This is a genomic window from Brevundimonas lenta (assembly GCF_014196335.1).
GTDB lineage: Bacteria > Pseudomonadota > Alphaproteobacteria > Caulobacterales > Caulobacteraceae > Brevundimonas > Brevundimonas lenta.
This window is the reverse complement of sequence record NZ_JACIDM010000002.1, coordinates 112,896-336,586: the sequence shown is the minus strand read 5'-3', so window position 1 is coordinate 336,586 and position 223,691 is coordinate 112,896. Positions and strand designations below refer to the sequence as shown.

The window sequence follows — 223,691 nt, the reverse complement described above, 5'->3', positions numbered from 1 at the left end:
AGCTTGCGCGCCATCGGCAGGCTGTCGTGACCGCAGTCGTGACAATACCGCCCGTGCAGTTTCGCGCCGCAGGTCCGGCAGTTTCCCAACGCCTCGCCCCGCACGGGGCGCGCACGCCGCATGCCGCGCCGCGGAGGCGGGGACGAAGGCAGGCCGGGTTCGGGCGCCGCATCGACCAAGGGTTCCTCCGCGAGGAACCCCGGTTATGCCAGCGCCCGGAAGACGGCTTCAAGCTGAGCCGTCGGCCTATGACTAGGCCAGCATCGTCACCGGATCTTCGATCAGCGGCTTGAAGGCCTGCAGGAAGCGGGCTCCCGTCGCGCCGTCGACCACGCGGTGATCGCAGGTCATCGTCACCGTCATGACGGTGGCGATCGCCAGCTGGCCGTTCTTCACGACCGGACGCTGCTCCCCTGCCCCGACGCTCATGATCGCGCCCTGGGGCTCGTTGATGATCGACGAGAACGACTTGATGCCGAACATGCCCAGGTTGGACACCGAGAAGGTGCCGCCCTGGAACTCTTCCGGCTTCAGCTTGCGGTCGCGGGCGCGTTTGGCGAGATCCTTGGATTCCGTCGCGATCTGCGACAGCGACTTCAGCTCGGCCTTGCGGATGATCGGCGTGATCAGACCGCCGTCGATCGCCACCGCCATCGCCACGTCGGCGTTGTGGTGCATGGCGATGCCCTCCGGCGTGTAGCTGGCGTTGGCTTCCGGCACGGCCTTCAGGGCCATGGCGGCGGCCTTGATGACGAAGTCGTTGACCGAGACCTTCACACCCGACTTCTCGAGCAGCGCATTGACCTTGGCGCGCGCCGCCAGCAGGGCGTCGATCTCGACGTCGATGAACAGCGGGAAGTGCGGCACCTGCTGGATCGAGTCGACCATGCGCCGGGCGATGGCCTTCTTCATGCCGTCCAGCGGGATCAGGTCGTAGGTGCCGTCCGGAATGCCCATCTGGGCCAGCGACTGCACCGGACGCGAGGCGATGCCTGCTGCAGCAGCAGCCCCGGCGGCCGGCTTGGCGCCGCCCTTCGGCGCGCCCTCGACGTCGCGTTTGACGATGCGGCCGTGCGGGCCGGTGCCCTTGACCGACTTCAGATCGACGCCGGCCTGGGCGGCCAGACGGCGCGCCAGCGGCGAGGCGAACAGACGTCCGCCGTCCGCGCTGACGGGCGCCGGAGCGCTCTTCGGCGCCTCGGCCTTCGCCGGAGCGGCCTCAGCCTTCACCGGTTCAGCCTTTGCGGCTTCAGCCTTCGGAGCGTCCGCCTTCGGCGCCGGAGCGGCCGCGCCGCCCTCGTCCTTCAGACGGGCGATAGGCGTGTTGACCTTCACGCCTTCCGAGCCCTCGGGCACGAGGATGTCGGTGATCTCGCCCTCGTCGACGGCCTCGACTTCCATCGTGGCCTTGTCGGTTTCGATCTCGGCGATCACGTCGCCGGCCTTGACCGTGTCGCCGACCTTGACGTGCCATTTGGCCAGCACGCCCTCTTCCATCGTCGGCGACAGCGCCGGCATCAGGATGTCCGTCATGCTATCACCTGCTTCACAGCCTTGATGATCTTGTCCGCGCCCGGCAGCGACAGCACTTCCAGGTTGGCCGCGTAGGGCAGCGGCACGTCTTCCTGGTGCACCCGCAGCGGCGGGGCGTCCAGATAGTCGAAGGCGTGCTCGATCACGCGGGCCACAACCTCGGCGCCGACGCCCATCGGACCCCAGCCTTCTTCGGCCGAGACCAGACGGTTGGTCTTCTTGACGCTCTCGACGATCGTCTCGTGGTCCAGCGGACGCAGGGTCCGCAGGTCGACGACCTCGCAGGAGATGCCTTCCTCGGCCAGCTTTTCGGCGGCCTGCAGGGCGAAGCCGACCATCCGGCTGTGCGCCGTGATGGTGACGTCCGTGCCCTCGCGGCGAACCTTGGCCTTGCCGATCGGCACGACGTAGTCCTCGACGTCCGGCACGTCGAACTCGAGGCCGTACATCATCTCGTGCTCGAGGAAGACGACCGGGTTCGGATCGCGGATGGCCGCCTTCAGCAGGCCCTTGGCGTCGGCCGCATCATAGGGCGCGATGACCTTCAGGCCCGGGACCTGGGCGTACCAGGCCGAGTAGTCCTGGCTGTGCTGGGCCGCCACGCGCGACGCGGCGCCGTTCGGACCGCGGAACACGATGGGCGCCCGGATCTGGCCGCCCGACATGTACAGCGTCTTGGCCGCCGAGTTGATGATGTGGTCGATGGCCTGCATGCCGAAGTTCCACGTCATGAACTCGACGATCGGCTTCAGGCCCGCCATGGCGGCGCCGACGCCCAGGCCGGCGAAGCCGTGCTCGGTGATCGGGGTGTCGACGACGCGCTTGTCGCCGAACTCCTGCAGCAGTTCGCGGCTGACCTTGTAGGCGCCCTGGTACTGGGCGACTTCCTCGCCGATCAGGAACACGCGGTCATCCCGGCGCATCTCTTCGGCCATCGCGTCGCGCAGGGCGTCGCGGATGGTCGTCTTGACCAGTTTGGCGTCGGCCGGGATTTCCGGATCGCGCAGCTGGACCTTCGGTCCGACCGCGGTGTCGTCCGTCTTCTCTTCGGTCTCGCCCGAACCGGACGTCGCGATGGGCAGCGGAGCGTCGGCCTTCGGCGCATCGGCCTTCGGCGCCGGGGCGGCCGCGCCGTCCTCGCCCGCCAGACGGGCGATCGGCGTGTTGACCTTCACGTTCTCCGAACCTTCCGGAACGAGGATTTCAAGCACCTCGCCCTCGTCGACGGCCTCGACTTCCATCGTGGCCTTGTCGGTCTCGATCTCGGCGATCACCTGGCCGGCGGAAACGACGTCCCCGGCCTTGATGTGCCACTTGGTCAGCGTGCCCTCTTCCATGGTGGGCGACAGCGCCGGCATCAGAATGTCGGTCACGATCAGGCCTCCACGTAGACGTCAGTGTAGAGCTCGGACGGATCCGGCTCCGGGCTCTCTTGAGCGAATTGCACGGCTTCGGCGACGATCGCCTTGATCTCGTTGTCGATGGCCTTGAGTTCGTCCTCAGTGGCCTTCGCCTGTTCGAGCAGCATCTTCACGTGCTCGATCGGATCGCGGGTCTTCTTGACCTCGTCGACCTCTTCCTTGCTCCGGTACTTGGCCGGGTCGGACATCGAGTGGCCGCGGTAACGATAGGTCTTCACCTCGAGGATGAAGGGGCCGCCGCCTTCACGGGCGCGCTTCACGGCGCGGGCCGTGGCGTCGCGGACCGCCAGCACATCCATGCCGTCGACCTGCTCGCCCGGGATGCCGAAGCTGGCGCCGCGCATGTAGAGCTCGGTCGTGGACGACGAGCGCTCGATGCTCGTGCCCATGGCGTACTGGTTGTTCTCGATGATGTAGATGGCCGGCAGCTTCCACAGCTGGGCCATGTTGAAGCTCTCGTAGACCTGACCCTGGTTCGAGGCGCCGTCGCCGAAATAGACGAACGCGACCGAGTCATCGCCGCGGTAGTGGCCGGCGAAGGCCAGGCCGGTGCCGAGCGCCACCTGCGCCCCCACGATCCCGTGACCGCCGTAGAAGCCGGTCGGCACGTCGAACATGTGCATCGAGCCGCCCTTGCCCTTCGACGAACCGCCGATGCGGCCGGTCAGCTCGGCCATCACTTCCTTGGGATCCATGCCCGCGGCCAGCATGTGGCCGTGGTCGCGGTAGCCCGTGATGATCTTGTCGTGGCCCTGTTTGACGCTCTCCTGAACGCCGACCGCCACGGCCTCCTGACCGATGTACAGGTGGCAGAAGCCGCCGATCAGGCCCATGCCGTACAGCTGGCCCGCGCGCTCCTCGAAGCGACGGATCAGAACCATCTCACGGTAGAAGCGCAGCAGGTCCTCTTTCGAGGCCTGGGGCGTGTTTGGAATCTTCGCCTGCCTGGAATCGGCTTTGGCGGCGGGGGCTTTCGCCATCCGTCATCTCCCGGCTGGACCCCGCCAACGGGGCCTCTTGTCGTTACGGAAAGGGGCTTTAGCAGCCTTCGTTCCTGAAACGCAAAGCGACCCGGTGAAGCTGTAACTAAAGTTCACGACCTGCGCGGAGCGCGGGCCTCTTCGGTCGGATGCGAGACGCGGATCACATAGTCGCGCGGATCGGCGAACCCAAGCACCGCACGGGCTCGTTCTTCCAGCAGATCGCGCGACAAACTGTCCGTGCGCAGGTAGCGGACACGAACCTCAAGGTCCTGACGCTCTTCAAGAATATCGGCCAGCTGGGACTCGCGGCGCTCCAGCATCGCGTCCCGCGCCCCGCCGCTCAGCAGCCCGCGCTCGCCCGTCAGGGCCTGAACGCCCAGGTAGGCGATCAGCAGCAGCAGGACTGCGGACGGTATGTAGGGCTTCATCCGATCGGGCACTTCGGACGCTCCTTCTGAGCGTAGACTCGTGATTGATCGAGTCTGACCGAAAATGCCTAACGAACCGTAGCTTGGCCGTAACTGCCAAGACCGCAAAGCGGCGACTGCAACCACTGCAAAGTCGCAGCCGCCAATCCTGCTCAGGCCGCAGTCGCGGCCGAAGCCGCCTATTTCAGCAGCATGCCGTCGCCGAAATACATGCCCTGGTCGCCCAGCATCTCCTCGATGCGCAGCAGCTGGTTGTACTTGGCCGTGCGATCCGAGCGCGCCAGGGAGCCCGTCTTGATCTGTCCGCAGTTGGTCGCCACGGCCAGGTCGGCGATGATCGAATCTTCGGTTTCGCCCGAACGGTGGCTCATGACGGCGGTGTAGCCGGCGCGATGGGCCATATCGACCGCATCCAGGGTCTCGGAAAGCGTGCCGATCTGGTTGACCTTGATCAGGATCGAGTTGGCCAGGCCTTCGCCGATGCCGGCGGCCAGACGGGCCGGATTGGTCACGAACAGGTCGTCGCCGACGATCTGGACGCGGTCGCCCAGGCGCTCGGTCAGCAGACGCCAGCCGTCAAAGTCGTCCTCGGCGCAGCCGTCCTCGATCGACACGATCGGGAAGCGCTCGCACAGATCGGCCAGGTAGCCGACCATGCCGTCGGCGTCGAAGGTCTTGCCCTCCCCCGCCATGACGTACTTGCCGTCCTTGAAGAACTCGGTCGCGGCGACGTCGAGGCCCAGGTGGAAGTCCTCGCCCGCCAGATAGCCGGCCGCCTGGCCCGCCTTCGTGATGAACTCCAGCGCGGCCTCGGCCGACAGCAGGTTCGGGGCGAAGCCGCCCTCGTCGCCGACGTTGGTGTTATGGCCGGCGTCCTTCAGCGCCTTCTTCAGGGAGTGGAAGATCTCCGCGCCCATACGCAGGCCGTCCGTGAAGGTCTCGGCGCCGGTCGGCAGGATCATGAACTCCTGGATGTCGATCGGATTGTCGGCGTGGGCGCCGCCGTTGATGATGTTCATCATCGGGGTCGGCAGCACGCGGGCCGAGACGCCGCCCAGATAGCGGTACAGCGGCAGGTTCGAGCTGACAGCGCTCGCCTTGGCGCAGGCCAGCGACACGCCGAGGATGGCGTTGGCGCCCAGGCGGCCCTTGTTGGGCGTGCCGTCGAGGCCGATCAGGGCCTCGTCGATGCGACGCTGGTCCTCGGCGTCCATGCCGGACAGGGCGTCGAAGATCTCGCCGTTGACGTTGTCGACGGCCTTCTGGACGCCCTTGCCGCCCCAGACGTCCTTGTCGCCGTCGCGCAGTTCGACGGCTTCGTGCGCGCCGGTCGAGGCGCCCGAGGGCACGGCGGCGCGGCCGAAGCTGCCGTCTTCCAGTACGACATCGACCTCGACCGTCGGATTGCCGCGGCTGTCGAGGATCTGGCGGGCGACGATTTCGGCGATGTCGGTCATGGGAAGACTCTGGTTGTGCGAGGCGATCTGACGCCGCGTTTAGCCCGCGCCGCACCGCCACGGCAAGGAACCCGCGCGTGTGGTCTGTGCGTTCCTCGCCCGAAGGAGTCTCCCATGGAACTGAAACGCGGCCGTCTCATCGACCATGTCCACCTGCGCGCCCGCGACCTCGCGGCCAGCAAGGCCTTCTACAAGGGCGTGTTCGAGGCCCTCGGCATTCCCTGGCACGAGGAGGAAACCCACCTCTGGGCCGACGAATTCTGGATCGACGCCGGCGAACCGGAAAGCCGTATCCACCTCGCCTTCCAGGCCCCCGACGAAGAGACGGTCCAGCAATTTCATGCCGCCGCCCTACGCAACGGCGGGCGCGACAACGGCGCGCCGGGGGAGCGCAGGAAGTACCACCCCGGCTACTACGCCGCCTTCGCCTTCGATCCGGACGGCAACAACATCGAGGCCGTCTATCACGGCCCCGCCGAGCGTTCGGCCGACGCCGTCACCCTGACGTTCGAGATGCCGGAAGGCTGACGCCGGTCAGGCGCAGCCTTCGACGTACTGGATCGACGGACCCCCGGCGGCGATCGAACTCACCTTGCCGTCCGTGCCGATCTCGTACTTCAGCCCCCGCGCCGCCGCGCTGGTGTGGTCGCTGCCCGTCCAGACCGTGATGTATTCGGCCGGGGCGTCGACATACTTGTGCGGCGTGGCTTCGGCGGACGCGCCGTAGACCCGCTTCACTTCGGCGGCCGTGTCGCCGACATTCAGCGCCCGGTCGGTCTCGACGGCGGCGTTGCGGCTGACCCACACGCTGGTCAGCACGCCGTTCTCCAGCATCACCAGCATGCCTTCGGGCGCGCGATTCGGCCGGAACATGTCGCAGGCCTCGGGATCGGGCCCGCCGACGGCGTTCGGATTCGCATCCGGGCCCAGCGCGGCCTCGACCTCCGCCCGCGTCATGCCGATGCGCAGCGGGCCGAATCCCTGCGCGGTCAGCTTGTCGCCCGCGGAAACGGGATCGCCGGTCGGTTGGGAAGGCGTCGCCGGCCCCGGCGCCGGGGCCGACGCAGGCTCCTCCGGCAATGGCTGGCTGCAGGCGGCCAGCCCCAGCAGGGCTGCGGAACCGAGGGCGATCAGGCGCATCATCAGTCTCTCCGGAAGGTTGTAACCGGAGAACAACGCACGAAAACGGCGCGCGGAGAACCGCGCGCCGTTAAATCGTTCCGGCCCGGCCTACGCGCTTCAAGCTACGTGGGCCGGAATGACGGATTCAGAAGACTACTCTTCCTTGGGTGTCAGAACCTGGCGGCCGCGATAGGTGCCGGTCTTCAGGTCGATGTGGTGCGGGCGCTTCAGCTCGCCCGTGTCCTTGTCCTCAACGTAGGCGTTGGTGCCCAGCGAGTCGTGGGCGCGGCGCATGTTGCGACGCGAGGGCGATACTTTGCGCTTCGGAACGGCCATTTCCGTCTCAATCTTCTGGTCGGGCGCCGGTAAAGGCGCGAATACAAGAGCGGCGGCCCGAACGAGCCGCCAGCGAGCGCGGGCTTATGCATGAACCCGTGGACGATTTCAAGGCAGGTTCTGCCCTGTCTTCAGTCCAGGGCGCACTCCATGACGATGAAGTGCAGATCGTCCCGCAGCGGCAGGCCGAATCTGGGGTCGTCGTACGGGAAAGGCAGGGTTTCGCCGGTCCCCGCATAGCCCAGCCGCTCGTACCAGGCGATGAGGGTGTCGCGCTGCGGGAAGACCGATATCCGCACCCGGCGCGCGCCGAATCGCTCCGCCAGGGTCGCGTGCGCCGCCTCGACCAACCGCCGCCCCAGACCGCCGCCTTGCAGGGTCGGACTGACCGACAGCATGCCGAAATAGCCGACACCCTCTCCTCGGTCCGCGATCAGCACGCAGCCGACGAGGTCGTCGCCGCGCCACGCCGTCAGCAGCAACTGCTTCGGATCGGCCAGGATATCCGCCAGACCGTCGGGATCGGTGCGCTGGCCGCCCAGCAGGTCCGCTTCGGTCGTCCAGCCCGCGCGCGAGGCCTCGCCCCGGTAGGCGCTCTCGATCAGGCCGTGCAGGGCTGGAATGTCAGTCGTCGCGGCGTCGCGTATCGTCAGCTCAGTCATGCGCCAGCATGTCGGCGACCGCCTCGCCGATGGCAAGGGAGCTGGTCAGGCCGGGGCTCTCGATTCCGAACAGGGCGACAAGGCCGTCGAAACCGTGATCCTCGCGTCCGCGAATCTGGAAGTCCGGCTGCGCCTCGCCCGGCCCGTGCAGCTTCGGCCGGATGCCCGCGTAGTCCGGCGTCAAACGCCCCTCGGGCAACCCGGGCCAGAAGCGCCGGATGTAGCCTTCGAACTCCGCCGCCTTGGCCGGATCGACCGAATAGTCCTCGGTCTCGACATAGCTCAGGTCCGGACCGAACACGCCCTGCCCGCCCAGGTCCTTGCGATAGTGGGTGCCCAGCGCGCCCGGGATCGGCGGCGGATAGACCAGCCGCTCGAACGGCGCCGGGCCGGTCAGCCTGAAATAAATCCCCTTGCCCAGATGCCCGACCGGGATCCGGTCGGCCGGATAGCCCTCGATCCGTCCGGCGACATCCTGGGCGCCCAGACCCGGCGCGGTGACCAGCAGACGGCTGGTCAGTGTCGCTCCCCCCTCTCCGCCCGCCACGATGCTCCACCCGCCGCCCGGCAGCGCCTCGGCGCGCTCGAACGGCGTCGAGACCACGACCGACCCGCCCGCATCCTCGATCTCGCCCTGCAGGGCCAGCATGTAATCGTGACTGGCGAACAGGCCGCTCTCCGGCGACAGGATCGCCCCATGGGCGTTCAGCCCAGGCTCCAGCGCCCGCGCCTGGGCGCCGGTCAGATGCTCCAGACCCTCGACGCCGTTGGCCACGGACTGATCGAAGATCGCCTCGATCCGCGGGACCTCGGCCTCGTTCGTCGCCACGACCAGCTTGCCGCATTTGCGGTAGTCGACCTTGTGGCTATCCAGAAAAGGATACAGCAGCCGGCGTCCCTCGACGCACAGCCGCGCCTTCAGCGACCCGGTCGGATAGTAGAGGCCGGCGTGGATGACCTCGCTGTTGCGCGACGACACGCCCTGGCCGATGTGCGGCTCCTTCTCGAGCACCAGCACCGACAGGCCCCGCTTCGACAGCGCGCGACCGCAGGCCAGGCCGACCGCGCCGGCGCCCACGACCGTCGCGTCGAAGTCGAAGGTCACGCCTGCGGGCCGTACAGCTTTGCGGCCCGGGCCTCGAAACAGGCCATCAGCTTGCCGACCGCCCGGTCGAAATTGGCCTGCAGCATTCCGTCCAGCAGCCGCGAGCGGAAGGCGAAGTCGATCATGAACTCGATCCGCGTCCCCGCCGGATCGGGGAAGAACTCCCAACGGTTCTTCAGGTGATGGAACGGCCCGCGCAGCAGGCCGACCTCGACCTTCGGAACATTCCGGTCATGCCGCACCCAGGTCGAGAACCGCTCCTTCAGGAACGAGAAGCCGACCGACGCCTCGGCGTCCTCGACGCAGATGCCGGGGCGTTCCTCGCGCAGGTTCCAGGTCCGCATGCCCGTCACCCAGGGCACGAACTCCGGATAGGACTTCACGTCCGCAACCAGCTCGGCGAGCTGATCCGGCTGATAGGGCAGGATTTTCGTGACGCGATGGACGGCCAAACGGACTGAGCCTCAGAGGGTCTGGGAAGCGATCCATAACAGAATCAGCAGGATCGGAATGAACTGTACCGCAGCCAGCGTGGCCGCAAGCGTCCGCCGCCCTCTGAACCACGCCACGACCGAAACCACCGCCAGGACCACCAGAACGGCCAGGGCGACATAGAACGGCGCAGCGCCCGATCCCGTTGCAGGCCCCGTCACCGAATGCGCCGGCTGGCTGTTCAGCGTCGCGAAGATGAAAAGCATCACCGCGTTCAACACCGCCAGCACCAGGCCGGCGACGAACAACAGTCCCCGCAACACGCTCCGACCGTTGGAACGGTCGGGCGCGCCGGTCACCGGCGGTTCTGGGCTTCGCGGGCCGCCTTCAGCCGGGCGAAGTCCTCGCCGGCGTGGTGCGAACTGCGCGTCAGCGGCGACGACGACACCATCAGGAAGCCCTTGGCCCGGGCGATCGCCTCATAGGCCTTGAACTCTTCCGGGGTGACGAAGCGCTCGATGGCCGCGTGCTTGCGGGTCGGCTGCAGGTACTGGCCGATGGTGATGAAGTCGACGCCGGCGGACCGCATGTCGTCCATCACCTGCATGACCTCTTCCTTGGTCTCGCCCAGGCCGACCATGATGCCGGACTTGGTGAACTGGTTGGGGTCGCGCTCCTTGACCATCTGCAGCAGGCGCAGCGAGTGGAAGTAGCGGGCGCCGGGCCGGATCTTCAGATACAGGCGCGGAACGGTCTCGAGGTTGTGGTTGAAGACGTCCGGGGTGGCGTCGATCATCACCTCGGCCGCGCCGTCCTTGCGCAGGAAGTCGGGCGTCAGAATCTCGATCGTGGTGTCTGGCGCCTGGATGCGGATCTGGCGCACGACCTCGGCGAAGTGCGCCGCGCCGCCGTCCGACACGTCATCGCGGTCCACCGAAGTGATGACGACGTGATTCAGGCCCATCTGCTGGACGGCCAGGCCGACCTTGGCGGGCTCTTCCGGATCCAGCGGGTCCGGCATGCCGGTCTTCACATTGCAGAAGGCGCAGGCCCGCGTGCAGGTGTCGCCCATGATCATCAGGGTGGCGTGCTTCTGGCTCCAGCACTCGCCGATGTTCGGGCAGGCCGCCTCTTCGCAGACCGTGTGGAGACCCTTCTCCTTCACGATCGCCTTCGTCGCATTGTACTGGCCCGAGCCGGGCGCTTTCACGCGCAGCCAGTCGGGCTTTTTCAGCACCACGGAGTCCGGGCGGTTCTGCTTTTCAGGGTGACGCAGCTCGGCCGGCGTCTTCTTCAGCGTGTCGATCAACGTGACCAAGGCAGGCTCGGGCTCCGGCGTCTGGAACCGGGTATGTCGTCTTTCCGCGTGTCGAAGGCAAGGCGAACGGGAACCTCACGGCCGGTAACACATCTTTTCAAGGGTCACGCCGCGCTCTAGTTTGCCGCCCAAATCACGGGCGCGGCCAACGCGACCGAACGGAGGATGTCTTTTGCGCGTACCCCTGGACACCAAGGCCGGCGAGGAAACGATCTTCGACGCCCTGATCTCGGCTCGCGATACGTTCGGCGACAAGGAGATCCTGGAAGACCAGGACCGCAAGCCCCTCACCTACACGGGCCTGATCCGCGCCGCCTTCGTACTGGGCCGCAAGGTCGCGGCGATGACCGAGCTGAACGAGCGCGTCGGCATCCTGCTGCCGTCCAGCATGGGCGTGGTGGTCACCTTCTACGGCCTGCATGCGCACGGCCGCGTCCCGGTGATGATCAATTTCACGGCCGGCGAAGCCAACATCAAGGCGGCGATCAAGGCCGCGGGCGTAAAGAAGGTCCTGACCGCGAAACGCTTCATCCAGCAGGCCAAGCTGGAAGACCTGATCGCCGACATCGAAACCGTGGCCGAGGTCGTCTGGCTGGACGACGTTCGCAAGACCATCGGTCTGCAGGACAAGCTCTACGGCCTGATGGCCGGCATGATGCCCAAACGCTTCCGCGTGAAAACCGAGCCGTCGTCGCCGGGCGTGGTGCTGTTCACCTCGGGCAGCTTCGGCGCGCCGAAGGGCGTCGTCCTCAGCCAGTGGAACCTGGTCGCCAACTGCCGCCAGGTCGCCCAGCACATCCACCTGAAGCCGGAGTGGGTGATGTTCAACCCGCTGCCGACCTTCCACTGCTTCGGCCTGACCGGCGGCGTGCTGCTGCCCCTGCTGCAGGGCATGAAGGCGTTCCAGTACCCTTCGCCGCTGCACGCCAAGCAGATCGTCGAGCTGCTGCCGCAGGTAAAGGCGTCGATCCTGTTCGCCACCGACACCTTCCTGAACCAGTACGCCCGCGTCGCCGGGCCGGACGATTTCTCGACCCTGGAATTCGTCGTCGCCGGCGCCGAGAAGGTGCGCGACGAGACCCACCACCTGTTCAACACCCGCTTCCACGGCCTCAAGCTTCTGGAAGGCTACGGCGCCACCGAAGCCGCGCCGGTCGTCGCGGTGAACCACCCGGAGCGCAATCGTCCGGGCACCGTCGGCCAGATCATGCCGGGCATGGACTGGAAGATCGAAGAAGTTCCGGGCATCGCCGAAGGCGGCCGCCTCTACCTGCGCGGCCCGAACGTCATGGAAGGCTATCTCTCGGCCGAAGATCCGCTGGCGATCGATCCGCTCAAGGACGGCTGGCACGACACCGGCGACATCGTCTCGCTGGATGAAGACGGCTACATCGCCATCCTCGGCCGGGTGAAGCGCTTCGCCAAGATCGGCGGCGAAATGGTCAGCCTGACCGCCGTCGAAGGCCTCGCCAGCGCCGTATGGCCGGACGCCCGCCACGCCGTCGTCTCCATCCCCGACAGCCGCAAGGGCGAGAAGCTGGTGCTGGTCACCGACCGCAAGGACGCCGACGTCTCGCGCCTCGCCGAATGGGCCCGCAGCCACGGCGCGCCGGAGCTCGCGGTGCCCAAAAAGATCATGCGCGTGGGCGAGGTGCCGGTCCTCGGCACGGGCAAGACCGACTATGTCGCCATCCAGCAGATGGTCGAGGTCGACAAGGCCGCCTGAGCCCCCGCTTTGAACTGATCGCGACTCGGTCGCACAGTTCTCCCTCCTATGAGGGAGGGTTCCATGTTCACCGGGTTCTCAAAGTACCAGCCGCAGCTGCTCAGCGTACTGCGCATCGTCACTGGCCTTCTGTTCGTCTGCCACGGCACCGCCAAGGTGCTGGGCTTCCCGGCCGTCGAGGGCGTACCGCCTCCCGGCCTCAGCCTGGCCGGCCTGTCCGGCCCGCTCGAGCTCGTGCTCGGCACACTGTTCCTGATCGGCCTGTTCACGCGCCCGGTCGCCTTCCTGGCCTCCGGCTTCTGCGCCGTCGGCTACTGGATGATCCACGCGCCCCAGGGGCCGTTCCCGATCGCCAACGGCGGCGAGACGATCGCACTCTACTGCTTCGTCTTCCTGTACTTCGTCGCCTCGGGCGCCGGCCCGCTGTCGGTCGACGCCGTCATGAAGCGTCGCTGATCAGCCGATCCGCACGCCCGTCATCGAGATCGAACCGCCCTCGATGACGTCATTGAAGAAGCTCACGTCGTCGCCCGGCATCCGCTGGGCGGCGACGTACAGCAGCGGCAGATAGTGCTCGTCCGTCGGCACGCTCAGCTGCGCATCCTCGGCCAGACCCACCCAGTCGATCAGGGCATCGTCGTCGCCGCGCAGCAGCGCCGCCTTCACCGCCTCGTTGAAGCCGGTCGCCCAGTCGTACGGCTCGCCCCCGGCTCGCTTCCAGGTGCGCAGGTTGTGCACGAAGTCGCCTGAGCCGGCGATCACCACGCCCTCGTCCCGCAGCGGCCGCAGCGCCCTGGCCAGCTCGTAATGCCCGCGCGCATCCAGCCGCCGGTTCAGCGACAGCTGCACGATCGGCACGTCGGCGTCCGGCCACACATGGGCCAGCACCGACCAGGTCCCGTGATCCAGGCCCCACTGCGTCGTCGGCGTCGCCCCGGTCAGCGCAGAAACGCGCTCCGCCAGCTCGGGCGAGCCCGGTGCAGGGTATTGCATCGCATGCAGTTCCGCCGGGAAGCCGCCGAAATCATGGATGGTTTCCGGCCGCTCCTGCGCCGTGACGCCGAGGCCGTTCGACTCCCAGTGCGCGGACACCATGACCACGCCTTTCGGCTTGCCGACCGCTTCACCGATCGCCCGCCACGCATCCGCGTGCGAGCCGCCGAGGGCGTTCATCGGGGAACCGTGTCCAAAGAAGATGGCGGGGTGACGCATAAGGCGGGCTCCAGGGTCGCGGCGCATTCCGCAACAGTCATGGTGCTTATTTGGGAGCGACGATCGCGTCCGGCAAGCCTAGATGATCTGGCTCATCGCTGCTTCCAGCTCGGCCGGTCGGTTCAGCGGGCACACCCGGTCGTAGAAGGCCTTGTCAGCCTTCACCTCGATCCCGCGGGTGCAGTAGAACCGGTCCTGTACGATCATGGCCTGCTGCTCGATGTTCAGCTTGCCCCAGTCGACGTCCATGCCGATCGGGTACTCGTAGGACTCCGGCCGGTCGCCGGCCTTCAGCTTGCCGGTCAGCAGGTTCACCCCGTGCTGGGCCTGCCAGACGTGCGTCAGTTCGTGGATGAAGATCGCCTGCTGCCACAGGGGGCAGAAATCGAAATCGTCGGGCAGGGACTTCTTCGGCCACACGATCCAGTCCCGCCCGAACCAGCGTCCGGCCACGAAGGCCCGCGTGAAGGGCCAGGGCGACGGCATGAAGCGGATCGACTCCAGGGCCAGCGCCGAACCGAAGGCCTCCATGGCCAGGTCCCGCTCCCCCTTCGTCAGCGCGCGCTTCATGGCCCGGCGTAGCCTCCCGTGGGACTGATCCACTCCCAGTGCCAGGGTTCATAGACGTAGGGCGTGAAGCCGAACCGTCCGGCGTTCCTGACCAACCAGCGATAGGTCGGCGTCTTGCTCATGTACAGTCGGCTGGATGGCGAGGTGTTATCTACTCCCAGGCCGAACACCTGGCCCACATACAGGTCGACCGCCGTGCCCGTGCGGTGGGCGGAACAGGTGGCCCGTCGCAGGCCGTCGCAGTTGTTTTGCTGGGCGCATCGGGCGGCGTCGGCCGCCGGATCCCGGAAGCCGGAAAAGATCTGCAGCAGTTCCGGATTGGCCGCGACTTCCGGCACCTCGGCGCGGGCGGCGGCGACCATCGCCCGATAGGCGTCCAGCACGTCACGCCGCAGCAGACGCGTCAGCCGGTCCGCATGCTCCTCGGACTCGACCAGATAGCCCAGCTGGTACAGCGGCGGCGGCTCCGGACACGGCTCCTGCCGCACCCGCCCCATGATGAAGGGCCGGCGCTCCTGCCACATGCCGCGGAAGGTCTGGAAGGTGATCTGGTCGAACCAACCGGTAGGCGGCAGGGCATGCGCCGCCTGGAACTCCGCGAGCTTGCGCGCGAACTTCGGCGAGTCCGGCGAGCAGTTGGTGTTCAGTTCCTTCTGCATCAGCGGGACATAGGTCTCCCAGCCCCACTCCTCGGTCCCGAACGGGGTCCACACCAGCGAGTGCAGCGAGATGGCGTTCGAATAGGCCGGGCCGCTCCATTCGACTGCGTCGGCGTCGCAGATCTCGGCCCCGCCCTCATCGGTCTGCGCCATAGCCCCGCCCGCGGCCATCCACGCAACGGCGCAGGCGCTCAGCGACAGCAGGAAATGACGCAGCGGCATGGGTGCAGGGTGACCCCGTTGCCGGGTGCGCCGCAAGAGCCTTCGCGCCCTGCCGGTCACGACTGCGCGACGCCTCGCGCGCGAGGCGCAAAGGCGGCATGGTGACGCTGCGGCCGACTCACGACCGCGCTCCGGACCCGTCCATGACCGACGTCGTACAGACCGAACAGGCCGCCGCGCCGGCGCCCGCCCGCCGCTCCAACGCCGTGCTGGCCGCCTTCTCGGGCCCTTGCCTGCCGCTGGCGGCCTTCGGCGTCGCCCTGCCGGTCACCCTGCCCGAGTTCTACGCCACCTTCGTGGGACTGGAGCTGGGCGTGGTCGCCGCGGTGTTCATGGCCGTGCGTCTGATCGACATCGTCTTCGACCCCTTCATCGGCTGGGGCATGGATCGCACCAAGACGAAATGGGGCCGCTACCGCCCGTGGATGGCCCTGTCGACGCCGATCCTGATGCTGTCGGCCCTGATGATGTTCGTCCTGGTCCAGCCCGGCGCCGGCGCCGCCTATCTCTTCGGCTGGCTGCTGGTCCTCTACCTCGGCTTCTCGGTCGGCACCCTGGGCCAGCTCGGCTGGGCCTCGGTGCTGGCGCCCCAGTACGACCAGCGCTCGCGCGTCTACGGCTGGTGGCAGGTGTTCAACATCATCGGCGTGATCCTGATCCTGATCCTGCCGACCGTCGTCGTGAAGACCGGCATCGGCGACTACGCCGAGGGCGTCCGCATCATGGGCTGGGCCATCATGATCGCCCTGCCCGTCACCATCGGCCTGGCCATGTTCGTGGTGCCCGAGCCGGTCAACGCCGGCGCCGCCCCGCATGGCGGGCCGAAGGCCTACCTCGCCCTGTTCAGCCGCAAGACCGTGCGCAAGCTGCTGTTCGCCGACCTGCTGCTGGGCGTCGCGCCGGGCATCACCGGCTCGCTGCTGTTCTTCTTCTTCGGCCAGATCAAGGGCTACGACCACACCCAGGCGTCGCTGTTCATGCTGTTCTACTTCGTGGCCGGCCTGGTGGGCGCGCCCATCTGGGCCTGGCTCGCGACCAGGATCGGCAAGGACAAGGCCCTGGCCACGGCCAGCATCATCTTCGCCGCCCTCTACATCGGCGCGACCCTGGTTCCGGGCGGCAACTTCATGATCACCGCCATCGTCATGTTCATCGCCGGTCTGCCCTACGCCGCGGGCCTGTTCCTGCTGCGCGCCATGATGGCCGACGCCGGCGATGAGGTGCGGCTGGAGACCGGTGTCGACCGCACCGGCCTGATGTTCTCCATCCTCTCGGCCACCACCAAGATCGGCCACGTCGTCGCCCTGATCCCATATCTGATCCTGCAGTGGGTCGGCTTCCGCGCCCTGCCCGGGCCGGAGGGCAACAGCGAGGCCTCGCTGCTGACGCTGCAGGTCCTCTTCATCCTCCTGCCCGGCCTGCTGCTCGCCGCCGCCGCCCTGGTGCTCAAGGGCTACCCCCTGACGCCCGCGCGCCACGACGAGATCCGCCGCGAGCTCGAGGCCCGCGACGGCGTCGCCACGGAAACCGCATGACCCCCGTCGACCGCCTCATCGCCATTATGGCGCAGCTCCGCGCTCCGGTCGGCGGCTGCCCGTGGGACGTCGAGCAGACCTTCGAGACCATCGCCCCCTACACGCTGGAAGAGGCCTACGAGGTCGCCGACGCCATCGAGCGCGGCGACATGGACGACCTGAAGTCCGAGCTCGGCGACCTGCTGTTCCAGGTCGTTTTCCACGCCCGCATGGCCGAGGAGAAGGGGCTGTTCGTCTTCAACGATGTGGCCAACGCCATCGCCGACAAGCTGGAGCGCCGCCACCCGCACGTCTTCGGTGAAGAGGACGCGAAGATCGACGGCGCCGCCCAGAAGGTGCGGTGGGAGGACATCAAGGCCGCCGAACGCAAGGACAAGGAACAGCACGGCGTCCTCGACGACGTCCCTGTCGGCCTGCCCGCCCTCGCCCGCGCCGCCAAACTGACCAAACGCGCCGCCCGCGTCGGTTTCGACTGGCCCTCCACCGACGAGGTGTTCGACAAGTTCGTCGAGGAGGTCGCCGAACTCCGCGCCGAGATCGCCGCCGGAGACCTGGACAAGGCGAAGGACGAAATGGGCGACCTGCTGTTCGTCCTCGCCAACCTCGCCCGCAAATTGGGCGTCGAGCCCGAGGACGCGCTTCGCGGCGCCAACGCCAAATTCATCCGCCGCTTCCACTTCATCGAGGCCGCCCTGGCGCAGGACGGCCGCACGCCGGAACAGTCGGATCTCGCCGAAATGGACGGCCTGTGGGACGCGGCGAAGGCGGCGGAGCGCGCGTGAGCCGCTACGACCTGATCGTCTTCGACTACGACGGCGTCGTCGCCGACAGCGAACTGCTGAACAACCGGATCATGGCGGAGGTGCTCACCGGGGCCGGCCTGCCCACCAGCCTCGACGACGCCTTGTCGATCTACATGGGCAAGCGCTGGCTGGACTGCGTGCCGCTGATCGAGGAGCGGCTGGGCGGCCCCTGCCCCGCCCATATCGACAGCGAGTGGACCCGCCGCTGCCACGAGCGCGCCGCGACCGAGCTGCAGCCGGTGCCCGGCTTCGTCGACTTCCTCGCCGGTCGCCACGAGCGGCGCTGCATCGCCTCCTCCAGCCCGGTCTCGTGGATCGAGATGGGCCTCGAACGCTTCGGCGTCGCACAGACCTTCGACGGCCCCATCTTCAGCGCCGCCGTCCACGTCACGCGCGGCAAGCCCCACCCGGACCTGTTCCTTCACGCCGCCGCGACCATGGGCGTCGACCCGGCCCGCGCCCTCGTCATCGAGGACACGCCCACGGGCGTCCGCGCCGGCGTCGCCGCCGGCATGACCGTCATCGGCCTCTGCGCCGGCGGCCACATCCGGGCGGGGCACGCGGACCGTCTCCGTGATGCCGGTGCTCACCACGTGGTCGACGACTACGCGGGCATTGAGGCCGTACTGACGGCCTGACGCCCCTCCACCGCTGCGGTCCCCCTCCCCATTCGCTTCGCGGACAGGGAGGAGACGGCCCGTCACTTCACCGCGTGCCACCAGTTTCCGCCGAACACGCGATCGACGGTCTCCTGCGATTCAAAGGCGAGCCCGACGTCCGGGATCGCGGCCGGCGGATAGCCTTCTTCAGCCAGTATCTCCCGGAAGCGGGCCGCCACGGCCGGATCCCTCGCCAGCCGGTCGCGCTCGCGGTCGGTCGGCGTGGTGATCCAGACGGCCAGGTGCTTCGGGTCGATGTCGATCGCGCCGAACGAAAACCCGTCGGCCTTCGGCACGATGGTGCGCGCATGGGCGATCATCGCCCGTTCCACACGCCTCCGGATGCCGTCCAGATCAGCCATCGCCGGAGCATGCGCCCACGCTCCGGCTCAGCCAACCGCGCTAGCCGAACTGCCGCTCGAACCGCCCCAGCGCCGACGCGTGCAGCCGCACGCGCACATGCGTCCGGCCCTCGTCGTCCGTCTCACGCCCGGTGACCCGGCCGTTCTCGTACAGCCAGGCCAGCGCCTCGCCCTGATGCGGCTCCAGCACCACCTCCGTCTCGGGATCGTCGTCGATCAGGCCGGCGATGGTCTCCCGCAGGGGTTCGATCCCCTCCCCGGTCCAGGCGGACACGGCCACGGCCTTGCCCTGCACCCGCAAGCGCTCGGCCTGGCCCAGCACCGCCTCGCGGGCCTCGCCGTCCAGCAGGTCGATCTTGTTCCAGACCTCCAGCACGCGGCGCGCCTTGCCCTCGACCATCGGGATCTGTTTCAGCACCGCCTCGACGTCCTTCGCCTGGGCGTCCGAGTCGGCGCTGGCGATGTCGCGCACGTGCAGGATCAGATCGGCCTCGCCGACCTCCTCCAGCGTCGCCCGGAAGCTCTCCACCAGTTCGTGCGGCAGGTCCGAGATGAAGCCGACGGTGTCGGCCACGATCGCCGGCCGGCCCTGCGGCAGGCGAATGGTGCGCTGGGTCGTGTCCAGGGTGGCGAACAGCAGGTCCTTGGCGAACACCTCGGATCCGGTCAGCCGGTTGAACAGCGTCGACTTGCCGGCGTTGGTATAGCCGACCAGCGCCACCGTCGGGAACGGCACCTTCTGGCGCGCCTTGCGATGCAGGCCGCGGGTGCGGCGCACCTCCTCCAGCTCGCCCTTCAGCTTGACGATCCGGTCGGCGATCAGACGCCGGTCCAGTTCGATCTGGGTCTCGCCGGGACCGCCGGTCGCGCCGGTGCCGCCCCGCTGGCGTTCCAGGTGGGTCCAGGTCCGCACCAGCCGCGACTTCTCGTAATCGAGTCGGGCCAGTTCGACCTGCAGCCGGCCTTCCTTGGTCCGCGCGCGGCGGCCGAAGATTTCGAGGATCAGGCCCGTGCGGTCGATGACCTTGCAGTCCCAGGCCTTCTCCAGATTGCGCTGCTGCACCGGCGTCAGGTCGTCGTCGATGACGGCGGCCTCGGCCTCGGCGGCGCGGATCAGGGCGGCCAGCTCCTCGACCTTGCCGGAGCCGAACATGGTCGCGGGCACGGTCTTGCGGATGCGCACGATCTCTTCCGCGCGCACGTCGAGGTCGAGCGCCCGGGCCAGGCCGACGGCCTCTTCCAGACGCTCCTCAGCGAGCCGCGAGCTTTCGCTGCGTCCGTCGGGATGGATGACGACCGCCCGGATCAGCGGGACGGCGTGGTCGATATGTTTGGTGGTCAATCAGTCTTCTTCTGCGTCGGGCTCGTACAGCTGCACGGGCGCGGACGGCATGATGGTCGAGATGGCGTGCTTGTAGACGAGCTGCGACTGGCCATCGCGACGCAGCAGCACACAGAAGTTGTCGAACCAGGTCACGATGCCCTGCAGCTTTACGCCGTTGACCAGGAAGATGGTCAGCGGGGTCTTCGTCTTGCGAACGCTGTTGAGGAAGGTGTCCTGAAGGTTCTGGCGTTTGTCTTGCGACATGGCAGGTTCATCCTGTTCTTGTTTGTTCGCCGGCCGTGGGAGCGGCGCGGGGCCGATCGATGCCGGCCCGGCCACCTTAACGGCCCCTGCCGTGGTCGCAACGCCCCAGAGCGAAATCGGTCTTGTTGGACGCAGTCCAACAAGGCTCAGATTTCGCTCCAGGATAATGCTGGAGCCTGATTCACGGCTTCAGCGGAATCGCGAAGCGATTCCTCCTCAACCGATCAGGCTCTAGATGGCGTCGCGGCGCGCCTGATCAAGATACAGTTCCCGCAGCTTCTTCGTGATCGGGCCCGGCTTGCCGTTGCCGATCTTCACGCCGTCGATCGACACCGCCGGCATGACCCAGGCGCCCGCGGCGGTGAAGAAGGCCTCCTTCGCGCGCTTCGCCTCGTCGACGCTAAAGGCGCGTTCCTCGAACTCGACGCCCTCTTCCTTGATCAGCTCCAAGATCGCCGCACGGGTGCAGCCGCGCAGGATGTTGGCCTGGGTGTCGCGCGTGCGCAGCTTGCCGTTCTCGTCGACGATCCAGGCGTTGGTCGAGGAGCCTTCGGTCACCAGACCCATCTCGTCGACCATCCACGCCTCATAGGCGCCACGCTCGCGCGCCGCCTGTTTGGCCAGCACGTTCGGCAGCAGGCCGACCGTCTTGATGTCGCAACGGCCCCACCGGATGTCCGGCTGGGTGACGACGGCCACGCCCTTGGCGGCGGTGGCCTCGGCCTTCGCCTGCGGGATAGACTTGGCCGTCACGACGACGCTGGGCGGCGTGCCTTCGGCCGGGAACGGATGGTCGCGGCGGGCGGTGCCGCGCGTGACCTGCAGATAGACGATGCCGTCACGGACGCGGTTGCGGCGGACCGTCTCCTTCAGCACCTGGGTCAGGGCCTCACGGGTCATCGGGATCGGAATGCGCAGCTCGTTCAGGCTGCGGTGCAGGCGCGTCATGTGGGCGTCGAAATCGGCCAGACGGCCATCGAAGATCGACCACACCTCATAGACGCCGTCGGCGAACTGGAAGCCCCGGTCCTCGACATGGACAGTGGCGTCGCCGTGCGGGCGATAGGTTCCGTTGACGTAGGCGACCCGGCTCATTCCTCGAGGTGTCCCTCTTCCTCATCCTCGCCGCCACGGGCCGGCGATACGCCCAGCGACTTCAGTTTGCGGTGAAGCGCCGACCGTTCCATGCCGATGAAGGCGGCCGTGCGCGAGATGTTTCCGCCGAACCGCATGATCTGGGCCGCCAGATATTCGCGCTCGAACACCTCGCGGGCCTCGCGCAGCGGCAGGGCGATGATGCGCTCGGCGCCGAGGGTCCCGGTCGAGTTGGCGTTGGTCGCCTCCTGCGGCAGGGCGTCTGCCCCGATCGGATCGTTGATGTCGCCGGTGGCCAGGATCAGCAGCCGTTCGACGTTGTTGCGCAGCTGGCGGACGTTGCCCGGCCACGGATGGACCTGCAGCACGGCGATGGCGTCGTCGCCCAGGCGGCGGCGCGGCAGCCCCTGCGAAGACGCCAGGGTCTCGATGAAATAGTCGACCAGCTCCTGGATGTCCTCGCGCCGCTCGGCCAGCGCCGGCACCCGGATCGGCACCACGTTCAGACGGTGGAACAGGTCCTCGCGGAACCGCCCCTCGGCGATCTCGGTCTTCAGGTCGCGGGACGTCGAGGTGATGACGCGCACGTCCACCTGCACGTCCTGTTCGCCGCCGACCCGGCGGAAGCGCTGTTCGACCAGCACCCTCAGAACCCGGCTCTGGCTCTCGCGCGGCATGTCGCCCACGTCGTCCAGATACAGGGTGCCGTTATGGGCGCGTTCGAACACGCCGATCTTGCGCGGACGGCCGTCGACGCCCTCCTCGCCGAACAGTTCCAGGTCCAGCCGCTCGGGCGTCATGCCGGCGGCGGCGATGGCCACGAACTCGGCCTTGGCCCGGGCGCTGGCTTCGTGGATCTGGCGCGCCACCAGCTCCTTGCCCGATCCGGGCGGGCCCGAGATCAGCACGCGGCTGTTGGCCGGGGCGACCTTGGAGATGGTGCTGCGCAGGGTCTGCGCCGCCGCCGACTTGCCGATCAGCCCCGTAGGCGCGGCGACCTGGGCGCGCAGCCGGCGGTTCTCGCGTTTCAGCTGCGACGTTTCAAGCGCGCGCTGAACAACGACGACCAACCGGTCGGACTTGAAGGGTTTTTCGATGAAGTCGTAGGCCCCGCGCTGCAGCGCGCTGACGGCCGTTTCGATGTTGCCGTGGCCCGAGATCATGACGACCGGCAGGTCGGGATCCAGCTCCTTGATTACGTCCAGCAGCTCCAGCCCGTCCAGACCGCCGCCCTGCATCCAGATGTCCAGGAGCGCCAGCGACGGCTTCCGCGCCCGGATGGCGGCCATGGCCTCGTCGGAGTTGGAGGCGACGCGAACGGCATGGCCTTCGTCCTCGAGCAGGCCGGAAACCAGCTCGCGGATGTCCGCCTCGTCGTCCACGACCAGAATATCAGCTCCCGTAGATCGCATATCGCCTCGCTATTCCGCCGCGGTGACTGGACCGCTGGACGCCTTCGCGTCCCTGGATCCAGCAGACCCGGCGGGTTGCTGTTGGGATTTCAGTGGGAAGGTCAGGCACACCCGGGCGCCTGACAGGGTCTCGGCGTCAGCCAGCTTCAGCTCGCCGCCGTGTTCTTCACAGATGCGCTTGACGATGGCCAGGCCGAGGCCCGTCCCCTTCTCGCGCGTCGTCACATAGGGCTCGGTCAACCGGTCGCGGTCGCGAACCGGCAGGCCGGCGCCGTCGTCCTCGATCGCGAAGATCGCGATTCCGTCCTCGACCGTCAGCCGCGCCAGGATGCCCGGTCCGGACCCATCGCCTGGACGCGGCGCGGCCTCGCGACGCGCGGCCACCGCCTCACCGGCGTTCTTCAGGATATTGGTCAGCGCCTGGCCGACCATCTGACGGTCGGCGTGCAGCACGACCTTGGGCAGCGGCTCGACCAGTTCGACGTCGATATCCGGCGCGGCCACGCGCTGGGCGAACACCGACTCGCGCAATAGCTCGGCCGGGTTTTCGGCGGTGAAGCGCGGCGCGGGCATGCGGGCGAAGGACGAGAACTCGTCCACCATCCGGCCGATGTCGCCCACCTGGCGGATGATGGTCTCGGTGCAGCGGTCGAACACCTCGACGTCCTCGCCGACCTGTTTGCGGTACCGGCGGCGCAGTCGCTCGGCCGACAGCTGGATCGGCGTCAGCGGGTTCTTGATCTCGTGCGCGATGCGGCGCGCCACGTCCCGCCATGCGGCGTTGCGCTGGGCCGTCACCAGACGGGTGATGTCGTCGAAGGTCAGCACCATCTCGCCACCCAGACCGCCCTCGATCCGGACCCGCAGACGGCGCGTCTCGCCCTCCAGGCTGACGTCGATCTCTTCCTCGATATGCGCCTCGGCCCGACCTGCCAGTTCGCTCAGCTCAGGCGACACCTCGCCCAACGGCCGGCCGATGATTTCAGGGTCCGAGATGGCCAGCAGCTCGACCGCGCTGTCGTTGATCGCCGACACGCGCCGACGTCGGTCGACGCCGATCACGCCCGCCGATACGCCCGACAGCACGGTCTCGATGAACCGGGTGCGCCCCGTGGCTTCCTCGCTGGCCGTCCGCAGGGCCGCCTGCTGGGTCTCCAGATCGCCGGTCATGCGGTTGAAGGCGGCCGTCAGCGTCTTGATCTCGCCCGGCCCGTCCTCGTCCTCCACCCGAGCCGTCAGATCGCCCCCGGCGACCCGGTCCGCGGCCTCGACCAGACGCCCGATCGGCGCCGAGATCGCCGTGGCCGCCGACATGCCCAGCCAGATCGCGCCCACCAGCACCAGCAGCGCCGTCTCCAGATAGCTGATGGCGAATGCGGCCTGGATGCGCTCCCGGCTCTCTTCGGCCTCGCGATAGGCGACGATGGATTCCTCACCGCGGCGCATCTGCGCGATCAGGCCCGGCTTCAGCGGCCGCACCAGATACAGGAAGGCGTCGCCGTAGGCCGGCAGGGCGACCAGCGAACGCGCAGCGTCCGGATTCTCGGTCAGTTCCTGCGGCGGCGGACCACCCTCGGCGGCCGCTTCCAGCGCCGCACGGGGCGGAGCGACGAAGGCCGGCGCGCCCGGCGACTCGCCGCTGGCCAGCACCTCGCCGTTCGGCCCCAGGATGTAGATGGCCGGATAGCCGAACAGCTGTGCGATCTGGGTCAGGGCGTCCGAGAACTGGATGCGGTTCTCGAACAGCGGCCGGGCCCCGGTCAGCTGATCCGAGATCACCACCAGATCAGCGTCCATCTGATCGGACACGTCCTCCAGATAGGCCCGGGCGATGTCCGCCCCGTTCTCCACCGCCGACTGCACATTGCCGCTGAACCACTGGTCGACGCCGCGATTCACCAGCACGCCGAACACCAGGGCGATGGCGACCGCCGGGACCAGGGCCACCAGCGAAAACAGCGTCACGAACCTCAGGTGCAACCGCGCCCCGGCGTGGGTTCGCCGCCGGAACAGGCTGAACGCGCGCCGCCCGATCACCACGGCCAGGGTCGTGATCAGCAGGAAATTCACGCCCAGAAGGATGAGGACGGACCGGCTCGCCGACTGACGCGCCCCCTCGACGCTGCTGCCTGGAACCGTGGCCAGCAGCCAGATCGCCGCGCCGGTGATCAGAAAGGCGATTGCATAGGCGATCAGGAAGGCGTTGCGTCTCCGCTCCTCCGACCAGCCGTCGAACCAGCGCGCCGGTCCGCGCGAGGCGGTCGGTGCGGGCTGGGCGTCAGCGGCGGGCGTGTCCTTCATGCCGCATCAGCTTCCGCCAGCTGTGACTGAATATCAACAACGGAGTTGCTGGAAAGCGTCACCAGGCCCCACAGTTCCGTGAGCGCCTTTTCGACCTCGTCCGGCTGATCCAGGCGGCACAGCCGCGACTTCGCGGCCCGCCGCTCCGTCGCGTCCTCGGGCCAGGGCGCCTGTTCGACGTACCAGCCCAGATGCTTGCGGAACATCTTCAGCCCCAGCGGCATGCCGTAGAAGGCGATCGACGCCCGCAGATGCTCGATGACGATGTCCCGCCGCGCCTCGCGACCGGGCTCTTCCAGCACGGTCCCGTCCGCCAGCGCCCGCTCCAAATGCGCCGCCAGCCACGGCCGGCCATAAACGCCGCGCCCCAGCATCAGGGCGTCCGCGCCGGACTGCTCCAGCGCCGCCCGGGCGTCGTCGGCGGTCAGGATGTCGCCGTTGACGATCACCGGCACGCTCACCGCCGCCTTGACCTCGCCGACCGCCCGCCAGTCCGCCGAGCCGGTATAGAACTGCTGCCGCGTCCGGCCGTGCACGGTGATCGCCTTTACGCCCAGCGCCTCGGCCCGCCGCGCCAGCTCGGCCGCGTTCCGGCTGGCGTCGTCCCAGCCCAGCCGCATCTTCACCGTCACCGGCCGCGTCGTCGCCGTCACCGCCGCCTCGATCAGCCGGCAGGCCAGATCGGGCGTCCGCATCAGGGCCGAGCCGCAGGCCGCGCCGGTCACTTCCTTGGCCGGGCAGCCGAAATTCAGATCGATGATGTCGGCGCCGGCCTTCTCGGCCATCCGCGCGCCCTCGGCCATGGCCCCGGGATCGCGGCCCACCAGCTGGATCACCGTCAGCGGCAGGCCCTCGCCCACGGCCGCGCGCCGCACCACGTCCGGCCGCGCCCGCGCCAGTTCGGCGGCCGCGACCATCTCGGTCGCGACGTAGGCCGCGCCCAGCCGCGAGGCCAGCACGCGGAAGGGCAGGTCCGTGATTCCGGTCATGGGCGCGGTCAGCACCCGTCCGGGCACCCACACGTCGCCGATCTGAAGGCCTGCGTTCATCGGCCCCTTACCGCCGCTTGATGCGCTCTCGTCAAGCATCACGGCGGCGATTAGAAGGCCGACATGACCGCTCCGCTTCCCGCCTTCGCCGCTGTCGTCGTCGCCGCCGGTTCCGGATCGCGCGCCGGCGGGGCCAAGCAATGGCGCCTCCTCGGCGGCAAGCCCGTCATCCGCTGGTCGGTCGAGGCCTTGCTGGACGCCGGCGCGACCGACCTCGTCGTCGTCATCTCGCCCGGCTCGGAAGCGGAAGCCGCGGACGCCCTGGCGGGTCTGTCCGGCTGGCGCGCCGTCGGCGGCGGCGCCTCGCGCGCCGACTCCGTCCGTAACGGCCTGGCCGCTCTCGGCGCCGCCGACGACCGCCCGGTGCTGGTTCACGACGCAGCCCGGCCCTTCCTCTCACGCGCCGTCATCGAGCGCTGCGTCCTGGCGCTGGATGAGGCCGACGGCGCCCTGCCCGCCCTGCCCGTCGCCGACAGCCTGCGCCGCGCCGCCGACGGTTTCGTCACCGGCGCCGTCGAGCGCGACGCCCTGTGGCGCGCCCAGACCCCGCAGGCCTTCCGCCTGAAGACGCTTGTCGACGCATACGCCGCGTGGGCCTCGGACGAGACCGCCACCGACGAGGCGACCGTCGTCGAACGCGCCGGCGGCCGGGTCCGCATCGTCGAGGGCGACGCCCGCCTGATGAAACTCACCTACCCCGAGGATTTCGCCATGGCCGAGGCCCTGATCCCCCGCCAGATGCGCATTGGTCAGGGCTTCGACGCCCACCGCTGGGGTCCGGGATCGTCGGTCTGGCTGTGCGGCGTCGAGATTCCGCACGACCAGACCCTGATCGGCCACTCCGACGCCGACGCCGGCCTCCACGCCCTCACCGACGCCATCCTCGGCGCCATGGGCGACGGCGACATCGGCGACCATTTCCCGCCCACCGATCCGCAGTGGAAGGGCGCCTCGTCCGACCGCTTCCTGGTTCATGCCGTCGAGCGTCTGCATGCCCGCGGCGGCCGGCTGGTCAATATCGACGTCACCCTGATCTGTGAGCGGCCGAAGGTGAAACCGCACCGTCAGGCGATGCGCGAACGCCTCGCCGAGCTCCTCGCCCTGCCCCTCGACGCGGTCAGCGTGAAAGCCACCACGACCGAGGCCATGGGCTTTACGGGGCGGGGTGAGGGTCTCGCTGCGCAGGCGGTTGCGTCGGTCGAGATGCCAGCCTGATCGCGTCCATCTCGGGCGTCGGGAACATGCTGCGGTACAGCGAGCCGAACAGATTGACGTAGTCGTCGGTCCACGGCCGCACCTGGGTCGGCTCCACCGCCCGCCAGCGCGGATCGCGCCGGAAGTCGGCCAGCCCCGCCTCGGTCGGCGACAGCACGATCGCCTCGGTCGAGGCCTCCGCCATCTCCGGCAGGCTGTTGGTCTCGCCATAGATCTGATGCAGCACCGGCGCGTTCAGCGACTGCGCCGCGGCGATCGCCGGCATGGTGATGTCGAGGTTGCGGTTCGACAGGTGCAGCAGCACCACCCCGTTCGGCTTCAGCAGGCGCAGATAGCCCTGGATCGCCTCGGCGGTCAGCAGGTGCGTCGGCACCGCGTCCGACGAGAAGGCGTCGATGATCAGCAGGTCGTAGCTGCCGACCAGCTGCTTCGCCAGCGTCAGGCGCGCGTCGCCCAGCACCGTGTCGATCGGGCCCTCGGCGCATTTCGAAATGAAGGTGAACCATTTCGGATCGCGCGACAGCCGGTCGACCATCGGATCGATCTCGAAGAAGGTCATCCGGTCGACGCCGCGCTTGTAGGCCGCCATCGCGCCTGAGCCCTGACCGACCACGCCGATCCGCGACGGGCCCCGGTTCTGCACCATCAGCGCCGACTGACCGATCGGCGTGGCGACGTTGTAGTACAGCGTCGGCGCGCACTCGTTGATCTCGTTGCGGGCCTGGGCGCCGTGCAGGGTCGTGCCGTGCATCAGCACATGCACGTCGCCGCCCATCCGCGCGTCGGGCACGTTGGCCACCCGCATCACGCCGAAGAAGCTGCGCTCCGAATAGCTCCAGTCGTAGCCCCGGGCGATCCACTGGGCCGAGCCCGTGATCATCAGCAGGATGGCCGTGAACACCAGCGCCCGGTCCCGCACCAGGAAGGCGCAGATCGCCGCCGGGATCAGCATGATCATCGCCAACTGGCCCATGCCGAGCGGGAAATACTGATAGAAGGTCGCCCGCGGCCCGTCGTTGGCGTTCAGCCAGATCGACAGCAGCACCGGCGTCAGCGCCACGGCCGCCGCGGCCACCAGGGCGCCGATATACTGGCCGTTCAGCCGGCCCTTGCCCCACGGCCGCGCCAGCCCGACCAGCACCAGCACCAGCGGGTACTCCCAGACCATGTTGAAGATCACCGGCGCCAGCAGGGCCGTGAACGCGCCGCCCACCACGCCGCCCAGCGACATCAGCAGGTAGAACTCCGTCAGCCGGTCCGGCGCCGGACGCCGTGCGGCCAGCAGCTGGTGGCACATCAGGGCGGTGAAGAAGAAGGCGACCAGGTGGATGCTGAAGGCCATCGCCCAGTTGGCCGAGCGGAAGGCCACGATCAGCACGCACACGGCGCCGACGGCGGCCTGGACTGCCAGGGTGATCGGCAGCGGAATCCACGGCTTGTTCTGGAAGGCGATGACGAAGGTCAGCAGGTACAGGGCCAGCGGGATGACCCACAGGAACGGCGCCGAGGCCACGTCCGTCGACAGGTGCGTCGTCACGCCCAGCATCAGGCTGGACGGGGCGGCGGCCAGCAGGACCAGGATGCCCTTCTCGCGCCACGACATCGCCGGGCTCTTCGCCAGCGGCGCCGGCTCGGTCGAGGCGTCCATCCGGCGGCTCCAGACCACGAAGGCCAGCAGCACCACCATCAGCATGAAGGCGACATAGCCGCCGCTCCAGCCCCAGCGCTGGCCCGACAGGGTCGCCAGCGGCTCGATCAGGATCGGATAGGACAGCAGCGCCAGGAAGCTGCCGAGGTTCGACGCGGCGTACAGCACATAGGGGTTCTTGCCGTCCGGATAGCCGGCGCGCACCCGCGCGTACCAGGCCTGCAGCAGCGGCGCGGTCGCCGACAGCACCGCGAACGGCGCGCCCACCGACAGGGCCAGCGTCGCCAGCAGCCAGCCGATCGGCGCCGACGGATTGGGATCGCCCAGCCAGCCGTTGATATGCAGCGGCAGGAACAGCGCCGCGGCCGTCAGCAGCGCCAGGTGGATGCCCACCTGCGCCTTGATCGACTTCACCCGCTGCACCGCGTGCGCGTAGGCGTAGCCGGCCAGCAGCGCCGTCTGGAAGAAGACCATCGAGGTGTTCCACACCGACGGCGATCCGCCCAGCATCGGCAGGACCAGCTTGGTCACCATCGGCTGGACCACGAACACCAGCGAGGCCGAGGTGAAGATGGCCACGGCGAACAGGATAGGAGTCAGCCGGTCCGCCGGACGGCTCTCCGCCTTGTCGATGGTGGTGTCGATCATGCCCGCCCCGTATGCTGGCGCCCGAACGGCGCGCCCCTCACCCTAGCGCGACTCGCCACCCCTTCGGAAAGCCCCCAACTGATGTTCCCCGACGATATCCAGACCCTTGCACGTCAGGTCATCGACCGGGCGCGCGAGCGCGGCCTGATGATCGCCACGGCCGAGAGCTGCACCGGCGGACTCGTCGCCGGCGCGCTGACCGATATCGCCGGCTCGTCCGACGTCGTCGACCGGGGCTTCGTCACCTACAGCAACGAGGCGAAGACCGACCTCGTCGCCGTCCCGCCATCGCTGATCGAGGCCCACGGCGCCGTGTCCGAAACCGTCGCCCGGGCCATGGCCCAGGGCGCCCTCACCCGCTCGGCGGCGCAGATTTCTGTCGCCGTCACGGGCGTCGCCGGCCCCGGCGGCGGCTCGGACGACAAGCCGGTCGGCCTGGTGCATTTCGCCGCCGCCGGCCCGGACGGCGTCGTCCATCAGGAACACCGCTTCGGCGACATCGGCCGCGAAGCCGTCCGCCTCGCCGGCGTGCGTGTGGCGCTGGGTCTGCTGCTCGACCGGATCGACGCATGATCGTCGACGCCCGCGGCCACCGCTGCCCGACCCCCAGCCTCAAGCTTCAGAAGGCGATCCACCAGTCCGGGCCGGGCGAACGGATCACCCTGCTGGCCACCGACCCGATGGCGCGCATCGACGTGCCGTATCTGATGACGGACCTCGGCGGTCGCGTGGTCGAAATCCAGGAGGCCGAAGGCGTCCTGACTATCGTGGTCGAGACGCCCGGCGCTCCGACAGCCTGACCACGGTGTCCGAGTCGTCCTCGGTCGGCTCCAGCGACGGCGCGCCGATCGAACGGGCGGCGATCTCCATCTCGGTGGCGAAGGCGCCGCCGTAGAAGATCGCGTTGACGTTCCACGACAGCCAGATCAGCAGCACCACGACCGCGCCGACCGAGCCGTAGGTCGCGCCCAGCGGCGCGATCTGCTCGACGTAGATGGCGCACAGCCAGGACGAGACGGTCGACATCACCATCGCCACCACGCCGCCGGCGATCGACGGCGCCCAGGCCACCGGCGTCCGGTGGGACATGGCGTAGCGGTAGAGCATGGTCAGGCCGATCGCGAGCCCGAGCGCGGGCCACAGACCATCCAGCGCAAGCCCGCCGCCGCTCGCCGCCGCCGTCGTCGCGGGGCCAGCGTGCTCCAGCAGGCGCGAGGTCACGACCGCGCCGGACACCACGGTGAACAGGGCGAAGGCGAACAGGGCGACGAAGAAGGCCAGCAGGTTGAACTTGAAGAAGCCGTGCGGCTCGGTCTCGTCGTGGATCAGGTTCAGCCCGGCCAGCAGCGCCTTGAAGCCGCGATGCGCGGCGTATCCGCCGATGACCAGGGCGAAGAAGCTCTGCGCCGACACCGTCCGCGCCGAGGCGTTGGCCAGCCGCTCGATCTCGGCCCGGAAGATGGCCCGCGCCGCCGCGGGCATGACGTCGGCCAGCGCCGCCGCCTGCTCGCTGACCTGGGCGATGGACAGCACGGCCTTGTAGAAGCCGATCAGGATGGCGATCGCCGGGAACACCGCCAGCAGGGCGAAGAACGACACCCCGCCCGTATAGAGCATGACGTCGCGGCCCCAGCTGCGCGTGAACGCCTTGACCGCGAGTCGGCCCCACAGCATGGGCGCAGCCCAGCGCGCCGCCGTACTGATATCCGTTTTCGCGTCCAATCCGGTTCCCGCAGTCGCCCCAGCCGTCACCCATACCCCAATTCGGTCCCCACGAAACGGGCTTGGGTTTTTGCCGTTGGGGAAACCTTCTATCGCCGGTTGCCTGGCGTCGGCGGAGCGCTATGGTCCCCTCCCTGAAGACCGCCCTGGGGCAGGAGCGGTCCGGAGTGCCCACCGCTTGTCTTCCGATCCGCGCATTCTGGTCGTCGCGCCTGACGATGACCTGGTCGGCCCCCTGTGTCAGGGGCTCGACGCCCTTGGCTGGCGCACGGTGACGGCCCGCTCCCTGGCCGGCGCGGTCCAGGTCCTGATCGACTGGCCGCTCGAGGCCGTCATCCTCGACGCCCGCCTCGACGAGGCCGAGGAAGGCGCCCGCGCCATGCGCCACACCGTCTCCCCGCGACGCCTGCCGGTCCTGGTCATCGGTGCAGAGGCTTCGAACTGGGAACCGGGACTGATCGACATCGCCATGTCGGCGCCGCCCCACGCCGCCCAGGCCGCCCTGCGCCTCGAACACCTCGTCCGCACCGCCATCGCCGAGGAAGAAGTCGGCCTGCGCGAAGCCACCTTCGCCTCGCGCGGCGAACCGCTGGCGACCGCCGTGGCCGACTCCGCGCCCCTGCGCGTACTGGCCGCCGGCAAGCCCGACCGCCATTTCATCGCCCTGTCCAACGCCCTCGTCGCTCACGGCTGCGACGTCGTCGCCGCGCCCACGCCCTACACCGCCTTCGACTATCTGCATGAGCGGCCGTTCGACGCCGCCGTCCTGTGGGGCGCCGAGGATCACGCCCCCGCCCTCTCCATCGCCTCGGGCATGAAGCGCAACACGCGCCTCTATCACATCCCGGCGGTGCTCTATCTGCGCGGCTCCGGCGAGATAAATCTGGCCGAACTCTACAACCGCGGCTTCGCCGACGTCGCCGCGGCCGACACGCCCGAGGATGAGACCGCCGACCGGATCGTGGCCCTGGCACACGCCCACCGCCGCCACCTCGCCATCCGCCGCGCCCTCGAAGGCGCCCGCGGCTCCGGCCTGACCGATCCGGCCACCGGCCTGTTCACCCGCGAACTGTTCGCCAGCCACCTCGCCCGCATCGCCGAGGGCGCACGCCTGCGTCGCCGCCCTCTGTCGGTCGCCGTGCTTCGCGTCTCCGACACCGAAGCGGTGGTCGAGGCCCGCCAGGGCGGCTGGCTGGATCGCGCCCTGCCCCAGATCGGGGCCATGGTCTCGCGCCTGATCCGGACCGAGGACACGGCCGCCCGTCTGTCGTCCGACATCTTCGCCCTCGCCCTTCCCGCGACGCGCGGCCCGGCCGCCCGCATCGCCGCCGACCGCATCGCCGCCGTCATCGGCTGCACCGCCTTCGACGCCGGTCCCGACCGCGCGCCGTTCGTGGTCGAGTTCGAGGTCGGCGTCGCCGAGGTGATGCCCGGCGAGTCCCCGGCCGTGGTGCTGGAGCGGGCCTCGGCGGACATCGGATCCGCCCGGCGCTGATTTGACAACTCAATCTGTCTAATGCAGGTTCGGGCCATGACGGCCCGGCCATCAGCCCTGCTCGACACCCTCGACGCCGCCCATCTGGCGCTGGCGCCGATCCGACGCCGCATCCTCGCCGCCCTCGTCGAACCCGCCTCCGCCGCCGGCCTGGCCGAGCAGCTCGACATGCCGCGCCAGAAGATCGGCTATCACCTCCGCGCCCTCGAGGATGCGGGTCTGGTCCAGCTGGCGGGCGAGCGGAAGAAGCGCGGTTTCACCGAGCGCCTGTTCGTCGCCGCCGAACGCTACGTCCTCGACCCAGCCCTGCTTCAGGCCGCCCCGCCGGACCCCGACGCAATCGAGGCCCAGGACCGTCACGCCGTCGACCATCTGGTCTCCACCGCCTCCGCCATGGTCCGCGACGTCGCCCGCATGCGCGAGGCCGCCGCCGCCCAGGGCGCGCGCCTCCTGACCCTGACGGTCGAGGCCGACGTCGCCTTCGCCACGCCCGCCGATTTCGACGCCTTCTCCAACGATGTCGCCGAGGCCGTCGCCGTCCTCGCCCGCAAATACGCGGCCCCCTCGGGTCGCCGCTACCGCCTCACCGCCGCGGCCCATCCCGCCGTCGCCCGCCCTGCCCCGACAAGGAACTGAGCCATGACCGAAGCCGCCGCCGACCAGCCCATGGAAGACCACGTCCTCGTCGAGGTCACCGTGCCGGCGCCCGCCGACGTCGTCTGGGACGCCCTGCGGGACCCGCAGAAGATCAAGCACTGGTTCGGCTGGGAGACCGACGGCCTGAAGGACGAGATCGACTTCATATTCGTCACCCACGCGTCTGCGGATGAAGAGCGACGCGTCGTCACCTTCGTCGGCGTCAACGACCGCTACGAGGTCGAGGCCCGCGGCGACGGCAGCGTCGTCCGTGTCGTCCGCTCGGCCCCGGTCGGGACCTGGACCGACGTCTTCGACGGCATGATCGAGGGCTGGATTTCCTTCACCTGGCAGCTGTCGTTCGCCTTCGCCCGCCACGACCTTCAGCCCCGCCGAACGATCTTCTTCTCCGGCCCGCCGAAAGCGGACCAGCTCGGTCGCTCATTGCTCGGCCTCGACGCCGCCCCGGCGAAGGGCGAACCCTGGTCCGGCCCGCTCGGCCCGGATGCGGAGGCTTCCGGCCAGGTCTGGTTCACCGCCCGTCACCAGATCGGCGTCACCGTCGACGCCTGGGGCGATGGCCTGCTGGTGGTCCTCGATCAGCCGCCGACGGAGAAGAAGCCCCGCGGCTCGACCATGCTCACCCTGACCACCTACGGCCTGTCCGAGGCGCAGCGCGCCGACCTCCAGGCGCGCTGGACGGTCTGGTGGGACGAGCGCTTCGAAAACGTCGAGCCCGGCTGCTAGGCCGCGCCCGCCACCCGCGCCAGATCGGCCGTGATGCGCTCGGCGACCTTCAGGCGGTCCTCGGGCGTATCCCAGTCGCCCTTCACGACGATCTTCTGGTCCGGGCGAATCTTCCAGAAGGCATGGTTCTTCTGGATCAGGCCGACCAGGCCGATCGGGTTCGGGAAGGCGTTGTTGCGCAGCGTCAGCACCGCGCCCTTGGGTCCGATGTCGATCCGTTCGATGCTGGCGATCTTGCAGTTCGCCTTGATGCCGACGATGCGCAGCAGCTGCTTCGCCTCGTCCGGCAGCGGCCCGAACCGGTCGATCAGCTCTGCCGCCAGCGCCTCGCGCGTCTCCGAGTTCTCGGCGTCCGACAGGCGACGATACAGGCTCAGCCGCACGTTCAGATCCGGCACGTACTCTTCCGGGATCAGCACCGCCGCGCCGACGTTGATGGCCGGCGACCAGCCGCGGTCGACGACCCCGCCCTCGCCCGCCAGCCGCAGCTCGGCCACCGCGTCCTCCAGCATCTGCTGGTACAGCTCGACCCCGACCTCGCGGATGTGGCCCGACTGTTCGTCGCCCAGCAGATTGCCGCCGCCGCGCTGGTCCAGATCGTGGCTGGCGAGCTGGAAGCCGGCGCCCAGGTTGTCCAGCGACTGCAGCACCTGCAGCCGCCGCTCCGACGACAGGCTCAGGGGTCGCTTCGGATCAGTGGTCAGATAGGCGAAGGCTCGCGCCTTGGCCCGGCCGATCCGTCCGCGGATCTGGTGCAGCTGCGCCAGGCCGAACATGTCCGCCTTGTGCACGATCAGGGTGTTGGCCGTCGGCACGTCCAGCCCGCTCTCGACGATGGTCGTCGACAGCAGCAGGTCGTAGCTGCCGTCGTAGAAGGCGCTCATCACGTCTTCCAGCTGGGTCGGCGTCATCTGGCCGTGGCCGACCACGAAGCGGATCTCCGGCACCTTCTCGCGCAGGAACTGTTCGATGTCCGGCAGGTCCGCCAGACGCGGCACGACATAGTAGGCCTGACCGCCGCGGTATTTCTCCCGCAGCAGCGCCTCGCGCACCAGCACCTGGTCCCACGGCGTGACGTAGGTCCGCACCGCCAGGCGATCGACCGGCGGCGTGGCGATGATCGACATCTCGCGGATGCCCGACAGCGCCATCTGCAGCGTGCGCGGAATGGGCGTCGCCGTCAGCGTCAGCAGGTGCACGTCGGCCCGCAGCGACTTCAGCTTCTCCTTGTGCTTGACCCCGAAGTGCTGCTCCTCGTCGACGATCACCAGGCCCAGGTCCTTGAACCCGACCTGTTCGCTCAGCACCGCATGGGTGCCCACGACGATCTCGAACGTGCCGTCCTTCAGACCCGCGCGCGTCTCCGCCGCGTCCTTGGCCGTCACCATCCGCGAGAGGTGCCGTACGGTGATCGGCCAGCCGGCGAAGCGCTCGCTGAAGGTCTTGAAATGCTGGCGCGCCAGCAGGGTCGTCGGACAGACGACCGCCACCTGCTGCCCGCCCATCGCCACCACGAAGGCCGCCCGCAGCGCCACCTCGGTCTTGCCGAAGCCGACGTCGCCGCAGATCAGGCGATCCATCGGCGTGCCCTTGCCCAGGTCCTCCAGCACGTCGCCGATGGCGGCCAGCTGGTCGTCCGTCTCCTCGTACGGGAAGCGGGCGCAGAACTCGTCGAACAGGCCCTGCGGCGGCACGATCGGGTCCGCCGTCCGCAGCGACCGCTTGGCGGCCAGGGCGATCAGACCCTCGGCCATGTCGCGCAGGCGGGCCTTGGCCTTGGCCTTGCGCGCCTGCCAGCCCGCCCCGCCCAGCCGGTCCAGCTGCACCCCGTCGGCGTCGGTGCCGTAGCGGGTCAGCAGGTCGATGTTCTCGACCGGCAGGTACAGCTTGCTCTCACCGGCGTAGAGCAGCTCCAGGCAGTCGTGCGGCGCCTCCTGGATCTCCAGCGTCTTCAGGCCCTCGTAGCGGCCGATGCCGTGATCCAGGTGGACCACCAGGTCCCCGGTCGTCAGCGCCGACGCCTCGGCCAGGAAGTTCGACGCCCGCCGCTTCTTCTTCGGCCGCGCCAGCCGGTCGCCGAGGATGTCGGTCTCCGAGATGACCGCGATGTCGTCGGTCTCGAAGCCGTGCTCCACCGGCAGCACGCCGCGCAGATAGATGTCCTTCGGCGCCTTCTGGACGTCCGCCCAGTCGCGCACCGCGACCACATGCTCCAGCCCGTGGTCGGCCAGCATCGAGGCCAGCCGCTCGGACGAGCCCTCGGTCCACGAGGCGAACAACACCCGCTTGCCGGCGCCCTTCACCGTCTCCGCGTGCCGCGCCACCGCCTCGAACAGATTGACGCTGTCCTGCGATCGCTCGGCCGCGAAGCTGCGCCCCAGCCGTCCGCCGGCGTCCTCGCCCGTCCCGTGGAACGGCGACAGCCGGCGCACTTCACGACCCGCCAGGGCGCTGTTCCAGTCGCCCTCGTCCAGATACAGCCGCTTCGGCGGCAGGGCGCGATAGGCGGCCCCGCCCTTGCCCATCGCCGCGTCGCGCCGCGCGTCATAGGCGTCCGACGTCAGGCTCCACCGCTCGCCCCGCGCCGCCTCCACCTGGTTGTCCAGGAACACGGCGGCATCGTCCGGCAGATAGTCGAACAGCGTCTCCAGCCGGTCGTAGAGCAGCGGCAGCCAGTGCTCCATGCCCTGCCGCCGCGCGCCCTCGCTGATCGCGGTGTACAGCGGGTCGTCGCCGGGCGCGCCGAACAGGTTCAGATAGCCGGTCCGGAACCGCGAGATGCTGTCCGCATCCAGCAGGGCCTCCGACACCGGCGCCAGCGACACGTTCCGCATCTGGCCGGTCGAGCGCTGGGTCGCCGGATCGAAGGTGCGGATCGACTCCAGCTCCGAGCCGAACATGTCCAGCCGCACCGGCTCCTCGAAGCCCGGCGGGAAGACGTCGATCACCCCGCCGCGCACCGCGAACTCGCCGCGCTCCGACACCGTCGAGGCGCGCATATAGCCGTTGGCCGCGAAATACCGCTCCAGCACGGCCGTATCGAGCTCCAGCCCGACCGTCGTCTCGAACCCGGCCCCGCACGTCACCTCGCGCGGCGGCGTCCGCTGCATCGCCGCGGCGATCGTCGTCACCACCAGCATCGGCTTCGCGTCGTCATCCTCGCGACAGGCCAGCTTCGTCAGCGCCGCCATCCGCTCGGCCGATACCGACGACGTCGGGCTCAGACGGTCGTAGGGCAGGCAGTCCCAGGCCGGGAACTCCACCACCTCGATGTCGCCGGCGAAGAAGCGGAACGCCTGCACGAACTCGCCCATGCGGGCGTAGTCGCGCGCCACGAACAGGCCCAGGCCGCCCGCGGCGCGCAGCCGTTCGGCGACCGTCAGCGCATCCAGCCCCTCGGGCGCGCCGCCCAGTTCCTGATCGCCCCGCTTCGGGATCACGGCGTCCATCAACCGGCTCCCTTCGCCACTTCAGCCGCCACATGCTCGGCCATGAAGGCGCGGATCTTCGTCATCAGGCTTCCGTCGTAGCGCTCGGGCGTCGGCGCGGTCTGGATGATCCAGGCGTAGAGGGCGTGGTCGTCGTCCTCCATCAGCATCTGCTCGAACAGGTCCAGCTCGGCCTCGTCCAGCGTAGGTCCGACCTGTTCCGAGAACGGCCCCAGCACCAGGTCGGCCTCGCGGAATCCGCGCCGCCACGCCCGGAAGGCGATGCGGCCCAGCCGGGCCTGCCGGGTTTCATTCGGACGCGCGTTCGTATCGGCCACAAGAATCCTTGCCCGTTGAGATTATAGAGGAATGCGCTCAAGCAGCGGGCCGCCGCGCGGCCTGCGGTAGCGCACTCACAATGAAGCCGAGCAGATAGCGTTCCAGACCGCCGTCCGCCAGCTATGCTGCACAGTATGCGGCCCCAGATTCTCTTTCCGCTGTTCGCAGACGTCTCCAGCCTCAAAGGCGTGGGGCCCAAGGTGCTGCCGCTCGTCCAGAAGCTGGCCGGGCCGCTGGTGCGCGACGTCCTGTTCCTGACCCCGTCAGGCCTGATCACCCGCCAGCCGATGACGGCGACGAATGCGATCGAGGGCCAGATCGGCATCTTCGAAGTTCTGGTCGATAGACTGTTCATTCCCGGCAAGCCCGGCGCGCCGATCAAGGTGCGGGCCACCGACGACACCGGCTTCGTCCACATGGTCTGGTTCGGCGGCTCGGCCCAGCACATCGAGCGCCTGCTGCCGAAGGGCCAGAAGCGACTCGTCGCCGGCAAGGTCGAGCGTTTCAACAACGAGGTGCAGATCGCGCACCCCGACGTCTACACCCTCGAACAGGCCGGCGAGATCGCCGCCGTCGAACCGGTCTACCCGGCGACCCAGGGGCTGAGCTCGCGCCAGATCCGCAAATTCGTCCAGGGCGCGCTCGAACACGCGACCGAGCTCCCGGAATGGCAGGACGAGGCCTGGCTGAAGAAGTCCCGCTTCCCCGGCTGGCGCACGGCGCTCGAGCGCCTGCATAGCCCCGCCGGCGAGCCGGATCTCGCCCCCGAGGCCGTGGCCCGGCAGCGCCTGGCCTATGACGAACTGTTCGCGCACCAGCTGGCCCTCGCCCGCCGTCGCCGCATCCGCCAGATCACCCCAGGGCCCGTCATCCGGCCGGGCGAGGCGTCGGAGCGCCTGCTGACCGCCCTGCCCTTCGCCCTGACCGGCGCGCAGGAACGCGCCATCGAGGAAATCCGCCACGACCTGGCCTCGGGCGAACAGATGGGCCGACTGCTCCAGGGCGACGTCGGCTCCGGCAAGACCGCGGTCGCCGCCCTCGCGCTCGCCGACGCCGCCGCTTCCGGCTTCCAGGCGGCGCTGATGGCGCCCACCGAAATCCTCGCCCGCCAGCACTATCAACGCCTGTCGCCCATGCTCGACGCGGCGGGCGTCAGCACCGTCCTGCTCACCGGCCGCGACACCCCGGCCGAGCGCCGCGCCCGGCTGGCTGCGCTGGCATCCGGCGAGGCCCAGGTCGCCATCGGCACCCACGCCCTGTTCCAGGACGCCGTCCGCTTCGACCGACTGGCGCTGGCCGTCATCGACGAACAGCATCGCTTCGGCGTCAACGAGCGTCAGCGCCTCCAGGCCAAGGGCGACCCGCGCACCGGCGGCGTCCACCTGCTGACCATGTCGGCCACGCCCATCCCGCGCACCCTTGAGCTGACGCAGTACGGCGAGCTTGAGGTCTCGCGCCTGACCGAAAAGCCGCCCGGCCGCACGCCGGTGACGACCGCCGTCCTGCCGCTGGCCCGCATCGGCGAGGTCGCCAAACGTCTCAAGGCCGCACTCGACGCCGGCGCCCAGGCCTACTGGATCTGTCCTTTGGTGGCCGAAAGCGAAGCGTCGGACCTCGCCGCCGCCGAAGCCCGCGCCGCCGATCTGCGCCGCATCCTCCAGGTCGAGGTCGGCCTCGCCCACGGGCAGATGGCCGGACCAGAGCGCGAAGCCGTTATGGCCGACTTCGCCGACGGCCGCATTCCGCTGCTGGTCGCCACCACGGTGGTCGAGGTCGGCGTCGACGTGCCCAACGCTTCGATCATGGTCATCGAACACGCCGACCGTTTCGGCCTCGCCCAGTTGCACCAGCTGCGCGGACGCGTCGGCCGGGGCACGGCGGCCAGCACCTGCCTGCTGCTCTACGGCGGCGGCGACAACGGCCTGGGCGACACCGCGCGTGAGCGGCTCGAAACCCTGCGCCGCACCGAGGACGGCTTCGAGATCGCCGAGGAGGACTTCCGCCTCCGCGGCGGCGGCGATCCGCTCGGCCTGAAGCAAAGCGGCTTCCCGGCCTACCGCTTCGCCGACCCGATCCGTCACAGATCCCTGTTGCTGGCCGCCGCCGATGACGCCCGGCTGGTCCTCGGCCGTGACCCGGATTTGCTCAGCCCGCGCGGCGAGGCGGTGAAGGTGCTGGAGGCCCTCTTCGACTGGCGCAACGACCGCGGCGGCGTCGACTAGAGCGGGTTCTGCGTCCGCCAGGCCATCAGACGCGTTTGGACGTCTGCTTCAATATCGCCGTAGAACAGATTGTACGCGCGGGTCTTTCTACGATCCGCCCAGCTTCCCGTCGCCCGGAAGGCCTCGGACTCCGGCTGGGTATGGCGCAGCAGACCGTCCCGGCACTGGGTCGCTACCTCCCGCGCCCGCAGCGCCGGTCGCGCGCCCCATTCCAGCCCCGTGGCGTTGGTCGCACCGCGGTGCGCGCGGGCCTCCACCGGGGCGGAGTCCGTCGAACCGGTCACCGGGTTCACGCACAGCGCAGGACGCCCGTCCAGTTCGACCAGCCGCCCCTTGTCGTCCCACACCAGGGCCCGCATCAGGCGCCGGCGCGCGGCCCCGTCGCTGCGATCCCCGACCGGCGAGAAGGCCACCACGCAGCCGACCTGATCGCGCCGCGCGCAGGCCGGAACTGCGGGCGACAGGCTGTCGGCCGGGGTGATCACATCGGTCATATAGACGGCCACCAGGCGCTGGCGCAGGGCCGGATCGGGCGCGATCCGCTCGCGCACGAGCCGGTCGACCAGGTCGCCGCCCTGCTCCACGCCCGCCACCACGATCGGTCCCGTCGGATGACGCTCCAGCCAGACCTCGAAGGCGGCGGCGATGTCGCGATAGGCGAAGGCCCGAGCCTCCCGCGCGTCCTCGCGCAGGGTCAGACGGGTGTACAGGCTGCCCTGCCGGTAGCGCGGCGCACTGACCTCCCCGGCGCGGGCGAACGGCCCCGCATGGTTCGGCAGCACCACACGACGCAGCCAGCCCTCGCCGCCCGGATCGCCGATCGGCCCGTTCCAGTGCTTGCCGCCCTCATAGGTCGTCGAATGCACGAAGAAGATCGCCGCCGGGCCCGCGTCCGGCGCGCGCGCGTCCTGCAGCACCCAGGCCGAGGCTTGCGAATAGTCCGGCGCCGGGGGCGGTTCATAGGTCTGGAACGGCACCTGCGGGTCCAGCCCCGCCTTCAGGATGTCCCCGCGCCAGACCAGCACCGCAATCACCACCAGCGCGACGAGCGTCAGCCCGATCACGCCGATCCACTGGCGAAGGGTCAGTCCGGGACCTTTCACCGGTACGGGTCCGCCTTCATCAGGAAGTCCTGCACATAGCGCCGGACGCCTTCTTCCAGCGGCGTCGACTGGCCGCCGAACCCGGCGGCCCGCACCCGGTCCATGCTGGCCTGGGTGAAGTACTGGTACTTGTCGCGGATCGACACCGGCGTATCGACGTATTCGACGCTGGGCGCCTTGCCCGCGGCGGCGAAGGTGGCGTTGGCCAGATCGAGGAAGGACCGCGCCTGGCCGGAGCCGGCGTTGAACACCCCGGAGACCTCCGGCGTGTCGAGCAGCCACTCGATGATGTCGACCACGTCGTCCACGAACACGAAGTCGCGCAGCTGGCCGCCGTCGGCGTAGTTCGGGTTGTGCGAGCGGAACAGGGTCACCGGCTCGCCGGCCTGAACCTTGGGCCAGATCTGCGCCACGACCGACTTCATGCCGCCCTTGTGGCCCTCGTTCGGGCCATAGACGTTGAAGAATTTCAGCCCCGCCCACTGGCTGGGCGACTGCCCCCGATCCGACTGCCTCGCGGCATACTGATCGAACAGCATTTTCGAATAGCCGTAGGCGTTTAGCGGACGAAGCGAAGCCAGACCCTCAAGACTGTCGTCGTCCACGAAGCCCTGATCGCCGTCGCCGTAGGTCGCCGCCGACGAGGCGTAGATCATCCGCGCGTCCCGCAACGCGCACCAGTCCCAGATGTCGCGCGACAGGGTGAAGTTGGTGCGCATGATCAGGTCGGCGTCGGCCTCCGTCGTCGACGAGATCGCGCCCATATGCACCACGGCCTCGATCGCCTCGGCATGCCGCTCCAGCTGTTCGAACAGCTCTTCCGGCTGCCAGAAGTCTGCGATCGGATGCTTGGCCAGATTCTTCCACTTGCCCAGGGCCGCGTCTTCCATGCGGTCGCAGACGACGATGTCGCGACGATCCTCGGCGCACAGGCGCGCGACGATGTTCGAGCCGATGAAGCCCGCCCCGCCGGTCACCACGATCATCCGACGCGCCATCAGTCAGCCTTCATCTTTTCAATGGTCCGGGTGGTCGAGTAGCCGTCCTCGAAGGTCGCCAGCTTCACCTCGCCGCCCCAGCTCTCCACCAGATCGCCGCCGACTACGCCTTCGCGCGTGTAGTCCGCACCCTTGATCAGAACGTCCGGCCGCAGCCGTTCGATCAGCGCCAGCGGCGTCGGATCGTCGAAACTGGTCACCCGGTCCACGCTCTGCAGACCGCCGATGACCACGGCGCGGCTGTCCAGATCGTTGATCGGCCGCCCCTCGCCCTTCAGCCGCTTGACCGAGGCGTCGGTGTTCAGCGCCACCACCAGCCGGTCGCACCAGCTGCGCGCCTGGGCCAGGTAGGCGACGTGGCCGCGGTGCAGGATGTCGAAACAGCCGTTGGTGAAGCCGACCTTCAGCCCCTGCCGCTTCCAGCCCTCGACCACGTGCGTCAGCTCGTCCAGCGGCATCACCTTGGCGTGCGCGCCCGCGGCATGCTGGCTCATCTCGGCGTCGATCAGTTCGGCGGGCGTCACCACGGCGGTGCCCGCCTTGCCGACCACCACGCCCGAAGCCAGGATGGCGAACTCGACCGCCGTCTCCAGCGACGCGCCCGCGCCCAGGGCCAGCCCCAGCGCCGCCAGGCCGGTGTCGCCGGCGCCCGAGACGTCGAACACCTCGCGCGCCCGGCCCGGGAAATGCTTCGCCGCCCCCCCACGCCGCATCAGGCTCATGCCCTTGCCGGCGCGCGTCACCACGATGGCCTTCGCCGTCGTCGCCTCCAGCAGCGCCTTCAGCGCCGCCTCGACCTCGGCGTCCGTATCCACCGGCAGGCCCGTGGCCCCGGCCAGTTCGCTGGCGTTCGGCTTGATCAGATCGACCGCGCCGTATCGCGCGAAGTCGCGTCCCTTGGGGTCCACCACGACCGGCGCACCACTCGTCGCGGCCGCGTTCAGCGCCTGGGCGATCACCAGATCGCTCACGACGCCCTTCGCGTAATCAGACAGCAGATAGACAGAAGCGCCCGTAAACGCGTCCGTTTCCGTCGCCAGGATCGCAGCGGACTCTTCGTCCAGCCGCAGCAGCTGCTGCCCGGCCGCGACGAAGCGCGTCTTGACGATCGTGTCCACGCCCTCGCGGCGTTCGATGGCGTCCTCAATGCCGGCTTCCGCCGCCACCAGGCCGGCCAGTTCGTCGCCGGCCGCATCCTGCCCGGCCACCGCGCCCAGCCGCGCCACCCCGCCCAGGGCCGCGACGTTGCGGGCGACATTGCCCACCCCGCCCGGCATGGCGATGCGCCGCCTGGTCTTCAGAACCGGGATCGGCGCCTCGGGCGAGATCCGGCTGACCTCGCCATAGACGTAGCGGTCCAGCATCAGGTCGCCCACGCAGGCCACTTTCAGCCCGCGCACGCGCTCCAGCAGAGCCTGCAGTTCCCCTAGGTCGAGCGTCCGGTCAGCCATGCAACCCGACTAACGGATTCAGGCGGCCTTCGCCATCCGCGCCTTCGACAGGTCGTCGTAGGCGATCAGGTCGGCGGCCAGGGCCTCGAACTCGCTCAGCGGCACCATGTTCGGGCCGTCCGACGGGGCGTGATCCGGATCCTGGTGGGTCTCCATGAACACCGCGTCCACGCCCACGGCCACGGCCGCACGCGCCAGCACCGGCACGAACTCCCGCTGGCCGCCCGACGAGGTGCCCTGCCCGCCCGGTTGCTGCACGCTGTGGGTGGCGTCGAACACGACCGGGCAGCCGATGTCGCGCAGCACCGGCAGGGCGCGCATGTCACTGACCAGGGTGTTGTAGCCGAAGCTCGCGCCCCGCTCGCAGGCCATGACGTTCGGATTGCCCGCGCCGACCACCTTGGCGATGACGTTCTTCATATCCCAGGGCGCCAGGAACTGGCCCTTCTTGATGTTGATCGCCTTGCCGGTCGCCGCGGCGGCCAGCAGCAGGTCGGTCTGGCGGCTCAGGAAGGCCGGAATCTGCAGCACGTCGACCACCTCGGCGGCGATAGCGGCCTGCTCCTCGGTGTGGACGTCCGTCAGCACCGGCAGGCCGACGCTATCGCGGATCTCGGCGAAGATGGGCAGCGAGCCTTCCAGCCCGAAGCCGCGCGCCGCGTTGGCGCTGGTGCGGTTCGCCTTGTCGAAGCTGGTCTTGTAGATGATGCCGACGTTCAGGCGCTCGCCAATCTCCTTCAGCGCATGCGCCATCTCCAGCGCGTGCTCGCGGCTCTCCAGCTGGCACGGACCGGCGATGAAGACGATGCGCTGACCGCCGCCGATGCTGACGGGGCGCTTCAGGCCGTCCTTGATGTCGATGATGGCGTTGGGCTTGGACACAGCGAATTCCCGGAAAACGGATTGAGTCGCGCGGCTCATGCCGCACCTATGGGGCGATCAGGTGGCGTCGCGGACGCCCCGGCGCAACCTATCACGGCGTTCGACCGCCTGACCATGCGGGAGCGCCGCTCGCCGGGGTTGACGCATCGGCGGTATGCACCCCACATTTCCCGCATGACGTCGGTAACAGCCGAGCGGCATGAGGCAGCCACCCGCACATCGCGCGGGTTCGCTCTTCTGCTGCGTCTGCTCGCCTCGAACTGGACGGTCGGCCGGCTGACGGTCCTCCTCCCCACCGGCGAAACCCATCGACTGGAAGGTTCCGAACCCGGCCCCGCGGCGGTTCTGGACATTCGCGACTACCGCTTCGCCGGCCGCGTGCTGGCCTCCGGGGACATCGGATTCGCCGAGGGCTACATGGCCGGCGAATGGGAGACGCCCCACCTCGCGCCCCTGCTCGAGGTTCTCGTCCGCAACCAAGCCTATATCCGCCGCCTCGTCGCCGGGAACTCGGTCATGCGGGTGGTGAACTGGCTGGCCCACCGCATGAACGGCAACAGCCGGGCGGGCTCGCGCAAGAACATCCACGCCCACTACGACCTCGGCAACGCCTTCTACGCCAGCTGGCTCGACCCCTCGATGACCTATTCGTCGGCCCGCTTCGACAGCCCGACCCAACCCCTGGAGGCGGCCCAGCGCGAGAAATACGCCTCGCTCGCCCGCACCATGGACCTGCGTCCGGATCAGACGGTGCTCGAGATCGGTTGCGGCTGGGGCGGCTTCGCCGAGTTCGCGGCGAAGGAGGTCGGCGCCCGCGTCACCGGCATCACCATCTCGCAGCAGCAGTACGATTTCGCTCGCAAGCGCATGTTCGACGCCGGTCTCAGCGAACGGGCCGACATCCAGCTGATCGACTATCGCGACGTCACCGGCCGCTTCGACCGCGTCGCCTCCATCGAGATGTTCGAGGCCGTCGGTCAGGAGTACTGGCCCGCCTATTTCGGCAAGATCAACGAGGTGCTGGCCCCCGGCGGCCGCGCCGGCCTGCAGATCATCACCATCGATGACGCCTATTTCGCCGGCTATTTCAAACGCACCGACTTCATCCAGAAATACATCTTCCCGGGCGGCATGCTCCCGTCTGAAGGCGCCCTCAAGCCGGTCGTCGACAAGGCGGGCCTCGCCTGGCGCTCCGTCGAACGCTTCGGGATCGACTACGCCGAGACCCTCAAACAATGGGACGAGCGGTTCGAATCGGCCTGGACCGACATCCTGCGCATCGGCGGCTTCGACGAGCGCTTCCGCCGCCTCTGGCGCTTCTACCTCGCCTATTGCGAGGCCGGCTTCCGCTCGGGACGCACCGACGTGATCCAGCTGGCGCTGGCGAAGGGCTGACGGCGGGCTCATATCCGCCCGCATGATCTCGCCCCTCATCTCCACCGCAGACCTCGCCGCCCGGCTCGGACAGTCGGATCTCAGGATCATCGACGCCAGCTGGCACCTGGACGGCCGCGACGGACGCCCGGACTTCGAGGCGGCGCGCATTCCCGGCGCGGTCTTCTTCGATCTCGAGGCCAGCTCGGATCAGGACAGCGACCTGCCCCACATGCTGCCGACGCCGGCCGCCTTCGCCGCGCGCATGAGCCAGCTGGGCGTCTCCGACAGCGACTTCATCGTCGTCTACGACACCGTCGGCATCCGCTCCTCGGCGCGCGTCTGGTGGATGCTCCGCGCCATGGGCGCCGACCGCGTCTTCGTGCTCGACGGCGGCCTTCCCCGGTGGCTGGGCGAGGCCCGGCCGGTCGACTCCGGTCCGGCGACGCCTCCTTCACCCGCGACCTTCACGGCCCGTCCGACCCCGGGCTGGCTCGCCGACATCGAGGATGTCCGCGGCTCCATCGGCGACGAGGTCCAGGTCGTCGACGCCCGCGCCGCCGCACGTTTCCGCGGCGAGGCGCCCGAGCCCCGGCCCGGTCTCCGTTCGGGCCACATGCCGGGCGCGCTGAACCTGCCCTTCCCCGAAGTGCTGGATGAGCACGGCGCCCTCAAGGACGACCACGCCCTGCGCGACGTCTTCCGCTGGGCGGGCGTGAACCTCGACCGTCCCATCATCACCACCTGCGGCTCCGGGGTGACGGCGGCGATCCTGTCGCTGGCCCTGGCGCAGCTGGGCCGCCCCTCGCGGGTCTACGACGGCAGCTGGGCCGAGTGGGGCGCGCGCGCGGATACGACCGTCCTGACCGGATAACCACAAAATCCGCTCATCCCCGCGAAAGCGGGGACACAGTGCTTTGGATGATCAGTCCAGGCCGCTCACACGCAAACCGTAGTCCTGAAGCGCCGGCGTTCCGACGACAGGACCGGGTCCCCGCTTTCGCGGGGATGAGCGGATCGGAAGAGACCTAGGCCGGCGGAGCCACCGGCTCCACCGCATCGGCCGGCACGATCGCATCGGTCTCGCCGCGCGACACCACCGTCGCGGCCACCAGGTCGCCGGTGACGTTCAGCGTCGTGCGGCACATGTCCAGGAAGCGGTCGACGCCCAGGATCAGGCCGATGCCTTCCGGCGGCACGCCGACCATGGCCAGGATCAGGGCGATGACCGGCAGCGAACCGGCGGGCACGCCCGCCGTGCCGATGCCGCCCAGGATGCAGACCAGCATGACGATCAGCTGCTGACCCAGGTTCAGGTCGACGCCGAAGAACTGCGCGAGGAACAGAACCGTCACGCCTTCGAACAGGGCGGTGCCGTTCTGGTTGGCGGTGGCGCCGACCGTCAGCACGAAGCGCGAGATGCGGCGCGGCAGCTTCAGCTCGGTCTCGGCGACGCGAATCGACACCGGCAGGGTGGCGTTCGACGAGGCGGTCGAGAAGGCGACCACGATCGGCTCGCGCACGCCGTAGAAGAATTTGAACGGGTTCATCCCGCCGGCGATCCAGACGACCAGCGGGTAGACGACGAACATGTGGATCGCCATCGCGCCCACCGCCACGGCCGCATAGGCGCCCAGACGGACCAGCAGATCCCAACCGAACACCGCCGCCAGGTTGAACATCAGGCAGGCGATCGCGATCGGGGCCAGTTTGATGACGAGGTTGATGAGCTTCATCATCACCTCGAACACGCCCTGCAGGGTCTGCTGCAGCTGGTCGGTGGCCGGGCTCTTGGCCATGACCATGCCGATGCCGAACATCAGGGCGAAGATCATCACCGGCAGAATCTGGTTCTCGGCCGCCGCGGTGACGACGTTCGACGGGATCATGTCGAGGAAGAATTTGCCCGCCTCAATGCTCTTGGGCGCACTGCCGACGATGCCGGCGGCGCTGTCGGCGCCCTGCGCCAGCAACTGAGCGGCCAGGGCCGGATTTACGCCTTCGCCCGGGCGGAAATAGTTGACCATGCCCAGGCCGATGGCGACGGCGATGGCCGAAACGATGATGGTGAAGATCAGGGTCTTGAACCCGGCGCGGCCCAGCGATTTCAGGTCGCCCATCTCGGCGACGCCGACCGCCAGGGCCGAGAACAGCAGCGGCAGGACCAGCATGAACAGCAGGCGCAGGAAGATCTGGCCGACCGACTGGACCAGGTCCATCACCCACGGAAGGACCTCGAGGCCGTTCAGGTTGACGTACAGCCCGCCGCCCAGACCGGCGATGAAGCCGACCAGCATCCACACATAAAGCGGAATGCCGCCGCGTTTCTTCGTTTCCATGAGTATCCCCCGGCCCCTCGTGCCGCGTCGTTATCGGATCGGCAGGGCGTAGATCAAGCCGCCGGGCCGAGCGTTCCATTGTGCGTTAAGCCCGCGGGCCAGGTCGAGCGTTGAATCTGCGCCGATATTGCGGGCGAAGATTTCACCGTAATTTCCCTCGGCCTCGATCGCGCTCTTCATCCAGTCGTTCGACAGACCCATCATCGCGCCATAGCCGCCCTCAAGGCCCAGCAGGCGTCTGATCCGCGGATCGCGCGAATCCTCGGCCATCGTCTCCACATTCTGTCGGGTCACGCCCAGCTCCTCGGCCAGGATCAATCCATTCAGCGTCCAGCGCACGATCGAGGCCCAGGCCTCGTCGCCCCGCTTCACCGCCGGGCCCAACGGCTCCTTGGAGATCACGTCCGGCAGAATGGCATGCTGTTCGGGGTTCGGCAGCAGCGTCCGCGCCGCCGCCAGGGCCGACACGTCGGCGCTGAACGCGTCGCAGTCCTCCCGCGCGTAGGCCTCGCGCGCCGCTTCCTCGTCAGCCGTGACGACCGGCCGGTATTCGATCCCGCGCGACCGGAACCAGTCCGCGACGTTCAGCTCCGACGTCGACGCCCGCTGCACGCAAACCCGCGCACCGTTCAGCTCCGCGGCGCTCGCCAGGTCCAGCGACCGGCGCACCAGGAAGCCCTGACCGTCGTAATAGTTGACCCCGGCGAAGCTGACCCCCTCCTGGGCCTCGCGCGTCAGGGTCCAGGACGTCGTCCGCCACAGCACGTCGACGCGGCCGCTGCGCAGCGCCTCGAACCTCTGGCTGGTGTTCAGCGGCACGAACCGCACCGCGTTCGCGTCGCCGAGCACGGCGGCCGCCAGCGCGCGGCAGAAGTCCGCGTCGAACCCGCGCCACTCACCCCGGTTGTCTGTGAAGGCGAAGCCGACCAGCCCCTCGTGCACCCCGCAATTCAGCCGGCCCCGCGCGCGGATCGCCTTCAGCGTCGGGCTGTCGAACGCCGGCGCGGCCGTCACGGTCTGGGCGGCGGCGGGCTCGTCGGTCTTCTCCGCTTCGTCGTTGCGGCCGCAGGCGGCGACCGTCAGCGCAAGCACGAGCGCCATGCCCGTCGCCGCGAACCGTCCGACCATACCTGCCCTCATACGCGCCTCGCCGTACCCGCCAGACTTGCGCCCCCGCCTGTTTAGAGGCCTTTGGAGGACGATCCGCAACCCCGGGACGCGCCCATGAACGACCGATCCGACCGCACCCGCCTGATCGCCGGAGCCACGCGGCGCGGCCACGGACGTCGTCCGGTCGCCCCTCCGGTCGAGCGCGCCTCCACCCTGCTGAACGATTCGCCCGCCGACATGCGCGACGGCTCGACAGGTCCCATCTACGGCATCGAGGACCTGTCGGCGGCCCGCGAACTGCGCCTTGCTCTCGCCGATCTGGAGGGCGCCGCCGACGCCTGGCTGGTCCCGTCCGGCCTCGCCGCCGTCACCGTGCCCCTCACCGCCCTGCTCCGCCCCGGCGACGAGGTCCTGACCACGGACGCCGCCTACGGCCCCACCCGCCGATTCCTCAAACGCCACCTCGCCCCGCGCGGCGTGACCACGACCTTCCACCCCGCCGACGCCGATGCGGGGGCGATCATCGCCGCCATCAACGAGCGCACCCGCGTCCTGCTGATCGAATCGCCGGGCTCGCTGACCTTCGACATGGTCGACGTCGCCGCCCTGACCGCCGCCTGCCGCGCGCGGGGCGTGATCACCATCATGGACAACACCTGGGCCGCCGGCTTCGCCTTCAAGCCGCTGGAGCACGGCGTCGACGTCAGCGTCCAGGCGCTCACCAAATACGTCGGCGGCCACTCCGACCTGCTGATGGGCTCCATCGCCGCCGTCGATCCGGGCGTCAGCCGCCATATCGCCGAGACCATCGAGGACCTCGGCTGGCGCGTCACATCGGATGATGCCTGGCTGGCCCTGCGCGGCCTGCGCACCCTGCCGGTCCGCTACGCCGAACAGGCCCGCTCGACCCACCTGGTCGCCGCCTGGCTGCAGGCGCAGCCCGAGGTCGCGGACGTCCTCTGGCCCGCCCTGCCCGCCTCGCCCGGCCACGCGCTGTGGACACGCGACTACGCCGGCGCCGCCTCCCTGGTCGGCGTCGTCATGCAGGGCGGCGACGAGGCCGCCGCCCACGCCCTGATGTCGGCGCTCGAACTGTTCGGCCTCGGCTATTCCTGGGGCGGCTTTGAAAGCCTGATCACCCACGAGACCGGCCAGCTCTCCATCCGCCGCCATCGCCCCGCCCTCGCCGGGGAACTCCTGCGCATGCACATCGGCCTCGAGGACCCCGCCGACCTGATCGCCGATCTGGAGAAGGGCCTCGCCGCCTGGCGCGCCGCACGCGACAACTGACCTGACTGCTCAAGGGAACACTCAATGCTCGCCGTCCTCGCCGCCGCCGCCGCCCTGTCGCTCGCTCCCCAGGACGGCCCGACGCACAAATGGCTTCTGATCGGCATGGGCGAGGATTCGATCTTCGGCGCCGACGCCGGCTCCGTCCGGCGCGAGGGCGACATCGCCCACATCACCGGCGTGGTGGTCGAGGCCGCGGTCACCGACGGCCGCCGCTACTACGTCACCACCACCCGCTTCGACTGCGCCGCCCGCACCGGGCACGTCGCCCGCATCGACACCTTCGGCCCGGACGGCGCCCCGCTCGAAGTCCATCAGCCTGAAGCCGATGTCGACCTCGGCGGCCGCAACAGCGTCCTTGAGCGTCAGTTCAACGCCGCCTGCAGCAACGACTGGCCGTTCGATCAGGCCAATGAGGCCTCCGCCCTCGACTTCAGCCGCTGGGCCGTCCGGGACGTCATCGACAACGGCGTCCTCGCCCAGCTGAACGCCAACGCCCGACCGGGCCAGTAGTCCCGCTCAGTCGAGAATGATCCACGCCGGCGCGTGATCGCTGGCCCGCTCGCGGCCGCGCACCGCCTTGTCGACGCCCGCGTCCGTCAGCCGCTCCGCCGCCGCAGGGCTCAGCAGCAGGTGGTCGATGCGCAGGCCCGCGTCCCGCTCCCACGCCTGGCGGAAATACTGCCAGAAGGTCCACGGCGGCGGGTCCTGCGGAAACCGCTCGCGCAGCGCGTCCGTCCAGCCCTGCTCCAGCAGCCGTGCGAACGCCGCCCGGCTCTCCGGCTGCAGCAGGGCGTCCTTCTTCCACGAGCGGCTGTTGTAGATGTCCGCCTCGGTCGGCACGACGTTGTAGTCGCCGGCCAGCACCACGGGCGCGCCGGTCGCCAGCAGCCCTGCCGCATGGGCGTTCAGCCGCTCCATCCACGCCAGCTTGTAGTCGAACTTCGGCCCTGGCTGCGGATTGCCGTTGGGCAGGTACAGGCAGGCGACCAGAACCCCATCCACCGCCGCTTCCAGATAGCGGCTCTGCGCATCGCGCGGATCGCCCGGCAGCCCGCGCCGCGTCACGATCGCCTCCGACCGCGACAGGATCGCCACCCCGTTCCAGCGGTGCTCGCCGATCCATTCCGCGTGATAGCCGGCGTCGCGGATCGCATCGGCCGGAAACTGCGCGTCGGTCGCCTTCAGCTCCTGCAGGCAGGCCACGTCCGGCCGCGCCTCGCCCAGCCACTGCAGCAGCCCCGCCAGCCGGGTGTTGATCCCGTTGATGTTGAAGGTGGCGATCTTCATCGCCGTTGAACGGCGCCGCTTCGATGCGGTTGCGACCACGGACTTCCAGCCCGCGGAGCCCTTCCGGTTCCTGGGGATCTGATCCGCCCGTGGCGCGCCCTGCAGGATTCGAACCTGCGACCGTCCGCTTAGAAGGCGGGTGCTCTATCCAGCTGAGCTAAGGGCGCCCGAGGGGGCAAGGTACGCGGAAATCCCGGGCCTCAAGTAGCCGACAGGCGACAGGCCCTCAAAAGGCGCTGATCGCCGGCCGCGATCAGTGCGTCCAGGACTGCTTGCGGAAGGTGGCGAAATTGTCGGCGTAGGCCTTGATGATCACCGGCGGCTCCTGCGGCTCCTGCAGGCGGAACGGGATGCCGTGGCGCTCGGCGTAGGCGACCGCCTCTTCCTTCGAGTCGAAGGTCAGCCGCACCTGGCCGTTCATGTCGCTCGACGACGTCCAGCCCATCAGCGGATCGATGGTGCGGGCCGAGGCCGGCTCGAACTCCAGCCGCCAGTCTCTCGACTTGGCCTTGCCGGACTGCATGGCGGTCTTGGCGGGGCGGTAGATGCGGGCGAGCATGAAAGAACCTCTTCTTCCGGCCGGAACCGGTCCCCCGCGTCTAGGAGCCTTCGCGGCTCCGATCAAGGCGTCGCACGGTTCGCCGGCTCGGGAAGGGATCGCTCCCCTCCCCCGAAGGTCATAGACCCAAAGGCCAGCTTGACCATAAGGCGGCCCGCCCGCTTCGATGCCCGATCGGAGGGGCGGCATGATCACGAAGCTCAAGCGCTTGTTTTGCCAGCATGAAATGTACTGGTCGGAACGCCGGCGCGGCCATGCTTGCTACAAGTGCGGGCGGTTCCGGATGGCGACTCTGGCGATCGAACCGGCGCCGGACGCCGCATCCGGCCCGGCGCTGCCGATCCCGCCGGCGATGGTGTCTGTCGCTCAACCGGTGAATTGGTCGGAGTGAGAGGATTCGAACCTCCGACCCTCTGGTCCCAAACCAGATGCGCTACCAGGCTGCGCTACACTCCGGCGGCGGGATTTGACACACTCGGCCCCGCGCCGCAACGGACGCGCTTCGGATAGTTCAGCTATTCGGCGAAGAACGGGTGGCGGACCTTGTCGCCTGCCTTGGCGCCGATCTCGTCCGCCCGCCCGGCCCGCAGCTCCAGCACGCCCATCGCCGCGCCGTTGGACGGGATCAGGGCGTCGCTGTTCGGCGGCGCGTTCTTGGCGATCGAGATGATCACGCCGTGCGGGTCGATGTAGATGATGTCCAGCGGGCTGGGCGTGTTGTGCATCCAGAAGCTGCGCTCGCGCACGTCCGGAAACTCGAACAGCATGCCCCGGTCGGCGGCCAGCGGCTCCCGCTCCATCAGCCCGCGCTGACGCTCGGCCTCGTCGTCGGCGATCTCGACCATGAATTTGTGCTCGCCCGAGGCGGTGGTGATCGTCAGCGGCTCCATGGGATTGCCATTCTGATCCTTGGGCGCGCCCGCGCCGGCGCAGCCCGCCAGAAGCACGGCCGCGGCCAGACCGCCCACGATCCCGCTGATGAAGCCCCGACGATTCGACATAGGCACACGCCACCCTGTTAGGGCGACGCTCAGCCGCCCGGTCTGATTTCCGCGACCACCAGCCCCTTGGGGCCCTCGGCGAAACGCACCGAGACGGGCTCTCCGGGCAGAAGATCATCCAGCCCGCAACGCCGCAACGTCTCGACATGGACGAAGATATCGCCCGGTTGGCTGTCGCGCACCACGAATCCGTAGCCCTTGGTGCGGTTGAACCATTTCACCACGGCCGCTTCCAGCGGGCCGCCGGCGCCGTCCATCGTCACAGGGCCGCTTTCGCGCAGGCTGTCATAGCCGGTGCGGCGCGGCGCAACCTGGATGGAGGGGTCGCCCTCGCCCAGATCGTGAATCTCGGTGACCTGCCAGCCCTTGGGGCGGCGTACGCAATCGCAGGAGATCGCCGCGCCTTCAGGCGCGTTCTCGCGCCCGCTGTCACGCAGGCTCGATATGTGCAGCAGCACGTCCTTCAGGTCGGTCAGGCCTGGATCGTCGGGGATGATGAATCCATACCCCTTCCCCGGATCGAACCATTTGACCCGTCCGGCGATCCTTACGGCCTCGGCCGCCTCCACACCCTCGTAGTCCGACACAACCTTCCCCCTGCCCGCGATCTGTACGGACAAGATTTGTTTAACACGGTTCTGTGAACTGCAGGAAAGCGAAAAACGTCAATTTCTGGCCCGTCGGGAGACAATTCTCCTCAACTGCCGCCGGAATGCCCGTCCAGGAGCGCACGAACCCGCCGGACCAGGTCGATCGGCCGGTAAGGCTTACCGATAAGGGCATAGTCCGATTGGCCTTTCTGCTCGGCCGCCCGGTCCGCCCAACCGGTCGTCAGCAGCACCGGAACGGCCGGAATCAGCGTCCGGACGCGCTCCGCCAGGGCCAGACCGTCCATTCCGCCGGGCATGACAATGTCCGTAAACAGAAGATCGAACACCGCGCCGTCCTGCACGGCTTCCAGCGCATCCTCGGCGGAATCCGCCTCGATAACCCCGTAACCGGCCTCACGCAGGATCATCGACCCCAGCTCCAGAACGTCGGCGTTGTCCTCGACCATCAGGATCGTTTCGCTGCTGCCGTACGGCGCAGCCTGCAGGGCGTCGGTCGAGGAGTCCGTCTGTTCGTGCAAGGGGGAGTCCTCCATCGCGCCGAAGCCGGCGCTGCATGCTAACGCGTCCGGCCGCAAAAGGCTCGCCGTACGGTAGTTCTGATGATGTGAGGAGAATGCCCCGCGTGGCAGTCCCTAGGGGAGTCGAACCCCTCTTTTCAGGTTGAAAACCTGACGTCCTAACCGATAGACGAAGGGACCGCTGCGCGGGGAAGCGGCGATATAGCCGGGGCCTCCGAAGGCTGCAACGCCTTTTTCAAAGAAAAGTTGAGATCGCCGTTACGGCTGCGCCATACGCGGATCGGCGACGTCCTCGATCTCGAATTGCACGCCCCGGCGGCCGTTCCAGTCGTCCGCCTTCAGACGACCGACGATGCTCAGTCCGCCCTCGCCCGCCAGCAGCGCCTTGCCCGACGGCAGGTCGGCGCAACGCCAGGCGATGGCCTTCACCGACGCGCCGTCGGCGCCGACCAGGCGGCAGCGCACATGGCCGCCGTTCATGGCCACCGGCTCGCGCACGCTGACGTGCTCCAGCGCGAACAGCGGCTCGGGATTGGCCGGGCCGAACGGCGCCAGCTGCTCGAACTGTTCGAACAGGCCGCGCGTCGCCGACGACGGATCGATCAGGGCGTCGATCTCCACCGCGTCCAGCGCCTCGGCCGCCGCCTGTTCGCCCATCATCCGGTCGTTCAGGAAATCGCGCAGCCGGCCGATGTCTTCCGTCTTCACGGTCAGGCCCGCGGCCATGGCGTGCCCGCCGCCCGCCAGCAGCACCCCGGCCTCCCAGGCCGCCTGGATCGCCTTGCCCAGGTTCATGCCCGGCTGCGACCGGCCCGAGCCCTTGCCCACGCCGTTCACTGCATCCACGCCGATGACCACGACCGGCTTGCGCCAGCGTTCCCGCAGCCGCCCGGCGACGATGCCCACCACGCCCGGGTGCCAGTCGTCGCCCTCGATCACCACCACGGCGGATCCGTCCGCATGCGCGCCGGTCGCCTCGACCCGGCGCTGGGCCTGATCGGTCACCTGTTTCTCGACCTCGCGCCGGGCGATGTTCAGGGCGTCCAGCTCCTGCGCCAGTTCGCGGGCCTCGGCCTCGTCGTCCGTCGACAGCAGGCGTGCGCCGAGGTCCGACTTGCCGATCCGTCCGCCCGCATTGATCCGCGGTCCCAGGATGAAGCCGGCGTGATTGACCTTGGCCGGTCCCTGCTCCGCGTTCGCCGCCGCCAGCAGCGCCCGCAGTCCCGGATTGCTCCACTCGGACATGACCTTCAGGCCCAGGCTGGTCAGCGCCCGGTTGAAGCCGGTCAGGCCGGTCACGTCGCAGATCGCGCCCATCGCGGCCAGGTCCAGCCACTGCCGGATATCCGGTTGGGCCCGGTCCGCGAACAGTCCCCTGCTCCGCCCCTCGCGGTTCAGCGCCGCCAGCAGCACGAACACCACCCCCGCTGCCGCCAGATTGCCCTGGCCCGAGTTGCAGCCCGGCCGGTTCGGATTGACGACCGCCAGACACTGCGGCGGGTGCTCGCGCATCATGTGGTGGTCGATGACCACGACCTTCAGCCCGATCGCCGCCGCATGGGCCACGGCCTCGTTGGCCGCCGCGCCGCAGTCGACGGTGATGACCAGGTCCGCGCCCGACGCCTTCAGCGTGTCGAACGCCTTCGCGCTGGGGCCATACCCCTCGGTGATCCGGTCGGGGACGTAGATCGGCAGCTCCGCGCCCATGGCCCGGAACCAGCGCACCAGCAGGGCCGCGCTCGACGCGCCGTCGACGTCATAGTCGGCGAACACATGGATCGACGACCCGGCCTGAAACGCGTCCAGGATCGCGCCCGCGGCGGTGTCCATGTCCATGAAGCTGGACGGATCGGGGAACAGCGCCTTCAGCGTCGGCGTCAGGAAGTCCGCGCCCTGGTCGGCGCGCACGCCCCGCGCCGCCAGCGCCCGCGCCAGCGGCTCGTCCAGACCCAGGGTCTGCATATGCGCGCGGATCAGGCCCGGCTCGGCCGGCCTTTGCCGCCACGCCCGGCCCGACAGCGAGCGGGAGACACCCAGAAAAGCAGGCAGGCTCCCGCCGTCGGCCATCAGGCCACCGGACGCGTCGTGCGGATGCGCTGCACCGTGCGGGTCGAGGAATCCATCACCAGCGTATGGGTGGTGACGAAGCCGTCGCGGAACTGGACGCCGTCCAGCATCGCGCCCTTGGTCACGCCCGTGGCGGCGAAGATGGCGTCCTTCGACACCAGCTCGTGCAGGTCGTATTTGCGGTCGAAGTCGGTCACGCCGGTGCGACGGGCACGCTCGCGCTCGTCGTCGTTGCGGAAGATCAGCCGGCCCTGGAAGAAGCCGCCGACGCATTTCAGCGCCGAGGCCGCCAGCACGCCTTCCGGCGCGCCGCCCGAACCCAGGTACATATCGATGCCCGTCTCCGGCTCGGCCGTGTGGATCACGCCGGCCACGTCGCCGTCGGTGATCAGCACCACCTTGGCGCCGACCTCGCGCAGCGCCGCGATCAGCTCCGCATGGCGCGGACGGTCCATGACGCAGACGGTGATTTCCGACGGCGAAACGCCCTTGGCCTTGGCCAGCGCGCGGACGTTGTCCTGCGGCGAGTGGTCCAGGTCGACCGTGCCGGCCGGATAGCCCGGGCCGATGGCGATCTTGTCCATATAGGTGTCGGGGGCATGTAGCATGCCGCCGCCCGGCGACATCGACAGCACGCACAGGGCGTTCGCCATGGCCTTGGCCGTCAGCGTCGTGCCTTCCAGCGGGTCCAGGGCGATGTCGATCTCCGGGCCTTTGCCGGTGCCGACCTTCTCGCCGATGTACAGCATCGGGGCCTCGTCGCGCTCGCCCTCGCCGATGACGATCTTGCCGTCGATGTCGAGCGCGTTCAGCGCCGTGCGCATGGCGTCCACGGCCAGCTGGTCGGCCTTCTTCTCATCGCCGCGGCCGATCTGGGCGTAGCTGGCGATGGCGGCCAGCTCGGTCACCCGGGCGGCGTCGGCCGCGAGCGTGGATGCATAGGGGGCCGATCCGGCCATAGGCGTTCTCCTGCGACGATACTCCCCGGATTCTGTCGTCCGGGCGATGATTTTGGGGTCTAGCGCCGGTCGATCGGCGGCGGGGCGCGGCCCCGTTCACGGGCCCGGCGGGCGAAAGCCTCGATCTCGGCCGCGGTCTCGGCGGTCGGACGAGCCACCTCGACGGCGGAAACGCGCGCCCGGGTCGATTCCGCGAAGGCCGCCGCGTCGCCGCTGGTCTGCCAGTCGATCCGCGACGCCTCGCCCGCCAGCGCGCCCGACGACACCCGCAGGGTGTTCACATTGGCGGCGATGGCGACGGGCTCCGGTTCAGGCTCCAGCTGGCGCGGGAACTGCTCCCAGCGGGGGAATTCGCGGTGCGAGTCGACCATCTCCTGGACCCGCGGCGCCAGCGGCGAAGTGGCGTCCGTCTCGGGATCGAAGGCCCCGGCGCACGCCGTCAGCCCCAGGGTTCCGGCCACAAGGACCGAAAGCGCAGCAATTTTCCGGATCGGCGCGTTCATTTCACTGCCGGTCATATGCCATGATCGTGACAGGCGGAAGGGCGGCGCGCGTCCTTGCGTCCGATCCTGACGACCTCCCGGAGCCGCAACCCATGGCAAAGCGTCCGACTGTCCCGCCCGCCGACGCCGCTCCGCGCGCCCCGCGGCGCTCCGGCCGCCCGACCTCCGCCAGGCCCCGCGCGCCCAAGGCCGCGTCTCCGAAAGTCGCCGCGCCCGAATCTCCCCCGCCCCGGCCCGAGCCTGCGCCCGAACCGGCCGCCGCCGCTCCCGGCCCCGACCAGCGCGAGATGCTGGAGACCCTGTCGCTCAACCTCGCCCGCGCCGCCATGACCGCCCAGGCCGCCATCGCCGAGGCCGCGCTCAGCCAGGCCGACCGCCCCGCCGCCCTGTCGCCCGACCCCTTCAACGTCGGCCCGGCCATGACCTCGGTCATGTCCAGCCTCGCCGCCCGCCCCGACCGCCTGTTCAGCGCCCAGGCCGATCTGTTCAGCCGCTACATGGACCTGTGGGCCTCCACGGCCCGCCGCGCCGCCGGCGAGGAGCCCGCCGCCGCCCCCTCGAAGGACAAGCGCTTCAAGGATCCCGCCTGGTCCGAGAACCCGATGTTCGACGTCATGCGCCAGTCCTACCTGGTCACGGCCGACTGGATGAACGGCCTCGTCTCCAGCGTCGACGACGTCGATCCGCGCACGCGCCGCCGCGCCGAGTTCTTCACCAAACTGCTGACCGACGCCTTCTCCCCCTCCAACTTCCTCGCCTCCAACCCGGTCGCCCTGAAGGCCCTGGCCGAGACCAACGGCGAATCGCTGGTGAAGGGGATGCAGAATTTCGCCGCCGACCTCGAGCGCGGCCACGGCAAGCTGAAGATCAGCCAGGCCGACTACGGCCATTTCGAAATCGGCCGCAACGTCGCCACCGCCCCCGGCAAGGTGGTCTGGCGCGACGAGCTGTTCGAACTGATCCAGTACGACGCGGCCACCGACAAGCAGCGCGCTGTCCCGCTGCTGATCTTCCCGCCGTGGATCAACAAATTCTACATCCTGGACCTCCAGCCGGCGAACTCGATGATCCGCTGGCTCTCGGCCCAGGGCTTCACCGTCTTCGTCTGCTCCTGGGTCAATCCGGATCAGGACAAGGCCGGTTTCGGCTTCGACGACTATCTGGAGAAGGGCGTCTACCGCGCCGTCGAAAAGGTGCTCGCACAGACCAGGTCGAAACACCTCAACACCGTCGGCTACTGCATCGGCGGCACCCTGATGGGCGCGGCGCTGGCCCACATGGCTGCGAAGAAGGACGATCGCGTCTCCGCCAACACCTTCTTCGCCGCCCAGCACGACTTCGCCGAGGCCGGCGACCTGCTGCTGTTCACCGACGAACACTGGCTCAATGAGGTCGAGCAGCAGATGGACGCGGCCGGCGGCGTCCTGCCCGGCGCGGCCATGGCCGAGACCTTCAACGCCCTGCGCGCCAACGACCTGATCTGGTCGTTCTTCGTCAGCAACTATCTGATGGGCAAGGCCCCGCCCGCCTTCGACCTGCTGTTCTGGAACGCCGACCAGACCCGCATGCCGAAGACCCTGCACCTCGACTATCTGCGCAAGATGTATGGCCAGAACGCCCTGACCAAAGGCGAATTCGAGATCGGCGGCCTCAAGGTCGACCTGTCGAAGGTGAAGACCCCGCTCTACTTCCAGGCCAGCCGCGAGGACCACATCGCGCCGATGAACTCGGTCTACCGCTCGGCCCGCGCCTTCTCCGGCGCCGACGTCACCCTGACGCTGGCCGGCTCCGGCCACATCGCCGGCGTGGTCAATCCGCCCTCGGCGAACAAATACCAGCACTGGACCAACGCGGCCCTGCCCGCCTCCCTCGCCGAATGGCAGGCCGGCGCGGTAGAGCATCCCGGCAGCTGGTGGAATCACTGGGCCGACTGGCTCCACGCGAAGTCCGGCGACTGGATTCCCGCCCGCGATCCCGAAAAAGGCCCGCTTCCGCCGCTAGAGGCTGCGCCGGGATCGTATGTGAAAGTGAAGTCTTGAAGCGTATCGAACCGAACCTTCTGCTGGCGATCTCCACCGCCTTCGCCCTCGCGCTCGTCCTGATGACGACCATCCTGTTCGGCCCGCCCCAGGCGGCGCTGCGCAATCCGTTGCTCGCCATCATCTGCGCCGGCGGCTTCATCCTGCTCAACCCGCGCATGATGAAGATGATGGGCCAGCCGCCGCGTCCGCCCATGATCGATGCGGGCAACCCCGGCGCCCTGCTGTGGGCCGGCCTGTTCCCGATGATCGTGCTGCTGCTGGCGGCGGTCCCCGTATTCTGGCCCGGCCACGACTACGGCCTGGTGGTCATCATCGCCGCCGTCATCTTCGGCGCCACCGCCGAGTCCGCCCTCAAGGCCCGCGCGGCGCGCTAGCGTCCCTCCTTCCGCTCATCCCCGCGAAGGCGGGGAACCAGTGCTTTGGGTGATCAGTATCCGCCGACTGCTCACGTCCCGCGGTCCTGAAGCGCCGGCGTTCCACAAACAGGACTGGATCCCCGCCTTCGCGGGGATGAGCGGTACCAGGAGAGTCAGGCCGGCCGGAAGCTCAGCGCCGCGCCGTTGTTGCAGTACCGCTTGCCGGTCGGCGGCGGCCCGTCGTCGAACACATGCCCCTGATGCCCCAGACAGCGGGCGCAGTGATACTCGGTCCGCGGAATGCCCAGCAGACGGTCCGTCTTGGTCGCCACATTGGCCGTCATGGTCCGGTAGAAGCTCGGCCAGCCCGTCCCGCTCTCGAACTTCCACGCCGACCGGAACAGCGGCAGCTCGCAGCCCCGGCACACGAACGTCCCGCGCCGGTGCTCGTCGTTCAGCGCGCTGGTTCCCGCCCGCTCAGTCGCCTCGTGCCGCAGCACGCGATAACTGAGATCCGGCAACCGCTCGCGCCATTGGGCGTCGCTCAGCCGCCGGAACGGCGACCCCGCATACTGCCCCTCCGACGCATCCGCCGCTTCGGGCGCGCACCCGGCCAGGGCCAGCGCGCCGGCGGACAGCAGAAGTTGGCGGCGGGTATCCATGGAAGGGATACGTTGGAGCGGGCGGATTGGTTCGCAAGCGTGACCATCTCCCTCTCCCGATGGGAGAGGGCTTGAGCGCACGAGAGCAAAGCGATCGTCCTTGCGCGAAAGGGTGAGGGTCGTCTGGCGAGCTATCGGCGCGACCCGCCCCTCATCCGACCGGGCTCCGCCCGGCCACCTTCTCCCATCGGGAGAAGGAAACTCAGCTCAGCCCCGTCGCCTCATCCAGCCCCAGCATGATGTTCAGGTTCTGCACCGCGGCCCCCGAAGCGCCCTTGCCCAGGTTGTCCAGCAGCGCGACCAGCCGCACCTGCTCCCCGCCACGATCGCCGAACACGTGCAGCCGCATCCGGTTGGTCCCGTTCAGGCCCTCCGGGTCGATCCCGGTCATCGCCTCGGTCGCCTCCAGCGGGGCCACCTCGACGAACCGCGCGCCTTCGTAGGCCTCGACCAGCGCGCCATGCACCACCTCGACCGACGGCGACGACGGCAGGGCCGACAGATGCAGCGGAACTTCGACCAGCATCCCCTGCCGGTACGAACCCACCGCCGGGGCGAACAGCACCTTGCGCTCCAGCCCGGTGTGTTTCGTCATCTCCGGCACGTGCTTGTGCTTCAGCGACAGGCCATAGGCGCGGAACGCCTCGGCGCCGCCCTCAGCCTCGAACTCGGCGATCATCGCCTTGCCGCCGCCCGAGTAGCCGGACACGGCGTTGACCGTCACCGGCCATCCCGCCGGAATGATCCCTGCCGACACCAGCGGCCGCACCAGGCCGATCAGCCCGGTCGGATAACAGCCGGGGTTCGACACCCGCGTCGACGCCGCGATCGCCTCGCGCTGCCCCGGCGCCATCTCGGCGAAACCGTAGGCCCAGGCCGGATCGACCCGATAGGCGGTCGAGGCGTCGATCACCCGCACCCGCGGGTTCTCGATCATCGACACCGCCTCGATCGCCGCATCGTCCGGCAGGCACAGGATCACCGCGTCGGCGCTGTTCAGCGCCTCGCGCCGCGCCTCGACGTCGCGGCGGCGGTCGCCGAGCAGGATCAGTTCGAGGTCGTCGCGCGCCTCAAGCCGCTCGCGGATTTCGAGACCGGTCGTTCCGGCTTCGCCGTCGATGAAGATGGTGTGGGTCATCAGACGCTCCCGATCCTTCTCCCCTTGCGGGAGAAGGTGCCCCGGAGGGGCGGATGAGGGGTCGCAGTGACCCGACAATCTGGCGACTTTCAGACACCCGGGATGGAGACGCCGGAGCAACCCCTCATCCGTCGGCCTTCGGCCGCCACCTTCTCCCGCAAGGGGAGAAGGGAAACGACAAAGAAAAAGGGCGCTCCGGTTTCCCGAAGCGCCCCAAATCCAGACCGTATGAAACGGCTTAGCGCTTCGAGAACTGGAAGGAACGGCGAGCCTTGGCGCGGCCGTACTTCTTGCGCTCGACGACGCGGCTGTCGCGGGTCAGGAAGCCGTGCGGCTTCAGAACCTTGCGCAGTTCCGGCTCGTAGTGCGTCAGGGCGTGCGACAGGCCGTGGCGGATGGCGCCGGCCTGGCCCGACAGGCCCGAACCTTCAACGGTGCAGATCACGTCGAACTGGGTTTCACGCTCGGTGACGACCAGCGGCTGGGCGATCATCATGCGCAGCACCGGACGCGCGAAGTAAACTTCCTGGTCGCGGCCGTTGATGGTGAACTTGCCGGTGCCCGGCTTGATCCACACGCGGGCGATGGCGTTCTTGCGCTTGCCGGTCGAATAGGCGCGACCCTGGGCGTCCAGCTTCTGGACGTAAACCGGGTGCTCTTCGCCGACGCCCGGGGTGCCGAGGGCTTTCAGGGCGTCGAAGCCGGTGGCGGTTTCAGCAGTCACATCGGTCATGCTTAGACGCTCCGGGTGTTCTTGGCCGAGGCCGACTTGAAGTCGATCGTCTCGGGCGACTGGGCTTCGTGGGTGTGCGCGGCGCCGGCGAACAGACGCAGGTGCGTCATTTGCTTGCGGGCCAGCGGGCTTTCCTTCGGCAGCATGCGCTCGACGGCCTTCTCGAGCACGCGCTCGGGGAAGCGGCCGCCCAGAACCTTCTCCGGGGTCGTCGACTTGACGCCGCCCGGGTGACCGGTGTGGCGGTAGTAGATCTTGTCGGTGTTCTTCTTGCCGGTGAACACGACCTTGTCGACGTTGGTGACGACGACGTAGTCGCCGCAATCGACGTGCGGGGTGTAGTCACCGCGGTGCTTGCCGCGCAGACGGTTGGCGATGAAGGTCGCGAGACGGCCCACGACGACGCCTTCGGCGTCGATATGGATCCACTTCTTCTCGACCTCGGCCGGCTTCAGCGAAGCCGTAGTGCTCTTCAGCATAACGAGGAGTCCTTGGGGAGACGGGCGAAACGGTTGCCCCTCCCGGATGACCGGGACGAGCGGAAGGCGCGCTGATAGAGGAAGCCAGCCTGTGGGTCAATGCTGTTTGCATGACCGGTTCGGCGTCAAATATCTGATTTCATTACACAAACAAATACCGGTATTAAAATACCACACCAATCCCTTCCCCCATTTCGGGGGAAGATGGCCCGGAGGGCCGGATGGGGGCTGTCAACGGCGACAGGACTCCCGCCGGCCGCTCCCGGACAGAGCCCCCATCCGTCTCGCTCCGCGAGCGTCCTTCCCCCGAAATGGGGGAAGGACGCCGCCACTCACCTCCCCATCGTAGATGGGGAGGGGGACCATTCCGGCGACTCAGCCGGAATGGTGGAGGGGGCGTCGCCGGCGCATGCGATCAGAGCTCCAACAACACCCGCCGGCGCCGCCCCCTCCTGACCGCTTCGCGGTCTGTCCTCCCCATCGCCTCGGGGGCGATGGGGAGGTGAATCTGTCGGCTGTTTTCTTATTCTTTTCGCCAACCCTCTGACTTCCCCCACCAAAATTCCCTCTACGCAGCGAGGTATCCGCCGCGGCGATAATGCCCCCATCCCGTCGATGGGGAGGGCGTCGGATCCAGCGCCTCGACGACGACGGGCTGTGGTCGAGCGATGAAGCCCGGGCGAAGGGTAGTCCGGGGGTCCTCGTCGGACAGCGATGGATGCTGTCCGCTTGCTCGCCGCGCATCGAAGGTGCGGACCGCTGGCTCAGCCGATGTCCCACCCACGTCGCTTCCAGCAATGGCGGCGGCGGAGATCCGTCAAGGCTCTAACAGGGCCGCCAGCCGGAGGGCGCGCGAAACCAACGACCACGCGGGGCGGCCAGCTTCGTCGAAACGGTAAAACTATCAAAGCTCCGGGCGAGGCCCGGACGCCCCGCGCCTTCCCCTCCCCTCCGGCGGCTTCCGCCGGAGGACGCACCGTCACGCGTGAAACCCAAGGTGACCCGCGTTCCAAAAAACGGTCACAGAACCATGATGACGGAGCCGCGTACGGCGCGTCATAAGCGCTGCACGTTCGGGGATATCTGTACATGCGTTTCAACCGTCGCGGCCTGCTCACCACGGGCGCTGCCGCCCTCGCCTTCACGGGCTTCGCCCGCCACGCCGCCGCCCAGGCCGCGGGCGAGGAGACCTACGTCAACGACGTCGAGGGTTACGGCCCCCTGCAGCGCGACCCCAACGGCGTCCTCGACCTGCCGGAAGGCTTCTCCTACCGCATCATCTCCCAGGGCGGCGAGACGATGAACGACGGCCTGCTGGTGCCGCAGAATTTTGACGGCATGGGCTGTTTCGCCCTCGGCGGCTCGCAGATCGCACTGGTCCGCAACCACGAGCTCAAGACCTCGCGCCCGACCCATCGCAACTGGGGTCCGGCCGGCTTCCACCAGGAGCGCGAGGCCCTGATCGACAAGTCCAGGGCCTATGACGTCACCAAGGCCGGCATCATCATCCCCGGCGGCACGACCACCCAGGTCTATGACATGGCCACGGGCCGTACGGTCAGCCAGCACCTCAGCCTGATCGGCACCTCGACCAACTGCTGCGGCGGCGTCACCCCCTGGGGCAGCTGGCTGAGCTGCGAGGAGACCGAGGCCACGCCGGAAGACGCCGACGTCACCAAACCGCACGGTTTCGTCTTCGAAGTGCCGGCCACCGCTCCCGGCCTTGTCGACGCCGTGCCGCTCAAGGCCATGGGCCGCTTCGACCACGAGGCCGTCTGCGTCGATCCCGGCACCGGCATCGTCTACCTGACCGAGGACAAGACCGACGGCCTCTTCTACCGCTTCATCCCCGAGACCCCCGGCGAGCTGATCAAGGGCGGCCGCCTCCAGGCCATGGCCTTCCGCGACGCGCCGGGCGCCGACTCCACCAATCACGAGACCCGCGTCTGGTCGCCGGGCGACTGGCGTGACGTCGTCTGGGTCGATCTCCAGGATGTCGAAAGCCCCAACTCGGACCTGCGCCTGCGCGGTCATGCCGACGGCGCCGTCCGCGTCGCCCGCGGCGAAGGCGTCTTCTGGGCCGGGAGCGAGATGTTCATGACCGCCACCTCGGGCGGTCCGCTGAAGCGCGGCCAGATCCTGCGCTACATCCCCTCCCCCGAGGAAGGCCGCTCCGGCGAGGCCCGTCAGCCCGGCCGCGTCCAGCTGTTCGTCGAAAGCGCCGACCCGAAGACCCTCAACATGGCCGACAACCTGACCGTCGCGCCCTGGGGTCACCTGGTCGTCTGCGAGGACAACTACTCCACCGACACGAAGAACCACGTGAAGGGCGTCACCCCGGACGGCCGCGTCTACGCCATCGCCCGCAACGTCTTCACCGGCAACTCCGAGTTCGCCGGCGCGGTCTTCTCGCCGGACGGTTCGACCCTGTTCGTGAACCTCTACTACCCGGGCCTGACCTTCGCGATCACAGGCCCCTGGAACGCGGTCCGGACGTAAACAGCCGCGGCTGCGACCGGCGGACCATCCACAGGTTCACGGTCGCGGTCGCCAGCACCAGGGCCGCGCCCGCCTGATGCAGCGCCCCCAGCCACAGCGGCACGGCGTGGATCAGGGTCACCACGCCCAGCGCCGCCTGCAGCCACAGGGCGATCGCCACCGCGAACGCCGCCGCGCCAAGCCCCTGCGCCAGCCGCCAGCGCCACGCCTGCACCGCATAGACGGTCCCGCCCAGCAGCAGCGCATAGGCCCAGATGCGGTGATTGAACTGCACCAGCGCCTGGTCGTGCAGGAAGGCCAGCGCGCCCTTGCCCCAGTCGACCGGCGGCAGGAACCCGCCGCTCATCATCGGCCAGTCGGTGTAGACGAAGCCCGCCTTGGCCCCGGCCACCAGCCCGCCCAGCAGGCACTGCAGGAACACCGCCCCCAGCAGGATCGCCGCGCCCCGGCTCCAGCCGCCCGGCGACCGCGACCGCTCCTCGCCGTTCCAGGCCTCCAGCCCGGTCCAGATCAGACCCATGAAAATCAGCAGCGCCAGGCCCAGGTGCGTCGCCAGCCGCTCCGGCGCCACATCGACCCGCTCGCTCAGCCCGCTGGTCACCATCCACCAGCCGATCAGCCCCTGCAGCCCGCCCAGCGCCAGCAGCACCGCGCACCGACCGATCAGCCGCCGCGGCAGCTTCCGCATCACCAGGAACACCACGAACGGCAGCGCGAACACCACGCCGATCAGCCGCCCTAGCAGCCGGTGGAACCACTCCCAGAAGAAAATCCCCTGGAACTCGCCCATCGTCATGCCGGCGTTGACCTGCTGGTACTGCGGGATCGCCTTGTACTTCTCGAAGGCCTCGGCCCAGTCGGCCGCATTCATCGGCGGCAGCGCGCCCATGATCGGCTTCCACTCGGTGATCGACAGGCCCGAGCCCGTCAGGCGCGTCACGCCGCCGACCACGACCATGGCGAACACCAGCGCGGCGGTCAGCCACAGCCAGATCGCCACCGCCTGGCTCCGATCGCCACCGCCCAAACGCTTCATTCGACGCCCGCTGTTCCGACCGCTACAGTACCCGCCGCATCACTGGTCGCGTCCGGGCCTGAGCGGTATGCCCGCGCACGACGGCGAGATCGAGTCGCTTTTCGGCGCCTTGTCGCCACACCTCTGGAGAGACGGCTTGCAATACGCCGACATCGTCATCGCGGTTCTGGGCGCCTTCGTCCTCGCCTGGCTGGCCGATCTCACGACCGGTCGCCGCGGTCTGTTCGCCACCTCGCTGGTCTCCGGCGTCGGCGCTGTCGCCGGCTGGTTCCTGGCCGTTCGCGTCTTCGCCATCTCGACCATGGATCAGTGGAACTGGCTCCTCTGGTCGATGGCCGCGTCCGTCCTCGCCCTGGTCGCCTTCTTCCTCTTCCGGAACAAGCGCTGATGGGCCCCCGCACGCGCCGGTTCATCGCCATGATCGGCGTGCTGGGCTTCCTGGTCGTCTGGATCTGGGGCGTGGTCACCGTGCGCGGCCTGCTGCCACCGGGCCAGTTGATCGACCTGCTGTTCTTCGCCGTCGGCGGAATCGGGTGGGCCTTCCCGCTCTACCCGCTGTTCAAATGGGCTGAAGGCGGCGGCAAACACTGACGGCCGAAGCCGTCGTCCGCTGCAGAAATAGAGACCGGGTCAAGGGAAGATGGTCGGAGCGACAGGATTCGAACCTGCGACCCCTTGACCCCCAGTCAAGTGCGCTACCAGGCTGCGCCACGCTCCGAGAGGCGCTCCCTATAGACGGGGTTCGGGCGGGCGCAAACCCAAAAAAGCGAGTTCAGGCGCTTCGCGACAGAACCGCCTCGAGACGCGCCCGCGCGCCCTCCAATTCCGCCAGCACCTGGCGCAACCGGATCGACGATCCAGTTGTCGAAGAGACGCCCGCGGAAGCCGTCGAGGCAGCCGCCTCCGGCTCGAACGAGACCAGACCTTCGGGGTCTCCGTAGGCCGCGATTCGCTTGACGCCCTGCTCCTTGTGGAGCCGCTGGACGCCCTTGATGGTCAGGCCGTCCTCATGCAGCAGCCGCTTCACGGCCTTCAGCAGCACGATATCCTGCTGTCGATAAAAGCGTCGCCCGCCGGCTCGCTTCAGAGGCGTGATGAAGGTGAATTTGGTTTCCCAAAATCGCAGCACATGCTGGGGCGCGCCCACTTCATCGGCGGCTTCCGAGATCGTGCGGAACGCGTTGGGACTTTTGGTCACCGGTGTCTTCAGGCGACGACCGCGTCGTGCACCCGTCCCTTCATGATCTGGCTGGCCCGGAAGCTGATCACCCGGCGCGGATGAATCGCCGCCGGCTCGCCGGTCTTCGGATTGCGTCCCATGCGGGCGCGCTTCTCGCGCACCTGGAAGACGCCGAAGCCGGACAGCTTCACCGTCTCACCGCGCTCAAGCGATTCCACGATAAGTTCGAGCGTCCGCTCGACCATGGCCGAGCATTCCTGGCGCGAAAGGCCGACTTCCTCATGCACGGCCTCGCAAAGATCCGCGCGTGTCAGCGTCTGCGTCACCGCTCACTCCCCCTCGATTGATCCGTCACGCCCATAAAAGGGCAAGCATCGTCAAATGGAAAGCCGGAAATGCTCTCTAGAAGCGAAACGCGCAGGCGCCCCACGTCAGACCGCCGCCCATGGCTTCCAGCAGCACGAGATCGCCCCGCTTGATCCGACCATCCTGGATTGCCGCATCCATCGCCAGTGGAATCGAGGCGGCCGAGGTATTGGCGTGCATGGCGACCGTCGAGATCACCTTGTGCTCTTCAAGGCCGAGCCGGTCGCCGACGCCACGGAGGATGCGCTGATTGGCCTGGTGAGGCACGAACCAATCGACCTCCGAGACCTCCAGACCGGAAACCTTGCATGCCGCGGTGATCGCCTCGGCGATATTGATCACGGCGTATTTGAAGACCTGATTGCCCGCCATCCGCAGGTGGCCGACCGATCCGGTCGTCGCAGGCCCGCCGTCGACGTAGAGCAGATCCGTCTTTGAGCCATCGCAGCGCAGGGCGAAGCCGAGCAGGCCCTGATCAGCCGTGGTCCCCTGCCCTTCGCGCGGCTCGACAACAAAGGCGCCGGCGCCGTCGCCGAACAGCACGCACGTCGAGCGGTCCGTCCAGTCCAGCAACCGGGTCATCTCTTCGGCGCCGATGACCAGGGCGCATTTCGCCAGGCCCCGGGCCACGAAGCCGTCAGCGACGCTGAGCGCGTAGACGAAACCGGAGCAAACCGCCTGAACGTCGAAGGCCGGGCAGACCGGCACGCCCAGCTTGCGCTGGACGATCGATGCGGTGGCCGGGAATGTCATGTCCGGCGTGGTGGTCGCAACGACGATCAGATCGACGTCCGCGGCGGTCTTGCCGGCGTCGATGAGCGCGCGTTTCGCCGCCTCGACGGCCAGATCGCTGGTCGGCTGATCGTCGCGCGCCTTGTGGCGCTGCTTGATGCCCGTCCGTTCCTGGATCCACTCGTCGGAGGTCTCGACGATCTGCGCCAGGTCGGCGTTGGTCACGATCTGCTCGGGAAGATAGGAGCCGACGCCTGTCACGGCGCTGCGGATGACGCTCACTGGGAAGTCTCCATAGCCGCGTCGGCGCCCGGCGTTGCGGGCTGTTCGAGCACGGTGGTCAGGCGATTGAGGCTGTCGCTCACCTTGGTCAAATAGTCGCTGCGGGCCAGATCCACAGCGATGCGGATAGCGGCCCCGAAACCGGCGGCCGTCGCGCCGCCGTGGCTCTTCACCACAATGCCGTTGAGGCCCAGCAGCGGACCGCCGTTGATGGCGTTGGGATCGATCTTCGCGCTCATGGCCTTCAGCGCCGGGTAGGCCAACGCCGCACCAGCCTTGGCCAACAGGCTCGAGGTTAGCGCCTCCTTGGTCAACGCGCCGATGAATTTGGCGACGCCCTCGGCGGTCTTCAGGGCGATGTTGCCTGTGAACCCGTCGGTGACGACCACGTCGACCGTGCCCTTGGCGATATCGTCGCCCTCGACGAAACCCTTGTAGTCCAGCCCGAAACCGCCCTCACGAAGCAGCCGTGCAGCCTCGCGGACCTCTTCGTGGCCCTTCATGTCCTCGGAGCCGACGTTCAACAGGCCGATGGTCGGGCGGGCCACGCCGTGCACCGCGGCATGGAAGGCCTCGCCCATGATCGCGAACTCGACCAGTTGCTCGGCGTCGCTCTCAACATTGGCGCCGACGTCCAGCACCGCCGTCACGCCGCGGAAAGTCGGCCAGCTGGCCACGATGGCGGGACGCTCAAGGCCGTGCGCCGACATCCGCAGCAGCAGCTTCGAGATCGCCATCAGTGCGCCGGTGTTGCCGGCGGAAACCACCGCCGCGGCTTCGCCATGCTTCACGGCGTCGATCGCGTTCCACAGGCTGGAACCCTTGCCCCGGCGCATGGCCTGCGCCGGCTTCTCTTCCATCGAGACGACCTTGTCCGTGTGACGGACCTCGCAGACGTCGTCTGCAAGATCGCACTTCGCCATCTCGGCGCGGATCGCCGCCTCATCGCCGTGAAGCTGGAAGCGCACGCCTTCGCCGCCATGGCGTTTGCGGTAGTCACGTACGCCGCCGACCACGACCGACGGGCCGTGATCCCCGCCCATGGCGTCAAGCGAGATGAGAATGGGGGAAGGCAAGCCGTTTCGACTCCGTCGCGCCGTCATCCACGGCACTGGTCAGGCGGCGACGATAGCGTCGCGTAAGGGGGATGCAACCGGGTCGACGCTGCGTCAACCTTCGCCGGAAGGGCGAAGCTGTTTCAGCACGGCGAACGGCGAGATTTCGCCCGGCTCCGCCGGTTGAACGAACTCAGCGCCCGGCTTCCTCGGGAAGGGATCCAGCCTGAGCGCCAGTTGCTCGACGGCATACTGTCCGAGGTCGATCTGCCCCTCCTCGACGACGTCGGGCGATTCGTCCTCCATCGAGATGATGATCTCGTCCGAGTCCTCGTCGACCGGTTCGGCCAGCGAAACCGAGAAGGGCGCGTCAATCTCGACGGGCAGCGGCTCAAGGGTGATTCCGCAGGTCTGGACGGCGCTGGCCCGCAGACGACCGGAAAGCGACCAGCCGGCCGCCGTCGTCCGCAGATCGAGTTCCGCCTCGAACGCGTCGAGCGACGCCAGATCCAGCGCTTTCGCGATCCGGGCGCGCGCCGCAGCATCGGGAGACAGCGTCCGCTTCAGTCCGCCGCCAATCTGATGCAGTCGGACAGGTTCGCTATAGGGCAGGTCCAGACCACTCATGCTCTCACCTCGGCCCAGGCCGGAGCGGCCACGACCTGTTCAAATGTCTGCGCCGCCAGGCTCCGCCGGCTGGCGAGAGCATAGGCGGCAAGCGACGTCGCCTCGGCGACGTCTTCGCTCTCATAGATATTGCGCGCCAGTGTAACCGCCAGTGCATCGGCGTCTTCGGCGCGCAACGGCGTTTCCCAGGCCGTCATGCGCCCGAAGAGCGACTCGCCGAGCTTGCGCATCTTCTTGCCGACCGAGATGTCGCCCACGCCGAGTTCCCGCAGCGTGTGATCCAGCGCGGAAACATAGGTGTCGAACAACTGCTGGCCTGCCTCTGCGCCTCGCTCGCCCTCGTCGCGCAGTCGCATCGTGAGCAGCAGCATATGGAGCGTGTAGAGCTCAAAACGCGCATCGATACGATCAGCAACGCCCAGCGTCGTATAAAATCCCGGATCCCGGGCCTGGAGCACCACCAGCTCGTACAGGGCTTGGCCAAGTCGCTCGCGGCGACGGTGTCGGAACAGATTCTGAAGCATGTTTCGCGGCCCCTTTTCCGCCGCGCCGTTGAACTAAGGCTCGGGTCCGGTTAGGTCAAAGACCTTGTTATGTCGCAGGCGCCGCCAATGCTCCGTTCGAAGCTCCTTCTCGCCGCTCTGTCGGCCGCTGCCCTGACTTCGGCCTGTGCGCCGGTCGTGGGCCAGAACGGCTTCCAGGCCATCGATACCAAGCCGACCGATATCGTCGCCGGCACGGATACGCGGGAATCGGTGCTGACCAAGCTGGGATCGCCGTCGACCACCTCGACGTTCGAAAGCGACAACGTCTGGTACTACATGAGCCAGACGACCGAGAAATATACCTACAACCGGCCCCAGGTGACGCAGCGCACCGTGACCGAGATCACGTTCAACGACGCCGGCCAGGTCGCGGGTGTCCGGACGCTCGGGCTTGAGGATGGCGACCGTCTGGCCATGAACAGCCGCGAGACGCCGACCCGCGGCCGCCAGCTGACCATCCTGGAGCAGCTGCTGGGCAACGTCGCCCGTGGCCAGCTGCCCCGGACCGAGGAAGACGTCCCCGGCCAGCGCCGCCCGGACTAGCTTCTGGCTACAACAGAAAAGCAAACGCCCCGGAGATCGCTCTCCGGGGCGTTTTTCTTGATGGCCCGCCCCGCCGCGAACGGCGAGGCGCGGCGGTATCAGATCGATCAGCCGATCTTGCCGCTCGCCAGGACGGCGAGAAGCAGGAGCGCCACGATGTTGGTGATCTTGATCATCGGGTTCACCGCCGGCCCGGAGGTGTCCTTGTAGGGATCGCCGACCGTATCGCCGGTCACCGCTGCCTTATGAGCCTCGGAGCCCTTGCCGTGGACGACGCCGTTCTTGTCGGTGAAGCCCTCTTCAATGACCTTCTTGGCGTTGTCCCATGCGCCGCCACCCGAGGTCATCGAGATGGCCACGAACAGACCGGTCACGATGACGCCCATCAGCATGGCGCCCAGAGCGGCGAAGGCGTTGGCCTTGTCCGGCTGGATGAACAGCACCACCGTGAACAGCACGATCGGCGACAGCACCGGCAGCAGCGACGGAACGATCATCTCCTTGATCGCCGCCGAGGTCAGGATGTCGACGGCCTTGCCGTACTCCGGCTTCACTTCGCCGGTCATAATGCCCGGGTTCTCGCGGAACTGACGACGCACCTCGGCGACGACCGATTCGGCCGCGCGACCAACCGCCGTCATCGACATGCCGCCGAACAGGAAGGGCAGCAGACCGCCGAACAGCAGACCGATCACGACGTAGGGGTTGGTCAGGTCGAAGGCGACCGTGCCCACGCCCTCGAAGAAGCTTCCCGGCGCCGCTTCGGCCGTGAAGTGTTTCAGGTCTTCGGTGTAGGCGGCGAACAGCACCAGCGCGCCGAGGCCGGCCGAACCGATGGCGTAGCCCTTGGTCACAGCCTTGGTCGTGTTGCCCACGGCGTCGAGCGCGTCGGTGGAGTGACGCACTTCCGGCGGCAGCCCCGCCATTTCGGCGATGCCGCCGGCGTTGTCGGTGACTGGACCGAAGGCGTCCAGAGCGACGATCATGCCGGCCACGCCGAGCATGGTGGTGGTGGCGATGGCGATGCCGAAGAGGCCCGCCAGCTGGTAGGTGACGACGATGCCGATGATGATCGTCAGCGCCGGAAGCGCCGTCGATTCCAGCGACATGGCCAGACCCTGGATGACGTTGGTGCCATGGCCGGAGACCGAGGCGTTGGCCACCGACTTCACCGGACGGAAGTTGGTGCCGGTGTAGTATTCGGTGATCACCACGATGGCGGCGGTCACGACCAGGCCGACCATGCCGGACCAGAACAAGTTCATCGGCTCGATCATCAGACCGCCGTTGGTCTGCACCGGCCCGGTCATCAGCGTGCTGATCACCCAGTAGACGGCCCCGGCCGACAGCAAGCCGGTCACGATCAGCCCCTGGTACAGGGCGCCCATAATGTTCTGCTTCTTGCCCAGGCGAACGAAGAACGAGCCGATGATCGAGGTGACGATGCAGATGCCGCAGATGGCGAGCGGCAGCAGCATCATGACGTCGACGGCAGGATTGCCGCGGAAGAAGATCGCCGCCAGGACCATGGTGGCGACCGTGGTCACCGCATAGGTCTCGAACAGGTCGGCGGCCATGCCGGCGCAGTCGCCGACGTTGTCGCCCACGTTATCGGCGATGGTCGCCGCGTTGCGGGGGTCATCCTCCGGAATGCCGGCCTCGACCTTGCCCACCATGTCGCCGCCCACGTCGGCGCCCTTGGTGAAGATGCCGCCGCCCAGTCGGGCGAAGATGGAGATCAGCGAGGCGCCGAAGCCGAGGGCCACGAGTCCGTCGATGACGGTGCGGCTGGTGCCTTCGAAGCCCATACCCAGGGTCATGAACGCGTAGTAGCCCGCCACGCCCAGCAGGGCGCCGCCAGCCACGAACATGCCGGTGATGGCGCCCGAGCGGAAGGCGAGGTCCAGACCCTTCGACAGACTTTCAGATGCGGCCTGGGCCGTGCGGACGTTGGCGCGGACCGAGATCAGCATGCCGGCGAAGCCTGCGGCGCCCGAGAGGACGGCGCCGATCAGGAAGCCGATGGCAGCCCATTGGCCGATCAGAAGCCAGGCGGCGATCAGGATCACGACCCCGACCATGGCGATGGTGGTGTATTGCCGGCGCAGATAGGCCGAAGCGCCTTCCTGGATCGCCGCGGCGATCTCGCGCATCCGGTCGTTGCCGGTTGAAGCTTTCATCAAGGCGGCGGTCTGGATGGCCCCGTAAAGGACTCCCAGCGCGCCTGCGGCTATGACAAGCCACAGATAGTTACTCATGGCGTTTCCAAACCCTGTGTCTGTAAGGCGCCCGGACCCTTGGCGCGGTGGGCGTTGTTCGCCTCTTTCCGCCTTCCGGTCCCCCCGTGCGCAACGGACGCATCAAGTGCGTCCCTCGGGAATTGCGGCGAAAGCGTGCCAAATGCGTCGAAGGGACGCAACAGGGTTAGTGAACGCTGGTCAGCCTGCGCGAACGCCCGTCCGCCGGCGGGGCGCCTGGCTGACGATTTCGACCCGTGTGACTGCTCCGCGGCCAGCGATTGTCGCGGCTGAGCGCATCAGACTGGCGGACAGGGCGGCGGCATCCAGCTGGGTCCAGTCGTCGGCGAGGACGAAGGGCGTCCGATGCCCGGCGCGGACCAGGGCGTCGCGCAGATAGGCCTCCTTCAGGCGCATGGACTCCGGCGTCGCCGAGCCGCCGAGGTGCAGGCGGAGAGAGACGAAGACGTAGTTGCGGATGCGGCCGCCGACGATGACCGGGAGGCCGACGCCCGAGATGCCGACGCTGGCCGCGCTGGGGGCCGGACGGTCGCTGGCCGCGGCGCCGGTCGCGATCGCGGCGGGAAGGACGGCGGTGGCGGCGATGAGGTCTCTGCGGCGCATGGCGACACCCTGCCCCGGCGCGCCTTGAGATTTCGTTGCCTAGCCGTGGGTGAAGCCGGAGGTCTCGAAGGCGACCGGTTCACCGCCGAAGCGCGCCGTGACGCCCTTGCCGGCGGTGACGCGGCCGAGACAGGTCAGGCGGAGGTGGCGACGGTCGGCCTCGCGACGAAGGGCCGGCTCGTCGCGGGGATTGGCCGTGAAGGCGATCTCGTAGTCGTCCCCGCCGGTGACCAGCTTTTCCAGCGCGGCCTGGGGATCCACCCGGCCCTCGAACCAGGCCTGGGCGGCGCCGGACAGAGGCGTGAGTTCCAGATCAATGTCTACGGCCACGCGACTGGCGCTGGCCAGATGGCCAAGATCGGCGATCAGGCCATCCGAGACGTCGATGGAGGCGGTGGCCATGTCACGCACCGGCAGGAGGAAATCCGTGCAGGGAACCGGCCGGCGGTAGTGTTCGACCAGGGCGGCGACGCGTTCCATGTCGAGCGAGGTCTTGTCCTGAACCGCTTCCAGACCCAGCCAGCCGTCGCCGATGTGGCCGGTGACGAAGACCAGGTCGCCGGGTTGCGCCCCGCCGCGGCTGACAGCCCGGCCCTTGGGGGTCCAGCCCATGAGGGTCAGGGAGAAGGTCGCGGGACCGGGCGTGACGACCGTGTCGCCGCCCAGCAGGGCGACGCCGAAGGCCTTCTGGTCCCGGGCCAGCCCCTGGGCGAAGGCCTCGCGCTCGGGCCAGCCACAGCGCTCGGACCAGCCGCAGGACAGGAGGTAGCCGAAGGCTTCGGCGCCCTTGGCGGCGAGGTCCGACAGGTTCACGCGCAGCAGCTTCTGGGCGACCGTGTCCAGCGGGTCGGTCGGCAGGAAGTGGACGCCTTCGACGATCGTGTCCTTGGTCAGGACCAGATCGAAGCCCGGCTTCGACGGCACGACGGCGACGTCGTCCAGCAGGCCGCGGCCCCACTCAGGGTGGGCCAGCGGGGCGAACAGCCGCCGGATGGTTTCAAACTCGCCGGCGACGTCGATCGCGGGCATCAGCGATCAGCCGCGCACGTCCCGGGCCACGCCATCCAGCGCAGCGTTGACGAACTTGGCCTCGGAGTCGTCGAAGAAGGCCTTCGCCAGTTCGACGTACTCGTCGATGACGATCTCCTTCGGCACGTCCTTGCGCTCGCGCAGCTCCCAGGCGCCGGCGCGCAGCAGGGCGCGCAGCGTGGAGTCGAGGCGTTCCAGACGCCAGTTGGACGCCAGGCGAGCCTTCACCGTCTCATCGATCTGACGCTGATGGCCGACCACGCCCCGGACGATGTCGGCGAAATACGCCTCATCGGCCTCAGCCAGGGGTTCACCCTCGATGTCGGCGTCGAAGCGATGGTTCGAGAACTCGGTGATGACGGTGTCGACGCCCTCCCCGGCCAGCTCCATCTGGTAGAGCGCCTGGACCGCGGCGAGGCGTGCGACGGTGCGCGCGCGGCGCTGACGCGAGGTCAGGGTCGGTTCGGCGCGGGACTTTTCCGCCTCGGCGAGTTGCTCGAGGACGGACTTGAGGCTGTTGGGTTCGGTCACGAGCCCAGTCCTACGCGCAGCCGCTTGCGCAGCGCAATGAGGTCGAGACAGGCACGTGCGGCGCCGCCGCCCTTGTCGCCCTCGCTGCGACGCGCGCGGGCCCAGGCCTGGTCCTCGTCCTCGGTCGTCAGGATGCCGTTGCCGATGGCGACGCCCTTGAGGCCGAGGTTGCGCAGACCGGCGGCCGATTGGTCCGACACGATCTCGAAATGATAGGTTTCGCCACGGATCACGCAGCCCAGGGCGACGTAGCCGTCGTAGCGCGGCGCCGTCGGCAGACGGGCGGCGTCATCGGCCATGGCGATGGCGGTCGGCACTTCCAGAGCGCCGGGAACCGAGACGACGTCGAATTCGACGCCTTGCGAACGCAGGACGTCCTTCGCCCCGTCCAGCAGGGCGTCGGCCAGGTCGTCATAGAAGCGCGCCTCAACGATGAGGACGCGGATGGGTTCGCTTACGATTGGTCTTCTCCGTCCATGTCGCGCCAGCCGACGATGCGCAGGCCGTAGCCTTCGAGCGCGGTGGGATTGGGGCGCGTCGAGCTCATGACGATCATGTCGCGCACGCCGAGGTCCAGCAGGATCTGGGCGCCGACGCCGTAGTTGCGGATCGAGCGGTCGACGGCCTTGGGCTTCTCGACGCCGGCCAAGCGTTCCGCCAGACCCTGCAGGTCGGGATCGCGCAGGAAGACAGTGACACCGGCGCCGTCATGCTCGCTGATCGCCTTCAGGGCCGCGGGCACGTAGTTCTGACGCGCCTCGACATGGCCCAGCAGGTCGGCGGCGAAATCGACCTGGTGCATCCGCACCAGGGTCGGCTTGCCCGGCTCGATCTTGCCGTGAACCAGGGCGACGTGTTCATGGCCCTCGATGATGTTCCTGTAGAGCATCAGGCGGTACGGGCCGCCGTGAACGCTCTCGAACGGCGTATCCATCACCCGCTCGACGAAACGCTCGGTGCGACGGCGATAGGCGATCAGGTCGGCGATGGTGCCGATCTTCAGGCCGTGCAGCTGGGCGAAGGCGACGAGGTCCGGCATGCGGGCCATGGTGCCGTCGTCGTTCATGATCTCGCAGATGACGCCGGCGGGGGTCAGGCCCGCCATGCGGCTGATGTCGACAGCGGCCTCGGTGTGACCGGTGCGGACCAGCACGCCGCCGTCACGCGCGACCAGCGGGAAGATGTGGCCCGGCGAGACGATGTCGTCCGCGCCCTTCGTCGGATCGGAGGCGACCTGAACGGTGCGAGCGCGGTCGGCGGCGCTGATCCCGGTCGTTACACCCTCCTTCGCCTCGATCGAGACGGTGAAGGCGGTGCCCATGCTCTCGCGATTGTCCGCGGCCATCGGCGGCAGGCGCAGCTGACGGGCGCGCTCTGCGGTCATGGCCAGGCAGATCAGGCCGCGCGCGTGGCGGGCCATGAAATTGATCTGGTCCGGCGTCGCGAACTGCGCCGGGATGATGACGTCGCCCTCGTTCTCACGATCCTCGGCGTCGACGAGGATGTAGGGCTTCCCGTTACGGGCGTCTTCGAGGATATCCTCGATGGGGCTGATCGGGCTGTCGTTCATGTTAGCGGCCAGTTGCATCACGCCGTCTCCTGCCACCGCGCGAGGTATCGCGCCAGCATGTCGATCTCGAGATTCACCGGATCGCCCGGATTCAGCGTCCCCAGGGTGGTCGCTTCCCAGGTGTGAGGGATGATGTTGACCTCGAAGCGCTGTCCCTCGACGGCGTTGACGGTCAGCGAAACGCCATCGACGGTGATCGAGCCTTTCGGCGCGATGAAGCGATGCAGGGGCGCCGGAACCTCGATGTGAACGCGGTGCGAGCCGCCCTCGGGTTCGACCGCGACGACACGGCCCAGGCCATCCACGTGGCCCGACACGATGTGGCCGCCGAGCTCGTCGCCCAGCTTCGCCGCGCGCTCGAGATTGACGCGATGGCCTTCGGTCCAGTCGCCCAGGTTGGTCTTCGACAGGGTCTCGCCGGACACCTCGACCGCGAACCAGCCCGGGCCTTTTTCGGTGACCGTCAGGCAGCAGCCGGCATGGCTGATCGAGGCGCCGAGATCGATGCCCGACGTGTCCCACGCCGTCTCGACCTCATAGCGTCGGTCGCGCGCGGTCTGCTCGACCTTCCGTACGCGGCCGATGTCCGTGACGATGCCGGTGAACATTCAGAGTCTTTCGTAGCGTTCCCAAAGGTCGTCGCCGCACGGCTCGACCGACAGACGCCGGAACTTGGGGGCGTCGGCCAGCTTTGCAAGCGCGAGGGCGGCGACGCAGGGCCGCCCCTCCCCGCCCAGCAGGATCGGCGCCCGGAACCACTCCAGCCGGTCGACAAGGCCGGCGCGGAGGAACGACGCCGCCACCTGTCCGCCGCCCTCGATGAGGACCGAATTCTCTCCGGCACGACGGATGGCCCGCAACACGGCCTCCGGAGACGGCCGCCCATCCAGCGCGTCGATCTGTTCGACCTTGGCGTGACCGACCGGGCGAGGCCCGGAGACGGTGAGGATGAGGGTGTCGCCGCTCGCGACCTTGGCCGTTTCCGGCGTGCGCAGGCGGCTGTCGAGGACGACGCGGAGGGGCTGATCGACGGGACGGCCCGGCAAGCGCGCGGTCAGTTCGGGATCATCGGCCAGAACGGTCTCGACGCCGACGAGGATGGCGTCATGACCGGCGCGCAGGCGATGCCCTTCAAGGCGCGCGGGCTCGCCGGTGATCCATTTGCTCTCGCCGGACGCGGTGGCGATGCGACCGTCGAGCGACGTCGCCAGCTTCAGGGTGACGGTGGGCCGCATCAGCGCGAGCCGGTCTCGTCGTCCAGACCCTCGTCGCCGAGGAATCGGGCGAAGTCGCCGGTGTGGCGGAAGTCCTTGTAGACCGAGGCGTAGCGGACGTAGGCGACCTCATCGACGCCCTTCAGCGCCTTCATGATGAAGTCGCCGACGGTCGAGGACGGGATCTCGGTCTCGCCCAGGCTTTCCAGCTGGCGGGTGATGCGGCTGACCAGCTGTTCGATCTGCTCGGGCTGCACCGGGCGCTTGCGCAGGGCGATGCCCAGCGAGCGCTCCAGCTTGTCGCGATCGAAGGGCGTGCGGCGGCCATTGCGCTTGAGGATCATCAGCTCGCGCAGCTGGACGCGCTCGAAGGTGGTGAAGCGCCCGTTGCACTGCGGGCAGGACCGGCGACGGCGGATGGCCGCGCCGTCATCCGACGGGCGGCTGTCCTTCACCTGGGTGTCCTGATTTCCGCAGAAGGGGCACTTCATGGGCGCGTCATCCGTAGATCGGGAAGCGGTGGGTCAGCTCACGCACTTCGGCGGCGACGCGGGCCTGGACGGCCGGATCGGCCTCGTCCGTGCCCTTCATCGAGTCGATGACGTCGGCGATCCAGTGGCCGATCTGCTGGAACTCGTCGACGCCGAAGCCGCGGGTCGTGCCGGCCGGCGTGCCCAGACGGACGCCCGAAGTGACCGTGAACGGCGCGGTGTCGAACGGCACGCCGTTCTTGTTGCAGGTCATCAGCGCCTTCTCGAGCTGGTGCTCGGTGGCCTTGCCGGTGACGCCCTTGGGCCGCAGGTCGACCAGCATCAGGTGGCTATCGGTGCCGCCCGAGACGATGGCGGCGCCACGCTCGACCAGCACGGCGGCCAGGGCCTGGGCGTTGTCGACGACCTGACGGGCGTAGGCCTTGAACTCGGGCTTGAGGGCCTCGCCGAACGCTACGGCCTTGGCGGCGATGACGTGCTCCAGCGGGCCGCCCTGCAGGCCGGGGAAGACGGCCGAGTTGATCTTCTTGCCCAGCTCGACGTCGTTCGACAGCACCATGCCGCCGCGCGGGCCGCGCAGGGTCTTGTGAGTGGTGGTGGTAACGACGTGGGCGTGCGGTAGCGGGTCAGGATAGACGCCGCCGGCGATCAGGCCCGCGTAGTGGGCCATGTCGACCATCAGATAGGCGCCGACCGAATCCGCGATCTCGCGGAAGCGCTTGAAGTCGATGTGGCGACTGTAGGCCGAGGCGCCGGCGAGGATCAGCTTCGGCTTCTCCTGCTCGGCCATCTGGGCCACGTGGTCGTAGTCGATCAGGTGGGTGTCCTCGGAGACCTTGTAGGTCACGGGCCGGAACCACTTGCCCGACTGGTTGGCGGGGGAGCCGTGGGTCAGGTGGCCGCCGGCCGCGAGATCCATGCCGAGGAAGGTGTCGCCCGGCGTCAGCAGCGCCTGGAAGACGGCCTGGTTGGCCTGGGCGCCCGAGTGCGGCTGGACGTTGGCGAAGGCGCAGTTGAACAATTGCTTCGCCCGGCTACGCGCCAGATCCTCGGTGACGTCGACGTACTCGCAGCCGCCGTAGTAGCGACGGCCCGGATACCCCTCGGCGTATTTGTTGGTCAGGACCGAGCCCTGGGCCTCGAGCACCGCCTTCGAGACGATGTTCTCGGACGCGATCAGCTCGATCTGTTCCTGCTGACGACGCAGTTCGCCCTGGATGCCACCGAAGATGTCCGGATCGGCCTCGGCGAGGGATTTCGAGAAATAGGCGTCGTGGGTGAAGGCGGTCACTGGAGTCCCCGGGAATGGCGGCGGTTCATTTATGCCTCCGAGGGCCCCGCCACAACATCTTGTGGGTCAGCGAGCGGACAGAGCCCGTTTCAGCTTGGCCACGGCGACGCGTTCCAAGGCCCTCGGTTCAGTGACAGGGCCGATGGCGGAGACTTCGAGGCCGGTGGCGACGTGGATCGCGGAGCACTTCAGATATGTGCCGGTGCGGGTCATCTCAAGGATGACCTCGCCGAGCTCCGGGTCAGGCGACGGCAGGGAGGCGCGCCACGTTGCAGTGGGTCCAGAGCGCGTCCATCGCCTGCACCAGATCGTCCATCATGGCGTCGGTGTGGTTCGGCGAGGGCGTGAAGCGCAGGCGCTCGGTGCCCTTGGGCACGGTCGGATAGTTGATCGGCTGGACGTAGATGCCGTGCTGCTCCAGCAGCATGTCCGAGATCATCTTGGTGTGGACCGGATCGCCGACGAAGACCGGGACGATGTGGCTGACCGATTCCATCACCGGGATGCCGGCGGCGACGAAGCGGGCCTTGAGGGTGGCGGCGCGCTCCTGGTGGGCGTCGCGCAGTTCCGGGTGGGCCTTGAGGTGACGCACCGAGGCCAGGGCGCCGGCGGTGAGCGCGGGCGGCAGGCTGGTGGTGAAGATGAAGCCCGAGGCCCAGCTGCGCACGGCGTCGATGATCACCGCGTCGGCGGCGATGTAGCCGCCCATGACGCCGATGGCCTTGCCGAGGGTGCATTCGACGATGTCGATGCCGTCCAGCAGACCGTCGCGCTCGGCGACGCCTGCGCCGGTGGGGCCGTAGAGGCCAACCGCGTGGACTTCGTCCAGATAGGTCATGGCGCCGTATTTCTTCGCCAGGGCGATGGTGCCGGCGAGGTCGGCGATGTCGCCGTCCATCGAGTAGACGCTCTCGAAGGCGATCAGCTTGGGCGCGTCAGCCGGGGCCGCGGCCAGCAGGGCTTCGAGGTGTTCGAGGTCGTTGTGGGCGAAGATGTGCCGCTCGCAGCCGCCGTTGCGGATGCCGGCAATCATCGAGGCGTGGTTCAGCGAGTCGGAGAAGATGATCAGGCCCGGCAGGATGCGCTGCAGGGTGGTCAGGGTGGCCTCGTTGGCGACGTAGCCCGAGGTGAAGAGGAGCGCGGCTTCCTTGCGGTGCCAGGAGGCGAGCTCGGCTTCCAGGTCGACGGCCGAGCGGGTCGTGCCGGAGATGTTGCGGGTGCCGCCGGCGCCGGCGCCCGCCGCATCGACCTCGTCCTTCATGGCGTCGAGCACGACCGGGTGCTGGCCCATGCCGAGGTAGTCGTTCGAGCACCAGACGACGACGTCCTGTTCGGACCCGTCGGCGCGGCGGCGGATGGCCTTGGGGAACTGGCCGCGCACGCGCTTGAGGTCGGCGAAGACGCGGTAGCGCCCCTCGCCCTTCACCTGCTCAACGGCGGTTTCGAATGCGGCCTGGTAGTCGAACAATTCAGTCTCTGCGCGCCTGACGAAGTTTCGCGGGTTTTGCGCCGCGACGCCGCGAAAGTCTATCAGACGAACAGGCTAAATCGTCGCAACGTCCTCAATTGATAACGGTTCTCAGTTGCGATGTGCAGGTGATCGCCGTTTCGGGAAATGGACGTGCGCCTAGCCCTTTTCGAGCTCATCCAGCTTGCCGCGCAACATCTGCAGGATGCCGGAGAAGTCGCGGCCGCCGTAGCCGAGGCCGTTGAACATCTGGAACAGGGCCTCGGTCTGGGCGCCGAGCGGGGTCGAGGCGCCGGCCTTCGCGGCGGCGCCCTGGGCCAGCTTGAGGTCCTTGAGCATCATGGCGGCGGCGAATCCGCCGTCGTAGTTGCGGTTGGACGGCGCGGTCGGCACCGGGCCGGGCCACGGATAGTAGGTGGTGACCGACCAGCTCTGGCCCGAGGATTTGGCGACGATGTCGAACATCTTCGCCGGGTCGAGGCCCAGCTTCTCGGCGAGGGCGACGGCCTCGCAGGTGCCCAGCATGGTGATGCCGAGGATCATGTTGTTGCAGATCTTGGCCGCCTGCCCCGCGCCGTGGTCGCCGGCGCGGAAGGTGGCGCGGCTCATGGGTTCCAGGGCCGCCTCGATGCGGGCGAAGTCGGGCTCGTCGCAGCCGACCATGAAGGCCAGGGTGCCGGCGTCGGCGGCCATGGTGCCGCCCGAGACGGGTGCGTCGGCGAAGGCGTAGCCGGCGTCCCTGGCCAGGCCGGCGACCTTGCGGGCGGTGTCGACGTCGATGGTCGAGCAGTCGAGCAGCAGGGCGGTCGAGGGCGCGGCGCCGATGATCTGCTCCGAATAGACCTTCAGCACATGCGGGCCGGCGGGCAGCATGGTGATGACCACGTCGGCGTCCTTCACCGCCTCGGCGACCGAGGCCACGGGCGTGCAGCCGGCGGCGGCGGCGCGATCCAGCGCGGCCTGGGAGAGGTCGAAGGCGGCGACCTGTTGGCCGGCCTTCGCCTGGTTGGCGGCCATGCCCCCGCCCATGTTGCCGAGGCCGATGAAGGCGATCTTGTGGGTCATGGCGTTCTCCCTTTGATTTTGGGGAGGGGTTAGCGCGCGGCGGAGCGTTGCGCCAGCCGCCAGTCTCCGGACATGCGTCGAGGCGCCCGCCGGCGGGACCGGCAGGATGGAGGGGAAGGCGCGGGGCGTCCGGGCCTCGCCCGGAATGCTTTGTGTTTTACCGTTTCGACGAGGTGGACGCCCCGCGTGGTCGTTGGTTTCGCGCGCCCTCCGGCTGGCGGCCCTGTTAGAGCCTTGACGGATCTCCGCCGCCGCCATTGCTGGAAGCGACGTGGGTGGGACATCGGCTGAGCCAGCGGTCACACCTTCGATGCGCGGCGAGCAAGCGGACAGCATCCATCGCTGTCCGACGAGGACCCCCGGACTACCCTTCGCCCGGGCTTCATCGCTCGACCACACCCCGTCGTCGTCGAGGCACTGGATCCGACGCCTTCCCCATCGACGGGATGCGGAGATTATGGGCGCGGCGGATACCTCGCTGCGTAGAGGGAATTTAGCTGGGGGAAGTCAGAGGGTTGGCGAAAAGAATCCGGGAATAGCCGACGCTTTCTTCCTGCTATCGTCATCCTCCGGCGCCCGAAGGGCGACCGGGGGACCCAGCGGGCGCCGAAGCGTCAGCGAAGGCGAACGTCAGCCGCCGGTGCTCGTGACAGTTCGCGCTCACGCGCGCCGCTGGGTCCCCCGGTCTCCCCTCGCATGCGCGAGGGTCGCCGGAGGATGACGAAAGCAAAGGAGGAGTCCTTCTCCCGATGGGAGAAGGTGGCCGGGCGGAGCCCGGTCGGATGAGGGTCGGCGCGCGCCGACTGGCCGACAGTCGACCCTCACCCTTTCGCGCAGCCACTCGCTTCGCTCGCGGGCGCTCAAGCCCTCTCCCATCGGGAGAGGGAGGTTACTCCGGCTTTTTGAAGCGCAGCATGAACTGGCTGGTGTGGCCGCGGATGGAGTCGTCGAAGACGTTGGCGGTGAGCGGGTCGGTGGTGTTGGCGAGGAGGTCGCTCTGGCCGTCGAGGACGAAGCCGGCGGCCTCGACCTCGCGCTTGACCGTCTCGATGTCGATGCGGTGCAGGTCGTCGGCGACGGCGAGGTCCGAGCCGGCGACGGCGTTGTGGTCGATGATGACATAGAGGCCGCCGGGCTTGAGGGCGGCGAAGGCGGCGGCGTTGACCCTGGAGGCGGTGTCGGCGGGGAACGGCCGGAGATGCAGGTCGTGATAGTTCTGGGCGGTGAAGATCAGGTCCTGGCCGGACGGGAAGCCGGGCTCGCCGATGGGCGTGCGCAGACCCTCCACATTGACCAGGGCGTCGACCTCCATCAGGGCGGCGCCGTAGCCGGGATCGAAGGCGACGAACTGCTCGGGCTGCCAGGCCGTGACATGGCCCTCGGGGCCGACGGCGGCGGAGAAGGTGCGGGTGAAGTAGCCGCCGCCGATGATCATATCGACGACCTTCTGGCCGGGCTCGACCTCGGCGAAGGCGAGGGTTTCGGCGGGGTGGCGGACCTCGTCACGGGCCCGGTCGCCGGGCGTTCGTACGGAATCCGCGAGGGCGGCTGTGAAGGCCGCCGGCTGGGGCCCGGTCTGGGCGACCGCGGCGAACGGCGAGAGGGCGAGAACGGCCGAGACGGCCAGGATGACGGAACGACGCATGGGCAGGCCTCCTTGGGGGGACCCGGCCTCAGCCGGGTTTTCGGAAACGGTACACAAACTGGTCGGTGCGGCCGCGAATGGCCTCGTCGAAGACATTGATGGTGCGGTCGTCGGCGGTGTTGACGAGGGCGGATGACTCCCCGTCGAAGATGAAGCCGGCGGCCTCGACCTCGGCGCGCAGCGAGGCGCCCTCGATGCGGTGCAGGCTCTGGACTTCGGTGTGTCCGGTGCCGGCGCGGCCCGAGTGGTCGATGACGATGAAATAACCACCCGGCTTGAGCGCGTCGTAGATCGCCCGGTTCATCAGGGCCACGTCGGTGTTGAACGCCGGGATGTGGAAGTCGTGATATTCCTGGCTCATGAACACGGCGTCGAGCGGCTCGGGGAAGCTCATGGTGTTCAGGTCGCCGTTGACCCGCATGACGTTGGAATAGGCCTCGACCAGCAGGTCGGCGCGGGGGTTCTCGCGCTCGGCGGTGCGGTTGGGCACGAAGGCGTAGACCTTCCCCTCGTCGCCGACGACGCGGGAGAACAGGCGGGTGAAATAGCCGGCGCCGGGACGGATGTCGGCGATCTTCCAGCCCGGCTGGACCTGGGCGAAGGCCAGGATGCGGTCCGGATGGCGATACTGGTCGCGGGCGACCTCGTCAGCCGGGCGCAGCGGATCGGTGATGGCGGCGCGCTGGAGATCGGCCAGGGCCATGGCCTGATAGGTGTTCGTCGCCATCCGGTCGCCCCGGCCCGCCCACGGTTCGGCGGATGAGCAGCCTGCGATCAGCGCGGCGGCTACGGCGACGATGACAACGACGGGTTTCAGCATGGCGATCCCTCCAACCGGACCGCGAAGATACGCTCCGGTTCGCGGCGGGATGCAACCCCTCCGGAGTTAGAGGAGCGGCTTCCAGGCCTCATCGTCCGGCAACGGGGCGAACAGGGCGTCGAGGTCGGCGTCGGTGACGCCGGCCAGCTCGGCGGGCGACCATCTGGGGGCGTTGTCCTTGTCGACGATGACGGCGCGGACGCCTTCCTGGAAGTCGTGGGTGCGGACGGCGCGGCCGCCCAGCGCATATTCCATGGCCATGTTGTCGGCGAAGGAGGTCAGGCCGGCGCCGGTGCGGAGCTGGCGCAGGGAGACCTTCAGGGACTGCGGCGACTTGGTCTTCAGCACGGCGAGCTGGGCCAGGGCCCAGTCCGAACCGTCGGCTTCCAGCGCCGCGAAGATCTCCTCGACGGTGTCGAAGCCGAACAGGCGGTCGATGGCCTCCAGATGGGCCTCGACCGGCGCTTCGCCGGCGTCTTCCTCGAGGCCGTCGGCGACGTCGATGGGATAGGCCGGGTCGGCCGACAGGATGGCGCGGAACGCCTCCAGGCTGTCGGTCGACAGATAGTGGGTGTGGATGCCGAGGAAGACGGTGTCGGCCGCCTTGAGGCGCGCGCCGGTCAGCGCCAGCCAGACGCCGGTCTGGCCCGGCAGACGCGGCAGGAACCAGCCGCCGCCGACGTCGGGGAACAGGCCGATGCCGGTCTCGGGCATGGCGTAGGTGGTGCGTTCGGTGGCGATGCGGACATCCGCCGGCTCGGAGATGCCGACGCCGCCGCCCATGACGATGCCGTCGACGATGGCCGTCACCGCCTTGGGGTATTCGAACAGCAGGTGGTTCAGCTTGTACTCGGTGTCGAAGAAGGCCTTGGCCGCCGAGGCGTCCCCTGCCCCGCTTTCGGCGATCATGCGGATGTCGCCGCCGGCGCAGAAGCCGCGCTCGCCCGAATGGTCGATCAGCACCGATTTGACCGCGTCGTCCTCGCGCCAGGCCAGCAGCGCCTCGATCATCGCCTCGCACATGGCGCGGTTCAGGGCGTGCAGCGCCTTCGGCCGGTTCAGGGTGATGCGGCCGATGCCGGATTCGATGCGGGCGAGGACTTCGGGTTCTTCGGTCATGCCGGGCTGATACGGCGGCCCGCGCCAAGGGTCCAGCCGTCAGCTTGTGGCGACCTGGCCGCCCAGGCTAGCGTGGCCGTGGGGGAGTCGCTTCATGATCCATTTGTTTATCGCCCTGGCGACGGCGGCGGCCGATCCGGCGTTCACGATGACGGCCGAGCCCGGCGACGCGTACCACGCCGAGCTGTTCCGGCTGGAGCCGGGAGACCGCGAGGGCCAGGCCCGCAGCCTGCTGGGCGCGCAAGCCGCCGACGGCGTCCTGTTCAACATCAACCACAACGGCGTGCCGATGCGGATGCTGTCGTCGCCTGGCGCAAGGACGGTCGTTCTGTTCTCGCCGTCGGACACGGGACCGGCCGCGGGCGCCTACTGCCGGCTGAGCCTGACGGGGCGGATGCCGCCGGAAGGCCTGCGCCGCCCGCTGACGTGGTGCGCGACCTTCCTGGGCGGAGCGCCGGAGGTCGGCGTCGCGTCGCCGACCCCGTAGCGGCCGACGCGTCACGGCTTCGGCGTCACCGACATGCTGTAGGGAATGAACAGCGCCAGATCGAGCGGGCCCGACTGCACCCAAGTGAGGTTGTTGGCCATGCCCTCGACCTCGACCGCATAGTCCGGCCCAAACATCGCCGTGGTCCGCCTGGCGTCCGCGGCGATCGCCTCGACAACCGCAGGCCGGTACTGGGCGGGATTGACGATCGACAGCTGCCAGCCGCCGTTGATGTTGACCAGCGACCGGCCGGCCTTGTCGATCCGGGCGACGAACTGGACGATCCGTCCCGAGGCGGAGTCGAGCGTGTCGCCGGGGCGGATCGGCGTCTTGACGATCAGGCTGGCGGTGCTGGTGTCCGAGCGGTCGTCGTCGACACCCAGCGTCAGGCTGGACACCATGTCCTCGTTGAAGGCGACCAGTTGGCCATCCACCTGGATGCTCAGGGCGATATCGGGCTCGTTCTGGGCTGCCCGCGCCATGCTGCGCAGGGTCCGCATGAGTTCGTCGCGACGGCCGGCGGCCTCACGCGTGTCGTTCACGGCCCAGATGGACACGATCAGATTGTCGGCGCGCCGGGCGACGGTCACTACGGGCACGACCGGGGGCGCAACCTCATAGGGCCTCTGCATGCGCGATCCGGTGACCACGATCTCGTTGATTTCGGTCTGGTCCTGGGCGAGCGCAGGGGTGGCGAGCAGCGTGGCGGCGGCGACGGCGACGAGCATTTTCATGTGGTGGTCCTCCCGGTTGAGAGGTTGGCACGCGTTCAGCGTGTCGTCACCCTGGCTGTTGGATCCCTCAGATCCGGCCCTTCGTCCGAGCGGCTTCCTCGTCGGCGTCTTCAGGTACGAGCGGAAGACCGAGTGTGTCGTCAGGCTCAAACCAGAAGACCTGCGGGTCGGCGCCGTAGAGCTCGCTCGCCACCATCTTCATGGCCAGAAGCAGCGCCTGCGCCGAATCCACGCCCTTGATACGCCGGGGCCGCCAGGGCCGGTGAGGCCACTCGATCACATATTCGCAGGCCCAGTCTTTCCCGTCGGGGACCGGCTGCATCCAGACGGCCCTGAACGGTCGGGGCTCTGCGGGAAGCGCGAGCTGGAACAGGCGTTCGCAGGCGACGGATGGTTCGGTCCTTGCGGCTGCCGCTGGTCCGTTCATGTGACGATCCTCCCGGTTGAGAGGTTGGCACGCCTTCAGCGTGTCGTCACCTTGGCCGTTACGGTTGGGTGGCGGCGTTCGTGAGGCCGGCGTCCGGCCAGTCAGGCTTGGGACAGTTGCGTCGGCTCTCCGACGCCCCGCAGGCCCAGATGTCGAACGTCACCGTATCCCCGGGCAGCGCCCACCCCTCGGCAAGGCGCGCTCGCCGGATGCTCACCAGCACCGGACGGCCGAACCTCGTGTCTTCGGGAAGCAGCCGGTCTATCCGACAAGCCTGCAGGCGCTCGCCGTCCGCAACGGTGCAGGTGACCCGGGCCATGACGACGCTATCCTCGTCAGGCGAGTAGTCCGGACGCGGCATACGCGACCAGTTGACGCCGTTCGCCCAGTGGCGAGGCGCTCGCTCCTCAACGGCCTGCGGGAGGACGGCGAGCGCGGCCAGAATTGTGACGAGCAGCATGAACGATCCCCCGGACCTTGCCGGACCCTATCGCCGCCGGCCCGCGACGCAATGCCCGCTCACTGCCGCAGCATCTCGCGCGCCGTGATCACGCGCATGATCTCGTTGGTGCCCTCGAGGATGCGGTGGACGCGCAGGTCGCGGACGATGCGCTCCAGCGGATAGTCCTTGAGGTAGCCGTAGCCGCCGTGCAGCTGCAGGGCCTCGTCGGCGATCTGGAAGCAGATGTCCGTGGCCATGCGCTTGGCCATGGCGCACCATTTGGTCTTCTCGGGATGGTTGGTGTCCATCGCCCAGGCGCCGCGCATCACCATCAGGCGGCAGGCGTCCAGCTGGGTGGCCATGTCGGCGAGCTTGAACTGGGTGTTCTGGAAATCGGCGATCGGCTTGCCGAACTGCTTGCGGGTGTTGACGTATTCCAGCGAGGCCTCGAGCGCGAGGCGGGCGCCGCCCAGCGAACAGGCGGCGATGTTCAGGCGGCCGCCGTCGAGGCCCATCATGGCGTAGCGGAAGCCGTCGCCTTCCTTGCCCAGCAGGTTGGCGGCCGGGATACGGCAGTCGTCGAAGCTGACGATGGCGGTGGGCTGGGAGTTCCAGCCCATCTTCTTCTCCTGGGCGCCGAAGCTGAGGCCCGGCGTGTCTTTCTCGACCACGAAGGTCGAGATGCCCTTGGGGCCGTCGACGCCGGTGCGGGCCATGACGACATAGACGTCCGAGGTCCCGGCGCCAGAGATAAAGGCCTTGGAGCCGTTCAGGACGTAGTGGTCGCCGTCCAGCCTGGCGGTCGTGCGCAGGGCGGCCGCGTCGGAGCCCGAGCCCGGCTCGGTCAGGCAGTAGCTGGCGATCTTCTCCATGGTCACCAGCGACGGGACGTAGCGGCCGCGCAGGTCGTCGGAGCCGAACCGGTCGATCATCCAGGTGGCCATGTTGTGGATCGAGATGAATGCGGCCGTGGAGACGTCGCCGCGCGACAGCTCCTCGAAGATCACCGCCGCCTCGACGCGGCCCAGGGCCATGCCGCCGTGCTCCTCGCCCGTGTAGATGCCGCAGAAGCCCATCTCGGCGGCGTGGCGCATGACGTCGACGGGGAAATGTTTGGTCTCGTCCCACTCGGCGCTGTGCGGGGCCAGCTCGGCGTCGGCGAAGGCGCGGGCGGCGTCCTGGATGGCGCGCTGGTCGTCGGTGAGGGCGAAGTCCATGGGGGTCTCCCGGTCGTCTGGTCGCGGCGGCCTCTGACGGGCCGGTTCGGGCGCGTGTCTAGCGATGTCCGCGGCGGGCGTCGACAGGCTGCACCCCGCTGCGGCTTTGCAGAGCGGCCAAGGTCGGCCTACATCGCCGCCATGACCCAGCCGTTCGCTCCCGCCGCCTTCCCCTACGCCCGCCCCCGCCGCCTGCGCTCGAGCCCGTGGGTGCGCCGGCTGGTGGCCGAGACGACGCTGACGCCGGCCGACCTGATCTGGCCGCTGATCGTGCATGACGGGGCCGAGGACCGGCAGCCGGTCGCCTCCATGCCGGGCGTGTTCCGGCTGAGCCCGAAGGCGGCTGCGCAGGCGGCGGTCGAGGCGCGCGACCTGGGCATTCCGGCGGTGGCGCTGTTCCCCAATGTCGACGGGGCGATCAAGGACGCCGTCGGCACCGGCGCGACCGACCCCGACGGCCTGATCCCGGACTGCATCAAGGCCATCAAGGACGCCGCGCCGGAGATCGGCGTGATGTGCGACGTGGCGCTGGATTGCTACACCGACCACGGCCACGACGGCGTGGTCGAGGGCCAGCGCATCCTCAACGACGCGACGCTGGAGCGGCTGGCCGAACAGGCCTTCATCCAGGCCCACGCGGGCGCCGACATCGTCGCCCCCTCAGACATGATGGACGGGCGGGTGCAGGCCATCCGTGAGGCGCTGGAAGCCAATGGACTTCAGGATGTTATGATCCTGTCCTACGCCGCCAAATACGCTTCGGCCTTCTATGGTCCGTACCGCGACGCGGTGGGGTCGGCGAAGATGCTGACCGGCGACAAGAAGACCTACCAGATGGACTACGCCAACACCGACGAGGCCCTGCGCGAGGTGGCGATGGACATTTCGGAGGGCGCCGACGCGGTGATGGTGAAGCCGGGGATGCTGTACCTGGACATCGTCCGGCGGGTGTCGGAGACCTTCCGCGTACCGACCTTCGCCTACCAGGTGTCGGGCGAGTACGCGATGATGCGCGCCTCGATGGCCAACGGCTGGCTGGACGAGGACCGCGCCATCCTGGAGAGCCTGCACGCCTTCAAACGCGCGGGCTGCGCCGGGGTGCTGAGCTATTTCGCCCCGCAGGCGGCGCGGTTGATGGGCGCCTAGTCCTCCGATCTAGCCAGCAACCGGACCAGATCGTCCTTCCAGAATTTCGCCCAGGTGTGGGTGCCGTGGCCCTTGCCTTCCGGGCTGTTGGGGATCAGGCGGTATTCGCCGTTCCGGAGCCGCGGGAGGAATTGCTCCGTGAGCCCCAGTTCCGGCGGATTGATGAAGTCGTCGGCCGAGTTGATCCACATCACCGGGGCGGTGATGGCCTCCAGGTTCGCCGACGGGTCGTAGTCGTGCGAGGCGTTGACCTGGTACCAGAGGTCGTTGGCGTCCAGCGCCGGCAGGCGGCGGGTCTGCTGGGCCGTCAGCCATTCGTCGGCGGCGGCGCGGGTCGGCAGGTCGTTCTGCAGCGGGATGGCGGCGCCGCCGGCGAGGATCAGCAGGTCGACGGCGGTGCGCAGGCCCTGCTGCGGCTGGGTCTGGTAGTCGCCGCCCTGCCAGGCCGGGTCTGACCGGATGCCGTCCTGCAGCATGGCGCGCCACAGGCGGTTGCGGCCGACGATGGCGGTCGGCTGGCAGGCCAGGGGCATCAGGGCGTCGGCGAAGTCGGGATGTTCCTCGCCCCAGACGAAGGCGTGCATGCAGCCCATCGAGGTGCCGAGGATCAGGCGCAGGCGGTCGACGCCGAGACCGTCGACCAGCAGGCGGCGCTGGGCCTCGACCATGTCGTCGTATCCGTACTCCGGGAAGCGGGCGCGCAGGCCGTCGGAGGGTTTGGACGAGGCGCCGTGGCCGAGGTTGTCCGGCATGATGATGAAGTAGCGCGTCGTATCCAGCGGCTGGCCGGGGCCGAACAGCTCGCCGGCGAACTGCGGCGACAGAAACTGGGCCCCGGAACCGCCGGTGCCGTGCAGCAGCAGGACGGCGTTGTCGACGCGGCCGTCGGCGCCGCGGTGCGGCCGGCCGAGGGTGCGATAGTGGATCTTCAGCTCCGGCAGGGTCTGGCCGGCGACGGCGAAGTCACGCGCGGTGTAATCGCCCTCGGCCGGAACGGGCTGGGCCAGGGCGGTGGTCGACAGGGCGAGGCCGACGAGGCCGCACAGGGCCGGGAGATACCGCTTCATCGTCCGAAACTCCGGTTCAGAGGGACAGGGTGGCGTTCCAGCCGTCGAAGGCCACTTCGACATTGGGCGGAACTATCGCCGACAAGGCGTTGTAATCCAGATCGATATGCAGGTTCGTCAGAACCGCGCGCTTGACCCCGGTGCGGGCGATCCAGTCCAGGGTGCGGTCGACGTGGGCGTGGGTCGGATGAGGCGTGAAGCGCAGGGCGTCGACGATCCAGAGATCGCATCCGCGCACCGCCTCCAGCGCATCGTCATCCAGTTCGGAGACGTCGCTGGAATAGGCGACAGGCCCGATGCGGTAGCCGACCGAGCGGATCGGACCGTGGGCCTGGTCAAAGGTGACGACCGGGACGGCGCCGCCGGGACCGTCGACCGACCACGGCCGGCCGTGGGCCGGGACGTCGTGCGCCTCGACGATGGCCGGATAGCCTTCGACGCTCTCGAAAATGTAGCCGAAGCGGGTGAACAGGGCCGCGCGGGTGGCGGCGTCCATGAAGGCCGGGATGCGGCGGCGCGCGCGCATGGCGAAGACGCGCAGATCGTCGATGCCGTGGGTCTGGTCGGCGTGATCGTGGGTGTAGAGGACGGCGTCGACGTGGCGGACCTGGGCCGCCAGCATCTGGGCGCGCAGATCCGGCGAGGTGTCGATCAGGACGCTGGTGACGCCGTCAGGCCCGTGGCGGCGGACCAGCAGGGAGCAGCGGGTGCGGTAGTTCTTCGGCTCGGACGGATCGCAGTCGCCCCAGTCGCCGTCGCCGCGGGGCACCCCGCCCGACGATCCACTGCCCAGGATGACGACCTCCAGCCGGTCCATCATGCGCCCTCGGGTCTGGGGATGCGGTCGAACAGGGCGAAGAAGGCGTCGGTGGTGCGGGCCTCGGCCTCGTCGCGGGTCCAGCCGCGAACCTCGGCCAGCTTGTCGAGGACGTGGCCGACATACGCCGGCTCGTTGCGCCGCCCCCGATGCGGGATCGGGGCCAGGTAGGGGCAGTCGGTTTCGACGATGATGCGGTCGGCCGGCATGGTGCGGATGATCTCGCGCACCCCCTCGGCCGCGCGGAAGGTGGCGATGCCGGAGACGGAGAACCACGCCCCCATTTTCGCCGCGCGTTCCGCCAGTTCCGGGCCGCTGGTGTAGCAATGCATGAGGAAGCGGAAGGGCGCCCTCGCCTGCTCTTCCTCAAGGATGTCGCCCATGACCTGGTCGGCCTCGCGGGTGTGGACCACCAGCGGCAGGCCGGTCAGGCGCGACGCCTCGACATGCTGACGGAAGACCGCGGCCTGCACGTCGCGCGGGCTGAGGTCGTAGTGGAAGTCGAGGCCGCACTCGCCGATGCCGACGACGCGGGGACGCCCGGCCAACTCGGCCAGACGGGCGGCGGTCAGATCGACGTGGTCCTTCGCCTCATGCGGATGGGCGCCGACGGTGCACCAGATGTCGTCGTGGCCCATGGCCAAGCCATGGGTGGCCTCGAAGGTCGACAGCTTGTCCGAAATCTCGACCATCAGGCCGACGCCGGCCTCGCGTGCGCGGGCGATGACCTCGTCGCGGTCCTCGTCGAACTGGTGGGCGTGCAGGTTGACGTGGCTGTCGATCAGCATCAGCGGGCCGTCGCCTTGGTGCGTTGCAGGTCGGCCAGGGCCCCGGCGAGGACGTCGGCGCGGTCGAGGTTGATGGCGGCGGTGCGGTCGGGCAGTTCGGACAGGCGGGTCCACAGCTCGGCCCAGCGGGCGCCGGCGGCCCCTTCCTCCAGCGCGCGCACCTTCACGGCGGCGATCAGGCGATCCATCAGGGTCTCGAACCGCTCCTGACCTTCAGCCCCACGGAATTTGTCGGCGACGGCCATGGCCTCGGCGCGGTCGATCTGGTCGGCTGCGACCCAGGCCTGGGCCAGCTGATCGGCTTCGAGCGTGGCGCCCGAGGCCAGGGCCAGGGCCTGTCCCGGCGAGCCGCCTGCCATGCCGGCGATGCGCGAGGCCTCGGCGGACGAGACGCCGGTGCGGTTGCGGACCATCTCCTCCAGCGCATGCTGCGGCCAGACCGGGAAGGCCAGGCGGCGGCAGCGGGAGCGGATGGTGGCCAGCAGGCGGCCGGGCGCATGGGTCACCAGGAACAGCACGCCGTTCTCCGGCGGCTCCTCAAGAACCTTCAGCAAGGCGTTGGCCGCGTTGAGATTCAGATCATCGGCCGCGTCGATGATGGCGACGCGATACGACGCCTGCGACGGGCTCTTGGAGAAGAACTCGGGCAGGTCGCGGGCCTGGTCGACGGAGATCGACTTCTTGACCTTGCCGCCCTCGACGGCCCGCTCCAGCACCAGCAGGTCCGGGTGCGACTGGGCCGCGATCATGCGGGCGACGTGGTCGTAGGGGTCCGTGCCCAGCAGGCCGCGCGACGAATCCGGCGCGGCGCCCAGCAGACGGCGGGCGGCGCGGTAGGCGAAGGTCGACTTGCCCGAGCCCTCGACCCCGCACAGCAGCCAGGCGTGGTGCAGACGCCCCTTGGCCTGGGCGTCGAGGAAGGCGGCCTCGGCCGCGGCGTCCGGGATCAGGTCGAACCGGTCGCGCGGATGCTCGCTCACAGGAGCCGCCCCTCGACCGCGGCCCAGACGCGGGCGGCCACGGCCTCCTCGTCGCCGACGGCGTCGATGACGACGCAGCGATCCGATTTTTCCTTCGCGATCTCAAGGAAGCGGCGACGGAGTCTCTCATGGAACTCCAGCCCCTTGGACTCGAACCGCGTCTCGAACAGGCCGCGGCCGAAGGCGCGTTCGAGGCCGATCTCGACGGGCAGGTCGAAGATCAGGGTCAGGTCCGGCTGGGTCGCGCCGACGATGGCGGCGTCCAGGCTCTCGATGAAGGCTTCGGGCGCGCCGCCGCCGGCGCCCTGGTAGGCGCGGCTGGAATCGGCGAAGCGATCGCAGACGACCCAGCGGCCGGCCTCGAGCGCCGGGCGGATGGTCTTCTCCAGATGGTCGCTGCGGGCGGCGAACATCAGCATGGTCTCGGTCATCGGCGACCAGCGGCCGGCGTCGCCGTTCAGGGCGATGGCGCGAATCTCCTCGGCGCCCTGGGAGCCGCCCGGCTCGCGGGTCTGGACGACCTCGAGGTGGCGCTCGCGCAGGCGCTCGACCAGGCGGCCGACCTGGGTCGACTTGCCGGCCCCCTCGCCGCCTTCGAACGTGATGAATCTGCCGTGGGTCACCGGCGCACAATGGCGGCGCCGGGCGATGAGGCAAGCCTTAGCGGGCCGATATCAACAGGGCGTCGGCGTAACCGCGTGCGACCACGGCCTGACGCGCCTGTTCCGCGGCGTTGGGATCAGGCCAGGGGCCGATGAGAACCCGGTACAGCGTCGAATCGCCCTGGCGGACCATGTCGATGACGGCGCGCTCGCCGAGGCGGTCGGCGACCCGGCGGGCGTTGCCGCGATCGGCGAAGGTCCCGGCCTGGATCCAGTAGGCGCCGCTCTCGTTCGGGGCGGCGGGCGCGGGCGCCGCCGGCGCCGGGGCGACCGCGGCGGCGTAGCGGAGGGGCTGGGACGAACCGAGACGCGGCGCGAAGCCGAGGTAGCGTACGCGGACCTCGCCGACGCCCTGCTGAAGCATGCCGAGCGCGTCGGCCGCGCCGCGCGACAGGTCGATGATGCGGCCGTCGACGAACGGGCCGCGGTCGTTGATGCGCACGACGATGGTGCGGCCGTTGGCGAGGTTGGTGACCTCGACCAGGCCCGGCAGCGGCAGGGTCTTGTGGGCGGCGGTCAGGGCGTACTGGTCGAACAGCTCGCCGGTCGAGGTGGGCCGGCCGTGGTGCTGATCGCCGTACCAGGAGGCCTGGCCGGTCTCGTCATAGCCGGGCTGTTCGGCGGGATGATACCAGCGGCCGCGGATCTGGTAGGGCCGCATGGTGCCGGACACGATGGGGGCCGGATCGGTGACCACGGGCACGCGCCCGCCGCCCGGACGCGGCGCGCCCGCGCAGGCGGCCACAAGCGACAACAGCGCCGCGATCGTCGCGGCCTTGAGAAATCTTGCAGCCATGTCCCAGCCCTTGAGGCCCCATAGCATGCCGGGCGGATATTTCCGCTTTGGTTAACGGCGGGTTTGACGCTATGCGGCTTGTCCGCTCGCGGGACACGGACAGGTGGCCGAGTGGTTTAAGGCAGCGGTCTTGAAAACCGCCGTAGGTGGAAGCCTACCGTGGGTTCGAATCCCACCCTGTCCGCCACCGACCGCCTCCAAGGCTCTCTTCTCAACCCCACGCCCCGAACGCCCCGGACTTCCGGGGCGGTTCTGGCGCGTTTCCGAACCGTCGGCGGTCGAGTTTCACCATTCTCACCCGCTTCTCCGCGTCAACGGTCGCGCGTCTCTGCCATGGTCTGCGCCCGCGCGGTGATCCCGGCGAGAGAGCCCCCACCCTGCGGCCCATCGCGGCGTTTCGCTGCGCCTGCAGCTCATCCGTCTCCCTGGCCAGAACCTGGCACCGATCCTGCGACGCCGTTGGACGATCCTGTAGCTACAGCGCCGAGGCTGAATTCGACAGGGCAGCAGGAGCACCACCGCCTGTGGGGGGTCCTGGCTGAGCGAGTTGCGCCAGGAGCGATGTATTGTACAACAATCACGCAGCAACATGAGACAAACTTCTTGCTCGAGCGAACGGCGCGAAATAGGAATGACGAGGGTGGCGTCGGCAGGCTCCTGTCGAGGCTGAGGGAGAACAGGTCCTTGGGAGATATGGCGAATACATCAGGCCAGTCCGGCAAGGACGCGGCGCCCCAGGGCCCCGCTCCGACCGCCGACGACATCGCCCACGCCCTTCGGGTACGCATCCAGAAGAGCGAACTGGCGCCGGGCGAATGGCTGCGCGAAGTCCGCCTGTGCGAAGAATTCGGCGTGGGCCGTTCGACGGTGCGGCGCGCCCTGCGCACGCTCGCCGACGACGGTCTCATCGAGATCGAGGAGAACCGGGGCGCGCGCGTCTCGACCACCTCGGTCGAGGAAGTGTTCGACCTGTATGAGGTTCGCGCCGCGCTGTACGGCCTGGCTGCGCGCTTCGCCTGCCTGCGCGGATCGGACGCCGTCATCCGCGGCCTGATCGCCAACATCGACCGCCTGCTGGACGCGGCGGAGCACGGGGCGCCGGCCGAGAACATCATCGAGATCAGTGAGGCGATCTTCAGCGAGATGTCAGCGTGCGCCAGCGCCGACGCGCAGCGCATGATCGAGGTCGTCCGCCGCAAGACGCGCTTCCATTTCTCCTATGTCGCCCTGGCGCTGACCGTCGACGGCCCCGGGCCGTACGAGCACTGGCGCCAGGTGCGCGCAGCCCTGATCGACCGCGATGCGGAGCGGGCCAGCAAGTCGGCGCGCGACATCCTCTACTTCATGCAGGGCGAAGTCGCCCGCATCATGCTGGCGCGGGGCCCGCGCATGCGAACTGAAGCGTCGTCGCCGCGACCGGGCGCGCCACGCAAACGTCGTACGGTCGCTGAAGGGGGAGTCGGATAATGTCGCGCCTGTATCTCCGCGTGCTCGCTTCGGTCGCGCTCGCCGCCCTGACTGTCGGGTCGGGCGTCGCCTGCGCGACTGTTCCCGCCGAACCGACGCCGCAGGCCGCCCCGTCGGCGGATCTGCGCAACCTGCTCAACTACGTCCGTAACCACGGCTCGACCGGCTTCATCGTAATCCAGAACGGCGCTCTCCTGATCGATGAGACCTGGGCGGCGCCGGAAGACGACCGGATGTTCGCCAACTTCGTGTACGGCCAGGCCGCCGACGGCGGCCTGCTCGAGGACGTAGCCTCCCAGCAGAAGAGCTTTGTGGCGGTCCTGGCCGCCATCGCCGTCGACAAGGGCCTGCTGGACGTCGAGCGGCCGGTGTCGGCCTACCTCGGCTCCGGCTGGTCGCAGGCCACGCCGGACCAGGAAGCCCGTATCCGCGTCATCGACATCCTGACGATGAGTTCGGGACTGGACGAACGGTTCGGCTACACCGCCGAGCCGGGCACGACCTTCTTCTACAACACCCCGGTTTACGCCGTGTCCAAGCGTATCGTCGCGGCGGCCGCCGGCCAGCCGCTGGACGTGATCACGCGCGAGTGGCTCACGGCCCCGATCGGCATGGCCAACACCGAGTGGCGCCGCCGCCCGGCCGCTCTGGCCTCGGTCGGCAATGACACCGGACTGGTGACGACGCCGCGCGACGTCGCGCGCTTCGGCCTGATGATCCTGCACGGCGGGGTGGCGCAGGACGGGACGCGCGTCGTCTCGGAGGCGCAACTGAACGCCCTGTTCGCACGCTCGGAAACCAACCCCGCCTACGGCCGGCTCTGGTGGCTGAACGGCGGCGAGTACGTCATGCGTCCGCTGGTCGGTCGCAGCGACGGCCCGCTGATCGATGCGGCGCCGGCCGATCTTGTCGGCGCGCTCGGCGCCTTCGACCGCCGCCTCTACGTCGTGCCCAGCCGCAATCTGGTGGTGGTGCGGACCGGCGCCGCCACGAACGAACGGGACTTCGACCAGCAGCTCTGGCTGCGTCTGATGAAGGTGATCGGCTGAGGCCGGCACGAACCGTACGACGCGATCCGCTCCGGCCTTAGGGGCGGTCGCCCACCCCTCCCCAAGATGCAGGACACGCGCCCGTGATTGACGGCAGCATGCAAGCCTTTTCCCTGACGCTCGACAAGCTTATCGATCACGCGGCGAAATGGCATTCCGAAGCTGAAGTCGTCACCGCCCGCGGCGGCGAACACAGCGCCCGGGTCACCTATGAGGAGTTGCGCCGACGCGCCCGCAAGGTCTCGACCGTGCTGTCCGGCTTCGGCGTGACGGCCGGCGCCCGCGTCGCGACCCTGGCCTGGAACACCCAGGCCCACGTCGAATCCTGGTACGCGATAATGGGCATGGGCGCGGTGTGCCACACGCTCAATCCCCGCCTGACGGCCGTCCAGCTGGCCTGGATGCTGGATCAGTCCGGCGCCAGCATCGTCATCGTCAGCGCCGACCTGATGAAGCTGATCCTCGACGTCGCGGATCACGCGGCGGGTCTGGAGCGCATCCTCGTTATCGACGGCGAGACCGCAGACACCCATGCGCGCGCCGCGGTGATGGCGCTTGAACCCATGGTCGAGTCCGCGGCGGAGGACGCTGTCGAATGGGGCCGGTTCGATGAAACGACGGCGTCGAGTCTCTGCTTCACCTCGGGTTCGACCGGCGCGCCCAAGGGCGTGACATACACTCACCGCTCCAGCTTCCTGCACACCATGAAAATGCTGCAGGCGGACGTGCTGGCGGCGCGCAGCACGGATGTGGTGCTGCCGATCGTGCCCCTTTTCCACGCCAACGCCTGGGGTCTGCCGTTCGCCCTGCCGGCGGCCGGCAGCCGCATGGTCCTGCCGGGCCGGCACACCGACGGCGCCAGCCTCGCTCGCCTGATCGCCGCCGAAGGCGTGACGGTCGCCGTCGGCGTGCCGACGGTCTTCCTGGGCCTATGCGAGCATCTGGACGCCAGCGGCGCCAAACTACCCTCGCTGGAGAGGATCATCCTCGGCGGCGCGCCGACGCCGCCCGCGCTGATGGAACGGCTTGAGAAACAGTTGGGCGTGGTGGTGCAGAACAGCTGGGGCATGACCGAGCTGTCGCCGGTCGGCGTGTTCGGCGTCCTCAGCGATCCGGATCGTCAGGCCGCGGTGTCGGGCCGTCCGGCGATTGGCGTGGATCTAATGGTAGCCGACCAGCACGGCGTTCCCCTTGCCGAGCAAAGGGAGAACGAGGGCCGGCTCCACGTCCGCGGCGCCGCGGTCATTGAACGCTATTTCGGCCAGACCGAGCCCGTCGTCGACGTCGACGGGTGGTTCGACACCGGAGACCTCGCAAAGATCGACCGCAAGGGCAATCTGGTCATCACCGGACGCGCCAAGGATCTGATCAAGTCCGGCGGCGAATGGATCAATCCGGCGGAGATCGAGGCCCTCGTCTGCGCCCTGCCCGAAGTGTCGCTGGCGGCCGTCATCGGCCGCGCCGATGTCAAGTGGAGCGAGCGCCCCATCCTGATCGTCGAAGTGCGCGAGGGCCACGAGATCAGCGACGAAGCCCTGCTTGACGCCATCCGCGGACGCGTCGCCTCGTGGTGGATTCCGGATTCCGTCCTGCGTGTGCCGGCCATGCCGCTGGCCTCGACCGGCAAGGTCGACAAGATTCGCTTGCGCGCGACCTACAGCGCAAGCTGACGGTCGCCGCATGTGCGGCGACCATCCCGGAGTTCAGGTCTCAGGCGTCAACCCGTTGCGCTGCGCGCACGCCCATCTCGTAGCGATGCTGCTCCTCGCCGCGCGCCGGGATGCTCTCGCCCTCTCGGTGCGCGACTTCGTCCAGCCGATCCAGCAGGGCTTCCGCGGTCGCGTCCCCCGCATCGAGGAAGACGCCGCGCGTCATGGTGACGTGAGCCTGCTCGAAGCTCCCCGCCCCGGCCAGCAGGACCGCGCGGTTGGGCGCCTGGTCGCTGGCCAGGACCACCACCGCCGGGCTGACCAGCGAGGCGTCCAGTCCGGCCAGCAGTTCGGGCGAGTAGAGGTCGTTGGTCATGCCGGTGGCCGCGCTGGGTGCGAGACAGTTCACCCGGATGCCGTAGCGTTCGCCCTCAAGCGCCAGCGTCTGCATCAGGCCGACCAGCCCCATCTTGGCGGCGGAATAGTTGGCCTGGCCGAAGCTGCCGTACAGACCTGACGAGGAGGTGGTGAAGACGATGCGCCCGTAGTTCTGGGCCCGCATGATTTCCCACACCGCCTTGGTGCAGTTCACCGATCCCATCAGATGCACGTCCAGCACCAGTCGGAAGTCGTCGAGGTCCATCTTGGCGAAGGTTCGGTCGCGCAAGACACCGGCGTTGTTGATCAGAATGTCGATCCGGCCCCAGCGCGCCATCACCTCGTCGCACATGGCCTGGACGCCCGCCTGATCGGTGACGCTGACGCCACAGGCGAGGGCTTCGCCCCCGGCGGCGACTATCTGATCGGACACGGCAGCCGCCGCCTCGGCGTTCATGTCCGCGACGACGACCCTGGCGCCGCGGCGGCCAAGCGCGATCGCGTGCGCGGCGCCGAGGCCGCCGCCCGCCCCGGTGACGATCGCCACGCGGTCCGAGAGATCGATACGCATACAAAATTCCTTTCGATGGTCCGGCTCGGGCCGCCGCGCACGACGGCCTCCGGAGAAAGCGGTCAGGCCGTCGGTTCCTCGACCCAGTCACGTCGCAGCGGACGCACCGCGAACAGAGCGAGCGCGGACGCGACGAAATACAGGCCGACAAGGGCGATCGCCGAATAGCGCAGCGCCTCGGCGCCGAACTGCGGGGTCAGGACGTCGCTCAATCCGCCCAGCAACCATGATCCGGCGCCGATGCCGACCAGATTGTTGATCAGCATGAAGCAGGCCGCCGCGGTCGCGCGCATCTGCGGCGGCACGAGGTGTTGGACGGCGGTGGTCACCGGGCCGACGAACAGGATGTTCAGTGCATTCGGGATCAGCAGCAGCCCCCAGGCGAGCGTCGGCGACGACGACAGGAAGCCGGCGATGAACAGGGGCGCGGTCAGGACCCAGGCGAGGGAAGACACGCCGGCGTAGGCGCCGCGGTCCGCCTTGCCCAGCCGGTCAGCCAGCACGCCGCCGAGGAAGACGCCGCCCACGCCGCCGACCAGCAGCAGGGAGCCGACAAAGTAGGAGACGACGCTCAGGTCGAAACCGAAGGTCTGCATCAGGATGGACGGCGTCCAGAAGGCCAGGCCGTAGCCGGCTGTGCTGCTCATCGCTGCGGCGAAGGCCAGCAGCCAGAAGCTGGGCTTCCGGGCGAGGATGGCGAATACGGCGCCGGCGCGGACGCGGTCCGCCTTCGATGTGGCGACGCGCGGCGGCTCCTTGACCACGAGGCGGAAGATCGGCGCGATGATCACCCCGGCGAGGCCCACGACGATGAAAGCCGCCCGCCAGTCGACCGCCCTGGCGATGGCCGCGCCGAACAGAACCCCGCAGGCCAGGCCGACGGGAATGCCCAGCGAATAGATGCTGATGGCGCGCGCCCGGCGCTCGGGCGGGAAATATTGAGAGATGATGGCATAGCTGGGCGCGACGCCGCCGGCCTCGCCCACCCCGACACCGAGTCGGAAGAGGAACAGGGACCAGAAACTGTTCGCCATCCCGCACAGGGCGGTGAAGCCGCTCCAGACGACCATGGAGAGGGTGATCACCCACGTCCGGCTCGTACGGTCGGCGATCACCGCCAGCGGAATGGCCAGGGTGGAGTAAAGTGCGGCGAAGGCCAGGCCGCCCAACAGACCCAGCTGGGTGTTGGACAGGCCCAGGTCCGCCTTGATCGCCGGAGCCAGGATCCCGAGGATCTGCCGGTCCAGCCAGTTGAAGATGTAGACGATCAGCAGCATCGCCAGCACCAGGCGGGGATACCAACGACCGTGGATCGGGACGGCGATCGCGGCAGACGTCGGGGTCGTCGGGGCGGTCATGCGAGCTCCTCGGGATTGGACGTCTGCGCTGCCTGCGCGGCGATGAAGGCCGTGCGTGCGGAAAGCCGGTCCCAGTAGGCCGAAACCTCGGGACTGAACTTGTGGTCGAGGTTCAGGGTGCGGGCGAACAGCAGGGCGTAGCCGACGCACAGATCCGCCATCGTGAACCGCCCGGCGCACAGCCACTCGCGGCCATCCGCCAGCGCGCGCGTAAGGTGCCGAAGCCGCGACAGGAACCACTGGGCGTAGTCGTCAGCGGCCTGCTGCAGCCGCCGTTCTTCGGGCTCGAGCCGGGTGTAACGGAGCACGATCGTCTGCGGGAATGTCAGGGTCGCCTCGCTGCGATGCAGCCAATCGAGCCAGAGCCCGTAGTCCGGCTCCTCGACCCCGACGGCCAGTGGCGTCGGCCCATACCGGGTCGCCAGATACTGGGGGATGGCGGCGGATTCGGTCATCCGCACCTCGCCGTCGATCATCAGCGGGATGGTGCCGAGAGGATTCTGCTCGAGATATCCGGGCTGATGAACACGCGGCGGGAACGGCAGAACGTGCAGGCGATAGGGCAGCCCCATCTCCTCGAGCGCCCAGAGCGCCCGAAACGAGCGGGCGTCGATACAATGATAGAGCTCGATCACTGCCGCGCCCCTCCCCGCTCCGCATTCTTCCGACGGCTGCCTCAGTCATCGACCGGTCAGGCCTGAAAGTCAAAAATTTTGTACGACAATTGATGCGTTGTGGTGGTACAGAAAATTGCGGCGTTAAGCGTCGCCGCACCGGTTTTAATGAGGCTTACACCCGGCCCGCCAGAACACGGCCCCACGCTCCCATCGCGGCTGGTCCGTGAGGGGAACGTCAAACGGAGAGCCGAAGATGGCGACCGGCGGAGGGAATGACATGCTTGCCAAGGCGCCCGGAAAATACGGCTTCGACGCCGCCAAACTCAATCGCATCGACGCCTTCCTGAAGGAACGCTATCTCGACACGGGCAAGCTGCCCCACGCCCAGATCCTGATCAGCCGGGGCGGCGAAATCGCCCACTTCAGCAGTCAGGGCGTGGCGCGGGAAGGCTCTGCCCGGCAGATCGACGAAAGCTCGATGTTCCGAATCGCCAGCATGACCAAACCGATTACCTCGGTCGCCTTCATGATGCTGGTCGAGGAGGGAAAGGTCGCGGTCGACACCCCCGTCCATGACATTCTGCCCGAGTTCAGGGACGTCGGCGTCTACAACGGCGGCGGCGCGGGCGTGCCGTTCGCGACCCGGCCGGCGACCGAGCCGATGCGGATGCTCGATTTGCTGCGCCACACCTCGGGGCTGACCTACGGCTTTCAGAACCGTAGCAACATCGACGCCGCCTATCGGACCAGCAAGTCCGACGCTGGACCGGTCGAGAACTGGTACGGCGAAGCCGATCTCGACACCTTTGTAGCCGACCTCGCCCGTCTGCCTCTCGAGTTCTCGCCCGGTGAGGCATGGAACTATTCTGTCTCGACCGACGTCCTCGGCGCCGTGATCCAGCGTGTCTCCGGCATGCCGCTCGACCGCTTCCTTGCTGAACGGATCTTCACACCGCTGGGCATGAAGGACACCGGCTTCACCGTGCCGGCCGAGAAGGCTGACCGCCTGCCCGACTGCTACGCCTGGGCCGGACCGGCCATGGGGCGGGTGATGTATGACCGCGGGGCCGAGAGCGTCTGGCTGCGCAAGCCGAACCTGGTATCCGGCGGCGGCGGCCTCGTCTCGACCGCGCTCGACTATCACCGCTTCTGCCAGATGCTGGCGAACGGCGGCGAACTGGATGGAACCCGGATTCTCGGCCGCAAGACGATCGAGCTGATGACCATGAACCATCTGCCCGGAAAGTCAGACCTGTCGACCCTGTCGCGCTCCCTGTTCAGCGAGACCCAGAACGGCGGCATCGGCTTCGGCCTGGGCTTTGCGGTGACGCAGGACGTAGCCAGGGCGATGATCCCGGGCTCGGTCGGCGAGTTCTACTGGGGCGGAATGTTCACCACCGCCTTCTTCGTCGATCCGGTCGAGAAGCTGCACATGGTGTTCATGACCCAGATGAGCCCGTCGATGCTCTATCCGATCCGCCGTGAACTGAAGACGCTGATCTACTCGGCCCTGATCTGACGCCTGCGCCCCTCCCGTTACGGGGCGGCGACGACCTCCAGATACGAAATCGCCGCTCCCGCCGTGAGGCGGAAGCGGCGTTTTCATGTGCACCGCTTCGGTCTTACCAGCGGTAGCCGAGCGTGACGCCGAAGGTCCGCGGGCGGCTGTAGCGGTTGGCCAGCGGGATATCGCCCTGCTGCAGCTTGAGCACCGGGATGACCTCGTCGGTCAGGTTCTTCACAAAGAAGGCCACGGTCGTCCGCTGGTAGTTGAAGCCGACGCGGGCATCGATGTTGTCGATGTCCTCGAGCGGGATGGCCGGCGCGGTGGCCGTGGCCGTATCCTGCACCCCGCCGCGCTGACCGTTGTAGGCGATGTTGAAGAAGCCGGTCAGGTTCTCGCCGATCGGCTGGGCGTAGTTGACGTTGGCGGACATGGTCCAGTCCGGCGTCTGCGCCACCGAGCTGCCCAGAACCGGGGCGCCCGGAGCCGTGACGACCTCGACCCACTCCGCCTCTTGGCGCGCCCCGTTCAGGTTGAGCGTCAGCTGGCCCGGCCCGACATCGAACTTGCTGTCCAGCGCCACCTCGAGACCGCGGACCTCGACGGTGCCGCCGTTGATGTTGAACACCGAGCCCACCTGGCCGCACACGTTCAGGACGGTACAGCCGTCCAGGACGCTGGCGATCGCGTTGTCGGTTTCCGAGGCGTATGCCGACACACGCAGGAAGACGTTGTCGGTGAGGTCGGATTTCAGGCCGACTTCATAGCTGGTGGTGTCCTCGTTCTCATAGGTCGGACGCAGCGGGTTCGGGGCGACCGGAACGACCGCGCCGTTGTTGACGCCGCCGGCGCGGTAGCCGGTTCCGGTCCGGGCGTAGAGGAGCGTCGGCATCGACCCGGTCAGACGATAGCTGGCCATCGCCGCGTAGCTCAGGTTGTCCTGTTCGAAGGTGTAGGTCGTCGAGGTCCCGACCGGTGTCGTCGTGTAGAGGTTGAAATCGCTCTGGGTCGCCGTCTTGTCGTCGCGGCTGTAGCGGAGCTCGCCGCTGACCGACCAGGGGCCGGTATCATACTTCAACGAGCCGTAGACCGCACCCGAGCGGTACTCGGACGGGGCGACCCGGTGGCTGCCGAACGGACGAGGGAAGACCGTCGGGCAGTTCAGCGCCGTTGGCGTCAACCGGTAGCAGATCGGCTGGGTCGGCGTGCCGCCGCAGATGCCGGACGTGGCCGTCTGCACGCAGGGGCTGGTCACCGTGTCACGGGTGTAGAAGTCGTCCTGCATCAGGGCTTCGGCGCCTGCCAGCCACTGCAGGCTGCCGTCCATCGCTTCGCCGGCGAGCCGGACATCCTGATAGAGCGTCTTGTCCTCGGCGAAGGTCGAGGTCTGGGCCAGCGGGTAGAAGCCGATCTGTCCCTGGGACTGGAACATGGCCTGGGTCGCGAGATCGACGCCTCCGGCGAAGTCCTGGGCGGACTCCGACTGCAGGGCCATGGTCGTCGACGTCAGGGTCGCCCAGCCGAAATCGTAGTCGGCAGTGAGCATCGCCCGCTGCACGGTCTGGTGCAGCCCGTTATCCACGTCCTGCGGGATGTCATAGCGTGGGCCGGTGTAGCCCAGCGGCAGCGTCGGCAGACGACCGGCCGGGATCACCCACTGGTTGGCGAAGGTCGGCAGGTTCATGTCCATCGCATCGACGAGCAGGTTCACATCGACCGGACCGTCGCTGTAGCGGACCTGACCACGGACGATGTAGCCGTCCGTGTGGTCGTAGTAGCTGTCCTGATTGGGGTTGTAGTAGATGCCCCCGCCCTGGCCGGTGACCTGGGCTCCGAACCGGACGGCGACCGTGTCGCTCAGTTGCTGGTTCACGACGCCTTCGACGCGCATCTGCGAAAGGTCGTCGGTATAGGTCGCCGAAACGCGGCCGCCGTCCCGGAACGCCGGCCGGGCCAGAACGATATTGACGGTGCCGTACTCGGAGTTGCGCCCGTAGAGCGCGCCCTGCGGCCCCTCGAGGACCTCGATCCGGGACAGGTCGAAATAGTCGATGCGCTTGAAGTTGCGGCCGCCCAGCGTGCTGCTGCCCACATAGGCGCCGTTCACGAACAATCCCACGGCGGAATCGGCGCTGGTCGCGCGCTGGGTGCCGGAGCCGCGGATGGAAATCTCGGCGAGGTTCTCGGCCTGGACGCCGTTGAAGCGCACGCCCGGCACCGTCTGGAGCAGGTCGCCGGTCCCCTCGACAGGGCCCTTGGCCTCCAGCTGTTCGTCGGTCAGGGCCGTGATCGTGGCGGGCACGTCGCGGATCGCTTCCTCGCGCCGGCGGGCCGTGACAACGACATCGCCCAACTGGGTGGCTGCAGTCTGTTCGTCGGCCGCCTGGCGCGCCGGATCCGAACCACTGGTCTGGGCCATGGCGACCCCGGGACCCATCGCCGCAATCAACGCGATCGACGAGCACGCAAGCAAGCGTAACATGCCTTTTCCTCCCCTGATGTTTTAGCGCCGGCTTTTTGGTGCCGGCTGATGGCGGTACGACACTGGCGATCTGCTCGCCCTGCGGATCTTCGGCCCTCGTCTGGCTACAGACCCATCAGCCCCATCCGAGACAGCTCGGACAATGATCGAAGTTTTGTCGTACAAAACTTGACACGCCCCTCAACGGGGGCGTTCCCTCTCCCCAGACGTCTTCAAGAACGTCGGGGAGTGAATGTCAGAAACACGCGAATCCCGTAGCGGCCCCGGGCTGAAGATCGCCGTCATGGCGTCGGCCGGCGCCGCGGTCGAATGGTACGACTTCTTCATCTACGGCACGGCCGCCGCCCTGGTGTTTCCACACCTGTTCTTCCCGGCGGACCTGCCGCCGTTGGTGGCGCAGATCGCGTCTTTCAGCACCTTCGCCGTGGGTTTCATCGCACGCCCGCTCGGCGGCATGCTGTTCGGACATTTCGGCGACATTCACGGGCGCAAGCGGGCCCTGGTCGTCGCCATGTTCTTGATGGGCGGCTCGACCACCCTGATCGGATTCCTGCCCGGCTATGGCCAGGTCGGGATCCTGGCGCCTCTCCTGCTCGTGGCCCTACGGTTCGCCCAGGGCCTCGCGGTCGGCGGCCAATGGGGCGGCGCCGCCCTGCTGGCCATCGAGAGCGCTCCCGAGAATCGGCGCGGCTTCTACGGCAGCTTTGTCCAGGTCGGCGTGCCGCTGGGCGTGGTGGTCGCCAATGGCGTCTTCCTGATCGTCGGCGCCCTGACCTCCGACGACGTATTCATGAGCTGGGGGTGGCGCATCGGCTTCGTGGCCAGCGTGGGCCTGATCTTCATCGGCATGGCATTGCATCTCGGCGTGTCAGAACCGGCCGGCGAAGGTGAAGCCGCCCCGCCGCCGGTGGCTGGGGAGCGGCGCCGCTCGCCCCTCGCCGAGGTCGCCCGCGGTCACTGGCGCGCCATCCTGCTCGCGGGCGGGGCCTTCGTCGCCAACAACACCTGCTTCTATGTCGCCATCACCTATGTGGTGGCTTACGGCACAACCAGCCTGGGCATCGATCGCAACATCCTGCTGATGGCCGTCATGGTCGGAAGCGTCCTGATGGTTCCGTTCCTGATAGGCTGCGGGGCGCTTTCAGACCGCTTTGGCCGGCGCGGGATCTTCCTGGCCGGCGCTCTGCTGTCCGGCATCTGGGCGTTCGTGGCCTTCCCGCTGATCGGGACAGCCTCCCCGACGGCCATCATCCTCGCCGTCACGGTCCAGCTCGCCTTCATCAGCATGATGTACGGCCCGCAGGCCGCGCTGTTTGCTGAGCTGTTCCCCAAATCAGTGCGTTATTCCGGAGCGTCGCTCGGCTACCAGATCGGCTCTGTTGTCGGAGGCGGGTTCGCCCCCATAGTCGCCACTGCCCTGTTCGCCCGATACCAGGACACCGTGCCGATCTCGATCTATCTGGCGGCGATGTGCGCGATTTCGTTCATCAGCGTGATCATGCTCGGCCGCCACCTGCCGGCGAACAGCCGTACGACCGACCGCCTGCAAATTTCCCAGCCGAACCGCCAGGAGGCATCGCAATGATCGACACCAGCAGACGGACGTTCCTTGGCGCGGGCGCCCTTCTGCCGGTCGGCGCCGCGAGCCTCCAGGCGGCCGCGCCTTCGAGCGACCGGATCGAGGCAGATCTGGTTCGCTACGTCGGCTTCGGCGAAAAGCGTGCCGGCGGCGCCGGCGACACCGCCTGCGGCGAATGGCTGGCGGGCGAACTGGAGCAGGCCGGCTACGTACTGGAACGGCAGACCTTCCAGACACCCTTTTTCGAGGCCTCCCGCGCCGAACTGGTCAGCGGCGACGCACGCGCTCCGGTCCTGCCGCAGCCCATCGTCATCCCGACAGGTCCCGACGGCGCCGTCGGCCCGCTGGTCCGGGTCGATGGCCAGGGACGATTCAAGGGAGCCATGGCCGGAGCCATCGCCCTGATCGACCTGCCGCACGGGCGTTGGTCCTCGGCTCTGCCGAGACCTGTCCGCGGCCCGATCGAAGCGGCCTTCGCCGCCGGCGCCAAGGCCGCGGTCGTGATCACGAACGGCCCGACCGGCAAGGTCATCGCCCTGAACGCCGACGGCCGGCGGCCGATGTTCCCCGGCCCCGTCGCCCTGATCGCGCCTGAGCACGCCAGCGCTTTCCTGGGAATGGCGATCGAAGGTCGGGACGCCCGCCTTTCGATAGAGGGTCAGGGCGGCACGCGTCCCGCCTTCAACTTCGTCGGCCGCCTCGATCGCGGCAAGGACCGGTGGCTGGCCATCTCGACGCCGCGATCCGGCTGGTTCACCTGCGCCGCCGAACGCGGCCCGGGCGTCGCGGCCTGGCTACACCTGGCCCGCTGGGCCACGACCGCGCTTCGGGACTACAACCTCGCCTTCATCTGCAACACCGGGCACGAGTACGAATACCTGGGCGCCGCCGAGGCGATGAAGCAGATCGCGCCTCCGCCTGAGGCGACGCGCTTCTGGCTTCACCTCGGGGCGAATGTCGCGGCCCGCGACTGGCACGACATTCCGGGTCACCCGTCGCCGTTGCCGAGCGTCGACAGTCAGCGTTTCCTGTCCGTCAGCCCCGGGTTGCTGCCACTCGCCCGCTCCATCTTCGCCGGCCAGGCGGGGTACGAGGCGCCCGTCTCCAGCGCCGTACTCGCGGCCGGTGAGCTCGAGGAGGTCATCAAGGCCGGCTATGCGCCCGCCGCCGGCGTCTTCGGCATCCATCGCTACCACCACGTCGCCGAGGACGACGAGCGTTGCCTCAACCCGCCGGCCACCCTCGCCGCGGCCGAGGGGTTCCGACGTCTGCTGGAGGCTGTGGTCGCGAGCTAGAGCGACGGACTGCTATCCACGGCGATGATCGAAGCGGTCATGAGCCCGGCCGCGCCAGCAGCAGGGCCTGATCCAGGACGCCGCTGTGCATCAGACGGCGGCGCGGAAAGCTGGCGATTTGCGGTCCGAACTTGCGGGGCCCGGAAGCGCCGGCGCTCGAATGAGAGCGGCTTTACGAAGCTCGCTTCCGAATCAGCCTGTTACGCCGACAAGTTGGCACTGGACTGACCGCACAGCCAAATCCGGAACCGACGACGAGGACGGACCGGACGGCCCTGCGGCCGCCCGGTCGTCACCCGGATTCGTCAGACGATCCAGTCGCGCATCGAGCCGGCGTCGAAGCTGTGGTCATCGATGTGCGGTCCGAACATCCCGCCGATGAACAGCGGCGCGTCGCCGAAGCCGTGGAAGCCGGTGAAGCCGGTCTCCATACCGCCGCCGGCGTCCGCGCCGTCGAAGGCGAGGTCGTCCTGCACGGGCAGGACCAGCGGCCCCGCCTTGTCGGCCAGGGCCGGCAGGACGAAGGCGTCGTCGTCCTGAAGCGGCGAGACCAGCGGCCCGGCGTCCTTGGCCGACGGCTCCGGCGCGGCGGCGCCGTGAGTGTAGGTCAGCACCGTCTTGGTGTTGCCGGTGAGGAAGCGCACCGCCTCGATGCTCTCGACGTAGATGGTCCCGTCGCGGCCGGCGACGGTGTCGACGATGCGCCAGCCCGAGCCCTCGGTGGTCACCGTGTACTGGGCCTGGGTTCCGCGGACGTGGACCTCGTCGTATCCCGCGCCGCCGAACAGCCGGTCGGAGCCGCCCATCCCCTTGAGGATGTCGTCGCCGATGCCGCTGGTGATGGTGTTGTTCCCGGCGTTGCCGGTGCCGTAGAATTTGTTGTTCCCGACGTAGAACATGTCCTCGATGTTGGCGGCCATGACGTGGGCCCCGACGTGAGCCTCGATGGTGTCGTGGCCCTGACCGGCGATCTCGACGATCGTGTCGTAGGCGTCGAGCACATACAGATCGTCGCCCAGCCCGCCCTGCAGCTGGTTGGCCAGCCCCTGACCGCCGGCGAGGATGTCGTTCCCCGCGAAGCCGAGCAGCGTGTCGGCGCCGAGACCGCCGCTGAGGCGGTCGCCGAGCGCGCCGCCGACGAGAGTGTCGTTGAAGGCGGAGCCGAGGATGGCCTCGATCGAGGTGAAGGTGTCGGTGCTTCCGTCCCCGTCGTTGACCGCCCGCATGTTGTCGAGACGGGCGTGCACGCCCGCCGCGGCCTGCGAATAGTCCGCCGTGTCGATGCCGCCGCCGCCGACGAGGGTGTCGACGCCGCCGCGACCGCGGAGCAGGTCGTCGCCCGCCCCGCCGGTCATGACGTTGTTGAGCGCATTTCCGGTGCCGGAGAAGTTTCCGGCGCCCGTGTAGATCAGGTTCTCGACGTTGTTGGCGAGGTTGTAGGCGTTGATGCGCGCCTCGACCGTGTCCGTGCCCTGGCCGTCGACCTCGACCACGGAGTCCAGCGCCTCCAGCACATAGCGGTCGTCGCCGAGGCCGCCCTGCAGGGTGTTGCCGGCGCCCGCGCCGCCCCACAGGACGTCGTTGCCGCCCTGGCCGAGCAGGGTGTCGGCGCCGAGGCCGCCCTTCAGCGTGTCGCCGAGCGCTCCGCCGACGAGCAGGTCGTTGAAGGCGGAGCCGGTGATGGCCTCAATGGAGGTGAAGGTGTCCGTGCCGCCGTCACCGTCATTGGTCGAGCGCATGGTGTCGAGACGGGCGGTGACCCCGGCCGCGGCCGAGGTGTAGTCCGCCGTGTCGAAGCCGTTTCCGCCGTTGAGGACATCGACGCCCGCGCCGCCCGCGAGCGTATCGTCGCCGTCGAACGCGTTCAGGGTGTCGTCGCCGCCGAGCCCGAACAGGCCCTCGAACGAGGAGCTTCCGATCAGGGTCTCGCCGGCGCTGCTGCCGACGCTGTTCGAGAAGAGCAGGGCCGAGACCAGCAGGTCGGTCGTGCCGAAGCGCAGGCGTTCGACGTTCGTCAGGCTGTCGGAGCCGTCGAGGCCGGTCACGCCCACGCCGTTGCTCGAAACCACGCCCGCCGGGCCGTCGGAGAAGACGGCCGTATCGAAGCCGGCGCCGCCGTCGATGGTGTCGTTGTCGCCGCCGCCGGTGATCAGGTCATCGCCCGCTCCGGCCTGGATGTCGTCGCGGCCGGCCGTGCCGTTGAGCGTGTCGGCGTTGGGGGTGCCGAGGATCTCCGTCGGCAGGGCGTGGCCGTTCGGATCGAACAGGCCGTCCGAGAACTGCAGCCGTTCGACATTGGTCAGAACGTCGACGCCGTCGGGCCCGGTGATCTGCAGTTCGCCGCCGGGCAGGAAGGCGAAGGCGTAGTCCGCACGGACGCCCGAGAAAACGGCCGTGTCAGTTCCGGCGCCGCCGTCGAGCGCATCGGCGCCCGAACCGCCGGTCAGGCGATCGTTTCCGTCGCCGCCGGTGATGATGTCGTTCATCGAGCCGCCGTCGATCTTGTCGTTTCCGGCGCCGCCGTCGAGCGTGTCGGCGTCCCACTCGCCGAAGATGATGTCGTCGCCGGCGTCGCCGGTGACCACGTCCGCGCCGTTGCCGGCGGTGATGGTGTCGTTGCCGTCGCCGCCCGAGATCAGGTCGTAGCCGCGGGAAACGCCGTCGCCCGGGGTGTAGCCGAGCCCTGCGGCCGCGCCGTCGCCGACGATAACGTCGTCGCCGCCGTGTCCGAACAGCTGGTCGCCCTGGTAGGGGCCCGAGCCCGGCAGGCTGCCGTCGCCGGCGCCCTGGATGTAGTTGGCCTGGTCGTCGCCGTGGAGCACGTCGGCATGGATGCTGCCGACCACGCCCTCGACGCTGATCAGGGTGTCTGAGCCGTGGCCGGTGTCCTGCGCCACGCCCTGGATGCGCAGATCGACCGTGACGCCGACCGTTCCGGCGCCCGAGGACGTGCGACTGTAGCCGACGATGTCATTGCCTTCGCCGCCGTTCAGGGTGTCGGCGCCGTCCAGGCCGCGCAGGGTGTCGTCGCCCGCGCCGCCCAGCAGGATGTCCGCGAGATGGGAGCCCTCGATCGTGTCGGCGCCGCCGGCGCCGTCGGCCCGGCCGAAGCCGGTCAGGGTGTCGTTCTGTCCCGAACCGATGATCCCCTCGACGCCGTCCAGCATGTCGCCCTGGGCGTCGCCGCCCGACGCGAAATAGGTCCAGGCCTGCAGCCCCGTCTGCGGATCGGAGCCGTTCGGCGAGCGCTGAACGCTGACGCCGACGGTCGAGCCGTCGTAGGAGACGGTGTCGGTCCCGCCTTCACCGTAAATCCGGTCGCCGCCCGCCCCGCCGACGAGCACGTCGTCGCCCGCGCCGCCGTAGAGGGTGTCGTTCCCCTCTCCGCCGTCGAGGAAGTCGGCGCCCGAACCGGCCGCCTGGTTCGGGTCGTAGTCGATGTCGGCGTAGAGGGTGTCCGAGCCCGCGCCGCCGTACAGCCGGTCATCGCCGAAGCCGCCGAACACAAGGTCGATGCCGCCCATGGCGTAGGCCACGTCGTCGCCGTCTCCCATGCTGACGGTGTTGTTGGCGTCGCCCGCGTAAACGAGGTCATCCCCGCCGAAGGTATGGATGCTGGTGATCCCGATGCTGCGGATAACGTCGCGGTATTCGGTCGTATGAAGCGCGGAGATCGTTTCGAAATTCACGTAGGTCCCGCCGGTCACCAGGGCCAGGATGTCAAACTCGAAACCGGCGGAGAATTCGATTGAGACGCCCTCGTCCAGTCCATCCAGACTGACCAGCAGGGAGTCGCCGCCGGCGCCGCCGTCGGCGTAGTCCAGCAGGCCGACGCTGACGGCGTCGTTGCCTTCTCCGCCGAACAGTTCGTCGCGCTGGCCGTCGTCGAAGCGGGAGCCCCAGACGTTGCCGATGCGGCTGGAGTTGGTGAAGGCGCTGCCGGCGATGCTGTCATTGCCTGCGCCGCCGTCGATGCGGTCCTCGCCCGCCTCGCCGTACAGGATGGTGCTTTCAGCACCGCCCGTGATGATGTCGTTGAACAGGGTGCCGACGACGTCGAAGCGTTCGACGTTGGCGAAGCTCCCGCCCGCAACCGCCGTGATCGCGGCTGCGGCTCCGGCGGTCATATCCAGGGTGAGGGCGCTGTTGCGGCCGCGGAAATTGACCTCGACGGAGTCCGCGCCATCGCCGCCGTCAGCGGAGTCGCCGGCGCCCAGATAGATGAAGTCGTCGCCCGCGCCCCCGTTCAGGGTATCGACGGAACCGTCCTCCGCCCGCCGGTCTGCGGCGAGGTAGAAACGGACCGGAATGGCCATGTTGCCATACTCCGGACCCAGCTGGAGAACGGTTTCACCCGAGGTGAGCCCGTCGCCGTCGTGGTACAGGATGTCGTTGCCGGCATCCCCCTCGATCAGATCGGCTCCATCGCCGCCGACGAGGACGTCGCGGCCGACGCCGCCGCGCAGGGTGTCGGCGCCCGCGCCGCCGTCGATGCCGTCGCCGTAGCTGGCGCCGCTGGGATCGATTTCGTCGCCGCCGGTGATCACGTCGTCGCCGGCGCCGCCGCTCAGCAGGTCGCCGCCGGATCCGCCGTTGATGGTGTCGTTGCCGCCGTGTCCGTACAGACTGTTGGCGACGCCCCAGGTCCCGGCGCCGGTGATGGTGTCCGCCCCGCCGTACAGCAGGTTCCAGAAGGCGGCGTCGTCGCTGCCGGCGAGGACCGCGTTCAGGGCGCTGGCCGAAACCGACAGCCCGGCGAGGCCCAGCACGAGGTCGCCGGATTGCTCGATGCGGAAGCCGGTGATCGTGCCGGTGGTCGGCACGCCCCTGGCGGTGAAACCGCCGAGGCCGGTGCCGGTGAAGATCAACTGGATGGCGTAGCCGTCGGGATCGAGCGCGTTGATCACGGCTTGCGTCGCCGACGTCGACACCGACTGCCCGGCCTGGAGGACCGCAGCCAGCCGCGCGCGGCTGAAGTCGTTCATATCGATCACGAAATCGCTGGTGACGGTCGGCATGGTCTGATTCCCCCGGTGGGCGCGGCCCAAACAAACATACAGGGACACCACCACCTATGCGGGCGACACACTCCCCTGACGGCCAAGGTTAGGTGGCCAATTGCGGCGCTTCAATGATCTGATTTGCGCCCTGACAGGAGCCTTTCCGGACGCTCCCGCGCCGCCTTCGCCGCACTGCAATGGCCGTAAGCTTTGCTTGTAAATCGGAAGATGTAGGAGCCAGTCATTCGCGCGATTCTTGTAAATCGACGGTATTTGATGTAGCAGGTCGCGCCAGGCTGCCGGGAGCGCCACGATGTCGACGATGGCGTTTCTTGGCGGAACCTTGACCTTTGCGTCCCTGGTTCTTGCCTCCCCTGCTCGCTCCGGACCCGGCCAGGAAGTCGTTCCGCCGACGGAGGCGGCTGACATCGCATCGATCGTGTCCACCATCGAAGGCGCCCTGACCGGGGCCTATGCGCTGGGCGTACGCCCCGCGATGCGGGACGCGCACGCCAAGGGCCACGGCTGCGTGAAGGCCGAGTTCCGGGTCGGCGAGGCGCCGCCGGAGCTGAGGGTCGGGGTGTTCGCGGAGGCGCGGACGTACAGGGCCTGGATACGGTTCTCGAACGGCGCCGGCACGCCGCATGACGATCATGCCGGCGACGGCCGCGGCATGGCGATCAAACTGACCGGGGTGCCGGGCCGGAAGCTGCTGGACGCGGAGATCGACGCTCAGACGCAAGACTTCGTCATGATCAACCATCCGGTCTTCTTCATCCGGAACGTCGCCGACTACGTCCCCTTCACCACCCTGTCGCTGCAGGGCAAGTCGGACCAGTTTCTCGCCACCCACCCGCACGAGCAGTCGATCGTCGCGGCGATCATGGCGCAGACCGTCGATGAGATGTTCGAGCAGCGCTACTTCAGCATGGCGCCGTACCGGCTGGGCGAGCGCTACATCAAATTCTCCGCGCGACCGGTCGATTGCTCGACGAATGCGCCGATCGAAGAATCCACGGCGGCCGCGCCGACGGACCCGGACTATCTGCGCGAGGCCATGATCAGCTGGTTGGGCGAGAAGGACGCGTGCTTCCGGTTCGGCGTCCAGTTGCAGACGGATCCGGCCAGCCAGCCGATCGAGGACCCGACCATCCTGTGGGACGAGACCGCCGCGCCGTTCGTCGATGTCGCGTCCATCCGCATACCGAAACAGACGTTCGACTCCGAAGCGCAGCAGACCTTTTGCGAGAACCTGTCCTTCACGCCCTGGCACGCGCTGCCGGAGCATCGGCCGGTCGGCGGGATCAATCGCCTGCGGAAGGCGGTCTATGAGGCGATTTCCGACCTGCGCCATCGCCTGAACCGCGCCGCGCCCGCCGAGCCCACAGGAGACGAGACCTTTCACTGAGCGTCACACGCGACGCCCCTTGCCCGGGAAAAGCAGATGAAGCGCACCCTGAACGTCGCCATTGCGTCGACCGCGGTCATGTTGTGCGGCGCCATCGTCGTATCGGCGGCGGACGCTCCGCCCCCGGCGGTCGACCTGGAACAGGGGATCGATCAGGCCACGCTGGATCGCTATCACCACACCGACCAGGGCACCAGGCTGCTGCCGGCCGCCTGGCTGGCGGCGCTGGAGAAGCCGGACGGCAGCGGCAAGGTGATGAACACCGAGGACCTGCGCCGCTACGGCTTCCTGGTCGATAACGTGCAGACCGGGCCGGGCAATCCCTACGGCTGGCCGCTGGGATGGACCGTCAGCGACCCGGCACAGAACAATGGCGTGGCGATCGCGGGCTTCAGCTGCGCGATGTGCCACACCGGCCAGATCGAATACCAGGGCAAGGTGATGGTGGTCGAGGGCGGCCAGTCCATGATCGACCTCTTCCCCTTCATCGACTGGGTCGCCACCGCCTTCGCCGCCACGGCGACCGATCCTGTGATGCGCGCCAAATTCTTCGAAGACGCCATCGCGGCGGGCTATCCGGCCGATCGCATGGCGACCGACTTCGACGCGACCGTCGGGACGCTGAGCCATCTGCGGTCCTCAACGCCGGGGGCGAAAATCACCATGCTTCCGGGCGGTCCGGGCCGGGTCGACGCGGTGCAGGGGATCGCCAATCGCGTGTTCGGCACGGACCTGATGATCCCGTCCAACCAGCGGGACGCCACGGCGCCGGTCAGCTACCCCTATCTATGGGACATCTGGCGGCTGAGCTGGCTACAGTACAACGGGTTCATTCCGGCCAATGCGGACTCGCGCAACATCGGCGAGGTGCTCGGGACCATCGCCAAAACCAACTTCGTCGGACCGGACGGTTCGCTGAATCCGGAGCCGGAGCGCTGGCGGACCTCGGTTCAGATCCGGAACCTGCAATGGATGGAGGCGACGCTGCGGGGTCTGAAGGCGCCCACATGGCCGACCGGTGTGCTGGGCGACATAGACCAGGACAGGGCCACAGCCGGCCGGGAGCTGTTCGTCACCCACTGCACCGGCTGTCACGGAATCAAGGCGCTGCCGGACGGCAACTGGGACGTGACGGTGGTGCCGCTTGAGCACATCGGGACCGACCCCAATCAGGCGACGAACTGGGCCGGGTACACCTACGACCTGACGAAGCTCGGCATGTCCACGCAGACCCCGGCCAATGTGGGCACGAGCACGGCGATCAACGCGATCCGCAGACAGCTGTACGCCGACGCGGCGATACCCGCGTCGGAGCAGGATCCGGACGTCGAGTTCCTGGCGCCCTGCGGATACAAGGCGCGGCCGCTGATCGGGGTCTGGGCGACGCCGCCGTTCCTGCACAACGGCGCGGTGCGCACGGTGTTCGACCTGCTCAGCGACACCCGGCCGGCGACCTTCACGGTCGGGACGCGGGAGTACGATCCCGTCCACCTCGGCTATGCGGACGGTCCAGGCCTGAGGAGCTTCACGCTCGACACCTCGGTGTCCGGCAACTCCAATGCGGGCCACTGGTGGACGGACGACACCAGCAGGCCCGGCCGCATCGGCCCCAGGCTGAACGACGACCAGAAATTCGCGATCATCGAGTTCCTGAAGGCCGCGACCTACGACAACTATCCAACCGAAAGCCGCGCGGTCCCGGGGAAGGTCGCTTGCGCCGACCCGCCGGACTGGGCGCGACAGGCGCGCGCAGGCTGATCGGCCCCGTTGCGTCGCCAGGGCGCACCGCTAAGCTCCGCGCGCCGATCGTCGGCTGTGGAGATGAGACCGTGACGCTTACGCCGCCCCTGCCCTCCCTTCGACTCGACGGCAAGCGAGCACTGATCACCGGCGCCGGCCGCGGGATCGGAGCGGCGGGCGCGGCGGTGTTCGCCCAGGCGGGCGCTCACGTCACCCTGTGCGCGCGGACGGGCAGCGAGCTGGAGGCCAGGGTCGCGGAGATACGGGAGGCCGGGTTCGAGGCGGACTGGTTCGTGCTGGACGTCAACGACATCGCGGCCGTGCGCCGGGAGATAGCGGCGCGCGGGCCGTTCGACATCCTGCTGAACAACGCCGGGGCCAATCGTATCCGGTCGATCACCGAGGTTACGGAAGAGGACTATGACGCGGTCCTGAACCTGAACCTGAAGGCCGCGCTGTTCGTGGCGCAGGCGGTGGCCAAGGGACTGCTGGAGGCGGGCAAGCCCGGATCGATCATCAACGTCTCATCGCAGATGGGCCACGTCGGCGGCGGCGGACGGTCGCTGTACAGCGCCTCGAAATGGGGGCTGGAAGGCATGACCCGCTGCATGGCGATCGATCTGGCGCCGCAGGGCATCCGGGTGAACACCATCTGCCCGACCTTCATCGACACGGCCCTGACCCGGCCGATCCTGGATACGCCCGGCACGCGCGAGCACGTGCTGAGCCGGATCAAATTCGGCCGGCTGGGGCGGATGGAGGAGCTGACGGGTCCGCTGCTGCTGCTGGCGTCGGACGCCTCGAGCCTGATGACCGGCAGTTCGGTGATGGTCGACGGCGGCTGGACGGCGGACTGAGGCTCAGGCCTGCAGCGTGAGACGGCGGGACTACGCCGGTCAGGCTGCAGTCCCGCTCCGGGTGTCCTTGTAGATCGTCCCGTCCTTCACGATGACCGTGAAGTTGTTCGGGTCGGCGATGAGGTCCAGGTCCGCTGTGGGGTCGCCGTTGACGACCAGCATGTCCGCCATCGCGCCCGGCTCGATCACGCCCAGCTTGCCCGGATAAGGATTGCGCGGGCCAGACAGGGCCATCAGCTCGCCGTTCCCCGATGTGGCCATCTGCAGGGACTCGGCAGGGCTGTACCAGTTCGTCATGCGCGCCAGCATCAGTCCCTGCCGGTGCAGGATGTCCGGCGAGAACAGCAGGTCGGTGCCGAACGCCGTTTTGATCCCGTGGCGGCGCGCGAGGGGATACATCGTCCGCGTCCCCTCAAGGACCTGGAGCAGGTTGACCCGGCTCTGGCCCGTCAGGGGCGCCTGGTCCTCCTCGCTGAAGAACGGCTGGGTGCTCAGCCAGGCGCCGCGCTCAGCCATCATCCGCGCCGTGGCCTCGTCCATCAGGTGGCCGTGCTCGATGCACTGGGTCCCGGCCGCCAGCGCCCGCTGCATCTGTTCGGGCGGATAGGCGTGGACGGTCAGATAGGTCCGGCGGTCGGCCGCCGTCTCCACGCCGGCGCGGAACTCGGCCTCGCCATAGGTGAACATGTCCAGGGTGGTGCGCGGCGAGGATACGCCGCCGCCGCCGACCATCTTGATCTGGGTCGCGCCTTGCATCAGCTGCTCGCGCGCCCGCAGCCGCACCTCGTCGGCCGTGTCGGCGATGCTGCCGCCGCCGATGTGCTCCATATGGCTGAGCCGGCCGCCAGGACTGCGCGGGATATCCTCTAGAGGCCGCATGTCGCCGTGTCCGCCGGTCGTGGTGATCATGGTGCCGGACGGATAGATGCGCGGCCCGGTGGCCATGCCCCGGTCGATGGCCTGGGCGAGCGCGAACGACGGTCCGCCCAGGTCGCGCACCGTCGTGAAGCCGCGCATCAGGGTGCGCTCCGCCTCGGCGCTGGCGGCCAGGAAGATGAAGCCGATGTCGGCGGTGGTCAGGGCCATCAGCGGCAGGGCGGCGAACATGGTGTGCCAGTGGGCGTCGATGAGGCCGGGCATCAGCACCCCTCCCCCGCAATCGATCACCCGCGCGCCGTCAGGCGGGGCGGCGTCTCCCTCGATGATGCGGCTGATGCGGTTTCCCTCGACCAGCACCTGGACCCCGCCGCGCGTGCGCGACGCCTTGCCGTCGAAGAGCATGCAGTTCCGGAACACCATTGGCGGGGACGGCGCCTGCGCCCGCGCCTTGCCCGTCAGGCCCAGCGCCGCGAACGAACCGGTCGCCCCGGCGATGAAGCCGCGGCGGGACAGCTCGGCGGTCATGCGGTCAGAAGCGAATTTCAGCTCCGGTCGGCAGCAGCCGCAGCCGGCCGCCGCAGAGTTGGGGAGGTCGTCGGTCGAGCAGGTGAACACGGTGCGCTCTCCGCCATTTGCCGCGGCGAACAACAACGGCCGCGCTCGCATGAAGCCGGGCGCAGCCTGACTTAGGTATCAGGTGAAACCCCGAGGCCCGTTGCGAGGACCGGCGACACCGCTGTTGCGGTTGCCGGAAGGCGCCTACTGGCGGGTGTCCGGGCGGCCGGGAGATGCCCGCTCGCCGGGGCCCGCGGGGACCTCGGAGGGCGAATCCCGGCTGACCGGGAGGGTGGCCTTCAGTCGGAAGCCGCGATCCAGCGCGCCGATGACCAGTTCGCCACCCAGCTGTTCCAGCCGCGCCTTCATGCCGGGGATGCCGACGCCGGTGGCGCCGCGGGCGAGGATCTTGTCGATGTGATCGGCGCTGCCGCCGACGCCGTTGTCGATCACCTCGAGCTCGATCTCGCGTCCGCGCCGCACCAGTCGCGCGTCGACCGTGGTCGCCCGGGCGTGGCGGTGCACGTTCATCAGGGCTTCCTGGGCGATGCGGAAGAGCGTCAGTTCCGAGACAGGCGCAAGCGTCGGCATCGGCTCGATGGTCAGGCGAATGTCCAGGCCCGTGCGGGCGCCGAAGCCGGTGGCGAATTTCCCGATCGCGCCGGCGAGGCCGAGCCGTTCGAGGTCCGGCGGATGCAGCAGGTAGGAGAAGGTCCGCACCTCTTCATGGGCGGCGCGCAAGGCGACCTGGATGTCCTCGACCGCATCGGCGGGCAGCGGCGTGGCGCTCTCGCGCTGCAGCCGGGACATGGTCAGGTCGATGACCACCAGATGCTGGGCCATGGAGTCGTGAAGCTCGCGCGCGATGCGGCGGCGCTCGTCGATCTCGGCCTTCATGACGGCGGCGGCCAGGCGGGTGGTGGCCTGGGCCAGTTCGTGATGCTCGGTGACGTCGCTGGCGAAGCCGAGGATCTGACGCACGGCGCCGTGGCTGTCGCGATTGAGGATTTGCTCGCGCACCTCGATCCAGCGCCAGCTGCCGTCGCTGTGCCGCATGCGGGTGGTCACCGTCGAGGTGTGGCCGTCCGGCGCGGAGGCGAGGCTGCGCCGGTGGCCGAGGAAGCGTTGCAGGTCGTCGGGATGAACCAGGCCGCGCGCCGGGCGGGAGCGGGTCTGGGCCCCCTCCTCCGAGAAGCCGAGCAGGACCGAGAGCTTCAGTCCGACCGATGGGGAACGGTCGTAGATATAGGTGGTGCCGGCGCTGATCAGGTTCAGGTGATCGAACAGGACGCGACGCCAGGATCCGGTCGAATCCGCCCGGTCGGTGGCCGGCGCGACCTCGATCACCACCGCACCGGAGGCCGTGGGATGAAGCCGGAACCGCATCCGACGGGCGCGCCGCCGCGCTACCCGGACGGTGGCGGTGGCCTCGGCCACGTCGGCGCCGTCGGCGATCCGGTTGAAGGCCAGCTCGAGCGGCAGATGAGCCTCGAGGGGAAGCACATCCTCCATGCGGCGGCCGACCACTTCGGGGCGACTCCACTCAAGCGTGTGGAGGAGGCCGTCGCTGACCTTGGCGAAACGGGGGCCGCTGACGGAATCCGCGACGAGCGCCATCGGGGCGTCGAGCCCTGAAATCCAATCGAAATCGGAAGCTTTGCTGTATTCAGCTAAGCCATTAAAGCCGAATCGGCGCTCCGGCGTGGCAAAAACAGGGCTTTCTATGAGCCCAACCGGAAGATTGTCGTTTGATCCGGACGACCTCATGCCGACCGCCTAGCATTCGAGGGGAGGAACGGGATTAACTACAAGTAATTCAGGACACCTTGAAGGCATCATATCAGTGATTGAACCCATATACTACCTAGGGACTATCAGGTAGGGTGCAGATCGGCGAGCACTCATGAGGGCTGGGCATGCTACGCGTACTGATCGCGGACGACCACGAGATCGTCCGACGCGGCGTTCGTGATGTAGTTGAAAATCACCTCGGCTGGGAGGTGTGCGGGGAGTCGTGCCACGGCTCCGAAGTGCTTGCGATGGCGCAGGAACAGCGGCCCAACGTGGTCGTCCTGGACGTGTCCCTGCCCGGCCTGAACGGCATCGCCGTCACCCGACAGATTCGGCACGCACTTCCCGCTACGGAGGTGCTGCTGTTCACGATGCACGACGACGACGAGACGGTGGCCGGCGGGCTGGCGGCGGGCGCGCGCGGGTACCTGCTGAAGTCGGAAGGCGAGACGCAGCTGGTGGCGGCGATCTCGGCGCTGGGGACGCACCGGCCCTACTTCTCGCCCGCGGTGGCGGAGATGCTGCTGGAGGCCGCGGTCCACGAACGGAAGAAATCCCGACTGGAAAGCTTCACCCTGCGGGAGCTTGAGGTCGCCCAGCTGATCGCCGAGGGCGGAAGCAACAAACAGATCGCGCGGCGCCTGGGCATCAGCATCAAGACGGTGGAAAGCCACCGCGCCGCGGCCATGCGCAAGGCGGGCGTACGCACCGCGGCGGAGTTCGTCCGCTTCGCCATCAAGCACAATTTGATCCAGGCTTAACCTCGTTGGTCGGGGTTCGACCTGATTGGTCTGAACCTCTGCGGCTGGGATTATCGTCGGTCCGACAGGAGGCCGGCGATGACCATGACCGATCGCCCAATGGATACCGAGGAAGCGTTCGAGATCGCCTTTGACGGCTATCTGGCCGGCTACCCGCTCGTAACGCTCGATTCCGCCCGCCGACGGCATCCGGCGGGACCCAACAGATTCGTTCACGCGAGGCCCGGCGAGGCGGTCGGCCTGTGCTCTCCCAATCCGCATGTGGTCTATTCAAGCGCATGGCTGGACCTGAGGGGCGGGCCGGTGGTGATCAGCCTGCCCGAGCTTCGCGCTCGCCATTTTGTGATGCCGATGATGGACGCCTGGGGCGAGATCTTCGCATCGCTGGGCGTGCGCCGGCGCGGCGCGGGCGCGCAGCATCTGGTGGTCGTCGGCCCGGGATGGAGCGGCAGCTCAACCGACGATCTGCCCGTCGTCCGGGCGCCGACCAACGCCGTCTGGCTTCTGGGGCGCACCCTGATCGACCCGCTGGACGATATCGATGACGGGCCGTGGAACGACTATTTCCTGACCCCGAAATGCCTGCGCAGCGGGATGGTGGCGGACGCGCCCGAGGCCGAGTGGGAGCCATGGCCGGCGTCGGTGGAGCCGCCGGACGCCGAGGACTTCCTGGACCGGCTGGCCGCCCTGATGACCCGCCATCCGCCCGGGGTGTTCCGCAGCGCCCTGGGCCGCCGCCTGGCCCGGCTGGGCGTCAGCGGCTCAAGGCCGTTCCGGCTGGACGACCTCCCTGCGGATGTGGCGGCCAGCGTGCGCGAGGGCGTGGCGGCCGCGCACAACAGCATCTCCGAGTCCGCATGGCCGGAAGCGCCGGGCTCCGATCACTGGAACAGGCTGTCCCGTCCCGGCGGAGGGCGACTGAGCCCGCTGGAGCGCGCCGCCATCATCCGCCGCGGCTTCGGATTCAATCTGCGCGACGACGCCGTCTACTACACAGCGTGCGAGGACGCCGCCGGAGCGGCGCTTAACGGCGAGACCGGATACCACCTTCATTTCGAGCCCAAGGGGATGCCGCCCGTCGGCGCCTTCTGGTCGATGGCGGCCTACGATGAAAAGGGACACCTTCCCGCGGCGGGCGCGGGCGATCAGGTCGGCCTGTCCAGTCGCGACCCCCTCCGCTTCAACCCGGATGGATCGCTGGATGTCCGGATCCAGACGCAGCGCCCGACCGGACCGGCCGGCGCAAACTGGGTGCCCGCGCCAGCAGGGCGTTTCCGGCTGATTTTGCGGACCTGGCAGCCGGGAGCGACGGTCCTCGACGGCCGGTGGACTCCCCCGCCCCTAAGGCGTGTCACGGCCGGAGACCGGAGGCCGCACCGGAAACGCCTGAGCGAATCCGTAGGGGTAGGGTCAGGCGCCCCCCATTCCGCCCCAGGGCATCTGCCCGATATCGGAAGGGACTGGATGGCGCCATTGTAATCGAACGCATTGATGGCGATCGCCCCCCGACCGCCTGCTCGCAGGCCGCCATCAGTGCTCAGGGCCGTCTTCCACCATCTCGATCGAGCTTGCAGGAAGGCTCGGGCGGAAGACGGCCCGTCGGGGATTCCAGCCCAATCAGGACGATGAAGGCCCGCGTGAAACAACGCCCTGGGAACAGCCAGAGGTCGCGTCGGGGTTTCGCCTGATCGTCCCGCCCTCGCCTCCCCGCCATGTTGAAAGTCCGCTTTTCGGACCGGGAGCTATTCCTCCGGCTCCATGACCTCCCGTGGCGAAACTCACGCGGCCCCGTTCTCCTGCGGGGCCGCCTTTTTCGCGCGCGGCGCGCCATCCCAGGGTAACGCCTGATAGCGCCCCCGTGGGACGGGATGCCAAATCCGTATCTGACACGGAGGCGAGGCATGACGGTGCAGACGGGCGTGAAGGAAAAGTCGCCGGAAGGCGCCCCCGTAAGGCCGGGCATGATCCGGATCGAGGGCGCGACCTTCCGGATGGGTTCTGACGAGCACTATCCCGAGGAGGCCCCGGCACGGTCCGTGCAGGTGGACGGCTTCTGGATCGACAGCCATCCGGTGACGAACCGGCAGTTCAGGGCCTTCGTCGAGGCGACCGGCTGGAAGACCGTGTCCGAACGCCCCGTCGACCCGGCGCTGTACCCCGGCGTCGATCCCGCCCTGCTTGGGCCGTCGTCGATCGTCTTCGTGCAACCGCCGAGGGGGCAGCCGCTGCGGGACGGCGAATGGTGGCACTACATCGCCGGCGCCGACTGGCGACACCCCGCCGGACCGAGAAGCTCGCTGGAGGGGTTGGACGATCACCCGGTGGTCCACGTCGCCTGGGAGGATGTGGCGGCCTATGCCCTGTGGGCGGGCGCGGACCTGCCCACCGAGGCGGAATGGGAGCTGGCGTCGCGCGGCGGTCTGGACGGCGCGGCCTACGCCTGGGGCGAAGAGCTGACGCCGGACGGCAAACATATGGCCAACGTCTGGCAGGGCCCCTTCCCGATCTTCAACTACACGGAGGACGGCTGGCCGAGGACGTCGCCGGTCGGCACGTATCCGCCGAACGGCTACGGCCTGTACGATATGATCGGGAACACCTGGGAGTGGACCCGCGACTTCTGGTCGGCGACCAATCCGAAGGCGCCGACCAGCGCCTGCTGCGCGGCGAAGAACCCGCAGGGCGGATGCGCGACGATGAGCTACGACCCGGCGGCGGCGCATCTGAAGATTCCGCGGCGCGTGCTGAAGGGCGGCTCGCACCTGTGCGCCCCCAACTACTGCCGCCGCTACCGGCCGGCCGCGCGGCACGCCCAGGCCGAGGACTCCGGCGCGTCGCACGTGGGTTTCCGCGTGGTGATCCGCGACTGACGGCGAAGGCTCACTCTGTCGCCGCTTCGCCTTCCAGCCTCATGGCCCGCGCCGCCTCGAGGTCCCGCTCAAGGAACAGGTTGAGGATGGTCCGGATGGCGGCGATGGCCGCCAGCTGTCCGATCTCTTCCCAGTTGGGAGCCACGATCGTGTCGGCGATGTCAGCCGCGAGGGCGAACTCGAGGGCCAGGACGATGGAGGCCGCGAAGCCCAGCCAGATGTCCTTCTTGAGCCGTAGATCGCTGTAGGCGCGCCAGTTCCTGGCGACCCTGACCACCGCCGAGAGGGCGGCGACCGCCAGGATCACGACCGCCACCGCCTCGCAGACGGTCGCCACGTGGGTGGCCAGTGCATCGACGACGGCTTCCATGCGAACCTCCGATGAAGGCGCCGAGGGGACCCGAGCGGCAGGCCGGGCACCATCGGCTGAACACCCAGGTTCAAGGCGGAAATACCCGGTCACCGCCAAGCCGTTCCTGGCCCCGGGGGAACCGGGCTCTTCCATGCTGCAGGTCGGGGTTTCCCCCGAGGGACGCCTGGCCTGCCGCATTGCAGGTTCCAGTCAGGAGTTTGCCATGACCCGTCACTTTGCTGCGCTCGCCAGCCTTGTCGTCGCCCTGACCCTGGCCTGGGCCACACCGGTGCTGGCGGCGCTGCCGTCGTGGAACGACACCGCGGCGAAGCAGGCGATCCCGCATGAGGCCTCCCCCGCCCGCGCCCCAGGGCTTCACCTGATCCCGTCGTCCCTGAGCGGCCGATAAGCCTTCAGCCCCTTCCCCGGAGAACAGTCATGCCAAACGGAAAACCCAACATCCTCGTCATCTGGGGCGATGACATCGGGATCAGTAATTTGAGCTGTTATAGCAAAGGGTTGATGGGCTACCGGACGCCCAACATCGACCGGATAGCCGACGAGGGCATGCTGTTCACCGACAGCTATGGCGAACAGAGCTGCACGGCCGGCCGGTCGTCCTTCATCACCGGCCAGAGCGTGTTGCGGACCGGGTTGTCGAAGGTGGGCGCCCCTGCCTCGCCTGTCGGCATGCCGGAGGGCGTGGTGACAATCGCCGGGCTGCTCAAGGAACAGGGCTACAAGACGGGGCAGTTCGGCAAGAACCACCTCGGCGACCTGAACCACATGCTGCCCACCAACCACGGCTTCGACGAGTTCTTCGGCAACCTCTACCACCTCAACGCCGAGGAAGAGCCGGAGATGTACGACTACTATCCGGAAAAGGACTTCCCGAACTTCCGCAAGAACAGCGGCCCGCGCGGCGTGATCCACTCCTGGGCCACCGACAAGGACGACACCACCACCCACGAGCGCTGGGGCAAGGTGGGCAAGCAGAAGATCGAGGAAACCGGCCCCCTGACCAAGGAGAGGATGGAAACCTGCGACGACGAGTTCGTCGAGCACGCCACCCGCTTCATCAAGGAAGCCAACGACGCCGATACGCCCTTCTTCGTCTGGCTGAACACGACGCACATGCACATGTTCACGCACACCAAGAAGTCGAGCCTGGGCCAGGCGGGCCGCTGGCAGTCGCCCTACCACGACACCATGATCGACCATGACAAGAACGTCGGTCAGATGCTCGACCTGCTCGACGAACTCGGCCTGGCCGAGGACACCATCGTGGTCTACTCGACCGACAACGGCCCGCACCGCAACAGCTGGCCGGACGGCGGCATGACCCCCTTCCGCAGCGAGAAGAACTCGAACTGGGAAGGCTCCTGTACGGAGCGTGGGGTCTGGCGGGCAAGTTCGCCGACACGTTCAAGGACTTCCCGCCGATCCAGAAGCCCAACACCTTCACCATCGACGACGCGATTGCGAAGATGGCCGAGGCCCAGGGCGGCGGCTGATCTCGCCGCGTAGCATGTGCTTGTCGAAGGCCGGCGGGAAACCGCCGGCCTTCTGCATTTTCAGAGTGGAGTAAGGCGTAGAGGCCGGGCGCATAGGGTGCAGACCCGATGCCCTGCAACGGCGCGGCGTGGTGTCTCTAGGTCGTCAGAACACGGATTCGCCAGCAGCACACCCGATGACAGTCCCCCTTCCCTCCTGGCGTCCCGGCGTGATCCGCGACGCGCTCGTGGATTTCGTCGACGCTGTGACCACGCCGGACACGCCGACCTTCGTTCCCGAGCGGGAGCGGATCGCCGTGTTCGACAACGACGGCACCCTGTGGTGCGAACAGCCGGTGCAGGTGCAGGTGGCGTTCAGCCAGGCGCGTCTGAAGCAGATGGCCCGGACCAATCCGGCCATGGCCGACAAACAGCCCTACAAGGCGTTTCTCGAGCACGACCTGCCGACCATCCACGCCCTGGGCAAGAAGGGCGTCTTCGAGGTCGCATTCGCCGTCCACGCGGGCATGACCGTGGACGCCTTCATGCAGTCGGCGGGCGCGTGGCTGGCCGACGCCCGGCACCCGCGGTTCGGACGGCGTTACGTCGACCTGGTCTATCAGCCCCAGCTGGAGCTGATGAGCTATCTGAGGGCCAACGGATTCCAGACGTGGATCGTCTCGGGCGGCGGGGCGGACTTCATCCGGCAGTTCGCAGAGAAGACGTACGGCGTGCCGCCGTCGCAGGTGATCGGCAGCACGGTGCGCACCCAGGTCCAGGACGTGAACGGGCGGCTGGATCTGTTCAAGCTGGCCCAGCTGGACACCTTCGACGACCGCGAGGTGAAGGTGGAGAGCATCGGTCTGCACATCGGCCGGCGGCCGATCTTCGCCTTCGGCAACTCGGACGGCGACCTGTCGATGATGCGCTACACCCTGTCGGGACCGGGCCGTCGGCTGGCGCTGCTGCTGCATCACGACGATGCGGAACGCGAGGTCGCCTACGACCGCGACTTCCGGCTCAGCCCGCTGGTCGAGGCGCTGGATCACGCCGACGCCTATGGGCTGCGGTGCGTCAGCATGGCCCGGGACTGGGCGACGGTGTTTCCACCGGAGCAAGAGACCGGCGGCAAGGGCGCCGAGGCGCGGAACGGGGCCCGGCGGGCCGCCTGAGGAAAGGATGTTTCTGGGGATCGCCCGGGACGTCGCTCAGGTCTTCACCTGATTACGCCCAAGCCATCATGGGTTGAGAACTGCGGTATCTCGCAGCGAGGACCCTACGATGACCTTCCCATCTGTTCGCACGGCAGCGACGGTCGTCGCTGTTTCCCTTCTCAGCCTCACGGCCTGCGGAACGCCGGCTGGCGACGTGTCGGTGCTTCAGTCGAGCACCCAGTCCGTGATCCCGGGTTCCACCTACGCCTGGGCGCCCTTCGACCCGACGGTCCGGAGCTCCGCGGATCCGCGCGTCGCCAACGACATCATCCAGCAGCGCATCACATCCGCCTTCGACGCGGCGATGGTGGCCCGCGGCTTCCAGCGGGTCTCGGATCCGCAGCAGGCGACACTGCTGGTTTCGTACCATATCGGCCTTCAGGACCGGACCGAGGTGCGCGCCGACAATTTCGGCGGCCCGCCGATGGGAGCGTGCGGCTTCCGCGGCTGCATGGGCGGCTGGGGCTGGTACGGCGCCCCGACGCTGAACGTCGACACGATCAACTACACCCACGGCACGGTGATCTTCGACATCGTCGACCGGGCTTCGGGCGAGCTGGCGTGGCGCTCCACCTCGCAACAGCGAGTGGATAGCGGCGACGCCGACCAGGCCCGTCTGAACGCCATCGCCGACGACATGCTGCGCTCGCTGCCGCGCAACACGCCGGCGAGCTGAGTCCGGTCCCGTACGCCGGTGCGGATTTTGTCGGTCCGCACCGCGGCGGCTCTCGGGGTTTCGCCCGATGGGCCGCCTTCAGGGCGGCGAGGATAATGCCGACAGTCCCGAAATCCGGGACGAAAGGAGCCGCCATGAAGGGGTTCGCGCCCGTCATCCTCGCTGTCGGTTCGGCCCTCTGGCTGGGCGCCTGCGAGACCACGGGGCCCGAGCTCACCGTGACGCAGGCCAGCGCCATCGCGCCGGGCTCGACCTACGCCTGGAAACCCATCGAAAGCGTCGTCGAGCGGGGCGCCAATCCCGCGGTGACCAATGACCTCGTCCAGTCGCGGATCAAGACCGCCGTCGAGGAAGGTCTGGCGGCCAAGGGCTTCCGGCAGGTGTCCGATCCGGACGAGGCGACGCTGCTGGTGGCCTACTTCATCGGCCTGACGCCGCACTCCGACGCCCGCGCCGCCTATGACGGGCCGGTCGGCCCGGCGGCATGCGGCTTCAGTGGCTGCGTGCCGGGCTGGGGGGTCTACGGCTACCCGTCCATGACCGGGATGACGGTCAACTACACCGATGGAACGGTCATTCTGGACCTCGTCGACCGGGCGTCGAACCAGCTCGCCTGGCGGGCGGTCTCGAAACAGCGCGTCGACAGCACCTCCATCGCCCAGCCCCGCCTGAACGCCATCTTCGCCGAGATGATGACCAGTCTTCCCGGCGAGTCCCGATGAGGAATCCCATGATGCATGCATCCCTTCCCGCCCTGGCGCTCGCCGCAGTACTGACCGCCGCCGCGCCGTGCGCCCTCGCCCAGACGACCGATGCGGCGGCAACTGCCGCGCCAGCGGCCACCGTCGATCCGGAAGCCGTCGCCGCGCTGCACCGCATGGGCGCCTACCTCGGCACGTTGCAGAATTTCGAAATCACGGCCGAGACCAGTCGGGAGCTGATGCTGGGGGCGGACCAGAAATTCGACCTGGATGGCGTCACGACCTATCGGGTCCGACGGCCCGACCGACTGTTCGTCGAGAACAATACGTCGCGGAAGCAGCGGCAGTTCATCTATGACGGCCAGCATTTCACGGTCTATGCGCCGACGCGCAGCTACTATGCGACCGTCGATGCGCCGCCGACCATCGGCGAACTGCTGGACGTCGCGGCCGAGCAATACGGGGTCGAACTGCCCCTCGAAGATCTGTTCCACTGGGGCGATCCGGCTAACCTGCCGCAGGACTTCGAGTCCGCCGTCCACCTCGGCACGGCCATGGTCGACGGGGTGCAGACCGATCAGTACCTCTTCCGCCAGCCCGAACTCGATTGGCAGATCTGGATCCAGCAAGGGTCCGAGCCGCTGCCCCGGAAGATATCGATCGTCGACCGGACCGATCCGACCCTGCCGAAGTACACGGCGACGCTCGGCTGGAACACCAATGCGGCCTTCGACGCCCGGACGTTCGCCTTCGCGCCGGACGCCGACGACCAAGCCATCCAGTTCAGGTCAGAGTGAGGAGCGCGCCATGAAACTCTCGAAATCAGGGCTCGCCACCCTCGCAGCCAGCATCACCTTCCTTGTGGCCGCGCCGGCGTTTGAAGCCGCTGACGCCCAGGTGCGCGGCGGCGGCCGGGGCGGTGTCAGTCGCGGCGGTGGCGGCGGCCACGGCGGCATGAGCCGTGGCGGCGGCGGGGGTCGAAGCGCCGCCAGCCGGCCCGCCCGGTCTCCCTCGGCCGGAACCGCCCAGCGGGCCCGGCCGTCAGGCGGTCAGAGCCGCCCGGCCGCAGCCGCAGGCACGCGCGACCGCGGAGGCGCAGGAGCCGCCGCCCGGGAAAGGCCCGGCGGCGCCGGGGCCGGAACCCGCGAAAGGCCGGCGGCCGGAGACCGTACTCCCAACAGGGATCGGCCGGGCGGCGACGGAAACCGGATCAATTCCGGCGACGGCAACCGGATCAACACCGGCGACCGGGAGGTCAACCGGGGCGACCGGGTTCGCGATCGGGAGACAAACATCGATCGCGGCGACATCAACATCAACAACGACATCGATATCGACGGTGATCACGGCTGGGACTGGGATGACGGCTGGGGCGATCACCCGATCGCCGCAGGGGTCGCTTTCGGCACCGCGGCGGCCTGGACCTCGGCCGTCGTCGGCTCGATGTTCTACAGCATCCCGCCAGCGTGCTCGCCGTACTACGGGTCGTACTATTACTGCGACGGTCACTACTATCAGCCGCAGTACCAGGGAGACACCGTGGTCTACGTCGTGGTGGACGACCCCGCGCAAAGCGTGACCGTGGTTCAGTAGGCGCACCCTGAATGGCGTCACCTGTATCGCACCCCCGTTCCACCCGTCAGACGGGCGGAGGATGGCGGCTGGCCGGGGTCGCAGTCGCCGCCGCCGTTATCGCCGCGCCCTTCGCTGCCCAGGCGCAGGAGCCGGAGACGGGCGAACATCCGCCAGGCAGCGACGCCGACCTGGCGGCCAAGCTGTCGAACCCTGTGTCGAGCATGATCAGCGTGCCGATCCAGTGGAACTACGACTGCTGCATCGGACCCAATGACGGGGCGCGGATGACCGTCAACGTGCAGCCGGTGATACCCGTGCCGCTGAACGACGACTGGAACCTGGTCGTCCGGACCATCCTGCCGATCGTCTACCAGCAGAGCACGGCGCCCGGCGTCCCAAGGACCACGGGGATATCGGACATCACCCAGAGCTTCTTCTTCACGCCGTCCCACACCCGCAACGGCGTGACCTGGGCGGTCGGGCCGGTGTTCCTGTGGCCGGTCGGGACGGAAGAACTGGGGACGCAGAAATGGGGCGCGGGTCCCACGGGCCTGCTGCTGAAACAGGATGGCGGTTCGACCTACGGCGTCCTGGCCAACCACATCTGGTCCTACGCCGGCGACGACGATCGCGGGGACGTCAGCCAGACGTTCCTGCAGCCGTTCTTCTCGTACACGACGCGCGGCGCGACGACCTACGGCCTCAACAGCGAAGCGACCTACAACTGGGAGACGCGGACCTGGAGCGTGCCGATCAACGCCACCATCAGCCAGCTCTACAAATTCGGCCAGCAACGGGTTCAGGTCGGAGCCGGCGCCCGATTCTATCTGACGGACGAGGTCGGCGCCCCGACGTGGGGCCTGCGGGCGAACGCGACCTTCCTGTTCCCGCAGTAGGGCCGGCTGGTCAGGCGGCGGCGCGCCCGGCCTTTTTCGCGGTGCGCTTGATCCAGGTCTTGTAGAGCGTGCCGATGACCAGGCCGACCATCAGGAACAGCAGGATGGCGGCCTGGACGCGCCGGTCGGTGAAGTGGGCCGCGGCGAGGGACATGGCGATGCCAGGGTGGCGGACCGAGGCGGCGATCGCCAACGTGGCCCGGTCCATCAGTTCAGGCCCGCCCAGAATATGCCCGCCGACCAGGCTGACGATGACGAGGATCACCATGGCCAGCAGGGTCCCGTTGCCGATCAGATTGGTCATCGGCGGCCAGACCGACACGATGATCGGCAGGAAGGCCAGCACCACCAGCAGCATGCTGAGCTTGTAGAGAACCGGCGCGGCCTGGGCGGCGAATTTCGGCGAGAACTGCCGGATCAGCAAGCCCACGACAAGGGGGACCAGAACACCTGAGGTGACCGTCCCTGCGATGCTCTCGACCGATGCCGTATCGCTGCGGCCGAACAGGTAGGCGGCGATATTGAACACCACCGGAACCGAGACCACCGTCAGCAGGGCCATGGCGACGTAGACGCCGTAGGCGTACTCCTTGCGGGCGCCGACCCCGATCTCCTGGCCGGGCACCAACGGCGGCACGGGCGCGACCGCCATGAGCATGATCCCCGCCTTCACCGCGGGGGTCAGCGGCAACATCCAGACCAGCAGGCCAGCCGCGATCGGGGGAATGACCATGACGGCGAGGACCGCGCGGGCCAGCAGGCCAGGCCGGCGCAGCACGTAGATCAGGTCGCCCCTGCCGGAGTTCAGAGCCACCGTCATGACCAGCCCGCCAAGGCTGATCGTGAGGAGCAAGGGGACCAGTTGCTTGACGAATTCCATGACGGCCTCCGGCGGTGCGATAGGGCCGGACTGTCAGCGGCGGCCTGGTCCGCGACAATCGGGAGAAACCCTTAGGATCGCGGCCCCGGCGCCCTTGTCGACGGCCGGAGTGTTCGACTCGTCGGCGCAGGGTCTATGGTCCGGCCGCGGTCGCCGGACGGGAGTGGTGGAATGGGCGTTGGAGAGATCGGCTGGCGCTTCTGGATCGACAGGGGCGGCACCTTCACCGACGTCGTGGCGCGGGCGCCGGACGGGCGGCTGACGACGAAAAAGCTGTTGTCGGTCAATCCGGAACAGTATGCCGATGCTGCGGTCGAGGGCGTGCGGCGGGTGCTGGGCGCGGGGCCAGGTCCCCTGCCCGCGGGTCAGGTCGAGGCGGTGCGGATGGGCACCACGGTGGCGACCAACGCCCTGCTGGAGCGCAAGGGCGAACCGACGGTTCTGGCCATCACCAAGGGCTTTGGGGACGCGCTGCGGATCGGCTGGCAGAGCCGGCCGGAGCTGTTCGTGCGGCACATCAAACTGACGGATCAGCTGTACGACGGGGTGGTCGAGATCGACGAGCGGGTGACCGCTTCGGGGGCTGTGGACAAGTCTGTGGATAGCGACGCGACGCGGTCGGCGTTGCAGGCGGCGTTCGATGCGGGCTTCCGGTCGGTCGCCATCGCCCTGGTGCACGGCTGGCGGTTTTCGGACCATGAGCGGCAGGTGGCGGAGATCGCGCGGGCGATCGGCTTCACCCAGGTGTCGGTGAGCCATGAGGTCGGGGCGCTGATCAAGCTGGTCGGGCGCGGCGATACGACGGTGGCGGACGCCTATCTGTCGCCGATCTTGCGGGCCTATGTCGACCGGGTGGGGGCGGACCTGGGCGAGGCCACGCCCCTGCTCTTCATGCAGTCGAACGGAGGGCTGACGGCGGCGGGGGCGTTCCGGGGCAAGGACGCGATCCTGTCGGGACCGGCGGGCGGCGTGGTCGGCATGGCCGAGACGGCGAAGGCTGCCGGGTTCGAGCGGGTGATCGGCTTCGACATGGGCGGGACGTCGACCGACGTGTCGCATTTCGCCGGCGAGTACGAGCGGACGTCGGACGCTGTGGTGGCGGGCGTGCGACTGCGGGCGCCGATGCTGTCGATCCATACGGTGGCGGCCGGCGGCGGGTCGATCTGCCGGTTCGACGGCTCGAGGCTGAGGGTCGGGCCGGAGTCGGCGGGGGCCGTGCCGGGGCCGCGAGCCTATCGGCGCGGCGGGCCGCTGACGGTGACGGACTGCAACGTCATGCTGGGCAAGCTGAGGCCGGAGTTCTTTCCGGCGGTGTTCGGCCCGGGGGCGGACCAGCCGCTGGACGCCGATGCGGTGCGCGAGGCGTTCGATGCGCTGGCGGCGGAGGTGACGGCGGCGACCGGGCGCGGGACGACGCCCCAGGCGCTGGCCGAGGGCTTCGTGACCATCGCGGTGCAGAACATGGCCGAGGCGATCAAGTCGATTTCGATCCAGCGCGGCTATGACGTGACCCGCTATGTGCTGAATTGTTTCGGCGGCGCGGGCGGGCAGCATGCGTGCCTGGTGGCGGACGCGCTGGGCATGACGACGGTGATGCTGCACCCGTTCGCGGGCGTGCTGTCGGCCTATGGCATGGGGCTGGCCGAGGTGCGGGCGATCCGCCAGGCGACGGCGGCCGAGCCGCTGGAGCGCGGGCGCGACGCGGCGATGGCGGCGCGGGTCGAGGCGTTGGCCGAACAGGCGCGCGAGGAGCTGCGGGCCCAGGGCTTCGGTGAGCACCGGATCTCGGTGACGGCGCGGGCGGAGATCAAATTCGCGGGCTCGGACACGCCGCTGACCGTGCCGTTCGGCCCGGCGGCCGAGATGACGGCGGCGTTCGAGGCGCTGCACCGGCGGCGCTTCGGCTTCTTCGCCGAGGGCAAGGCGCTGGTGGTCGAGACGCTGGAGGCCGAGGCGACTGGATCGTCCGGCCAGACGGCGGGCGGCGGCGAGGTCGATGGAACGACGCGGGAGCCCGGGGTGGTGACGCGGACGCCGGTATGGATGGCGGGCGAACGGCACGAAGCCCCGGTCTATCGCCGCGAGGACTTCGGGCCCGGCGCGGCGGTGGACGGGCCGGCGGTGATCCTGGAGGACACGGGCACCACCGTGGTCGAGCCGGGCTGGCGCGCCTCGGCGGACGCCGGGCTGAACCTGATCCTGCAGCGGGTGGTCCCCCTGCCCGCCCGCGTGGCCATCGGCACCCATGCCGACCCGATCCTGCTGGAGGTGTTCAACAGCCGCTTCATGGCGGCGGCGGAGCAGATGGGCGAGGCGTTGAGGGCCACGGCCTACTCCGTGAACATCAAGGAGCGGCTGGATTTCAGCTGCGCGGTGTTCGACGCCGGCGGGGCGCTGATCGCCAATGCGCCGCATATTCCGGTGCACCTGGGCTCGATGGGCGAGAGCATCCGGACGGTGATCGGCTCACGCGGAGGCGGCGCCGACGGGCGCGGCATGAAGCGCGGCGACGTCTATATGCTGAACGCGCCCTACAACGGCGGGACGCACCTGCCGGACATCACGGTGATCATGCCGGTGTTCCTGGAGGCGGACGCGACGCCGGCCTTCTTCGTGGCGGCGCGCGGGCACCATGCGGATGTGGGCGGGATCACGCCGGGCTCGATGCCGCCGACCTCGAAGACGGTCGAGGACGAGGGCGTGCTGATCGACGACTTCCTGCTGGTCGACGCCGGGACGCTGCGGGACGCCGAGACGCGGGCGCTGTTCGCCTCGGGACCGCATCCGTCGCGCAACGTCGACCAGAACATGGCCGACCTGAAGGCCCAGGTGGCGTCCTGCGCGCGCGGCGCCGACGAACTGGCGCGGATGGTCGGCGAGTTCGGACGGGCGGTGGTCGCCGCCTACATGGGCCACATCCAGGACAACGCCGAGGAGGCGGTGCGGCGCGCCATCGCCGCGTTGAAGCCGGGATCATTCGAGCTGGAGATGGACGACGGGGCGATGATCCGTGTGCGGATCGACGTGGATGCGACGGCCCGCAGCGCCGTGGTCGACTTCACCGGCACCAGCGGCCAGCGGCCCAACAATTTCAACGCCCCGCTGTCGATCACGCGGGCGGCGACGCTGTACGTGTTCCGCACCCTGGTGGACGACGCCATTCCGCTGAACGAGGGCTGTCTGAAGCCGATCGAGCTGATTGTGCCGGAGGGCTCGATGCTGAACCCGCGCTATCCGGCGGCGGTGGTGGCGGGCAATGTCGAGACCAGCCAGGCGGTGGTGGACACGCTGTACGGCGCGCTGGGCGTGCTGGCGGCCAGCCAGGGGACGATGAACAATTTCACCTTCGGCGACGCGACCCGGCAGTACTACGAGACCATCGCCGGCGGCTCGGGCGCCGGACCGGACTTCGACGGCACGGCGGCGGTGCAGACGCACATGACCAACAGCCGCCTGACCGACCCGGAGGTGCTGGAGACGCGCTTCCCGGTGCTGCTGGAGAAATTCTCGATCCGCCGCGGCTCAGGCGGCGCGGGCGCCCACCGCGGCGGCGACGGAGCGGTGCGGCGGGTGCGCTTCCTGGAGCCGCTGACGGCGGCGATCCTGTCGAACCATCGGCGCACGGCTCCGTTCGGCGTCGACGGTGGGGAACCGGGCGCGGTCGGGATCAACCGGATCGAACGGGTGGACGGCGCGATCGAGGCCCTGGGCGCGACGGCGGAGGTCGAGATGGCGGCGGGGGACGTGTTCGTGATCGAGACGCCGGGCGGGGGCGGGTTCGGGCGAGGGTGAGGACGAAGCCCGGCGGCGCCCGACGGGCCTCAACCGCTTCACGAGGCGCTAGAACGGGAAGAAGATCGAGATCGCGATAATCGCCGTAATCCAGGTGACGATGTTCAGCGGAACGCCGACGCGGACGAAATCCATGTAGCTGTAGCCGCCCATCTGAAACACGAGAACGTTGGTCTGGTAGCCGAAGGGAGTCGCGAAGGCGGCGGATGCGGCCATCATGACGCCGACCAGGAACGGTCGCGGGTCGACGCCGAAGCTCTCGGCGATGGCCACGGCGATCGGCGTGATGAGAACGGCGACGGTCGCGTTGGACAACAGTTCGGTGGCGAGCAAGGTCACGCCATACAGCACGATCAGCGCGCCCAGTGGGCCGAATGGACGGATGAGATCGATCAGTTGGGCGGCGCCTGCCGCGGCCAGGCCCGTCACCTCGATGGAGATGCCGACGACCACCATTCCGGCGATCAGCAGGAGTATCTCCGGTCGCAGTCCGGCATAGGCCTCTTCCGGGGTTATGACTTTCAGCAGGATCAGGGCGACCGCGCCCGCGAACGCGGAAGCCGCGATCGGCGCCAGACCCAGTCCGGCCGAAACGACCACGGCGACGAAGACGGTCAGCGAGATGAGCGCGCGTCGAAGGTCCAGGGGTCGGTCGGCGGCGCCGAACAGCTCCACATCTCCCAGATGTGCATCGCCCGAGCCATCCTCATTCGTTCGCGCCTCGCCCAGCCGCGGCAGTTTGAATGGCAACCGCCACCGAATGCGCGTCGAGGCGTCGGCCTGTCGGCGCAGCGCCTCCGCCTCGGCCAGACGCACTTGCTCGGCTTCCTCCACGCTCGCCCGCCGACCCAGCTGCCGGGCCCCGACCAGGAAGAGCCATAGTCCGCCGACCAGCGCGATCGTCAGCCCGACGGGCGTAATCTCGAAAAGCGTGAACACCGGCTGGCCCGCGTTGCGCGCCATGTCGTTGACCAGCAGGTTGGTCGACGTGCCGATCAGGGTCAGGAGCCCGCCCAGAACCGAGATATGGCTCAGCGGCATGAGGAAGCGCTTGGGCGACAGCTTGAGAGACTGGCTGACGTCGCGGACCACCGGCGCAGCCAGCACAACGACGGGCGTATTGTTCAAAAACCCGCCCAGGACGCCGCAGAACCCCAGGACGACCCAGATGCCAAGCGAACCGATCCGGATCGCCAGGCGTGTCGCCTGGCGGATCATCAGACCCAGCAAGCCCGACAGCTCGATCGCATAGGCGATGACGAAGAGCCCGGCCAGGGCGATGACGGCGGGGCTGGCGAAGGCGGATTGCACCTCGACCGGGCGCACCACGCCAAGAAGGAGCAGAGCCGCCGCACCGGAAAGCGCCACCACGTCCGAGCGCACCCGGCCATGGATCAGAACCCCGACGACGGTCACGAGCACCACCAGCGCGGCGATCTGATCGAAAGGCATGCGCTGTGCTGCGGCCGTCGTGGCGCTCAGTCAACCTTTCTCACACGCGCTGCCTTTGCCGTAAGATCGCGTGCTAGTGTGTATCGATGCGGAAGCTTCCATATTTCGCGTGGCTCATCGCGGCGCTGATCCCGGCGTCCTGCGACAGACCAGCCGAACCCGCGTCGCCCGGGACCGTTGAGGCTGCTCCGCCGGCGCCCGCGACGCCGACTCCGGACGTCGTTCCCCAACGGCTGGGCCGGGCCGACCTGCTCGCCGCTGTGGAGCAGGCGGCCTCCGACTACGCCGCCGGGAAGGCTCGCGACGGAGCCGATCCGCTGACCGGCAGGGCCTTCGTCCTGGACCTCGCCTTCGGGTGTAACGGCCCCACCCCTGCGGATGCCGCGACCGACGGACTCCCGGGTTGGTCATGGGGGCGGGACCGCAAAGCCATCGAGATATCACTGGCGCCCGCCGCATGGACGGATTCCCCGCTCGTTGGGGGCGCCTCCGGGGACGGTTGGGAAGCCGTCGAGGGCTTCTGGATCGCGCGCCCCTGGATGAGGGCGGACGGGTGTCCCGGGGCGGCTGTGGAAGCCCCCGCGGCTCCGACCATCGGCTCCCCCCAGACGGTAGGACTGGCCGCCGTATTCGAAGCGGACGGCTCGCGGCTGGGGCGTCGCAACGGCCGGGCCTATCGCCACACGATCAGGCCGGTCGAGGCCGCGACGGTCTCCGCAACGGAGGGCTACCGCCTCCGGCTGGAAGGACGATTCGCCTCATTTGCAGATGGAGGCGCCGTCCGATGCCAGGCGGCGAGCACGGCCCGACGTCCCGTCTGTGTCGCCGCCGCCCAGCTTGATCGCGTCGCCTTCACCACCGCCTCCGGGGAGATATTGAGCGAATGGCGGCCGGATTGACGACTTTGAACGGCAGTGGCCGTTGCGGCGCCTCCGGGCCCGGAGGCATTCGGTGATCGGCGAGTTGTCCCGCACGGTAGCCGTCGTTCTCGGCCTTTGGCTCGTCGGCGTGAGCGTCTTCATGTTCGTATCGCCCGCTCGAGCGGTGGCGGCGCTGGCGAAGATGGGCGGGTCCGCCACAATCCATTTCGGGGAATTGGGGCTCAGAACCGTCGGCGGCATAGCCCTGATCCTGGCGGCTTCCCTGTCCCGGTTCCCGGAGGTGATCGCCGCCATCGGCTGGTTCCTGGTGGCCTCAGCCCTCGTCCTGATGGTCCTGCCCCGGCGCTGGCATGCGGCCTATTCCCAGTACTGGGCCCGCCGTATCCGGAGCATGACGGTCCGGCTGGCGGCGTCAGCATCCGTGATCGCCGGCGGCGCACTGATCTGGGCGGTGATCTGAAGCCGGCCCGGGTTCAGGCCGCCATCACGCTCGCAATCGTCGCTCGCAAATTCGCGCCCGAAATGGGCTTGAGCACCAATGCATCGCCGAGATCGCCGACGCTGGTCAGCGAAACAATATTCTCCGACATGAGTATGGTCGCCATGTTCCACCGGCCTCGAAGAGACCTGGCCAGATCCAGTCCGTCCGCTTCACCCGCGAGATCGACATCGATCATCGCGAGATCGATCTGGTGCAGGGCGGCTGAAACTTCCGCCGTCTCCGCGCTGTCGAAAGACCCGATCACCCGGTGTCCGGCGCACGAGAGCTCGGCCAGCAGGTCGGAGGCCGTTTGCGGATCCTGTTCGACCACCATGATGGTCAGCGGAGAAGAGGTCGCTCCCTCGCCGGGCGTCACGACGAGGAGCGCCCGCACCTCCGCCCAGACCTGCGCCGGCTCCTTGTCGGTAGGCAGATCGAAGATCCGCGCAAGGGCGGCGAGTTCTGACTTCTGATCCGAATAGAGTGTATGGGCGGCATCGGTCAGAAGCGGGTCGAATATTTCACAGAGGCGATCAAGTCCGCGGACAGTCTGGCCGCGAAGATCAGCTTCGGTTTCCTCATCGTGACGGTCCGGCATGCTCAGTCCCCCTTACGCTAGCGCCGGTAGCGACTAACAGTCATGACTCGGGATTGAAAACCGTCCTGACGCCATCGTTACGAAGCCTGACAATATGGTGAGACGAGCACCCAGCCGCCCATGACGCCGCACCGGTCGTCCTGTTCGAGGAAGGCGCGGCCGTCAGCCGCCGCCTGAAACCAGCACGGCGCCGAAGAGCGGCGGCAGGGTGAGGCGGACCGTCGCCCCTGCCCGCACCGTCTCGCCCGTCAGCGCATCGACCCAGGCGCGGCCGGAGAGGTCCGCCGGGAGCGCGACCTCGATCACCCGCTCCGTCTCTGCGTTGTTGACGGCGATCAGGGCGACGGTGCCGTCCAGCGTGCGGGAGGCGACGACGGTGTGCGCGTCGACGTGCAGCGGGGTGCCGAGATCGCCGAGGGCGAGGATGGGATGCTCCTTCCGGAGCGAGAGAAGCCGCCGGATGTCCGCATACATCGCCAGGTCCGGCTGGCCGCCCTGGTCCGCCCAGGGGTAGGTGCGCCGGTTGTCGGGGTCCTCGCCGCCGGTGACGCCGACCTCGTCGCCATAGAAGACGGTCGGCGCGCCCGGCCAGGCGACCTGCATCAGCACGGCCAGACGGTAGCGACGCCGGGCGTCGGCCGCCTTCACCGGATCGTCGCCGTGATCGCCCAGCAGCCAGAGGCTGCGCGCCGTGTCGTGGGTCGAGAGCAGGTTCATCGAGGCGCGCAGCGAGGCGGCGGGGTACAGCTCGCGCATCAGTTCGATGTTGCGGTAGTCGCCGGCGACGACTCCACCCCCGGCGATATCCAGGGCGGCGTTGCGGAAGATGTAATTCATCGTCCCGTCGAAGGTGTCGCCGAGGAAGTATTTGGAGGAGTCGAACCAGGTCTCGGCGATGGTCACGGCGTCGGGATCGCGAGCCTTCACCGCCGTGCGCCACTCGCGCCAGAAGTCGTCCGGCACCCAGGGCGCGACGTCCATCCGCCACCCCGAGGCGCCCCGGTCGAGCCAGAGACGGGTGACCGAGTCCGGCGCGCCGAAGACGAAGGCGCGGTAGGACGGCGAGGCCTCGTTCAGCTCGGGCAAATCACGGGCGCCGGTCCAACCGCTGTAGCGGTTGTCGGGATCGGCCTGCGTGGGATCCAGCCGGTACCAGTCGGCGTAGGGGCTGTCGGCGCGGACCTCGCCGCCCTCCAGCGCCCCGACGCCCGGGTGTTTGGCGAAGCGATCGAAATACAGGCTGTCGCGGCCTGTGTGGTTGAAGGAAACGTCAACGACCACGCGAATGCCGCGTGCGGCCGCCTCGCGCGTCAGCCGCTCGAAATCGGCGTTCGAGCCGAAGGCGGGATCGACGTTGCGGTAGTCGCCTGTGTCGTACTTGTGGTTGCTGGCCGCGGTGAAGATCGGCGTCATGTAGAGCGCGGTCACGCCCAGGTCGGCCATATAGTCGAGCTTGTCGATGATCCCGGCCAGATCGCCCCCGAAGAAGTCGTTGCCGCCGGACGCATCCGAGCCGTCGCCGGAGCCGGGACGGAAAGGTCGTTCACTCCAGGCCCCGTGGACCTCGGCCGACCGGTTCTGGAAGGTGTTCGGGCCGGGCTGGCGGTCGTTGGACGGATCGCCGTTGCGGAAGCGTTCGGGGAAGACGTAGTACCAGACCGCCTGCTGCGACCAGGTCGGGACGGCGAAGTCGCGCGCGTGCACGGTCAGGCGAAAGCGGCGGATGGCGGCGGGATCGGCGGGCGGGTCGGTGGCCACGCCCTCGCCGTTGGCGCCGCGTTCGCGGGTCCAGTAGATCGGCGCGGAGTTGTTCTGATAGACGAACGTTCGGCCGTCGAGCTCGACCTCAAACCAGTAGCCGTAGATCCCGGAGCCGTCGAAGGCGCGGTGCGCGGACCAGCGGCCGTCGGCGCCCCGGGTCATGGGAAGACGATCGACTTCGCTGTAGGCGAGGACGTCCTGGTTGCCCTCCAGCCTGCGGGTCTCGACCACCAGGGTGACCCGGTCCGCCGCCGCCGGCGCGTCGAGGGCGAACGCCACGTCCTGACCGTCGGTGACGGCCCCGAAGGGAGACTTGTAGCGGACGTCGCGGCTGTCGTGGCGCAGCTCGGCGGCGCGGGGATCCGACAGCGGTTCGACGCGAGGCGACGCCCGCTCCACCGTCAGCACCGGCTGATCGCCGTCGGGTCTGAGGCGCAGGGTGCTCCACCCGTCGAAACGAACGCGGAGATTGTCGGAGCCGCCGCGGTCGGCGCGCGCCACCCGTAGCGCGCCGTCAGGGGCCTCGCCGCCGCGGGGGGCCGCGAAGGTGGACTGGTCCGCCCAGGCGGCGTCGGCGATCTTGAAGTCCTGGGCGCCCTGCAGCTCGGCGGTGACCGCATAGGCGTCGCAGTCCCAGGCCATGGCGTACTCGTCCACCGCCGCCCAGCCGCTCATCGCTCCGCGGAGATACAGCGGGGTCTCGCCGAAGGGCGGCGCGGTGCAGAGATCGGCCGACGGCTCAGGACCCGTGGTCTGTTCAGGACCGGTCGCGCAACCGCCGAGGACAGCCGCCAGAAGCGCCGCCGCAGCGACCCCGCGCTTGACTGAAATGCTCATCGACCTGCCTCCCGAACCAGCGATGGACCCTGCCCGTCGCCGCAAACGGCTGCAAGCAAGAGGGACGCCCGGCGCCGGACACAGTTGGTTTCCGCCAAAGACACACACCACACGGGCTGAAGTCCGGCCTGCAAATATCTGCAAACGGGCAGTCGCTAGCCGGCTCCCGCCCTCGCCTCATCCGGCCGCAACGTCAGCACCCGCACGCCGTCCTTCGTCACCGCCACCGTGTGTTCGAACTGGGCGGAGAGTTTTCCGTCGGCGGTGACGACGGTCCAGCCGTCGTCCTGTTCGAAGACCGCGCGGCCGCCCTGGTTGATCATGGGCTCGATGGTGAAGGTCATGCCTTCCTTCAGGGTCAGACCCGTGCCCCGCTTGCCGAAATGCAGCACCTGCGGAGCCTCGTGCATCTCCCGCCCGATGCCGTGACCGCAATATTCGCGGACGACGGAATAGCCGGCCTTTTTCGCGTGCTGTTCGATGGCGTGGCCGATGTCGCCGAGGCTGGCCCCCGGGCGGACCACGCGGATGCCCTTCCACAGGGCGTCGTACGTCGTCTTGACCAGCCGCCGCGCCTGCGGCCCCACATTGCCGATGAGGTAGGTCTTGCTGGAGTCGGCGATGAAGCCGTTCTTCTCGAGCGTGATGTCGAGGTTGACGATGTCGCCGTCCTTAAGGACCTCGTCAGCCGAAGGGACGCCGTGGCAGACGACTTCGTTGCGCGAGCTGTTAAGCACGAAGCCGTAGCCGTACTGGCCCTTGCTGGCGGGCCGGGCGCGCAGTTCGTCGACGATGAAGCTCTCAACGAGATTGTTGACCTGGAGGGTGCTCATGCCCTCGAGCGGCCGTTCGTCCAGGTAGGTGAAGACGGAGGCGAGCAGACGGCCGGACTCGGCCATCAGCTCGATCTCGGCGGGCGACTTGATCATGACGCGGGGGCGAGGCCGGGGGCGTCGACGCCGGCGGCCCGGAGCTCACGCGCGGCCAGTTCCTGGAAGGTGAGGCCCGGGTTCAGCTCGCCGAGCATGCCGATCCTGATCCAGAAGGCGGCCTGGGCGTTGATCGACCGGCACGAGGCCTTGCTGGCGCGGCGGAGCTGTTCGTGGAGTTCGTCCTCGATGTTGACGATGCCCATGGAGCGGTCCTGACTATACGATTTGTATATGCGGTATATATTCGAGGTGGGAGCGCGGCAAGCGAGCACAACCCCATCCTTGCTTTCGTCATCCTCCGGCGCCCGCAGGGCGACCGGGGGACCCAGCGGCGCCGTGCGCCCGCCAGAGCGGGCGGGAGGCGATGCTTCCGCGTGCAGCGTGCGTGACAGTTTCGCGCTCCCGCGCGCCGCCGGGTCCCCCGGTTCCGCGCTGCGCGCGGCCCGGAGGATGACGAAAGCAAGGGGGATAGCTCTTTGCGAACTTCGCGAACCGCGCAACTCTCCGCGCCGGATTGAGGGGGACGGCGGATGCTGGTGCTGCTGGGGATTGCGGTCGTGGTCGCGGGGTTCATCGCCCGGATCAATCCGCTGCTGGTCATTCTGGTCGCCGCGATCGTCACCGGCGTGTTGGCGGCGGTGCAGCCGGGGGTCGATGCGCGCGGACTGTTCGAGGCGGGCGTGGCGACGCTGGCGAAGTTCGGCGAGGCGTTCAACGACAACCGCTATTTCCACATCACCTGGCTGATCCTGCCGGTGATCGGGGTGCTGGAGCGCGCGGGTCTGCAGGAGCGGGCGCGGATGCTGATCGCCCGGGTGAAGGCGGCGACGGCCGGGCGGCTGCTGCTGGTCTATCTGTTCGTGCGCCAGGGCACATCGGCGTTGGGTCTGACCTCGCTGGGCGGGCATCCGCAGATGGTGCGGCCGCTGGTGGCGCCGATGGCCGAAGGGGCGGCGGAGGCCGAGTTCGGCGCCCTGCCCGACAAGGCGCGGTTCCGCATTCGCGGGATGTCGGCGGCGACCGACAACATCGGCCTGTTCTTCGGTGAGGACATCTTCATCGCCATCGGCTCGATCGTGCTGATGGTCGGCTTCCTCGAGCAGGCCGGGATCGTGGTCGAGGCGCTGCACGTGTCGCTGTGGGCCATTCCGACGGCGATCGCGGCATTCGCGGTGCACGGGGTGCGGCTGTGGCTGTTCGACCGGTCGCTGAAGCGGGAGCTGGCGACGGCCGCGACCGGTTCGGAGGCGGCGCAATGATCACCCTGCAGCACGCCTATATCGTCGTCGGGCTGATGTTCCTGGCGTTCGCCGTGTTCACGGCGCTGGACCGGACGCATCCGACGCGGATCCGGAACACGCTGTTCTGGGGGCTGATCGCAGCCTCGATGCTGTTCGGGCCGGCGCTGGGAGGCCTCGGCAACGGCCTGCTGGTGGTGGCGCTGGTGATCGTCGGGGCGGTCGGAAAGATGGGCGTCGGCAAGCCGGCGACGACGACGCTGGAGGAGCGGCGCGAGGGCGCAGCGCGGCGCGGAAATGCGCTGTTCGTGCCGGCGCTGATCATTCCGCTGGTGGCCGTGGGCGGGACGCTGCTGGCCAAATACACGGATGCGGGGGCGTGGCTGATCTCGTCGACGCAGACGACGCTGATCGCGCTGGGTCTGGGCTGTCTGATCGCCCTGGTCGTCGCCATCGCCTGGTTCCGACCGCCGGTGATGGCGCCGGTGCAGGAAGGACGGCGGCTGATGGACTCGATCGGCTGGGCCGCCGTGCTGCCGCAGATGCTGGCGTCGCTGGGGGCGGTGTTCCTGGCGGCGGATGTGGGCGGGGTGGTGGGCGAGCTGGTCAGCCAGACCGTGCCGCTGACGACGCCGCTGCTGGCGGTGGTCGCCTACTGCCTGGGCATGGCGCTGTTCACGGTGATCATGGGCAACGCCTTCGCGGCCTTCCCGGTGATGACGGCGGCGATCGGCCTGCCGATCGTGGTGCACCAGTTCGGGGGCAATCCGGCCATCGTCTGCGCCATCGGCATGCTGGCCGGGTTCTGCGGGACGCTGATGACGCCGATGGCGGCCAACTTCAACGTGGTGCCGGCCAACCTGCTGGAACTGCCGGACCGGGATGCGGCGTTGAACGGGGTGATCCGGGCGCAGATCCCGACCGCCCTGGTCATGCTGGCCGTCAATATCGTGCTGATGTACGCCCTCGCCTTCCGGTTCTGAGATGACCCATACGCTGGACGCCGCCACCGCCTCGCGCTTCGCCGCCGCCGCCCTGGGGCATGTGACGAAGGAGTATCCGAACAAGCTGGATCACGTGCTGACCGGGCCGGAGGACGTGAAGGGGCCGCGGGCGCTGCACCCGATCTTCTTCGGCAGCTTCGACTGGCATTCGTGCGTGCACGGCTGGTGGACGCTGATGACGCTGCTGCGGCTGTATCCGGACCTGCCCGAGGCGGGGCGTATCCGGGCGCTGGCGGACGAGCTGTTCACCGATGAGAACGTGGCGGCCGAGGTCGCCTATCTGGAGCAGCCGTCGAGCCGCGGGTTCGAGCGGCCCTATGGCTGGGCCTGGCTGCTGATGCTGGCGGCCGAGATGGACCGGCACGAGGACGCGGGAGGACGGTGGCGGGCGGAGAAGATCCGGCCGCTGGCGGAGGCGTTCGCCGAGCGGTTCGACGCCTTCCTGCCGCTGTCGGCGTATCCGGTGCGGGTCGGTACGCACTACAACACCGCCTTCGCGCTGAGACTGACACTGGACTGGGCCGATGCGAACGACCCGGCGCTGGCGGCGCTGTGCCGCGACAAGGCCCTGGCCTGGCATTCCGACGATCGCGACTGCCAGGCGTGGGAGCCGTCGCAGGACGAGTTCCTGTCGTCCGCCCTGATGGAAGCGGGTCTGATGCGGCGGGTGCTGGACCAAGGCGCGTTCCGGGACTGGTTCGACGCCTTCCTGCCGCGGGTGGCCGCGCGTGAGCCGGCGACCCTGTTCCTGCCCGCCAGCGTCAGTGACCGGTCGGACGGCAAGATCGCGCATCTGGACGGGTTGAACCTGAGCCGGGCCTGGTGCTGGCGCGAGATCGCGGCGGCGCTGCCGGAAGGGGACCCGCGCGCGGCCGTGGCGCGGGAGGCGGCGACGGCGCATCTGGACGCCGCCCTGCCCCACGTCACCGGCGACTATATGGGCGAGCACTGGCTGGCCAGCTTCGCCCTGCTGGCGCTAACCGCCTGAAGACAGGGCGGAACGAACAGCTCCGCTTGCTCTTTCGATAAATCGGGAACACTGTTCTCCCAACTGTGGGGGCGTCCGATGCTCAAATCCCTGCGGTGCCTGATGAAGGGGCACCTGTTCATCGACAGCCGGAGCACGCCCGGCACGCAGGTGTGCGTCCGCTGCCGGCTGCGCAAGCCGTTCGAAAGCCTTCAGGCGGAGGACGACAAGACCCGGGACGCGGACCGGGCCTAGTATTCGTCCCAGGGGATCCACGGCAGGGTCAGCGGCGCGGCCGCGTCGCCCTTGGCGTGGTCATCGAAGGCGGGCGCGGCCGGCGCGGTCAGGTCCAGGATGGAGCCGTCGCTGAAGCGGATACGCTCGATGCTCAGCAGGGAGTCCGTGCCGTCGCGGCCGGCGACCAGATCGGTGATCGTCCAGGTGCTGGAGCCGCCGTTGATCTGGTAGTCGGCGCGAACGCCCGACATGACCACCGTATCGACACTGCCGCCGCCCTGGAGGATGTCGTCGCCGCCGAGGCCGATCAGGGTGTCCGCCGACAGGCCGCCGGTGATGCTGTTGTTCTCCGCATTGCCCGTACCGCTGAACGAGCCGGTTCCGGTGAACGTCAGGTCCTCGAAATTGGCGCGCAGGGTGAGGGCCGAGACCGTCGTCTCGACCGTGTCGCGCCCCTGGCCGGCGCTTTCGACGAGCGTGTCGCCCGCCACGCTGACGCGGTAGAGGTCGTCGCCGAGGCCGCCGATCAGGGTGTTGGCGGCGCCGGTCCCGCCTTCGAGCACGTCATTGCCGCCGAGGCCGATCAGGGTGTCGGCGCCGAGGCCGCCGCGCAGCACATTGGCGACGGCCGAGCCGGCCAGGGTGTCGTTGAAGGCCGAACCGGTCAGGTTCTCGATACCCAGCAGGCTGTCGGAGCCGCCGTCGCCGTCGTTGGCGGCGACATTGCCCGACAGGTTCACGTTCACGCCCGCGGCCGCCGCGGCGTAGTCGACCGTATCGATCCCCGCCCCGCCGTCGAGGACGTCGTTGCCCTGACCGCCGCGCAGGATGTCGGTTCCGTCGAAGCCGCGCAGGGTGTCATTGCCGGCGAGGCCGGACAGGATGTCGCCGGCGCTCGCGCCCTGGATGAGATTGCCAAGCGCGTTGCCGGTCCCGGCGAAGGCGGCCGTGCTGAAGCCGGACGGGACGAAGACCAGATCCTCGAAATTGTCGCGCAGGGTGTAGGTCGTCGCGGTGGTCTCGACCGTGTCATGGCCCTCGCCGGCCGCCTCGATCAGGGTGTCGCCGGCGACGCGGGTGACGTAGCGGTCGTCGCCGAGGCCGCCGATCAGGGTGTTGGCCGCGCCGGCGTCGCCGCGCAGCACGTCATTGCCCGCATAGCCGAACAGGGCGTCGGCGCCCGCCGATCCCGAGATGTCGTTGTTGAGCGCATTGCCGAGGCCGTTGAAGCCGCCGGCGCCGAAGAAAGTCAGGTTCTCGATATTGTCGCGCAGGCGATAGACCGAAACCGTGGTGAAGACGCTGTCCGTCCCCTCCCCGGCCAGTTCGAGGACCGTGTCGCCGGCCACCTGGACGATATAGGTGTCGTCGCCCAGACCGCCCTGAAGCGTGTTGGCCGCGCCGGTTCCGCCTTCAAGGATGTCGTTGCCGCCCAGGCCGACGAGGTAGTCCGAGCCGGCCCCGCCCCAGAGCTGGTTGTTCGACGCCTCGCCGATCAGGACGTCGTTGAAGTCGCCTCCCATGAGGCTCTCGATGCCGTCGAGTGAATCGACGGAGCCATAGCCGTTGTTGGTCACCGTGCCGTCGTTCAGGTCGATGATCACCGACTCCGTCGCGGCGAAATAGGCGGCCAGATCGATGCCCTCGCCGCCGGACAGGACGTTGGAGCCCGCGCCTCCCATGAGAGCGTCGCTGCCGTCCCCGCCGTACAACTGATCGTCGGCCGAACCGCCGCGGAGATCGTCCCGGCCGATGCCGCCCAGGGCGAGGATGACGTTGGACACCGCGCTGGCGTCGAGTACGTCATCGCCCGCGCCGCCGTCGAACTCGATCTGTCCAGTCAGCGCCGTGCCGGCGAGGTCCGAGATGATCAGTCGGTCGTTGGCGCTGAAATGATACCGACCGTCGCCGGCCAGGACGAAATACGGGTCAGGAACGTTCGGGTTTTCGGTGAAGCGGAAGACCGCGGTTTCGACGTTGCGCAGGGTGACGGGCGTCGCGCCGAAGGACTCGGACCCATCCCGGCTGTCGAAGATCCGGGTACCCCAGGTGAAGGTCACGTCGCCCCCGGCCCCGGCCCCGAGCGTGTAGGCGGTCGGCGTGGTGTAGACCCAGCCCTCGAAGGTGGGGCTGGCGTAGATGTAGTGGTCGAAGCTGGACAGGTACCCGCCGCGCAGGTCGAAGGTGTCGACGCCGTCCCCGCCGTCGAGGACAGCGGCGCCCTGATAGACCGCGAAGCCGCCCTCCCAGCCATAGACTCCGACCTGGTAAAGGATGGCGTCCTCGCCATCGAGGCCGTCCAGCTGATCCGCGCCGCCGCGCCCGTCGATGATGTCGTCAGTCGCCGAACCGTCGATGGTTTCGGCCGCACTGGTCCCGGTAAAGGTCGGCATGGTCGCCCCTCCGCAGAATCCGCAGGGTCGTTCACTTCGAGAGCGCGCCCCGCCTCACGCAGAGATAGAACACCCGAACCACTTTTGTTCCAAGCCTGGCCGTAAGGCCTACGGAGGCGTCAGACCAGGCGGCTCTGGACCACGGCGGCGGCGATGAAGCCGGCGAACAGCGGGTGCGGCGCGAACGGGCGGCTCTTCAATTCCGGGTGATACTGCACGCCGATGAACCACGGATGGTCCTCGCGCTCGATCGTCTCGGGCAGGACGCCGTCCGGCGACAGGCCGGCGAAGACCAGGCCGGTCTTCTCGATGGCGTCGCGGTAGTTGATGTTGACCTCGTAGCGGTGGCGGTGGCGCTCGCTGATCGTGGTCGTGCCGTACATCTCCGCGATCTTCGACCCTTCCTTGAGGACCGAGTCATAGGCGCCGAGACGCATGGTGCCGCCGAGGTCGCCGCCCTGCTGGCGCAGGACGCGCTGGTTGCCCTGGGTCCATTCGGTCATCAGGCCGACGACCGGCTCGCTGGTCGGGCCGAACTCGGTCGAGGAGGCCTTCGGGAAGCCGGCCATGTGCCGGGCCGCCTCGATGACCGCCATCTGCATGCCGAAGCAGATGCCGAAATACGGGATGTTGCGGACGCGGGCGAAGCGGGCCGCCTCGATCTTGCCCTCGGAGCCGCGCTCGCCGAAGCCGCCGGGAACCAGCACCGCGTGGGCGCCCTGCAGGCGCGCTTCGCAGGCGTCGCGGTCGCCCTCGAACGTCTCGGCCTCGACCCAGTCGATGTTGACCTTGACGTTGTTGGCGACCCCGCCGTGATGCAGCGCCTCGATGAGGGATTTATAGGCGTCCTTGAGGACCGTGTATTTGCCGACCACGGCCACGGTGACCTCGCCGTCGGGCATCAGGCGGCGACGGGCGATCTCCTGCCAGCGCGACAGATCGGGCGACGGCGCGTCGGTGATGCCGAAGTGGGCCAGCACCTCGGCGTCGAGGCCTTCGCGATGATAGTCGAGCGGGACGGCGTAGATGTCGGCCGAGTCCATCGCCTGGATGACGCCGCTTTCGCGGACGTTGCAGAACAGGCCGATCTTGCGCTTTTCCTCGGGCGGGATCGGGAATTCGCAGCGGCACAGCAGGATGTCGGGCTGGATGCCGATCGAGCGCAGCTCCTTGACGGAGTGCTGCGTCGGCTTGGTCTTCATCTCGCCGGCGGTCTTGATGTAGGGCAGCAGCGTCAGGTGGACGAAGCAGGACTGGCCGCGCGGCAGGTCCTGACCCAGCTGGCGGATGGCCTCGAAGAACGGCAGACCCTCGATGTCGCCGACAGTGCCGCCGATCTCGACCAGCACGAAGTCGACTTCCTCGCCGTCGTCGGTGAGCGCGGGCGTCAGGCAGAAGGATTTGATCTGGTCGGTGACGTGCGGGATCACCTGCACCGTCGCGCCCAGATAGTCGCCGCGGCGCTCCTTCTCGAGGATGGTCGAGTAGATGCGGCCGGTGGTGATGTTGTCGGACTTCGCCGCCGAGACGCCGGTGAAACGCTCGTAGTGACCGAGGTCGAGATCGGTCTCGGCCCCGTCGTCGGTCACGAAGACCTCGCCGTGCTGATACGGGCTCATCGTGCCCGGATCGACGTTCAGATAGGGGTCGAGCTTACGAAGGCGAACCTTGTAGCCGCGCGCTTGCAGAAGCGCGCCGAGAGCGGCGGAGGCGAGGCCTTTTCCCAATGAGGAAACCACGCCGCCAGTGATGAACACGTAACGGGCCATATCGTAACTCTCGGCACCGGGCGTAACGCTGCGGCTATAAAGCCCTGACAATTCAGGCTTTTTGGCCGCAGCTGGCCCGTCTATTATGTATCAATTGCTTTTCCGGGCGCTACGCCGGGCGTTACGTCCTCGGACAATCTCCCTAGCAGGCCCCTGCCGGTCGTTCCACCCACTCCAAGCAGCATTATCCCTCCGCAGCCCCGTCATCTACGACACGGTTTGGGATGCCTTTGGCCTCAAAGTGCTGGCCTAGTGCTGCCATCACCGTGTCGATGACAATCGCGTAGTAGAGACACAGTTCATGGAGTTGCACGGGGGTCAGGCGAACATGCTCCCCTACGGCGAACGTCAATGCGCGGTCCAGCATCTGCATTTCGACCCGGGCCTCTTGGGCTGGGTCAGGCGCTTGGATCGGATGCTCGCCGATGATGACAAACTCGTCGCCTTGGACAAGCCGCACCTCAGAAGCGAGCCAAACGAGCTTTAAGCGCTGCCTGTCGTCGTTGGCGTGACGCTCCGTAACTGTTCCGGCAGCGTGAGCGAGACAGTTCCTTGCGTTGGAAATCGACCAAAGCCGGTCCGATCGCGCGTCAGGTATCCCTAGGCGCTCGGCAACCTTCTCGTACTTCCGGGCCGCGTTCGTGTCTCCGCTGATCTCGGACACCTTAAACCCAGCGGCTACGACCTTCTCATGAGCATCGGTCAAGTCCATCAGTCGCCAGACTTCGTCGACAAACAGACTGAAGTGGCGATCTAATTCCTGCAGCGCATTCCCGATGAGCCAAGCATTGAACTCAAGAACCAGCTCACCAGCCAAATCTTCTGGGAGCGGTTCCGGCAGGAACTGGTAGCGGTTGAACCCCGCCATTGTGACTGTGGTCGGCAACGGTTGGTCTGGTCGGCGGAAGGCAAGGCCCAGGAAGCCTGCCGCGCGATTGACGCCCCTCATTCCAATGTTGCGGAGAGCGTCCGCGTTGATGGTGATTTGTTGGCGCTGAGGGATGGCGTCAGTCATGCGCGCCTACTGAACGTTTCCAGCCAAGGCTTCCGCTCGGGTGAAGAATACGTTCTGCACCGTCCCGCCCATCCGGCACGTGACGTAATAGGTATTCGGCTTGCTCACGCTCTTATCTGCCGTCGTGATCTCGAGACAGTCCGGGCGAGATTGAAGCACCAACTTCGCCCCCTTGCGCAGGATGTCTACGTCTGTGCGCGTAAGACCATATTCGCCAGGGTTCGGGATTGCGTCAGCGGCAATCCTGCTATCCTGGTACTCTGACGGTCCGTCGTACTTGGGACGCTCTGGCGGTTGCGAGTCGGTCAACTCGGACGCTCGCGTCCAGCGTGGAACAAACCCGTCCTCAACGGTCCGATACCACCCGCCACGTTTCTCGTAGACCGTAAATTTCTGACGGTAGTAGACGCGGTTCACCACTGGCCCGTCGGGGCTCGAATGCTCGGTCGCGACGTCGGTTTTCACCCAATAGTCGCCGAGCCCTGCAGCCTCACGGGTCCGCCGCTCAGATGGCGTTTCACCGAACTTCGGACCAGCCCCGGAAACGGCGGCATCGACTGAAGTCTTTTCAGGAACTGGGTCGGACTGGCTGTTGCCGCACGATACTAAGACGGCCGTCGCAGCGATCAGGATCAGTCGGTTCATCTTTCCCCCCGGGCGCATCGCCGGGCGTAACGCCCGAACTCGCGTCCAACTCGTTCAACAGGCAGAAGACAACTACCTGTTTTGACTCACGATTAGATTGAGCAAATTCAACGAATGGCCGCGCGCAACAGCGGGCCATGGGAGATCACCTTACCGCCGATTCGGGCGGCGTACGCTGAAGACTTTGAGGGCGGGAGAGGAAGGCGGGGATAAGGTCCCCGCCCATCCTTATTGAGCGGGGGCGGGCGCCGGCTGGGCCGGAGCGGGGGTGGCCGAACCTTCCGACGTGCTGGACACGAAGTCCCGCAGCGACGGGGCGGCCGGTTGGGCCGGCGCCGCCGCCGGATCCTGGGCCGGAGCCTGTTCCTGCTGCGCCGAGCCGGGGGTGACGGCCAGAGAGCCGACCGATTCGGCGTCGACGACCGAGCGGTTCGAGCGCTCGACGTTGCCGAGAATGGTCAGGCCGATGGCGCACAGGAAGAACAGGATCGCGAGGATCCAGGTCGTGCGCGTCAGAAGGTTGCCTGCGCCGCGGGCGGTCATGAAGCCCGACGGACCGCCGCCCATGCCAAGCGCGCCGCCTTCGGACCGCTGAATCAGGATCACGCCCGCAAGCGAGATCGAAATGAGGATCATGGCGACGAGGAGAATGGTCTGGAGCATGGCAGCCGATATGTGTGGCGCGAGGCCGCGCCGATCAAGCGGCGGCGTCTATCATTGATGTGGGACGGGAGCAAACGCCCCGGAACGCGGCCTCAGGCCGCGCGGATGATGCCGAGGAAGTCCTTGGCCTTCAGGGAGGCGCCGCCGACCAGGGCGCCGCCGACTTCGGGGACCGCGAGGATGTCGCGGGCGTTGTCCGGTTTGACCGAGCCGCCGTAAAGGATGGGCACAGCGGCGACGGCGAGGCCGAGGCGCTCGATCATGGCGGCGCGGACGGCGCGGTGGACTTCCTCGATCTGCTCCAGCGTCGGGGTCAGGCCGGTGCCGATGGCCCAGACCGGCTCGTAGGCGACGGCGAACGCCTGACCGGCCAGGGCCAGCGGCAGGGAGTTGACGACCTGTTTGCGGACGACCTCGACCGCGTCGCCCGCCTCGCGCTGGGCCAGAGTTTCACCGACGCAGACGATGGGGGACAGGCCGGCGGCCAGGGCGGCCTCGGCCTTGGCGGAGACCAGCAGGTCCGTCTCGCCATAGCCCTGACGGCGTTCCGAATGGCCGAGAATGACGAGGGTCGCGCCCGCGTCGACCAGCATCGAGGCGGAGATGTCGCCGGTATAGGCGCCCGAGGCCTCGGCCCGGCAATCCTGGGCGCCGATCTCGACCGGTCCGCCGGTCTGGGCGGCGGCCATGCGCTGGATCAGGGTGGCGGGCGGGCAGATGGCGACGCGGCAGGCGGCCGGGGTCTCGTCGAGCGAGGCGCGCAGGGCGGCGACCTCGGCGAGGTCGGCGCCAGCGCCGTTCATTTTCCAATTGCCGGCGATCAACTTCACGGATTGTTTCATGCGCGCCTCTCTAGGCGGGGAACTTCGACAAGCCAAGCCGTCGGACGCGCCATTGTCTTGCCGTCCGGTGCAGTCACCCCCTATAGGCCAAAGTGGCCCATCTCGCCGCCTATCCGTCAGGACCGACCATGCTCTCCGCGTTCCGCACCTTCGCAAAGTCCAAGTGGGCCATCGGCCTGCTCGTCGTGCTGGGCATCGCCCTGCTGGTCGGCGGGGGCACCCAGATGGACCTGCTCGGCAATCTGGGACCGAAGCATGTGATCTCGGCCGGCGACCGCAGCGTCGACCAGCCGGAGTTCCGGGCCGAGATGGACCGCATCCGCGACCAGGCCCAGCAACAGGCCGGCCGTGCGGTCGACTTCGAAACCCTGATCGGCGGCGGCCAGCTGACCCAGTTCCTGCGTCAGCGCGCGCAGCTGCTGGGCTTCATGGACTGGGCCTGGAAAGCGGGCATCCGCCCCGGCAAGGAACTGATCCTGCGCCGTATCCGCGAGGAGCCGGCCTTCTTCGACTCCGTGACCGGCGCGTTCAGCGAGGAGCAGTACCGGGCCCGTCTGGCCGAGAACAACCTGACCCCCGAGATGTTCGAGGCGCAGCAGCGCGACGAGGTCATGACCCGTCACTACGGCGCAGCGATCGGCGCGGGCACGCGTCTGCCCCGCATCTACGGCGCGGTGCTGGCCAATCAGGTTCTCGAAACGCGTGACGGCCGCTGGTTCACGGTCACCCAGGCGATGGCCGGGACCGCCCCCGCGCCGACCGACGCCCAGCTGACCACCTTCATGAACGACAACGCCGCCCGCCTGCGCCAGCCGGAATTCCGCAGCGCCTCGCTGGTGGTGTTCGAAAATCCGTCGGACTCGACCGGCGCGGTGTCGGAAGAGCGCATCCAGGAACGTTTCAACTTCCGCCGCGACGCGCTGTCGCAACCGGAGCGCCGCAGCTTCGTCACCCTGACCGCCCGGGACCGCGCCTCGGCCGACCGCATCGCCGCCGCCCTGCGCGCAGGCCAGACGCCGGCCGCCGTGGCCCAGGCCAACAACATTCAGCCCACCGAGTTCGAGGATCGTCCGCGCAGCGCCGTGACCGACCCGGCCATCGCCGCCGCCGTGTTCGCCCTGCCCGTGAACGAGGTCTCGGCCCCGATCCAGGCTCGCGTCGGCTATGTGGTCGCGAAGGTCAGCGCCATCGCCCCGGGCCGTCCCGCCGAGCTGTCGGACGTGCGCGCCCAGGTGATCCAGGAGCTGCGCCAGGAAGACGGCCGCGCCGCCGTCTATGCCCGCGTCGAAGCCTACGACAAGGCGCGCCAGGCCGGCCGCACGCTGGACCAGGCCGTGGCCGAGGTCGGCGCCCGCGTCATCAACGTTCCGCTGGTCACCCGCGAAGGCCAGGGCCGCGAAGGTCGCGTCGCCGCTCCGCCGCAGGTGCTGGAATCGATGTGGAAGCTGGGCAAGGGCGGCGAGAGCGAAGTCGCTGAAGCCGGCGAAGGCCAGTACTACGTCGTCCGCGTCAACGAGGTCGTGCCGCCGGCGCTGCCGTCGCTGACCGATCCGAACGTCCGCAGCCAGCTGTCGCAAGCCTGGGTGCAGCGTGAGAACGCCCGCCTGCTGCGCGTCCGCGCGCAGGCGCTGCAGGCCCGCCTGCGTCGCAACGAGGACCTGGCGGCCGTCGCCGCCTCGGTCGGCGCCACGCTGCAGACCGGCACCGGCGTCAGCGCCCAGAACCAGGAGCTGGGCCGCGGCGTCATCGCCGGCCTGTTCACCACCCCGCGCAACGAGAGCTTCTCGCAGCAGCAGACCCAGGACACGTTCGTGATCGGCAAGACCGACCGGATCACCGCCCCGGTGCCCGCGCTGGCCGCCGGCGCCGCAGAACAGTTCCGCGGCCGCATGGCCGGGGACAATCTGAACGCCCTGGTCGAAACCTCCATCCGCTCGGCTGCCGACCGTACGGGCGCCACCTATGACGAGGCCCAGGCCCGCCTGGCGCTGGGCCTGCCGGCGACGCCGCCGGCGGCCCCGGCTTCCGGCGCGCCCGGCGCACGTCCGGCGTCCGCCCCGGCGCAATGACCCCGGCGGACGGCGACGCGATCGCCCTCGCCGCCTTCGAGGCCGGCTGGTCCGCCGGTCGGCCTCAGGTCGTCGTCCGCCATCTGGTCGACGATCTGGAGACCCCGGTCTCGGCCTTCCTGAAAGTCGGCCATGGACGCCCCCACGCCTTCCTGCTGGAATCGGTCGAGGGCGGCGCCGTCAACGGCCGCTATTCGATCATCACCCGCGAGCCTGACGTGGTCTGGCGCTGCCGCGACCGCCGGCCCGAGCTGGCGCGCGGCGCCGACATCGCCGCCGACCGCTTCACCGCCGACGGCGAGGATCCGCTGACGTCCCTGCGGACGCTGATGGCGGCGTCGCGGTTCGACCTGCCGGACGATCTGCCGCCGATGGCCGCCGGCCTGTTCGGCGTGTTCGGCTACGACATGGTGCGGCTGCTGGAGCCGCTGGGCGAACCCAATCCCGATCCGCTGGACCTGCCGGACGCGGTGCTGACGCGCCCGACGCTGGTGGCCATCTTCGATTCGGTGAAGCACGAGATCGTGCTGGTCTCGGCCGCCTATCCCGACGGCGGGCCGGACGCGGCGACGGCCTTCGCGGACGCGACGGCGCGGCTGGACGCGTTCGAGGCCGACCTGCGCGCACCCCTGCCCGCCCTGCCCGCGCCCGTCGAGGCGCCGGGGCCAGAGTTCCGGACGCCCGTGGACGCCGCCGCCTTCGGCGAGATGGTGGCGAAGGCCAAGGACTACATCGGCGCCGGCGACATCTTTCAGGTGGTGCTGAGCCATCGGTTCTCGGGCCCGTGGGCGGCCGATCCGTTCGCCTTCTATCGCGCCCTGCGGCGGCAGAATCCGTCGCCCTATCTGTTCTTCCTCGACTTCGGCGACTTCCAGCTGGCCGGGTCGAGCCCGGAGATCCTGGTGCGGCTGAAGGACGGGCGGGTGACCATCCGTCCGCTGGCGGGGACGCGTCCGCGCGGCGAGACGCCGGAGGCCGACCAGGCGCTGGAGGCCGAACTGCTGGCCGATCCGAAGGAGCGGGCCGAGCACCTGATGCTGCTGGACCTGGGCCGAAACGACGTGGGCCGGGTGTCCGCGCCGGGGACGGTCGAGGTCACCGAGAGCTTCAAGGTCGAGCGCTACAGCTCGGTGATGCACATCGTCTCCGACGTGCAGGGCAAGGCCGACCCGAAGCTGGACGCGGTGGACACGCTGCTGGCCGCCCTGCCCGCCGGCACGCTGTCGGGCGCGCCCAAGGTGCGGGCGATGGAGATCATCGACGAGCTGGAGGCCGTGAAGCGTGGCGTCGGCTACGGCGGCGGCGTGGGCTACATCTCGGCGGGCGGCGAGGCGGACATCTGCATCGTGCTGCGCACCGCCCTGTTCGCCGACGGCCAGATCCATGTGCAGGCGGGCGCCGGCGTGGTGGCCGACAGCGATCCGGCGGCCGAGTACGCCGAGACCCAGGCCAAGGCCCGGGCCCCGATGCGGGCGGCCGGCGAAGCCTGGCGCTATCCGTTCGGCGAGAGGCCCTGAGCCACGGGCGGTTCGTCGAAGCGGACGCCCGGCCCCAGCACCATGACCCCGGCCATCATCACCGCGGCGGTGGCGGCGAGCGCGGCGGCGCCCAGCGCGGACCACGCGCTGGCGCCCGGCGTCGGGGCCGTCAGAAGCGCGCGCGCCTTTGCGATATTGCCTGCCGCCATCGGTCCCTCCCCATCGTCTGTGCCAATTCGAACCGGTTTGGTTAACAGAACCCTGGCGTCAGCATGGGTTGGCGTGACGGGACGCAGTCCCTAGAACCCCCGGATGATCCTCGTCGTCGACAACTACGACAGCTTCACCTGGAACCTGGTCCACTATCTTGCGGAGCTGGGCGCCGAGACGCGCGTGGTGCGCAACGACGACCTGACCGCGGCCGAGGCCTGGGCGCTAAAGCCGGAGGCGGTGCTGCTCTCGCCGGGGCCGTGCACGCCGAACGAGGCGGGCGTGTGCCTGTCGCTGCTGGAGACGGCGGCGGCCGACATGCCGATCTTCGGCGTCTGCCTGGGCCACCAGGCGATGGGCCAGGCGTTCGGCGGCGACGTGATCCGCGCCAAGAGCCTGATGCACGGCAAGACCTCGCCGATCGAACATGCGGGTCTGAGCGTGTTCCGCGGCCTGCCCTCGCCGTTCACGGCGACGCGTTATCACTCGCTGGCGGTGAAGCGGGAGACCCTGCCGGACGTGCTGGAGGTCACCGCCTGGACCGCCGACGGTGAGATCATGGGCCTGCAGCACCGGACGCGGCCAATCCACGGCGTGCAGTTCCACCCGGAATCGATCGCCACCGAACACGGCCACGACCTGCTGGCCAACTTCCTCGATATCGCAAACGTCAGACGCCGGGCGATGGTCTGATCGTGGCGGACGGTTTCAAGCCCCTGCTGGCCAAGCTGGTCGACGGCCGCGTGCTGTCGTCGGACGAGGCGCGCGAGTTCTTCGCCGCCTGCCTGCGCGGCGAGCCGACGCCCGCCCAGGTGGCGGCCGCCGTCACGGCGCTGCGCATCCGCGGCGAGACGGTCGACGAGATCGCGGCCTTCGCCACCGCCATGCGCCAGGCGGCGCTGAAGCTGGCGCATCCGTGGGAGGTGATCGACACCTGCGGCACCGGCGGCGACGGGCAGCACACCTACAACATCTCCACCGCCGCGGCCCTGGTGCTGGCGGGCGCGGGGCTGAAGGTGGCCAAGCACGGCAACCGGGCGATGAGCTCGAAGTCCGGGTCGTCGGACGTGCTGGCGGCGCTGGGCGTGAACCTGGCGGCGACGCCGGCGCAACAGCTGCGGGCGCTGGACAAGGCGGGCATCGCCTTCCTGTTCGCCCCGACCTACCACGGGGCCATGCGCCACGTCGGACCGGTGCGGGCCGAGATCGGCTTCCGCACGGTGTTCAACCTGCTGGGGCCGTTGTCGAACCCGGCCAATGCGACGCGTCAGGTGATGGGCGTCTATGACCCGCGCCTGCTGGAGCCGCTGGCCCAGGTGCTGGGCCGGCTGGGCGCTGTGCGGGCGTGGACGGTGCACGGCCAGGGTCTGGACGAACTGACCACCACGGGCCCGACCGAGGTCGCCGAGTGGAGGAGCGGGACGGTGCGCCGGTTCACGGTGACCCCGGCCGACGCGGGTCTGCCCGAGGCCAGGATCGCCGACCTGCGCGGCGGGGACGCGGAAGAGAATGCGAAGGCGCTGAAGGCGCTGCTGAAGGGCAAGAAGGGCGCCTATCGCGACGTGGTGCTGCTGAATGCCGCAGCGGCGTTGGTGGTGGGCGACAAGGCGGTCGATCTGGCCGAGGGTGCGGCGATGGCGGCGCAGGTGATCGATGACGGGCGGGCCGCGAAGGCGCTGGCCGCGCTGGTCGAGGCGTCGAACACGCCGATCGAGGAAGAGGCCGAGTGAGCGACATTCTGGAGCGGATCGCCGCCTACAAGCGTGAAGAAGTGGCGGAACGGAAGGCGCGGTATGGCGACCTCGGGTTCGAAGCGAGCCGTTCGGGCACTGTTCGCCCCTTCCGGGCCGCCCTGGAGCGCCGCTTCGACGATTCTGGCCGTCCGGCCCTGATCGCTGAAATCAAGAAGGCCAGCCCGTCGAAGGGGCTGATCTGCGCCGACTTCGATCCGGCAGCTCTCGCCCGGGCCTACGAACGGGGCGGCGCCGCATGCCTTTCGGTTCTCACGGACGGCCCCAGCTTCCAGGGGGATGACGCCTATCTGGCCGAGGCCCGCGCCGCGACCTCCCTGCCCTGTCTGCGCAAGGAATTCCTGGTCGACCCGTGGCAGGTGGCCGAGAGCCGCGCCCTGGGCGCCGACTGCATCCTGATCATCCTGGCCATGGTGGACGACGCCCTGGCCGCCGAACTGCTGGCCGAGGCCGAACGGTTCGGCATGGACGCCCTGATCGAGACCCACGACGAGAACGAGATGGTGCGCGCCTGCCGGCTGGGCGGCGACCTGGTGGGGGTGAACAACCGCTCGCTGCGCACCTTCGAGGTCGACCTGGAGACGACCGAACGGCTGGCCATGCTAAGCCCGGTGCGGGCGCTACTTGTCTCGGAGAGCGGCATCTTCACGCCGGAAGACGTGGACCAGGTGTCGGACGCGCACGCCCAGGCGATCCTGGTCGGCGAGAGCCTGATGCGTCAGGACGACGTCGAGGCGGCGACGCGGGCGTTGCTGGGCTGAACTCAGCTCCTGGGCCATGCGCCTACCACCGTTTGGTCATACGTTCTGTTCCACGGCGTATCTGGTAGAGCCCCAATCTCCACAGACAGAAACTCTCGCGCTCTCCCGTGCGCCCATTGAGTCGGCTTCCACGGAGCAGCCGCCGTCTTGGCCAAGTGCTGACCCACCTCCCCCGCAACAGCTGCTCCAATCTGAACCATGGTTTGGGGGATGAGCGCCATGCCGCCTGTCGCCGCCCCAATGACCAGTCCCACGCCCTGCATCACCGCGAATGTTGCAACTCGCCCACGAAGACTCGCAAACCGCTCGAAGCGGCTGAACACTTCCTTCTGATATGCCTCAAGAAGCCGTGCCTCTGGCTTCTGACTGGCCAACCACGATTTCCATTTGCGCGTGTCTGCATGTTCGAGGAACTCCGCCAGTTCCACTGGAGATCTCGCACCGGAGGACACAGCTTGGGCGATCGATCGCTTTTCGAACGTAACGGTCTCAAAAATCCGGACTTGGTCCATCCCCTCGCTAGAGCGGACAGCAAGACATTCCAGTTTTGCCTCCAAGGCATCCATGGCATGCCGCATGAGCCACATGTCGGTATAGCCATCGGCCGACCTGATTATCTCCCGCCGGGCTTCAGCCAACGCCGCAATGACTGATTCCGGCCCCAGCTTCGCAAACATGGTGCCTGCGTGGCCGTCAGGAAATTCTAGGTCCGTGTGAGGGACGTAAATCTGCTCTCGCTCTGGGTGAGGCTCGAACCGGAGCCTCCCCTGCGGTTCGACTCCGGTAACGGCGGCGATCTGACGCCGGGCGACCTTCGTTACGAGGTCTTCGTTGAGCACATCGTCTCGATCGCCTGCGAATACAGCTGCGCTGACACCCACTTCTGCTACTCGATCCATCAACCGAGTTGCGGCAAGCCGATTGGCCCTCGTTATTCCAAAGTTCTGCATCCACCCTTGGACGAACTCTTCCTTTGCCGGAAATGTGGGCTTGCTAATCAGAAGGCACGTCCCGCCGGTGCCCTCATAGTTGGCCTCCAGCGGCATCGCGTTCAAAGGTTCGCCATCTAGGACGATTTCAACGTCGCCCGTGTCCAAGATGCGATGAAGAGTATCAAACCCGCCCCACCGGACACAGAGCAACAACAGCTCGGCCGTACTCGCGACGAACCGCGTCTTCGGAAAATAGACCAACGCCTCAGCGAGTTGGCCATGTTCCTTAGGATTTGATGCCTGAACTGTTACAGTCTGAAGCACGAACGCTAATCCCTCAGTGCCAAGTCAACCCACCCATTGTGGCCGAAACGGTGATCGCTGCGGTAACCGGACCTTAACCGGAACAGCACAGGAACACCATGTGGACGTTTGCGGTTTGTTCCGCTACGTTTTCCGTCAACGGGATTCGCCTCGAGGTTCGCCATGCTCACACGCAAACAGCATGAACTGCTCATGTTCATCCATGAGCGGATCCAGGAGACCGGCGTCTCGCCTTCGTTCGACGAGATGAAGGAGGCGTTGGATCTGGCGTCCAAGTCGGGCATCCACCGGCTGATCACGGCGCTGGAGGAGCGCGGCTTCATCCGCCGTCTGGCGCACCGGGCGCGGGCGCTTGAAGTGACCAAGCTGCCGGAACAGGCGACCGCCGGCGCGCCGCGCGGCCATGCCGGCTTCAAGCCGGGCGTGATCGAGGGCGGTGGCCGTCCCAAGGCCGCCGAACCGGCCAACGACACCCGCGAACTGTCGCTGATGGGCAAGATCGCGGCGGGCACGCCCATCGACGCCATCGAGCACGAGACCGCCCGCTATCCGGTGCCGGAAGCGATGCTGGGCTCGGGCGAGCACTATCTGCTCGAAATCGAGGGCGACTCGATGATCGAGGCCGGGATCCTGAACGGCGACCTGGTGATCATCAAATCGACCGAGAACGCCTCGTCCGGCGAGATCGTCGTGGCCCTGGTCGAGGGCGAACAGGCGACGCTGAAGCGGCTGCGCAAGAAGGGCGCCTCGATCGCCCTGGAGCCGGCCAACCGCCACTACGAGACCAAGATCTACGGTTCGGACCAGGTCGCGGTCCAGGGCAAGCTGGTCGGGCTCATCCGCCGCTATCACTGACGTCGCCGAACCGGCTCCAGGGCCGGTCCCCGCGCGCATCCGCCACCCATACGGCCCGCCAGCGGTTCGCCACGGGCGGGCCTTCGCGCCGTAGCTCGACCGCCCCGCCGCGGGCGAAGTCGAACCCGTCCAGAACCAGGCGGCCCTCGCACGACGCCGGCAGCGCTGAGAGTTCGGCGCGGACGCCGATGACCTGAGCCGACCGGCACAGGGCGTCGACCTGTTCCGCCGTCGGAGAACGCTTGCCCCACCACAGGGCGACCGGACCGGCCGCAGCCGTTTCGGGCGCGCAGGAGAAGCGGGTGCAGGTCCAGCCTTCCGGCGGACGGTCGGTCGTCTGCAGGCCCCGGCGGCGCGACCAGACGTCGACCGCGAACTGACGCACGCCGGGACGCATGATCACGGCCTCGCCGTTCTCGACGAAGGCCGCCGCCGTGCCGCCGTCGCCGATCCAGAGGTCGGGCGTCGGCGCGCGCGGCCACAGCAGGACCGCGCAGGCGAACGGCAGGCCGATCCAGCGCAGCGGGCCTCGCCACAGACAGCAGAACAGCACGCCGAGGAAGGCGATGGGCAGGACGTAGTCCGGTGCGCTGGCGACGGTGCGCACCGCGCCGGGCAGCGAGGCGACCCATTCGCCGATGGCCAGCATCAGGGTGATCCCCTGCCCCGCCAGCCACAGGAAGGGCGCGCCCAGGCCCAGCGGCTCCAGCAGGGCTCCCAGAGCGAGCGCGGGCATGATGAGGAAGTCGGAGACCGGGGCCGTCGCGAGGTTGGCGGCGAGGCCGTACATGGCCGTGCGGTTGAAATGCTGCAGGGCGAACGGGCCGGTGGCGGCGCCGGCGACCAGGCTGGCGAGGACGGCGGCGCCCAGCCAGGCGCCGGTGCGCTGGACGATCAGGATCGGCAGGGGCGCTGAGATCTCGCGGATGCGCGGCGGCCAGGCCTCGACCAGGGCGACCAGGGCGGCGGTGGCGGCGAAGGACATCTGGAAGCCGGGCGTGACGATGGCCTCGGGCTGCAGCACCAGCACGACCAGGGCGGCGACGGCCAGGGCGTGCATGGTGATGGCCTGCCGGTCCAGCAGGATGGCGAGAAAGGCGATGGAGGCGGTGACGGCCGCCCGCTCGGCCGGGGGCGGCGAGCCGGAGACGACCAGATAGGTCCCGACCGCCAGCAGGCCGGCGACGGCGGCGACCTTCTTGCCCGGCACGCGCAACGCCACCCACGGCGCGGCGGCGACCAGCAGACGGACGAGGAAGAAGGCGAAGCCGCCGACCACGGCCATGTGCAGGCCGGAGATCGACAGGATGTGCGCCAGGCCGGAGTCGCGCATGACGTCGACCTCGGCCGGGTCGAGCCAGGCCTCGTGGCCCGTGGTCATGGCGGCGGCGACCCCGCCCGCGCGCTCGCCCTGGCGGGCGACGATGCGTTTGGCCAGGTCGTAGCGCATGGCGTTGACGGCCATGACGGCGCGCAGCCGCCACGGCGCCGGCGTGAGATACGCCGGGCGGGTCTCGCCCAGGGCGAAGGCGACGCCGCCCATGCGCTGGAAGAAGGCGGTGCGGCCGAAGTCGTAGGCGCCGGGACTGGCCGGAGCCGGCGGCGGATTGAGGATGGCGAACAGCCGGACCGCCTCGCCCGGCTCGGGCGCGACGCCCCGGACGGTGGCGCGCAGGCGCACGGGCGTGTCTTCCGGGGCCAGGCCGTCGATGCGGACCGGAGCGATGATGACGCGCGGTCCGGCCGAGCCGGGGCTGTCGACATCGACGACCCAGCCCTCGACCACGACGGGTCTATCCAGGGCGGGAGCGATGGGCGCGGTCACCGCGTCGGTGCGCAGCTTCGCCGCCGCGATTCCGAAGGCGAAACAGGCGAGCAGCATCAGCGGCAGGGTCCAGGCCCGCGCCAGGCCGGCGCGCCGTCCCGCGAACCAGCCCGCGGCGGCGACGGCGGCGTACAGCAGCAGGGGCCAGGCCGGCGGCTCGGCCTTGAGGACGAAATAGACGGCGCAACCGCCGCCGAAGGCCACCGGCGCCCACAGCCGCCAGCGCAGGGCCTGGGCCGCGACCTGGACGTGCAGAAACGCCGCCGCGCGCGCCCGGGTGCTAGGCTTTGCGGGAACGGACGGTATAAGGGCGGCCCTATCGGACACGCCTGAAATGACCTCCCCAGCCTCCCCCAAACCCGAAGTCGTCACCCGCTTCGCCCCCTCGCCCACCGGCTACCTGCACATCGGCGGAGCCCGTACGGCGTTATTCAACTACCTTTACGCGAAGCGATACAACGGCAAGTTTCTGGTTCGTGTCGAGGACACCGATCGCGAACGCTCGACTGATGAGGCGGTGAAGGCGATTTTCGACGGCCTGAGCTGGCTGGAGCTGTTCGCCGACGAGGAGCCCGTGTTCCAGTTCTCGCGCGCCGAGCGGCACCGCGAGGTGGCCAATCAGCTGCTGGAGACGGGGCACGCCTACCGCGACTTCCTGAGCGCCGAGGAGACGGGCGCCCTGCGCGACGCCGCCAAGGCCGCGGGCCGGACCTTCGAGTCGCCGTGGCGCGACCGCGAGCCGACCGTCGACGACCTGTCGAAGCCGCACACGGTGCGCTTCCGCCGCCCGGTCGACACCGGCGTGGTGGTCGATGACGCGGTGCAGGGATCGGTGCGCTGGGAGTCGTCGTCGCTGGACGACCTGGTGATCCTGCGCTCGGACGGGGCGCCGACCTACAATCTGGCCGTGGTGGTCGATGACCACGACATGGGCGTGACCCACGTCATCCGCGGCGACGACCACCTGAACAACGCCGCCCGCCAGAGCCTGATCTACGACGCCCTGGGCTGGACCCGGCCGACCTTCGCGCACATCCCGCTGATCCACGGGCCGGACGGCGCCAAGCTGTCGAAGCGCCACGGGGCGCAGGCGGTGCACGAATACGCCGAGATGGGCTACCTGCCCGAGGCGATGCGCAACTATCTGGCCCGGCTGGGCTGGGCGCACGGCGACGACGAGCTGTTCTCGGACGCCCAGGCGCAGGCGTGGTTCGACCTGTCGGGCGTCGGCAAGGCGCCGGCCCGGCTGGACTTCGACAAGCTGGCCCATGTGAACAGCCACTGGATCCGCCTGGCCGAGGACGACCGCCTGGCCAAGCTGACGTTGGACGTCCACCTGGCCCGCGGCCACGAGCTAGGCCCGAACGACGAGGCGCTGCTGCTGCGCGCCATGCCGTTCGTGAAGGACCGGGCGAAAACCACGCTGGAACTGGCCGACCAGACCGCCTTCGTGCTGAAGCCACGGCCGATCGCCATCGACGAAAAGGGCCTCGGCCTGCTGGCCGGCGAATCGGGCGAGCGCATCGGCCGCCTGCGCGACCGGCTGGCGCTTTTCGCCAGCTGGGACGTGTTCGCGCTGGAAGCGGAGCTGAAAGTCTTCGCCGAGGACGAGGGCGTCGGCTTCGGCAAAATCGGCCCGGCGACGCGCGCGGCCCTGACGGGCGGGGCCGTCTCGCCCGATATCGCGAAAACGTTGGCGGCGCTTGGGCGAGAGATCGCGCTCGGGCGCTTGGATGACGCGCTGCAACAGACTAAGTGACGTTCACAAACGCATCGCGGCCCGCCGCCTCCCCGCGCGAGGCCGCCGCCTGTTCAAAGGGGCTGACATGACTGAACAAGCCAAGGCCGCCGGCTCGGCGACGCTTACCTACGGCGACAAGGCCGTCGAACTGCCGGTTCTGAAGGGCTCGACCGGCCCGGACGTGATCGACATCCGCAAGCTGTACGGCGCGACCGACGCCTTCACCTTCGACCCGGGCTTCACCTCGACGGCGGCGTGCGAGAGCGCGATCACCTTCATCGACGGCGACAAGGGCGTGCTGCTGCACCGCGGCTATCCGATCGGCCAGCTGGCCTCGCAGTCGAACTTCATCGAGGTCTGCCACCTGCTGCTGCACGGCGAACTGCCGACCGCGGCGCAGTACGAGGCGTTCGAAAACAGCATCACCATGCACACGATGCTGCATGCCCAGTTCGACCGCTTCTTCGAGGGCTTCCGCCGCGACGCCCACCCGATGGCGATCATGGTCGGCACCGTCGGCGCCCTGTCGGCCTTCTATCACGACAGCCTGGACATCCATGATCCGGTGCAGCGCAACATCTCGGCCATCCGCCTGATCGCCAAGATGCCGACGATCGCCGCCCGGGCCTACAAGTACCACATTGGCCAGCCGTTCGTGTCGCCGCGCAACGACCTGAGCTACGCCGAGAACTTCCTGCGCATGTGCTTCGCCGTGCCGGCCGAGGACTATGTGGTCGATCCGAAGATGGCCAAGGCCATGGACCGCATCTTCACCCTGCACGCCGACCACGAGCAGAACGCCTCGACCTCGACCGTCCGCCTGGCCGGTTCGTCGGGCGCCAATCCGTTCGCCTGTATCGCCGCCGGCATCGCCTGCCTGTGGGGCCCGTCGCACGGGGGCGCCAACGAAGAAGCGCTGACCATGCTGAAGGAAATCGGCACCCCGGACCGCATCCCCGAGTTCATCGAGGGCGTGAAGGCCAAGAAGTACAAGCTGATGGGCTTCGGCCACCGCGTGTACAAGAACTACGACCCGCGGGCGACCGTGATGAAGGAGTCCGCGGACGAGATCCTCGACCTCGTCGGCGCCGAGAACGACCCGCTGTTCCAGGTCGCCAAGGAGCTGGAGCGCGTCGCCCTGTCGGACGAGTATTTCATCGAGCGCAAGCTGTTCCCGAACGTCGACTTCTATTCGGGCATCACCCTGTCGGCGATGGGCTTCCCGACCTCGATGTTCACCGTGCTGTTCGCCCTGGCCCGCACCGTCGGCTGGATCGCCCAGTGGGAAGAAATGCTGGCCGATCCGGCACAGAAGATCGGTCGCCCGCGTCAGCTGTACACCGGCCCGACCGAGCGCGATTACGTGCCGATCCAGAACCGCGGCTGATCCGCGACAGATCGTCGAATGCAGAAACGCCGGGGCTCGCGCCCCGGCGTTTTTCTTTTGGCCTAGCGCACCAGCTGTGTCGTCAGCCGTAGGGCGAGAAGGCCGATGATGATCGCGACGGCGATCCAGTCCCAGATTCGCCCCTTGAGCAGTAGCATCAGAGCCAGGAGGGCGAGAATGACGACCCGGACGACGGTCGGGAGGTTCCAGCCCGTGCCGCCCGTCAACAGGGCCGTGGCCCAGGTGGAGAGCTGGTAGACCATGAATGTCAGGACGAAGACCTTGTGCTGCTGGGCGTAGTGTCGGCGCATGTCCCAGTCGCTGTCGGCCTCGAAATTCGGCAGCACGCTGGCGGTGGTGACGAACAGCAGCAGCGGCGGCGCGAGAACCAGGCCCATCTCGGCGGCCGTGCGCGCGCGATCCGATCCGTCGAGGCCGAGAAACACCGCCCACCAGTAGTTCAGGACCAGCAGGGTCAGCGCCACGACCCAGGCCAGCGGCAACGGGTCCCACTTCACCCGTTCACGGTTGCGGATGAGCCGATGCAGATTGCCCAGCATCTCGGTCAGGCCCAGACCGATGATGATCGAGATCAGGGTGACGGAATGCTGGCCGATATCCATGCGCGGTCCCCTGAACCCGGAGACAACCCTAGGCCCTTGTCAGGGGGCGGCACAAACCGGTGAATTCCGGAGGGCGGAAGGGTTCAGACGCCGGCTTTCGCGGCGATCACCCGCAGCACGGCCTCCGCCGCGATTTCGGACGGGTCGCGGCCTTCGCGGCCCATGAGGTCGAGAGCCTCGGTCTGGCGGGCGGCCTGGGCCCGGCGGGCCTCGGGATCGGCCAGCAGGCGGCCCACCTCGGCGGCGACCTTCTCGGGCGTGGCGTCGTTCTGGATCAGTTCGCGGGCGATCTCCTCGTCCGCGGCGTGGTTGAACAGGGTCGCGTATTTGCCGGTGAAGAACGGCTTCATGATCGCGTAGCTGAGCGGCTGGAAGCGGTAGCCGATGACGGTCGGCGCGCCGGCCAGGGCCAGTTCGGTCGAGACCGTGCCGCTGGTGGCCAGGGCGACGGTGGCGGCGCGCATGGCGGAGTATTTCTCGGCCTCGGACACCAGGTGGACCCGGAAGGGCCAGGCGGCGATGCGCGAGGCGACGTCGTCGGCGACGGTGCCGGCGGCGACGACCGCGACCTCCAGCGACGGATCGGCCTTCTTCAGTCGGGCGATCGCACCCTCATAGACGGGCGTCATGAGGCGGATCTCGGACGGGCGACTGCCCGGCAGGACCAGCAGCAGGTCAGCGTCCGGGGCGATGCCGCGCGAGGCGCGGAAGCGGGCCGGGTCGGCGTCGCTCATATCGACGTGCAGGGCCTGGGAGCCGGCGACCGTGGTGGCCAGGCCTTCGCGCTCGAACCACGGGGCGTCGAAGGCGTAGAGCGCCAGCAGATGGTCGACGGACCGGGCGAGCACCTTCGCGCGGCCGGGACGCGAGGCCCAGACCTGGGGGCCGACGTATTTGATCAGGGGCATGCCCGGCAGCGCGGCGCGCAGGGCCTTGGCCACGCGGATGGTGAAGCCCCAGCTGTCGATCAGGACGACGGCGTCAGGCTTCTCGCGCACCGCCAGGGCGACGGTGTCGGCGACGCGGCGCTTGACCACGCCATAGGCCTTGAGGCCCTCGATCCAGCCCAGCACGGACAGTTCGGCGATGTCGAAGGGGCTCTCGACGCCCTCCTCGGCCATCTTCGGTCCGCCCGTGCCGATGAAGGTCACGTCCTTGCCGAGGCGCGTCTTGAGGGCCCTGGCCAGGCCGGCGCCCAGCGCGTCGCCGGAGGCCTCGGCGGCGACCAGCATGATTTTCAGCGGGCGGCTCACGCCCGGTCGCCCCAGACGTACAGGCCCAGTCGGTCGGCGGCCTCGATCAGGGCCGCGCGGTCGATGACGATCAGCTTGCCGGCGACGCCGCCGACACCGGCGAGTCCGGCGGCCGCGGCCATCTCGATGGTGCGGGCGCCCATGACCGGCATGTCGACGCGCAGATCCTGGATCGGCTTGGGCGCCTTGCCCAGCGCGCCCTTGCGGTCCGTGGGCGTGCCGCGCAGGTCGGCGGGCAGGCCCGCGACGCGCATCAACATGGCGTCGGTGCCCTCCTGGGCCTCGACCGCCAGCACCAGACCGTCGCATACGACCGCGCCCTGGCCGATATCCAGTTCGCCTGATTTTTCCGCGACGTGCAGCGCCTTCCTGAGATCGGCCAGCTGCTCTTCCGTGGGCTGGACGGCGCCCAGGGCCCCGGCCGGAAGCGTCTCGCCGCCGAGGATGTCGTCGGCGCCCTCGACCGCATAGCCCTCGGCCTCGAACAGCGAGAGGATCTTGCGCAGCAGGGCGTCGTCGCCCTTGGTCGCAGCCGCGACGATGCCCGGCAGGACCATCGCGCCCTTGAGATCGGGCTTCAGCGTCTTGAAGTCGGGGCGGCTGACGGTGCCGGCGAAACAGACCGCGCCGCAGCCCGCCTTCTTCATGGCCGACAGGATCTTGCCGATTTCGGCCATGCCGGCGTCGATGCCGGGATAGTGGGCCAGGTGCGGGTCGGCGAAACCGGCCAGACGGATGACGAAGACCGGACGGCCCTCGGCGTCGCAACGGGCGGCCACGGACAGCGGCAGGGCGCCGCCGCCGGCGATCAGGGCCAGCTTGCTCATTCGCCCGCCCTCACTCGCCCGGGAGGCAGAGCGGACGCTTGCCGTCAGCGCGGATGAAGGCGACGATCTCCATGATCTCAGGCAGGTCGGCGTAGGCGCCCTCGACCGTGTCCAGACGCTCGGCGAAAGTCCCCGCCCCCTCGAACAGGTCGCGATAGGCGGCCAGCAGGCGGCGGATAGCGTCCTTGCCGTAGCCCTTGCGCTTCAGGCCGACGAGGTTGAGTCCGTGCAGACGGGCGTGGTTGCCCCAGACGGAGCCGTAAGGGATGACGTCGCGGGTGACGGCGGCCAGACCGCCGACCATGGCGCCCTGCCCCACCCGGCCGTTCTGGTGGACGGCGGCGAGCCCGCCGAGGAAGACCTTGGTCCCGACCTTCGCATGGCCGCCGAGGGTGGCGTTGTTGGCCATGACGACCTGGTCGGCGACGACGCAGTCGTGGCCGATGTGGGCGCCGGTCATGAACAGGCTGTTGGAACCGACGATGGTGACGCCGGTCCCCTGCGGCGTGCCGCGGTTGAAGGTGGCATGCTCACGGATGACGTTGTCCGACCCGACCTCGAGCCGCACCGGCTCGCCCTTGTAGCCGTTGTGCTGGGGGTCGCCGCCGATGACGGCGAAGGGATGGATGACGGTGCGCGCTCCGATGCTGGTGTCCTGCTGGACCACCACATGGCTGACCAGCCGCACGCCTTCGGACAGGACGACGCCCGGCCCGACCATGCACCACGGGCCGATCTCGACTTCGCCGGCCAGTTCGGCCTTCGCATCGACGATGGCTGTGGGGTGGATGGCCATCAGGCCACCGGCTGGTCGACGGTGACCACCATGGCGGCGAAGTCGGCCTCGGCGGCCAGCTTGCCGTCGATGAAGGTCTCGCCGCGGAACTTGAAGATATCGCCGCGCTGCTTGGTCACCACGACCTTCATCATCAGCTGGTCGCCCGGACGCGCCGGCTTGCGGAAACGCACGCCGTCGATGGACATGAACATGATGACCTTGCCCTCGACCTGGACGTCCATGGTCTTGGACATCAGCAGGGCGCCGGTCTGGGCCATGGCCTCGACGATCAGGACGCCCGGCATGACCGGATCGATGGGGAAGTGGCCCGGGAAGAACGGCTCGTTGTGCGTGACGTTCTTGATGCCGGTGATCGAGGTGTTGGCGACGAAATCCTCGGCCTTGTCGATCAGCAGGAAGGGATAGCGGTGCGGCAGACGGCGCATCACCTCGGCGTAGTCGATCTTGCCTTCTTCGCTCATTCGTTCGTCTTCCCTGCGCGAGCCTTTCCGGACGCCTGTTTGGCGAGCCAGACCGCTTCACGCAAGGATTGTCGTATCGGTTTCGCGGGATAGCCGGACCAGGTCTCGCCGGGCGGAATGTCCGCCAGCACCCCCGCGCCGCCCGCCACGCGGGCTCCATCGCCGATTTTGATGTGGTCGCCGATGCCCGCCTGGCCGCCGAACATGACGTTGTCGCCGACGGTGCAGGAGCCGGAAATGCCCACGTGGGCGGCGATCAGGCAGTTGCGGCCGATGACGCAGTTGTGCGCGATCATGACCAGGTTATCGATCTTGGTGTTCTCGCCGACGACGGTGTCGTCGTAGGCGCCGCGGTCGACGCAGCTGTTGGCGCCGATGGTGACGCCGTCCTGCAGAATGACACGGCCCAGTTGGGGCACGTCGATCGGGCCGGACCGCGATCCGGCGGCGCCGAAGCCCGCCTCGCCGATACGCGCGCCGGCGTACAGCTTCACGCGGTCGCCGATGAGGGCGAATCCGACCGAGACATTGGGGCCGATGTGGCAGTCGCGGCCGATCTGGACGCCGGCGCCGATGACGCTGTTGGCCCCGATGCGGGTGCCGCGGCCGATGCGGGCGCCCTTGCCGATGATCACGCCGGGTTCGACGACGACGGTGTCGTCCTCGGCGGCCTCGGCAAGCGAGGCGGCCTCGAGGACGACGGGCTTGTGGAACTGGAGGGAGGCGCGGGCCCAGGCCGCCTGGGCTTCGCCGGACGTCAGCACGGCCGCATCGGCGGGCGCGGAGTCCACGGCGGACGCCGGCACGATCACGCAGCCGGCGGCGGTCGCCTTGAGCTGTTCGCCGAAGCGGCGGTCGCCGAGGAAGGCGACGTCGGTGGAACCGGCGGTCCCCAAAGGCGCAACGGCGGAGACCTTTCGATCTCCGCCGCGAACGACTTCGGCGCCGATCCGCCCGGCCAGCTCTGCAACGGTCAGGGCCGGCAGGCTGTCGAAGAAACGCGGATCAGGCATGATGGCCGGCGTACTTACTGTTGCTGCTGCGGCGGAACCTGCATGCGGTTGAAGGCCGGCAGGGTCGGCAGGGCCTGGTTCAGGCGCTGAACGACGGTGTCGGTCAGGTCCATGGCCGGGTTGCCGAGCAGGACGACGCTTTCGTTCAGCAGGATGCTGCAGCCGCGCTCCTGGTACAGGGCGGTGATGATCGGGCCGGCGGCGGCGCCGATGGCCTGGGTCTGCATGGCGTCCGTGTAGCGCAGCTCGGCTTCACGGGTCTGCTGCAGTTGCTGGAACTGCTGCAGACGACCCTGCCACGCCTGGTAGGCCTGGTTGTTGGGGTCGATCGGGCCGGCGGACTGCAGCTGCTGCGCTTCGCTTTCGAGGCTGGTCGCGTAGGGCTGGAGTTCGCCCTGAACTTCCTGGGCGAGGCGCTGCAGGCCGCTGCGCAGCGACTGGCCGGCGGTCGACTGGCCGAGGGCGCGTTGCAGGCTGTAGGTGCACAGGCCCGGGATCGGGGCGCCGTGGGTGACTTGCTGCTGGGCCTGGGCCGAGGCCGCGCCGGCGGCCAGGGTGGCGAGGGCAAACGCGCCGATAGCAATGAGTTTCATCGTTACGCCTTAAGTGCGGGACAGCGCCCCGCGGTTAGAACTGGGTAGAAGTCGAGAAGCGGAAGGTTTCGGTCTTGTCGTAATCTTCCTTGCCAAGAACATGGCTGAGATCGAACCGGATTGGGCCCATCGGCGAGCGCCAGTGAATGCTGAGGCCCGCGGACGCGCGAAGTTTCAGGTCGTCGACGATGTTCGGATCCGGCAGGCCGGTCGACGTAACCGTATAGCGGTCGTCCAGCGCGCCCAGGGTGCCGACGTCGGCGAACAGCGATGTGCGGATTCCATACTCTTCCGGCAGGTAGTTGGGAACCGTGAGTTCCAGGGTGCCGATGACGTAGAAATTACCGCCCAGGGCGTCGGTCGTGGTCAGATCGCGCGGGCCGATGCCGGCGGTCTCGAAGCCGCGGAAGCTGTTGCCGCCCTTGAAGAAGCGGTCGTTAATGCGGATCGCATCGCCGCCCCAGCCGGAGACGTAGCCGGTCGAGCCGCTGGCCGTGACGACCCACTCGGGCGAGATGCCCCAGTAGGCGGAGACGTCGGCTTCGGTCTTCACATAGTTCACGTCGCCGCCGATGCCGGCGAAGTCCTGACGGATCGTGCCGGTCCAGCCGCGGGTCGGGCGGACCGGGTCGTTCCGGCGGTCGACCAGCAGGGTGTAGCCGGCCGAGGAGTTGATGAACGAGCCGACCTGATCGCAAAGCGCGGCCGAACCGGCGCCCAGCGGGCCGCAATAGCCGGTCGGAACGATGATCTCGTCGCTCTTCAGGAAGTAGCGGGTGCTGAGCAGGGTGTAGCCGTTCAGCGGATAGGACAGGCGCAGACCACCGCCGGTCGAGCGGTAGTCGTACGACGAGTAGTCGCTGAGGTCGTAGCGCGAGTGGAAGGCGTCGAAGCCGGCGCGCAGGTCGCGGCCGAGGAATTTCGGCTCGGTGAAGCGGAAGTCGATCTGCTGACGCAGCGAACCCCACTCGACACGGGCGACGACGTTCTGGCCGCGGCCGCGGAAGTTGCGCTCGGTGATGCCGAGGTTCAGCACGAAGGAGTCGACCGAGCTGAAGCCGGCGCCGACGGACAGTTCGCCGGTCGGCTGCTCCTCGACGGTGACGTTGACGACCGAACGGTCAGGGGCCGAACCGCGGGCCTCCTCGACGGTCACGTCCTTGAAGAAGCCCAGCGAACGCAGGTTGTTGCGCGAACGCTCCAGCAGGGTGCGGTTGAAGGCGTCGCCCTCGCTCAGCATCATCTCGCGACGGATGACGTTGTCGAGCGTGCGGGTGTTGCCGATGATGTTGATGCGGTCGACGTAGACGCGCTGGCCTTCACGAACGCGGAAGGTGATGTCGACGGTGTCGGTTTCCGGATTGGCCCGGTACTCCGGCTCGATCTCGACGAAGGCGTAGCCCGCCGAGCCCGCCGCGAAGGTCAGGGCGTCGACCGCCGACTCGATCTTGTCGCTCTCGTACAGATCGCCCGAGCGGATCGGCAGCAGCAGCTTGAGGAAGTCGGGGTTGAGGCGGTCGTTCTCGGTGACCACGTCGACGACGCCGAAATTATACCGGTCGCCCTCGTCCACGGTCATGGTGATGCCGAAGGCGCCGTCGTCCGGCGACAGTTCGGAGATCGCCGAGATGACGCGGAAATCGTAGTAGCCGCGGTTGGTGTAGAATTTCCGCAGTTGCTCGCGGTCGTAGTCGAGACGGTTCGGGTCGAAATTGTCGTTGCTGGAGAACAGACGCCACCACTGGGTCTGCTTGGTGACCATGACCTCGCGCAGATCGCTGTCCGAGAAGGCTTCGTTGCCGAGGAAGGTGATGGCGCGGACGCCGGTCTCGGGGCCTTCGTTGATTTCGAAGACCACGTCGACGCGGTTCTGGTCCAGCTGGACGATCTTGGGCGTCACGGTCGCCGAGATGCGGCCCGACAGACGGTACAGTTCGACGATCTTGCCCACATCCTCCTGGATGCGCGCGCGGGTGTAGATGCCGCGCGGCTTGAGGGTCACTTCCTCAAGCAGCTTCTCCTCGTTGATGGCGCTGTTACCCTCGAACACGACCTGGTTGATGATCGGGTTCTCGACGATCTCGACCACCAGGTCGCCGTTCGGCTGCACGCCCAGCTGGACGTCGGCGAACAGCTGGGTGCGGGTCAGGGTGCGGACCGCGACGTCCAGCACCGCGGGATCGACGACGTCGCCCGGCTGGATCGGCAGGTAGGACAGCACCGTCGTCTGGTCGATGCGCTGGTTGCCGCGCACCAGGATGCGATTGATCGTCACCCGTTCCGGACGCGCCTGCTGTTGCTCCTGCGCCTGCGGAGCGGCCTCGATCGGCGCTCCGGGCTGGATATTGGGTGCGGCGGGAGTCGTCTGGGCGAAGGCCGGACCGGCAAGACCGGCGGCGATCGCGAGCACCAGGAGGCTCGGGCTCGCAGCGCGAGCGAAACGGAGGGCGGACGCGTCGTTTTTGATCATGCAGGAAACCATCGGGGGCTGGCGTCGGCTCATGCGAGCCCGCCGAGGAATTTGAACAAACTCAGCTTCTGCAGGTCGTTCCAGGTTGCGAACAACATCAATCCCGCAAGCAAAGCAAGACCGACCCGGTAGCCTACCTCCTGAACGCGAGCGGGGGCTGGCCTGCGCGCCACAGCTTCATAGCCGTAGAACACGAGATGCCCCCCATCGAGGACGGGAATCGGCAACAGATTAACAATACCCATTCCGATCGAAACTATGGCGGCGAAGCTGATCCACGCCAGCGCGACGTTTGCGATGAGGAAGGCAGGCGGAGCCTCATAGGCGGCGGCCTGTTTGGTGATTCCCCCGGCGGCCTTGGCGATGCCCAGCGGACCGTTCAGCAGGTCGCCGGACTCCTTGCCGGTGAAAATACGGCCGATGTAGCGGAAGGTGGCGCCGACGACCGAAACCATGGTCTCGGTGCTCTTGCCCACGGCCTCGATCGGGTTCAGGCGGCGGAATTGGTAGTCCTGCTGCGAAGCCTGGAGCAGCAGTCCCACTTCGGCGACGCGGGTCCGGCCGGCGATGGGGTCGTCCCGCATCTTGCGGACCGGCGTGGCCACGAGGTTCACGTCGCGACCGGCCCGGTCGACCGTAAAGGTCACCTGGTCGCCCGCCGACAGGATGATCGTCTGCGTGACCTCGCTTCGGTCACGCACCGGGCGGCCGTTGACCGCCGTAATCAGGTCGCGCGGCTGGAAGCCGGCCACGGCCGCCGGGCTGTCCGGAACGACCTGGGCCACGCGCGGTGCCGAAATCTGCTCGCCGACGATGCTGAACAGCAGGGTCAGCAGGGTCAGGGACAGGACGAAATTCGCCACCGGGCCCGCGGCCACGATGAGGGCGCGCTGCCAGACGGGTTTGAAATGGAAATAGTCGCGCTCGGCGCCGGGGCCGTGTTCGGCGACCACGCGAGCCTTGAGCTCGGCCAGACCGGCCTGGTCAGGCACGCTGGAGGCGTCCAGATCGCCGGAAAACTTGACGTAGCCGCCCAGCGGAATCCAGGCGACGCGCCATTCGACGCCGTGACGGTCCGTCCGGCTGAAAATGGAGCGGCCGAATCCGATCGAGAACCGGTCGACCTTCACCCCGAAGGCGCGCGCCACGAGGAAATGCCCCAGTTCATGGATGGTGACGATGAAGGTCAGCACCAGCAGGAACGGGACGATGTAGATCAAGGCCTGGCCGAGAAAGCCCGTCATGCCGGATATGGATCCCTCTGCCCTCAGGCTGCTGCAGCGTGACCCAGGACGATCGACTCCGCGATCCTTCGCGCCTCCGCATCTACGGCCAGGGCCGAGTCGCAGGCGTTTTCGGAACCGGACTCCACCCCCGAGGTCGTCACGCGAGACAAGGTGTCGGCGACGACTGCGGCAATATTGAGAAAGCCCAGTCTGCGGTCAAGAAAGGCCAGGGCGGCGACCTCATTGGCGGCATTGAAGACGATGGGCGCCGATCCACCAACCTGTAGCGCCTGACGCGCGAGTTTCAGGGCTGGGAAGCGGGCTTCGTCGGGCGCCTCGAAGGTCAGGCGGCCGAGGGCGGCGAGGTCCAGTTTCGGCGCCGCCCAGGCGATCCGGTCAGGCCACGCAAGGGCGCAGGCGATCGGCGTCTTCATGTCGGGCGGGCCCATCTGGGCCAGGGTCGAGCCGTCGACGTACTCGACCAGGCTGTGAATGATCGATTCCGGATGGACGACCACGTCGATGCGATCGGCCGGCATGTCGAACAGATAGGCGGCCTCGATCATCTCCAGGCCCTTGTTGGCCATGGTGGCGCTATCGACCGAAATCTTCGCCCCCATGCTCCAATTCGGGTGGGCCACGGCCTGTTCGGGCGTGATCGCGCCCATGGCCTCGTAGGCCACGGTGCGGAACGGGCCGCCGGACGCCGTCAGGATCAGCTTTTCGACCTGGCCCGGCGCATCGTGCGGGAACACCTGGAAGATGGCGGAATGCTCGGAATCGACCGGGATCAGCCGGCCGCCCGAGCGCCGCACGCGCTCGATCAGGGCGGGTCCGCAGCAAACCAGGCTTTCCTTGTTGGCGAGGGCCAGGGTCGCGCCGGTGGACGCGGCGGCCCAGGCGGAGCGCAGGCCCGCGGCGCCGACGATGGCGGCCATGACCCAGTCGACGGGCCGGGAGGCGGCCTCGACGATCGCCCCCTGCCCCGCCGCAGCCTCGACGCCCGTGCCGGCCAGCGCGTCGCGCAGCTCCTGCAGGCGGGCCGGATCCGCGGTGACGGCGATCCGGGGCTTCCAGCGGCGGGCTTGCTCGGCCAGGCGGGCGATATTGGCGCCGCCGGTCAGGGCCTCGACCTCGAAGGCGCCGGAACCGCCGGCCTCGGCCTGGGCCATCAGGTCCAGGGTCGAGCAGCCCACCGAGCCGGTGGAGCCCAGCACGGTGACGCGACGGCGAATCACGCGCCGCGCTCCAGCATGACCAGAATCAGACGTCCGGCCGCGACGACGACGACCGCGAACATCAGGCCGTCGACGCGATCCAGCAGGCCGCCGTGGCCCGGGATCAGATTGCCCGCGTCCTTGACGCCGTAACGACGCTTCAGGGCCGACTCCCACAGATCGCCGGCCATGGTGGCGATAGCGGCGGCGAGGCCCAGAAGGGCGCCCCAGGCGGGGCTGATGCCCATGTTGAGGAAGGCGGCGAACAGCGCGCCGGCGAGGGTGCCGGCGGTCAGACCGCCGATGAAGCCGGACCAGGTCTTGTTGGGTGAAAAGCGCGGCCAGAGCTTGGGCCCGCCGAAGATCGAGCCGACGAAATAGGCCATGATGTCCGACGCCCACGCGATGCAGAAGGCGAAGGCGGTCCAGTACAGGCCGACGTGGGGCGTGAACTCCGACACCCCGCCCCGCAGCCAGATCAGCAGGACAGCGGGCCAGCCGAGGTAGAGGACGCCATAGGCGGCATCGAGCGCCTCCTGGCCCCGGCTGCGGGCGAACAGGCCCGCGGCGGCGGCGCAGAAGACCAGCATGACCAGCGCCAGCGACAGCTGGCCGACGTGGGCGGAGATGACGGCGGCGAACAGGCCGAAGGCGACGGCGCCGGTCATGAGGCGCCAGGCCCCCGCGGCGCTCATCATCGCCCATTCGACGGCCAGCAGGGCGCACGCCAGCAGCATCAGCGCCAGGAACCAGTAGCCCCCGGCCCAGATGGCCAGCACGGCCGCCGGCGCCAGAACGACGGCCGAAGCGGCTCTCAGTCCAATGTCACGGGCCTTGACCGCCATCAGCCGGCCGCCAGCGCCGGCGCCGCCGGGCGACCGCCGAAGCGACGATCGCGGGCGCGGTACTGGGCGACGACGTCGGCCAGGGCCTCGGCACCGTAGTCGGGCCACAGGATGTCCTGGTAGACCAGCTCGGCATAGGCGGCTTCCCACAGCAGGAAGTTCGACAGCCGGCGCTCGCCCGAGGTGCGCACGATCACGTCGACGGGCGGTCCGCCGGCGGTCGACAGGCCGAGGCCCAGGGCCTCCTCGTCCAGCGGTCCGACGGCCTCGCCCGCGCGGACGCGGTCGGCGTAACGCTGCGCCGCGTCGACGATGTCGGCCCGGCCGCCGTAGTTGAAGGCCACCTGGAGCAGGAATTTCTCGTTGCCGGCGGTCGTCGCCTCGGTCCGGGCGACGATGTCCGCGATGTCGGCCGGAAGCCCTTCGCGGCGGCCCAGGATGCGGACGCGGACGCCTTCGCGATCCAGCTTCTTCAGGTCGCTGGCGACATAGGTGCGAACCAGGCCCATCAGGTCTGACACTTCCTCGGCCGGTCGCTGCCAGTTCTCGGTCGAGAAGCCGAATACGGTCAGGCACCGGATGCCCAGGGCCGGGGCGGCCTGGATGGTGCGCTTCAACGCCTGAACGCCCTCGCGGTGCCCGATGGCGCGCGGCAGGCCGCGGGCCTCGGCCCAGCGGCCGTTGCCATCCATGATCAACGCGACATGGCGCGGCCCGGCGGGCTCGGTCCTGAGAGGATCGGGAGGCATCTGGGGGTTATCCTACGACAGAACCCGCCATCAAACCTGCATGATCTCGACTTCCTTGGTCTTCAGCGCCTCGTCGATGCGCTTGATGGCGGCGTCGGTGTCCTTCTGGACCTCGGCCTCCATCTTCTTCTGCTCGTCCTGGCTGATATCGGACGCCTTTTCGGCCTTCTTCAGGTCGTCGTTGGCGTCGCGGCGCACGTTGCGGACGGCGATCTTCTGCTGCTCGGCGTATTTCCCCGCGAGTTTGGCGAGGTCCTTGCGGCGCTCCTCGGTCAGCGGCGGCACGGGGATGCGCAGGGTCATGCCGTCGACGATCGGGTTCAGGCCCAGGCCGGCGGCGCGAATGGCCTTCTCGACCGCGACGACCATGCTCTTGTCCCAGACGTTGACCGAGATCATGCGCGGCTCAGGCACGCTGATGGCGGCGACTGCGTTCAGCGGCGAGGTCGAGCCGTAGGCCTCGACCTGGACCGGATCCAGCAGGCCGGCGTTGGCCCGGCCGGTGCGCAAGCCGGAGAACTCTTCCTTCAGGGCGCTGACCGCCTTGTCCATACGGTCGCGGTAGGTTTTGAGATCAGGCTTCGCCATGGTCGTTTCTCTCGTCTTCTTATGGTGTTGTCAGGCGGCCTTGCCGTCGGCGCTGATGACCGTGAAAGCGCCCTTGCCCGTCAGGGTGTTCCGGAAGGAGCCGTCTTCGCGGATGGAGAACACCACGATCGGGATGCCGGAGTCACGCATCAAGGCCACGGCCGAGGCGTCCATGACCTTCAGGTCCTTGGCCAGCACGTCGTGATAGCTGAGCGATTCGTAGCGGGTCGCGGTCGGGTCCTTCTTGGGATCCGCCGTGTAGACGCCGTCGACGCTGGTGCCCTTCAGCAGGGCGTCGCAGCCCATTTCGGCTGCGCGCAGGGCGGCGCCCGAGTCGGTGGTGAAGAACGGGGCGCCGACGCCGGCGGCGAAGATCACCACGCGGCCCTTCTCGAGGTGACGCAAGGCGCGGCGGCGGACGTAGGGCTCGGCCACCGCGTTCATGACCAGGGCGCTCTGCACGCGTGTCTGGACGCCGATCTTCTCAAGCGCGGCCTGCATGGCCAGGGCGTTCATGACCGTGGCCAGCATGCCCATGTAGTCGGCCGAGGCGCGGTCCATGTCGCCGGCCGCCTTGGACAGGCCGCGGAAGATGTTGCCGCCGCCGATGACCAGGCAGATCTCGACGCCCTCGCGCGCCACGTCGGCCACGGCCTTGGCGACCTCGGCGACGGTGTTCATGTCGATGCCGTAGCCCTGCTCGCCCATCAGGACTTCGCCCGACACCTTCAGCAGGACGCGCTTGTATCGAAACTCGGACGAGGCGTCGGGCATGGGGAAGTGACCTTGGGCGGGGGATTCGGCCTCCTTATAGAAAGGCGGGAGGCCGGATCAAAGACCCGCTAGAGTCTGAGGATGATCGTCTCGACGATCGGACGGCGATCCCAGATCTGCTGGCTGGCCTTCTTGAGGGCCCGCGAGACGGCCTGTTCAATGACCATTTCGTCCTCCAGCGCCGCGCCCTTCAGCTTCAGAACCGCCTGTTCGGCGCGTTCCGCCAGATCGTCGAGGGCGTCGCCGAGAGGCGATTCCTCATCGCCCGGCAGGCCGATGGCGCGCACGTCGATGTCGCTGACGATCTTGCCGCGCCTGTCCATCGCGAAGCTGACGATCAGCACGCCGTTGGTCGAGGCGTGGCGACGCTCGTGCAGCGCCTCGCCCTGTTCGGTGACCAGACGCCCGCCGTCGACGTAGAGGCGGCCGCTGGGGACCTCGTCGATGATCGCGGCGGGTCCGGGGGCCAGACGCACCATGTCGCCGTTGCGGGGCGTCACCGTCTCCGGCACGCCCATGTCCTTCGCAAGATTGGCGTGTTCGGCGAGGTGGCGGCGCATGCCGTGGGTCGGGACGGCGATCTTCGGCCGCGCCCAGGCGTACATCTGCTTCAGCTCGTCCCGGCACGGGTGGCCGGAGACGTGGATGCCGCGGTGATCCTTCTCGGTGTAGAGGCGCACGCCGCGGTCCGCGAGCTTGTCCTGCAGGCGGCCGACCGACAGCTCGTTGCCCGGAATGACCCGCGACGAGAAGATGCAGTGATCGCCGTTGCTGAGCTTCACATAGGGGTGGGTGCCCTCGGCCACGCGCGACAGGGCGGCGCGAACCTCGCCCTGGCTGCCGGTGCACAGATACAGGATCTCGTCGGCCGGCCAGATGCGGGCCTCCTCGTCGCTGAGGAACGGCTTGATGTCCTGCAGCATGCCGACGTGTTTGGCCGCCGCGGTGATGCGGTGCATCGAGCGGCCGGCCAGCGACACGCGCCGCCCCGCCGCTTCGGCGGCGCGGATGACGCTGTCCATGCGGGCGACGTTGGAGGCGAAGCAGCCGACCGCGATCCGGCCCTTCAGCCCGCCGATCAGTTCGGTCAGGGCGTCGCGGACGCCGCCTTCCGAGCCCGCCGAACCCTCGACGAAGACGTTGGTGGAATCGCAGACCATGGCGAGGACGCCGTCGTCGCCGAGGCGGGTGATGGCGCCGGCGTCGGTGACGCCGCCGATGATGGGATCGTCATCGATCTTCCAGTCGCCGGTGTGCAGGACCGTGCCGAGCGGCGTCTTGATGGCCAGGCCGTTCGGCTCGGCGATCGAGTGGGTCATGGTGACGAAGGTGACGTCGAACGGCCCGAGATTGATGGAGCCGCCCAGCGGCACCTCGATCAGCTGGACCTGGTCCAGAATGCCGGCCTCGCGCAGCTTCTCGCGGATCAGATAGGCGGTGAAGGGCGTGGCGTAGAGCGGCGCCTTCATGCGGGTCCACAGCCAACCGAGCGCGCCGATATGGTCCTCGTGCGCGTGGGTCAGGACGATGCCGCGGATGGTCTCGCCTTCCAGGAAGGCGGGATCGGGGACGATCACGTCCACGCCGGGCGTCGACAGGTCGCCGAAGGTCACGCCCACATCGACCACGATCCACTCGCGGTTCGCCTCGGGGCCGTAGCCGTACAGATTCAGATTCATTCCGATTTCGCCCGACCCGCCCAACGGCAGGAAGACGAACTCGTCAGCAGTTTGTTTTTTCATTTGTCCTTGAGATGGGAGTTCCGCTGCCAGATTTCGAGCAGGCCGCGGATAGTCAGGTCCGGATCGAACCGGTCGATTGATGTGGTGGCGCCTTCGAACAGCGACGCGACGCCGCCGGTGCCGATGACGGTCATGGGCTTGCCCCACTCCGCCTTGATGCGCGCGACGAGACCTTCGATCAGGGCGATGTAGCCCCAGAAGACGCCGGATTGCATGTTGGAGACGGTGTCCTTGCCGATCACCTTCTCGGGCTTCTGGATGGCGATGCGGGGCAGCATGGCGGCCGCCTCGTGCAGGGCCTGCAGGCTGAGGTTCACGCCAGGGGCGATGACGCCGCCCTCGAAGGCGCCGTCGGCGGCGATGACGTCGAAGGTGGTGGCGGTGCCGCTGTCAATGACGATCAGGTCGCCTGGGTACTTCAGGTGCGCGCCGATGGCGTTGACCAGCCGGTCGGCCCCCGCCTCGCTGGGCTTGAGGATGCGCACGGGGATGCCGAGGTCGACATTCTCGCCGATCACCAGCGGTTCGACCGACAGATAGCGGCGCGCCAGGTTGCGCAGGTTGAAGATCGACTGCGGCACGACGCTGGAGATGATGCAGCCGTCGAGGTCGCCCAGCTTCAGCCCGCGCATGGCCAGCAGCTGCGTCAGCCAGACGGCGTATTCGTCGGCCGTGCGCATGGCGTCGGTGGCGGTGCGCCACTGGGCCGTCCAGTCCGCGCCGTCATGGACCGCGAACAGCGTGTTGGTATTGCCCTGCTCGATCGCCAGAAGCATCAGGCGGCCTCCCCGAAGAATACGTCGCCTGCCGAGATAAGACGCAGCGAGCCATCCGCCAGCCTTAGCCGCAGGGCGCCGTCGGGGGCGACCCCCTCTGCCCTGCCCTCGACCGTCTCATGCCCCAGGCGAGCGACGGCGGGGCCGTCGAGGCCGGGCGTGCGCGCCTGCCAGGCGTCGAGGATCGGCTGGAAGCCCAGCGACTCCCACCGGACCATCCAGACGGCGAAGGCCTCGGACAGGGTGCGGGCGGCGACATCGACGGACGGCGGCGCGGCGAAATCGCCGGCGAGGTGGTGGGCCAGGGCGGTGGCGGGACGCTCCGTCCCCTCCGGCGCATGGGCCAGGTTCACCCCGACGCCGACAGCCAGCCACAGGCCGCCCATGGCGTGGGCGCCGGACTCGACCAGGATGCCGGAGGCCTTCTGACCGGCCAGCATGACGTCATTGGGCCATTTGATCGTCACCAGCGACGGCGGCGCGTATGCGTCCAGCAGGTCCGCGACGGCTAGGGCGGCGATGAAGGTGACCTGCGCCGCCTCGGCGGGCGGCTTGCGGGTGGTGGTCAGCAGGGTGGCGAACAGGTTGCCCGTGTCGCTTTCCCACGCCCTGCCCCGCCGACCGCGACCGGCGGTCTGCCGGCGCGCGGCGATCCACAGGGGGCCGGTCTCGCCGGCCTCGGCCCGGCGGCGGGCCTCCGCATTCGTGGAATCGGTGTGGTCGAGCAGCAGGACCGGGGCGGCAGCCACCCCTAGCCTGCTCCGAAGCCCGTCGCGGCGCGGGCGGCCAGCGGCTCAAGCCACGTCAGACCGATGATGACCAGCGGGAAGGCGAAGGCGGCCGAAGCCCAGGCTATCGTCTTCGCCTCGATCGGCGCCTTGTCCGTCGGCGCCTGTTCGGGCGCCGGATCGAACCACATCAGCTTGATGATGCGCAGGTAGTAGAAGCCGGCCACGACCGAGGCGACCAGACCGGCGGCGCCGACCATCCAGTAGCCGGCGTCGGCGGCGGCGCCGAACACGGCCCACTTGCCCCAGAAGCCCGACAGCGGCGGCATGCCCAGCACGGACAGCGACAGCACGGTCAGGGCCAGGGTGGTCACCGGACGTTCCTTACGCAGACCCGCGAGGTCGGAGATCTTGCGGATCGGACGGCCGTTGCGGCTGAGCGACAGCAGGATGGCGAAGAAGCCGAACTGGTCGATGACGTACAGGGTCATGAACAGCAGCATGGCCTGGACGCCCAGGGTCGTGCCCGCGGCGATGCCCAGCAGGGCGTAACCGATGTTGGCGATCGACGAATAGGCCAGCAGGCGCTGGAAATCCTTCTGGGCCAGGCCGCCGAAGGCGCCGACGACGAAGGAGATCAGCGAGATCAGGATCAGGACCTGGGCCCACTGGTCGTGCAGGCCGGCGAAGGCGCCGTCCAGGGTGCGGGCGATCAGGACCATGGCGGCGACCTTGGGGGCCGTGGCGAACAGGGCCACGACCGGGGTCGGCGCGCCTTCGTAGACGTCCGGCGTCCACATGTGGAACGGCGCGGCCGAGATCTTGAAGGCCAGGCCGCAGATCAGGAACACCAGGCCGAAGATCAGGCCGGTCGAGGGGTTGGTCGCGGCGTAGGCGGCGATGTCCTCGAAGCGCATGGAGCCGGCGAAGCCGTAGATCAGGCTGGCGCCGTACAGCAGCAGGCCGGACGACAGGGCGCCCAGGACGAAATACTTCAGGCCCGCCTCGGACGCCTTCAGGTCGTCGCGATGGAAGGCGGCCAGCACATAGAGGGCCAGCGAGTGCAGCTCGATGCCGACGTAAAGCGAGATCAGGTCGCCCGACGAGGCCATCATGCCCATGCCGGCCGAGGCCAGCACGATCAGGATCGGGAATTCGAAGCGGGCGATGCGCGTGCGCGTCATCCAGCCGTCGCCGAGGACGATGGCCACGGCCGACGACAGGAAGATGACCGCCTTGGCGTAGACCGCCAGCGGGTCGGCCACATAGGCGCCGTTGAAGGCCTGGCCGAGCGGGCCGGTCACCGTGATGGCGGTCGCCGCCACCAGCAGGCCGACCGCCAGGGTCGAGACCAGACGCGAGCTCTTCTCGCCGGCGAAGGCGCCGACCATCAGGAGCACAAGGCCGCCGACGGCGAGCGTCGCTTCCGGGGCCGAGAGATGCAGGGCTGTGATCAGGTCAGGCATTCTTGTCTCACCCGCCGATCGCGGCGCGATAGGTGGTCGTCAGCGCCTCGACGGACGCGGCGGTGTAGTCCAGCACCACGCCGGGCTGCACGCCCAGCCAGATGGTGCCGATGATCAGCGGCACGAAGATCAGCAGCTCGCGCTTGTCGATGTCCGTGATGGTCTTCAGCGCCGGGTTGGTGATCTCGCCGAACATGACGTTGCGGTACAGCGTCAGGGCGTAGACCGCCGAGAAGATCACGCCCGAGGCGGCGAAGAAGGCCGTCCAGGTCGAGACGCCGTAGGCGCCCGTCATGGTCAGGATCTCGCCGATGAAGCCCGAGGTGCCCGGCAGGCCGACGTTGGCCATGGTGAACATCAGGAAGATGGCGGCGAACCACGGCATGCGCGACGTCAGGCCGCCGTAGAAGGCGATCTCGCGGGTGTGCATGCGGTCGTAGACGACGCCGACGCAGAGGAAGAGCGCGCCCGAGATCAGGCCGTGGCTCAGCATCTGGAAGACCGCGCCCTGAACGCCCAGGTCGTTGCCCGAGAAGATGCCCATGGTCACGAAGCCCATGTGGGCGACCGACGAATAGGCGATCAGCTTCTTGATGTCGGTCTGACGGAAGGCGACCAGCGAGGTGTAGACGATGGCGATCACCGACAGGGTGAAGACCAGCGGGCGGAACATCTCGGACGCCTGCGGGAACATCGGCAGGTTGAACAGGATGAAGCCGTATCCGCCGAGCTTCAGCAGGATGCCGGCCAGGATGACCGAACCCGCCGTCGGCGCCTGAACGTGGGCGTCGGGCAGCCAGGTGTGCACCGGCCACATCGGCATCTTCACCGCGAACGAGGCGAAGAAGGCGAGCCACAGCAGCGGCTGGGCGGCCGGCGAGAAGGCGAAGGTCTTGAGCGCGGGGATGCTGGTGGTGCCGGCGGTGTGGGCCATCCACAGCATGGCCAGAAGCATCAGGACGGACCCGAGCAGGGTGTAGAGGAAGAATTTGTACGCCGCGTAGATGCGGTTCGCTCCGCCCCACACCCCGATGATGATGAACATCGGCACCAGGGTGCCTTCGAAGAAGATGTAGAACAGGAACAGGTCCAGGGCGGTGAACACGCCGATGACCAGGGTCTGCAGGACCAGGAAGGCGACCATGTAGTCGACGACGCGATCCTTGATCGTGGTCCAGCTGGCCAGGATGCACAGCGGCATCAGGAAGGCCGTCAGCAGCACGAACAGGATCGAGACCCCGTCCACGCCGAGGAAGTACTGGGCGCCGGCGAACCACGCGAAGCGCTCGATGAACTGGTAGCCCGGGTTCGCCTGGTCGAAGGCGCAGACCAGGTGGACCGAGACCGCCAGGGTCACCAGGGTGGTGGCGAGAGCGATCCAGCGCGCGGCGCTGTCAGCCGAGCCCTTGTTCAGCTGGCGAGCCAGCAGGATCAGGCCCGCGCCGACCAGCGGCAGGAAGGTGACGACGCTCAGGATGTAGGGGATCTGGGGCAAGATCAGGCTCCCCACGAGTAGATGGCGAAGGCGAGGAAGCCGGCCACGCCGAGCAGCATCACGAACGCGTAGTGATAGACATAGCCGGACTGGAGCTTGGCCAGCCGTGCAGCGGATTTCAGCGAGGCCCAGGCGGCGCCGTTGGGGCCGAAGCCGTCGATGATCTTCACGTCGCCGACCTTCCAGAACAGGTCGCCGACCGCCTTCGCGCCACGCACGAAGATGAAGTCATACACCTCGTCGAAGTACCACTTGTTGTAGAGGAAGGCGTGCACCACGCCGCCACGATCGGCCATCCGGCGCGCCATGCCCTCCTTGAGGACATAGAGCCAGAAGGCGAACAGGCTGCCGATCAGGGTCATGATCAGCGGCGACCACTTCACCCAGGTCGGGACATCGTGGGACTCGTGCAGCACGTGGTTGGTCGGGCCCGAGAAGATGGCCGCGCGCCAGAACTCGCCCTCGTGGTGGCCGATGAAGTACGGCGCGAAGACGAAGCCGGCGGCGACGGCGCCGATCGACAGCAGGACCAGCGGCGTCAGCATCACCCACGGGCTTTCATGCGGATGCAGCGGACCATGGTGGTGGTCGTCGCCCGCGATCGGCTCCGAGTGGGTTTCCAACTGGGCGTGCGAGGAATGGTCGTCATGCGCATGATCGTCGTGCGCATGATGCGCCTCGTCCTTCCAGACGGGCTTGTTGTGGAAGGTCATGAACACCAGACGCCACGAGTAGTAGGCGGTCAGACCGGCGGCCAGGATGCCGACGAAGAAGGCGAACAGACCGAACGGCGAGTGCCCCGAGGCGGCGGCCGCGAAGGCGCTCTCGATGATCGCGTCCTTCGAATAGAAGCCGGCGAAGCCGCCGATCCCGGGGATGCCGAGGCCGGTGATGGCGATCGTGCCGATGGTCATGACGGCGTAGGTGACGGGCAGGAGCTTCCACAGGCCGCCCATCTTCCGCATGTCCTGCTCGTGGTGCATGCCGTGGATCACCGAGCCGGCGCCCAGGAACAGCAGCGCCTTGAAGAAGGCGTGGGTGAACAGGTGGAACATGGCCGCCTCATAGGCGCCCACGCCCGCGGCGAAGAACATGTAGCCGAGCTGCGAACAGGTCGAATAGGCGATGACCCGCTTGATGTCGTTCTGGGCCAGACCGACGGTGGCGGCGAACAGGGCCGTGACGGCGCCGATGACGGCGACGATCTGGCCGGCGATCGGCGCGTATTCGAAGATCGGCGACAGCAGGCAGACCATGTAGACGCCGGCGGTGACCATGGTCGCCGCGTGGATCAGGGCCGACACCGGGGTCGGGCCTTCCATGGCGTCCGGAAGCCAGGTGTGCAGGAAGAACTGGGCCGACTTGCCCATAGCGCCGACGAACAGCAGGAAGGCCGCCAGATCCAGCGCCGACCAGGTGTGGCCGAGGAATTCCCAGCCCGTGCCAGCCTTCGAGGCGATCATCGGGAACAGGTCGGCGAACTGGATCGTGCCGAACATCCAGAAGACGGTGAAGATGCCGAGCGCGAAGCCGAAGTCGCCGACGCGGTTGACCACGAAGGCCTTGATGGCGGCGGCCGAGGCGGTCGACTTCTTGTACCAGAAGCCGATCAGCAGATAGGACGCCAGGCCCACCCCTTCCCAGCCGAAGAACAGCTGCATGAAGTCGGCGGCGGTGACCAGCGCCAGCATGGCGAAGGTGAACAGCGACAGGTAGGCGAAGAAGCGCGGCTTGTCCGGGTCCTCGGACATGTAGCCCCAGGAGTACAGGTGCACGAGCGACGACACCGTCGTCACCACCACCAGCATGACCGCCGACAGGGCGTCGATGCGGATCGACCAGTTCGAGATGAAATCGCCGACGTGGATGAACGGCGTGATCTTGACCGTGAACGGCTCAAGGCCGCCCCACGTCCACTGCGAGAAGACGATCCAGGCGACGACGCACGAGAAGAACAGCAGGCCCGTGGTGACGGCCTGGGAGGCGACGTCGCCGATGCGACGGCCGGTCAGGCCGGCGACGGCTGCGCCCAGCAGGGGGGCGAAGACGCCCAGGGTGACGAGAAGCTCGAGATTCACGATCAGCCCTTCATGACCGAGGCGTCGTCGACGGCGATGTCGCCGCGATTGCGGAAGAAGGTCACCAGGATGGCCAGGCCCACGGCGGCTTCAGCGGCCGCGACGGTGAGCACGAACATGGCCATCACCTGCCCCGACACCTCGTTGAGGTAGCTCGAGAAGGCGACGAAATTGATGTTCACGGCCAGCAGGATCAGCTCGATCGACATCAGGATGATGATGACGTTCTTGCGGTTCACGAAGATGCCGAAGACACCGATGGTGAACAGGATGGCGGCGACCGCCAGGTAGTGCTGCAGGGTGACGACCATCAGACCAGATCCTCGGGGGTGACGCCGGCGCCGGTCGGAACCGACTTCACTTCCATGGCCGTCTTCGCATCGCGTCCGACCTGGCGGACGACGTCCTGACGCTTGACGTGCGGCTTGTGGCGCAGGGTCAGGACGATGGCGCCGATCATGGCGATCAGCAGCACGATCCCGGCGGCCTGGAAGAAGTAGACGTAGTCCGTATAGAGCACGCGGCCGATGGCCTCGACGTTGGACATCTCGGACGTGGCGGCCACAGGGCCCGTGGCGTCGGCGGCGGCCCCGCCGCTCACGACCACCAGCGAGATCATGATCATTTCAGCCAGCAGCACGCCGGCGATGATGATGGCCAGGGGCAGATAGCGCGCGAAGCCCTCGCGCAACCGGACGAAGTCGACGTCCAGCATCATGACCACGAACAGGAACAGCACCGCGACCGCGCCGACGTAGACGACGACCAGCAGCATCGCCAGGAACTCGGCGCCCAGCAGGACGAACAGCCCCGCGGACGAGAAGAACGCCAGGATCAGCCACAGGACCGAATGGACGGGATTCCTCGCCGTAACGACAAGGAGGGCGCCGATTACGGCTGTCGCCGCCAGCAAATAGAAGGCCAGGCCCTGCAAGAGCATCGCGCGATCGGCTCCTCACGCATTGCCGGCGAGCGACGCGGCGGCCAGCGGATCGTTCAGACAAAAACCCGAAACGCGGCGCGAATCCCGCCCGTTGCGCTTCGGAAAGCGCGCGACTTCTAGACCGGGCTTCCGGGCTTTGCAAAGCCCCAATGCAAGGTCCGGATACCGCTTTGCGCAACCTTGCCCGAAGCCTTCGCCGACCCCAGTTTGGCCAGCAACGGAGGAAACCCCATGGCCGAAGAGCGCAACTATCTTCTGGGCACCCATGACGCCGAGGTCGAACGGCTGGGTTTGCAGCACCGGGTATGGCGCCCGCGGGTCCTCGACGCATGGCGTCGGGCCGGGATTACGGTCGGTTCGACGGTGGTCGATGCGGGCGCCGGACCCGGTTGGGCCAGCGTCGATCTGGCCGAGATCGTGGGCCCGGACGGCCGGGTTCACGCGCTGGAGCGCTCGGCCCGCTTCGTCGACGTGCTGGACGCCCGCGCCGGCCAGCGCGGCCTGGACAATATCGAGACCCATGTGGCGGACCTGGTCACCGATCCGCTGGGCGTGACCGGCGCCGACGCCTTCTGGATCCGCTGGGTGCTGGCCTTTGTCAGCGATCCGGCGGCCGTGCTGGCCAAGCTGCGCGACACGCTGCGGCCCGGCGGCGTGGCCGTAATCCACGAGTACCTGCACTACAACACCTTCGCGATCCTGCCGGACAGCCCGGCGATCGAGGAGTTCAAGCGGTTCGTGGTCGACGACTGGCGCGCCTCGGGCGGCGAGCCGGACATCGCCCGCGCCCTCCCCGCCCTGCTTCCGGCCGCCGGATTCCGCATTCGCTCGATGCAGCCGATCGTCGATACGGTGCGCAAGGGCGACCTGGTCTGGCAGTGGCCGTCGACCTGGGGCCGGAACTATCCGAAATTCCTCGTCGAGGCCGGCAAGGTCGATCAGGCCTGGGCCGACCAGGTGGTCTCCGAGTTCGATGCGGCGGAGGCCGATCCGAACGCAGTGATGATCACGCCCATGGTGCTGGAGATCATCGCCGAACGGGTGGACTAGTCTGAAATTCCGCTCATCCCCGCGAAGGCGGGGACCCAGTCCTTTTGCAAGAGCGCCGGCGTCTCCGGACGTCGGCCTGAGTTCATCCGGCTCGCACCGATCATCCAAATCACTGGGTCCCCGCCTTCGCGGGGATGAGCGAAGATAAAATGTGGATCGCGGAGTAGACTGTATCCATGACCGCCCCGCCCTTCCGCCTCGAGGGTATCGATCACGTGCTGCTGCTGGTCAGCGACACGGCGCGGGCGACGGCCTTCTATACGGACGTGCTGGGCTGCGAGGTGGTCAGCCGGATGCCGGAACATGGGATGATCCAGTTCCGGGCCGGCCGCTCAACCGTTGATCTGGTCGACGTTGGCGGCGCGGAAGGCGCCTGGGCCCGGCCTGAGGTGCGCGGCGGGCGCAATCTGGATCACCTGTGCCTCTCGCTGGTCCGCACCGATGAGCAGGCGCTGCGCCGCCATCTGGCGGACCACGGCGTCGCCATCGTCGAGGAGGGCACCCACGCGGGATTTCTGGGCGAGACGTTGTCGCTCTACGTGGCCGACCCTGACGGGAACCGCATTGAGCTGAAGCTCCCGCCCACGCCGGATCAGCGGTAGGGCGCGTCCAGCTCGAGGTTTTTGGCGATCAGGCGCTCCCAGCGGTCGCCGTTATCGAGCAGGCGATCCTTGTCGTAGAGCAGCTCTTCGCGCGTCTCGGTCGTGAACTCGGAGTTCGGCCCCTCGACGATGGCGTCGACCGGGCAGGCTTCCTGGCACAGGCCGCAGTAGATGCATTTCACCATGTCGATGTCGTAGCGGGTCGTGCGGCGGCTGCCGTCGGCGCGCGGTTCGGCCTCGATGGTGATGGCCTGGGCGGGGCAGATGGCCTCGCACAGCTTGCAGGCGATGCAGCGTTCCTCGCCGTTCGCATAGCGGCGCAGCGCGTGCTCGCCACGGAAGCGAGGCGACTGCGGATTGCGCTCGAACGGATAGTTCACCGTCATTTTCGGACGGGCCATGTACTTCAGCGACAGGCCGATGGCGCCGACGGCGTCGACGAGCAGCGCACCCTTGGCGGCCTGGACGATGCGGTTCAGCATTAGTGCTCGGCTCCGGTACGCGCGCATTCGCGAGCATATTGCTCGCCTTGTTTATCCATGGACTCGCAGCGACGCAGGCGCTCGGCCTCCTGACGCTCGATCCGTTCCTGCCGCTGCTGCCACTGATAAGCGGACACCGGCTCGGCTTCATACGCCTGACCGCCGCACGCGGCGAGGGTCATTGCGGTCAGTGCGAGGGCGATCACGCGGATCATGCACCCACCGCGAAGACGCGCCAGGCGGCGACGACGACGACCGCGACCAGCGAGGTCGGCAGGAAGATCTTCCAGCCCAGGCGCATCAGCTGGTCGTAGCGATAGCGCGGCACGAAGGCCTTCACGAGCGCGATCATGCAGAACCAGAAGACGATCTTGGTGAAGAAGACGAAGAAGTAGAACAGGTTGGCGAAGAACTCCGGCCACGACTGCAGGAAGTCGGTGGGGAAGCCCGGGTGCCAGCCGCCGAAGAACAGCAGGCTGATCATCGCGCACATGAAGACGATGTTGGCGTACTCGCCGATCATGAACAGCAGGTACGGGGTCGAGCTGTACTCGACCTGGTAGCCGGCCACGAGCTCCGACTCCGCTTCCGGAAGGTCGAACGGCGGACGGTTGGTTTCAGCCAGCGCCGAGACGAAGAAGACGATCGCCATCGGGAACATGACGATGATGGTCGGCAGGGTGGCGACGCCGCCGCCGAAGGCGAACCAGTTCCAGATCCAGCCCTGCTGCTGGGTGACGATCTGGGTCAGGTTCATCGTGCCGGCCAGCAGGATGACGTTGATGATCACCAGGCCGATCGAGACCTCGTAGGACACCATCTGCGCCGCGGAGCGCAGCGAACCGAGGAACGGGTACTTCGAGTTCGAAGCCCAGCCGCCCATGATGATGCCGTACACGCCCAGCGAGCTGATGGCGAAGATGTACAGGATGCCGACGTTCAGGTCGGAGATGACCCAGCCCGGCGCGAACGGAATGGCCGCCCAGGCGATGAAGGCCAGGATGAAGGTCAGCAGCGGCGCCAGCAGGAAGACGACCTTGTCCGAACCGGCCGGGACGACGATTTCCTTCAGTACGAATTTGAAGAAGTCGGCGAACGACTGAAGCAGGCCGAAGGGGCCGACGACGTTCGGGCCTTTGCGCATCTGCACGCCCGCCCAGATCTTGCGGTCAGCCAGCAGCAGAAAGGCCAGCGAGATCAGGATCCCGACGGTGACCAGCAGGATCCCGCCCGCGGTCGCGAGCGTCCAGCCGAGAGGAGTGGTCCAGAAGTCCATCGGGCCTTACTCCGCCGCCATGGCGACCGGGGCGATCCGCTGGGCGGACAGCTCGGCCATGGTCACGCTGGCGCGCGTGATCGGGTTGTTGAGATAGGGGTCGCGCACCGCCGAATAGAAGTCGACGTCGCCCAGATCGCCCTTCTTGCCCAGCGAGCCGACGTCGAACGACGCCGGGGCCGGCAGGTAGTCGATGCGGCCGAAGGTCGGCTGGTCCGCCATCAGCTTCGTGCGCAGGGCGTCGAGGGTGTCGTACGGCAGCGTCTGGCCGACGAGGCCCGACAGGGCGCGGACAACGGCCCAGTCTTCCTTGGCCTGGCCCTTCGGGAAGACGACGCGGTCCGCCATCTGCACCCGGCCCTCGGTGTTGACGTACAGGCCCGACTTCTCGGTGTAGGCGGCGCCCGGCAGGATGACGTCGGCGCCGTGCGCGCCGCGATCGCCGTGGCTGCCCAGATAAACGCGGAAGGCGTTCGAACCGGTCGGATCGACCTCGTCGGCGCCCAGCAGGAACAGGACGTCCAGGGCGTTCGGCTTGACCATTTCGGCGGCGGTCAGACCGCCCTGCCCCGGCACGAAGCCCATATCCAGACCGGCGACGCGCGAGGCGGCGGTGTGGAGGACGTTGAAGCCGTTCCAGCCGTCGGCGACGACGCCGACCTTCTTCGCCAGCGCGCCGAGCGCGTTCAGCACGGCCGGGCCGCCGGCGCCCGTCAGGGCGCCCGCACCGACGATGATCGCCGGGCGTTCGGCCTTGTTCAGGAAATCCATCGCCGCCTTCGGCAGCTTGGCCAGGGTCGACGAGCCGGCGCCCAGCCAGCTGTAGTCGAAGGTCAGTTCGGCCTGCTCGCCGATCAGACCGATCTCGGTCTTGCCGGCCAGCCAGATCTTGCGCAGGCGGGCGTTCAGCAGCGGCGCCTCGACGCGCGGGTTGGCGCCCACGATCAGGACGGCGTCCGCGTTTTCAATACCTTGCAGGCCGGAGTTGAACAGCCAACCTTCGCGCGGGCCATAGCCCAGGACGGCGCCGTCCTGGCGGCAGTCGGTGTTGGCCGAGCCCAGCGCGCGGAACAGGTCCAGCGTCGCCTTCATCGATTCAGCATCCTGCAGGTCGCCGGCGATGACGCCGATGCGATCCGCCGGAGCGGCCTTCAGCTTTTCAGCCACGGCGCCCAGGGCCTCTTCCCACGAGGCGGCGCGCAGGCGGCCGTTCTCGCGGACGTAGGGACGGTCCAGACGCTGGCGCTGCAGGCCGTCGACGGCGTAGCGGCTGATGTCCGACAGCCACTCCTCGTTGATGCCCTCGTTCACGCGCGGCAGGACGCGCATGACCTCGGCGCCCTTGGAGTCGGCGCGGATGTTGGAGCCCAGCGCGTCCATGACGTCGATGGTCTCGGTCTTTTTCAGCTCCCACGGGCGGTAGTGGTACTGCCACGGACGGTGCGTCAGGGCGCCGACCGGGCACAGGTCGTTGACGTTGCCCGACAGCTCGGAGTCGATGTTCTTTTCGAGATAGGTCGTGATCTCGGCGCTTTCGCCGCGCGAGATCATGCCGATGTCCGGCACGCCGGCGACCTCGGTGATGAAGCGGACGCAACGGGTGCACTGGATGCACCGCGTCATGAACGTCTTCACGGTCGGGCCCATGTTCTTTTCTTCGACCGCGCGCTTGTTCTCGGCGTAGCGCGAGCCGTCGCGGCCGTAGCCGACGGCCTGGTCCTGCAGGTCGCACTCGCCGCCCTGGTCGCAGATCGGGCAGTCCAGCGGGTGGTTGATGAGCAGGAACTCCATCACCCCTTCGCGAGCCTTCTTCACCATCGGCGTGTCGGTGAAGATCTCCTGGCCCTCGGCGGCCGGCAGGGCGCACGAAGCCTGCGGCTTCGGCGGTCCGGGCTTCACCTCGACCAGGCACATGCGGCAGTTGCCGGCGATCGACAGACGCTCGTGGTAGCAGAAACGCGGAATCTCATGGCCGGCCTTTTCGGCGACCTGGAGCACGGTCATGCCGGGCTCGAATTCGGTTTCTACGCCGTTGACCTTGGCGACGGGCATCAGCGGGCCTCTTGTTCAGCGGCCACGGAATAGGTTTCCGTGGCGGTGCCCCCATCCGGGAGCGTCGTGTTGATGGTGATGGCGTCGCCGTCAAGAACGTAGCGCACCACAGGGTCGCCGGACTGGTTCATCCAGCGGTTCTGTTCGGGGGTCGGCAGGTCGACAGGCTTCCAGGTGACCACGCCCGCATCGACGCGGCACTGGCCGCGCTTGCGGCCGCCGTCGACCGGCGCGCGCCAGGAGGCGTTGACCACCTGTCCGTCGACGCCGTCGATCTGGATCGCATCGATCGCCTGTCCGTGGATGGCCGCCAGACCGGCGCGGCAGACGCGGCGCAGGTTCGCGGCCGTCAGCACGACGGTCACGTCCGGCACGGCGGCCGGCGCCGGGGTCGCGACCTTCTCCGCCGGCGTCGGCGCAGGCGCGTCCGCCCGCTCGCCACAGGCGGCGAGGGCGAAGACGGCCAGCATCGGGACGGCGGTCAGGCGCATCGTCACTCCGCGGCGATCGCGTGGCCGGCGAAGTTCGCGCGGCGGCTGCGGTATTGCGAAATGCGGTCCTCGATCTCGTGACGGAAGTGACGGATCAAGCCCTGCACCGGCCAGGCGGCGGCGTCGCCGAGGGCGCAGATGGTGTGGCCCTCGACCTGGCCGGCGACGTCCAGCAGCAGGTCGATCTCGGACGGATCCGCCTCGCCGACCGACATGCGCTCCAGCACGCGCCACATCCAGCCGGTGCCTTCACGGCACGGCGTGCACTGGCCGCAGCTCTCATGCTTGTAGAAATAGCTGATGCGGGCGATCGCCTTCACCAGGTCGGTCGAGTTGTCCATGACGATGACCGCCGCGGTGCCGAGGCCCGAGCGCATTTCGCGCAGGCTGTCGAAGTCCATCAGGGCGGCTTCGGACATCTCGCGCGTGATCAGCGGCACCGACGAACCGCCGGGGATGACGGCCTTCAGATTGTCCCAGCCACCGCGGACGCCGCCGCAGTGCTCTTCCAGCAGCTGACGCAGCGGGATGGACATGACTTCTTCGACGTTGCACGGCCGGTTCACGTGGCCCGAGATCGACATGATCTTGGTGCCGGTGTTGTTCGGACGGCCGAAGCCCGCGAACCATTCGGCGCCGCGGCGCAGGATGGTGCCGACGACGGCGATCGACTCGACGTTGTTGACCGTGGTCGGGCAGCCGTAGAGGCCCGCGCCGGCCGGGAACGGCGGCTTCAGGCGCGGCTGGCCCTTCTTGCCCTCCAGGCTTTCCAGCAGGGCCGTCTCTTCACCGCAGATGTACGCGCCGGCGCCGTGGTGGATGTAGACGTCGAAGTCCCAGCCATGAACGTTGTTCTTGCCGATCAGGCGAGCCTCGTAGGCCTCCTTGACGGCGGCCTCCATGCGCTCTCGCTCCAGCACGTATTCGCCGCGCAGGTAGATGTAGCAGGCGTGCGCCTGCATCGCGAAGGAGGCGATCAGGCAGCCCTCGATCAGCAGCTGCGGATCGTGGCGCATGATCTCCCGGTCCTTGCAGGTCCCGGGTTCGGATTCGTCGGCGTTGACCACCAGGTAGTGAGGACGGTCCTTCACTTCCTTCGGCATGAAGGACCACTTCAGACCGGTCGAGAAGCCGGCGCCGCCGCGTCCGCGCAGGCCCGAGTTCTTGACGTTGGTGATGATCCAGTCCCGACCGAGGTCGAGCATGTCCTTCGTGGCGTTCCACGCGCCGCGCTTCTTCGCCCCGTCCAGCGTCCAGTCCTGGAGGCCGTACAGGTTGGTGAAGATGCGATCCTTGTCTTCGAGGATTCCGACCATGGTCAGTTCAGATCTCCGTGCCCGGCTTCCGCCTGGCTGAGTTTGTGCCGTCCGAAAACGACGATGCCCACGCCGGCCAGCGCCATCACGCCGCCGACGAGAGCAAGGATTTGAAGGCCTTCGCCGAACATGTCGGTGTAGGCGGCGACCACCAGGCCCGCGCCGACGACGATGTCGCTGACGCCGACCCAGACGATCATGTTCCAGTCAGTAGCCTTGGGCTGCTCCGCCATCACAGGCCCTCCTGCAGGCGGCGCTTGTGGTAGCGGGTGCGCAGGAAGATCGCGGTCAGGAACAGGGCCCAGCCGAGGGCGACCATGCCGTAGGCGACGACCAGCGCCGTCTGTTCGACCGGCCACCAGCCGAGGCGGGCGCCCATGACATAGCCGGCGCCGAGCAGGATCAGCACGAAGCCGCCGAGGCGATACGGCTTCGCCACGCCTTTCAGCTCCTTGCGGTAGGCGGCCCTGCCCTCTTCCGTGCTCAGGTCCGGCAGGCTCATGCGCTCACCGGCTCGCTGTTCGGCAGCTTCTTGATCTTCTTCGCGGCCGAGCCGTCATAGAGCTTGGGATCAGTCAGGGTCAGCGCCCCGCCTTCCGGCTCCGAGCTGTGACGGCCAACGCGCGAACCCGGCTTCGGCTTCTTGCCGGCGGCGAAGTCGTCGATGATCTGCGCCATGTTCGCGGGCGTCAGGTCTTCATAATAGTAGTCGTTGATCATCGCCATCGGGGCGTTGGCGCAGGCCCCGAGGCACTCGACCTCTTCCCAGGTGAAGCGGCCGTCGGCGCTCAGGGTCTGTTTCGGACCGATCTTCTTCTTGCAGACGTCCATCAGCTCATTGGCGCCGCGCAGCATGCATGGCGTGGTGCCGCAGACCTGGATCAGGGCCACCGAACCGACCGGCTCGAGCATGAACATGGTGTAGAAGGTCGCGACCTCCAGCACCCGGATGAAGGGCATGCCAAGCAGTTCGCCGATGGCGCGGATGGCGGGTTCCGAGACCCAGCCTTCCTGCTTCTGGACCAGCCACAGGATCGGGATCACCGCCGACTGACGACGGTTGTCCGGATATTTGGCGATCCACCAGTCGGCCTTGGCCTTCGTGGCCTTCGAGAAGGCGAACGAGGCGGGCTGCTCCTTGGCGAGGCGACGAACTGACATCAGACTTCCAATTCCGAGACGACGACGCCTTCGCCGACCATCTTCTTGCGGATCGTCAGCAGCTTGTGCTGACCCTGCCGGGCGACCAGGACGTTGTGGTAGACGGCCGTCCCGCCGGCGTCGTTGACCGCGTAGTTGATGACCTGCCAGCCCTGCCGGACCAGGTCGCTCAGGGGCTTGTCGCTCATCGATCGACCTCCCCGAACACAATGTCGAGCGAGCCGAGGATGGCGGACACGTCGGCCAGCATGTGGCCGCGGTTCATCCAGTCCATCGCCTGCAGCGAGCGGAAGCCCGGCGCCGAAATCTTCACGCGGTAGGGTTTGTTGGTGCCGTCCGAGACCAGGTAGATGCCGAACTCGCCCTTGGGCGCCTCGACCGAGGCGTAGACCTCGCCTTCCGGGGTGCGGAAGCCTTCGGTGTAGAGTTTGAAGTGGTGGATCAGGGCTTCCATCGACCGCTTCATCTCGCCGCGACGCGGCGGAGCGATCTTGTTGTCCTCGATCATCACCGGCTCGCCGGGGCAGTTCCGCAGCTTGTGGATGCACTGCTCCATGATGCGGATCGACTGCTTCATCTCCTCGATGCGGCAGAGGTAGCGATCCCAGCAGTCGCCGTTCTTGCCGACGGCGATGTCGAACTCGAGGTCCGCATAGCACTCGTACGGCTGCGACTTGCGCAGGTCCCACGGGATGTCCGAGCCGCGCAGCATCACGCCGGTGAAGCCCCAGTCCAGGGCCTCCTGCTTCGACACCACGCCGATGTCGACGTTGCGCTGCTTGAAGATGCGGTTCTCGGTGACGAGGGACTCGATGTCCTTCAGCGCCGCCGGGAAGGTCTGGCACCAGCGGCCGATGTCGTCGATCAGATCGCTGGGCAGGTCCTGGTGGACGCCGCCCGGGCGGAAATAGTTGGCGTGCAGGCGAGCGCCGCAGGCGCGCTCGTAGAACACCATCAGCTTCTCGCGCTCCTCGAAGCCCCAGAGCGGCGGCGTCAGGGCGCCGACGTCCATGGCCTGGGTCGTCACGTTCAGCAGGTGCGACAGGATGCGGCCGATTTCCGAGTACAGGACGCGGATCAGCTGGGCGCGGTACGGGACCTCGACGCCGAGCAGCTTCTCGATCGCCAGGCAGAAGGCGTGCTCCTGGTTCATCGGCGCGACGTAGTCGAGGCGATCCAGGTACGGCACGTTCTGAAGGTAGGTGCGCGCCTCCATCAGCTTCTCGGTGCCGCGGTGCAGCAGGCCGATATGCGGATCGACGCGGGTCACCAGCTCGCCGTCCAGCTCCAGCACCAGACGCAGCACGCCGTGCGCGGCGGGGTGTTGCGGGCCGAAATTGATCGTGAACTTGCGGTCGTCCATGGCCCGCGCATGTTCGGTCCGGCCGTCGTGCGGCAGGTCGTCGAACACGTCGGTGGCGCCGAGGGGAGCCGGGATGCTGGAAGCTTCGGCCATCAGCCCTTCACCTTCTCGTCGCCCGGCAGCACGGGCGCCGGATATTCCGCGCCTTCCCAGGGCGACAGGAAATCGAAGTTGCGGAACTCCTGGGTCAGTTTGACGGGTTCGTAGACGACCCGCTTCTGCTCCTCGTCGTACCGGACCTCGACATAGCCGGTCATCGGGAAGTCCTTGCGCAGCGGATGTCCCTGGAAGCCGTAGTCGGTCAGCAGCCGGCGCAGGTCCGGGTGGCCCGAGAACAGCATGCCGTACATGTCGAACGCCTCGCGCTCGAACCAGTCGGCGCACGGGAAGACCGATACCGCGCTGGGGACCGGCTTCACCTCGTCCGTCGTGACCTTGACGCGAATGCGCGCGTTCCGGGTCAGCGACAGCAGGTGATAGACGACCTCGAACCGCTCCTCGCGGTCCGGGAAGTCGACGCCGGCGATGTCCAGCAGCTGCTGGAAGCCGAAGCGGTCGCGCAGGGCCGACAGCACATCAAGGATGCTGTCGCGCTCGGCGATCAGGGTCAGTTCGCCGAAGGCCACCTGGGCCTGCACGCCCAGCGCGCCGACCATCTCGGCGCCCAGCGGCGTGAGAGCGGTTTCGAGTTCCTGTTGCTTGACGAGGGCGCTCATCGATCGATCGTCCCCGTGCGGCGGATCTTCTTCTGCAGCTGCAGCAGGCCGTACAGCAGGGCTTCGGCGGTCGGCGGGCAGCCCGGGACGTAGGCGTCCACCGGAACCACGCGGTCGCAGCCGCGAACGACGCTGTAGCTATAGTGATAATAGCCGCCGCCGTTGGCGCACGAGCCCATCGACAGCACGTACCGGGGGTCCGGCATCTGGTCGTAGACCTTGCGCAGGGCCGGAGCCATCTTGTTGGTCAGGGTGCCGGCGACGATCATCAGGTCCGACTGACGCGGGCTGGCGCGCGGGGCCATGCCGAAGCGCTCCATGTCGAAGCGCGGCATCGAGGCCTGCATCATCTCCACGGCGCAGCACGCCAGGCCGAACGTCATCCACATCAGCGAGCCGGTGCGCGCCCAGTTGATGACGTCGTCCAGCGAGGTCGTGATGAAGCCGCGCTCGCCCAGTTCGGCGTTCACCTGCTCGAAGAATTTGTCGTGGATGGCCGGGTCGTAGCCCTGCACCATCGAGCGCCCGCCCTGGCCGAAAGCGACCGGCGACGTCGCGCCGAGCTTGACCGGCGACGCGCCCTGGTTGCCCGCGCCGATGAGCGGCAGGTCGTTGGTCGTCACTGCCATTCGAGCGCGCCCTTCTTCCATTCGTAGATGAAGCCGATGGTCAGAACGCCCAGGAAGATCATCATCGACCAGAAGGCGAAGACCATGCCGGCGTGGGACAGGTCGAACATCGACACCGCCCACGGGAAGAGGAAGGCAACTTCCAGGTCGAAGATAATGAACAGGATCGACACCAGGTAGAAGCGCACGTCGAACTTCATGCGCGCGTCATCGAACGCGTTGAAGCCGCACTCATAGGCCGACAGCTTCTCGGAATCGGGATTCTTCGGCGCCAGCACCCAGGCGGCGATCATGAAGCCGAGACCGAGCACCGTCGCGATCCCCGTAAAGATCACGATCGGCAGATATTCGAGCAAAAATGCATTCATCCGGAGGACCTCGTCCGCCACAGAGGGAGGGGCGGATTCGGCGTCTTCTAGCCCCACAACCGCACGGGTTCAAACCCATGCGGCGAAAGGTTTTTCTTGAGAATGGTTCGCAAATTTCCGGACAGCATGTCGCAGCCCTGACGGGTTGCGCAGACGGCCCGCCTTCCCTCCCATGCAAGCCTCACCTGAAACCTGTCGGAGGGCGCGCATGGCCGTCGGATCCCGCGTGCTCAACGCCATTGAACGTGTCGGCAATAAACTGCCTGACCCGGTGTTCCTGTTCCTCTGGCTGATCGGTGGTCTGATCGTCCTCAGCCTTGTCGGAGCGGGCCTCGGCTGGTCCGCGGTCAATCCGGTCACCGGCGACACCCTGAAGGCCGAAAGCCTGCTGTCGGCCGAGAATCTGGCCCAGCTGATCATCGGCATGCCCCAGACCCTGGCGGACTTCCCGCCACTGGGGATCGTCGTCACCATCATCTATGGCGCGTCGGTCGCCGAACGCAGCGGCCTGTTCACCACCGCCATCCGCGGCGCCCTGCTGAACGCGCCCCGCTTCCTGCTGACGCCGGTCGTGGTCATCACGGGCATGGTCTCGCACCACGCCTCGGACGCCGCCTATGTCGTGGTCATCCCACTGGCCGCCGTGATCTTCGCCGCCGCGGGCCGACACCCGCTGGCGGGGCTGGCGGCGGGATTCGCGGCCGTATCCGGCGGCTATGCGGGCAATCTGGTGCCCGGCGCCCAGGACGCCCTGCTGCTGGGAATCACCGAGCCCGCCGCCCACCTGATCGACCCGTCCTATTCGGTGAACATCGCCGGCAACTGGTTCTTCATCGTCGGCGTCGTGATCGTCTTCACCCCGATCGTCTGGTTCATCACCGACCGGATCATCGAGCCGCGGCTGGGCAAGTGGAACCCGGAGGGCGCCACGGCCTCCGTCGAGGAGAAGGCCCCGCTGACGCCCGGCGACAAGCGCGGCCTGGCCTTCGCCGGCCTGGCCATTCTCGGGATGATCGCCCTGTGGGTGCTGATCACCAACCTGCCGGTGTCGCCGTTCGTCGATCCGGACGCAGAAGCGGCGCAGCGCTTCAACCCGCTCTACAAGTCGCTGGCGGCCTTCTTCGCCATCACCTTCTTCGTCTCGGGCGCGGCCTTCGGGATCGGCTCAGGCAGCGTGACCAGCCACCGCGACCTGGTGCGCATGATGCGCGAGGGCCTGGTCCAGCTGGCGCCCTACCTCGTGCTGGTGTTCTTCGCCGCGCACTTCGTGGCGATGTTCAACTGGTCGGGCCTGGGTCCGATTCTGGCGATCAACGCCGCCGAACACCTGCAGCGCGTCCAGCTGCCCACGCCCCTGCTGCTGATCAGCGTGGTGCTGGTGTCCTGCTTCTTCGATCTGTTCGTCGGCTCGGCCTCGGCCAAATGGTCGGCGCTGGCCCCGATCGTGGTGCCGATGTTCATGCTGCTGGGAATCAGCCCGGAGATGACGACGGCCGCCTACCGGATGGGGGATTCGGTCACCAACATCGCCACCCCGCTGATGAGCTATTTCCCGCTGATCCTGACCTTCGCCCAGCGCTGGGTTCCCGGATTCGGCCTCGGCTCGCTGATGTCGACCATGCTGCCCTACGCCGGATCGTTCCTGGTGGCGGGCCTGACCATGGTGGCGCTGTGGGTGGCGCTGGACCTGCCGCTGGGGCCGGGCGTCGGCGTGCACTACACGCCGCCCGCCCCAGCGACGGCCGCGCAATTCCCGGCGGACGGCGGAATTTCGGGCCCTCACGCCCCGCCCGAACCCGCCGCTGCGGGCGCCGCGAAGGCGCCCGAACGTTGATCGTTCGAATTCCTTTCGGGACGCGCTTGACAGTGCGCCGCCCCCCCGCCTAAACGACGCCCCTCGCCGCGGCGCACCAGCGCTTCGGCCGGGAAACGCGGGTGTAGCTCAGTTGGTTAGAGTGCCGGCCTGTCACGCCGGAGGTCGCGGGTTCGAGCCCCGTCACTCGCGCCATTCCTTCTGATGAAGGAATGGCGCACCGCCCTTCCCCTCTTCGATAAATCAGAACGCCAGTCATGGTTTCGCGCCGTCCGCCCTCGACGGCGTGCGCACAGGCGCTCGCGCCGTCGCCGGACGCGAGATCGCCTTCAGGATGTCAGCAGGCTGTGGCCGGCCTTATTGCCGGCCGGCGACCAGGATGTTCTGCACGCGGCGGCCCAGCGGGTCGCGCGATTGCCAGGTTTCGCCGACGTCGGCGTCGATCATCGTGGTGCAGAAGCGCGGGATCAGCATGTTCGGACGCATGTTGGTCAGGCAGATTCGCTCGCCCTCAAGGCTCCAGCGGGCCGACAGGCGACGGCCGTCGGAGAATTGCGCCGCATAGCTGCCGTCAGGGTTGAACCAATGCTTCACCCATCCGCCGTCGGGGTAACGGGACACGACCGTGTTTCCGAAAGCAGAATTCATGTCCGCACGGCCTGGGCCGGCGAACAGACAGGCGACTGCAAATGTCGCTACGGCAAGCGCACGCAACATATTACCCCTCACTAAAACCCTTCCCTGCGCGAACTATTAACACCCTGTTAGGTTATGCCAACCCCTGCATGGTTAACCCACGAATAGTTGACTCTGGCGTGGGGGCTTCTATATGCGGCCCACGTTTCGGGACAGGACTGGCGAATTCGCGCCGCCCGCTCGCCCACGGCAAGGGCGGTTCCGCGACATCGCAAAGACGGCCCGATGCGCGGGACGTCGTATTCCAGTCCCAAGGATCCATGACCGAATTTTCCCAGCTGGGCCTTTCGCCCACGACCCTGCAAGCGGTCGCCGATACCGGCTACACCACCGCCACCCCCATTCAGGCCGCCGCCATTCCGGTCGCCCTCGCCGGCCGTGACGTGCTGGGCATCGCCCAGACGGGCACCGGCAAGACCGCCGCCTTCACCCTGCCGATGGTCGATCGCCTCGCCTCCGGCCGTGCCAAGGCCCGCATGCCGCGCGCCCTGGTGCTGGCCCCGACCCGCGAACTGGCCGACCAGGTCGCCGAAAGCTTCGCCAAATACGCCAAGGGCACCAAACTGACCTGGGCGCTGCTGATCGGCGGCGTCTCCATGGGTGACCAGGTGGCCCTGCTGAACAAGGGCGTCGACGTCCTGATCGCCACGCCCGGCCGCCTGCTGGACCTGTTCGAGCGCGGCAAGATGCTGCTGACGGGCGTCGAGCTGATGGTCGTCGACGAAGCCGACCGCATGCTGGACATGGGCTTCATCCCGGACATCGAGCGCATCTTCAAGCTGACGCCGCCGCGCCGCCAGACCCTGTTCTTCTCGGCCACCATGCCGCCGGAGATCACCCGCCTGACGACGCAGTTCCTCAAGGATCCGACCCGGATCGAGGCCTCGCGTCCGGCCATGACGGCCGACACCATCACCCAGTACATCGTCCGCATCCCGACCTCGGACCCCAAGGCCAAGCGCACAGCGCTGCGCGCCCTGGTCGGCCGCGAAGACGTGAAGAACGGCATCGTCTTCTGCAACCGCAAGTCGGAAGTCGACATCGTCGCCAAGTCGCTGAAGACCCACGGCTTCGACGCCGCGCCGATCCACGGCGACCTGGATCAGTCGCTGCGCATGAAGACGCTGGCCGACTTCCGCGCGGGCGCGCTGAAGATTCTGGTGGCCTCCGACGTCGCCGCGCGCGGCCTGGACATCCCGGACGTCAGCCACGTGTTCAACTACGACGTCTCGCACCACGCCGACGACTATGTGCACCGCATCGGCCGCACCGGCCGCGCCGGCAAGACCGGTCAGGCGTTCATGATCGTCACCCCGTCGGACGACAAGTCGCTCGACAAGGTGCTGAAGCTTATCAAGAAAGACCCGGTCGAACTGGCCCTGGACGGCATCGACTTCGCCGCCATCAAGGATCAGCCGCGCCGCGACGGCGGCCGTGGCGACAAGCGCGGCGGCCGTGATCGCGGCGAGCGTTCGGGCCGCGGTCCGCGCGAACCCCGCGCCGAGGCGCCGGTGGTCGAAGACGTCGCAGCCGTCGAAACCGCTCCCCTGCCCGCCGCTGAATCCGACGCGGCTCCGGCCCGCCGTTCGCGCAGCCGCCGCTCGACGAAGCCCGTCGAAACGCCCGCCGTCGTCGAAGCCGCTCCGGTCGAGGCCGCCGCCGTCGTCGCCGAGGAGGCCGCTCCGCGCGCGCCGCGTCGCGAGCGCAACGAGCGTCGTCCGGAACGTCAGGAACGCGCCCCGGAACGTCAGGCGGACAACCGTGGCGGCCGTCAGGCTGAAGAGCCGCGGGCTGCCGGCAACGGCCGTCCGTTCGGCGAAGCCGAGGTGCCGGCCTTCCTGCGCCGTCCGGTCTCGATCAAGGGCTGATTTTCGGCGCTGACGGCGTCGGCGCGCGATCAGACTTAACCGAACGTTACGGAACCCCGTTTTAGCGTCCCCGGATACGTGCGCCAGAAAGGCGGCGGTTGGGGGAGTCTGCATGACCGCGTCGGTCGAAACCACCCTTCGGGGTCCGGAGGCGTATAGCCTGTCTCGTCGCGTCATCGACGAGATGGAAGCCTCCGGCGTCTGGCCCACCCCGCTGAATTTCGAACTCTGGCTGCACTACCTCGGCGATCCAGAGGGACCGCTGGGCCGTGAGATCCGCCGCATCCTGGCCGCCGACGAGCCCTTCACCGAGGCCACCGCCGACATGCTGGCGGCCGAATACCTGCCGCGCGGGCGCCTGACCGAAGAGATCCGCGACGCCGGCCGGGTGCTGGACCGCGAACTGTCCAGCGTCGCCGACGCCATCTCCAAGGCCCACCGCTCCCAGGCCGCCTACGGCCACACCCTGGACAAAGCCGCGTCCAGCCTCGACACGGCCGGCGACGGCGAAGCCCTGCAGACCATCGTCACGGGCCTGAGCTCCGCCACCCGCAAGGTGCAGCGCGAGAACGAGACGCTGGAGAAGAAGCTCGACGCCTCGACCCGCGAGGTCGCCCGTCTGCGCGAACACCTGGAGCAGGTGCGCCGCGACGCGATGACCGACGCCCTGACCAACCTCGCCAACCGCAAGGCGTTCGACGAGCATCTGGCGGCCTGCTGCGAGGCGGCCGAAACCAAGAGCGAGCCGCTGACCCTCGCCGTCATCGATATCGACCACTTCAAGCGCTTCAATGACACCTGGGGCCACCAGACGGGCGACCAGGTGCTGCGCTACGTCGCCAGCGTGATCGGCCGTTCCGCGCGCGCGCCGCGCGTCGCCGCCCGCTACGGCGGCGAGGAGTTCGCCATGATCTTCCCCGGCGAGACCCCGGCACAGGTGGCCACCGCGCTGGAGGCCATCCGCAAGGAGATCGCCTCCCGCTCGCTGCGCCGCCGCTCGACCAACGACGATCTGGGCGCGGTGACCATCTCGGCCGGCTTCGCCGTGCAGAAGCCCGACGAATGCGGTTCGACCCTGCTGGAGCGGGCCGATGCGGCCCTCTACGCCTCCAAGCGGGCCGGTCGTAACCGGGTCACCTCGGCCGCGGACCTCGACCAGGCCGCCTGAACGGTTGGCCTCGCCGCAAATCGCGGCATAGTCACGCCATGCGCAGTCTAGCTTTCGCCGTCGCCTACTGGACGCTGTCGATTTCCTACACCCTGGCCGCGGTCATCGCCGCCCTGGCCCCGGGTCGGCACGCCACCAGCTGGATCATCCGCCGCTATGTGAAGCGCATGGTCCAGGCCATGCACGTGCTGGCCGGCATCCGCATCCAGTACCGGGGCGACGACCACCTGCCCGAGGGCGCCTTCATCATCGCATCTAAGCACCAGAGCTGGGGCGACGGCTTCGCCACCTACGACCGGTTCTCGGACCTGGCCTTCGTCACCGGCGACCACCTCGAGAAATTCCCGCTGATGGGCACGGTGCTGCGCAAGCTGGGCGCCATCGTCGTCAACAACTGCGGCGGCCGCGAAGCCCGCGACGCGCTGAAGCACCGCGCCGCCGACGCCCACCGCGAGGGCCGCAAGATCCTGATCTACCCCGAGGGCAATCTGGCCAAGGTCGGCGAGAAATTCCGCTATCGCACCGGCGTCTGGCACATGTACCGCGACTTCGACATGCCGGTCGTGCCGGTGGCGACCAACCTCGGCCTGTTCTGGCCGCAGGAGTCCTTCCGCAAGAACCCCGGCACGGCGACGCTGGAGTTCCTCGAGCCCATCCCGACGGGCCTGCCCAAGGACGAGTTCCTCGCCCGGCTGGAGGCCGCCGTGGAAGGCAAGACGGCCGAACTGATCGCAGAGGCGACGGGAAACCCGGTCACCCCGGCCGTACGGGTTCTCGCGCCCGACGAGGCCGCCCGGGCGAAGGCCGTGCCGGTTACGGCTTAGGCCTGGCCTTGCGGGGCTTTTTGGCGGCGGCCTTGCGCAGGGCCGCATCGATCGATTGCCGCGCCCAGTCGACGGCTTCGTCCGGATCGTCCAGCGCACTCTCCGGCAGCGACCAGTAGGCCATCGCCATCACGGCCCCGTCCTTCGTCGGATAGGTGAACTGCCGCGAGCCCGCCTCCGACAGCAACGGCGCATTGACGTCATCGGCCTTCAGCCAGACGACGCCATCGTCCAGCAGGGCGAAGATCAGGCCGTGCGCATAGACGCCGGCTCCGCCGAACATCCGCTTGATATCAAGCGAACCCAGGGCGGCGAAATGCTCGCGCACCCATTCGCCGAAATCGGCGTCATAGGCCATGCGTCAGGCCGCCGGGATCACCGCGCCGTCGTACTTCAGCGCGATGAAGTCCTTCACCGCCTGGCTGCGAAGCGCGGTGGCCAGCGCCTGGATGCGCGGGTCATTCTGGTTGTCGGGACGGGCCACCAGATAGTTCACATAGGGGCTGTCGCCGCCTTCCAGCGCCAGGGCGTCGGTCTTCGGCTTCAGGCCGGCGTCGAGGGCGTAGTTGGTGTTGATCACTGCCAGGTCGACCTGGTCCAGCACGCGCGGCAGGGTCGCGGACTCGAGCTCGCGGAATTTCAGACCCTTCGGGTTCTCGGCGATGTCGCGCAGGCTCTGCAGCGGGTTTGACGGGTCCTTGAGGCGGATCAGGCCGGCGGTCTGCAGCAGGATCAGCGCGCGGCCGATCGACGAGGCGTCGTTCGGCACGGCGACGTCGGCGCCCTGCGGCAGGTCGGCGATGGTCTTGTGGCGGCGCGAATAGGCGCCCAGCGGTTCAACGTGGATGCCGGCCACGGTGACGAGGTTCGATCCGCGCGCGGCGTTGAACTCGTCGAGATAGGGCTTGGTCTGGAAGTAGTTCACATCCAGCCGCTTCTCGGCCAGCTGGGTGTTCGGCTGGACGTAGTCGTTGAACACCTTGATCTCGATGTTCACGCCCTGGGCCGCCAGGATCGGCTTGATGTGCTCGAGGATCTCGGCGTGCGGCACGGCGGTGGCGCCGACCAGCAGCGGCGCGTCGGCGGCGGCCTTCTTCTCTGCGCCCTGACCGCAGGCAGCGAGCGCCATGGCGGCGGCGGAAGCGATCAGAAGCGAGCGACGAAGCATGGGAGGGCCTTTCGGGGGGAGCGATCAGCGGTGGGAGACGGCGGTGACCAGGCGGTCGCCGATCATCTGGAGAAGCTGCACCAGCAGGAGCAGCAGGACGACGGTGACCACCATGACATCGGTCTGGAACCGCTGGTAGCCGAAGCGGATGGCCAGGTCGCCCAGACCGCCCGCGCCGACCACGCCCGCCATGGCGGTGTAGCTGACCAGGGCGATGGCGGTGACGGTCGCGCCGGCGATGATCCCCGGCATGGCTTCCGGCAGCAGGGCGCGGGTGACGATCTGGAAGGTCGAGCCGCCCATAGCCTGGGTCGCCTCGACCACGCCCTTGTCGACCTCGCGCAAAGCCGTCTCAACCAGGCGGGCATAGAAGGGCGCGGCTCCGACCACCAGCGGCGGAATGGCTCCCGCGACGCCCAGCGAGGTGCCGACCAGCAGCACCGTCACGGGCAGCATGACGATCAGCAGGATGATGAAAGGCACCGAGCGCAGCACGTTGACGACGAACGACAGCACGGCGTTCAGCACCGGATTGGCGGCGAGCCGCCCCTTGCCGGACAGATACAGCAGCACGCCCAGCGGCACGCCGAACAGGACGGTCAGGGCCAGCGACCCGCCGAGCATCAGCAGGGTGTCGACGGTGGCGCGGCCGATCTCGATCCAGTCGATATTGTCGAGCATCAGGCGGCCTCCCCCAGGCCTTCGACGCGCACGCCGCGGGCCGTCAGCTGCGAGACGGCGGCCTCGGCGTCGCCGCCGGTGAAGGCTACGACCAGCTGGCCGTAGGGTTCGCCGCGAATGCGGCTGATCCGGCCCGACAGGATCGAATAGTCGACGCCGACCGATCGGGCGACGCGGCTCAGTTCGGGCTCATAGGTGGAGCTTCCACGGAAGGTCAGGCGCGCCAGACGGCCGCCGGCAGGCGCCAGCGAGGCGTCGAACGCCTCCTCACCCTCGGCCAGCATGGCGCGGGTGGCGGCGTGTTGCGGGTGCAGGAAGACGTCGGCGGTCGCCCCCTCCTCCACCACCCGGCCGTCCTTCAGCACGGCGACGCGGTCGCAGACGCGGCGAACCACCTCCATCTGGTGGGTGATCAGCACCACCGTCAGGTTCAGGTCGCGGTTCAGTTGATCCAGCAGTGTCAGGATTTCGTCGGTCGTCTCGGGGTCCAGCGCGCTGGTCGCCTCGTCGCACAGCAGGACGTGCGGCTCGCAGGCCAGGGCGCGGGCGATGCCGACACGCTGCTTCTGGCCGCCGGACAGCTGTGACGGATGCTTGCGGGCATGCTCGGCCAGGCCGAGGCGCTCCAGCAGGTCGGCGACGCGACGGTCGACCTCCGGACCGGACCGGCCCTCGAGGCGCAGTGGGAAGGCCACGTTCTCGGCGATGGTCTTCGCGTTCAGCAGGTTGAAGTGCTGGAAGATCATGCCGATGCGACGGCGCGCGGCGCGCAGCTCCGCCGGGGCCAGGTCCATCATATTCTGGCCGTCGACGACCACACGGCCGGCGTCGGGACGCTCCAGCAGATTGATCGTGCGGATCAGCGTCGACTTGCCGGCGCCCGAGCGTCCGACGACGCCGAACACCTGGCCGGGCTTCACCGACAGGTCGATGGCGTCCAGCGCCACGCGTTCGCCCGCCGCGCTTTTAAAGCGCTTTGTAACCCCCTCCAGCCGGATCATCAGTCGGCCTTGAGCGGGGTGATGGTGACGCTCTCGCCGCAACCGCAGGCGTCGGTCTGGTTCGGATTCCGGAAGACGAATTTGGACGCCAGCTTCGTGGTCTCGAAATCGATCTCGGTGCCGAACAGGAACAGCACGGCCTTCGGGTCGATCAGGACGGTCGCGCCCTTGTCCTGGATCACCTCATCCAGCGGCTCGACGCTTTCGGCGAAGGCGAAGGTGTACTCCTGCCCCGCGCAGCCGCCGTTCTTGATGCCGACGCGCAGGCCGGCGACGGGCTTGTCGGCCCCGGCCATCAGCTCCTTCACGCGTTCGGCGGCGGCGTCCGTCAGGGTGACGACCTGGGGGCGCGGGCGGCGGGGACGTGTGGTGGTCTGCAGGTCGCTCATCGTGGCCTCAGAACATGTTCAGCGCGAGTTTGGCTTCGTCGCTCATCTTGGACGGATCCCACGGCGGATCGAACGTCAGGTCGACCGAAGCCGAGCGGATGCCCTCCACCTTCATCACCGCCTGCTCGACCCAGATCGGCATTTCGCCGGCCACGGGGCAGCCCGGGGCGGTCAGGGTCATCTCGACGGCCACGTCGCGATCGTCGGACAGGTCGACCTTGTAGATCAGCCCCAGCTCATAGATGTCGACCGGGATTTCCGGGTCGAACACCGTCTTCAGGGCCGTGATGATCTCGTCGGTCAGATGGTCGAGCTCCTGCTGGCTGATCTTGCCCGAAGCCACGGCCGCAGCGCGTCCGCCATCGTCTTCAACAGTGGTCGTCTGGTCGCTCATGCAAAGAACTCACGGGCCTTGATCAGGGCGTCGGCGAAGGCGTCGGCGTCCTCGGTCGTATTATATAGGGCGAAGCTGGCCCGGGCGCTCGACGTCAGGCCGAAACGGGCCGACAGCGGCTCGGCGCAGTGCAGGCCGGCGCGGACGGCGACGCCGTAGCGGTCCATCACCTGGGCGATGTCGTGGGCGTGAGCGCCGTCGACGGTGAAGGTCAGGATCGCGCCCTTCCCTTCCGCCGTGCCGATGATGCGCAGCCAGTCGACGCCTTCCAGCCGGGCGACCGCGTGGTCGTACAGCGCGTGCTCATGCGCCGCGATCGCCGCGCGGTCGAACTGGCCCAGCCATTCGATGGCGGCGCCGAGCCCGATGGCCTCGAGGATCGGCGGCGTGCCGGCCTCGAACCGGTGCGGCGGCTTCGCATAGGTGATCCGATCCATCTCGACGGACTCGATCATCTCGCCCCCGCCCTGGTAAGGCGGCAGGGCCTCCAGCGCCTCGGCCGTGCCGTACAGCACGCCGATGCCCGAGGGGCCGTACAGCTTGTGGCCGGTCAGGACGTAGTAGTCGCAGCCGATGGACTGAACGTCCGGGGTCGCATGCACCGCGCCCTGGCAGCCGTCGATCAGCACCCGGGCGCCGGCGGCGTGGGCCAGCCGGGTGATCTCGGCGATCGGATTGATGGTGCCCAGCACGTTCGACATGTGGGTGACCGCGACGACCTTCGTCTTCGGGCCAAGCAGGCCGGCGAAGGCCTCCATGTCCAGCGAGCCGTCGTCCAGCAGCGGAATCCACTTCAGCACCGCCCCGCGCCGCTCGCGCAGCAGATGCCAGGGCACGATGTTGGAGTGGTGCTCCATCTGGCTGACGATGATCTCGTCGCCGGGCTGGATCGACTGGCCGATGCTGGAAGCGACGAGGTTGATCGCCTCGGTGCCGCCCTTGGTCCAGACGATGTTGGTCTCGGACGGAGCATTCAGGAACCGCGCCACGCTCTCGCGGGCGGTTTCGAAGGCTTCTGTGGTCTCGTTGGCGAGGGTGTGCAGGCCGCGGTGGACGTTGGCGTAGCTGCCCTCCATCGCCGCCGTCAGGGCGTCGATCACCGCGCGCGGCTTCTGCGCTGAGGCAGCCGAGTCCAGATAGACCAGCGGCTTGCCGTTCACCGTCCGCGACAGGATCGGGAACTGCGCGCGCGCGGCGTAGGGATCAAAGCGGGTCACAGGCGAGCCGTCAGCCATTCCCGCACCACCTCTCTCGCGCCCTCGTGCTCGACGCGGTCGACCACCTCCATCAGGAAGGCGTGGGTCAGCAGGGCGCGGGCCTCCTCGAACGGGATGCCGCGCTGCTGCATGTAGAACAGGGCGTTCTGGTCCAGACTGCCGACGGTATTGCCGTGCGCGCACTGAACGTCGTCGGCGTAGATGATCAGCTCGGGCTTGGCGTCGATCTCGCCGCGTTCCGACAGGATCAGGGCGTGGTGGCCCATCCGGGCGTCGGTGCCGTCGGCGCCGCGCTCGACGATGATCTTGCCCTGGAAGACGCCGCGGGCGGTGTCGTGCACCACGCCCTTGGTCAGCTGCGAGGTGCGGCCGTCCGGGCCCTGATGGTCGACGACGCTGGTCAGGTCGGCGTGGCGGGCGTCGTGCAGGGCGTAGGCTGCGTCCAGACGGACGAACGCCCCATGGCCGGGATGCTCGACCTGGGTCTCCAGCCGCTGCAACTTGCCGCCGGCGGTGAAGGCCGACTGATGCAGGGTCGCGCCATGGGCCAGGGTGATGTGCGCCTGGCTGATGCCGATGGCGTCGGCGGCGTCCTCGGCCACGATCACCCGGGTCAGGCGAGCACCCTCCCCGACCGTGATGTCCAGGCTGATGTTGGAGACATAGCCCCTCGCCGGGCCTTCATAGCTTTCCAGCAGGGTCAGCGACGCGCCGGGCTTCACATCGATGGTGACGCGCGCCTGATGACCCGCGCCCTCGGCCGTCGAGACGAAGCGCAGACGCACCGGCGTCAGGCCCTCGCCCTCGGCGACGATGCCCGCGAAGCCATCGCAGCGGCCGTTGACGAAGGTCAGCTCCTCGCCGCCCAGCGCCGCGAACGGGCCGCCCGGTTCGACCGCGCCTTCCGGCGAGGCGGGCGGGGTTTCGCGCAGCCAGCGGTACAGGTCCGTGTACTTCCACGCCTCGACGCGCCGCGAGGGGAAGCTGGACGGGTCCTTCAGATCAATGCGAACCGGAGCGTTCACGCCGCCTCCGGAAGGAACTGGTCGTAGCCTTCGGCTTCCAGCTGGTGGGCCAGCTCGGGGCCGCCCGAGGCGACGATGCGGCCGCCGACCAGCACGTGGACGCGGTCCGGTTTGATGTAGTCCAGCAGGCGCTGGTAGTGGGTGATGACCAGCATCGACCGTTCCGGCGAGCGCATGGCGTTCACGCCGTCGGCGACGATGCGCAGGGCGTCGATGTCGAGGCCGGAGTCCGTCTCGTCGAGGATCAGCAGCGACGGCTCCAGCAGGGCCATCTGCAGGATCTCCATCCGCTTCTTCTCGCCGCCCGAGAAGCCGACGTTCAGCGGCCGCTTCAGCATGTCGAAGTCCATCTTCAGGGACTGCGACGCCGCCTTGACCAGCTTCAGGAAAGCCGGCGCCGAAACCTCGTCCTCGCCGCGGGCGCGCTTCTGTGCGTTCAGGGCCGTGCGGATGAAGGTCATCGCCGGCACGCCGGGGATCTCCAGCGGATACTGGAACGACAGGAACACGCCCTTGGCGGCGCGCTCGGCCGGATCCAGCGCCAGCAGGTCGTCGCCGTTCCAGCTCACCGAGCCCTCGCTGGCCTCATAGCCGGGCCGACCCGACAGGGCGTAGCCCAGCGTCGACTTGCCGGCCCCGTTCGGCCCCATGACGGCGTGCACCTCGCCCGCCGGAACGTCGAGCGTCAGGCCCTTGAGGATCGGCTTGTCGCCGACAGAGACGCGGAGGTTATTGATCTTGAGCATTGTTTCTTCTTGATTATCCGACCGAACCTTCAAGGCTGATCGCCACCAGCTTCTGGGCTTCGACGGCGAACTCCATCGGCAGTTCCTGCAGCACGTCGCGGACGAAGCCGTTGACCAACAGGGCCACCGCCTCCTCTTCCGACAGGCCGCGCTGCTGGGCGTAGAACAGCTGGTCCTCGCTCAGGCGGGTCGTGGTCGCCTCGTGCTCCAGCTGGGCCGAGCCGTTGCGGGCCTCGATGTAGGGCACGGTGTGCGAGCCGCACTCCTTGCCGATCAGCAGGCTGTCGCACTGGGTGAAGTTGCGCACGCCGGTCGCCTTCGGGTGCACCGAGACCAGGCCGCGATAGGTCGAGTCCGACCGGCCCGCCGACACCGCCTTGGCGATGATGCGTGAACGCGAGTTCTTGCCCAGGTGCACCATCTTGGTGCCGGTGTCCGCCTGCTGGCGGCCGTTGGTGATGGCGATCGAATAGAACTCGCCCGAGCTCTCCTCGCCCTTCAGCAGGCAGGAGGGGTATTTCCAGGTGATGGCCGAGCCGGTCTCGACCTGCGTCCAGCTCACCTTCGAGCGGTCGCCGCGGCAGTCGGCGCGTTTGGTGACGAAGTTGTAGATGCCGCCCTTGCCCTCGGCGTCGCCGGGGTACCAGTTCTGGACGGTCGAGTATTTCACCTCGGCGTCGTCCAGGGCGATGATCTCGACCACGGCCGCGTGCAGCTGGTTCTCGTCGCGCATCGGAGCCGTGCAGCCCTCCAGATACGAAACGTAGCTGCCCTTGTCGGCGATGATCAGGGTCCGCTCGAACTGGCCGGTCTGGCTGGCGTTGATGCGGAAATAGGTCGACAGCTCCATCGGGCAACGCACGCCCGGCGGGATGTAGACGAAGCTGCCGTCCGAGAAGACCGCGCTGTTCAGGGCCGAGAAATAGTTGTCCGAGACCGGCACCACCGATCCCAGATATTGCCGCACGAGCTCAGGATGTTCGCGCAAGGCCTCGGAAATCGGCATGAAAATCACCCCGACCTTGGCCAGCTCGGCCTTGAAGGTGGTGACCACGCTGACGCTGTCGAACACGGCGTCCACCGCCACCCGCGGCGCGCCCTGCACGCCGGCCAGCACTTCCTGCTCCTTCAGCGGGATGCCCAGCTTGGCGTAGACGGCCAGCAGTTCGGGATCGACCTCGTCGAGCGACTTCGGCCCGTCCTTCTCCTTGGGCGCGGCGTAGTAGTAGAGGTCCTGGTAGTCGATCGGCTCGTACTTCACCGAGGCCCAGGTCGGTTCCTCCATCGCCTGCCAGCGCTCGAAGGCGGCGAGGCGCCATTCCAGCATCCACTCCGGCTCGCACTTCTTCTCCGAGATGAAGCGCACGATGTCGGCGTTCAGGCCCTTGGGCGCGAACTCCTGCTCGATGTCCGAGGTGAAGCCATGCTCGTATTTCTCGAGTGCGGCGACAGCGTCGATGGTTTCCTGAACAGCAGCCATAACTTACGCGACTTCCTTCGCGCGCTCACTGATGCGCGCTGAGTGCTTTTGCCAGGCCGCCACCCAGGCGTCTGCGAAGCGGATCCACTCGTCTTCGGTCGTGCCCCAGCCGCCCGAGACGCGGACGCCGCCGGTTGCCAGATGATCGTGCCCCATGGCGCTGATGGCCTTGGACGGCTTCGTCTTGCCGGAAGAACACGCCGAACCTGCCGAAACCATGACCCCGACCAGATCGAGGGTGATCAGTTGCTGCGGGCTGTCCCAGCCTTCGACGGCCATGAACAGGGTGTTGGGCAGGCGTTCGACCGCACCGCCGATGATGGTCGCGCCGGCGGCCTTGATCTTCGCCTCCGCCGCATCGCGCCAGGTGACGTGCGCCATGGCGTCGGCCAGATCGCGCGCGGCGCAGTCGGCGGACACGCCGAAACCGGCGATGCCGGGCACATTCTCGGTGCCCGCGCGCAGGCCCCGCTCCTGCCCCGCGCCGTGCAGGATGCGCACGGCGTCACGGCCAGGTTTCAGGACCAGCGCGCCCACGCCTTGCGGCCCGCCCAGCTTGTGCGCGGACAGGGTCAGGGTGTCGGCATCCAGGGCGCGGATATCGACCGGAATCTTGCCCGCCGACTGGATGGCGTCGACATGTAGCCAGCCGCCGGCCTCGCGAACCAGCTTCGCGGCTTCCGCGATCGGCTGGATGACGCCGCTTTCGTTGTTGGCGTGATGGATCGCCACCACCGCCTTGCCGGGCCGCTTCAGGCTCTCCGCCAGCACGGCCAGATCGATGACCCCGTCGCCGTTGACCGGGAGCACCTCGACCGGCGCGCCGCTGACCAGGGCGGCCTCGGCGACGCAGGGATGCTCCGTGGCGCCAACGATCAGGCGCTCGCATCCGGCGGCCAGGGCTGCAGCAACGGCCTGGGCGTTCGATTCCGTGCCGCCGGACGAGAAGATGATCGCCGTCGGATCGGCGCCGACGAGGTCGGCCACCTGGGCGCGGGCGGTCTCGATGCGGGCGCGGGCGCGGCGGCCGGCGGCGTGCACCGCCGACGGGTTGCCGTTGTCGGCCAGGGCCTTGGCCATCACGTCCTGGACTTCAGGGCGGACGAGGCCGGACGCGTTGTAGTCCAGATAGACGCTCATGCCGCGGCCTCCATGCCGGAGACGCTGCGACGGCGGGCGGCGGTGCGGTTCAGGACCACGTCCTCCAGCGACACGGCGGCCAGATAGGCGTGGATTTCGGCGCCCAGGTCTTCCCAGAGATTGTGAGTGATGCAGCGCTCGCCGGCCATCATGCAGCCCTTCGGCGAGCCGTGGGCGGCGCAGCGGGTGGCGCGGATGGGTTCGTCGACAGCCAGCACGATCTCGGCCACCACCGTCTCATGCGCGCCCTTGGCGAGGCGATAGCCGCCGCCGGGACCACGTACGCTGGTGACGAGGCCGCTCTTGCGCAGGCGTGCGAACAGCTGTTCCAGGTAGCTCAGCGAAATCTCCTGGCGCGCGGCGATTTCAGCCAGCGAAACGGCCCGGTTTTCGCCCCCCGGGGAGCGTCCGTTCCTTGCCAGATCGGCCATCGCCATCACGGCGTATCGTCCCTTGGTCGACAGACGCATCGCACACCCTCAAAAATCGCGCGCTTTTCGGGGCTCCTGTGCTAGAACCCGCGCCTTCGCAAAAGCGTCAGCACGCAGGGCGGACTTAGAAAGTCCTACCCCTGTGGTCAAGTATTACGCAGGTGCGAAATGATGTTTGAACACGGGAATTCGCTCCGCCCATGCCTGAAGTCATCCTGCCCGGCGCATCTGGTCGCATCGAAGGCCGCTATTCCCCGGGCAAGCGCCCGAACGCGCCGATCGCCCTGATCCTGCACCCCCACCCCAAGGCGGGCGGGCATATGAACAACCCGGTGGCGGTGACCCTGTACCAGCTGTTCGTGAAGCGCGGCTTCGCGACCCTGCGCTACAACAGCCGCGGCGTGGGCAAGTCGCAGGGCGAGTTCGATAGCGGCATCGGCGAACTGGCCGACGCCGCGACCGCGCTGGACTGGCTGCAGGCCAACAACCCCGCCGCCACCCAAACCTGGGTCGCCGGCTACCAGTTCGGCGCCTACATCGGCATGCAACTGCTGATGCGCCGCCCGGAGACGGACGGCTTCATCTCGGTGTCGCCGCCGTCGAACATGTACGACTTCAGCTTCCTGGCCCCCTGCCCGGCCTCGGGCCTGTTCCTGCACGGCACGGCCGACACCATCGTGCCACCGGTCGAGGTCGAGCGCGTGGTCAACAAGCTGCGCACCCAAAAGGGCATCGTCATCGACTATGAGCTGGAGGACGGCGCCAGCCACTTCTGGCAGGACCACCTCGACGCCGTCGAGCGGCGCGTGGGCCTCTACCTGGACAAGCGTCTGGAAGAAAACCCGGCCTGAGCCGGATAAAGGGGCCCTCCGGGGCCCCTTTTCATTTCAGTACAGCAGGTACGGCGTACGCAGCTCGATCCACGCCTGCTCGTCCGGCGTGGCCAGCGCGTCCAGATCCGCCGGCGTCGCCGCCGCGTCATCGACCCATTCCCGCAAGCCCGGGCCGCCGTTGATGACGTCGATCGCCAGCTTGTCGAACACGTATTCGTACGGGAAGTCGCGCCACAGCGGGTAATCCGGATACAGGCGGCGGATGGCCTTGAAGGCCAGCGCCTGCAGCCGCCACGGGCGGAAATGTTCGTGGTCGTAGGACGGGTCGTCGACGTGGATCTGCACGCCACTGCACAGCTGGTGCACGTGCTTGTGGAAGGTCGGCTCGAACCAGCAATCGCGCAGGCGGCAGCCCCTCAGCCACTGCGGCGCGAACGCCTGCATCTCCGCGATCACCGCCCGGGCGTCGATGTCGGGCGCGCCGAACAGCTCCAGCGGCCGGGTCGTGCCCCGGCCCTCTGACAGGGTCGTGCCTTCCAGCATGACGGTGCCGGCGTAGGCGCGGGCCATCGACAGATTGGGGGCGTTCGGGCTGGGATTGATCCAGCTGCGCTCGCCCAGCGGCCAGCCATGACCTGGCGCCTCGGTGGGTCGCCAGTCCTCCATCTCGACCACGCGATATTCGACGTCGAGCTTGAAGTGGTCGATGAACCACAGGCCCAGCTCGCCCAGCGTCATGCCGTGGCGCATCGGCATCGGCCCTGCGCCGACGAAGCTCTCCCAGCCTGCCAGCAGTGTCGTACCCTCGACCGGCCGCCCGGCCGGGTTGGGCCGGTCCAGCACCCACACCGCCTTGCCGTGCTTCGCCGCCGCTTCCAGCACGTAAAGCAGGGTCGTGATGAAGGTGTAGATGCGGCACCCCAGGTCCTGCATGTCGACCAGCAGGACGTCGAACGTCTCCATCGAGGCGTCGGTCGGACGCCGCACCTCGCCGTACAGGCTGAAGACCGGAATGCCGTAGGTCGGATCCCGGAAGTCCGGGCTCTCCATCATATTGTCCTGCAGGTCGCCCCGCAGGCCGTGCTGGGGCCCGAAGGCGGCCGTCAGGTTCAGCTCGGGATGGCTACCGATGGCGTCCAGCGAATGGACCAGGTCGGCGGTCACCGAGGCCGGATGGGCCAGCAGCGCCAGGCGGCGGCCCTTCAGGGCGCGACGCAGGTCGGGTTCGGACAGCAGACGATCAATGCCGAAATTCATGAGAGCTCCAGCGTCGGCAGGGCCAGCGCGAATGAGTCGGTGTGATGGAAGTCCGGCTTACCCGGAGGAATGGCCAGCGCCCAATAGGAGATGCCGCCGTCGACGTCCTCGATGACGGCGGCCAGGCCGATGAAGAAGGCCTTCGGCGGCAGGTCGAACTCGGCCTCCACAGCCCGCCAGTCCCCGGCGCCGTCAAGCATGGCGACGTCAATGATCTCGTCAGCCGCCGCCATGCCCGACCGGTAGCCTTCGAAATGGTACGAGGCCCACTGGCCCGACGGCGACATGTTGAACTCGCGGTAGCCGTCATGGGTCGGCACGAAGGCCTCGAAGCAGGTGTGCTTCCAGAGTTCATCCGTGCGATCGGCCCCCACGGGCTCCGGCCATACGACGCGGTCCACCGCCCCATGGACGATGAACCTCAGCCACAGCCGCTCCTCGCGTCGCTCGAGGTGGACCTCGATGCGATCAACCGCCGTCGAGGGCGTGTCCGGGTGTGGCGTCAGGGAAACCAGCATCCTCCTTCGATAGCCGCCGCTTGACGCCGGTCAATGGCGGACGTTAGCTGGACGCATGATCGCAAACATCGCCCGCACCGGCTTGTATTATCGCTCGCTGAAATAGCGAGCGGCCGCGATCCCCTGCGCCGCACCCGCCGGCGCGCAAATCTCAAGACGCCCGCCGGCTTCCCTGCTAACGGAGCCGCCATGAGCGACCAGCCCTTCAAGTCCGACTTCCTGCGCACCCTCGAGGCGCGCGGATACATCCATCAGATCACCCATCCGACCGAGCTGGACGAGGCGGCGTCGAACGGGATCGTCACGGCCTACATCGGCTTCGACGCCACCGCGCCGTCTCTGCACGTCGGCAGCCTGATCCAGATCATGATGCTGCGTCGGCTTCAGCAGGCCGGCCACAAGCCGATCGTGCTGATGGGCGGCGGGACGACCAAGGTCGGGGACCCGACCGGCAAGGACGCCTCGCGCCCGCACCTGTCGGACGCGCTGATCCAGGCCAACATCGCCTCCATCAAGACGGTGTTCGAGAAATTCCTGACCTTCGGCGACGGACCGACGGACGCCATCATGCTGGACAACGACGCGTGGCTGTCGTCGTTCGGCTACGTCCAGTTCCTGCGCGACTTCGGCACCCACTTCACCATCAACCGGATGCTGGCGTTCGACTCGGTGAAGCTGCGGCTGGAACGCGAGCAGCCGATGACCTTCCTCGAGTTCAACTACATGCTGATGCAGTCGGTGGACTTCCTGGAGTTGAACCGCATGCGGGGCTGCACCCTGCAGATGGGCGGTTCGGACCAGTGGGGGAACATCACCTCCGGCGTCGATCTGGTGCGCCGCGTGGACCAGAAGGCCGCCTTCGGCCTGACCACGCCGCTGCTGACCACGGCTTCAGGGGGCAAGATGGGCAAGACCGCCCAGGGCGCCGTCTGGCTGAACGCCGAGCAGCTGAGCCCCTACGACTACTGGCAGTTCTGGCGGAACGTCGATGACGCCGACGTGGGCAAATTCCTGCGCCTGTTCACCGACCTGCCGCTGGACGAGATCGCCCGGCTGGAAGCGCTGCCCGGCGCCGGCATCAACGACGCCAAGAAGGCCCTGGCCGATGCGGCGACGACGATGCTGCACGGCGCGGACGCCGCCGCCACGGCGCGCGGCGCGGCCGAGAGCGCCTTCGAGAAGGGTCAGCTGTCCGCCGACCTGCCGACCGTCGAGATCGCCCGTGACGAAGTCATCGGGGCCATGGTGGCTGCGGTGACGACAAAGGCCGGGCTGACGGCGTCCAACGGCGAGGCCCGTCGGCTCGCCCAGGGCGGCGGTCTGCGCCTGAACGATGAGGCGATCGC

At 68.3% G+C, this 223,691-nt stretch carries 219 protein-coding genes, 6 tRNA genes and 1 pseudogene (2 of these 226 cut by a window edge); 70 read left to right on the top strand and 156 right to left on the bottom strand.

Features of this window, described 5'->3' with window-relative positions:
* The 6 genes from GGR12_RS09140 to eno form a co-directional block, all read right to left on the bottom strand.
* Window positions 1-14, bottom strand: partial view of a DUF3667 domain-containing protein gene (locus tag GGR12_RS09140; RefSeq protein ID WP_183204108.1) — the beginning only. The gene continues 844 nt to the left of window position 1, outside the view; the window shows 14 of its 858 coding nt (coding positions 1-14); it begins with the start codon at window positions 12-14; its stop codon lies off the left edge, out of view.
* A 238-nt stretch (window positions 15-252) separates the two neighbouring features.
* On the bottom strand, window positions 253-1,533 hold the full coding sequence (locus GGR12_RS09135) for a pyruvate dehydrogenase complex dihydrolipoamide acetyltransferase (RefSeq protein ID WP_183204107.1): 1,281 nt from the start codon (window positions 1,531-1,533) through the stop codon (window positions 253-255).
* On the bottom strand, window positions 1,530-2,906 hold the full coding sequence (locus GGR12_RS09130) for a pyruvate dehydrogenase complex E1 component subunit beta (RefSeq protein WP_183204106.1): 1,377 nt from the start codon (window positions 2,904-2,906) through the stop codon (window positions 1,530-1,532). Before GGR12_RS09130 ends, GGR12_RS09135 begins: the two co-directional genes overlap by 4 nt.
* Window positions 2,907-2,908: 2 nt before the next feature.
* Entirely contained in the window at window positions 2,909-3,934 is a 1,026-nt protein-coding gene (gene pdhA, locus GGR12_RS09125; protein WP_183204105.1) for a pyruvate dehydrogenase (acetyl-transferring) E1 component subunit alpha, read from the bottom strand.
* Window positions 3,935-4,047: 113 nt separating this feature from the next.
* Entirely contained in the window at window positions 4,048-4,365 is a 318-nt protein-coding gene (locus tag GGR12_RS09120; RefSeq protein WP_183204866.1) for an FtsB family cell division protein, read from the bottom strand.
* Between the two features lie 179 nt (window positions 4,366-4,544).
* The gene (gene eno, locus GGR12_RS09115; RefSeq protein WP_183204104.1) at window positions 4,545-5,822 is read right to left on the bottom strand and encodes a phosphopyruvate hydratase; all 1,278 of its coding nucleotides are present in this window, start codon (window positions 5,820-5,822) and stop codon (window positions 4,545-4,547) included.
* Window positions 5,823-5,936: 114 nt separating this feature from the next.
* Between eno and GGR12_RS09110 the strand changes: the two genes are divergently transcribed.
* Complete coding sequence (locus tag GGR12_RS09110; protein WP_183204103.1) at window positions 5,937-6,350, top strand: VOC family protein; 414 nt, start codon at window positions 5,937-5,939, stop codon at window positions 6,348-6,350.
* Window positions 6,351-6,356: 6 nt separating this feature from the next.
* Here the strand turns inward: GGR12_RS09110 and GGR12_RS09105 are convergent, their stop codons facing one another.
* The 7 genes and pseudogenes from GGR12_RS09105 to lipA form a co-directional block, all read right to left on the bottom strand.
* Complete coding sequence (locus tag GGR12_RS09105; RefSeq protein ID WP_183204102.1) at window positions 6,357-6,965, bottom strand: hypothetical protein; 609 nt, start codon at window positions 6,963-6,965, stop codon at window positions 6,357-6,359.
* 132 nt (window positions 6,966-7,097) lie between these two features.
* On the bottom strand, window positions 7,098-7,280 hold the full coding sequence (gene rpmF, locus GGR12_RS09100; protein ID WP_183204101.1) for a 50S ribosomal protein L32: 183 nt from the start codon (window positions 7,278-7,280) through the stop codon (window positions 7,098-7,100).
* Window positions 7,281-7,411: 131 nt separating this feature from the next.
* Complete coding sequence (locus tag GGR12_RS09095; RefSeq protein WP_183204100.1) at window positions 7,412-7,942, bottom strand: GNAT family N-acetyltransferase; 531 nt, start codon at window positions 7,940-7,942, stop codon at window positions 7,412-7,414.
* A complete protein-coding gene (locus GGR12_RS09090) occupies window positions 7,935-9,047 on the bottom strand; it encodes an FAD-dependent oxidoreductase (protein ID WP_183204099.1) in 1,113 nt (370 codons plus the stop codon). Before GGR12_RS09090 ends, GGR12_RS09095 begins: the two co-directional genes overlap by 8 nt.
* A complete protein-coding gene (locus GGR12_RS09085) occupies window positions 9,044-9,499 on the bottom strand; it encodes a type II toxin-antitoxin system RatA family toxin (protein ID WP_183204098.1) in 456 nt (151 codons plus the stop codon). Before GGR12_RS09085 ends, GGR12_RS09090 begins: the two co-directional genes overlap by 4 nt.
* Before the next feature lie 12 nt (window positions 9,500-9,511).
* Window positions 9,512-9,838, bottom strand: coding sequence for a hypothetical protein (locus GGR12_RS09080; protein WP_183204097.1), 327 nt, complete (start codon window positions 9,836-9,838; stop codon window positions 9,512-9,514).
* Window positions 9,835-10,809: pseudogene (gene lipA, locus GGR12_RS09075) on the bottom strand (lipoyl synthase); the annotation flags it as partial. The gene GGR12_RS09080 and the pseudogene lipA, both read right to left, overlap by 4 nt.
* Window positions 10,810-10,969: 160 nt before the next feature.
* Between lipA and GGR12_RS09070 the strand changes: the two are divergent.
* Together GGR12_RS09070 and GGR12_RS09065 are read left to right on the top strand one after the other, a co-directional pair.
* Entirely contained in the window at window positions 10,970-12,523 is a 1,554-nt protein-coding gene (locus tag GGR12_RS09070; protein ID WP_183204095.1) for an AMP-binding protein, read from the top strand.
* A gap of 63 nt (window positions 12,524-12,586) precedes the next feature.
* On the top strand, window positions 12,587-12,979 hold the full coding sequence (locus GGR12_RS09065; protein WP_183204094.1) for a DoxX family protein: 393 nt from the start codon (window positions 12,587-12,589) through the stop codon (window positions 12,977-12,979).
* Here GGR12_RS09065 and ygiD read toward each other — a convergent pair whose 3' ends face one another.
* The 3 genes from ygiD to GGR12_RS09050 form a co-directional block, all read right to left on the bottom strand.
* On the bottom strand, window positions 12,980-13,735 hold the full coding sequence (gene ygiD / locus GGR12_RS09060) for a 4,5-DOPA-extradiol-dioxygenase (RefSeq protein WP_183204093.1): 756 nt from the start codon (window positions 13,733-13,735) through the stop codon (window positions 12,980-12,982). It lies immediately after the preceding gene.
* A gap of 78 nt (window positions 13,736-13,813) precedes the next feature.
* Entirely contained in the window at window positions 13,814-14,305 is a 492-nt protein-coding gene (locus tag GGR12_RS09055; RefSeq protein WP_183204092.1) for a hypothetical protein, read from the bottom strand.
* Window positions 14,302-15,186, bottom strand: a complete 885-nt coding sequence (locus GGR12_RS09050) for a D-alanyl-D-alanine carboxypeptidase family protein (RefSeq protein WP_221212309.1) — start codon at window positions 15,184-15,186, stop codon at window positions 14,302-14,304. Before GGR12_RS09050 ends, GGR12_RS09055 begins: the two co-directional genes overlap by 4 nt.
* Before the next feature lie 143 nt (window positions 15,187-15,329).
* On the opposite strand from GGR12_RS09050, the gene GGR12_RS09045 reads away from it, so the two are divergent.
* The 3 genes from GGR12_RS09045 to GGR12_RS09035 are packed head-to-tail and all read left to right on the top strand — an operon-like array spanning window position 15,330 to window position 18,162.
* Window positions 15,330-16,721 (top strand): MFS transporter, encoded by a 1,392-nt coding sequence (locus GGR12_RS09045; RefSeq protein ID WP_183204091.1) that lies wholly within the window; start codon window positions 15,330-15,332, stop codon window positions 16,719-16,721.
* The gene (gene mazG, locus GGR12_RS09040) at window positions 16,718-17,503 is read left to right on the top strand and encodes a nucleoside triphosphate pyrophosphohydrolase (RefSeq protein ID WP_183204090.1); all 786 of its coding nucleotides are present in this window, start codon (window positions 16,718-16,720) and stop codon (window positions 17,501-17,503) included. Before GGR12_RS09045 ends, mazG begins: the two co-directional genes overlap by 4 nt.
* A complete protein-coding gene (locus GGR12_RS09035; RefSeq protein WP_183204089.1) occupies window positions 17,500-18,162 on the top strand; it encodes an HAD-IA family hydrolase in 663 nt (220 codons plus the stop codon). Before mazG ends, GGR12_RS09035 begins: the two co-directional genes overlap by 4 nt.
* 62 nt (window positions 18,163-18,224) lie before the next feature.
* Here GGR12_RS09035 and GGR12_RS09030 read toward each other — a convergent pair whose 3' ends face one another.
* The 7 genes from GGR12_RS09030 to dusB all read right to left on the bottom strand — a co-directional run bounded on the left by GGR12_RS09030 (window position 18,225) and on the right by dusB (window position 25,990).
* On the bottom strand, window positions 18,225-18,545 hold the full coding sequence (locus GGR12_RS09030; RefSeq protein ID WP_183204088.1) for a hypothetical protein: 321 nt from the start codon (window positions 18,543-18,545) through the stop codon (window positions 18,225-18,227).
* A 40-nt stretch (window positions 18,546-18,585) separates the two neighbouring features.
* Complete coding sequence (hflX, locus tag GGR12_RS09025) at window positions 18,586-19,887, bottom strand: GTPase HflX (protein WP_183204087.1); 1,302 nt, start codon at window positions 19,885-19,887, stop codon at window positions 18,586-18,588.
* Window positions 19,888-20,133, bottom strand: a complete 246-nt coding sequence (gene hfq / locus GGR12_RS09020) for an RNA chaperone Hfq (RefSeq protein WP_003164861.1) — start codon at window positions 20,131-20,133, stop codon at window positions 19,888-19,890.
* Between the two features lie 231 nt (window positions 20,134-20,364).
* Window positions 20,365-21,228 carry a D-amino-acid transaminase gene (locus GGR12_RS09015; RefSeq protein ID WP_183204086.1) on the bottom strand — a complete coding sequence of 288 codons (864 nt, stop codon included), beginning with the start codon at window positions 21,226-21,228 and terminating at the stop codon, window positions 20,365-20,367.
* Complete coding sequence (ntrX, locus tag GGR12_RS09010; RefSeq protein ID WP_183204085.1) at window positions 21,225-22,640, bottom strand: nitrogen assimilation response regulator NtrX; 1,416 nt, start codon at window positions 22,638-22,640, stop codon at window positions 21,225-21,227. Before ntrX ends, GGR12_RS09015 begins: the two co-directional genes overlap by 4 nt.
* A 9-nt stretch (window positions 22,641-22,649) precedes the next feature.
* On the bottom strand, window positions 22,650-24,941 hold the full coding sequence (locus tag GGR12_RS09005; RefSeq protein ID WP_183204084.1) for a sensor histidine kinase NtrY-like: 2,292 nt from the start codon (window positions 24,939-24,941) through the stop codon (window positions 22,650-22,652).
* A complete protein-coding gene (dusB, locus tag GGR12_RS09000; protein ID WP_183204083.1) occupies window positions 24,938-25,990 on the bottom strand; it encodes a tRNA dihydrouridine synthase DusB in 1,053 nt (350 codons plus the stop codon). The genes GGR12_RS09005 and dusB overlap by 4 nt, the downstream gene beginning before the upstream one ends.
* A 63-nt stretch (window positions 25,991-26,053) precedes the next feature.
* Between dusB and GGR12_RS08995 the strand changes: the two genes are divergently transcribed.
* Complete coding sequence (locus GGR12_RS08995) at window positions 26,054-27,205, top strand: bifunctional 2-C-methyl-D-erythritol 4-phosphate cytidylyltransferase/2-C-methyl-D-erythritol 2,4-cyclodiphosphate synthase (protein ID WP_183204082.1); 1,152 nt, start codon at window positions 26,054-26,056, stop codon at window positions 27,203-27,205.
* Here GGR12_RS08995 and GGR12_RS08990 read toward each other — a convergent pair.
* Window positions 27,144-29,501, bottom strand: coding sequence for a fused MFS/spermidine synthase (locus tag GGR12_RS08990; protein ID WP_183204081.1), 2,358 nt, complete (start codon window positions 29,499-29,501; stop codon window positions 27,144-27,146). The two genes, GGR12_RS08995 and GGR12_RS08990, sit on opposite strands and share 62 nt — an antisense overlap.
* A gap of 81 nt (window positions 29,502-29,582) precedes the next feature.
* Between GGR12_RS08990 and GGR12_RS08985 the strand changes: the two genes are divergently transcribed.
* The gene (locus GGR12_RS08985) at window positions 29,583-30,074 is read left to right on the top strand and encodes a CinA family protein (protein WP_183204080.1); all 492 of its coding nucleotides are present in this window, start codon (window positions 29,583-29,585) and stop codon (window positions 30,072-30,074) included.
* The gene (locus GGR12_RS08980; RefSeq protein ID WP_183204079.1) at window positions 30,071-30,301 is read left to right on the top strand and encodes a sulfurtransferase TusA family protein; all 231 of its coding nucleotides are present in this window, start codon (window positions 30,071-30,073) and stop codon (window positions 30,299-30,301) included. The genes GGR12_RS08985 and GGR12_RS08980 overlap by 4 nt, the downstream gene beginning before the upstream one ends.
* Here the strand turns inward: GGR12_RS08980 and GGR12_RS08975 are convergent.
* The gene (locus GGR12_RS08975; RefSeq protein WP_246328828.1) at window positions 30,264-31,175 is read right to left on the bottom strand and encodes a YihY/virulence factor BrkB family protein; all 912 of its coding nucleotides are present in this window, start codon (window positions 31,173-31,175) and stop codon (window positions 30,264-30,266) included. The genes GGR12_RS08980 and GGR12_RS08975 overlap by 38 nt on opposite strands.
* 226 nt (window positions 31,176-31,401) lie before the next feature.
* Between GGR12_RS08975 and GGR12_RS08970 the strand changes: the two genes are divergently transcribed.
* The 3 genes from GGR12_RS08970 to GGR12_RS08960 are packed head-to-tail and all read left to right on the top strand — an operon-like array spanning window position 31,402 to window position 34,101.
* On the top strand, window positions 31,402-32,718 hold the full coding sequence (locus tag GGR12_RS08970) for a diguanylate cyclase domain-containing protein (protein WP_183204078.1): 1,317 nt from the start codon (window positions 31,402-31,404) through the stop codon (window positions 32,716-32,718).
* Window positions 32,719-32,754: 36 nt separating this feature from the next.
* On the top strand, window positions 32,755-33,354 hold the full coding sequence (locus GGR12_RS08965) for an ArsR/SmtB family transcription factor (RefSeq protein ID WP_183204077.1): 600 nt from the start codon (window positions 32,755-32,757) through the stop codon (window positions 33,352-33,354).
* A 3-nt stretch (window positions 33,355-33,357) separates the two neighbouring features.
* Window positions 33,358-34,101 carry an SRPBCC family protein gene (locus GGR12_RS08960; RefSeq protein ID WP_183204076.1) on the top strand — a complete coding sequence of 248 codons (744 nt, stop codon included), beginning with the start codon at window positions 33,358-33,360 and terminating at the stop codon, window positions 34,099-34,101.
* Here GGR12_RS08960 and mfd read toward each other — a convergent pair.
* Both mfd and GGR12_RS08950 read right to left on the bottom strand, forming a co-directional pair.
* Entirely contained in the window at window positions 34,098-37,550 is a 3,453-nt protein-coding gene (gene mfd, locus GGR12_RS08955) for a transcription-repair coupling factor (RefSeq protein ID WP_183204075.1), read from the bottom strand. The two genes, GGR12_RS08960 and mfd, sit on opposite strands and share 4 nt — an antisense overlap.
* The gene (locus GGR12_RS08950; RefSeq protein WP_183204074.1) at window positions 37,550-37,867 is read right to left on the bottom strand and encodes a succinate dehydrogenase assembly factor 2; all 318 of its coding nucleotides are present in this window, start codon (window positions 37,865-37,867) and stop codon (window positions 37,550-37,552) included. Before GGR12_RS08950 ends, mfd begins: the two co-directional genes overlap by 1 nt.
* 135 nt (window positions 37,868-38,002) lie before the next feature.
* Between GGR12_RS08950 and recG the strand changes: the two genes are divergently transcribed.
* Entirely contained in the window at window positions 38,003-40,090 is a 2,088-nt protein-coding gene (gene recG / locus GGR12_RS08945) for an ATP-dependent DNA helicase RecG (protein WP_183204073.1), read from the top strand.
* Here the strand turns inward: recG and GGR12_RS08940 are convergent.
* From GGR12_RS08940 to kdsA, 4 genes are read right to left on the bottom strand one after another with little or no spacing between them, the layout of a single operon-like run.
* Complete coding sequence (locus GGR12_RS08940; RefSeq protein WP_183204072.1) at window positions 40,087-41,193, bottom strand: DUF3089 domain-containing protein; 1,107 nt, start codon at window positions 41,191-41,193, stop codon at window positions 40,087-40,089. The two genes, recG and GGR12_RS08940, sit on opposite strands and share 4 nt — an antisense overlap.
* The gene (gene rfaD, locus GGR12_RS08935) at window positions 41,190-42,191 is read right to left on the bottom strand and encodes an ADP-glyceromanno-heptose 6-epimerase (RefSeq protein WP_246328827.1); all 1,002 of its coding nucleotides are present in this window, start codon (window positions 42,189-42,191) and stop codon (window positions 41,190-41,192) included. Before rfaD ends, GGR12_RS08940 begins: the two co-directional genes overlap by 4 nt.
* The gene (rfaE2, locus tag GGR12_RS08930) at window positions 42,191-43,642 is read right to left on the bottom strand and encodes a D-glycero-beta-D-manno-heptose 1-phosphate adenylyltransferase (RefSeq protein ID WP_183204071.1); all 1,452 of its coding nucleotides are present in this window, start codon (window positions 43,640-43,642) and stop codon (window positions 42,191-42,193) included. The genes rfaD and rfaE2 overlap by 1 nt, the downstream gene beginning before the upstream one ends.
* A gap of 18 nt (window positions 43,643-43,660) precedes the next feature.
* The gene (gene kdsA, locus GGR12_RS08925; RefSeq protein ID WP_183204070.1) at window positions 43,661-44,563 is read right to left on the bottom strand and encodes a 3-deoxy-8-phosphooctulonate synthase; all 903 of its coding nucleotides are present in this window, start codon (window positions 44,561-44,563) and stop codon (window positions 43,661-43,663) included.
* A gap of 135 nt (window positions 44,564-44,698) precedes the next feature.
* On the opposite strand from kdsA, the gene GGR12_RS08920 reads away from it, so the two are divergent.
* Window positions 44,699-45,919, top strand: coding sequence for an SAM-dependent methyltransferase (locus GGR12_RS08920; protein WP_183204069.1), 1,221 nt, complete (start codon window positions 44,699-44,701; stop codon window positions 45,917-45,919).
* 22 nt (window positions 45,920-45,941) lie between these two features.
* Window positions 45,942-46,772 (top strand): 3-mercaptopyruvate sulfurtransferase, encoded by an 831-nt coding sequence (gene sseA, locus GGR12_RS08915; RefSeq protein WP_183204068.1) that lies wholly within the window; start codon window positions 45,942-45,944, stop codon window positions 46,770-46,772.
* Between the two features lie 154 nt (window positions 46,773-46,926).
* Here the strand turns inward: sseA and GGR12_RS08910 are convergent, their stop codons facing one another.
* Together GGR12_RS08910 and GGR12_RS08905 are read right to left on the bottom strand one after the other, a co-directional pair.
* The gene (locus tag GGR12_RS08910) at window positions 46,927-48,237 is read right to left on the bottom strand and encodes a dicarboxylate/amino acid:cation symporter (RefSeq protein ID WP_183204067.1); all 1,311 of its coding nucleotides are present in this window, start codon (window positions 48,235-48,237) and stop codon (window positions 46,927-46,929) included.
* Window positions 48,238-48,267: 30 nt separating this feature from the next.
* A complete protein-coding gene (locus tag GGR12_RS08905) occupies window positions 48,268-49,365 on the bottom strand; it encodes an amino acid ABC transporter substrate-binding protein (RefSeq protein WP_221212308.1) in 1,098 nt (365 codons plus the stop codon).
* 96 nt (window positions 49,366-49,461) lie between these two features.
* Between GGR12_RS08905 and metC the strand changes: the two genes are divergently transcribed.
* Window positions 49,462-50,637, top strand: a complete 1,176-nt coding sequence (gene metC, locus GGR12_RS08900; RefSeq protein ID WP_183204066.1) for a cystathionine beta-lyase — start codon at window positions 49,462-49,464, stop codon at window positions 50,635-50,637.
* A 24-nt stretch (window positions 50,638-50,661) separates the two neighbouring features.
* The gene (locus tag GGR12_RS08895; RefSeq protein WP_183204065.1) at window positions 50,662-51,150 is read left to right on the top strand and encodes a hypothetical protein; all 489 of its coding nucleotides are present in this window, start codon (window positions 50,662-50,664) and stop codon (window positions 51,148-51,150) included.
* Between the two features lie 6 nt (window positions 51,151-51,156).
* Here GGR12_RS08895 and GGR12_RS08890 read toward each other — a convergent pair whose 3' ends face one another.
* From GGR12_RS08890 to GGR12_RS08880, 3 genes are all read right to left on the bottom strand, one after another.
* Complete coding sequence (locus GGR12_RS08890) at window positions 51,157-51,927, bottom strand: exodeoxyribonuclease III (RefSeq protein ID WP_183204064.1); 771 nt, start codon at window positions 51,925-51,927, stop codon at window positions 51,157-51,159.
* A gap of 90 nt (window positions 51,928-52,017) precedes the next feature.
* Window positions 52,018-52,094, bottom strand: a tRNA-Arg gene (locus GGR12_RS08885).
* 86 nt (window positions 52,095-52,180) lie between these two features.
* Window positions 52,181-52,486 (bottom strand): ETC complex I subunit, encoded by a 306-nt coding sequence (locus GGR12_RS08880; RefSeq protein ID WP_183204063.1) that lies wholly within the window; start codon window positions 52,484-52,486, stop codon window positions 52,181-52,183.
* Window positions 52,487-52,673: 187 nt separating this feature from the next.
* On the opposite strand from GGR12_RS08880, the gene GGR12_RS08875 reads away from it, so the two are divergent.
* Window positions 52,674-52,877, top strand: coding sequence for a hypothetical protein (locus tag GGR12_RS08875; protein WP_183204062.1), 204 nt, complete (start codon window positions 52,674-52,676; stop codon window positions 52,875-52,877).
* Here the strand turns inward: GGR12_RS08875 and GGR12_RS08870 are convergent.
* The 8 genes from GGR12_RS08870 to GGR12_RS08835 form a co-directional block, all read right to left on the bottom strand.
* Window positions 52,866-52,942 (bottom strand) — tRNA-Pro (locus GGR12_RS08870). The genes GGR12_RS08875 and GGR12_RS08870 overlap by 12 nt on opposite strands.
* Window positions 52,943-53,001: 59 nt before the next feature.
* Entirely contained in the window at window positions 53,002-53,487 is a 486-nt protein-coding gene (locus GGR12_RS08865; protein ID WP_183204061.1) for a DUF192 domain-containing protein, read from the bottom strand.
* A gap of 29 nt (window positions 53,488-53,516) precedes the next feature.
* Complete coding sequence (locus GGR12_RS08860) at window positions 53,517-54,056, bottom strand: cold-shock protein (RefSeq protein WP_343053178.1); 540 nt, start codon at window positions 54,054-54,056, stop codon at window positions 53,517-53,519.
* 128 nt (window positions 54,057-54,184) lie between these two features.
* A complete protein-coding gene (locus GGR12_RS08855; protein WP_183204059.1) occupies window positions 54,185-54,673 on the bottom strand; it encodes a response regulator in 489 nt (162 codons plus the stop codon).
* A 48-nt stretch (window positions 54,674-54,721) separates the two neighbouring features.
* Window positions 54,722-54,796, bottom strand: a tRNA-Glu gene (locus tag GGR12_RS08850).
* Window positions 54,797-54,874: 78 nt separating this feature from the next.
* Window positions 54,875-56,683, bottom strand: coding sequence for a single-stranded-DNA-specific exonuclease RecJ (gene recJ / locus GGR12_RS08845; protein ID WP_183204058.1), 1,809 nt, complete (start codon window positions 56,681-56,683; stop codon window positions 54,875-54,877).
* Window positions 56,683-57,642 carry a class II fructose-bisphosphatase gene (gene glpX / locus GGR12_RS08840; protein ID WP_183204057.1) on the bottom strand — a complete coding sequence of 320 codons (960 nt, stop codon included), beginning with the start codon at window positions 57,640-57,642 and terminating at the stop codon, window positions 56,683-56,685. The genes recJ and glpX overlap by 1 nt, the downstream gene beginning before the upstream one ends.
* A gap of 59 nt (window positions 57,643-57,701) precedes the next feature.
* Entirely contained in the window at window positions 57,702-58,160 is a 459-nt protein-coding gene (locus tag GGR12_RS08835; RefSeq protein ID WP_246328826.1) for a hypothetical protein, read from the bottom strand.
* 77 nt (window positions 58,161-58,237) lie between these two features.
* Between GGR12_RS08835 and phaC the strand changes: the two genes are divergently transcribed.
* Window positions 58,238-60,184 carry a class I poly(R)-hydroxyalkanoic acid synthase gene (gene phaC / locus GGR12_RS08830; protein WP_183204056.1) on the top strand — a complete coding sequence of 649 codons (1,947 nt, stop codon included), beginning with the start codon at window positions 58,238-58,240 and terminating at the stop codon, window positions 60,182-60,184.
* Window positions 60,181-60,561: a hypothetical protein gene (locus tag GGR12_RS08825; protein ID WP_183204055.1), complete on the top strand. Its 381-nt coding sequence runs from the start codon at window positions 60,181-60,183 to the stop codon at window positions 60,559-60,561. Before phaC ends, GGR12_RS08825 begins: the two co-directional genes overlap by 4 nt.
* 155 nt (window positions 60,562-60,716) lie before the next feature.
* Here GGR12_RS08825 and msrB read toward each other — a convergent pair whose 3' ends face one another.
* The 4 genes from msrB to rplM form a co-directional block, all read right to left on the bottom strand.
* On the bottom strand, window positions 60,717-61,205 hold the full coding sequence (msrB, locus tag GGR12_RS08820; RefSeq protein WP_183204054.1) for a peptide-methionine (R)-S-oxide reductase MsrB: 489 nt from the start codon (window positions 61,203-61,205) through the stop codon (window positions 60,717-60,719).
* A gap of 202 nt (window positions 61,206-61,407) precedes the next feature.
* Window positions 61,408-62,343 carry an N-acetyl-gamma-glutamyl-phosphate reductase gene (argC, locus tag GGR12_RS08815; RefSeq protein WP_183204053.1) on the bottom strand — a complete coding sequence of 312 codons (936 nt, stop codon included), beginning with the start codon at window positions 62,341-62,343 and terminating at the stop codon, window positions 61,408-61,410.
* A gap of 238 nt (window positions 62,344-62,581) precedes the next feature.
* Window positions 62,582-63,076, bottom strand: coding sequence for a 30S ribosomal protein S9 (gene rpsI / locus GGR12_RS08810; protein WP_183204052.1), 495 nt, complete (start codon window positions 63,074-63,076; stop codon window positions 62,582-62,584).
* A gap of 2 nt (window positions 63,077-63,078) precedes the next feature.
* Entirely contained in the window at window positions 63,079-63,552 is a 474-nt protein-coding gene (gene rplM / locus GGR12_RS08805; RefSeq protein ID WP_183204860.1) for a 50S ribosomal protein L13, read from the bottom strand.
* A gap of 1,092 nt (window positions 63,553-64,644) precedes the next feature.
* Between rplM and GGR12_RS08800 the strand changes: the two genes are divergently transcribed.
* Window positions 64,645-66,054 (top strand): alkaline phosphatase PhoX, encoded by a 1,410-nt coding sequence (locus GGR12_RS08800; RefSeq protein ID WP_183204051.1) that lies wholly within the window; start codon window positions 64,645-64,647, stop codon window positions 66,052-66,054.
* Here the strand turns inward: GGR12_RS08800 and GGR12_RS08795 are convergent.
* A complete protein-coding gene (locus GGR12_RS08795; protein WP_183204050.1) occupies window positions 66,023-67,090 on the bottom strand; it encodes a COX15/CtaA family protein in 1,068 nt (355 codons plus the stop codon). The two genes, GGR12_RS08800 and GGR12_RS08795, sit on opposite strands and share 32 nt — an antisense overlap.
* Before the next feature lie 136 nt (window positions 67,091-67,226).
* On the opposite strand from GGR12_RS08795, the gene GGR12_RS08790 reads away from it, so the two are divergent.
* Entirely contained in the window at window positions 67,227-67,478 is a 252-nt protein-coding gene (locus tag GGR12_RS08790) for a transglycosylase (protein ID WP_183204049.1), read from the top strand.
* Entirely contained in the window at window positions 67,478-67,681 is a 204-nt protein-coding gene (locus GGR12_RS08785) for a DUF2842 domain-containing protein (RefSeq protein ID WP_183204048.1), read from the top strand. The genes GGR12_RS08790 and GGR12_RS08785 overlap by 1 nt, the downstream gene beginning before the upstream one ends.
* A gap of 50 nt (window positions 67,682-67,731) precedes the next feature.
* Here the strand turns inward: GGR12_RS08785 and GGR12_RS08780 are convergent.
* From GGR12_RS08780 to GGR12_RS08750, 7 genes are all read right to left on the bottom strand, one after another.
* Window positions 67,732-67,808, bottom strand: a tRNA-Pro gene (locus GGR12_RS08780).
* Window positions 67,809-67,862: 54 nt separating this feature from the next.
* Window positions 67,863-68,288, bottom strand: a complete 426-nt coding sequence (locus GGR12_RS08775) for a MerR family transcriptional regulator (protein WP_183204047.1) — start codon at window positions 68,286-68,288, stop codon at window positions 67,863-67,865.
* A gap of 8 nt (window positions 68,289-68,296) precedes the next feature.
* Entirely contained in the window at window positions 68,297-68,596 is a 300-nt protein-coding gene (locus GGR12_RS08770) for an integration host factor subunit alpha (protein ID WP_183204046.1), read from the bottom strand.
* Between the two features lie 76 nt (window positions 68,597-68,672).
* Complete coding sequence (locus GGR12_RS08765) at window positions 68,673-69,650, bottom strand: beta-ketoacyl-ACP synthase 3 (RefSeq protein WP_183204045.1); 978 nt, start codon at window positions 69,648-69,650, stop codon at window positions 68,673-68,675.
* On the bottom strand, window positions 69,647-70,753 hold the full coding sequence (gene plsX, locus GGR12_RS08760) for a phosphate acyltransferase PlsX (RefSeq protein WP_183204044.1): 1,107 nt from the start codon (window positions 70,751-70,753) through the stop codon (window positions 69,647-69,649). The genes GGR12_RS08765 and plsX overlap by 4 nt, the downstream gene beginning before the upstream one ends.
* A gap of 66 nt (window positions 70,754-70,819) precedes the next feature.
* Window positions 70,820-71,332: a YceD family protein gene (locus GGR12_RS08755; RefSeq protein ID WP_183204043.1), complete on the bottom strand. Its 513-nt coding sequence runs from the start codon at window positions 71,330-71,332 to the stop codon at window positions 70,820-70,822.
* Complete coding sequence (locus tag GGR12_RS08750; protein WP_183204042.1) at window positions 71,329-71,856, bottom strand: ubiquinol-cytochrome C chaperone family protein; 528 nt, start codon at window positions 71,854-71,856, stop codon at window positions 71,329-71,331. The genes GGR12_RS08755 and GGR12_RS08750 overlap by 4 nt, the downstream gene beginning before the upstream one ends.
* A gap of 87 nt (window positions 71,857-71,943) precedes the next feature.
* Between GGR12_RS08750 and GGR12_RS08745 the strand changes: the two genes are divergently transcribed.
* Entirely contained in the window at window positions 71,944-72,420 is a 477-nt protein-coding gene (locus GGR12_RS08745) for an outer membrane protein assembly factor BamE (RefSeq protein ID WP_183204041.1), read from the top strand.
* Between the two features lie 107 nt (window positions 72,421-72,527).
* On the opposite strand, the gene GGR12_RS08740 is transcribed toward GGR12_RS08745, so the two are convergent.
* The 16 genes from GGR12_RS08740 to GGR12_RS08670 form a co-directional block, all read right to left on the bottom strand.
* Window positions 72,528-74,678, bottom strand: coding sequence for a sodium-translocating pyrophosphatase (locus tag GGR12_RS08740; protein WP_183204040.1), 2,151 nt, complete (start codon window positions 74,676-74,678; stop codon window positions 72,528-72,530).
* A gap of 180 nt (window positions 74,679-74,858) precedes the next feature.
* Window positions 74,859-75,281 carry a hypothetical protein gene (locus tag GGR12_RS08735; protein ID WP_183204039.1) on the bottom strand — a complete coding sequence of 141 codons (423 nt, stop codon included), beginning with the start codon at window positions 75,279-75,281 and terminating at the stop codon, window positions 74,859-74,861.
* Between the two features lie 39 nt (window positions 75,282-75,320).
* Window positions 75,321-76,310 (bottom strand): thiamine-phosphate kinase, encoded by a 990-nt coding sequence (gene thiL, locus GGR12_RS08730; protein WP_183204038.1) that lies wholly within the window; start codon window positions 76,308-76,310, stop codon window positions 75,321-75,323.
* A 6-nt stretch (window positions 76,311-76,316) separates the two neighbouring features.
* A complete protein-coding gene (gene nusB / locus GGR12_RS08725) occupies window positions 76,317-76,841 on the bottom strand; it encodes a transcription antitermination factor NusB (RefSeq protein WP_183204037.1) in 525 nt (174 codons plus the stop codon).
* Window positions 76,838-77,302 carry a 6,7-dimethyl-8-ribityllumazine synthase gene (gene ribH / locus GGR12_RS08720; protein WP_183204859.1) on the bottom strand — a complete coding sequence of 155 codons (465 nt, stop codon included), beginning with the start codon at window positions 77,300-77,302 and terminating at the stop codon, window positions 76,838-76,840. The genes nusB and ribH overlap by 4 nt, the downstream gene beginning before the upstream one ends.
* Window positions 77,296-78,429: a 3,4-dihydroxy-2-butanone-4-phosphate synthase gene (gene ribB, locus GGR12_RS08715; protein ID WP_183204036.1), complete on the bottom strand. Its 1,134-nt coding sequence runs from the start codon at window positions 78,427-78,429 to the stop codon at window positions 77,296-77,298. Before ribB ends, ribH begins: the two co-directional genes overlap by 7 nt.
* Complete coding sequence (locus tag GGR12_RS08710) at window positions 78,429-79,019, bottom strand: riboflavin synthase (RefSeq protein ID WP_183204035.1); 591 nt, start codon at window positions 79,017-79,019, stop codon at window positions 78,429-78,431. Before GGR12_RS08710 ends, ribB begins: the two co-directional genes overlap by 1 nt.
* Complete coding sequence (locus GGR12_RS08705; protein WP_183204034.1) at window positions 79,020-79,646, bottom strand: RibD family protein; 627 nt, start codon at window positions 79,644-79,646, stop codon at window positions 79,020-79,022.
* Entirely contained in the window at window positions 79,646-80,116 is a 471-nt protein-coding gene (gene nrdR / locus GGR12_RS08700) for a transcriptional regulator NrdR (RefSeq protein ID WP_183204033.1), read from the bottom strand. Before nrdR ends, GGR12_RS08705 begins: the two co-directional genes overlap by 1 nt.
* A 7-nt stretch (window positions 80,117-80,123) precedes the next feature.
* Window positions 80,124-81,407, bottom strand: a complete 1,284-nt coding sequence (gene glyA, locus GGR12_RS08695; RefSeq protein ID WP_183204032.1) for a serine hydroxymethyltransferase — start codon at window positions 81,405-81,407, stop codon at window positions 80,124-80,126.
* 66 nt (window positions 81,408-81,473) lie between these two features.
* Window positions 81,474-81,629, bottom strand: a complete 156-nt coding sequence (locus GGR12_RS16910) for a DUF6898 family protein (RefSeq protein WP_425486221.1) — start codon at window positions 81,627-81,629, stop codon at window positions 81,474-81,476.
* 19 nt (window positions 81,630-81,648) lie between these two features.
* Window positions 81,649-82,875: a 5-aminolevulinate synthase gene (gene hemA / locus GGR12_RS08690; RefSeq protein WP_183204031.1), complete on the bottom strand. Its 1,227-nt coding sequence runs from the start codon at window positions 82,873-82,875 to the stop codon at window positions 81,649-81,651.
* A gap of 159 nt (window positions 82,876-83,034) precedes the next feature.
* On the bottom strand, window positions 83,035-84,198 hold the full coding sequence (gene mmsB, locus GGR12_RS08685) for a 3-hydroxyisobutyrate dehydrogenase (RefSeq protein WP_281378550.1): 1,164 nt from the start codon (window positions 84,196-84,198) through the stop codon (window positions 83,035-83,037).
* A 631-nt stretch (window positions 84,199-84,829) separates the two neighbouring features.
* A complete protein-coding gene (locus tag GGR12_RS08680; RefSeq protein WP_183204029.1) occupies window positions 84,830-85,585 on the bottom strand; it encodes a class I SAM-dependent methyltransferase in 756 nt (251 codons plus the stop codon).
* Between the two features lie 28 nt (window positions 85,586-85,613).
* On the bottom strand, window positions 85,614-86,405 hold the full coding sequence (locus tag GGR12_RS08675) for a class I SAM-dependent methyltransferase (RefSeq protein WP_183204028.1): 792 nt from the start codon (window positions 86,403-86,405) through the stop codon (window positions 85,614-85,616).
* 66 nt (window positions 86,406-86,471) lie between these two features.
* Complete coding sequence (locus GGR12_RS08670; RefSeq protein ID WP_183204027.1) at window positions 86,472-87,524, bottom strand: enoyl-CoA hydratase/isomerase family protein; 1,053 nt, start codon at window positions 87,522-87,524, stop codon at window positions 86,472-86,474.
* A 94-nt stretch (window positions 87,525-87,618) separates the two neighbouring features.
* Between GGR12_RS08670 and GGR12_RS08665 the strand changes: the two genes are divergently transcribed.
* Entirely contained in the window at window positions 87,619-88,011 is a 393-nt protein-coding gene (locus tag GGR12_RS08665) for a hypothetical protein (protein WP_183204026.1), read from the top strand.
* Window positions 88,012-88,022: 11 nt separating this feature from the next.
* On the opposite strand, the gene GGR12_RS08660 is transcribed toward GGR12_RS08665, so the two are convergent.
* The 4 genes from GGR12_RS08660 to GGR12_RS08645 all read right to left on the bottom strand — a co-directional run bounded on the left by GGR12_RS08660 (window position 88,023) and on the right by GGR12_RS08645 (window position 90,831).
* Window positions 88,023-88,745 (bottom strand): hypothetical protein, encoded by a 723-nt coding sequence (locus tag GGR12_RS08660; protein ID WP_183204025.1) that lies wholly within the window; start codon window positions 88,743-88,745, stop codon window positions 88,023-88,025.
* Between the two features lie 67 nt (window positions 88,746-88,812).
* Window positions 88,813-89,172, bottom strand: coding sequence for a DUF6968 family protein (locus GGR12_RS08655; RefSeq protein WP_183204024.1), 360 nt, complete (start codon window positions 89,170-89,172; stop codon window positions 88,813-88,815).
* 58 nt (window positions 89,173-89,230) lie between these two features.
* Window positions 89,231-89,632: a hypothetical protein gene (locus tag GGR12_RS08650; RefSeq protein ID WP_183204023.1), complete on the bottom strand. Its 402-nt coding sequence runs from the start codon at window positions 89,630-89,632 to the stop codon at window positions 89,231-89,233.
* 59 nt (window positions 89,633-89,691) lie between these two features.
* The gene (locus tag GGR12_RS08645) at window positions 89,692-90,831 is read right to left on the bottom strand and encodes an isobutyryl-CoA dehydrogenase (protein WP_183204022.1); all 1,140 of its coding nucleotides are present in this window, start codon (window positions 90,829-90,831) and stop codon (window positions 89,692-89,694) included.
* Between the two features lie 141 nt (window positions 90,832-90,972).
* On the opposite strand from GGR12_RS08645, the gene hemB reads away from it, so the two are divergent.
* Entirely contained in the window at window positions 90,973-91,977 is a 1,005-nt protein-coding gene (gene hemB / locus GGR12_RS08640; protein WP_183204021.1) for a porphobilinogen synthase, read from the top strand.
* Here hemB and GGR12_RS08635 read toward each other — a convergent pair.
* The 6 genes from GGR12_RS08635 to GGR12_RS08610 are packed head-to-tail and all read right to left on the bottom strand — an operon-like array spanning window position 91,974 to window position 97,114.
* Window positions 91,974-93,044 (bottom strand): alpha/beta fold hydrolase, encoded by a 1,071-nt coding sequence (locus GGR12_RS08635; protein ID WP_183204020.1) that lies wholly within the window; start codon window positions 93,042-93,044, stop codon window positions 91,974-91,976. The two genes, hemB and GGR12_RS08635, sit on opposite strands and share 4 nt — an antisense overlap.
* Before the next feature lie 16 nt (window positions 93,045-93,060).
* Window positions 93,061-93,864 (bottom strand): MBL fold metallo-hydrolase, encoded by an 804-nt coding sequence (locus GGR12_RS08630; RefSeq protein WP_183204019.1) that lies wholly within the window; start codon window positions 93,862-93,864, stop codon window positions 93,061-93,063.
* Window positions 93,861-94,649, bottom strand: coding sequence for a TatD family hydrolase (locus GGR12_RS08625; RefSeq protein ID WP_183204018.1), 789 nt, complete (start codon window positions 94,647-94,649; stop codon window positions 93,861-93,863). The genes GGR12_RS08630 and GGR12_RS08625 overlap by 4 nt, the downstream gene beginning before the upstream one ends.
* Window positions 94,649-95,629, bottom strand: a complete 981-nt coding sequence (locus tag GGR12_RS08620) for a DNA polymerase III subunit delta' (RefSeq protein ID WP_183204017.1) — start codon at window positions 95,627-95,629, stop codon at window positions 94,649-94,651. Before GGR12_RS08620 ends, GGR12_RS08625 begins: the two co-directional genes overlap by 1 nt.
* Window positions 95,626-96,252 carry a dTMP kinase gene (gene tmk / locus GGR12_RS08615; protein ID WP_183204016.1) on the bottom strand — a complete coding sequence of 209 codons (627 nt, stop codon included), beginning with the start codon at window positions 96,250-96,252 and terminating at the stop codon, window positions 95,626-95,628. Before tmk ends, GGR12_RS08620 begins: the two co-directional genes overlap by 4 nt.
* Window positions 96,253-96,289: 37 nt before the next feature.
* Window positions 96,290-97,114 (bottom strand): septal ring lytic transglycosylase RlpA family protein, encoded by an 825-nt coding sequence (locus tag GGR12_RS08610; protein ID WP_246328825.1) that lies wholly within the window; start codon window positions 97,112-97,114, stop codon window positions 96,290-96,292.
* Window positions 97,115-97,184: 70 nt separating this feature from the next.
* On the opposite strand from GGR12_RS08610, the gene GGR12_RS08605 reads away from it, so the two are divergent.
* The 4 genes from GGR12_RS08605 to GGR12_RS08590 all read left to right on the top strand — a co-directional run bounded on the left by GGR12_RS08605 (window position 97,185) and on the right by GGR12_RS08590 (window position 101,273).
* Window positions 97,185-97,274, top strand: a tRNA-Ser gene (locus tag GGR12_RS08605).
* A 506-nt stretch (window positions 97,275-97,780) separates the two neighbouring features.
* The gene (locus GGR12_RS08600) at window positions 97,781-98,554 is read left to right on the top strand and encodes a GntR family transcriptional regulator (protein WP_183204015.1); all 774 of its coding nucleotides are present in this window, start codon (window positions 97,781-97,783) and stop codon (window positions 98,552-98,554) included.
* Entirely contained in the window at window positions 98,554-99,603 is a 1,050-nt protein-coding gene (locus tag GGR12_RS08595; RefSeq protein WP_183204014.1) for a serine hydrolase domain-containing protein, read from the top strand. Before GGR12_RS08600 ends, GGR12_RS08595 begins: the two co-directional genes overlap by 1 nt.
* 98 nt (window positions 99,604-99,701) lie before the next feature.
* Window positions 99,702-101,273 (top strand): AMP-binding protein, encoded by a 1,572-nt coding sequence (locus GGR12_RS08590; protein WP_183204013.1) that lies wholly within the window; start codon window positions 99,702-99,704, stop codon window positions 101,271-101,273.
* Window positions 101,274-101,313: 40 nt separating this feature from the next.
* Here GGR12_RS08590 and GGR12_RS08585 read toward each other — a convergent pair whose 3' ends face one another.
* From GGR12_RS08585 to GGR12_RS08575, 3 genes are all read right to left on the bottom strand, one after another.
* Window positions 101,314-102,201, bottom strand: coding sequence for an SDR family NAD(P)-dependent oxidoreductase (locus GGR12_RS08585; RefSeq protein WP_183204012.1), 888 nt, complete (start codon window positions 102,199-102,201; stop codon window positions 101,314-101,316).
* 62 nt (window positions 102,202-102,263) lie between these two features.
* Complete coding sequence (locus GGR12_RS08580; protein ID WP_183204011.1) at window positions 102,264-103,559, bottom strand: spinster family MFS transporter; 1,296 nt, start codon at window positions 103,557-103,559, stop codon at window positions 102,264-102,266.
* Window positions 103,556-104,194 (bottom strand): glutathione S-transferase N-terminal domain-containing protein, encoded by a 639-nt coding sequence (locus tag GGR12_RS08575; protein ID WP_183204010.1) that lies wholly within the window; start codon window positions 104,192-104,194, stop codon window positions 103,556-103,558. Before GGR12_RS08575 ends, GGR12_RS08580 begins: the two co-directional genes overlap by 4 nt.
* A gap of 259 nt (window positions 104,195-104,453) precedes the next feature.
* Here GGR12_RS08575 and GGR12_RS08570 point away from each other — a divergent pair, with 259 nt between their 5' ends.
* Window positions 104,454-105,695 carry a serine hydrolase domain-containing protein gene (locus tag GGR12_RS08570; protein WP_183204009.1) on the top strand — a complete coding sequence of 414 codons (1,242 nt, stop codon included), beginning with the start codon at window positions 104,454-104,456 and terminating at the stop codon, window positions 105,693-105,695.
* 103 nt (window positions 105,696-105,798) lie between these two features.
* Here GGR12_RS08570 and GGR12_RS08565 read toward each other — a convergent pair whose 3' ends face one another.
* Window positions 105,799-108,162, bottom strand: coding sequence for a TonB-dependent receptor (locus tag GGR12_RS08565; RefSeq protein ID WP_183204008.1), 2,364 nt, complete (start codon window positions 108,160-108,162; stop codon window positions 105,799-105,801).
* 232 nt (window positions 108,163-108,394) lie between these two features.
* Here GGR12_RS08565 and GGR12_RS08560 point away from each other — a divergent pair, with 232 nt between their 5' ends.
* A complete protein-coding gene (locus tag GGR12_RS08560; RefSeq protein WP_183204007.1) occupies window positions 108,395-109,747 on the top strand; it encodes an MFS transporter in 1,353 nt (450 codons plus the stop codon).
* A complete protein-coding gene (locus GGR12_RS08555) occupies window positions 109,744-111,036 on the top strand; it encodes a hypothetical protein (protein ID WP_221212306.1) in 1,293 nt (430 codons plus the stop codon). The genes GGR12_RS08560 and GGR12_RS08555 overlap by 4 nt, the downstream gene beginning before the upstream one ends.
* Window positions 111,037-111,341: 305 nt before the next feature.
* Here GGR12_RS08555 and GGR12_RS08550 read toward each other — a convergent pair whose 3' ends face one another.
* Window positions 111,342-116,054 carry a beta strand repeat-containing protein gene (locus GGR12_RS08550; protein WP_183204006.1) on the bottom strand — a complete coding sequence of 1,571 codons (4,713 nt, stop codon included), beginning with the start codon at window positions 116,052-116,054 and terminating at the stop codon, window positions 111,342-111,344.
* 421 nt (window positions 116,055-116,475) lie between these two features.
* Here GGR12_RS08550 and GGR12_RS08545 point away from each other — a divergent pair, with 421 nt between their 5' ends.
* From GGR12_RS08545 to GGR12_RS08535, 3 genes are all read left to right on the top strand, one after another.
* Window positions 116,476-117,444 carry a catalase gene (locus GGR12_RS08545; protein ID WP_183204005.1) on the top strand — a complete coding sequence of 323 codons (969 nt, stop codon included), beginning with the start codon at window positions 116,476-116,478 and terminating at the stop codon, window positions 117,442-117,444.
* 36 nt (window positions 117,445-117,480) lie between these two features.
* The gene (locus GGR12_RS08540) at window positions 117,481-119,202 is read left to right on the top strand and encodes a di-heme-cytochrome C peroxidase (RefSeq protein ID WP_183204004.1); all 1,722 of its coding nucleotides are present in this window, start codon (window positions 117,481-117,483) and stop codon (window positions 119,200-119,202) included.
* Window positions 119,203-119,273: 71 nt separating this feature from the next.
* Window positions 119,274-120,041, top strand: coding sequence for an SDR family oxidoreductase (locus GGR12_RS08535; RefSeq protein WP_183204003.1), 768 nt, complete (start codon window positions 119,274-119,276; stop codon window positions 120,039-120,041).
* A gap of 39 nt (window positions 120,042-120,080) precedes the next feature.
* Here the strand turns inward: GGR12_RS08535 and GGR12_RS08530 are convergent, their stop codons facing one another.
* Window positions 120,081-121,535, bottom strand: coding sequence for an amidohydrolase family protein (locus GGR12_RS08530; protein ID WP_221212305.1), 1,455 nt, complete (start codon window positions 121,533-121,535; stop codon window positions 120,081-120,083).
* A gap of 144 nt (window positions 121,536-121,679) precedes the next feature.
* Window positions 121,680-123,092 carry a sensor histidine kinase gene (locus tag GGR12_RS08525; RefSeq protein WP_183204001.1) on the bottom strand — a complete coding sequence of 471 codons (1,413 nt, stop codon included), beginning with the start codon at window positions 123,090-123,092 and terminating at the stop codon, window positions 121,680-121,682.
* A gap of 299 nt (window positions 123,093-123,391) precedes the next feature.
* Here GGR12_RS08525 and GGR12_RS08520 point away from each other — a divergent pair, with 299 nt between their 5' ends.
* The 3 genes from GGR12_RS08520 to GGR12_RS08510 all read left to right on the top strand — a co-directional run bounded on the left by GGR12_RS08520 (window position 123,392) and on the right by GGR12_RS08510 (window position 126,897).
* Window positions 123,392-124,027 (top strand): response regulator, encoded by a 636-nt coding sequence (locus tag GGR12_RS08520; RefSeq protein WP_221212304.1) that lies wholly within the window; start codon window positions 123,392-123,394, stop codon window positions 124,025-124,027.
* A gap of 84 nt (window positions 124,028-124,111) precedes the next feature.
* The gene (locus GGR12_RS08515) at window positions 124,112-125,506 is read left to right on the top strand and encodes a DUF1254 domain-containing protein (protein WP_183204000.1); all 1,395 of its coding nucleotides are present in this window, start codon (window positions 124,112-124,114) and stop codon (window positions 125,504-125,506) included.
* Between the two features lie 422 nt (window positions 125,507-125,928).
* Window positions 125,929-126,897, top strand: coding sequence for a formylglycine-generating enzyme family protein (locus tag GGR12_RS08510; RefSeq protein WP_221212303.1), 969 nt, complete (start codon window positions 125,929-125,931; stop codon window positions 126,895-126,897).
* A gap of 10 nt (window positions 126,898-126,907) precedes the next feature.
* Here the strand turns inward: GGR12_RS08510 and GGR12_RS08505 are convergent, their stop codons facing one another.
* Entirely contained in the window at window positions 126,908-127,267 is a 360-nt protein-coding gene (locus tag GGR12_RS08505) for a DUF1622 domain-containing protein (protein ID WP_183203999.1), read from the bottom strand.
* Between the two features lie 205 nt (window positions 127,268-127,472).
* On the opposite strand from GGR12_RS08505, the gene GGR12_RS08500 reads away from it, so the two are divergent.
* From GGR12_RS08500 to GGR12_RS08465, 8 genes are all read left to right on the top strand, one after another.
* Entirely contained in the window at window positions 127,473-127,658 is a 186-nt protein-coding gene (locus GGR12_RS08500; RefSeq protein ID WP_183203998.1) for a hypothetical protein, read from the top strand.
* Window positions 127,659-127,687: 29 nt separating this feature from the next.
* A complete protein-coding gene (locus GGR12_RS08495) occupies window positions 127,688-128,776 on the top strand; it encodes a sulfatase-like hydrolase/transferase (protein WP_221212302.1) in 1,089 nt (362 codons plus the stop codon).
* 163 nt (window positions 128,777-128,939) lie between these two features.
* On the top strand, window positions 128,940-129,914 hold the full coding sequence (locus GGR12_RS08490) for an HAD family hydrolase (protein WP_183203997.1): 975 nt from the start codon (window positions 128,940-128,942) through the stop codon (window positions 129,912-129,914).
* 109 nt (window positions 129,915-130,023) lie between these two features.
* Entirely contained in the window at window positions 130,024-130,632 is a 609-nt protein-coding gene (locus GGR12_RS08485; RefSeq protein ID WP_183203996.1) for a DUF4136 domain-containing protein, read from the top strand.
* 134 nt (window positions 130,633-130,766) lie between these two features.
* Window positions 130,767-131,354, top strand: coding sequence for a DUF4136 domain-containing protein (locus tag GGR12_RS08480; protein WP_183203995.1), 588 nt, complete (start codon window positions 130,767-130,769; stop codon window positions 131,352-131,354).
* 8 nt (window positions 131,355-131,362) lie between these two features.
* The gene (locus tag GGR12_RS08475; protein ID WP_183203994.1) at window positions 131,363-132,130 is read left to right on the top strand and encodes a DUF2092 domain-containing protein; all 768 of its coding nucleotides are present in this window, start codon (window positions 131,363-131,365) and stop codon (window positions 132,128-132,130) included.
* 10 nt (window positions 132,131-132,140) lie between these two features.
* Window positions 132,141-132,926, top strand: a complete 786-nt coding sequence (locus GGR12_RS08470; RefSeq protein WP_183203993.1) for a hypothetical protein — start codon at window positions 132,141-132,143, stop codon at window positions 132,924-132,926.
* Window positions 132,927-132,937: 11 nt separating this feature from the next.
* Complete coding sequence (locus tag GGR12_RS08465; protein ID WP_183203992.1) at window positions 132,938-133,804, top strand: hypothetical protein; 867 nt, start codon at window positions 132,938-132,940, stop codon at window positions 133,802-133,804.
* A gap of 10 nt (window positions 133,805-133,814) precedes the next feature.
* On the opposite strand, the gene GGR12_RS08460 is transcribed toward GGR12_RS08465, so the two are convergent.
* Window positions 133,815-134,684, bottom strand: coding sequence for a Na+-dependent transporter (locus GGR12_RS08460; protein WP_183203991.1), 870 nt, complete (start codon window positions 134,682-134,684; stop codon window positions 133,815-133,817).
* 171 nt (window positions 134,685-134,855) lie between these two features.
* On the opposite strand from GGR12_RS08460, the gene GGR12_RS08455 reads away from it, so the two are divergent.
* Window positions 134,856-138,476, top strand: a complete 3,621-nt coding sequence (locus GGR12_RS08455; RefSeq protein WP_183203990.1) for a hydantoinase B/oxoprolinase family protein — start codon at window positions 134,856-134,858, stop codon at window positions 138,474-138,476.
* Between the two features lie 48 nt (window positions 138,477-138,524).
* Here the strand turns inward: GGR12_RS08455 and GGR12_RS08450 are convergent, their stop codons facing one another.
* Window positions 138,525-139,928, bottom strand: a complete 1,404-nt coding sequence (locus GGR12_RS08450) for an SLC13 family permease (protein ID WP_183203989.1) — start codon at window positions 139,926-139,928, stop codon at window positions 138,525-138,527.
* A 951-nt stretch (window positions 139,929-140,879) separates the two neighbouring features.
* Between GGR12_RS08450 and GGR12_RS08445 the strand changes: the two genes are divergently transcribed.
* Window positions 140,880-141,269 (top strand): hypothetical protein, encoded by a 390-nt coding sequence (locus tag GGR12_RS08445; protein ID WP_183203988.1) that lies wholly within the window; start codon window positions 140,880-140,882, stop codon window positions 141,267-141,269.
* Window positions 141,270-141,282: 13 nt separating this feature from the next.
* On the opposite strand, the gene GGR12_RS08440 is transcribed toward GGR12_RS08445, so the two are convergent.
* The 4 genes from GGR12_RS08440 to GGR12_RS08425 form a co-directional block, all read right to left on the bottom strand.
* Complete coding sequence (locus GGR12_RS08440) at window positions 141,283-141,888, bottom strand: response regulator (protein WP_183203987.1); 606 nt, start codon at window positions 141,886-141,888, stop codon at window positions 141,283-141,285.
* Window positions 141,889-142,050: 162 nt separating this feature from the next.
* Entirely contained in the window at window positions 142,051-144,486 is a 2,436-nt protein-coding gene (locus GGR12_RS08435) for a glycoside hydrolase family 13 protein (protein ID WP_183203986.1), read from the bottom strand.
* A gap of 155 nt (window positions 144,487-144,641) precedes the next feature.
* Complete coding sequence (gene map / locus GGR12_RS08430; protein WP_183203985.1) at window positions 144,642-145,415, bottom strand: type I methionyl aminopeptidase; 774 nt, start codon at window positions 145,413-145,415, stop codon at window positions 144,642-144,644.
* Complete coding sequence (locus GGR12_RS08425; RefSeq protein WP_183203984.1) at window positions 145,412-145,621, bottom strand: ParD-like family protein; 210 nt, start codon at window positions 145,619-145,621, stop codon at window positions 145,412-145,414. The genes map and GGR12_RS08425 overlap by 4 nt, the downstream gene beginning before the upstream one ends.
* A 327-nt stretch (window positions 145,622-145,948) precedes the next feature.
* On the opposite strand from GGR12_RS08425, the gene GGR12_RS08420 reads away from it, so the two are divergent.
* The 4 genes from GGR12_RS08420 to GGR12_RS08405 all read left to right on the top strand — a co-directional run bounded on the left by GGR12_RS08420 (window position 145,949) and on the right by GGR12_RS08405 (window position 148,882).
* On the top strand, window positions 145,949-146,677 hold the full coding sequence (locus tag GGR12_RS08420) for a DUF969 domain-containing protein (protein WP_183203983.1): 729 nt from the start codon (window positions 145,949-145,951) through the stop codon (window positions 146,675-146,677).
* Window positions 146,674-147,639, top strand: a complete 966-nt coding sequence (locus tag GGR12_RS08415; RefSeq protein WP_183203982.1) for a DUF979 domain-containing protein — start codon at window positions 146,674-146,676, stop codon at window positions 147,637-147,639. The genes GGR12_RS08420 and GGR12_RS08415 overlap by 4 nt, the downstream gene beginning before the upstream one ends.
* Before the next feature lies 1 nt (window position 147,640).
* Window positions 147,641-148,648, top strand: a complete 1,008-nt coding sequence (locus tag GGR12_RS08410) for a DUF2891 domain-containing protein (protein WP_183203981.1) — start codon at window positions 147,641-147,643, stop codon at window positions 148,646-148,648.
* 78 nt (window positions 148,649-148,726) lie between these two features.
* Window positions 148,727-148,882 (top strand): hypothetical protein, encoded by a 156-nt coding sequence (locus tag GGR12_RS08405; RefSeq protein ID WP_183203980.1) that lies wholly within the window; start codon window positions 148,727-148,729, stop codon window positions 148,880-148,882.
* Here the strand turns inward: GGR12_RS08405 and GGR12_RS08400 are convergent.
* The 6 genes from GGR12_RS08400 to tpiA form a co-directional block, all read right to left on the bottom strand.
* Window positions 148,879-151,257, bottom strand: a complete 2,379-nt coding sequence (locus GGR12_RS08400) for a calcium-binding protein (protein ID WP_183203979.1) — start codon at window positions 151,255-151,257, stop codon at window positions 148,879-148,881. The genes GGR12_RS08405 and GGR12_RS08400 overlap by 4 nt on opposite strands.
* 119 nt (window positions 151,258-151,376) lie before the next feature.
* The gene (pyrG, locus tag GGR12_RS08395) at window positions 151,377-153,026 is read right to left on the bottom strand and encodes a CTP synthase (protein ID WP_183203978.1); all 1,650 of its coding nucleotides are present in this window, start codon (window positions 153,024-153,026) and stop codon (window positions 151,377-151,379) included.
* A gap of 184 nt (window positions 153,027-153,210) precedes the next feature.
* Window positions 153,211-154,041 carry a hypothetical protein gene (locus GGR12_RS08390; RefSeq protein WP_183203977.1) on the bottom strand — a complete coding sequence of 277 codons (831 nt, stop codon included), beginning with the start codon at window positions 154,039-154,041 and terminating at the stop codon, window positions 153,211-153,213.
* A 6-nt stretch (window positions 154,042-154,047) separates the two neighbouring features.
* Complete coding sequence (locus GGR12_RS08385; RefSeq protein ID WP_183203976.1) at window positions 154,048-154,686, bottom strand: hypothetical protein; 639 nt, start codon at window positions 154,684-154,686, stop codon at window positions 154,048-154,050.
* A 228-nt stretch (window positions 154,687-154,914) separates the two neighbouring features.
* Complete coding sequence (gene secG / locus GGR12_RS08380) at window positions 154,915-155,349, bottom strand: preprotein translocase subunit SecG (protein ID WP_183203975.1); 435 nt, start codon at window positions 155,347-155,349, stop codon at window positions 154,915-154,917.
* A 92-nt stretch (window positions 155,350-155,441) separates the two neighbouring features.
* Complete coding sequence (gene tpiA, locus GGR12_RS08375) at window positions 155,442-156,191, bottom strand: triose-phosphate isomerase (protein WP_183203974.1); 750 nt, start codon at window positions 156,189-156,191, stop codon at window positions 155,442-155,444.
* Between the two features lie 128 nt (window positions 156,192-156,319).
* Here tpiA and GGR12_RS08370 point away from each other — a divergent pair, with 128 nt between their 5' ends.
* Window positions 156,320-158,260 (top strand): peptidylprolyl isomerase, encoded by a 1,941-nt coding sequence (locus tag GGR12_RS08370; RefSeq protein ID WP_183203973.1) that lies wholly within the window; start codon window positions 156,320-156,322, stop codon window positions 158,258-158,260.
* The gene (gene trpE / locus GGR12_RS08365) at window positions 158,257-159,777 is read left to right on the top strand and encodes an anthranilate synthase component I (protein ID WP_183203972.1); all 1,521 of its coding nucleotides are present in this window, start codon (window positions 158,257-158,259) and stop codon (window positions 159,775-159,777) included. The genes GGR12_RS08370 and trpE overlap by 4 nt, the downstream gene beginning before the upstream one ends.
* Here the strand turns inward: trpE and GGR12_RS08360 are convergent.
* On the bottom strand, window positions 159,753-159,947 hold the full coding sequence (locus GGR12_RS08360) for a peptidoglycan-binding protein (protein ID WP_183203971.1): 195 nt from the start codon (window positions 159,945-159,947) through the stop codon (window positions 159,753-159,755). The two genes, trpE and GGR12_RS08360, sit on opposite strands and share 25 nt — an antisense overlap.
* Window positions 159,948-160,050: 103 nt before the next feature.
* Between GGR12_RS08360 and GGR12_RS08355 the strand changes: the two genes are divergently transcribed.
* The 3 genes from GGR12_RS08355 to trpC are packed head-to-tail and all read left to right on the top strand — an operon-like array spanning window position 160,051 to window position 162,460.
* Window positions 160,051-160,641, top strand: a complete 591-nt coding sequence (locus GGR12_RS08355) for an anthranilate synthase component II (protein ID WP_183203970.1) — start codon at window positions 160,051-160,053, stop codon at window positions 160,639-160,641.
* A gap of 2 nt (window positions 160,642-160,643) precedes the next feature.
* Window positions 160,644-161,678: an anthranilate phosphoribosyltransferase gene (trpD, locus tag GGR12_RS08350; protein ID WP_183203969.1), complete on the top strand. Its 1,035-nt coding sequence runs from the start codon at window positions 160,644-160,646 to the stop codon at window positions 161,676-161,678.
* Window positions 161,675-162,460 (top strand): indole-3-glycerol phosphate synthase TrpC, encoded by a 786-nt coding sequence (trpC, locus tag GGR12_RS08345; protein ID WP_183203968.1) that lies wholly within the window; start codon window positions 161,675-161,677, stop codon window positions 162,458-162,460. The genes trpD and trpC overlap by 4 nt, the downstream gene beginning before the upstream one ends.
* Window positions 162,461-162,462: 2 nt before the next feature.
* On the opposite strand, the gene GGR12_RS08340 is transcribed toward trpC, so the two are convergent.
* Complete coding sequence (locus tag GGR12_RS08340) at window positions 162,463-163,716, bottom strand: hypothetical protein (protein ID WP_183203967.1); 1,254 nt, start codon at window positions 163,714-163,716, stop codon at window positions 162,463-162,465.
* A 162-nt stretch (window positions 163,717-163,878) separates the two neighbouring features.
* Between GGR12_RS08340 and lexA the strand changes: the two genes are divergently transcribed.
* Window positions 163,879-164,571 carry a transcriptional repressor LexA gene (gene lexA, locus GGR12_RS08335; RefSeq protein WP_183203966.1) on the top strand — a complete coding sequence of 231 codons (693 nt, stop codon included), beginning with the start codon at window positions 163,879-163,881 and terminating at the stop codon, window positions 164,569-164,571.
* Here lexA and GGR12_RS08330 read toward each other — a convergent pair.
* Window positions 164,552-166,723 (bottom strand): ComEC/Rec2 family competence protein, encoded by a 2,172-nt coding sequence (locus tag GGR12_RS08330; protein WP_343053171.1) that lies wholly within the window; start codon window positions 166,721-166,723, stop codon window positions 164,552-164,554. The two genes, lexA and GGR12_RS08330, sit on opposite strands and share 20 nt — an antisense overlap.
* A 7-nt stretch (window positions 166,724-166,730) precedes the next feature.
* Between GGR12_RS08330 and gltX the strand changes: the two genes are divergently transcribed.
* Window positions 166,731-168,155, top strand: a complete 1,425-nt coding sequence (gene gltX, locus GGR12_RS08325) for a glutamate--tRNA ligase (RefSeq protein ID WP_183203965.1) — start codon at window positions 166,731-166,733, stop codon at window positions 168,153-168,155.
* Between the two features lie 67 nt (window positions 168,156-168,222).
* Window positions 168,223-169,524 carry a citrate synthase gene (gene gltA, locus GGR12_RS08320; RefSeq protein ID WP_183203964.1) on the top strand — a complete coding sequence of 434 codons (1,302 nt, stop codon included), beginning with the start codon at window positions 168,223-168,225 and terminating at the stop codon, window positions 169,522-169,524.
* 62 nt (window positions 169,525-169,586) lie between these two features.
* Here the strand turns inward: gltA and GGR12_RS08315 are convergent, their stop codons facing one another.
* The 22 genes from GGR12_RS08315 to GGR12_RS08210 all read right to left on the bottom strand — a co-directional run bounded on the left by GGR12_RS08315 (window position 169,587) and on the right by GGR12_RS08210 (window position 192,187).
* Entirely contained in the window at window positions 169,587-170,147 is a 561-nt protein-coding gene (locus GGR12_RS08315) for a hypothetical protein (protein WP_183203963.1), read from the bottom strand.
* A gap of 83 nt (window positions 170,148-170,230) precedes the next feature.
* Complete coding sequence (lpxB, locus tag GGR12_RS08310) at window positions 170,231-171,400, bottom strand: lipid-A-disaccharide synthase (RefSeq protein ID WP_183203962.1); 1,170 nt, start codon at window positions 171,398-171,400, stop codon at window positions 170,231-170,233.
* On the bottom strand, window positions 171,397-172,227 hold the full coding sequence (lpxI, locus tag GGR12_RS08305) for a UDP-2,3-diacylglucosamine diphosphatase (protein WP_183203961.1): 831 nt from the start codon (window positions 172,225-172,227) through the stop codon (window positions 171,397-171,399). Before lpxI ends, lpxB begins: the two co-directional genes overlap by 4 nt.
* A 10-nt stretch (window positions 172,228-172,237) precedes the next feature.
* Window positions 172,238-173,023, bottom strand: coding sequence for an acyl-ACP--UDP-N-acetylglucosamine O-acyltransferase (gene lpxA / locus GGR12_RS08300; protein ID WP_183203960.1), 786 nt, complete (start codon window positions 173,021-173,023; stop codon window positions 172,238-172,240).
* A complete protein-coding gene (gene fabZ, locus GGR12_RS08295) occupies window positions 173,023-173,487 on the bottom strand; it encodes a 3-hydroxyacyl-ACP dehydratase FabZ (protein ID WP_183203959.1) in 465 nt (154 codons plus the stop codon). The genes lpxA and fabZ overlap by 1 nt, the downstream gene beginning before the upstream one ends.
* The gene (gene lpxD / locus GGR12_RS08290) at window positions 173,484-174,500 is read right to left on the bottom strand and encodes a UDP-3-O-(3-hydroxymyristoyl)glucosamine N-acyltransferase (protein WP_183203958.1); all 1,017 of its coding nucleotides are present in this window, start codon (window positions 174,498-174,500) and stop codon (window positions 173,484-173,486) included. Before lpxD ends, fabZ begins: the two co-directional genes overlap by 4 nt.
* Window positions 174,501-174,514: 14 nt before the next feature.
* Window positions 174,515-175,093, bottom strand: a complete 579-nt coding sequence (locus GGR12_RS08285) for an OmpH/Skp family outer membrane protein (RefSeq protein WP_183203957.1) — start codon at window positions 175,091-175,093, stop codon at window positions 174,515-174,517.
* 34 nt (window positions 175,094-175,127) lie between these two features.
* Window positions 175,128-177,563 carry an outer membrane protein assembly factor BamA gene (bamA, locus tag GGR12_RS08280; RefSeq protein WP_183203956.1) on the bottom strand — a complete coding sequence of 812 codons (2,436 nt, stop codon included), beginning with the start codon at window positions 177,561-177,563 and terminating at the stop codon, window positions 175,128-175,130.
* Window positions 177,564-177,592: 29 nt separating this feature from the next.
* Window positions 177,593-178,807, bottom strand: coding sequence for a M50 family metallopeptidase (locus tag GGR12_RS08275; protein WP_183203955.1), 1,215 nt, complete (start codon window positions 178,805-178,807; stop codon window positions 177,593-177,595).
* Between the two features lie 23 nt (window positions 178,808-178,830).
* On the bottom strand, window positions 178,831-180,027 hold the full coding sequence (dxr, locus tag GGR12_RS08270; protein WP_183203954.1) for a 1-deoxy-D-xylulose-5-phosphate reductoisomerase: 1,197 nt from the start codon (window positions 180,025-180,027) through the stop codon (window positions 178,831-178,833).
* On the bottom strand, window positions 180,024-180,851 hold the full coding sequence (locus GGR12_RS08265; protein ID WP_183203953.1) for a phosphatidate cytidylyltransferase: 828 nt from the start codon (window positions 180,849-180,851) through the stop codon (window positions 180,024-180,026). The genes dxr and GGR12_RS08265 overlap by 4 nt, the downstream gene beginning before the upstream one ends.
* Complete coding sequence (gene uppS / locus GGR12_RS08260) at window positions 180,851-181,600, bottom strand: polyprenyl diphosphate synthase (RefSeq protein WP_183203952.1); 750 nt, start codon at window positions 181,598-181,600, stop codon at window positions 180,851-180,853. Before uppS ends, GGR12_RS08265 begins: the two co-directional genes overlap by 1 nt.
* 30 nt (window positions 181,601-181,630) lie before the next feature.
* Window positions 181,631-182,188 carry a ribosome recycling factor gene (gene frr / locus GGR12_RS08255; RefSeq protein ID WP_183203951.1) on the bottom strand — a complete coding sequence of 186 codons (558 nt, stop codon included), beginning with the start codon at window positions 182,186-182,188 and terminating at the stop codon, window positions 181,631-181,633.
* Window positions 182,189-182,218: 30 nt separating this feature from the next.
* Window positions 182,219-182,962 (bottom strand): UMP kinase, encoded by a 744-nt coding sequence (gene pyrH, locus GGR12_RS08250; RefSeq protein WP_183203950.1) that lies wholly within the window; start codon window positions 182,960-182,962, stop codon window positions 182,219-182,221.
* 68 nt (window positions 182,963-183,030) lie between these two features.
* The gene (locus GGR12_RS08245) at window positions 183,031-184,704 is read right to left on the bottom strand and encodes a ribonuclease J (protein ID WP_183203949.1); all 1,674 of its coding nucleotides are present in this window, start codon (window positions 184,702-184,704) and stop codon (window positions 183,031-183,033) included.
* On the bottom strand, window positions 184,701-185,483 hold the full coding sequence (locus GGR12_RS08240) for a type III pantothenate kinase (RefSeq protein WP_183204853.1): 783 nt from the start codon (window positions 185,481-185,483) through the stop codon (window positions 184,701-184,703). Before GGR12_RS08240 ends, GGR12_RS08245 begins: the two co-directional genes overlap by 4 nt.
* Window positions 185,480-186,229: a biotin--[acetyl-CoA-carboxylase] ligase gene (locus GGR12_RS08235; protein WP_183203948.1), complete on the bottom strand. Its 750-nt coding sequence runs from the start codon at window positions 186,227-186,229 to the stop codon at window positions 185,480-185,482. The genes GGR12_RS08240 and GGR12_RS08235 overlap by 4 nt, the downstream gene beginning before the upstream one ends.
* A gap of 2 nt (window positions 186,230-186,231) precedes the next feature.
* Entirely contained in the window at window positions 186,232-187,674 is a 1,443-nt protein-coding gene (gene nuoN, locus GGR12_RS08230) for an NADH-quinone oxidoreductase subunit NuoN (RefSeq protein ID WP_183203947.1), read from the bottom strand.
* A 7-nt stretch (window positions 187,675-187,681) separates the two neighbouring features.
* Window positions 187,682-189,160, bottom strand: coding sequence for an NADH-quinone oxidoreductase subunit M (locus GGR12_RS08225; protein WP_183204852.1), 1,479 nt, complete (start codon window positions 189,158-189,160; stop codon window positions 187,682-187,684).
* A gap of 11 nt (window positions 189,161-189,171) precedes the next feature.
* The gene (nuoL, locus tag GGR12_RS08220) at window positions 189,172-191,247 is read right to left on the bottom strand and encodes an NADH-quinone oxidoreductase subunit L (RefSeq protein WP_183203946.1); all 2,076 of its coding nucleotides are present in this window, start codon (window positions 191,245-191,247) and stop codon (window positions 189,172-189,174) included.
* Between the two features lie 2 nt (window positions 191,248-191,249).
* On the bottom strand, window positions 191,250-191,558 hold the full coding sequence (gene nuoK / locus GGR12_RS08215; protein WP_183203945.1) for an NADH-quinone oxidoreductase subunit NuoK: 309 nt from the start codon (window positions 191,556-191,558) through the stop codon (window positions 191,250-191,252).
* Window positions 191,558-192,187 carry an NADH-quinone oxidoreductase subunit J gene (locus tag GGR12_RS08210; RefSeq protein WP_183203944.1) on the bottom strand — a complete coding sequence of 210 codons (630 nt, stop codon included), beginning with the start codon at window positions 192,185-192,187 and terminating at the stop codon, window positions 191,558-191,560. Before GGR12_RS08210 ends, nuoK begins: the two co-directional genes overlap by 1 nt.
* Before the next feature lie 234 nt (window positions 192,188-192,421).
* On the opposite strand from GGR12_RS08210, the gene GGR12_RS08205 reads away from it, so the two are divergent.
* Together GGR12_RS08205 and GGR12_RS08200 are read left to right on the top strand one after the other, a co-directional pair.
* Window positions 192,422-193,240: a methyltransferase domain-containing protein gene (locus GGR12_RS08205; RefSeq protein ID WP_183203943.1), complete on the top strand. Its 819-nt coding sequence runs from the start codon at window positions 192,422-192,424 to the stop codon at window positions 193,238-193,240.
* Between the two features lie 176 nt (window positions 193,241-193,416).
* Window positions 193,417-193,842 carry a VOC family protein gene (locus GGR12_RS08200; protein ID WP_183203942.1) on the top strand — a complete coding sequence of 142 codons (426 nt, stop codon included), beginning with the start codon at window positions 193,417-193,419 and terminating at the stop codon, window positions 193,840-193,842.
* Here GGR12_RS08200 and nuoI read toward each other — a convergent pair.
* The 14 genes from nuoI to GGR12_RS08130 are packed head-to-tail and all read right to left on the bottom strand — an operon-like array spanning window position 193,833 to window position 203,696.
* Window positions 193,833-194,324: an NADH-quinone oxidoreductase subunit NuoI gene (gene nuoI / locus GGR12_RS08195; RefSeq protein ID WP_183203941.1), complete on the bottom strand. Its 492-nt coding sequence runs from the start codon at window positions 194,322-194,324 to the stop codon at window positions 193,833-193,835. The genes GGR12_RS08200 and nuoI overlap by 10 nt on opposite strands.
* The gene (locus tag GGR12_RS08190; protein WP_183203940.1) at window positions 194,324-194,539 is read right to left on the bottom strand and encodes a hypothetical protein; all 216 of its coding nucleotides are present in this window, start codon (window positions 194,537-194,539) and stop codon (window positions 194,324-194,326) included. Before GGR12_RS08190 ends, nuoI begins: the two co-directional genes overlap by 1 nt.
* Window positions 194,536-195,600: an NADH-quinone oxidoreductase subunit NuoH gene (nuoH, locus tag GGR12_RS08185; RefSeq protein WP_183203939.1), complete on the bottom strand. Its 1,065-nt coding sequence runs from the start codon at window positions 195,598-195,600 to the stop codon at window positions 194,536-194,538. The genes GGR12_RS08190 and nuoH overlap by 4 nt, the downstream gene beginning before the upstream one ends.
* A 6-nt stretch (window positions 195,601-195,606) precedes the next feature.
* Window positions 195,607-197,652: an NADH-quinone oxidoreductase subunit NuoG gene (gene nuoG, locus GGR12_RS08180; protein ID WP_183203938.1), complete on the bottom strand. Its 2,046-nt coding sequence runs from the start codon at window positions 197,650-197,652 to the stop codon at window positions 195,607-195,609.
* On the bottom strand, window positions 197,652-198,143 hold the full coding sequence (locus tag GGR12_RS08175) for a hypothetical protein (RefSeq protein WP_183203937.1): 492 nt from the start codon (window positions 198,141-198,143) through the stop codon (window positions 197,652-197,654). The genes nuoG and GGR12_RS08175 overlap by 1 nt, the downstream gene beginning before the upstream one ends.
* A 2-nt stretch (window positions 198,144-198,145) precedes the next feature.
* Window positions 198,146-199,459, bottom strand: coding sequence for an NADH-quinone oxidoreductase subunit NuoF (gene nuoF / locus GGR12_RS08170; RefSeq protein WP_183203936.1), 1,314 nt, complete (start codon window positions 199,457-199,459; stop codon window positions 198,146-198,148).
* A 2-nt stretch (window positions 199,460-199,461) separates the two neighbouring features.
* Window positions 199,462-199,692: a hypothetical protein gene (locus GGR12_RS08165; RefSeq protein WP_183203935.1), complete on the bottom strand. Its 231-nt coding sequence runs from the start codon at window positions 199,690-199,692 to the stop codon at window positions 199,462-199,464.
* The gene (locus GGR12_RS08160) at window positions 199,692-199,961 is read right to left on the bottom strand and encodes a hypothetical protein (protein ID WP_183203934.1); all 270 of its coding nucleotides are present in this window, start codon (window positions 199,959-199,961) and stop codon (window positions 199,692-199,694) included. The genes GGR12_RS08165 and GGR12_RS08160 overlap by 1 nt, the downstream gene beginning before the upstream one ends.
* Window positions 199,958-200,620, bottom strand: coding sequence for an NADH-quinone oxidoreductase subunit NuoE (nuoE, locus tag GGR12_RS08155; protein WP_183203933.1), 663 nt, complete (start codon window positions 200,618-200,620; stop codon window positions 199,958-199,960). Before nuoE ends, GGR12_RS08160 begins: the two co-directional genes overlap by 4 nt.
* On the bottom strand, window positions 200,620-200,808 hold the full coding sequence (locus GGR12_RS08150; RefSeq protein WP_183203932.1) for a hypothetical protein: 189 nt from the start codon (window positions 200,806-200,808) through the stop codon (window positions 200,620-200,622). Before GGR12_RS08150 ends, nuoE begins: the two co-directional genes overlap by 1 nt.
* The gene (locus GGR12_RS08145; RefSeq protein WP_183203931.1) at window positions 200,805-202,076 is read right to left on the bottom strand and encodes an NADH-quinone oxidoreductase subunit D; all 1,272 of its coding nucleotides are present in this window, start codon (window positions 202,074-202,076) and stop codon (window positions 200,805-200,807) included. Before GGR12_RS08145 ends, GGR12_RS08150 begins: the two co-directional genes overlap by 4 nt.
* Complete coding sequence (locus GGR12_RS08140; RefSeq protein WP_183203930.1) at window positions 202,076-202,699, bottom strand: NADH-quinone oxidoreductase subunit C; 624 nt, start codon at window positions 202,697-202,699, stop codon at window positions 202,076-202,078. The genes GGR12_RS08145 and GGR12_RS08140 overlap by 1 nt, the downstream gene beginning before the upstream one ends.
* Window positions 202,696-203,349: a NuoB/complex I 20 kDa subunit family protein gene (locus tag GGR12_RS08135; RefSeq protein WP_425486216.1), complete on the bottom strand. Its 654-nt coding sequence runs from the start codon at window positions 203,347-203,349 to the stop codon at window positions 202,696-202,698. The genes GGR12_RS08140 and GGR12_RS08135 overlap by 4 nt, the downstream gene beginning before the upstream one ends.
* On the bottom strand, window positions 203,319-203,696 hold the full coding sequence (locus GGR12_RS08130) for an NADH-quinone oxidoreductase subunit A (protein ID WP_183203929.1): 378 nt from the start codon (window positions 203,694-203,696) through the stop codon (window positions 203,319-203,321). The genes GGR12_RS08135 and GGR12_RS08130 overlap by 31 nt, the downstream gene beginning before the upstream one ends.
* Window positions 203,697-203,904: 208 nt before the next feature.
* Here GGR12_RS08130 and GGR12_RS08125 point away from each other — a divergent pair, with 208 nt between their 5' ends.
* The gene (locus tag GGR12_RS08125) at window positions 203,905-205,530 is read left to right on the top strand and encodes an AbgT family transporter (protein WP_183203928.1); all 1,626 of its coding nucleotides are present in this window, start codon (window positions 203,905-203,907) and stop codon (window positions 205,528-205,530) included.
* Between the two features lie 97 nt (window positions 205,531-205,627).
* A tRNA-Asp gene (locus GGR12_RS08120) sits at window positions 205,628-205,704 on the top strand.
* 162 nt (window positions 205,705-205,866) lie between these two features.
* Here the strand turns inward: GGR12_RS08120 and GGR12_RS08115 are convergent.
* Window positions 205,867-206,130 carry a hypothetical protein gene (locus GGR12_RS08115; RefSeq protein WP_343053169.1) on the bottom strand — a complete coding sequence of 88 codons (264 nt, stop codon included), beginning with the start codon at window positions 206,128-206,130 and terminating at the stop codon, window positions 205,867-205,869.
* Window positions 206,131-206,465: 335 nt separating this feature from the next.
* On the opposite strand from GGR12_RS08115, the gene GGR12_RS08110 reads away from it, so the two are divergent.
* From GGR12_RS08110 to GGR12_RS08100, 3 genes are all read left to right on the top strand, one after another.
* Window positions 206,466-208,073 (top strand): DEAD/DEAH box helicase, encoded by a 1,608-nt coding sequence (locus GGR12_RS08110; RefSeq protein ID WP_183203926.1) that lies wholly within the window; start codon window positions 206,466-206,468, stop codon window positions 208,071-208,073.
* 112 nt (window positions 208,074-208,185) lie between these two features.
* The gene (locus GGR12_RS08105) at window positions 208,186-209,241 is read left to right on the top strand and encodes a GGDEF domain-containing protein (RefSeq protein WP_183203925.1); all 1,056 of its coding nucleotides are present in this window, start codon (window positions 208,186-208,188) and stop codon (window positions 209,239-209,241) included.
* A 38-nt stretch (window positions 209,242-209,279) separates the two neighbouring features.
* Entirely contained in the window at window positions 209,280-210,065 is a 786-nt protein-coding gene (locus GGR12_RS08100) for a lysophospholipid acyltransferase family protein (protein ID WP_183203924.1), read from the top strand.
* Here GGR12_RS08100 and GGR12_RS08095 read toward each other — a convergent pair.
* The 12 genes from GGR12_RS08095 to GGR12_RS08040 are packed head-to-tail and all read right to left on the bottom strand — an operon-like array spanning window position 210,055 to window position 219,776.
* Window positions 210,055-210,423 carry a TfoX/Sxy family protein gene (locus tag GGR12_RS08095; RefSeq protein ID WP_183203923.1) on the bottom strand — a complete coding sequence of 123 codons (369 nt, stop codon included), beginning with the start codon at window positions 210,421-210,423 and terminating at the stop codon, window positions 210,055-210,057. The genes GGR12_RS08100 and GGR12_RS08095 overlap by 11 nt on opposite strands.
* A 3-nt stretch (window positions 210,424-210,426) precedes the next feature.
* Complete coding sequence (locus tag GGR12_RS08090) at window positions 210,427-211,233, bottom strand: MetQ/NlpA family ABC transporter substrate-binding protein (RefSeq protein WP_183203922.1); 807 nt, start codon at window positions 211,231-211,233, stop codon at window positions 210,427-210,429.
* Between the two features lie 24 nt (window positions 211,234-211,257).
* Entirely contained in the window at window positions 211,258-211,914 is a 657-nt protein-coding gene (locus GGR12_RS08085) for a methionine ABC transporter permease (RefSeq protein ID WP_183203921.1), read from the bottom strand.
* Window positions 211,914-212,915 (bottom strand): methionine ABC transporter ATP-binding protein, encoded by a 1,002-nt coding sequence (locus GGR12_RS08080; RefSeq protein WP_183203920.1) that lies wholly within the window; start codon window positions 212,913-212,915, stop codon window positions 211,914-211,916. The genes GGR12_RS08085 and GGR12_RS08080 overlap by 1 nt, the downstream gene beginning before the upstream one ends.
* Window positions 212,915-213,304, bottom strand: coding sequence for a HesB/IscA family protein (locus tag GGR12_RS08075; protein WP_183203919.1), 390 nt, complete (start codon window positions 213,302-213,304; stop codon window positions 212,915-212,917). Before GGR12_RS08075 ends, GGR12_RS08080 begins: the two co-directional genes overlap by 1 nt.
* Before the next feature lie 7 nt (window positions 213,305-213,311).
* Entirely contained in the window at window positions 213,312-213,698 is a 387-nt protein-coding gene (locus GGR12_RS08070; RefSeq protein ID WP_183203918.1) for an SUF system Fe-S cluster assembly protein, read from the bottom strand.
* Window positions 213,695-214,933, bottom strand: coding sequence for an aminotransferase class V-fold PLP-dependent enzyme (locus GGR12_RS08065; RefSeq protein WP_183203917.1), 1,239 nt, complete (start codon window positions 214,931-214,933; stop codon window positions 213,695-213,697). The genes GGR12_RS08070 and GGR12_RS08065 overlap by 4 nt, the downstream gene beginning before the upstream one ends.
* Window positions 214,912-215,940: a Fe-S cluster assembly protein SufD gene (gene sufD, locus GGR12_RS08060; RefSeq protein ID WP_183203916.1), complete on the bottom strand. Its 1,029-nt coding sequence runs from the start codon at window positions 215,938-215,940 to the stop codon at window positions 214,912-214,914. Before sufD ends, GGR12_RS08065 begins: the two co-directional genes overlap by 22 nt.
* The gene (gene sufC, locus GGR12_RS08055; RefSeq protein ID WP_183203915.1) at window positions 215,937-216,686 is read right to left on the bottom strand and encodes a Fe-S cluster assembly ATPase SufC; all 750 of its coding nucleotides are present in this window, start codon (window positions 216,684-216,686) and stop codon (window positions 215,937-215,939) included. Before sufC ends, sufD begins: the two co-directional genes overlap by 4 nt.
* A gap of 13 nt (window positions 216,687-216,699) precedes the next feature.
* A complete protein-coding gene (sufB, locus tag GGR12_RS08050; protein WP_183203914.1) occupies window positions 216,700-218,166 on the bottom strand; it encodes a Fe-S cluster assembly protein SufB in 1,467 nt (488 codons plus the stop codon).
* A 3-nt stretch (window positions 218,167-218,169) separates the two neighbouring features.
* The gene (locus tag GGR12_RS08045) at window positions 218,170-219,306 is read right to left on the bottom strand and encodes a cysteine desulfurase family protein (RefSeq protein WP_183203913.1); all 1,137 of its coding nucleotides are present in this window, start codon (window positions 219,304-219,306) and stop codon (window positions 218,170-218,172) included.
* Window positions 219,303-219,776: an Rrf2 family transcriptional regulator gene (locus tag GGR12_RS08040; protein WP_183203912.1), complete on the bottom strand. Its 474-nt coding sequence runs from the start codon at window positions 219,774-219,776 to the stop codon at window positions 219,303-219,305. Before GGR12_RS08040 ends, GGR12_RS08045 begins: the two co-directional genes overlap by 4 nt.
* A gap of 161 nt (window positions 219,777-219,937) precedes the next feature.
* Between GGR12_RS08040 and GGR12_RS08035 the strand changes: the two genes are divergently transcribed.
* On the top strand, window positions 219,938-220,588 hold the full coding sequence (locus tag GGR12_RS08035) for an alpha/beta hydrolase (RefSeq protein WP_183203911.1): 651 nt from the start codon (window positions 219,938-219,940) through the stop codon (window positions 220,586-220,588).
* Between the two features lie 36 nt (window positions 220,589-220,624).
* Here the strand turns inward: GGR12_RS08035 and GGR12_RS08030 are convergent, their stop codons facing one another.
* Window positions 220,625-221,827, bottom strand: coding sequence for an exo-beta-N-acetylmuramidase NamZ family protein (locus tag GGR12_RS08030; protein WP_183203910.1), 1,203 nt, complete (start codon window positions 221,825-221,827; stop codon window positions 220,625-220,627).
* On the bottom strand, window positions 221,824-222,345 hold the full coding sequence (locus GGR12_RS08025; protein ID WP_183203909.1) for a DOMON-like domain-containing protein: 522 nt from the start codon (window positions 222,343-222,345) through the stop codon (window positions 221,824-221,826). Before GGR12_RS08025 ends, GGR12_RS08030 begins: the two co-directional genes overlap by 4 nt.
* Window positions 222,346-222,534: 189 nt before the next feature.
* Between GGR12_RS08025 and tyrS the strand changes: the two genes are divergently transcribed.
* Window positions 222,535-223,691, top strand: partial view of a tyrosine--tRNA ligase gene (gene tyrS, locus GGR12_RS08020; protein ID WP_183203908.1) — the 5' portion only. Its footprint extends 100 nt past the window's final position; 1,157 of the gene's 1,257 nt are visible here — the first part of the coding sequence; the start codon lies at window positions 222,535-222,537; the stop codon falls past the right edge of the window.

Excerpts from the sequence above, each read along its gene's own strand:
- GGR12_RS09135 (WP_183204107.1), bottom strand. The coding sequence starts at position 1,533 with ATGACGGACATCCTGATGCCGGCGCTGTCGCCGACGATGGAAGAGGGC.
- pdhA (WP_183204105.1), bottom strand. The coding sequence starts at position 3,934 with ATGGCGAAAGCCCCCGCCGCCAAAGCCGATTCCAGGCAGGCGAAGATT.
- GGR12_RS09120 (WP_183204866.1), bottom strand. The coding sequence starts at position 4,365 with ATGAAGCCCTACATACCGTCCGCAGTCCTGCTGCTGCTGATCGCCTAC.
- eno (WP_183204104.1), bottom strand. The coding sequence starts at position 5,822 with ATGACCGACATCGCCGAAATCGTCGCCCGCCAGATCCTCGACAGCCGC.
- GGR12_RS09110 (WP_183204103.1), top strand. The coding sequence starts at position 5,937 with ATGGAACTGAAACGCGGCCGTCTCATCGACCATGTCCACCTGCGCGCC.
- GGR12_RS09105 (WP_183204102.1), bottom strand. The coding sequence starts at position 6,965 with ATGATGCGCCTGATCGCCCTCGGTTCCGCAGCCCTGCTGGGGCTGGCC.
- rpmF (WP_183204101.1), bottom strand. The coding sequence starts at position 7,280 with ATGGCCGTTCCGAAGCGCAAAGTATCGCCCTCGCGTCGCAACATGCGC.
- GGR12_RS09095 (WP_183204100.1), bottom strand. The coding sequence starts at position 7,942 with ATGACTGAGCTGACGATACGCGACGCCGCGACGACTGACATTCCAGCC.
- GGR12_RS09065 (WP_183204094.1), top strand. The coding sequence starts at position 12,587 with ATGTTCACCGGGTTCTCAAAGTACCAGCCGCAGCTGCTCAGCGTACTG.
- ygiD (WP_183204093.1), bottom strand. The coding sequence starts at position 13,735 with ATGCGTCACCCCGCCATCTTCTTTGGACACGGTTCCCCGATGAACGCC.
- GGR12_RS09055 (WP_183204092.1), bottom strand. The coding sequence starts at position 14,305 with ATGAAGCGCGCGCTGACGAAGGGGGAGCGGGACCTGGCCATGGAGGCC.
- GGR12_RS09050 (WP_221212309.1), bottom strand. The coding sequence starts at position 15,186 with ATGCCGCTGCGTCATTTCCTGCTGTCGCTGAGCGCCTGCGCCGTTGCG.
- GGR12_RS09045 (WP_183204091.1), top strand. The coding sequence starts at position 15,330 with ATGACCGACGTCGTACAGACCGAACAGGCCGCCGCGCCGGCGCCCGCC.
- mazG (WP_183204090.1), top strand. The coding sequence starts at position 16,718 with ATGACCCCCGTCGACCGCCTCATCGCCATTATGGCGCAGCTCCGCGCT.
- GGR12_RS09030 (WP_183204088.1), bottom strand. The coding sequence starts at position 18,545 with ATGGCTGATCTGGACGGCATCCGGAGGCGTGTGGAACGGGCGATGATC.
- hfq (WP_003164861.1), bottom strand. The coding sequence starts at position 20,133 with ATGTCGCAAGACAAACGCCAGAACCTTCAGGACACCTTCCTCAACAGC.
- GGR12_RS09015 (WP_183204086.1), bottom strand. The coding sequence starts at position 21,228 with ATGAGCCGGGTCGCCTACGTCAACGGAACCTATCGCCCGCACGGCGAC.
- ntrX (WP_183204085.1), bottom strand. The coding sequence starts at position 22,640 with ATGCGATCTACGGGAGCTGATATTCTGGTCGTGGACGACGAGGCGGAC.
- GGR12_RS09005 (WP_183204084.1), bottom strand. The coding sequence starts at position 24,941 with ATGAAGGACACGCCCGCCGCTGACGCCCAGCCCGCACCGACCGCCTCG.
- dusB (WP_183204083.1), bottom strand. The coding sequence starts at position 25,990 with ATGAACGCAGGCCTTCAGATCGGCGACGTGTGGGTGCCCGGACGGGTG.
- GGR12_RS08995 (WP_183204082.1), top strand. The coding sequence starts at position 26,054 with ATGACCGCTCCGCTTCCCGCCTTCGCCGCTGTCGTCGTCGCCGCCGGT.
- GGR12_RS08990 (WP_183204081.1), bottom strand. The coding sequence starts at position 29,501 with ATGATCGACACCACCATCGACAAGGCGGAGAGCCGTCCGGCGGACCGG.
- GGR12_RS08985 (WP_183204080.1), top strand. The coding sequence starts at position 29,583 with ATGTTCCCCGACGATATCCAGACCCTTGCACGTCAGGTCATCGACCGG.
- GGR12_RS08980 (WP_183204079.1), top strand. The coding sequence starts at position 30,071 with ATGATCGTCGACGCCCGCGGCCACCGCTGCCCGACCCCCAGCCTCAAG.
- GGR12_RS08975 (WP_246328828.1), bottom strand. The coding sequence starts at position 31,175 with ATGCTGTGGGGCCGACTCGCGGTCAAGGCGTTCACGCGCAGCTGGGGC.
- GGR12_RS08965 (WP_183204077.1), top strand. The coding sequence starts at position 32,755 with ATGACGGCCCGGCCATCAGCCCTGCTCGACACCCTCGACGCCGCCCAT.
- GGR12_RS08960 (WP_183204076.1), top strand. The coding sequence starts at position 33,358 with ATGACCGAAGCCGCCGCCGACCAGCCCATGGAAGACCACGTCCTCGTC.
- mfd (WP_183204075.1), bottom strand. The coding sequence starts at position 37,550 with ATGGACGCCGTGATCCCGAAGCGGGGCGATCAGGAACTGGGCGGCGCG.
- recG (WP_183204073.1), top strand. The coding sequence starts at position 38,003 with ATGCGGCCCCAGATTCTCTTTCCGCTGTTCGCAGACGTCTCCAGCCTC.
- rfaD (WP_246328827.1), bottom strand. The coding sequence starts at position 42,191 with ATGGCGCGTCGGATGATCGTGGTGACCGGCGGGGCGGGCTTCATCGGC.
- rfaE2 (WP_183204071.1), bottom strand. The coding sequence starts at position 43,642 with ATGGCTGACCGGACGCTCGACCTAGGGGAACTGCAGGCTCTGCTGGAG.
- kdsA (WP_183204070.1), bottom strand. The coding sequence starts at position 44,563 with ATGAGCCGCGCGACTCAATCCGTTTTCCGGGAATTCGCTGTGTCCAAG.
- GGR12_RS08920 (WP_183204069.1), top strand. The coding sequence starts at position 44,699 with ATGACGTCGGTAACAGCCGAGCGGCATGAGGCAGCCACCCGCACATCG.
- sseA (WP_183204068.1), top strand. The coding sequence starts at position 45,942 with ATGATCTCGCCCCTCATCTCCACCGCAGACCTCGCCGCCCGGCTCGGA.
- GGR12_RS08910 (WP_183204067.1), bottom strand. The coding sequence starts at position 48,237 with ATGGAAACGAAGAAACGCGGCGGCATTCCGCTTTATGTGTGGATGCTG.
- GGR12_RS08905 (WP_221212308.1), bottom strand. The coding sequence starts at position 49,365 with ATGGTCGGACGGTTCGCGGCGACGGGCATGGCGCTCGTGCTTGCGCTG.
- metC (WP_183204066.1), top strand. The coding sequence starts at position 49,462 with ATGAACGACCGATCCGACCGCACCCGCCTGATCGCCGGAGCCACGCGG.
- GGR12_RS08895 (WP_183204065.1), top strand. The coding sequence starts at position 50,662 with ATGCTCGCCGTCCTCGCCGCCGCCGCCGCCCTGTCGCTCGCTCCCCAG.
- GGR12_RS08890 (WP_183204064.1), bottom strand. The coding sequence starts at position 51,927 with ATGAAGATCGCCACCTTCAACATCAACGGGATCAACACCCGGCTGGCG.
- GGR12_RS08880 (WP_183204063.1), bottom strand. The coding sequence starts at position 52,486 with ATGCTCGCCCGCATCTACCGCCCCGCCAAGACCGCCATGCAGTCCGGC.
- GGR12_RS08875 (WP_183204062.1), top strand. The coding sequence starts at position 52,674 with ATGATCACGAAGCTCAAGCGCTTGTTTTGCCAGCATGAAATGTACTGG.
- GGR12_RS08865 (WP_183204061.1), bottom strand. The coding sequence starts at position 53,487 with ATGTCGAATCGTCGGGGCTTCATCAGCGGGATCGTGGGCGGTCTGGCC.
- recJ (WP_183204058.1), bottom strand. The coding sequence starts at position 56,683 with ATGGCCGACGGCGGGAGCCTGCCTGCTTTTCTGGGTGTCTCCCGCTCG.
- glpX (WP_183204057.1), bottom strand. The coding sequence starts at position 57,642 with ATGGCCGGATCGGCCCCCTATGCATCCACGCTCGCGGCCGACGCCGCC.
- GGR12_RS08835 (WP_246328826.1), bottom strand. The coding sequence starts at position 58,160 with ATGACCGGCAGTGAAATGAACGCGCCGATCCGGAAAATTGCTGCGCTT.
- phaC (WP_183204056.1), top strand. The coding sequence starts at position 58,238 with ATGGCAAAGCGTCCGACTGTCCCGCCCGCCGACGCCGCTCCGCGCGCC.
- msrB (WP_183204054.1), bottom strand. The coding sequence starts at position 61,205 with ATGGATACCCGCCGCCAACTTCTGCTGTCCGCCGGCGCGCTGGCCCTG.
- argC (WP_183204053.1), bottom strand. The coding sequence starts at position 62,343 with ATGACCCACACCATCTTCATCGACGGCGAAGCCGGAACGACCGGTCTC.
- rpsI (WP_183204052.1), bottom strand. The coding sequence starts at position 63,076 with ATGACCGATGTGACTGCTGAAACCGCCACCGGCTTCGACGCCCTGAAA.
- GGR12_RS08800 (WP_183204051.1), top strand. The coding sequence starts at position 64,645 with ATGCGTTTCAACCGTCGCGGCCTGCTCACCACGGGCGCTGCCGCCCTC.
- GGR12_RS08795 (WP_183204050.1), bottom strand. The coding sequence starts at position 67,090 with ATGAAGCGTTTGGGCGGTGGCGATCGGAGCCAGGCGGTGGCGATCTGG.
- GGR12_RS08785 (WP_183204048.1), top strand. The coding sequence starts at position 67,478 with ATGGGCCCCCGCACGCGCCGGTTCATCGCCATGATCGGCGTGCTGGGC.
- plsX (WP_183204044.1), bottom strand. The coding sequence starts at position 70,753 with ATGACGGCGCGACGGAGTCGAAACGGCTTGCCTTCCCCCATTCTCATC.
- GGR12_RS08755 (WP_183204043.1), bottom strand. The coding sequence starts at position 71,332 with ATGAGTGGTCTGGACCTGCCCTATAGCGAACCTGTCCGACTGCATCAG.
- GGR12_RS08750 (WP_183204042.1), bottom strand. The coding sequence starts at position 71,856 with ATGCTTCAGAATCTGTTCCGACACCGTCGCCGCGAGCGACTTGGCCAA.
- GGR12_RS08745 (WP_183204041.1), top strand. The coding sequence starts at position 71,944 with ATGCTCCGTTCGAAGCTCCTTCTCGCCGCTCTGTCGGCCGCTGCCCTG.
- GGR12_RS08740 (WP_183204040.1), bottom strand. The coding sequence starts at position 74,678 with ATGAGTAACTATCTGTGGCTTGTCATAGCCGCAGGCGCGCTGGGAGTC.
- GGR12_RS08735 (WP_183204039.1), bottom strand. The coding sequence starts at position 75,281 with ATGCGCCGCAGAGACCTCATCGCCGCCACCGCCGTCCTTCCCGCCGCG.
- thiL (WP_183204038.1), bottom strand. The coding sequence starts at position 76,310 with ATGCCCGCGATCGACGTCGCCGGCGAGTTTGAAACCATCCGGCGGCTG.
- ribB (WP_183204036.1), bottom strand. The coding sequence starts at position 78,429 with ATGCAACTGGCCGCTAACATGAACGACAGCCCGATCAGCCCCATCGAG.
- GGR12_RS08710 (WP_183204035.1), bottom strand. The coding sequence starts at position 79,019 with ATGTTCACCGGCATCGTCACGGACATCGGCCGCGTACGGAAGGTCGAG.
- GGR12_RS08705 (WP_183204034.1), bottom strand. The coding sequence starts at position 79,646 with ATGCGGCCCACCGTCACCCTGAAGCTGGCGACGTCGCTCGACGGTCGC.
- nrdR (WP_183204033.1), bottom strand. The coding sequence starts at position 80,116 with ATGAAGTGCCCCTTCTGCGGAAATCAGGACACCCAGGTGAAGGACAGC.
- mmsB (WP_281378550.1), bottom strand. The coding sequence starts at position 84,198 with ATGGCGGCGGCGGAGATCCGTCAAGGCTCTAACAGGGCCGCCAGCCGG.
- GGR12_RS08680 (WP_183204029.1), bottom strand. The coding sequence starts at position 85,585 with ATGCGTCGTTCCGTCATCCTGGCCGTCTCGGCCGTTCTCGCCCTCTCG.
- GGR12_RS08675 (WP_183204028.1), bottom strand. The coding sequence starts at position 86,405 with ATGCTGAAACCCGTCGTTGTCATCGTCGCCGTAGCCGCCGCGCTGATC.
- GGR12_RS08670 (WP_183204027.1), bottom strand. The coding sequence starts at position 87,524 with ATGACCGAAGAACCCGAAGTCCTCGCCCGCATCGAATCCGGCATCGGC.
- GGR12_RS08665 (WP_183204026.1), top strand. The coding sequence starts at position 87,619 with ATGATCCATTTGTTTATCGCCCTGGCGACGGCGGCGGCCGATCCGGCG.
- GGR12_RS08660 (WP_183204025.1), bottom strand. The coding sequence starts at position 88,745 with ATGAAAATGCTCGTCGCCGTCGCCGCCGCCACGCTGCTCGCCACCCCT.
- GGR12_RS08655 (WP_183204024.1), bottom strand. The coding sequence starts at position 89,172 with ATGAACGGACCAGCGGCAGCCGCAAGGACCGAACCATCCGTCGCCTGC.
- GGR12_RS08650 (WP_183204023.1), bottom strand. The coding sequence starts at position 89,632 with ATGCTGCTCGTCACAATTCTGGCCGCGCTCGCCGTCCTCCCGCAGGCC.
- GGR12_RS08645 (WP_183204022.1), bottom strand. The coding sequence starts at position 90,831 with ATGGACTTCGCCCTCACCGACGACCAGCGCGCCATCCAGGACGCCGCC.
- hemB (WP_183204021.1), top strand. The coding sequence starts at position 90,973 with ATGACCCAGCCGTTCGCTCCCGCCGCCTTCCCCTACGCCCGCCCCCGC.
- GGR12_RS08635 (WP_183204020.1), bottom strand. The coding sequence starts at position 93,044 with ATGAAGCGGTATCTCCCGGCCCTGTGCGGCCTCGTCGGCCTCGCCCTG.
- GGR12_RS08630 (WP_183204019.1), bottom strand. The coding sequence starts at position 93,864 with ATGATGGACCGGCTGGAGGTCGTCATCCTGGGCAGTGGATCGTCGGGC.
- GGR12_RS08625 (WP_183204018.1), bottom strand. The coding sequence starts at position 94,649 with ATGCTGATCGACAGCCACGTCAACCTGCACGCCCACCAGTTCGACGAG.
- GGR12_RS08610 (WP_246328825.1), bottom strand. The coding sequence starts at position 97,114 with ATGCTATGGGGCCTCAAGGGCTGGGACATGGCTGCAAGATTTCTCAAG.
- GGR12_RS08600 (WP_183204015.1), top strand. The coding sequence starts at position 97,781 with ATGGCGAATACATCAGGCCAGTCCGGCAAGGACGCGGCGCCCCAGGGC.
- GGR12_RS08595 (WP_183204014.1), top strand. The coding sequence starts at position 98,554 with ATGTCGCGCCTGTATCTCCGCGTGCTCGCTTCGGTCGCGCTCGCCGCC.
- GGR12_RS08590 (WP_183204013.1), top strand. The coding sequence starts at position 99,702 with ATGCAAGCCTTTTCCCTGACGCTCGACAAGCTTATCGATCACGCGGCG.
- GGR12_RS08585 (WP_183204012.1), bottom strand. The coding sequence starts at position 102,201 with ATGCGTATCGATCTCTCGGACCGCGTGGCGATCGTCACCGGGGCGGGC.
- GGR12_RS08580 (WP_183204011.1), bottom strand. The coding sequence starts at position 103,559 with ATGACCGCCCCGACGACCCCGACGTCTGCCGCGATCGCCGTCCCGATC.
- GGR12_RS08570 (WP_183204009.1), top strand. The coding sequence starts at position 104,454 with ATGCTTGCCAAGGCGCCCGGAAAATACGGCTTCGACGCCGCCAAACTC.
- GGR12_RS08565 (WP_183204008.1), bottom strand. The coding sequence starts at position 108,162 with ATGTTACGCTTGCTTGCGTGCTCGTCGATCGCGTTGATTGCGGCGATG.
- GGR12_RS08560 (WP_183204007.1), top strand. The coding sequence starts at position 108,395 with ATGTCAGAAACACGCGAATCCCGTAGCGGCCCCGGGCTGAAGATCGCC.
- GGR12_RS08555 (WP_221212306.1), top strand. The coding sequence starts at position 109,744 with ATGATCGACACCAGCAGACGGACGTTCCTTGGCGCGGGCGCCCTTCTG.
- GGR12_RS08550 (WP_183204006.1), bottom strand. The coding sequence starts at position 116,054 with ATGCCGACCGTCACCAGCGATTTCGTGATCGATATGAACGACTTCAGC.
- GGR12_RS08540 (WP_183204004.1), top strand. The coding sequence starts at position 117,481 with ATGAAGCGCACCCTGAACGTCGCCATTGCGTCGACCGCGGTCATGTTG.
- GGR12_RS08525 (WP_183204001.1), bottom strand. The coding sequence starts at position 123,092 with ATGGCGCTCGTCGCGGATTCCGTCAGCGGCCCCCGTTTCGCCAAGGTC.
- GGR12_RS08520 (WP_221212304.1), top strand. The coding sequence starts at position 123,392 with ATGCTACGCGTACTGATCGCGGACGACCACGAGATCGTCCGACGCGGC.
- GGR12_RS08515 (WP_183204000.1), top strand. The coding sequence starts at position 124,112 with ATGACCGATCGCCCAATGGATACCGAGGAAGCGTTCGAGATCGCCTTT.
- GGR12_RS08510 (WP_221212303.1), top strand. The coding sequence starts at position 125,929 with ATGACGGTGCAGACGGGCGTGAAGGAAAAGTCGCCGGAAGGCGCCCCC.
- GGR12_RS08505 (WP_183203999.1), bottom strand. The coding sequence starts at position 127,267 with ATGGAAGCCGTCGTCGATGCACTGGCCACCCACGTGGCGACCGTCTGC.
- GGR12_RS08500 (WP_183203998.1), top strand. The coding sequence starts at position 127,473 with ATGACCCGTCACTTTGCTGCGCTCGCCAGCCTTGTCGTCGCCCTGACC.
- GGR12_RS08495 (WP_221212302.1), top strand. The coding sequence starts at position 127,688 with ATGCCAAACGGAAAACCCAACATCCTCGTCATCTGGGGCGATGACATC.
- GGR12_RS08490 (WP_183203997.1), top strand. The coding sequence starts at position 128,940 with ATGACAGTCCCCCTTCCCTCCTGGCGTCCCGGCGTGATCCGCGACGCG.
- GGR12_RS08485 (WP_183203996.1), top strand. The coding sequence starts at position 130,024 with ATGACCTTCCCATCTGTTCGCACGGCAGCGACGGTCGTCGCTGTTTCC.
- GGR12_RS08480 (WP_183203995.1), top strand. The coding sequence starts at position 130,767 with ATGAAGGGGTTCGCGCCCGTCATCCTCGCTGTCGGTTCGGCCCTCTGG.
- GGR12_RS08475 (WP_183203994.1), top strand. The coding sequence starts at position 131,363 with ATGATGCATGCATCCCTTCCCGCCCTGGCGCTCGCCGCAGTACTGACC.
- GGR12_RS08470 (WP_183203993.1), top strand. The coding sequence starts at position 132,141 with ATGAAACTCTCGAAATCAGGGCTCGCCACCCTCGCAGCCAGCATCACC.
- GGR12_RS08465 (WP_183203992.1), top strand. The coding sequence starts at position 132,938 with ATGGCGTCACCTGTATCGCACCCCCGTTCCACCCGTCAGACGGGCGGA.
- GGR12_RS08460 (WP_183203991.1), bottom strand. The coding sequence starts at position 134,684 with ATGGAATTCGTCAAGCAACTGGTCCCCTTGCTCCTCACGATCAGCCTT.
- GGR12_RS08455 (WP_183203990.1), top strand. The coding sequence starts at position 134,856 with ATGGGCGTTGGAGAGATCGGCTGGCGCTTCTGGATCGACAGGGGCGGC.
- GGR12_RS08450 (WP_183203989.1), bottom strand. The coding sequence starts at position 139,928 with ATGCCTTTCGATCAGATCGCCGCGCTGGTGGTGCTCGTGACCGTCGTC.
- GGR12_RS08440 (WP_183203987.1), bottom strand. The coding sequence starts at position 141,888 with ATGCCGGACCGTCACGATGAGGAAACCGAAGCTGATCTTCGCGGCCAG.
- GGR12_RS08435 (WP_183203986.1), bottom strand. The coding sequence starts at position 144,486 with ATGAGCATTTCAGTCAAGCGCGGGGTCGCTGCGGCGGCGCTTCTGGCG.
- map (WP_183203985.1), bottom strand. The coding sequence starts at position 145,415 with ATGATCAAGTCGCCCGCCGAGATCGAGCTGATGGCCGAGTCCGGCCGT.
- GGR12_RS08425 (WP_183203984.1), bottom strand. The coding sequence starts at position 145,621 with ATGGGCATCGTCAACATCGAGGACGAACTCCACGAACAGCTCCGCCGC.
- GGR12_RS08420 (WP_183203983.1), top strand. The coding sequence starts at position 145,949 with ATGCTGGTGCTGCTGGGGATTGCGGTCGTGGTCGCGGGGTTCATCGCC.
- GGR12_RS08415 (WP_183203982.1), top strand. The coding sequence starts at position 146,674 with ATGATCACCCTGCAGCACGCCTATATCGTCGTCGGGCTGATGTTCCTG.
- GGR12_RS08410 (WP_183203981.1), top strand. The coding sequence starts at position 147,641 with ATGACCCATACGCTGGACGCCGCCACCGCCTCGCGCTTCGCCGCCGCC.
- GGR12_RS08405 (WP_183203980.1), top strand. The coding sequence starts at position 148,727 with ATGCTCAAATCCCTGCGGTGCCTGATGAAGGGGCACCTGTTCATCGAC.
- GGR12_RS08400 (WP_183203979.1), bottom strand. The coding sequence starts at position 151,257 with ATGCCGACCTTTACCGGGACCAGTGCGGCCGAAACCATCGACGGTTCG.
- pyrG (WP_183203978.1), bottom strand. The coding sequence starts at position 153,026 with ATGGCCCGTTACGTGTTCATCACTGGCGGCGTGGTTTCCTCATTGGGA.
- GGR12_RS08390 (WP_183203977.1), bottom strand. The coding sequence starts at position 154,041 with ATGACTGACGCCATCCCTCAGCGCCAACAAATCACCATCAACGCGGAC.
- GGR12_RS08385 (WP_183203976.1), bottom strand. The coding sequence starts at position 154,686 with ATGAACCGACTGATCCTGATCGCTGCGACGGCCGTCTTAGTATCGTGC.
- secG (WP_183203975.1), bottom strand. The coding sequence starts at position 155,349 with ATGCTCCAGACCATTCTCCTCGTCGCCATGATCCTCATTTCGATCTCG.
- tpiA (WP_183203974.1), bottom strand. The coding sequence starts at position 156,191 with ATGAAACAATCCGTGAAGTTGATCGCCGGCAATTGGAAAATGAACGGC.
- GGR12_RS08370 (WP_183203973.1), top strand. The coding sequence starts at position 156,320 with ATGCTCTCCGCGTTCCGCACCTTCGCAAAGTCCAAGTGGGCCATCGGC.
- trpE (WP_183203972.1), top strand. The coding sequence starts at position 158,257 with ATGACCCCGGCGGACGGCGACGCGATCGCCCTCGCCGCCTTCGAGGCC.
- GGR12_RS08360 (WP_183203971.1), bottom strand. The coding sequence starts at position 159,947 with ATGGCGGCAGGCAATATCGCAAAGGCGCGCGCGCTTCTGACGGCCCCG.
- GGR12_RS08355 (WP_183203970.1), top strand. The coding sequence starts at position 160,051 with ATGATCCTCGTCGTCGACAACTACGACAGCTTCACCTGGAACCTGGTC.
- lexA (WP_183203966.1), top strand. The coding sequence starts at position 163,879 with ATGCTCACACGCAAACAGCATGAACTGCTCATGTTCATCCATGAGCGG.
- gltX (WP_183203965.1), top strand. The coding sequence starts at position 166,731 with ATGACCTCCCCAGCCTCCCCCAAACCCGAAGTCGTCACCCGCTTCGCC.
- gltA (WP_183203964.1), top strand. The coding sequence starts at position 168,223 with ATGACTGAACAAGCCAAGGCCGCCGGCTCGGCGACGCTTACCTACGGC.
- GGR12_RS08315 (WP_183203963.1), bottom strand. The coding sequence starts at position 170,147 with ATGGATATCGGCCAGCATTCCGTCACCCTGATCTCGATCATCATCGGT.
- lpxI (WP_183203961.1), bottom strand. The coding sequence starts at position 172,227 with ATGAGCAAGCTGGCCCTGATCGCCGGCGGCGGCGCCCTGCCGCTGTCC.
- lpxA (WP_183203960.1), bottom strand. The coding sequence starts at position 173,023 with ATGGCCATCCACCCCACAGCCATCGTCGATGCGAAGGCCGAACTGGCC.
- fabZ (WP_183203959.1), bottom strand. The coding sequence starts at position 173,487 with ATGAGCGAAGAAGGCAAGATCGACTACGCCGAGGTGATGCGCCGTCTG.
- lpxD (WP_183203958.1), bottom strand. The coding sequence starts at position 174,500 with ATGCCTGATCCGCGTTTCTTCGACAGCCTGCCGGCCCTGACCGTTGCA.
- GGR12_RS08285 (WP_183203957.1), bottom strand. The coding sequence starts at position 175,093 with ATGAAACTCATTGCTATCGGCGCGTTTGCCCTCGCCACCCTGGCCGCC.
- bamA (WP_183203956.1), bottom strand. The coding sequence starts at position 177,563 with ATGATCAAAAACGACGCGTCCGCCCTCCGTTTCGCTCGCGCTGCGAGC.
- GGR12_RS08275 (WP_183203955.1), bottom strand. The coding sequence starts at position 178,807 with ATGACGGGCTTTCTCGGCCAGGCCTTGATCTACATCGTCCCGTTCCTG.
- GGR12_RS08265 (WP_183203953.1), bottom strand. The coding sequence starts at position 180,851 with ATGGCGGTCAAGGCCCGTGACATTGGACTGAGAGCCGCTTCGGCCGTC.
- uppS (WP_183203952.1), bottom strand. The coding sequence starts at position 181,600 with ATGCCTCCCGATCCTCTCAGGACCGAGCCCGCCGGGCCGCGCCATGTC.
- frr (WP_183203951.1), bottom strand. The coding sequence starts at position 182,188 with ATGGCGAAGCCTGATCTCAAAACCTACCGCGACCGTATGGACAAGGCG.
- pyrH (WP_183203950.1), bottom strand. The coding sequence starts at position 182,962 with ATGCCCGACGCCTCGTCCGAGTTTCGATACAAGCGCGTCCTGCTGAAG.
- GGR12_RS08245 (WP_183203949.1), bottom strand. The coding sequence starts at position 184,704 with ATGAAAAAACAAACTGCTGACGAGTTCGTCTTCCTGCCGTTGGGCGGG.
- nuoN (WP_183203947.1), bottom strand. The coding sequence starts at position 187,674 with ATGCCTGACCTGATCACAGCCCTGCATCTCTCGGCCCCGGAAGCGACG.
- nuoK (WP_183203945.1), bottom strand. The coding sequence starts at position 191,558 with ATGGTCGTCACCCTGCAGCACTACCTGGCGGTCGCCGCCATCCTGTTC.
- GGR12_RS08210 (WP_183203944.1), bottom strand. The coding sequence starts at position 192,187 with ATGCTCTTGCAGGGCCTGGCCTTCTATTTGCTGGCGGCGACAGCCGTA.
- GGR12_RS08205 (WP_183203943.1), top strand. The coding sequence starts at position 192,422 with ATGGCCGAAGAGCGCAACTATCTTCTGGGCACCCATGACGCCGAGGTC.
- GGR12_RS08200 (WP_183203942.1), top strand. The coding sequence starts at position 193,417 with ATGACCGCCCCGCCCTTCCGCCTCGAGGGTATCGATCACGTGCTGCTG.
- nuoI (WP_183203941.1), bottom strand. The coding sequence starts at position 194,324 with ATGCTGAACCGCATCGTCCAGGCCGCCAAGGGTGCGCTGCTCGTCGAC.
- GGR12_RS08190 (WP_183203940.1), bottom strand. The coding sequence starts at position 194,539 with ATGATCCGCGTGATCGCCCTCGCACTGACCGCAATGACCCTCGCCGCG.
- nuoH (WP_183203939.1), bottom strand. The coding sequence starts at position 195,600 with ATGGACTTCTGGACCACTCCTCTCGGCTGGACGCTCGCGACCGCGGGC.
- nuoG (WP_183203938.1), bottom strand. The coding sequence starts at position 197,652 with ATGCCCGTCGCCAAGGTCAACGGCGTAGAAACCGAATTCGAGCCCGGC.
- GGR12_RS08175 (WP_183203937.1), bottom strand. The coding sequence starts at position 198,143 with ATGCGCCTGACCGCCGTCCCGATGCTGGCCGTCTTCGCCCTCGCCGCC.
- nuoF (WP_183203936.1), bottom strand. The coding sequence starts at position 199,459 with ATGGTCGGAATCCTCGAAGACAAGGATCGCATCTTCACCAACCTGTAC.
- GGR12_RS08165 (WP_183203935.1), bottom strand. The coding sequence starts at position 199,692 with ATGGCGGAGCAGCCCAAGGCTACTGACTGGAACATGATCGTCTGGGTC.
- GGR12_RS08160 (WP_183203934.1), bottom strand. The coding sequence starts at position 199,961 with ATGAGCCTGCCGGACCTGAGCACGGAAGAGGGCAGGGCCGCCTACCGC.
- nuoE (WP_183203933.1), bottom strand. The coding sequence starts at position 200,620 with ATGTCAGTTCGTCGCCTCGCCAAGGAGCAGCCCGCCTCGTTCGCCTTC.
- GGR12_RS08150 (WP_183203932.1), bottom strand. The coding sequence starts at position 200,808 with ATGAGCGACAAGCCCCTGAGCGACCTGGTCCGGCAGGGCTGGCAGGTC.
- GGR12_RS08145 (WP_183203931.1), bottom strand. The coding sequence starts at position 202,076 with ATGGCCGAAGCTTCCAGCATCCCGGCTCCCCTCGGCGCCACCGACGTG.
- GGR12_RS08140 (WP_183203930.1), bottom strand. The coding sequence starts at position 202,699 with ATGAGCGCCCTCGTCAAGCAACAGGAACTCGAAACCGCTCTCACGCCG.
- GGR12_RS08135 (WP_425486216.1), bottom strand. The coding sequence starts at position 203,349 with ATGGAAGAAGGGCGCGCTCGAATGGCAGTGACGACCAACGACCTGCCG.
- GGR12_RS08130 (WP_183203929.1), bottom strand. The coding sequence starts at position 203,696 with ATGAATGCATTTTTGCTCGAATATCTGCCGATCGTGATCTTTACGGGG.
- GGR12_RS08125 (WP_183203928.1), top strand. The coding sequence starts at position 203,905 with ATGGCCGTCGGATCCCGCGTGCTCAACGCCATTGAACGTGTCGGCAAT.
- GGR12_RS08110 (WP_183203926.1), top strand. The coding sequence starts at position 206,466 with ATGACCGAATTTTCCCAGCTGGGCCTTTCGCCCACGACCCTGCAAGCG.
- GGR12_RS08105 (WP_183203925.1), top strand. The coding sequence starts at position 208,186 with ATGACCGCGTCGGTCGAAACCACCCTTCGGGGTCCGGAGGCGTATAGC.
- GGR12_RS08100 (WP_183203924.1), top strand. The coding sequence starts at position 209,280 with ATGCGCAGTCTAGCTTTCGCCGTCGCCTACTGGACGCTGTCGATTTCC.
- GGR12_RS08095 (WP_183203923.1), bottom strand. The coding sequence starts at position 210,423 with ATGGCCTATGACGCCGATTTCGGCGAATGGGTGCGCGAGCATTTCGCC.
- GGR12_RS08090 (WP_183203922.1), bottom strand. The coding sequence starts at position 211,233 with ATGCTTCGTCGCTCGCTTCTGATCGCTTCCGCCGCCGCCATGGCGCTC.
- GGR12_RS08085 (WP_183203921.1), bottom strand. The coding sequence starts at position 211,914 with ATGCTCGACAATATCGACTGGATCGAGATCGGCCGCGCCACCGTCGAC.
- GGR12_RS08080 (WP_183203920.1), bottom strand. The coding sequence starts at position 212,915 with ATGATCCGGCTGGAGGGGGTTACAAAGCGCTTTAAAAGCGCGGCGGGC.
- GGR12_RS08075 (WP_183203919.1), bottom strand. The coding sequence starts at position 213,304 with ATGAGCGACCTGCAGACCACCACACGTCCCCGCCGCCCGCGCCCCCAG.
- GGR12_RS08070 (WP_183203918.1), bottom strand. The coding sequence starts at position 213,698 with ATGAGCGACCAGACGACCACTGTTGAAGACGATGGCGGACGCGCTGCG.
- GGR12_RS08065 (WP_183203917.1), bottom strand. The coding sequence starts at position 214,933 with ATGGCTGACGGCTCGCCTGTGACCCGCTTTGATCCCTACGCCGCGCGC.
- sufC (WP_183203915.1), bottom strand. The coding sequence starts at position 216,686 with ATGCTCAAGATCAATAACCTCCGCGTCTCTGTCGGCGACAAGCCGATC.
- sufB (WP_183203914.1), bottom strand. The coding sequence starts at position 218,166 with ATGGCTGCTGTTCAGGAAACCATCGACGCTGTCGCCGCACTCGAGAAA.
- GGR12_RS08045 (WP_183203913.1), bottom strand. The coding sequence starts at position 219,306 with ATGAGCGTCTATCTGGACTACAACGCGTCCGGCCTCGTCCGCCCTGAA.
- GGR12_RS08040 (WP_183203912.1), bottom strand. The coding sequence starts at position 219,776 with ATGCGTCTGTCGACCAAGGGACGATACGCCGTGATGGCGATGGCCGAT.
- GGR12_RS08035 (WP_183203911.1), top strand. The coding sequence starts at position 219,938 with ATGCCTGAAGTCATCCTGCCCGGCGCATCTGGTCGCATCGAAGGCCGC.
- GGR12_RS08030 (WP_183203910.1), bottom strand. The coding sequence starts at position 221,827 with ATGAATTTCGGCATTGATCGTCTGCTGTCCGAACCCGACCTGCGTCGC.
- GGR12_RS08025 (WP_183203909.1), bottom strand. The coding sequence starts at position 222,345 with ATGCTGGTTTCCCTGACGCCACACCCGGACACGCCCTCGACGGCGGTT.